The following is a 226,764-nucleotide window of genomic DNA, read 5'->3' on the forward strand; positions in this document are numbered from 1 at the left end:
CTCGTTGATGAGGGCACCGGCGACGACGATCTGGTTCGACATCTGGTTCGACATCTGGTTCGACACTGCGGCTGACGGTATACGGTCGAGGACATGGCTGTGTTAACGGACGAACAAGTGGACGCCGCACTGCCCGATCTGCCCGGCTGGGAACGCGCCGACGGCGCCCTGCGCCGCTCGATCAAGTTCCCGGCGTTTCTCGACGGCATCGACGCCGTTCGCCGGGTCGGCGAGCACGCGGAGAACAAGGATCACCATCCCGATATCGATATCCGCTGGCGGACAGTGACTTTCGCGTTGGTGACGCACTCCGAGGGCGGCATCACCGACAAGGATGTCGAAATGGCCAAGGACATCAACGAGATCGTCGGCCAGTAGAGGCGATCCAGGCCAGCGTGGCCAGCGTGGCGACGATGTAGATCAACCCGGCCCACGCCAGATACCACGGTCGCGGGATCACCCAAATCGTGGGCTGCGCGAAGCTCAGTAGCCAGGGGACCCCGATCAGGGTCAGGATGAGCCACCCCCAGCCCAATATCCGCGCGCCCCGCCGGGCGCTCAGCGGCCCGTGCAGCAACCAGATCATCAACGGGATCAGCCACACCCAGTGATGTGTCCACGAGATCGGCGACAGCAGCAGACCGAACAGCTGCACCACGACGATCCCTCCCAGCCGGTCGGAGGCCCCGCCGATCGCCCGCCACGCCAGGACCGCCAGCACTGCCGTCACCGCGATACCCGCGACCACCGCGGGCCCGTAACCCGCGTCGTGTCCGAGGATCCGGGATATGCCGCCGCGCCACGACTGGTTGAACGATGTGCCGACCGGACCGACACGGTTGGCGTCACCGAGCAGTTCGGTGAAGTAGCGCCGCGTCTCGTCGCCGACCACCATCGCCGAAAGCCCCACGGTCGCAAGGAAGACCACCGCGGAGAACGCCACCGCCCCCCACCGTCGCGCACCGAGGAAGTACAACCCGGAGACCGCGGGCGTCAGCTTCAGCCCGGCCGCGACGCCGACCAGCAGGCCGGACAACCACCACCGCGTGCTGTACACCGCGTAGAGGACGCCCAGCACGAGCACCACGTTGACCTGCCCGTAGTCGAAGGTGCTGCGTAGCGGTTCGAGCCAGATGCCGACGGCCGTCCACAGCATCGCCACACGCCGATCGCCGGAACCCAGGAGGCGCTGGCTGATGCGCACCACGCCGTAGAGGGCGGCGATGATCCCGAGTTGCCACAACAACGCGACGAGGCCGAACGGCAGCAGGTGAAGCGGATAGAACACCACGGCGGCGAACGGCGGATAGGTGAACGGCAGCGGGAAGTCCGGCGTCTGCTCGGCGTAGACGTAGTCATAGAGGGCGCCGGGTTGGTCCAGGGTGCCCGCACCTCCGACGTACACGTGCAGGTCGACGAAGTTCGCACCGTTGGGCACCAGATAGGTCCACGCGAGTCGCGCCGCGATGCTGACCATCAACAGCACGGGCGCCGCAGCGGCCAGTCGGGCGGCCGTCCGCGACGTTGACGGGGCTGCGCTTGTCGAGGTGTCTATCCGCCCGACTCTATCGGCCGGTCACCGAAACCCTTCGCTTGCGTAACGGTTGAATCACTGCCACACGTGTCACTTGAGTCACACCAGTAACTCCGTAGCTTCGGCCCAAGGCGTGCCACACAACTGATTGGGAGAACCATGCACAGCACCGGAAAACTGTTCGCGACCACCATGATCGCCGCTGCGGGAGCGGTCTCGGCCGCGCTGGCGCTGAGCGCCACCGCCACCGCCCAGCCTGCGGCGCCAGCGCCCGCGCCCAGCGTGCCGGGCTTGCCGCTCATCCAGCAGTTGGCGTCGAACCCCGCCGCGGCGACGCAGCTCATGCAGGGCTTCACATCGCTGCTGAACACGGCTCAGACCCCGGCCGCCCCCGCCGCGACGCCGCCGTCGGCGACCGCGACGGTCACCCTTCCGCAGCCGCCGTCGTCGCTGCCCGGTATGCCCGCAGCACCGGCGGCACCCGCAGCGACGCCTGCGACCGCACCGGCCAACCCGGCCAACCTGCTGTCCAACCTGCCGACCGGGCTGGCCTCGCTGCTGCCCGAGGGGACGCCGTTGACCGGCCTTCTGCCCGCCGCGGCACAGGCGGCCACGCCGTCGGCCGCAGCACCGGCCGCCGCCGCCCCGGCTGCCGCAGCACCGGCCGCTGCGCCGGCACTTCCCGGCGCGGGTATGGCGCCGCTGCTGGTGCCGCTGTCGGCTCTTCCGTGATCCACGGGGCGACGCCGAACTACGCACTGGCAGACACGACCACTACAACCACGTTCTGAGGGAGCCATGTCAGCTCGAAGGATGTTCGCCACCGTCGCCCTTGCGATCGGCTCATCGGCCACGCTGCTCGTCAGCGGCGTGACCGGTGTGGCCGTCGCCGAACCCGCGCCGCCGGCGCCGATCGACGGGCTGCAAGCGCCCGGCCTGACGGCGGTCCAGGGCATCAGCCCGGCGATCCAGCAGGCCGCCGCTGATCCGACGAATGCCGCGTCGACGCTGATGGCCGCGGCCGCGGTGTTCGCCGGTGACGCGGTCGCTCCCACCGAGGCGCGAAATGTCGCGTCGGCGGTCAACCAGTTCGTCGCGCACAACCCCGCGCCCGGTGCGGTGCCGGGTGAGCAGGCGCACCTGCCTGCAGGGATCAACCCGGCTCACGCCGTGGGACCCGTACCCGACGCGGCGCCGGCGGCGGACGCGCCACCCGCACCGGCGGCCGCTCCCGCTCCGGCACCCGAGGCCGCGCCGGTCGCTGTTGCTGGCGCACCCGCACCCGAGGCCGCCCCGGCACCAGCACCCGCACCGGCTCCCGAGGCCGCCCCGGCGCCGGGTCCGGCTCCCGCACCGGCTCCTGCCGCCGCGCCCGGTCCCGCCTTCGGCCCGGACGCCCCGCCCACGCAGGACTTCATGTACCCGTCGATCAGCAACGGCTGCCTCGGCGACGGCGGAACCGTGCTCGCCACGGCGATTTCGGTGGCCGGGCCCGCGAAGATCCCGACTCCGGGCCCCGGCCCGGGCCAGACCGCCTACGTGTTCACCGCGGTCGGCACGCCGGGTCCAGCGGCCGAGCAGAAGTTGCCGCTCAACGTCACCTGGGTCAACTTGACCACCGGCAAGTCGGGCAGCGCCACGCTCAAGCCGCGGTCGGATATCAACCCCGAGGGGCCGACCACTCTGACGGCAATCGCCGACACCGGCTCGGGCAGCATCCTGTCGACGATTTTCGGACAGGTCACGACCACCGAGCGGCAGTGCCAGTTCATGCCGACGATCGGCTCGACGGTCGTTCCGTAACCGACCGTCACCCCCCCTGCGCGAGTGACCGTGTTTGCCCCGCGACACGCCGCGGCGGCGCGTGCAAACGCGGTCGCTCGCCGCAATCAGTGGTCGTCAAACCGACGCTTTGGCTGCTCCGCCCGCCCGCGATCGACCATTGCGTCGGGCTGGAATCAGGATCAGTAGGCCATGAAGAGGATCGCGTCCCGGTCGTAATCGCGGCCGGGATGCGACTCGGACAGGTGCGCCTGGGCCTTCTCGACCAGGTCCTCCTCGTCCTTACCGACAATCGCTTCGCCACACGGGCAGTTCAGGTGCGTCTTCATATCCCCACCTTCGCATAGGTCGCCACCGACAGGCCCAAGATATAGCCATGGATCTCTACGACGTCATGCGCACGACGGCCGCAGTGCGCGAGTACACCGGCGACCCGCTGCCCGACGACGTCCTCGAACGCATTCTCGACAATGCCCGCTTCGCGCCGAGCGGCGGCAACCGCCAGGGCAACCGGGTCGTCGTCGTGCGCGATCCGGCGACGCGCGAGGCGCTGATCGAATACGCACGACCCGGGACGAAGCGCTACATCGCGCAGCTGCGCAACGGCGAAAGCCCGTGGAATCCGTTGCATCCCTGCCGGGTTGACGAACAGACCATCGCGGCGGTGAACCTGCCGAACCAGTCACCGCTGCGCACCGCCGAAGTGGTGCTCGTGGTCTGCGTCGATCTGGGCGTCGTGGCCGCGTTCGATCAACACCTCGACCGTGTGGGGCTGATCGCGGGGGCATCGGTGTACCCGTTCGTCTGGAACATCCTGCTGGCCGCCCGCAACGAGGGGTACGGCGGCGTCCTCACGACGGCCGCTGTCGCCGCGGAGCCGCGGGTTCGTGAGCTGCTGGGCATCCCGCACAACTACGCCGTGGCCGCGCTGCTACCGCTCGGCAAGCCGGTCCGTCAACTGACGAAGTTGACCCGCAGGCCCGTCGCCGAGATCGCCACCAGGGAGCGCTTCGACGGCGAGCCGCTCGGCGCATGACCCATGTGGACGTCCGATAACGGTTCGGTCGGTAACCAGACTCGATATGGCGTCGTCGATTCCGCTCCTCTGAGTTTCGTGAGACCTTCGGAACGTGACCTGCACGCTGGGCTACGCCACAGCAAGCGCCGCCGAGCAGGGCCTCGAGGGTCAGCTCGCGGCGCTCAACGCTGCAGGCGTCGACCCCCGGCGAGTGTTCACCGACCGGCTCTCCGACTCCGCCGACCGCATCGGTGCGGGACTACACGCCATGCTGAGCTACGCCCGTTCCGGTGACACGATCGTCGTCGTCGCGCTGGACCGACTCGGCCGCACCGGCACCGAGGTCACCCGCACCATCGCCGAACTCTGCGAACGGGGCCTGCGGCTTCGCACCCTCAAAGAGGGCCTCGACACCGGCACCTCCACCGGCCGCGTCGTCGCAGCCGTCATCAAGACCCTGGCCCGGTTGGACTCCGAGGACGCCGCGGTCTAACCCTTCGCGGCCTTGGCCGCTGCCTTCGCCTGCTTCTTGAACGACCGCACCTTCTCCAGCGAACCGGCGTCGACCACGTCGGCCACCGACCGGTACGAGCCGGGCTTGCCGTAGTCCCCGGCGGCCTTGCGCCAGCCCTCGGGCGTCACCCCGTACTGCTTGCCGAGTAAGGCCAAAAAGATCTTCGCCTTCTGCTCACCGAACCCGGGCAGGGCCTTGAGCCGACGCAGCACCTCGGCGCCGTCCGGATCGCCCTCCGTCCACAGCGCAGCCGCATCACCGCCGTAGCGATCGACGATCAACTGCGCGAGCGCCTGTACCCGTTTGGCCATCGAACCCGGAAAGCGATGAATGGCAGGGGTTTTCGAACATAACTCGACGAACTTCTCGGGATCGTAGTCGGCGATCTCACGGACATCGAAGCCACCGAGGCGGTCGGCGATCTTCTTCGGACCTGCGAACGCCGCCTCCATCGGGTACTGCTGATCGAGCAGCATCCCGGTCAGCAATGCGAACGGGTTGGATTCCAGCAGCGCGTCGGCCGCGGGGTCTTGGACAAGCTGCAGTTTGGCCACGACGCCAGTTTAGATCCGAGGTTTGGGCTTAGAGTTGCCTGGCAATCAGCTGAACGTGACGCGCGTCTCCCGGCTGCGCACACGCATCGACATCTAGATCAGGAGTCGCCCGTGCCCGAGACGCAACGATCATCCTCGGACACCGCGGTCAGCGGCGAAGAATTTCGGGCCGTGCAGGCCAGCCCCGAGTTCCAGGAACTGCGGAGCCGGCTGCGGCGCTTTGTCTTCCCGATGAGTGCGCTGTTTCTCATCTGGTATGCCGCCTACGTGATTCTCGGCGCGTTCGCCCACGACTTCATGGCGATCAAGGTGTGGGGCAACATCAATGTCGGCCTGCTGATCGGCATCGGCCAGTTCGTCTCCACGTTCGTGATCACCGGCCTGTACGTACGCTTCGCCAACCGCGAGCTCGACCCGCGGGCCGAAGCCATCCGCACCAAGCTGGAAGGCGGTGCGGCATGAGCACCCTGCTGGCCGTCGACGAGACCGTCGGCAACCCCGCCGCCAACATCGGCATCTTCGGGCTGTTCGTTGCAGTGACGCTGTACATCGTGATCCGCGCGAGCAAGAAGAATGCCACCGCCGCCGAGTTCTTCACGGCCGGACGGTCGTTCACCGGTCCGCAGAACGGCATCGCGATCTCCGGTGACTATCTGTCGGCGGCCAGCTTCCTCGGCATCGCGGGTGCGATCGCGGTCTACGGCTATGACGGCTTCCTCTATTCCATCGGCTTCCTGGTGGCCTGGCTCGTCGCGCTGTTGTTGGTGGCCGAATTGCTGCGCAACGCAGGGAAATTCACGATGGCCGACGTGCTGAGCTTCCGGCTCAAGCAGCGCCCGGTGCGGCTGGCGGCGGCCACCACGACTCTGGCCGTGTGCCTGTTCTACCTGCTGGCGCAGATGGCAGGCGCCGGCGGGCTGGTCGCGCTGTTGCTCAACGTCACCAGCGATTTCGGCCAGGCCGTCGTGATCGCCGTCGTCGGCGTCCTGATGATCGTCTACGTGCTGATCGGCGGCATGAAGGGCACCACCTGGGTGCAGATCATCAAGGCCGTGCTGTTGATCGGCGGCACGGCGCTGATGACGGTGTGGGTGCTCGCCAAGTTCGGTGCGAACTTCTCCGAGATTCTCGGCGCGGCCCAGTCGGCCGTTTCGGGCTCGTCGAACGAGGCGGTCGCCGGGCGCGACGTCCTGGCCCCCGGCGCGCAGTACGGCGCCTCGTTGACATCGCAGATCAACTTCATCTCCTTGGCGCTGGCGCTGGTGCTCGGCACCGCTGGCCTGCCGCACGTGCTGATGCGCTTCTACACGGTGCCCACCGCCAAGGAGGCGCGCCGCTCGGTGGTCTGGGCGATCGCGCTCATCGGCGCCTTCTACCTGTTCACCCTCGCGCTCGGTTACGGCGCCGCGGCGCTCGTCGGGCCCGACACCATCCTGGCCGCCCCCGGCGGGCAGAATTCGGCCGCACCGCTTCTGGCGTTCGAACTCGGCGGGGTCGTCCTGCTCGGCATCATCTCGGCGGTCGCGTTCGCGACGATCCTCGCCGTCGTCGCGGGCCTGACCATCACCGCGGCAACGTCTTTCGCGCACGACATCTATGCCAGTGTGCTCAAGAGCGACCGGGTGAGCGAAGACGAACAAGTGCGGGTATCGCGCATCACGGTCGTGGTGCTGGGCGTCTTCGCGATCGGCCTGGGCGTCCTGGCGGCCGAGCAGAACATCGCGTTCCTGGTCGCCCTCGCGTTCGCGGTGGCCGCCGCGGCCAACCTGCCGACCATCTTGTACTCGCTGTACTGGCCGCGGTTCAACACCCGGGGCGCGTTGTGGAGCATGTACGGCGGTCTGATCTCGACGATCCTGCTGATCGTGTTCTCCCCCGCCGTGTCGGGATCGAAGACGGCGATGCTGCCCAGCCTCGACTTCGCATGGTTCCCGCTGGCCAATCCCGGCATCGTGTCGATCCCGCTGGCCTTCCTGCTCGGCGGCCTCGGCACGCTGACCTCAGCCGACCGCGGCGATCCGGACATCAACGCCGAGTTCGAGGTTCGCTCGCTGACCGGCGTCGGCGCCGAGAAGGCCGTCACACACTGACTTCAACCCCGCGAAATTGCACCGCGACGTGTCTGAGGCTCCGACCCGCGTGACCGCCCAACGCCTGGCTTTCCCGTTGCTGGCGTACGCGTTCGCCGCGATCATGCTCGGCACCACGATGCCGACACCGATGTATGCCCTCTACGGCGAGCAGATGCAGTTCTCGGTGGTGACCACCACCGTCGTCTACGCGGCCTATGCGGGCGGTGTGCTGTTGGCACTGCTGGCGTTCGGACGGTGGTCTGATGCGATCGGCAGGCGCCCGCTGCTGCTCGGCGGGGTCGTCGCGGCGCTGATCAGTGCCGGGGTGTTCGTCGTCGCCGATTCCGTGCCGCTGTTGGTTGTCGGGCGCGTGTTCTCCGGGCTGTCCGCGGGTGTCTTCACCGGGACGGCCACCGCGGCGGTCATCGAGGCCGCGCCGCCGCACTGGCGCAGCAGGGCCGCCGCGGTCGCGACCGTCGCCAACATCGGCGGCCTCGGTGCCGGTCCGATGCTGGCCGGCGTGCTGGTCGAGTACGCCCCGATGCCGCTGCACCTGAGCTTCATGGTGCACATCGTGCTGGCGGCGCTGGCGGGCGTGGCGGTGCTGCTGGTGCCGGAGACCTCGCCACGGTCCGGACGCATCGCGCTGCAGCGTCTGGCGGTACCGCCCGAGGTGCGTTCGGTGTTCATCCTCGCCGCGATCGCGGGATTCGCCGGATTCGCGGTCACTGGCCTGTTCGCCGCCGTGGCGCCCTCCTTCGTGACCGAGGTCGTCGGCATCGACAACCAGGCAGTCGCCGGACTCATCGCCGGGTCGATCTTCGCCGCGTCCGCCCTGACGCAGATCGTCACCAACACCATGCGGCCGCGGCGGGCGCTTGCCGTCGGCTGCGCAATCCTGGTCGCCGGGATGGCGATTCTCGCAGTCGCACTCCAACTCTCGTCGCTGATCGGGCTCGTCGCGGCCGCCGTGGTGTCGGGTGCGGGCCAAGGCATGAGCTTCAGCCGAGGCCTGGCCGCCATCTCCGAGCGCAGCCCGGCCGAACGCCGCGCCGAGGTCAACTCGACCTACTTCGTCATCGGCTACGTGGCCATCTCGCTACCCGTTGTCGGCGAGGGTCTGGCCGCCGACACCTGGGGATTACGCACGGCGGGCGTGAGTTTCGCCGTGGCGGTCGCGGTTCTGTCGGGCATCTGCCTGGTGGCGATCCTGCTGCGCGAGGCAAGAGACGCACGGGAAACACGCACGGCGGCGTCCGGCGCGTAATCAGCCGATCGACTTGGCTCCGGCGGAGATGCGCGGCCGGCGACCCTTTGAGTGCTTCTACTCATGCGCGACGTCACCCCCGCCCCGACGATCGATCACATGACGATGTTTCCGATCCCAGCCGACGTCGAGGCGGCAACCCCGGTGTCCCGTGACCGTGCGATCGACGTCATCCGCATCGTGTCGTTGCTCGGGGTGGTGATCGGCCACACCGTGATGGCCACCAGCACCCTGCGCGACGACGTGTTCATCTGGAGCAACCTGCTCACCGCATCGCCCGTTCTTCAGGCGCTCACCTGGGTGTTTCAAATCATGCCGCTGTTCTTCTTCGCGGGCGTGGCCGCCAGCGTCGAGAGTTGGAAGCCCGGCAGCAGTTGGGGCAACTGGCTGCTGCGCCGCTGCACCCGGCTCTACCGGCCCGTGTTCTATTACCTCGCCTTCTGGGCCGTCGCGCTGATCGCTCTGCGACTCGTGCTGCCCCAACACGTCTACGAACCCGTCGCCGGAATCTCGATCCAGTTGTTGTGGTTTCTGGGCGCCTACGTGTTGGTGCTCGCTGCGGTGCCGGTGTTGGCCCGCATCACCACCGCAGGCCGGCTGGTGGCCGCAGTCGCCGCCGCCTACGGGTTCATAGCCGTCGTTGACGCGATGCGGATCAACGTCGACGGCTGGGCCGGGCTGGGCTACCTGAATCTGACCGCCTGGCTGATTCCGGGCATGCTCGCCGTCGGCTATCGACGCGCACTGCTGAGCGCGCGGGTGGCGGTCGCCGTGGGTGTCGTGATGCTGGCGGTCAACCTGGCGTTGGTGATATTCGGACCTTACGAGCTGAGCCTGGTCGGCATCGAAACCCAGCAGCTCAAGAACATGACACCACCGTCGCTTCTCCTGGCTGGCCACGCAATCATGATGTGCGCCTTCGTTATTGCTGCCATGCCGGCGATCACGCGCTGGGCGCGGCGGCCGCGGGTGTGGTGGCTGACCGCGATCGGCAACACCGGTGCCATGACGCTCTACCTGTGGCACATGCCCGCGCTGCTGATGATGCACCTGGCGTTCGACTATCTGGGCTACCCGCGCTTCGACCCGGCCGCCCCGAGCTTCATCGCCCTGTCGATCCTGCAGGTGCTGATCATGGCCACGGTGGTTGCGCTGATGTTCGTCACGCTGCGCCCACTGGAGAACGACCCGTTACCGCTGTGGGACGGCGGATTCCTCGCGGAGTCGGGTTTGCGCAGCGCCACAGTCGGTGTCCTGCTCTGCACCGCAGGCGCAGCCACACTGGCCTCGGTGGGTTGGGGACTGAAGGATCAGGGCCTGCTGTGCGTGGGGGTGATGTTGACCGCGCTTGTCGCCGCGCGTGGCCTCAGCCGCTCTTGCGCCGAAACTCCCGCCGATGCTCAACCGGTCCATGCGCCCGCGACTGCTTAGCACCGCCGTCCTTGTGGTTACCGCCGCCGGCCGACTTGGCCTTCTTGCGCTCCAGCGCCTCCCGGAACTTGCGCTTGGTGTCGTCTTCCGGTGTCTCAGACATGACGGCAGCCTAGCCCGAGAGCCGGCGGCCGTCGCCTGCTTTATCGCTTGCCGGGCGGCATGCCGTAGACGTGGCTGATCGGCAGCGTCATCACCACCCGGCGGTCGTCGACCATCGCGCGCCGGTAGTCGTCCCAGTCGGGATGTTCGCCGGCGATGTTGCGGTACAACGCGATCAGCGCCTCGACGGTGTCATCGTCGGGTGACGCCGCCGGCGGTGTGAGTGTCGCGTCGCCCTCGGCGACCGCGTAGGACCAACCGTCGTCCGAGCTGACGTGAAGTGATGCGCGCGGGTCGCGTCGCAGGTTACGGGTCTTGGCCCGCGGCTCGGTGATCGACACCTGGATGGTCAACGCGCGCGAGTCGAAGTAGTACGACACGTTCGACAATTGCGGGCGACCGTCGCGTTTGATGGTCGCCAGGACGCCCAGCGAGTTTCCGCCGATCAAGGCGAGCAGCTTGTCGTCGAACACGTGGCGTCCCATGCTCGTCAGCCTACGTCTCTACCATCGAGATGTGACCGGTCCTGCACCCCGAATCGACGGCAACGTGCTCGAAGGCGTATCTGCGACCGCGCTGTGGACGCTGTACTTCCGCGCCAGCGAGGCCAAGCGATCCGACGGGGTACTCCGCGACCCGTGGGCCGTCACGCTGTTCGACGCCATCGACTACGACTACGGCAAATTCGGCAAGCCCAACCAGTCGCACGCCGTCCGGGCCCTCGCGTTCGACGCCGCCACTCGCGAGTATTTGACCACCCATCCGAAAGCTTCGGTGGTTGCGCTCGCCGAAGGTCTGCAGACCAGCTTCTGGCGTCTGCAGAGACAGGGCGTCGCCGACGAATTGACCTGGTACTCAGTCGATCTCCCACCCATCGTGGCCCTGCGCGAGAAGCTGTTGCCGCACGATGACCGGATCGTTTCGCTGGCGCAGTCAGCGCTGGACCGCAGCTGGATGGACCACATCGACGCGTCGAACGGTGTGTTCATCACCGCCGAGGGCCTGTTGATGTATCTGGACCCCGACGACGCACTCGGTCTGATCCGCGACTGCGCGGCGCGCTTCCCCGGGGGGCGGATGATGTTCGATTCCGTGCCGCCCTGGTTCAGTCGACGCACGCTGCGCGGCAAACTGAAGCTGTCCGACCGTTACGTCACCCCACCGATGCCCTTCGCGCTGACCCCCGACGAGGCTGTCGCGCTGGCCGGGCGCATTCCCGGTGTGCGCGCCGCACACGACCTCGCCATGGTGCCGGGGCGTGGGCTGTACAAGGTGCTGGCCTCGCCGGCGTGGGACCGCGTCGGGTTCCTGCGCAAGGGCCCCAGCCACACCCTGCTGGAGTTCGGCTGATGACGCGCTATGCGGCTTTCCTACGCGGCGTCAACGTCGGTGGCGTCAATCTCAAGATGGCCGATGTCGCGAAGGCCTTCGAAGGAGTCGGATTCCGTTCGGTACGAACGATTCTCGCCAGCGGAAACGTCCTGTTCGACAGCGGGTCGGGAGTCGAGACGGTTCGGAAGAAGGCCGAGAAGGCATTGCGCGACACCTTCGGGTACGACGCCTGGGTGCTGGCGTACCCGATCGACACCGTCGCCGAGATCTCGCGCGCCTACCCCTTCGAGCGCGAGGTCTCCGGCCACCACTCCTACGTCACATTCGTGACCGACGAACACGTGCTCGACGAGCTCGCCGGCCTGGCCGAGCAAGCCACCGCCGAGGAGAAGATCGAGCGCGGCGAGGGTGTCATCTACTGGCAGGTGCCCAAGGCCGCAACGCTCGACAGCACCATCGGCAAGACCATGGGCAAGAAACGGTACAAGTCGTCGACCACCACCAGGAACCTGCGCACGTTGGACAAAGTCCTGCGCTAGGTACATTCGAGCAGGTGAGCTCCGAACCGAACGCCTCGTCCGCCAAAGCCGACGCCACCATGCTGACCGGTGTTTCCGAGACCGCGCTGATGACGCTCAACGTGCGGGCCACGGAGGCGCGTCGACCGGACGGAGTGATCGACGACCCGATGGCCGTCCAACTCGCCGACTCCATCGACTTCGACTTCTCCAAATTCGGCCTCTCACGCCGCCAGGACATGGCGGTGCGGGCGCTGGCGTTCGACCGCGAGACGCGGCGCTACCTCGGCGACCATCCTCGCGCCACGGTGGTGGCGCTCGCCGAGGGGCTCCAGACCAGCTTCTATCGAATCGACGCCGCCGATGTGGGACACGAATTCTCCTGGCTCACCGTGGATCTCCCCCCGGTTATCGAACTGCGCCGACGCCTGTTGCCGGCATCGGAGCGGGTGCGCATGCTGGCCCAGTCGGCGCTCGACTACAGCTGGATGGACCACGTCGACACCGAACACGGCGTGTTCATCACCGCCGAAGGTCTGCTGATGTACCTGCAGCCGGAGGAGGCGCTCGGCCTGATCGGCGAGTGCGCGGCCCGCTTCTCCGGGGGACGCATGCTGTTCGAGCTGCCCCCGGCGTGGTTCGCCAGGTTGATCAGCCGGGGCGTGTTGCGCCCCTCGCTCGGCTACCGCGTCCCACCCATGCCGTTCCACATGACGCCCTCGCAGGTCGCCAACCTCGTCAACGAGATCCCCGGGATCCGGGCGGTGCACGACATCGCGCTGCCGCCGGGGCGCGGCAAGGTGCTCAACGCGCTGATGTGGGGGGCTCAGCGGCTTCCGTGGTTCGATTCCGTGCGTCCGGTCTTCGCCCTGCTCGAATTCGGCTGAGCCGAACGGCTCGTTCCGCGCCGCCTACCCGAACGCCGCTTCCACATATCGCAGCGCGTCGTCCTTGCCGACGCCGAGCGCTTTGGCCGCCGATACGAACGTGGTCGCCGCCGTGGCCATCGCTCCGTCCACGGGATCGGCATGAGCGACGAATGTGCCGAAACGCCCGCGGGTTTCGAGTATTCCCGCCGACTCCAACTCGCGGTAGGCACGCGCCACGGTGTTCACCGCGAGACCGAGCTGACCGGCCAGCTCGCGCACCGTCGGCAACCGCGTACCCGGCGGCAGTCTGCCGTCGCGCACACCGTCAATGACCTGCGTCCTGAGCTGGTCGAACAAGGCACCCGACGCGTGATGGTCGATGCGTACCCAATCCCCCAACTCGGCCACGTGCTCAGTATTGCCCACAGCGGCTAGTTTGGTCATGTGCAGGTAACGGTCCTCAGCGGTGCGGGCATCTCGGCCGAGAGCGGGGTGCCGACCTTCCGCGACGCCGAAACCGGGCTGTGGGCGAAGGTCGACCCATATGAAATCTCCAGCTCGGAAGGGTGGCGGGCCCACCCGGAGAAGGTATGGGCGTGGTACCTGTGGCGTCACTACATGATGAGCGCTGTACACCCGAACGACGGCCACCGGGCCGTCGCCGCCTGGCAGGATTACGCCGACGTGCACGTCGTCACCCAGAACGTCGACGACCTGCATGAGCGAGCAGGCAGCAAAAAGGTCTACCACGTGCACGGGAGCCTGTTCGAGTTCCACTGCGATCGCTGCCGGCAGACATATTCCGGTGAGCTACCGGCCATGCCCGAACCGGTGGAGACCGTCGACCCGCCGCGGTGCGAATGCGGCGGCCTCATCAGGCCCAACGTGGTCTGGTTCGGCGAGGCGCTGCCCGAGGACGCGTGGCAGCGATCGGTGGAGGCGGTCAGCGGCGCCGACCTGGTGATCGTCGTCGGCACCTCGTCGATCGTCTATCCCGCGGCGGGCCTGCCCGAGATCGCACTGGCCAACAACATCCCGGTCATCGAGGTCAACCCGGAACGCACACCGCTGTCGGACTCGGCGACGGCGTCCGTGCGCGAGACCGCGGCCAGCGCGCTGCCGAATCTGCTGCAGCGGCTCCCGGCCCTACTCGGTTAGGGCCTGACCGCGCGGCCGATCGCGAACTCGGCGACCGGCAGCGGCACCCACCTCGGCATCGTCCATTCCCGCCGAGCATCCTCGACCTCGAACCCCGCACCCACGATGCTTTGTTCGGTGTGGCGGTGGGTGTGGCAGTTCCCGAGCAGCCGCGGCCACACCGTCGCGTCGGCGATCCTCTGCAGCCGCCCGCGGCCGCCCTCGCTGGCGATGTGCTCGAGATAGCGCAGCTCACCGCCGGGCCGCAGTAACGAAAGCAGCTGGCGCAGAACAGTATCGGGATCATCGATCGAGCACAGCACCAGCGAGCAGACGATCGCGTCGAAGGGCTCGCTGCGGTTGGCCACGAAGTGCTCCACGGTGTCGGTGCTGACGGTGACGGGCACGCGGGCTCCGACCGCGGTCCGCTGGGCCCGTTCGGCGAGACGGCGTTCGGGCTCGACGGCCACCACCTCGCGCACCGTGTCGGGGTAGAACTCGAAGTTCGTCCCGGTACCCGCACCGACCTCCAGAACCCGTCCCGACAGGCCGGCGAGGTTCTGCCGGCGGAGTTGCCGGATGGCGTCGGTCTCGTGGGTGGACATCACCGTCCACAACCGAGCGAAAAACGGGTTATCGACCGTGTCCGACATGCAGCATTCCCTTCAACTGAGCGACGGTTTGCGGTGGTGGCGCGTCGAGGTCCACCGCCCCCCGGGTGATGTGACCGAGACACACGGCCGTCAGCACCCGGTCGGCGAAGTCCTCGACATCCCCCCACGGTAGGTACGGCTTGGAGATCAGCATGGCGGCCACCCCGTGCGCGACGGTCATCAACTCCAGCGCCGTCGCGGTCGAGTCGCCCGGCGGATAAATTCCCTCCGCCATCAGTCCCTCGACTGCGGTGCGCAGGTGCACGAATGCCGAGCTGTTCAACGCCACATCCACGTCGCTGCCCGGCCGGCTCTCCCCCATCGTCGCAATGCGGTACAGCTCAGGGGTTTTCATCGCGAAACGCACATACGCCAGCCCCTGCGCGCGCAGCACCTCGATGGTCGACGGCTGCCCGGCCGCCACACTCTGCATCTCCTCGTCGAGCTTCTCGAAGTACCGTGCGCACACCGCGTCGAGCAGCGCGTCCTTGTCGGCGAAGTGGAGGTAGATCGACGGCGGGGTCACGCCCACCCGCTGCGCCACCGACCGGATCGACACCTCTTTCGCATTGCCCGACTCGAGCAGCAGATCGGTGGCGGCGTCGAGGATCTCGTCACGCAGCTGCTCACCGGACCCCCGCGGGGCGCGTCGCCGTTTCATCGCGAACCCGCCGGCTGGATCGAGCCTTCGGCGCGCGATGGTTCAGCGGACTCGCTGAAGCCGATCCGTTCGTGCAGTCTGGTCAACGGCTTGGGCGACCACCAGTTCCACCGTCCGAGCAGATGCATGAACGCCGGCACCAAACCCATCCGCACCAGCGTCGCATCGGCCAGCACCGCCAGCGTCAACCCGACGCCGAACATCCGCATGAACGCGACCTCGGCCGCGATCAGCGCCGCGAACGAGATCGACATCAACAACGCCGCCGCCGTCACGACACGCCCGGTCTTCGCCAGGCCGAGCGCCACGCTCTCGTCGTTGCGCGCACGAGCGGACACCGCCGGGTCGTTGCCGGACTGCAGCCAGAACTCGCGGATGCGGGATACCAAGAAGACTTCGTAATCCATCGACAGCCCGAATGCGATGCAGAACAGCAACACCGGCATGTTCGCCACCAAAGTCCCGGTCGGTGTGGTGCCCAGTGCGCCTAGATGGCCTTCCTGGAAGATCCACACCAGCGCACCGAACGCGGCCGTCAGAGACAAGACGTTGAGTATCAACGCCTTCACCGGCAGCACCACGCTCCCGGTGAGCAGGAAGAGCAGCACGAAGGTGATGGCCCCGATCACCCCGAGCACCAGCGGCAGGCGCGACGTGATCGCCGAGGCACTGTCGCGGTTCACCTGTGCGGTGCCCGTCAGCAGCACCGGAACATCGCCGGGAGTGCGCACCGCCTCCAGCCGGTCGAGCTGCGCTTCGGAGGCATCGCTGAACAACGGCGCCTCACTGGCCACGGTGAGGAACGCGCTGTCGTCCTTGACGCCGGTAGCGGCCGACGGCGGGCCGATCGACTTGCCGTCGACGAACGTGCCGCCGGGAGCCGACACCGACGACACGTCGCCGACCCGCGAGAGGTCTGCCGCGTAGCGATCCACCATCGCGGGCGTGAGATCCCGGGTGTCCGGTATGACGACCGTGACGTTGCGGGCCGAGTCGACGGCGAAGTTGTTGCGTAGCTCGTCGCCGACCTGCCGCGCCGACGCGGACTGAGGCAGCACCCGCTCGTCGGGAAACCCCCAACGCGCGTTGAGGAACGGTGCGCCGAGCACCAGCAGCAGCGTGACGATTGCGAGTCCGATCGGAAGTGCCCGGCGCATCACGACTTTCGTGCAGCGGTACCAGAACGTCTGCTCGACGGGTTTGCGCACCGGCTCCGGTCTGCCGACGAGCCGGCGACCGAACCGCCGCACATCCAGCGCGTCCAACCGGTCCCCGAGCAGCACGATCGCCGCGGGCGCCACCACCACCGCGGCGAGGGCCGCAAACGTCACCACCGCGATTCCCGCGTACGCGAACGACTTCAGGAAGTACATCGGAAACAACACCATCGCGACCATGGACAGCGCGACCGTCATCGCCGAGAACAGCACGGTGCGCCCGGCGGTCACCATGGTGCGCACCAACGCCGCGTCAGGTTGCGCCCCGTCGGCGATCTCGTCGCGGTACCTGCTGATGATCAACAGCGTGTAATCGATAGCGAGCGCCAAACCCATTGCGACGGTGAGGTTCAGCGCGAAGATCGACACGTCGGTGAGGTAGGTGACGCCGCGCAGCACCGCCATCGAACCCAGGATCGCGAAACCACCGATGGCCAACGGCAACGCGGCGGCGAGCAGACCCCCGAACACCCACACCAGCGCGACGAAGCACAGCGGGATCGCGATCGCCTCCATCTTGAGGAGGTCGCGTTCGCTCTGCCCGTTGATCTGCACGTAGATCATGGCCTCGCCGCCGGCGCGCACGGTGACGCCGTCGCGGTCGTGCACGAGTCGCTCCGTGAGTTCCTTCGCATGCTTCTGGGCGCCGCTCTCACCACCGGTGATCCCGGCGACGATCAGCCCGGTCTTCCCGTCCTCACTGATCAGCGCGGGCGCCGCGGTCGGCGGTGCGCTCCACAGCGCGGTCACCCCGACGACCGACGGCGAGGCCCGCAGTTCGGCGGCAAGCTCCTCGCCGACGGCACGGGCCCGCGGGCTCTGCGCGCCCTCGTCGGAGTGCACGCTGAGAATCAACTCCATGTCGCCCTGACCGAACGTATCGACCAAGAGCTGGGTGGCCTCAGCCGACTCCGACGTCGGGTCCTGGAAGCCGCCGGCGGAAAGGTGCTTGGCCACGGGGATACCGAATATGCCGCACGCGACCATCACCAGGACCGCTGTCGCGATGATGCGCCGAGGCGCCGCTATGGCCAGGTGTGCGACTCTCTGCAGCACTCCGCGTCCTCTCGGCTCGGACTAACGCCGGTAACTTAACAACGATAAGTCAGCGCCGTCAACGCCCCTTCAGGACACACGAAACACGGACCCGCGGCGTTCAGGTGCGATTCTCGCGATGAGTTGTGGCATTCCTGGTAGTCGTAATCGGCATGACCACGACGGACGCGGCCACCGCCGCCACCACCACACGCGACTCCGCGACGGACATCGGCCTGCTCATCCTGAGAATCGGCATCGGTGCGGCGATTCTTCAGGCGGGCCTCATCAAGGCCTTCGACTTCAGCACCACCGTCGGCTTCATGGACTCCGCCGGATGGCGGTTGCCCGGACTGGCCGCGTTCATGGTCACGGCGGCCGAGACGCTCGGTGGCCTGGGCCTCATCTTCGGTGCGCTGACGCCGCTGGCCGCGTGTGCGGTGGTCGCGGCGATGGTCGACGCGTGGGCCGTCAACGTGTCGCAGTCGGCTTTCTGGTCCGAACCGTTCAACGCGCCGTTCCTGATCGGCGTCGGTGCCGCAGCGCTGCTGTTCCTCGGGGCCGGCGCGTACTCGCTCGACGCCAAGGCGTTGGGCCGGGTGTCGTGGGGACGGCGCGTCGGCGTCGGCCTGCTGGTCGTGGCGTTCGCCGCGGCGATCCTGACCTGGGTGGCGCTGCTCGGCACCAACCCCATCCACTTCACCGCCGGCTCGTAGCTGGTCAGCAAATCGCTACTGGCGAGTAGTCCGCGACCCTACTTGGCGGTAAGAATTGCCACAGTATTCCGAATCGTGACTCAAAGATTCCTTAGAGGTGACACTTACTGTCGAGTACATGTGGATCGACGACACCAGTGCCGATGTCATCAAGGTCGACTTCGAGGCGCTCTACCACGGCGACGTCCTGGTAGAAGGCGACACCTCGGAGCAGCTCGACGACGAGCACACCCTGCGCACCGCCGTCTGAACGAACGCGCGCCGAGGGGTCGCGCATTCGCTCCGACGGTCGGGCCTCAAGCGCCCGAGCCGGTTCTGTTGCTGCTTTCTTGCTGAACCCGCCCGCTAAATCCGATCCCGTTCCTAAGCCACGTTCTCTTCTTCGTCGTCGGCGATCATGTCGCTGAGCCGGCCGCTGATGATCTCCTCGGCCTCGTCGACGATGCGCGCGACCAGATCCCCGCAGGTCGGGATGTCGTTGATCAGGCCCATCGCGGTGCCCACGCTCCAAATGCCGGCGTCGAGGTCGCCGATCTCGTAGACCTTCACGCCGCGCGAGCCGGCAACCAGGTCCTTGACGTCCTCGAACTGACCGCCGCGGTTCAGGATCTCCACGACCTCACGCGACACCGCGTTGCTGGCCACGCGGGCCGTGTTGCGCAGCGGCCGGAAGATCAGCTCGGTGTCGAGCTCGGTGCCCGCCACGATCGCTTCCTTGACGTTCTGGTGGATCGCCGATTCGACGGTGCACATGAACCGCGAACCCATGTTGATGCCGTCAGCGCCCAGCGCCAATGCGGCGACCAGACCGCGCGCGTCGGCGAACCCGCCGGAGGCGATCATCGGGATCTCGATCTTGGCCGACGCCGCCGGGATCAGCACCAGGCCCGGGATGTCGTCCTCGCCGGGATGGCCCGCGCACTCGAAACCGTCGATGCTGATGCCGTCGACGCCGAGGCTCTGCGCCTTGACCGCGTGCCGCACCGAGGTGCACTTGTGCAGCACCTTGATCCCGTTGTCGTGGAACATCGGCAGATGCGGCGCGGGGTTGGAGCCCGCGGTCTCGACGATCTTGATGCCCGAGTCGACGATCACCTGCCGGTACTCGTCATACGGCGGCGGGTTGATCGTCGGCAGAATCGTCAGGTTGACGCCGAACGGCTTGTCGGTCAGATCGCGGCACTTGGCGATCTCCTTGGCCAGATCGGCCGGCGTCGGCTGGGTCAACGCGGTGATGAAGCCGAGCGCACCCGCATTGGCCACGGCCGCAACGAGTTCCGCGCGGCCGACCCACTGCATCCCGCCCTGCACGATGGGATGCTCGATTCCGAACGTCTCGGTGAACTTCGTCCTGATACCCATCGCGTCTACCTACCTCGGTCCTTTTCTCTTCGCGCAAGCGCTCATCGGGGGGCCATCCGGATCGCGCCGTCCAGGCGGATCACTTCACCGTTGAGCATCGGGTTCTCGACGATGTGCACGGCCAGCGCGCCGTACTCGTCGGGATCGCCCAGGCGCGCCGGATGCGGCACCTGCTTGCCCAGCGAAGCCTGCGCCTCTTCCGGCAGCGAACCCAGCAGCGGGGTCTTGAACAGACCCGGCGCAATGGTGACGACGCGGATGAACTCACGCGACAGGTCACGCGCGATCGGCAGGGTCATCCCGACCACCCCACCCTTGGACGCGGAGTAAGCGGCCTGCCCGATCTGGCCCTCGAACGCCGCGACCGACGCGGTGTTGATGATGACGCCACGCTCACCGTTGATGGGCTCGGTTTTCGCGATCCTCTCGGCGGCCAGCCGCAGCACGTTGAACGTGCCGATCAGGTTGACCTCGATGACCTTCTTGAAGCCGTCGAGCGGGAACGGCCCGTCCTTGCTCAACGTCTTGATCGCGTTGCCGATGCCCGCGCAGTTGACGTTGATGCGCAGCGGGCCCATCTTCTCGGCCGCGTCCAGCGCCGCGCTGACGGCGTCCGGATCGGTCACGTTGGTCTCGACGAACTGGGCGCGGTCACCGAGTTCCTTGACCGCCTCTTCGCCCTTGAGGTCGATGACGACCACCGATGCGCCCCTGTCGAGCAGGCGTTTGGTGGTGGCCAGGCCGAGGCCCGATGCGCCACCGGTGACGACGGCTACGGCGTCCTTGATCTCCACTTTGAGGGTGTTCCTTTCTCTAGGCCCAGTCTCGCAAGACGGCTTCGGTGTCGGCTCCGGCTTGGCCGGGTGGTGTCGGTGCCGGCGGCACGCTTCGGGAGAACCGCGGCGCGGGCATCGGTTGCAGGTGCTCACCGTCGCGATAGAAGGTGTTGCGCTCGGTGACGTGCGGTTCGGACTCGACCTCGCTGAACGACAGCACCGGGGTCACGCAGGCGTCGCTGTCGGCGAACACCTTGGCCCAGTGGTCGCGGTCCTTGCTCGCGATGACCTCGCTGAGCTTCGCGCGCAGCTCCGGCCAGCGGCTCGCGTCGTTCTGGCCGGGCAGGTCGGCGTTCTCCAGGCCCAGGCCCTTGAGGAACTCGGCGTAGAACTGCGGTTCGATGCACCCGACCGCGATGTAGCGGCCGTCGGCGCAGGTGTAGGTGTCGTAGTAGGGCGCGCCGCCGTCGAGGATGTTGACCCCGCGCTGGTCGGTCCACAGCCCGTCCTGCAGAAAGCCCCAGATCATCTGCGCCAGCACGCTGGAGCCGTCGATCATCGCCGCGTCGACCACCTGACCCTTGCCCGACGTCTGGCGTTCCCACAGCGCGGACAGGATGCCGACGAGCAGGAACATCGAGCCGCCGCCGAAGTCACCGGTCAGGTTCAGCGGTGGGACCGGTCGCTCGCCCGCCCGGCCGATCGAGTGCAGCACACCGTTGAGCGAGATGTAGTTGATGTCGTGGCCGGCCTGCAGGCGCCGCGGCCCGGTCTGGCCCCAGCCCGTCATGCGCCCGTAGATCAGCCGCTCGTTGACCTTCGCGCAGTCCTCCGGCCCGAGACCCAGGCGTTCGGTGACACCGGGGCGCAGCCCCTCGATCAGCACGTCGGCCTTCGCGACCAGCCGCAACACGAGTTCGCGGCCCTCATCGCTCTTCAGGTCGGCGGCGACGGAACGCCGATTGCGCAGGGCGGCCTCGCGCTTGCTCGTCGGAATTCCCCCGAGCTTGCCCGGTCGCTCGATGCGGACGACGTCGGCGCCGAGATCACCGAGGATCATCGCCGCGTGCGGGCCGGGTCCGATGCTCGCGAGTTCGATCACCCGCAGCCCGTGCAGAGGTCCCGCCATGCTTACCGCCCTTCGTTGGACAATCGCTTCCGGATCGCCGACATAGCTTACTTGTATAACCAAGTCGTCCGGTTCTAGGGTGCAGCCATGACAACGCTGGATTCGGGCGCACCCACATATACCGGCATCGACGCTTTGACGGTTGAGTTCGCCGACGGTGTGCTTTCGGTGACGCTCAACCGGCCCGACAGCCTCAACTCGCTGAACCGCGAGATGCTGGTCCGTATCGCCGACACTCTCAATACGGCGGCCACCGATCGGCGGGTCAAGGTCGTGCGACTCGGCGGCGCGGGTCGCGGCTTCTGCTCGGGCGCGGGCATCGACGACGACGACCAGGCGCAGAAGAGTGTCGACGGCCCGGCCTCGGTGCTCGACGCCGCCAACGATGCGGTTCGCGCGATCGTCAACCTGCCCCAGCCCGTGGTCGCGGCCGTGCACGGTGCGGCAGCCGGAGTCGGCGTCTCGCTGGCACTGGCTTCGGATGTCGTATTGGCTTCGGACAACGCGTATTTCATGCTGGCGTTCACCAAGATCGGGCTGATGCCTGACGGCGGCGCCTCGGCGCTGGTGGCGGCGGCGGTCGGACGTACCCGCGCGGCCCGGATGGCCCTGCTTGCCGAAAAGGTCTCGGCGCGCGAGGCATACGACTGGGGCCTGGCCGCCGCGGTCTATCCGGCAGATGAGTTCGACGCCGAGGTCGACAAGGTGGTCACCGCGCTGAAGTCCGGTCCCGCCGTGGCGCTACGCAAGACCAAGCACGCGATCAATGCAGCCACGTTGACCGAGTTCGAGCCCGCGCTGGGACGCGAACGTGAAGGTCAGCTGAAGCTGCTGACCTCGCCGGACTTCATCGAGGGCATCACGGCGTTCCAGCAGCGCCGCAAGGCGAACTTCTCCGACTTCTAGGGCACGTCCTTCGCCGAGTGCTTCTAGGGCACCTCCTGCGCCGAGTGTGGGGTCGCCGCACACTCGGCGCGCAGAATGCGTGCGGGTAACCCACGTTCGGCGCAGGGAAATTCGGTGGACTCGATGGGCGCGCCTCCGCGACCATCGACAGGTGAGTACGCAATTCGAGATACAACAGCCGGTGCGCAACGCCGGTGGTTGGCGCGTGCTCGCACCGTTTCGCAACCGCGAGTACCGCCTGCTGATCGCGGCGGTGACGCTGTCGATCTTCGCCGACGGCATGTTCGCGGTGGTGCTGGCCATGCAGGTCATCGAACTCAACAACGACCCCGTATCGCTGTCGATCGTGACGACCTGCTTCGGCGGCGCACTCGTCGCGTTCGTATTGGTCGGCGGGATCGCCGCCGACAGATTCCCTCAGCGGGCAATCATCATCGCGGTCGAGACGGTCAACGTGCTCGCCTCGACGGGTATCGCGATACTGGGAATGCTTGGCGCACTGCAGATCTGGCATCTGGCGGTGGGTGCGGCGGCCCTGGGCGCGGCGGCGGCGTTCTTCTTCCCCGCCTACAGCGCGATCCTTCCGCGCATCCTGCCACCCGAGCAGCTGCTCGCGGCCAACGGCGTGGAGGGCGTGGTGCGCCCGGTGTTCCAACGCGCGATCGGCCCGGCCGCCGCCGGAGTGGTCATCGGCGCGACGTTTCCCGCACTGGGCGCGGTGGCGGTGGCCGCCTTGTTCGCAGTCGGCCTGGTGCTGCTGGTGGCAACCCGCCCCTCGCTGAAACCCGCTACGGCGCAAGAACCCACACATGTGCTGCGCGATCTTCGCGACGGCTTCGTATTCGTGCTCGGCACGCCGTGGCTGTTGTGGACGCTGTTGTTCGCCAGCATCTTCGTACTGGTCGTCCTGGGACCGATCGAGGTGCTGCTGCCGTTCATCGCCAAGGACCGCTTCGCCGACGGCGCACGGATGTACGGCTTCATCCTCGCGTTCTTCGGGTTGGGCAGCGCACTGGGAGCATTGACGGTGTCGTCGGGCCGCATGCCGCGCCGGTACCTGTCGGTGATGATGGCGATGTGGAGTCTCGGCGCCATCCCGCTGATCGTGTTCGGCTTCACCTCGTCGTTTTCGGTGATGGCGGTCGCGACGTTCATCATCGGGTTCACCGACGGCACCGGAATGGTCATCTGGGGCACCCTGCTGCAGCGACGGGTGCCGACCGCGATGCTGGGCCGCGTGTCGAGCCTGGACTTCTTCGTCTCGCTGGCGTTCATGCCGGTGTCGTTCGCGATCGTTGGACCGTTGTCGAAAGTCGTTTCGATACAGACGATTTTCCTCGTCGCGGGCATCGTTCCCATGCTGGTCGCCGCGGTCGCGGTGTGGGCGGCCGGGATGCGTCGCGACGAGCTGGCCCACCCGCTGTCCTAAGTCACACGCCGAAGATCGGCGGCAGCGCGAGCACCATCACCAGACCCCAGAAGAAGTGCGTCAGCATCGGTGCGAGGATGCCGCCGGTCATCCGGCGCTCGAACGCGCAGATCGTGCCCAGGATGATCGCGGCGAAGCCGAGCATCGGATTACCGGTGGTGGCCGCGGTCGCGATGACGTAGAAGACCGTCGAGATCAGTATCGGTTTCATCGTGCCCAAGGCCGTATAGAGCGCACCGCGGAAGAACATCTCCTCGGCCAGCCCGTTGATCACGGTGATGAACGCCACCAGGACCAAAGGTCCATAGTCGGCGTATTCCAATACGCGAGTGATGTATTCGCGCACACCGGGAATCTCACGCGCGATCAGGCCGCCGACGACGAACACCGCGCCCAGCGCCAAACCGATTGCGGTGCCGGTGATCACGGGCCGTTGATTGCGACCGCGGAAGCGGATGCATCCCATGTGCAGCGGGCCGGACAGCAACGCGCCCAGCGCCCACACCCCGGCCAGCGCCAACGTCAGCCAGTAGAACGACGAGTCCCCCGGCGGCCGCGTCAGCGAATATCCAAGTAGCGCAGCGCCGATGACGAGCACGACCGCGACGACGATGCGCCTGCGCCGTATAACGCTGGGCGGTTCGTGATGCGGGACGGGGCACGCGCTGACGATCTCGCGAATCTCACCAAGCAGCCCGGGGCGAGGCTGAGTCTTCTCCGTCACGTCGGAACAACCTTGGGCACGAAGTGCAGCAGTGTGTCCACCCCGGTGCGCACCGCCCCGGCAACGGGTCCGGGCACCCCGCCGATGAGCCCGAGCGCGGGCCGGGCGATCGACGGTGTGACCGCACCGGCGACCTGTTGCAGACGCAGCGTGTCCCCACCCGCCCACGCGGGGTCGGTATCGGCGAGGTGGTGTGGGTCGGTGAGCTCGTCGACGGGTCGACGCCGACGACTTGCCAGCGCCCGTGTGATCGCCTCCTCGACGCCGATCAGCCCGGCGGGCGGGTCCGGCACGAACTCACGCAGCCGGGTGTCCGAAGCAATCATCGGATGGTCCAGCGACTGCACCAGGTCCGCCGCCAGACCGCCCGGCACCGGCAGCACCGCCGCCGTCACCCACGACACCAGACCGGTGTCGACGCCGTTGACCGGCAGCTCGGCCCTCCATTTCCCGGCGATACGCGCGTACGTGCGCAGCAGCTCGGCGTACGACGTGGTTTCCGGGCCGGTGATGTCGTAGGCCCCGGCGGGCACCTGCTCGCCGTCTGCGGCGGCGACGAGGTAGTGCAGCACATCGCAGATCGAGATCGGGTCGATCGGGTTCGCCGACCACGACGGCATCGGAATGACCAGGAACCGATCGCCCACGTAGCGCAGCATCTCGAACGACGTCGACCCCGCACCGATGATGATGGCCGCGCCGAGCCACACCACGTCGGGTCCGCCGTCGACGTGCAACGCCTCGGCGACCTCGGCGCGGCTTGCCAGGTGCTCGGACAGCTCGTCACCGTCGGGCACGAACCCGCCCAGATACACGATGCGACGCACACCGGCGTCCTTGGCCGCCTTGGCCACGGTGGCTGCCGCGCGGTTGTCCGCCTCGCGGAAATCGGGCTGCCCGATGCCGTGCACGAGGTAGTAGACGACGTCAATGGGACCGGCGTCGGCGAACGCCGACCGCACCGAGGCTTCGTCGTGGGCGTCCAACGCGACGGCGTTGACGCGGTCCTGCCATCCGAAATCGGCCAGCCGATCGGGATTTCGACTGGCGGCGACCACCTCGTGGCCCTCGGTGAGCAGCTCGGTGACGAGCCGGGAGCCGACGTAACCGGTCGCGCCGGTCACGAGAGTGCGAACACGTTTCACGGTAGGGCCTGTACCCGGATCGGACCCGGGAGAATCTAGGCCGTCGCGTCCCGGTGCAGATCGATCAGGTGCTGGTACACCTGAGCGTTGTAGCGGTTGTGGTTGACCTCTGCGTCGCTGAGGTCGCGGCGCACCTTGCCGGGGACCCCGGCGACCAAGGTCCGCGGCGGCACCACGAAACCCTGCGACACGACCGCGCCCGCGGCGATCAACGCTCCGTGGCCCACCGTCGCGCCGTTGAGGATGACCGCCCCCATACCGATCAGCGCCCCGTCCTCGACGACACAGCCGTGCAGGACGGCGTTGTGCCCCACGCTGACCTCTTCGCCGATGCAGACGGGAAATTCCGGGTCGACGTGGACGGTGACCCCGTCCTGGATGTTGGTGCCGAAACCGATCTCGATGGGCTCGGCCTCGGCCCGCAGCGTGGCGCCGTACCAGACGCTGGCCCGTGCGGCGAGAGTCACCTGGCCGATCAGGCTCGCGTTGGGCGCTGCCCAAGCCTCGGCGTGCAGCGACGGCGTGCGACCACGAATGGGAACGATCAGCGGCTCGGGCATGCGGCTCATCGTATGCACCGGCCTTTCACCGCCGTTCGGCGCACTATGTGGGCAGATTGACAAAGCCCAGGTCAGGTGGCTTGCAGCGGCCGTTTGGCGAGGTGGTGACTTTGGCAGCCACGCAACAGTGCCTTTAACATGCGTTGCGACCTGTCTAGCTGAGGAGCCGTAAGTGAAGACTCGCACCAGCAAAGCCCTTGGTGCCACCGCCGGGATCGCCGCGATCGCCTTTTCGGTGCCGCTGGCCGTGACCGCGTACGCCGATCCGCCCGCGCCCGCCCCCGAGCAGCCGGCCGAGCCGACCACCACCGCGGTGGTCGAGATCCCGAACCCCGAGGGGAAGGGCTGTGACGCCTTCAAGGAGGCGGTGCCCGACTGGAAGGCGCTGAACAACCTGCCCGTCGGCCAGGCTCTGCAAGCGATCCCGGACGCCAGCACCTTCTACTCCGCGATCTCGGGCGGGTTCAATCCCGCCGTGAACGTGGTGCCCGTGCTGGAGAACGGCCCGTACGTGGTCTTCGTGCCGACGAACGAGGCGTTCGCCGCACTTGCACCCGCGCAGCTGGACGCGTTGAAGGCCAACCCCGCCGCGCTGACGGACTTCGACTATTACCACGTGTTCCTCGGGATGCTCGGGCCCAAGGACGTCAAGGGGCAGCGGCCCACCCAGCAGGGTGCGGAGATCAAGGTGACCGGTGAGAACGCCGACGTCACGATCAACGACACCGCCAAGGTGGTCTGCGGTGGTATCCAAGCCGCGAACGCCCGGATCTACCTGATCGACGCGGTACTCGATCCGGCCAACGCGCCCGAGGCCGTCACGCCGTCCGCGACGTCGACCAGCGAGACGACCACCACCCAGACGACGACCGAGACCACCGAGCCGGCCGCACCGGCGGAGCCGACGCCGGCTGCCGACGCCCCGATCGGCTGATCTCACCCCGACACGCAAAAGCCCCCGAAACTCCGTTGTTTCGGGGGCTTTGGCGTGGGGGTGGCTAGACGGCACGGTCGCTATACGCCACGCCGGCGAGACCCGGCTAGACGCCACGCCGGCGAGCCGGCTATACGCCGAGGTCGCGGCCGATGATCTCCTTCATGATCTCGGTGGTGCCACCGAAGATCGTCTGGATGCGCCCGTCGACGTAGGCGCGTGCGACGCGGTACTCCATCATGTAGCCGTATCCGCCGTGCAGCTGCACGCACTGGTCGACGACCTTCTTGGCCACCTCGGTGGCCCACCACTTGGCCTTGGCCGCCTCGACCGCGGTCAGCTCACCGTCGACCACACCCTGCAGGCAGCGGTCGATGTAGTTCTCGGTGACCTCGAGCTCGGTCTCCATCTCGGCGAGCAGGAAGCGGTTGTGCTGGAAGCTGCCGATCGGCTGGCCGAAGGCCTTGCGGTCCTTGGCATATTGCAGCGTCTCGTCGAAGACTCCGCGGGCCCCGGCGATGGCCGAGATCGCGATGCCCAACCGCTCCGAGGGCAGGTTGGTCATCAGGTGGTAGAAGCCGCGACCCTCCTTGCCGAGCAGGTTCGCGTTCGGCACCCGCACGTTTTCGAAGTGCAGCTCGGAGGTGTCCTGCGAGTGCAGCCCCATCTTGTCGAGCTTGCGGCCCCGCGTGAAGCCCTCCATGTCGCGCTCCACCACGAACAACGAGAAGCCCTTGTGGCCGGCCTCCGGGTCGGTGCGCGCGACGACCACACACAGGTCGCAGTTGATGCCCGACGAGATGAATGTCTTGGAGCCGTTGATGATCCAGTCGTCACCGTCGCGCACCGCGGAGGTGCGGATGCCGGCCAGATCGCTACCGGCACCCGGCTCGGTCATCGCGATCGCGATGATCAGCTCGCCGCTGGTGATGCCCGGCAGCCAGCGCTTCTTCTGCTCGTCGTTGGCCAACTCCTTGAAGTACGGGCCGACGACGTCGTTGTGCAGGCTCAGTGCCGGTCCGTGTACGCCGGATTTGGCGATCTCCTCGTCGATGATCGCGTTGAACCGGAAGTCATCGGAGCCGCCGCCGCCGTACTCCTCGGGCATGTTGAACCCGATCAGCCCGTACTTGCCCGCCGCCGTGAACGCAGACCGGTCGACGATGCGCTCGGTCTCCCACTTCTCCTGGTTGGGTACGAGTTCGCGCTCGATGTACTCCCGGACGGTCTCCCGGAACGCCTCGTGTTCGGCGTCGTAGATGGTTCTTTTCACTTTGCTTACTTGGCCTTCCAAACAGGCTGGCGCTTCTCGGCGAATGCCAGCGGTCCTTCCTTGGCGTCCTCTGAGCGGAGCACCGTCGAGATCTCACGCATGGTCCTCGACCATCCACCTTCGTCACCGGCGATGACGCCGTCGTCGACGCCCATCGCCACCCGCTTGCTCGCCCACACCGCAAGCGGCGCATTGCAGGTGATGCGTTCGGCGAGTGCGAGCGCGGCATCGACCGCGGTGCCGTCGGGTACGACCTGGTTGATCAGACCCCACTTCAGGGCGTCGGCCGACGACATCGGCTCGCCGGTGAACAGCAGCTCCATCGCGACCTTGCGCGGCAGGTGGTCGACGATGCGGAACACCCCGCCCGCGGCGGCGATCAGGCCCCGCTTCACTTCGGGCAGACCGAATTTCGCGCGCTCCTCGGCGATCACCAGATCACTGGCGAGTGCGAGTTCGGTTCCTCCGCCCAATGCGGTGCCGTTGACCGCGGCGATCGTCGGCTTGTCGATGTAGTGGCGCACGTACCCGGCGAAGCCCCACTCGGCGTGGTCCGGGTGAAACAGGCTCTCCCGTCGCGCGATGGCCTTGAGATCGGCACCGGCGCAAAAGGATTCACCGGCGCCGGTGATCACCACCGCGCGCACCTCGGGGTCGTCCTGTGCCTGCTGCAGCGCATCGCCGACCGCGGTGCTGACCGCGCTGTTGACGGCGTTACGCGCCTCGGGCCGGTTGATCGTGATGAGCAGGACGTTCCCGCGGCGCTCGGTCAGCGCCGCGGGAGTCGTCATGGCTCGTCCGACGACGATCGCTGAGGAGTCGGACACAAGCAACTCAGAGCAGCTCGAGGATGGTGGCGTTGGCCTGGCCGCCGCCCTCACACATGGTCTGCAGACCGTACTTGATCCCGTTGTCGCGCATGTGGTACAGCAGCGTCGTCATGATGCGCGCACCCGAGCCGCCGAGCGGGTGGCCCAGCGCGATCGCACCGCCGTTCGGGTTCAGCTTCTTCTCGTCTGCGCCGATGTCCTTGAGCCACGCCATCGGAACCGGCGCGAACGCCTCATTGACCTCGAAGGCCCCGATGTCGTCGACGGACAGGCCGGAACGCTTGAGCGCCTTCTGGGTTGCCGGGATCGGCGCGGTCAGCATGATCACCGGATCGGCACCGGCCAGCACCGCGGTGTGCACGCGGGCCAGCGGTTTGAGGCCCAGTTCCTTGGCCTTCTCCGCCGACATGAACAGCAGCGCCGCCGAACCGTCGGAGATCTGCGACGAGTTGCCGGCGTGGATCACGCCGTCCTCGCGGAAGGCGGGCTTGAGCTGGCCCATCTTCTCCAGCGTGGTGCCGCGACGGATGCCCTCGTCCTTGAGAACGGTATTGCCCTCGTCGTCCTTGATGCCGACGATCTGATCGTCGAACGCACCCGCATCCTGTGCGGCAGCGGCCTTTTCGTGCGAGTCGAGCGAGAACTGGTCGAGATCGGTGCGGCTGAAGCCCCACTGCTCGGCGATCATCTCGGCGCCGATGCCCTGGTTCGGAGTCTGCTTGTAGCGGTTCTTGAAGTTCGCCGAGTACGGGTTGCCGCCGTTGGCCAGCGAGGCGCCCATCGGGGTGCGCGACATCGACTCGACACCGCCGGCGACGACGACGTCGTAGTGGCCGGCCACCACGCCGGCGGCGGCGAAGTGCACCGACTGCTGGCTCGAACCGCACTGGCGGTCGACGGTGACGCCGGGGACGGTCTCCGGCCAGCCGGCCGTCAGCAGGGCCGTGCGACCGATGTCGAGGGCCTGCTCACCGGCCTGCATGACGCAGCCCCAGATGACGTCGTCAACGAGCGCGGGATCGACGCCGGCGCGCTGCACCAGACCGTTGAGAACCTGCGCGGACAACTCAGCCGGATGCACACCGGAAAGACCTCCGTTGCGCTTGCCGACGGGCGACCGTACTGCCTCAACGATGACGGCTTCAGCCATGACACTTCTCCTTCGAAGTCCGAGGATTCACCCGCATACGCGCGGGTCCACCCCCGAACGTAAACGAACAAGGTTTACTAGGTCAACCTACTGGTTGGTGGGTGTGATCTGATGACGGAATGCCCGCCGATTTCCCGGGTGCCGCGAAGGTAGCGGAGGCTCGCCCTGCCAGGTCCTTCGGGATAGGGTTCTCGTCCGTCCGAGGCCCGACCCGCAGGGGTGGCTCCGCTCATCGCTTTGCCCGACGTGACCCCGCACATGGTTTACTGAGTTGTACAGCTGGCCGCTGGGTCAGCCGCAACGTGGGAGTGGGAGTGGCTCGAAGTACACCGCTGGCGCCGATGATCGGCCCGGACGGCGTCGGCGCCGGGACGACGGTGCGGTCACCGAAGACCGCCGAACTGGTCGCCGGCACGCTGCGTCGCATGGTGGTCGACGGCCAACTCAAGGACGGCGACTTCCTCCCCAACGAAGCCGAGCTGATGGCCCACTTCGGGGTGAGCCGACCGACCTTGCGGGAGGCGGTCCGCGTCCTGGAGTCCGAGCGCCTCGTCGAGGTGCGGCGTGGTTCGCGCACCGGCGCGCGCGTTCGCGTGCCCGGCCCCGAGATCGTGGCCCGTCCCGCCGGCCTCTTGCTGGAGTTGTCGGGCGCGACGATCGCCGACCTGATGACCGCGCGCGCCGGGATCGAGCCGATGGCGGCGCGACTGCTCGCCCAATCCGGTTCGGCTGAGGCGTTCGACGAGCTCGACGGCCTGCTCGAAGAGCACGTGCCCTCCGGCTGGCAGAACGACACCCTCGCCGAGACGACGGGCGACTTCCACAGACGCGTCGTCGAGTTGTCGGGCAATGCGACGCTGTCCATCATCGCCGGCATGTTGCACGAGATCACAGTGCGCCACAACACGTTCCTGTTCAAGGAGCGTCGACCGATCTCCCGCTCCGACTTCGACAAGTTGATGCGTTCCTACCGGAAGTTGATGCAGCTGTTGAGATCCGGCGACGGCGCGGCCGCCGAAGCGCATTGGCGCAAGCATCTCGACACCGCTCGCGATCTGCTCCTGCAGGGACTCGAGGATGTCAAGGTCCGCGACGTCATGGGCTAGGGAGCGTCGGCGCTGTCCTTCTGCCATGTGACGTGGACCGGGACCGTGTCGTCCCACGGTTGGCGTGTCACCATGTCGGCGACGCGGATGTAGCCCCGCTCGAACTCCCCGGTCGCCGCGTCGACCAACCGGTATTCCTGGCGCTGCTTGTGGATCGGTTGCCCGTCGATCAGCACGACGATCACCTCACCCGGTTCGAAATTGCAGCGTTTCTGCAGGGCCTCGATGAGCTGCTCGTTGTGCATATGGCCGTCGCCGAAGTTCCAGCCGATCGCGGTGCTGCAGATGCGCTCACCGTCGGTCAGCACATAGTCGTCCTCGTTGTGGCCGGCCATCGCGCGGTGCGCGAGGGTGAACATGGCGCGACCGTGAGTGTTGAACGCGCGGAAGGCGTATCCCATATAGAGATACATCTGGGCGGTCTCCGGGCTGCCGTAGTAGCGCTCCATCTGCGCCTGCGGCATGCTCGCGATCGAGACGACGTTCTCCTCGATCTTCGCCGACCCTGACGGTTTCACACACCACAACCCGGTGTCCCAGTTGCCCGCGTAGTAGCGCATGCCCGGCAGGAAGGACACCTTGCGCGGGAACAGGTTTCCCATCACCACGGTGCCCGCGACGATCGCGAACAACAGGATCGGCCACGGGCTCTGCAGATCACCAAGGCCGACCCCGGGATGTCCCACGAACAACGCCAGGACCGAGAACATCATGAAGACGTTCCACTCCAGCGGCACACCCATCGGGATCGAGGACAGGATGCCGAAGTGGAACACCAGCATCACGAACGCGGCGATGTAGGTCGGCCAACCCCCGGGGGAGAAGAACAGCACCAGCGGGACCAAACCCTCGATGGCGGTGCTGAAGTGCGCCAGCCACCGTGACGCCCGCCCGGGCCGCAGGTCATCTGGAAAGCGTTCGAAGAACTTGCGTTTGATCCATTTGGGCCGGAACACCGGGTTGTTGCTCATCATCGTGGAGATGACGAACGGGAAGTGCTTGTTGAGTTTCGACGTCGCGGCGCCGAGCCAGATCGTCAGGCACACCAGTTTGGCCGCGATGATGATGTCGGGCCCCGCGAACAGGAAGCAGACCGCAAGCGAGGCGTACACCTCGCCGCGGGCGGCCAGGAAGATCACCTTGTCGCGCAGACCGAGCACGGCGAGGACGCCGAGGATGGCGGCGATCTGCCACACCGGCAGCACGCCGACCGTCGTCCCCAGTTCGGGTATCGGTCCGGTGCCGTCGGAGAACAGCGCCACGACGAGCAACACCAGGAGCGCGCCGTAGAGCAGCGCATCGAACGGTGTGCGGGTGTCGCCTCTGGTCAGCGGGATGCGGGTCGGCCACGGTGGCAGCCGAATCGTGTTGGGTCGCAACCAGTACAGGATCGAACCCATCGGCGGAAAGAACCGGTTGTTCAGCGGGCCGAAACCGCAGCCGAGGCCGACGACCTCGAACAGCATCGTGTACAACACGACCTTTTCGAACACGATCGGCTCGTTGTACCAGGAGGCGACGTTGGTGAACCCGTCGATGCCCGTGGTGGTGAGCACCACCAGCCATGCGCCGAGGATGTAGAGCAGGATCTTGACGACGTAGAACAGGTGCAGAACCACCGGCGTCCCGAATCCCACCTCGGCCCAGTGTCGGGCCATCGGCACGATCTTCTCGGCCCGACTGCCCTTACTCCACTCCTCGTAGTCGACGACGGGCGCGTCCTGCTTCAAGAACCCCATGGCAACACAGACTAGAACGTGTTCTAGCTATACGGCTCCAGATCCTCACGTCCGCTTCGCGAAAACTACAACAGGGTCGCGATCGCCGAGGTTTCACGACCCTGGTGTGCAGTTCGCGAACTGCGTGGGCTCTCGTCAGGCGTCGGTCTTGGCAGGCGGCCGGTAGAAGATCGCCAGCTGACCGATGCCGCCGAGAAGGCCCAGACCGAGCGAGATGACCAGACCCCACCAGCCGTGCAGCAGGTCGTAGAAGCTCGTCGAACTGAACAGCAGATGGTCAAGGCTGAGCTTGCCCGCGCCGATCGTGGCGATGCCGACGGCTGCGGCGGCGAGCACGAGGTTGTACTCCCAGCCTTCCTTGACGATGAAGAAGCCGTTGGCCCGGTGCACGGTCCACGCCGCGACCAGCATGAGCGCCACGAAGCCCGCGGCCGGTATCGGGGTCAGCAGGCCGACCGCGAGACCGATGCCGGCCGCCATCTCGGTCGTCGCGGCGACCCGGGCGTGGAACTTGCCAGGCTTCATCCCCATGCTGTCGAACCACCCGGCGGTGCCCTTGAGGCCTCCGGGCCCGAAGAACTTGTTGTAGCCGTGGGCGGCCATGGTCAGACCCAGGACCACCCGCAGAATCAGCACGCCGACGTCGTAAGCAGTCATGCAACAAAATCTAGGCCATGTGTTAAGCCGCTGCCCAGCCCCCTCGCCCAACCGGATTCGCCGGCTGTCCGAAGAAGCGCAGCTGTGGTGATTGCGCCAACGCAGCACGAGGCGATTCACACGACCGCATTGTGTCGCGCCACCTCTCGGAACCAATTCGCGCTGAGCTTGGGTGATCGCCTCTGAGTCGCAAGGTCGACCCGATAGAGCCCGAACCTTGGTTGCATGCCCGCGCCCCACTCGAGGTTGTCGAGCAGGCTCCAGTGAAAGTAGCCGCGAACCGGCACACCGTCGGCCGTTGCCCGCTGCAGTTCGGTGAGAAAAGCCCGGAGCCATACGACGCGGCCCGTGTCGAATCCCTCGGCGTCCTCCTCAGCGGTCGTCGGCATGCCGTTCTCGGTGATGAAGATTTCCTTGGCGTTCCATACGTCGACCAGGAGGCGCGTCCCCCAGTACATCGATTCGGGGCTGAGCATCAACGCGACCTCTGAGTTCGGGTACTGGGCGCGGGCATGCATCGGCTGATACGACCGCGCCGGGGGAGGCACCATGAAGCTTCCTGCGACCACTTCGTACCCGGGCTCCGAGTCGGATGCCTGGACGAAGGCATGGACCATATAGATGTTGGTGCCGACGAAATCGACCGGGCTACTGATGATCTGCAGGTCCTCGGAGGTGAACTTCGGCGCGTCCGCGCCGTGTTGCGCCAGGAACGCGTCGGTGTAACAGCCTTCCATCATCACGGTCATGTAGCCCGCGTTGAGCTCCCGCAATGCGGCCGCTGCGGCCCGGATGTTCTCTGCCGTCTCAATGATGGGAGCGGTGCCGATGATCTGCTCCGCGGGCCCGACCTTGGTCGCCGGGCGGGCCTGAGCGCGAATGGACCGAACGGCCAGGCCGTGGCCAAGCACGGCGTGATGACGAATTTGGTTGACCTGACCCGGCGGCAGCTGCAAGCCCGGAGCGAGCATGCCCCTGCCGTGTCCCAGCTCCACGAAGCTGGAGAACTCGTTGATGGTGAAGAAATGCCGCACCCGGTCGCTGAGCTGCGCCGCGACGTAGCCGGCGTAATCGCCGAACGCCTCAGCCGTGTCGCGCGACTGCCATCCGCCCTTGTCCTGCAGCGCCTGTGGCAAGTCCCAGTGGTAAAGCGTCGCGAATGGCTCGATTCCATTGGCGAGCAGTTCGTCAACGAGACGACGATAGAAGTCCAAACCCTTCGAATTCGGCCGACCAACCCCGTCAGGAAAGATGCGGGGCCACGAGATGGAGAACCGGTATGCCGTCGCCCCGATCGCCTTCATCAGCTGGACGTCTTCCTTGTACCGGTGATAGTGATCGACGGCCACGTCGCCGGTGGAGCCGTCCCTGATCTTGCCGGCGTGGCCGAAGGTGTCCCAGATAGACGGGCCCTTGCCGTCTTCGTCCCAAGCGCCTTCGATCTGGAAGGCCGCCGTCGCCGTGCCCCAGAAGAACTCGTCCGGGAATCGACGGCCGGCCGACGCCGATGAAATTGATGTCCCAGGCATCACGTGCCTCCTCGCTGATGCGATCTCGAGGTGTTTCCTAGTCGCTTCACCTCTCCGCGGTGCGGGCCCTACTGGTAATGGTCGCGTGATTCTGGCCGCGGCGCGGCCGAACGGCCGGTAAGGAATGATCAGATGCCGGCCGCGTGGGTGCCGAAGGGCTGACTCGCGCCGATATACCGCCTGGCTTCCCCGACCGACACCTCATCGATCCAACGCCGCTGCCAATCTCTCGATGTAAGAGTCGATGTCGCCGATCGCCGACTCGGCCGCATGCACGCTGACGGCGATGGTGTCTCCTATGCCGTGCACGCCGTGCGTCACGCCCATCATCGGGGACAGCCCTGGAAATCCGGCGGTGAGGACGACGGGCGAATTCCCGAAACGCAGGTCGGCGGGCCCGCGGTTCACGCTGGAGACGACGGTGTTCCCCGTGACGGTCGGAGAGCGCAGTGTCGGGTCGAATTTCCCTACCCCATAACGCAGTAACCACGCAGGCACCGCGGCGGACGCTCGGCTGGCCGCAGCCATCGCCGTATGGGCGGCCCTGCGTCGGCGTTGCTTGAGGTCCTCGGCGATGCGCAAGGTTCGCGCATCGAACGCCAGATCCGGGTACAGGCCGACACCTACATTGCCGAAATGGTTGTGGGCGAGCCGATCTCCCGCTTTCGCCATAGGTACCTCGGCGCCCAGCAGCGACGGGTCGTCACCGAACTCGCGCAGGTGCCCGGCCAACGCCTCGGATATCGCGGCCAGCGCACCGACCGTCACCGTCACCCCGGGCATCTCTGCGCGCCGCATCACCACCGTCCGAATACTGCGCAAGCCTTCCGGTCGCGCATTACTGCACAACGCCGGACGCGGATCCGCCGGCGGCGGAACCGATCCGGCCGACGTATCGCGCACGAGCCTGCGGTGGGCCCGCGCAGCCGCATAGCCGCGCCATGGCAACCTCAACCCCGGAAACGGCTCTGGCGCCGAAACATTCGGTACGAACGCTCGTCGCCCGAACAACCACGCCGCCAACGCCGATGACCGCACCCCGTCCCCGAGCGCGTGCGCCACCTGCACCACCGCAACCGTGCCGAGTCCCGCTCCCGGAACGTTCTCGACAGCCGGGAAGATGTGGATCCGCCACGCCATGATCCGCGGATCCAGTTGGTCCGAACTCAGCAACCCCGCCACGACGGCCAGACACTGCGCCCAACTGTTCCCCGCGGCGTGCATCACGAACTGGTTCGGCGAGACGTCCGCGGTCACCCACTGTGGATACGTCAGCGGGTTGCCGTCACGCACCCGCAGGCGCAACTCGGTGCTGCCCCGAGCCCTGGCACCGAGTCGCGCCACCGCTGCGTCGAGGTCCACGGCCCCCGCGAAACCGTAGAGCAGAAACTGATCGCTGGGGATCTTCGCCGACATCCAGTATGTCTGCGCATCCACCGCAGCCAGTCGTCGCCCCATGTCCTCCAGGCTAAGCGCGCATCGCGCCTATGAAGTCGACGATGTGGCTCGCGACGGCCTCGGGCTGTTCCAGCTGCAGGAAGTGACCGGCCCGCTCGACGGTGGCGACCTCACTACCCTCGGGCAGAACCCGCTGCACCCATCGAGCGTAATCGGCTGAGGCGCAACCATCGTCGGTGCCGTGCAAGTACAGCGTCGGCAGCTGCGGCGCCGACAGCCAGTGCCGGTGCAGTTCGGCGTACTGCGCGGGTGGCTTGCTGTTGCGCACGGTGGCCCGGTAGTAGCCGAGAGCGGCGCGCCAATTCTCGGGCGCGCCGATCGCGTCGAGGACGTGGGCGACGTCCCGGGTGGCGTCGTAACCCGGCGACCACTGGCGCCACAAGCGGGGCACCACCCACGACGCGGATCGCTCAGGGAGCCCGGGCAATTGGAAGTACATGATGTACCAGCTGCGGAGCAACTGGCGGGGCAACTGCGCGGCGAGCCGCCCCGCGTCCGGTGTCCGGCCGAGCGGTCGGAACGCGGCGGCAAGCGGCACCGACATGATGACAGCTTTCGAGAAGGGACTGTCCGGCATTGCGGCGAGGCCGGCACCGGCGATCGCTCCCCAGTCATGCCCGATGAGCACGTCGCGCCCCGTCGGTCCGGCCGCATCGAGCACCCTCAGCGCATCGTCCATCAGCGCGCCGACGTGGTAGCTGCCGTCGGACGCCGTCGACGACGGGGCATAGCCTCGCATGAACGGCGCCACCACCCGCCACCCCGCATCGGCCAGTCGCGGTGCGATGTTGCGCCACCCATGCGCAGTATCGGGAAAACCGTGCAGGCACAACACGATCGGCGCACCGACAGTGCCCCAACTGAGCGCGCGCAGCCGCACGCCCGGCGCATCGACATCGATGAGTTCGGGGTCGGCCACTACGCCCTACACCGGGTCGAACTTCGAGATGAGCCAGCGACCGTCGATCTTCTCCAGCGTCACCCGCACACTCGAGGCGGTATCGGTCGGAGCGTCCTGGCCCATGACCACGGTCTGGTTGACGAACACCAACACCACGGCCTCGTCGGGGCCGGCCGACACGGATGCGGCCGCCGGCACCGAAGCCACCGCAGAAATCTGCTTCTGCTGCGCGCCGGGGATCACCACGTCGTTGATGAGCCCGGTGTAGGACTCCTCGAATTCGCCGGTCAACAGGGAGCGTGCGTCGTTGAGCTGCTGTTCGACGGTGTCCGGCTTGTACGACAGCATCGCCACGGTGCTGTCCTTGGCGACCTGGACCGACTCGGCGCGCGCCGCGTCCGCGTTGCGCACGGAGTTGTCGACCCACTTCAGGTAGCCCGCTGCACCCGCCAGCAGCAGGGCGAGGGCGGGCAGCACACCGAAGGCGAAGACGCGGGCCCAGTTGATGCCTCGCCCGCCGGTGGACTCGGTGGTCTCGACGGACTCCGAGGCCGCCGCTGATTCGGTTGTTGCGGCGGGCTCCGAGGCCTCCGCCGACTCGGTCGTCGCGGCTGCTTCCGAGGTCGTGGCGGATGCGGTGCCCTCGGCCGATTCGGTCGTCTCGGCGGCCGTCGTCGTCTCGGCCGTCGATTCCGTCAACTCGACCGCCTCGGATGCCGGCGTCGTACCCTTCTCGGCGGACTCGTCGGTGGCGTCGTCTCGTTTGCGCCGCGGAAGTCGATGTCTATTGCTCACGGTACGAACTCCACATTCGAGATCTTGGCCTCGTCCTCGCCGGTTTTCTGCACCGAGATCCTCATCCGCCAGGACCGCGGCGCCTGCTCAGGTGCCCCCGCGTTCGTCGTGTTGACGGTGACGGCCACCAGCACCTTGGCCTCGTCGCCGTTCAACGACTCGATTCCCGCCTCCGAAATCGTGCCCTCCGACTTCGACTGCGCCTGCTTGACGACCTCGATGAACGGTTGCGCGCGGGCCTGGAAGTCGTCGTAGAACGTCCCGGTCGACGAGTCCAGGACACGTTGCACATCCTGCTCGGCGTGCTCGTGGCTGATCGTCGTGAGGTTCAGCGCGCCCTGCCGCCCGACCTGCAGAAAGAGGTTGCGCAGATCCTCGGCCTGCCGCGACTCGTACGCCCGGTACCCGAGCCACCCGGTCAGCGCCGCGAGAGCCACCACGACCACGAGCCCGACGATCGTCGCCAGCCGAACGTGCGACATCGGCGCCTTGGGCGGGGTGGGTTCGGCTTCGCCGTCGGCGGCGTCGTAATCCTCGACGTCACCGGCATCCCCCGTCGTCTCGGGGGTATCTGTCGTCGAAGCAGCCGGTGCCGTCTCGGCCGCTGTCGTGGACTCGGGACCTTCGGCCGCGGCGTCCTTGCCGGGAGTGGTCTCGTCTGCCATCTAGGTTCCTCTGCGGCCCAAGGGCCAAGTCGGGGTCGGGTAGACAGGTCGGCTACAACTTACGTGTCCGACACCATAGCGTCGGAGCCTGCCCACGAAACGGCACCACGTCCGTGCCGGCTCAGACACTGCAACGATCAGCGTCAGCTCCCCGGCGGGACGAGCATCGACTGCCACGGCCGCTCGCCGGCCGCACCGTTCGCCAGGTTGGACTGGGTGTACACCTTGCCGTCCGGTCCGACGTATTCGCCGGACGCGGGGTCGTATTCGGCAGCCGCGACGGGCAACGGCGGCGTACCCGGAGGAGGCGGCGTGATGGCGACGGGCACATCCGGGGGCACATGCGGGATCGGTTGCCCGGACAGGGTCGCGTTCGGATCGCCCTTCCAGTTGTAGCCGTCGTTGAGCGGCACGTACTGCTCGTCGCTCTCGCACATCTGCCACGTCGGAGCCCGCTTGCCCGGCACGGTGACACACGGCAGGTTGCGGGCGCCGCGGACGTTGAACGGCGCGTCCTGCGGCGTCCGGCAGTACAGATCGCCCACCGGCCGGTCGGGGTAGTCCTCGAAGACCGGGACGCGCTGCTGCTGCGCGGGCAGGAACCCCGTCGTACACGGCGGCGGCAGGTTCTGCGGCGGCAGCGGCAGCGGCGCGGGCAATGCGGGCAGGATCGCGTTGAGGTTGAAGATCAGCGAATCGCCCATGTAGTCCTGCTTGGTATTTCGCTTGTGCACACCCACGGCCTGGGTGACGGCGGTGCCCTGCGGCAACAACACCAGCAGCTGCTCGAGGCTCGGCTGGTAGGCGAGCGCGACCTCTCCGATGCTGACCAGATTGGCCAGCACGATCGGCAGCGTCGGTTGCAACCGTTCGAACAGGGCGCGTACCTCGTCGGCGGCCCCCGGCCCCTTGGCCAGGATTCCCGACACCGCCGGATCCTGGCTCTGCAGTTGACCGCTGATGCTCGCCAGGTTCGCCGCCCACGCCTGAATGGAGCCGGCAGTGTCGGTCTGGGTGTCGAGTATCGGCTTGGACTGGTCGATCAGCGTGAGCAGCGGGTCGAGGTTCTCGCGGGCGTCGATGGCCAGCGTGGCACTCCCCTGGACCAGCCGACGCAGCTCGGGCCCGAGCCCGCCCACCGCGGTATAGGCCTCGTCGACGACGGTCCTCAAGTTCTCCTGCGGAATCGCCTGCAGGCCCCTGGCCGTGTCGTCGAGGACCGTGTTGATGTCCGTCGGAACCGTGGTGCGGTCCAACGGGATCACATCGCCGTCCCTCAACTCCGGGCCGTCGCCACTGCGCGGGAGCAACTGGACGAACTGCTCGCCGACGGCGGACACGCTGTGCACCTCGGCTTCGAGGTCGGCGGGGATCCTGACGTCGGAGTCCAGCGACAAAACCGCCTCGACTCCCCTGTCCGTGAGATCCACGCTTTTCACCTCGCCGACCTGCACGCCGCGATAGGTGACGTTGCCCCGCGGATACAACCCGCCCGTCTCCGGCAACTCGAGGGTGACGCGGTACTGGCCGACGCCCAGGAGGGTCGGCAGCCGCATGTACCCAAACACCATGATGCCCAACGCGAGTGTCGCGATGACGGAGAAGATGGCCATCTGAATGAGGATCTGTCGGGTCATTCGCATGCTACGGCCCCTGATCCCAGCGATACGGAGCGACCAACGGGTTGCCGCCCGGTGGCGGCACGTGGTGGTTGCACGGGCTGGGGAACTGGCCGATGGTGCGTCCCCACTGCAGCTCCAACCAGGTCAGGTTGCACTCGAACCGTGTTCCGGTGAAGAAGCTCGAATCGATTCTGCTCAACGTCAGGTCGACGACCAGCGTCAGGTTCGCGTAGTCCCCGCGCATCCAATTGAGCAACGTCTCCTTCGGGAACGGGAAAGTCGGCAAGAAGCTCAGCGCGCGGGTCAACGCGGGACCGGCGTCGGCCAACTCCTCCAGCACCACGCCCAGGTCCTTGAGCTCTTGCACCAGAGCGTCTTTGGTCTGATTGACCGAGTCGGCGGCCAGCGCGCTGAACCGGCCCAGCTGAGTCAGCACCTCGGCCAGGTTCTGCCGCTGATCCCTCAGCACGGCCAGGGCATCGGGAATGGTCCGTAACGCCTTGTCCACCACCGGCTTCTGCTCGGCGATCTGACCCATCAGGTTGTTCAGGCTCTCGGTGGCCTCGATGATGTCCTGCTTCTGGTCATCGAGATGGCCGATCGCGATATCCAATTGCTCGATGAGGCTGCGCAAGTCGCTTTCCCGGCCGGTGAACGCGACGCTCAACGCCTCGGTGATGTCGTAGATATTGCCGATCCCACCGCCGTTGAGCAGCAGCGCCACTGCGGCCAGCGCCTGCTCGGTACTCGGGTAGGCGCTCGACGACTCCAGCGGAATCAGCGAACCTTCTTTGAGCTTGCCCGACGGCGGCGCGTCGGTCGGCGGGGCCAACTCGATGTGCAAGGACCCCAACAGGCTTGTCAACCCGAGTTTGGCCGTCGCGTTCGCGGGCAGTTCGACGTCACCGTTGAGTTCCATCGTCACCAGCGCATGCCAACCCTGGCGCTCGATCTTGCGCACGGTGCCGACGTTCACATCGGCCACCCGGACGCGGGAATTGGGCTCGATGTTGTCGACGTCGGGCATCTGCGCCTGGATCGTGAACGCACCCGGACCGGTGCCCTCGACGCCTGGCAACGGAAGCGAGTTCAGCCCCTGCCAGTCCGAACAGCCCGACAGCACCGCGGCCGACACGGCCACCACCGCCGCTCTGCGAATGAGGTTGCGCCGCATCATGGCCCGACGCCCTGGGGCACCATCATCCCGTGCAGACCGTCGGCCGGATTCGTCGAGACCGGCGCCTCAGCCGCCAACGGCGGGCCGGCGGCCGGCGCGGGTGGCGCCGCCTGCGCCGACGGCGGCGGCGCTGCGGGCGGAACAGGTTGCGGCGGAATGTAGTCGGGCCGCAACCAGTCCTCGCTGTAGGTCAGCTCATTGGGCCGCGTCGTGGCACCGGAGAAGACGTTCTGCATGATGGGCAGGAAGTTGTACTGGCGGTTCTTCAGGATCGGCGCCATGTACTGCACGCACAGCTTGGCCGACTGCTCGGCGTTGAGCCGGGATGCGGCCTGAATTCCGCCGCACAGGAACGAAATCGGGTTGGCGAAGTTGTTGAGCATCGGCAAGCTGCTCACCGCACCCTGAGCGGGCTGCCAGATGTTGACGTAGTTCTGCAACGTGTTGGGCGCCACGTGCAGGAACTGCTTGACCTCGGCGAGGCTGTCGGTCAACGCCTGGGTCACCCCGGCCAACTTGTCCGACGTGGTGCCCAGCGCTTCGCGGTTGTCGGCGACGAACGTCTGGACTTCCCCGACGACGTTGTTGAGGTCGCGCAGCGCGTCGGCGACTTCGTTGGGATCGTTGGCGAGCAGTCCGGTCACGGACGCGAGGTTCTGGTTGAGCTGACGCATCACGTCGGTGCTGTCCTGCAGCGCCGAGACCAGGATCGCCAAATTCTTGACCGTGGAGAAGATGTCGGTGCTGTGATCGCCCAGGGCCGTCACGGCCTGCGACAGCTTGATGACGGTGTCGCGGATGTTGGCGCCCTCGCCGCGTAGGTTCTCGGCAGTGGTGTTGATGACCGACCCCAAGGGGCTCACGTCGCCCGGTTCGGTCGGCTGCAGCGTCTCGGCGAGCTTCTGCAATTGTTGGCGGACCTCGTCCCACTCAACCGGGACGGCGGTGCGCGACTGCGGGATCACCGCATCGTCACCCATCACCGGCCCGCCGGTGTAGGGCGGGGTCAGTTGGATCGCGCGCGCGGTGACCAACGTCGGTGACAGGATCGCGGCCTTGGCGTCTGCCGGCACCTTGTGCTTGCTGTCGTACCAGAACGAGATCTTGACCCGGTCGGGCTGCGGTTCGATGGACTCGATTTTGCCCACGGGAACGCCGACGATGTTGACGTCGTCACCGGGATAGATGCCGTTGGCGTTGTCGAAGTAGGCGACGACGTGTGTGCGGTTGATCGCTCCGGTGTTGCGCAACAACACGATCGCGCCCGCGGCGAGTATCACGACCAACGCAATGGCCAGCATGTTGCGTGCGCCGCGCGTCATCGTCCGGCCTCCGCGGGTGAGAGGTGAGCCTGCCCGCCCGGAGCGGGCACCGCGACCGGAGACGGCGTCGGGTCCGCGGTCGACTGCAGAGCCGGCGGTGCCTCAGCGGGCGGTCCCGGAGGCGGCCCGCCGGGCGGCGGCGCCGGCAACGGCTCGCGGTAGGGATAGCAGCCGGGACCCGGCAACGGCAGCCCGGGCGGTCCGCACGCCTGATCGCCGGGATTGCCGGTGATGGCGTCGGGGACCGTCAGCCGTGGTTCACCGCCTTGACCCGTACGGGGGAACGGCACCGGCAGCGCCGGCGTTCCCGGCTGACCGACCTGCGGGTCGCTCAGCTCCGACGGCAGCTTCACGTTCGGGTCCAGGCCGAGATCGGAGAACGCGGCATCGATGAACGGCTGCAGGAACTGACCCGGCAGCAGGTTGGCGACGTAGTTCTTGAAGAACGGACCGCCAGACACCGATTCACCCAGCGACATCACATAGTCGGTCAGCAACGCGAGCGACTTCTGCAGGCGTTCCTTGCGATTGTCGATGATCGTCAGCACGCCGTTGAGCTTGTCCAGGGCAGGTCGCAGGGTCTCACGGTTTTCGCCGATGAAACCCTGCAACTGACCGCTGAGCGCCGAAATGTTGCCCGACACCTGATCCAGTGCGGCGCTCTGGTTTTCCAGCTCGGCCAGCAGCGCGTTGGTGTTGTTGACCAGGCTCACGATCTGGTTGCTGCGTTCGGCCAGCACCTTGGTGGCCTTGTCGGCGTTGCCGAGCAGCCCGCGCAGCTGCGCGTCGCGTTCGTTCAGCGTGTCGGAGAACCGGGCCACACCCTCGATCGCGACACGGAGCTCGGGCGGGGTGTCGGAGAAGGTCTCCGACAACACCCGCAGCGAGTCCGACAACTGGTCGGTGTTCAAACCGCTGATCGCCGTGGCCAATTCGCCGAGCGCATCCGGCAGCTCATAGGGCGACGTCGTGCGATCGAGGGGGATTGTGCCCTCCTGGCGGCCGTCGCCGCGGGAGGTGACCTCGAGGATCTTCGTGCCCAGCAGGCCCTCGGTCTTGATCGCCGCCTCGGTGCGATCGCCCAACCGGATGTCACTGTCGACGGTGAACGTCACCAGCGCGCGCGGTCCGTCCAACTCGATGGACTTGACCCTGCCGACCTCGAACCCCGAAACACGCACGGCCTTACCGGCTTGCAGCCCGCCGACCTCGGCGAAGTAGGCCGAGTACTCACTGCCCTGCAAGAACGGCAGCCGATCGTAGTTCAGCGATCCCAGCACAATGCCGACCGTCAGCGCCAGCCCGACGGCCCCGATGACGGTCTGATTCCGTTCCGAGAAGGACCTCATCTCGGCGCACACCTCCCGGTGGACTGCCCGGCGACTTTCACATACACCGGCTGGCCGCCCTTGCCGTTGAGTTTGAGCACGATGTCGCAGAGATAGAAGTTGAAGAAGTCGCCGTAGAGCCCTTGCCGTGCGAGCGCTTGATGGGCGTCCGGCAGAGTGTTCAGCAGGTTGTCGAAGTACTCGTGGTCGGCCGCCACGATCCCCGCGGCGCGGTCCGTTTCCTGGATCGCCTTGGTGAACGGTGGACGAGCCTGGTCCAAAAGGTCCGCGACGGTTCCGGCCGCTTCATTGGTGTACGCCAGCCCGTTGCTGATGTCGGATCTGCGTTCAGCCAGTGTCCCGACCAGTTCGCTGAGCGCGTCGACCGCCTTGGCGAACTGGTCGTTCTGGTCGCCGAGGGATCCCAGCACCACATTGAGGTTGACGATCACGTCGCCGATCAGCCGGTCGCGATCCGCCAAAGTCGTTGTCAGCGCCGCGGTCTGGGACAGGAACGAGTTGATGGTCGCGCCCTGACCCTGCAGCGCCTGGATGAGCTGACTCGACAGCGCGTTGACCTGGTCTGGGTCCAGCGCACGGAACAGTGGTCGGAAGCCGCCGATCAGCGCGTCGAGGTCGAGCGCGGGAGATGTGCGGGCGAAGGGGATCGTGCCGCCGGGCTCGAGCTTCTTGACTCCGCCGACGCCCTCCTCGAGTGCCAGGTAGCGGCCCCCGATGAGGTCGTCGTATCGGATGACGGCCCTGCTGCCCTCGGTCAGCACCACCGACTGGTCCGCGTTGAACTCCACCCGCGCAGTGGTATCGGGTTGGATGGCAACCTTTTCCACGCTGCCGACCTCGACGCCGGCGATGCGCACGAAATCGCCGTTCTCCAGACCGGTGACATTGGTGAACTCGGCGACATAGCTGTTGGTGGCCTCCCCGAAGCGCATCTCGCCGAAGACCGCGAACAGTCCGAACACGCCGAGCAGGCACACAGCCAGGAACACGGCGAGACGCACCGCGTCCCGTCGAACCCTGGCGTTCATGCTGGACATGGCGTGTCACCTCTCATGGCGTCGTGGTTCATCCGAACGGGGGCCCCGGTCGCGCGGGGGTCGGCAGGGGTGTCGGTCGTAGGGGCGTGGGTTGCACCTGGGCGGGCGAATGGACGATGAACGGTTCCGAACCCGGTGTCGGGCCGGGATCCCGCGGCGCCATCGGCGGCGGGGCGGCCGGTAGGCCCGGCCACAGCGGGGTGCCGTCGTCGGCGTACAGGTCGGCACCGTAAGCGGGGGCTCCCGGGTACGGGATCGGACCTATCGCGGGTCCGCCGAACAGGTTCCGCACGCTCGGCGGTTCGGGCACGGCGCGGGTGGTCGGCAGGTAGTTGGCGTACCCGGGGAAGCCGATGCCGGGGTTCGGCCGCCAGTCGATTCCGGTGCCGAACCCGGTGTTGGTGACCAGGTTGCGCACCGGCCAGTTCTGCGCGACGTCGGGCAGCGAGCCGCAGCTGGGTTTGCCGCCCGGCCCGCCCTTGGCGCCGACGATCGGCAGGTGGTTGGGGTACCGGTACGGGTCGTCGCCGACGCCGAGGGCCACGTCCAGCACCAGCGTCCGGCCGTTACCGCCGGGCGCGTCGTACCCGCCGGTGTCGAGCAGGGTCTTCGCGCCGGTCAGCAGGCAGGTGTACTCCGGGCTGTACTTGTACAGCAGGTTGGTCGTCGGCTCGAGCACGTTGATGGACTTGATCAGGTTCGCCTGGTTCGGCGCGAGCAGGTTGATTCCGCTGTTGGAGAGCCCGATGGTGGCGAGCAGCAGCGCATCCAGTTGGCCGGCCTGGCCGGTGATCGTGGTGCTTGTGGTGCTGAGCGCGTCGAGGGTGCTCAGAATGTCTTGTGCCGCAGCGCTGTACGTGTCGTTGAAATCCCGCAGCGCGCGCAGATCCTCGGTGATGGTCTCGTTGCGTGGATTGAGTTCGAGCAGAACCTGATTCGCGTCGGTGGTGGCCTGGCCGATCAGCTCACCCTGACCTCGGACACCCTCGGCGAGCGCGTACAACGTGCTGTTGAGCTTGGCCGGGTCGACCTGCTCGAGCACGTCGACGATGTTCTGGAACACCGTGTTGGCTTCGACGGTGACGTTACGCGACTCGATCACCTGACCGGCGGCGAGCCGCGCTGAACTGGGATCGCTCGGATAGATCAGATCGACGAATTTGGCGCCGAACACCGTCGTCGCCCGGATCTGCGCCTCGACATTCGACGGGATGAACTGAAGCTTGTCCTTGTCGATCTCCAGCTTCAACGCCACCGGCTGGCTGCCGCCCTGGATTGCGGAGACCCGCCCGACCTGCACGCCGCGCAACTTCACCTTGGCGTCGGTTTCCATCACCAGACCCGAACGGTCCGACGTCAGGGTGACGGTCTCGGTCTTGCGGAAGGCGCCGACGAACAGGGCATACGTCAACCAGATGGCGGCGGCGACGATCACCACGAGGATCAACGTCCACCACGCGGGATGCAGGCCTTCCTCTTCGACGTCCATATCAGCCGGCCAGGTTGAAGTTGCCGGATTGACCGTAGACAGCGAGCGAGAGCATCACCAGCACGAAGGCCGAGACGATGAGCGAGGTGCGCACGGCCCGCCCGACGGCCTCACCGACGCCCGCGGGCCCACCCCGCGCGGTGTAGCCGTAATAGGTGTGCACCAGCATGATCATCACTGACAGCGCGATGGTTTGACCGAACGACCACATCAGGTCCGTGGGGTTGAGGAACGTCCTGAAGTAGTGGTCGTACACACCCGTCGACTGACCGTAGATCACGGTGGTGCCGAACCGTGCCGCCCAGAACGCCGCGATCACGCCGACGCAGTACAGCGGGATCACCACCAGGAAGCCGGCGACCACCCGCGTCGATGCGAGGTAGGCGATGCTGCGGATGCCCATCACTTCCAGCGCGTCGACCTCCTCGTTGATCCGCATGGCGCCCAGTTGTGCGGTGGCGCCCGCGCCGATGGTCGCCGACAACGCCACCGCCGTGGTGGCCGGCGCGATCAGCCGCACGTTGAAGAACGCCGAGGCGAAACCGGTCAGCGCCTCGACGCCGATTTCCGAGAAGTCGGTGTAGCCCTGCACGGCCACGAGGGCGCCGGTGGTCACGGTGAGGAAGCCGACAATCGCCACCGTGCCGCCGATGATGATGAGTGCGCCCGCGCCAAGGCCCATCTGGGCGATGATCCGGATCAGCTCGACCTGGTAGTGGACGACGGTGTAGCGGATCGAGGTCAGAGTGCGGCCGAAGAACTTGGCTTGCATGCCGACGCGGTTCCACGGATCGGCGACGCTTTTGAACCGGGCCTTCAGCCACGGGAACTGGGAATGCGGCCTCGAAACAGTCACATCGTCACCTTCACCGCGACCGCGGTCGCGACGATGTTGATCGCGAACAGCGCCATGAACGTGAAGACCACGGTCTCGTTGACGGCGTTGCCGACACCCGCCGGCCCTCCGCCCACGGAAATGCCCTTGTAGCAAGCGATCATGCCTGCGGACAAACCGAACAGCGCGGCCTTGAGCAACGCGATGATGACGTCGGTGGTCCCGATGAGCAACGTCAGACCCGCGGCGAACGCACCCGGTGAGACGTTCTGAATGTAGACCACGAAGAAATACGCGCCGGCCAGACCGACGAGGATGACGGTCGCGGACAACGCAAGCGACACCAGCGTCGCCGCCAACACACGCGGAACGACCAGCGCCTGAATGGGATTCACGCCCATAACCCGCAGCGCATCGAGCTCTTCGCGGATGGTGCGCGCGCCGAGGTCGGCGCACATGGCGGTGGCGCCCGCACCCGCGACAACCAGCACCGTCACGATCGGCCCGATCTGGCGCACGGTCCCCAGCGCCGCACCCGTACCGGAGAAGTCGGCGGCGCCGAACTCCACCAGCAAGATGTTGAACGTAAAGGTCAGCAACACCGTATACGGAATGGTCAGCATCAGTGTCGGCAGTATCGACACGCGCGCGACGAACCACGCCTGAGAGATGAACTCCCGCCACGCGAAAGGTGGCCGGAACATCCACACGAAGGTGTCGAGCGCCATGGAGTAGAAGCCGCCGAAGGCGCGCACGGGCTTGGCAATTGCATTGACAGCGACCATCAGTCGGCTCCCACCCGCGCGCTTCGCACTGCCATCTGCACTGCCATAGCCCGCCGACCTTCCCTGACACCAACAACCCGCGCCCGTGATGGCTGTGGCGCAAGGGTACACACGGCCGGACGTCCGAGAACCGTATATCGGGATTTTGCGGTTGAGCAACCGTCGACGTCAAACAGGTGAGCAGCCCACTACAGGGGCCACTGGCTAACTTTCGCGCACGGCTTCCTCGAGTTCGGCAACGCCCTGCCTGGCGCCCAAAGCGCGTAGCGCGAAGTCGAGCAGCCGGGCCTTGGCCAGCCGCAGACCCTCGTAGTCATCGAAGGTCTGGCTGATCAGCACGCGGCTGATGATCGCGTTGATGGCGACCGCGTCCTGCTCCGGGTCGGCCAGCGGGAACGAACCGTCGCCGCGGCCCCGCCGCAAGATCTCGACCAGTGAGCGCTCGCGGTCGGCGTGGGCCTTCTCGCGCGTCTCGCGATAGCCCTTGGCGGCGCGGACCTCATCGGAGTCGATCACGGTGAAGTGCATCCGCATCTCGTCGTCGTGGATCAGTCCGAACATCGCCTCGATCCAGGCTTCGAGTTGCTCGGCCGGAGCACCTGACTTCTTCTCCAGGACGCGGTCGAGCCGTCGGGCCAACGCGTCGGTCTCCTCGCGCAACATGGCAAGGAACAACTCGTCCTTCGATTCGAAGTGACGGTAGAAGGCCCGCGTCGAGACTTGTGCCCGCTGCAGAATCGCAGCGACCGGGACGGGGCCCGTGTGCGGTTCAGACAAACAGGCGTAAGCAGCCTCGATGATGCGCTCACGATCACGCGCGGCAAACTCCGGCTGCACGAGCGCAAAGTATATTGACGCTCTCATCGGGGACACCGGGATCGACGGAAATTCCCGGTAGGTAACGTGAGCCACCGGGGCGAGCCGGAGAGGACGGTCGTGAGCGCGATTGACAGCGAACCGCAGACCGTCAAGTTCCGCGGGTCGGAGGACATCACCCTGGTGGCCGACGAGTGGAACCACAACGCGCAGACCGAGCAGCCCTCTGTTCTGCTCCTGCACGGCGGCGGGCAGAACCGCTACTCCTGGAAACAGACCGGACACGTCCTGGCCGGTCTCGGTCTGCACGTGGTCGCGCTGGACAGCCGGGGACACGGCGACAGCGACCGGGCGCCCAACGCCAACTACACCGTCGACGCCCTGAGTGCGGACACGCTGGCGGTCATCGAGCAGATCGGACGTCCGGTCGCCCTGATCGGCGCGAGCATGGGCGGGATGACCGGCATGTTGGCCGCCGCGGCCGCGGGACCGGAGAAGGTCACCAAGCTCGTGCTCGTCGACGTGGTGCCGCGGTACGAGAAGGACGGCAGCGCCCGCATCCGCGAGTTCATGTCCAGCGGCATAGACGGTTTCGAGACGCTCGACGAGGCGGCCGACGCAGTCGCCGCGTATCTGCCGTACCGCAAGCGTCCGCGCAACCCCGACGGTTTGAAAAAGAACCTGCGGTTGCGCGACGGTCGCTGGTTCTGGCATTGGGATCCGGCGTTTCTCACCGCGCCGATCGACGACCGGTTCGTCCGCGAGGAGAAGCTCGAGCAGGCGGTGATGAGCTTGACCATCCCGATCCTGTTGATCCGCGGGAAACTTTCCGACGTGGTCAGCACCGCGGGGGTCAAGGATTTCCTGGAGAAGGTGCCTCGGGCGGAGTTCGTCGAGCTCTCCGAGGCCGGACACACCGCCGCCGGCGACGACAACGACGCGTTCTCCGAAGTCGTGGTGCAATTCGTCAGCCGGTGATGAGCACCGCTCCTGGAAGGCCTCCGGTGCGCACTGCGGTCGAGGGTGCCGACTTTTCACGGCGACACCCTCGATCGATCACTGCCCGATGGGGAAACGCTCAGGCGAGCATGTCGCCCTCGGGCTCATCGGTGTAGACCGGTGGATCACCGGTGTAGATCGGCACCAGTTCCGGAGCGAAGACCACCATCGCCGTGGCGACGACGGTGATGGCCTCGTCCTTCGTCAGATACGGGCTTTCCAGGTAGACGGTCCGCGCCATGTCCACCGGGTGCACGCCGCTCCTGAGGGCATAGGCGATCGCATGGCCACTGAAGACCAAGTCGTTCCAGGTATACCCAGGGGCCGGTCCGATCCCCTCGTCGGCCAGCAGGCTGATGTACGCCGCCTCGTCCTGGGTGATTGCCGACGCCGACGGTGCCGTCGTCAGCGCTTGGCCAAACAACCCCAACATCAGGACGAGGCCGGCAGCCAGGATGGCCAGCATCCGGGTCGGGCCGCGGGTTGGGCGTCGCTTGGCTGCGTCGAAACGTGCGATGGTGTTCATGATTCCCCCTTCGATCGTTGCTTCACTTATCCGACGCTTTCCAGCCTTCGCCCCGAGCGAGAGCATCAGCAGAGTCGATGGCCAGCAACGGCAGGGACCTATGTCGCTGCGTCAAGGGCACTACGTCACAATTTGACGACTGCGTAACGAAAGTCGCTGGCAGCGATACGAATTGATTTCAGGCCTCGACGCATGACGGAGCGAAGACATGCGCGCCCCATTCGGTCTCAGCAAATTAATCGCTGGAGCGACCCGCGGCGTGTGCTGCCGTCACGCCAGCAGCGGTACCGTTTCCTCGCGGTCGCCCGTCAGGATCTCGAACATCGCGCGCCGGCTGGCCGTCAACTCCGTGCGCTCGAACGCTTTGCCTGCCACCTGGATTCGGCAGTTGGCGATCGCGGAGTTGTAGCAGTACTTCACCGCGCCGTCCGTGTCGGTGTACGTCAGCCCGATGACGTCGGACGGTTCCGTGACGATCTCGCCCTCGATCATCTGCTCCCCCACCCGGCCGCCGAACGCCCAGGTGAACGGACGGTAGTGGCCGTGGGTCTGCAAGCTCCCGCGGATCGAGCGCACGGCGAACTCCTGGCCGGCGTGCCGGAACACGAACAGCGTCACACCAGGTAGCAGCACCGGCCCGAATGCGGCTCGGGCGGTGACGATTTCGAGCGTCGTATCCGGTGCGTCGTCGAAACCACAGACCTGCCCGAACGCATAGGACGGCGTGTGCCGGGTGCCCCAGTTGTGGTTGACGCTGCCGGTCCAACCGTCGAGAACGAGACGAACGTCGTCGAGTTCGAGCAATCCGTCGAAGCGTGCGAGGGGATGGCGCACCGTCGTTTTGGCGGTCGGAAACCGCGCCGCGTAGGCACGGTCGGTGAGCAGCCGGACCGGGGCTTCGTCGCCCGGGGTGATGCGCAGGTCCCACCGCGCCGAGCGCTGCCCACCGGTGATCACGCCCTCGGCCGAACGGTCGTCGAGGGCGGTCGCGGCGATGCGCGCAGTCCAGTCCTCGTATCCGTAGTCGGCCGACTCGATCGGATACGGCTCCTTGAGCGCGCGGTTACCTGCGCCGTCCGGGTCGAAGACCATCACCCACACATCTGCGACCGCCTCCCCTGCCGTGGGTAGCAGCAGCGTTTCCCGAAGCCACAGCGCCTGAGGCAGGTCAGGGTGGTTGGCGCGAATGTATCGACTCTCGTAGTACGGGGGCTCCGCAGACCTCACCGGTTCAGCATCCAATACTTGAGGGGTGACCGGTGCCCAGATCGTGGCCTACGTACTGGCGATTGTGGCGGTGGCCGAAGCCGTCGCGCTCGCAGTGCTGTGGATCCGCTACACCCGCCAGCGTGAGGAACTCGACGAGATCCGTCGACGCCTCGACACCAGAAACATGTTGTTCAGCGGTGGTCGCGAAGCGGTGAAACAGGTGTGGCAGACCGCGAACATCCTGCGCAAGGACGGCCTCGGCGCGGCGGTGCGCTCCTCGATCGAGGATCTCGCGGACTGGGCCGAGGTGGAACGACCGGACCTGGCCCGGCTCTCACCGAGCGGCAAGATGGTGATTCTGTTCTCCGACATCGAGGACTCGACCGCGCTCAACGAACGCATCGGCGACCGCGCCTTCGTTCGGTTGCTGAGCCGCCACGACAAGATGGTGCGCCGCCACGTCAACAAGCATTCGGGCTACGTGGTGAAGAGCCAGGGCGACGGCTTCATGATCGCGTTCGCCCAGCCCGAGGAGGCGGTGCGGTGCAGCATGGATGTGCAGCGGTCACTTCGCCGGTCGCCCAACGGTATTCGCGTCCGAATGGGGATCCACATGGGCAAGTCCGTGCGCCGCGGCGACGACCTGTTCGGACGAAATGTCGCGATGGCCGCCCGCGTGGCGAACGAAGCCGACGGCGGCGAGGTTCTGGTGAGCGAGGTGGTGCGCGACGCGCTCGCCGATGTCGAGGACATCGAGTTCGACGACGGCCGCGAGGCCGAGCTCAAGGGCTTCAGCGGATCACACCGGCTCTATGCCGTCGCGTCCTGACCGCCGGCGTTCGCCTCGGCCACCCGTTGGTGCAGCCGCGTCCTGATGTCGTCGGGGGTGTAGGCATTGCGTCGCCGCTGATCGCGCGCGACCAGTACCCCGCCCGCCACCACACCCGCGACGCTCGCCAGCCCCACCCACTTCCAGATACCGCGCATGGCACTCAGTCTGCCTAAGCTTTGGTAGTGAAACCAACCATCGTGTCGTTGGAGCAGGCGCTCGACGCGACCCGCACCGGCGATCTGTGGCTGTTTCGCGGACGGTCGGGGCCCGACCGGGCGATCCAGTCGCTGACCAACAGCCCGGTCAACCACGTCGGGATGACGATCGCGATCGAGGATCTGCCGCCGCTGATCTGGCACGCCGAACTCGGCGACAAGCTGACCGACATGTGGACCGGGCGCAACCAGCGCGGCGTGCAACTCAACGACGCGCGGCAGGTGGTGGAGCGGTGGATCACCAACTATCACCAACGCTGCTGGCTGCGTCAGCTCACGCCGTATGCCAACCGCGAGCAGGAGGACCGGGCTCTGAAGGTGGTCGCCCGCATGGACGGCACACCGTTTCCGAGCACCGCGCGGCTGACCGGCCGGTGGTTTCGCGGGCGCCTGGCCGCCACCGACTTCACCCGCGGAATTCCGTTCGTGCACAGGAAAGTTCGCGACGCGACAGTGCGCAGGAAGCAGGAGCAGCTCCAGGTGGGGATGCAGACCGCGTACTGCGCGGAGACCGTCGCCATCACCTACGAGGAGATGGGGCTACTGACTTCGGAGAAGCATTACAACTGGTTCGATCCCGGCTCGTTCTGGAGCGGCGACACTCTGCCGCTCGCTCCCGGCTATCAACTCAGCCCCGAAATCGCCGTGACGCTGGATTGATCGCGACCCTGCACGGGAGTGCACCAAAGCCAGGGAAACCCCTGCTTCTTTCTGGTGCCGGTCGCCATACCGTGAATGGCATGTTGACGTGGATGAAACTAACCGTGACACTCCTTCTCGCTGCACTCACGATGCTGTTGTCCGGGTGCGTCTTTGCCACCGGCACCGTTATCAGTACTGTCCCGATTCTGTAGCGCTAGAGGCGCGCGAAGCAGGGGTTGGCGTCCTCCTTGGGGATCGCGGCGTCGCGACTCGAGAATGTGCCGACCACACCGGAGTCGGTGACCTCGACGCTGTCGGCGTGTATTCCGAGCGGGTAGTTGTCGTTGAGCTTCTTGGTCAGGTCGTTGAGCGCCGTTTGCACAGCGTCCTTGGGCAGCGGGCCGGTGACGTCGAGGACCTGTAGGTTGAGGTCGCCGTCGGTCACGACGGGTTTGGCGCTGACGCTGTTGTCGCCGGCCTCCAGAATCACCGTTCCCGCCGCGGGGTCGGTGCGCACACCGGTGACCAGATTGCCGACGCCCGGCAGGTTCGCGGCAACGGTGTCCTTGATACCCGCCGACTTCCAGCTCAAGGTCGCGTCGAGTGACCCGATGGTGCCCTTGGCATCCCCGGTGTCCTGCAACCGCACATCGGCGAGGGTGACCTCGGCGGTCATCCCGTCGGCGCTCTGCACCCGGTTGCCGTCCGTGGTCACCGAGATGTTGGTGTAATGCCCCGTGATGTGTTGCCACAGAAACGGCGGGTTCACGCCGAACGAGATCTTGACGCCGTCCTCGGTCACACACTCGGCGACCTCGGTCAGGATGTTGTCCGCCCGCTGCCGCGCGTAGAGCTCGCCGGCGGCCAGGCCACCCACCAGCAGGGCGACCACGATGACGGTGATCAGCACGATCGATGTCTTGTTGAACCCGTGCCGGCGGCGCGGTTTCTCGCCCGCGCCCGGCGTCGGCCCAAAGGACGGAGGTGGCGGCGGCGGTAGTGGTTCCCGTCGCTCGATCTGCTGGGTTGGCTTCACGTCGGCCGGTGACGGTGGCCGCGGAAAACGTTGCGTCGGACCGGCATCCGCACGCCTTCGTGGCGAGCGGAGCTGCTCGGTCGGCTGCTCGTGCTGCGCCGGTGCCGGTTGCGTGGGAGGCTCCGGCGGCCGGGGCGGCGGGCGTCGTTGCGCCGGTTTCGGTGGCGGCGAGCCACGGCGTCGCCAGTCAGGCGGACCCGGGCGGTGCGGCGGCTGCGTCACGTGCGCGATTCTGCCCTATCGACACTCGGGAAAGCCCCCGCCAGGCCGTGTGACCTGGCGGGGGCCCGTGATCAGTGATCCGCTACGCGCGCGGCGGCGGATTCGTCGTGCCGGTGTTGCGGACGGCCGGGTAGTCGGCGTCCCTGCGCTTCTTCAGTCCGAGCAAGCCCAGCAGGCCCAGGAGCCCCGCGAGTCCCCACAGACCGGTGTTGTCGCTCTCCTGCTCGTGCTCGACTTCCTGGGCGACCGTCGTTGTGGTCGTTGCGGGCACGGTCAGATCAGTGGCGTTCGCGACGCCAGCGCCGCCGAAAAGCAAACTGAGAGTCACGGCGCCAACCGCCAGTGATCTGTGCATTGTGTTGCTCCTTTTGTGTGTCGGAGCTAGTTGACCCATGGACATCGAGTCCATCCCCCCTAGCTCGCGAGCAAGTGTTTACCCCGATGAGCCGGTTCAAACCTGATGCGCGCGAATCTCCGCAATGCATCGTGCTTGCATCGCTCGGTACGGCCGATCACTCGGCGCGAAACACGGTCTGCCGCCTGTCGAGGTAGGCCGCGAGGTTCTCCAGCGAAGAATTCATCCCGTCCGCGTGATCGGCCGCCGAGATGCCGACCGGCACGTCGTCCGCGCGCAATTCGACCCGTGTACCGCCGTCGACCCTCGTCACCGTCCACGTCATCGTCATCGGTCCGCCGAAAGTCGCGTCAGCAGAAGCGAAGTCGACGGCCTGGACGACGCGGTCATCGGGTTCTATCTCGACGAAGCACCCCTCGACGACATCGGAGTCGATGTCGCTTTTGCCACCCTGGGCAGGCGGAGTGCTGTACCTCACGATCATCCGGTAGGAGCCGCCAGGACGGGCATCGAAGTGTTCGAATCGGCCGGTCATCCCCGACGGCGGCAGCCACTCGACAAGCGCCTCGGGATCGACGAGCGCCTCGAAGACGCGGCTCAGCGGTGCCTTGACCACCCGCGATGCGATATCCGTGCGTGTCATCACCAACATTGAACCCGATTCTGCGATCGCCGTTCTTGGGATCGGTAGCGCGCCCGCAGTTCTGTACTCATCGCACCGGCGACGCGACTCCCCGCGGAGCCTTCCCGAAAGGACCACGCAGCCATGAGCACAGGACGCTTCAACAGAATGCTGATCGGGGCGCTGCTGTCGGGCGGTATCGCCCTCGCCGCAGGACTCACCGCGGGTATCGCAAACGCAACCCCGGCACCGCATCCGCAGCTGACGTTCGAATACTCGGATGTCGCTGCCCCCGGCGATGGTTCGGCGCGCGCCACCAGCCCGCAGTCGCGGTTGTGCGACGGCTCCGTGCGCGTCACCGGTTCCACTCTTCAGGCGTGCGACGGCTCGGTGCGGGTCGCCCTCCCCTGAGTGCGTACGTCGTCAGCCGGCAGGGTCCGCCTGGCCTGCCACATGACCCCGGCACTCCCGAACGTCTGTGTACTACGGAGCGGAGTATTCGTACGTCACGACAGTCGTCGTTTCTCCAGATGGGGTCATCTCGTCTCGCGGACCGCCCGTCTGCACGAAGCCGACGCGTTCCAGTACCCGGCGAGATCCGACGTTTTCCGGGGAAGTCCGTGCCGTCAGCCGAGTCAGGCCCACCTCAGCGGCCAGGTGAGCGACCGCGGACAGGCCATGGCTGGCCGCGCCGCGACCGCGGCCCTGAGGCGCCAACCAGAATCCGACCTCTGCGCCGCACTCGTGGAGGTCGAAAAGAACGATGCTGCCGAGGAAGTCATCGGACGACGCGTCCGCGATGGCCAGCACGGCGAGCGTGTCGTCGGCCAGGCCGCGTGCGATGACACCGTCGATCTGCTCACGCACGATCTCAGCCGAGTACTCACGCAGAGGCAGATGCCCGAACCGTCGTACCGCGGCATCTTCGGTGCCCGCGGCGAATGCGTGTGCATCGCCGCGGTGCAGCCGCCGGACCGTCACGTTGCCTTCGCCGCGGGGTAACCGTTCGGCGATCCTCACTTGCGGCGCTTCGACGCCTTGTTGCTGCGGTTGACCTCGACGGCCCTGTTGATCAGGGCCTTGAACGCCTCTGGATCCAATTCGTCGTCTTCCTGGAGGTCGATCGACCGCCCGACGGGTGCCTGCAGGCTCGCGTTGAAGAGTTCATCGGGGTCATCGATGGACGACCCCTTGGCGAAATTCACCTTGACCTTGCCCTTGTACATCTCCAGCGTGCAGATGAGCCCGTCCAACGAGAACGCCGGTACGCCATCGGGGTTCGACGGCTTTCGCCACTTGATCTCCTCGACGACGTCGGGTTCAGCTTGTTTGATCAATGACCGAATCTCGTCGACCCGGTCTATGCGCCAGTCTTCAGCCATACCCCCGAATTTAACGTCTTGCCGCTACGCCCCCGGCGGGACTAGGTGCAGCAGTTCGGGTCCAAAACGGCGCACAACGCATTCAACGCATCGCGGTGAGGTCGGTGGTAGACGTTCATTCCGCGCCGATCGGACTCGACCAGCCCAGCGCGCCGAAGCTGCGTCAGGTGATGGCTGACGGTCGATTCGGTCAACCGAAGCGCTGTCGCAAGTTCACCGCTGTTCTGCTCGCCCGCCGACGAACTGAACAGCATCGACATGATCTTCACCCTGGCCGGGTCGGCGAGGGCCTTGAGTCGAAGCGCGACGTGGAGCGCGTCGTCGTCGCTCATCGGGCCGGCGGCGACCGGCGCGCAGCACACCGGCGCGGACATGTCGATCACGGGCAAAGCCTTGGGCATGAAACGAAGTCTGCCATGGGTCTTGACATATATCAAAAAGGTGAGGAAGGTGGTGACAGCCGGCTACTTCGATATATGTCACACAAGTATGGAGGAACATCATGTCCCGCGTTCAGCTCGCCCTCAACGTCGACGACCTCGACGAAGCAATCACCTTCTACTCGAAGCTGTTCAACACCCCGCCCGCCAAAGTCAAGGAGGGCTACGCGAACTTCGCGGTCGCGGAACCACCGCTGAAGCTGGTGCTACTGGAAAATCCCGGCAGTGGCGGCACGATCAACCACCTCGGAGTCGAGGTCGGGACGAGCGAGACCGTTCACGCCGAAATCGCCCGCCTGACCGACGAAGGCCTGTTCACCGACGAAGAGATCGGCACCACCTGTTGCTTCGCCAAACAGGACAAGGTCTGGGTCACGGGCCCGGCGGGCGAGAAGTGGGAGGTGTACACGGTGCTCGAAGACTCCGACACCTTCGGCTCCAGCCCGCAGCGCGCCGGCGACGGTGACGCTGACGGCGGCGTCTGCTGCGGAGGCACGGCCGCGGACAGCGACGACAAGGTGGCGGTCACGTCTGCCTGTTGCTAGATGTAATGCGCCCCGCCGCGACCTCATGGAGATCTGGTCGCGGCGGGCGCATCATCGAAGTATGGAGACGAGCGGTACGAGCGTCGACCGAGCCGCGATCAACGCCGACCTCGAACGTGCCCGCATCGACTTCCACCGACTGCTGGACAGCGCCGAACCCTCGGACTGGACAAGGCCGACCGACGGCACCCGATGGACCAACGAAGAGCTGTTGTTCCACATCGTATTTGGATACATGGTTGTTCAACGGCTTGTGGTGCTGATAGCGGTCTTCGGGCGGCTTCCCCGCGTTACAAGCGTCGCGTTTGCCCGCATACTCAACGCATCGACCCACCCTTTCCACCTGATCAATTACTACGGGTCGCGAGCCGCCGCCCTCGTGTACAACCGCCGTCGGATGGGGGCAAAGCTCGACCGCGTGATCAGTTCGCTCCAACGGCGGATGGCCAACAAACCCGACAGCGCGTTCCTCCGGGGCATGTACTTCCCGACTGGGTGGGACCCCTTCTTCAGCGACTACATGACGCTGGAGGATCTCTACCGATACCCCGGACGGCACTTCTACTTCCACTCCCGCCAGCTCACCCTCACCAGGAGAACTTGACGCGACCGCTCCGGTTCACCCGATATTCGTTTGTGCCCTGAATCGATGCGTGTCAATATCGATGGGTGTCTAAGTCAGATCTCGCGTTGGACGATGTGACCCCCTGCCCCTACGCTCCCGTGGTCCGCGAACCGTTGTCGCCCACTGCCGCTGCCGATATCGCAGCCAAACTCAAGGCCCTGTCCGACCCTGTGCGCCTGCGCCTGTTCAGCTTGGTCGCCAGTCACGCCGGTGGAGAGGCCTGCGTCTGCGACATTTCCGGCGACTTCGACGTCACTCAACCCACGATCTCGCATCACCTCAAGGTCCTCAAAGACGCCGGGCTTCTCGCCTCCGAGCGTCGCGGGTCCTGGGTGTACTACTCCGCCCGTACTGAGACTCTGATGACCCTCACGTCGGTTCTGAGCACTGTCGCCGACGAGGCGGCAACGGTGGCACCAGCGTGACCAGATCCGTCACCGCGGACGCTCACCCCACCGTTGTGGAGAAGTTGTCGCCGCTCGACCGCTTCCTGCCGGTGTGGATCGGCATCGCGATGGCCGCCGGACTGTTTCTCGGACGACTCGTTCCGGGTCTGAACACAGCCTTGAATCACGTTGAGGTCGATGGCATCTCGTTGCCCATCGCGCTCGGCTTGCTGATCATGATGTATCCGGTGTTGGCAAAGGTCCGCTACGACCGACTCGACACCGTCACCGCCGACCGCAAGTTGCTCATCAGCTCGTTGGTACTCAATTGGGTGCTGGGCCCGGCGCTGATGTTCGCGCTGGCCTGGCTGCTGCTGCCCGACCTACCCGAATATCGCAGCGGCCTTATCATCGTGGGCCTCGCGAGATGCATTGCCATGGTCATCATCTGGAACGACCTCGCCTGTGGCGACCGCGAAGCCGCCGCCGTGCTGGTCGCACTCAACTCGATCTTCCAGGTCATCATGTTCGCGGTCCTCGGCTGGTTCTACCTGTCCGTGCTACCCGGCTGGCTCGGCCTGGAACAGACGACAATCAGCACCTCGCCGTGGGAGATCGCCAAGTCTGTGCTGATTTTCCTGGGTATTCCGCTGATCGCGGGATACCTGTCCCGGCGGCTCGGAGAGCGGGCGAAGGGTCGCGCCTGGTACGAAGCGACGTTCCTGCCCAAAGTCGGCCCTTGGGCGCTGTACGGTCTGCTGTTCACCATCGTGATTCTCTTTGCGCTGCAAGGCGAACAGATCACGAGCCGACCCGTCGACGCCGCCCGCATCGCCTTGCCGCTGCTGATTTACTTCGCAGTGATGTGGGGCGGCGGCTACCTCCTCGGAGCCCTGCTCGGCCTGGGCTACCAGCGCACCACCACCCTTGCGTTCACCGCGGCGGGCAACAACTTCGAACTCGCCATCGCCGTCGCCATCGCCACCTATGGCGCCACCTCGGGCCAGGCACTCGCCGGAGTCGTCGGCCCGCTCATCGAAGTACCCGTGCTCGTCGCCCTCGTCTACGTCTCGCTCGCCCTTCGCCGCCACTTCACCGACGACTCGACCGCACTGCCCGTCACGCCCGATCGGAGCGGCCAATGACAGGAAAGATGGGCGACGGCAAGCCGACCGTGTTGTTTCTGTGCACCCACAACGCCGGACGGTCCCAGATGGCACTGGGCTACTTCGCCCATATGGCCGGGGATGACGCCGTCGGCTGGTCCGGCGGCTCGGAACCAGCCAACGAGATAAACCCCTCCGCAATCGAGGCCATGGCCGAAGTCGGCATCGACATCACCAACGAATTCCCCAAGCCCTGGACCGACGGGATCGTCCAAGCCGCAGATGTCGTCGTCACCATGGGTTGCGGAGACACGTGTCCCGTCTTCCCCGGAAAGCGGTACGAGAATTGGGAGTTGCCCGATCCCGCGGGCCAGTCGGTCGACGCGGTTCGACCGATCCGTGACGACATCGAGGAGCGCGTCCGCCGCCTACTCACTGAGCTCGGCGTCGCCGTTCGACGCGTACCCGGTGCGTAGCGCCAGCCGAAAGCGCTACTGAACTCAATGTCTAGACGTTGAACCGGAACTCGACGACGTCGCAATTCGTCAGCACCGCTACGACGGATCGTCATCGATCGACCGCCGGGTCTCTGCCACTGCACGCCGAATCTCGGCCTCGTCCCGTTTCTCAGCTGCTTTGGAGCGACTTTCCCTCTCAGCGACGCGTTGCAATCGTTCGCGCTCACGCTGCGCGCCGGCGCCTTCACGCTCGTCCGCACGTCGCTCTCGATCATCCGCCGCTTGCTCGCGATCCTCGGCGATACGGTCGCGCTCATCGGCCACCCGGTCGCGCTCATCAGACATTCGCTCGCGCCGAGACTGTTCGAATTCACGCCGTTCGAGGCCGCGTTCGCGCCTGGCCATCTCAGCGTTGCGCCGACCGGCGTCATCCTCGGCATCGGCATCTTCGTCACCGATCATCGGGCAACCCTAACGTCGCCGCGAGCGCTGCGGAATCAGCGAGCGGCGACTTTCCCGCCAGACGTTGTTTGGAACCGGACCTCGACCCCGTCGCCGTTGACGACACACGTGTCCGAGTGCGTGCTAGCTCTCCGCCAACGGCGCCATCCCCTGCCTGGACGGCAGCACAGTGGAGATCGGTCAGATCTGCGCGCTGTCGTTCCGTCTCCGAAAAGCAATGCCTCAACGAGCGCCCTACTTGACGGCGGCCTCTGCGCCAGACGTCAGACGTTGAACCGGAACTCGACCACGTCGCCGTCGGCCATGACGTAGTCCTTGCCCTCCATCCGCACCTTGCCCGCGGCCTTGGCCGCGGCCATCGAACCCGCCTCGATCAGGTCGTCGTAGGAGACGATCTCGGCCTTGATGAAGCCCTTCTCGAAGTCGGTATGGATAACGCCTGCCGCCTTCGGCGCGGTGTCGCCCTGGTGAATCGTCCACGCGCGAGCCTCTTTCGGTCCCGCGGTCAAAAACGTCTGCAGCTTCAGCGTGTGAAAACCGGCGCGCGCCAACGCATCCAGCCCACGCTCGGTCTGGCCGATGGACTCCAACAGCTCGGCGGCCGACTCGTCGTCGAGCTCCTGCAGCTCGGCCTCGATCTTCGCGTCCAGGAAGACCGCGTCGGCGGGTGCCACCAGCTCGCGCAGCTCCGCCTTGCGAGCCTCGTCGGTCAGCACCGACTCGTCGGCATTGAACACGTACAGGAAGGGTTTGGTGGTCAGCAGGTTCAACTCCCGCAGCGGCGCGACGTCGGTTCCGGCGGCGAACAACGTGGTTCCCTCGTTGAGGACTTTCTGCGCAGCCACGGCGGCCTCGTATGCGGGCCGGCGTTCCTTGTGCGTCCTGGCCTCCTTCTCCAGTCGCGGCAGCGCCTTCTCCAGCGTTTGCATGTCCGCCAGGATCAACTCGGTCTCGATCACCTCGATGTCGGATTTCGGATCGATGCGGCCGTCGACGTGCGCCACATCGTCGTCGCTGAACACCCGCACCACTTGGCAGATCGCATCGCTCTCGCGGATGTTGGCGAGGAACTTGTTGCCCAATCCCGCGCCTTCGGACGCGCCCTTGACGATCCCGGCGATATCAACGAAGGTGACCGGCGCATGAACGATCTTTTCCGACCCGAACATCTTGGCGAGCTCGGCCAATCGCGGATCGGGCAGCGGAACGACGCCCTCGTTGGGTTCGATCGTGGCGAACGGGTAGTTGGCCGCGAGGACGTCGTTGCGCGTCAACGCGTTGAACAGCGTCGATTTCCCGACGTTCGGCAGGCCGACGATTCCCAGGTTCAAGCTCACAGGGTCCAGAGTCTAGGAGACCGAGACGGGCACGCCAGAACCGCGCTGACAGCCACACGGAGCCAGAGCCGGTACGGTCTACCTGTGTCAGCACAGCGCGCACGGTCGGCCGTCGTCGCCGACCACCGCTCCGCGCATCCCAACTTTCCCGGTGTGCCCGGGTGGGGTGGAGTGCTGATCGCGGTCACCCTGACAACGGTCGGGTTCGCGTTCGACGCCGGATCGGGCAGCATGGAACTCAGCTCGGTGTTCGCCGCGTTCTATGTCCTCGGCTGCCTCGCCGCCGTACTGGCGGTCCGGCAGCAAGCGGTGTTCACCGCGGTCATCCAGCCGCCGCTGCTGTTGTTCGTCAGCGTGCCGGGGGCCTACTTCCTGTTCACCGGCGGCCAGTTCACCGGCGTGAAGGACCTGGCCATCAACTGCGGCTATCCGCTGATCGAGCGCTTTCCCCTGATGTTCTTCACCTCGGCGGCCGTGCTGCTGATCGGGATGTGCCGCTGGTACGTCGGGATGTCGACCCGTCGCGCATCTCCAGCCACCACCGAGGACAGCGAGGCGGACAAGCCCGCATGGGCGGCGACCGTCGCGACCGCGCTGGCGGCATCGGTGGCCAAGATCTCGTCGGTGTTCGCGCGCCAACCCAGTGACAACGACGAAGCGGCCGCCGCCCGACCACGCCGCAAGCGCCCCGACGCCGCACGCCGGGCCGCCCGCACGGACCGGGCCGCCCGCGCCGACCGGACGGCGGCGCGGACCAGCAGGGCGGCCGCCGATCGCAGCGGTCGGCCCGCCAGACGCAGCACCACGTCGCGGTCACGCCATGTGCGGCCTCCCGCCACCGAGATCATCGAACCGATCGCCGAGCGTCCGCGCCGCGCTCGCTCCGGCAGGCACGCCGAGCCGGCACCCGCACCCGAACCCCGGCGCAGGCCGCGCCCGTCGAACCCGCGTCAGCCTGGTCCTCCGCCCTCGGAACGCCGCACGGGTTACGACCGCAGGAGTCAGGACCGGACCGCGGACCGGCCCGAGCGCCGCCGTCGTTTCGACGAGTACCAGCCTCGGGAGCCGCACGGCCGAAACGGCAGCAACAGCAACGGGTCGGGCAACGGGACCCACCATCCGATCTCCCGGGTGCGCTACCGCGGAGAGGAAGCCGACGACCGCGCCGAGTACCGCACCCGCCGCCGCGCCCCGCGCGGCTCGGAGGCCGATTCCTGGGAGTACGACATCTAGCCTCGGGCGCGCTCGATGCGATTACGCGCGGGCGGGGCGGATCTCCCTGGGCAACGCGAACACGAGTGTCTCGTTGGCCGTCGTCACCGGCTGCACCATGTCGTAGCCGTACTCGGCCAGCCGCTCCAACACGCCACGCACCAGGATCTCCGGCACCGACGCGCCAGAGGTCACGCCGACCGTCGTCACACCCTCGAGCCATGCGGGGTTGATGTCATCGGCGTAGTCGACCAGGTGGGCCGCATCCGAACCGGCACCCAACGCGACCTCGACCAGGCGCACGGAGTTCGACGAGTTCCGCGAACCGACGACGATCACCAGCTCGCACTCCGGAGCCATCGCCTTGACGGCGACCTGGCGGTTCTGGGTCGCGTAACAGATGTCGTCGCTGGGCGGGTCCTGCAGCGTCGGGAACTTCTCCCGGAGCCGACGCACCGTCTCCATCGTCTCGTCGACGCTCAGCGTGGTCTGCGACAGCCAGATGACCTTGCTCTCGTCGCGCACGGTGACGTTGTCCACCGAATCCGGTCCGTCGACGAGCTGAACGTGGTCGGGCGCCTCGCCGGCGGTCCCGATGACCTCCTCGTGGCCCTCGTGGCCGATCAGCAAGATGTCGAAGTCGTCCCTGGCGAAGCGCTTGGCCTCGTTGTGGACCTTGGTGACCAGCGGGCAGGTCGCGTCGATGACCTTGAGATCGCGCTCCTTGGCGGTCTGGTGCACGGTCGGGGCGACGCCGTGCGCGGAGAAGACCACGATCGCACCCTCGGGCACCTCGTCGGTCTCGTCGACGAAGACGGCTCCGGCCTTGGCCAACGTCTCGACGACGTGCCGGTTGTGCACGATCTCATGGCGCACGTAGACCGGAGCGCCGTGCTTCTCCAGTGCACGCTCGACGGTCTCCACGGCGCGATCCACTCCCGCGCAGTACCCGCGCGGTTCGGCCAGCAGTACGCGTTTCCCGGTCACGCCACCGGCGACCGAGCTCGAGGCGCCCGGAATCCCCATGTTGATAGTCGGCGGCATGGCTCCCAGGGTACGCATCAGCGGCCCAGCCAGACCAGCCGAGAAGTCGCCCGTAGGCTGTGACCATGGCAACCGCACCGTATGGGGTCCGTCTGCTGGTTGGCGCGGCGGTGACCGCCATCGAGGAAACCCGCAAGCTGCCCCAGACCATCCTGATGTACCCGATGACCGTCGTCAGTTCGCTCGCGCACCTGGTGATGAAGTTCCAGCAGGACGTCGCCGACCTGGTCAACAAGGGTGACGAGACGCTGGAGACGATCTTCCCGCCCAAGGATGAGCAGCCCGAGTGGGCGACCTTCGACGACGATGTCGACGACTCCGAGGCGCCGAGTTCCGCGGCCTCCAGCGACGGCGAACGCATGACCGAGGGCCGCTTCGCGCTGTTCAGCAACGGTGAGCCGCGGTCGGCATCTCAACAGGACGGCAGCGAACAGGACGGCAGCGACACCTCCCTGGCGATCGGCGAGGCCCCCGAGATCGTCACCGAGCTCGACTACGAGTCGCTGACGCTGGCTCAGCTGCGCGCGCGGCTGAACACGCTGCGCGTGGCCGACCTCGAGGCGCTGCTGGCCTACGAGGAAGCCACCAAGGGCCGCGCCCCGTTCCAGACGCTGCTCGCCAACAGGATCACCCGCGCGTCAGCCAAGTGAGCGGCCCAGCGGGGCTGCGAATATGAGCGACGCCGAGCAGGGCCAGTCACCGGAGAACCCGTTTCCGGTCCGCTCCGTGTCGATGAAGATCAAAGACTGGATCGAACGACTGGGCACGGTCTGGGTCGAGGGTCAGGTCGCCCAGCTCTCGACCCGGCCGAACTCCAGCACCGCATACATCACCCTGCGCGACCCGTCGGTCGACATGTCGTTGTCGATCACGTGCCCGCGCGAGCTGGTGCTCAACGCGCCGGTGAAACTCACCGAGGGCACCCGGGTCGTCATGCTCGGGCGGCCGAACTTCTTCGTGGGCCGGGGTTCGTTCTCGTTGCGGGTCAACCAGATTCGTGCGGTGGGTGTCGGCGAGCTGTTGGCGCGTATCGAACGCCTGCGCCAGCTGTTACACGCCGAGGGACTCTTCGACCCGCGGCTCAAGCGGCCGATCCCGTTCCTGCCCAACACGATCGGGCTCATCACCAGCCGCGGCAGCCATGCCGAGCACGACGTGATCTCGGTGGCCACCGGCCGCTGGCCCGCCGTGCGGTTCGCGGTCCGCAACACCGCCGTGCAGGGCCCCAACACGGTGCCACAGGTGGTCGAGGCGCTGCGCGGACTCGACGCCGATCCCGACGTCGACGTGATCGTCATCGCCCGCGGCGGCGGCAGCGTCGAGGACCTGTTGCCGTTCTACGACGAGACGCTGTGCCGCGAGATCGCCAAGTGCACGACACCGGTGGTCAGCGCGATCGGACACGAACCCGACAATCCGCTGTGCGACCTGGTCGCCGACCTGCGCGCCGCCACGCCGACCGATGCCGCCAAGCGCATCGTTCCCGACGCCGCCGCCGAACAGGCCTACATCACCGATCTGTGCCGTCGAGGGGGCCGCGCGTTGCGCAACTGGGTGCACCGCGAGCAGCATGCCCTGGACCAGTTGCGCAGCAGGCCCGTGCTGGCGCAGCCGCTGACGGCGATCACCGCGCGCGCCGACGAGGTCGACCGTCTGCGGATGACCGCCCGCCGCGACGTCACCCGACTGGTGGCCACCGAGACCGATCGCATCGGACACCTGGCGGCGCGGCTGAGCACACTGGGCCCGGCGGCGACGCTGGCTCGCGGCTACGCCGTCGTGCAGACGCTGCCCGACGCCCACGTGTTGCGCACCACCGCGGACGCCGCCACGGGGGTGCGACTGCGGGTGCGCGTGGCAGACGGAGCGATCACCGCGATCAGCGAGGGGCCGGAAGGGGCAGAAAATGAAGCCCATTAGTGAACTGGGATATGAGGAAGCGCGCGAAGAGCTGGTCGCGGTCGTGCAGCAGCTCGAGCAGGGTGGACTCGATTTGGATACATCGCTGAAGCTCTGGGAACGAGGCGAAGAACTTGCGAAACGCTGCGAAGAACACTTAGCTGGCGCCCGCAAGCGCATCGAAGAGGCCCTGGCCTCCAAAGACGGCGACGAAAGTTGACAGCGCAACGATTCAGGATCTGAGGGGTCGAAACTGTAACACGTTTCAGTTAGTCTGCTGGCCATGGGTGACTCAACGCTGACCACCGAACTGGGCCGGGTCCTCGTCACGGGAGGCTCGGGATTCGTCGGCGCCAACCTGGTGACCGAACTGCTCAAGCGCGGACACGAGGTCCGCTCCTTCGACCGGGCCCCGTCACCGCTTCCGGCGCAGCCCGGGCTCGAGGCCGTCGAAGGCGACATCTGCGACCCCGACCAGGTGGCGGCCGCGGTCGCCGGCATCGACACCGTGTTCCACACCGCGGCGATCATCGACCTGATGGGCGGCGCGTCGGTCACCGACGAGTACCGCAAGCGCAGCTTCGCGATCAACGTCACCGGCACCGAACTCCTCGTGCGCGCGGCCCGCGCCGCCGGGGTCAAACGCTTCGTCTACACCGCATCGAACAGCGTCGTGATGGGTGGCAAGGCCATCTCCGGCGGCGACGAGACCCTGCCCTACACAGAGCGATTCAACGATCTCTACACCGAGACGAAGGTCGCCGCGGAGAAGTTCGTGCTGGCCGCCAATGGAATCGACGGCCTGCTCACCTGCTCGATTCGCCCCAGCGGTATCTGGGGACGCGGGGACCAGACGATGTTTCGCAAGGTGTTCGAGAGCGTGCTGGCCGGACACGTCAAGGTGCTGGTCGGCAGCAAGAACGTCAAGCTCGACAACTCCTACGTGCACAACCTGATTCACGGCTTCATCCTCGCCGCCCAGCATCTCGTTCCGGGCGGCACCGCTCCGGGACAGGCGTACTTCATCAACGACGGCGAGCCGATCAACATGTTCGAGTTCTCCAGGCCCGTCGTCGAGGCGTGCGGCCGGCGCTACCCGAAGATCCGCGTGCCGGGCCGCCTGGTGTGGCTCGCGATGACCGCCTGGCAGTGGCTGCACTTCCGGTTCGGGCTACCCAAGCCGATGGTCGAACCCCTTGGGGTGGAACGCCTTTACCTCGACAACTACTTCTCGATCGCGAAGGCCGAACGCGACCTCGGATACCGGCCGCTGTTCACCACGGAACAGGCCATGGCCGAATGCCTGCCGTACTACGTCGACCTGTTCCACCAGATGAAGAACGCCTCGAAGGAGCCGACAGTGAGCGTCGCGGCGTCCGCCCCGCCCGAGGGCTGAGCCGCGACTCGCGGCGGTTACGTGGTCGCGAGCGCACAGCTACGTACGTTTCTGCTCGACGTTTGCGTACATAACTGAGCGCTGGGAGGTGACACCGGGCAGGGTGGTGGTGATGGTCGAATCACGGTTCACAACCAACGCGGGCGCTCGTCTGCACTATCTCGACTCCGGAGGTCCCGATCGCGGGGCGCCGGTCGTCTTCATACCCGGCTTCACCGACATCGCCGACGACTACGTCGAGGTGCTGCCGTTGTTCGGCCGGCGGGCGGTGGTCGCCGACCTACGCGGGCACGGACGCAGCAGCGCACCCGAAGGCGATTACGACTCAACGGTTCTCGGGACTGACGTCGGCGCGGTGGTCGACGCGGTCACCGACGGTCCTGTGCACGTGATGACGTTCTCGCGGGGCACCCCCTACGCGTTGACGTGGGCGCTCGCACATCGCGGGCGGGTCCGCTCGATTTCGATCGGCGACTACGTGCCCGAGGAGATCACGCTTCCGAAGGAGATCTCCACTTTCCTGCTGGACGGCCGGTGGCGTGGCACCCCGGTGCACGAACGGCTGAACCGGGCCGCCGGCGAGGCGATCTTCGGCGCCGCGCGCAAGCAGTCGTTCTGGGAACCGCTGGCGCGGTGGCAACCACCGCTGCTGGTGGTACGCAGCCCGAACAGCCCATTGATCTCCGACGCCGCCTGGGACCGTTATCGGGAGCTGTTCCCCTCGGCGTCGCTGCATGTGTTCGCCGACTCGCCGCACGACATCTTCCGTCCCGACCGCGAGCGCTACCCGGCGCTGGTGCGCGCACACATCGACGCCGTCGACGCCTGAGCCACCCCACCGGCACGCGTCTAGTGTGCGCTGAGATCGCCGAACCGTAGTACAGCCGCGATTTAGCGATCTGGTTGCACACTAGACGGGTGTCGGCGGTCATCGCGCGACGCGACCGAATTCGCCGCAGACGAGCTCATCTTCAGATCGCTCACCGGTCGAGTCTGTCAAAGCGCTAAGTTGAAACACGTTCTACTCCGTCGAAAGGGCAACTGTATGAGCAACGGGCGGGCGGCCAGGGAGTCGCTGGTCATCGGCGCCGCGTCGGGGATCGGCTGGGCGACGGCGCGCGCGCTGGCCGCGGAAGGCGACCGCGTCACGCTCGCGGATCGCGATGCCGACGGCGCCCGAGCGCGCGCCGCCGAACTCGGCGCCCCGCACACCGCCGCGCACGTCGAGGTGACCGACGAGGCCTCGGTACAGGCGCTTTTCGAGCAGACCGGCCCAGTGGACGTCGTCGTCAACTGCGCGGGATTCAGCACCGTCGGATTGATCACCGACCTCGCCGTCGAGGATTTCCGCGCGGTCGTCGACGTGTGCCTCAACGGCGCGTTCATCGTCGCCAAGCACGCGGGCCGGACCCTGCGCGAGGGCGGCGCACTGGTGTCGATCAGCTCGCTCAACGGACGCCAGCCCGCCGCCGGGATGAGCGCCTACTGCGCGGCCAAGGCGGGCCTGTCGATGCTCACCCAGGTCGCCGCGCTCGAGTGGGGGCCACGGGGCATCCGCGTCAACGCCGTGGCACCCGGCTTCGTGCACACGCCGCTGACCGCGCCGGCCGCGGCCGTCCCCGGCGTTGTCGAGGAGTACGTCGAGAACACCGCGCTGGGCCGTGCGGGCACACCTGAGGACATCGCCGAAGCGGTGCTGTACCTGTGTTCACCGAAGGCGTCCTGGCTGACCGGCGAGGTGCTCGACCTCAACGGGGGCGCCCACATGAAGCGCTATCCGGATGTGATGGGGCACGTCATGAAATTGGCTGAGCTGAAATGACTTTCAGCGGGAAGCAGGCCCTGGTCACCGGCGGCGGTTCCGGGATCGGCGCCGCGCTGTGCCGGGCGCTGGCCGACGCGGGCGCCGAGGTCGTGTGCACCGACGTCGACGGTGATGCGGCCGAACGCACCGCGGCCGGTCTGGGCGCAAAGGCTCGAGCCGCGCGCCTCGACGTGACGGATGCGGAGGCGGTACAGGCCGCCGTCGACGATGTGGTGAACCGGGCCGGGCGCCTCGACCTGATGTTCAACAACGCCGGGATCGTCTGGGGCGGCGACACCGAACTGCTGACGCTGGATCAGTGGAACGCGATCATCGACGTCAACATCCGCGGCGTGGTGCACGGGGTGGCGGCCGCCTATCCCCTGATGGTGCGCCAGCGCCACGGCCACATCGTCAACACCGCGTCGATGGCCGGGCTCACCGCGGCCGGGCAGGTCACCAGCTACGTGATGACCAAACACGCGGTCGTGGGGCTCAGCCTGGCGCTGCGCTCGGAGGCCGCCGCGCGCGGCGTCGGGGTGCTTGCGGTGTGCCCGGCCGCGGTGGAGACCCCGATCCTCGACAAGGGTTCCGTCGGCGGCTTCGTCGGCCGTGATTACTTTTTGCAGGCCCAGGGCGGCAAACCCTATGACGCCGACCGGCTGGCCCGCGACGTGCTGCGCACGGTCGAGAAGAACAAGCCGATCCTGGTCAAACCTCGCATCGCGCATGCCCAGTGGATGTTCGCGCGGCTCGCACCGGCCCTGATGAACCGCGTGTCGATGCGGTTCATCGCCGACCAACGCGCCAAACAAGCGCAAGCGAGGTCCGAGACGCTGTAGACATAGCCGCAATGAGTACCGAGTTCTCGCTGCCTCAACGCCGCGCGCTGGCCATAGCGACCGTCATCGCGATCGCGTTCGGCGCCTACTTCCTGCGCGGGTACTTCATCCTCATTGTGATGGCCGCGGTGGCCGCCTACCTGTTCTCACCGCTGTACACGCGGCTCAACAGGCGGATGGGCCGCGGGTTGTCTGCGACGGTGACCGTGCTGGCCGCGTTCGCCGCGGTGATCGTGCCGCTGAGCCTGTTCGTCACGCTGGCGGTCGTGCAGATCACGACCATGGTCGAGCGGGTCGCCGAATGGGTCGGCCGCACCGACCTGTCGGCGCTCGGAGACCGGGCGCTGCAGTTCGTCAACGATTTGTTGCGCCGCGTGCCCTACATCGACACGACCGTGACCCCGGAATCGCTGCGGAGTTCGATGGCGCGGGTCGCCCAGGAGGCCGGCCAGTGGCTGCTCGGCCTGCTGCAGGGTGCTGCCGGTGGTCTGTTCGGTGGAATCACCGCCGCGATCCTGTTCGTGTACGTGTTCGTGTCGCTGCTGACGAACCGCGAACGCGTGGTGGCGATCATCCGCCAACTCAACCCACTCGGGGAGGGGATCACCGACGTCTACATGACGAAAATGGGCGCGATGGTCAAGGGCACCGTGTTCGGCCAGTTCGTCATCGCGGTCTGTCAGGGCGTCGCGGGCGCCGCGTCGATCTACCTGGCGGGCTTCCATCAGGGTTTCTTCCTGTTCGCCGTGCTGCTGTCGGCGCTGTCGGTCATCCCGTTGGGCAGCGGCATCGTCACGATCCCGTTCGGTGTCGGAATGATCCTGTTCGGCAACATCTTCGGCGGCGTGTTCGTGATCCTGTTCCACCTGATCGTGGTGACCAACATCGACAACTTCCTGCGACCCATCCTGGTGCCGCGCGAGGCCCGCCTGGACGCCGCGCTGATGCTGCTCGCCGTGTTCGCCGGAATCAGCATGTTCGGCGCGTGGGGGATCGTGATCGGACCGGTGCTGATGATCGTCATCGTCACCACGATCAGCGTCTACCTCGAGGAGTACAAGGGCGTGCCGATGCGACGGCCCGACTCGGCCGACGAGAAACCCAAGCGCCGAAACCCGTTCTGGTGGTTGGGCCGTCGCCTCAGGGAGGCGCGCGGCGAACCGAAGGCCCCGGAGAAACCTAAACCAGCCGTTCCCTGAGGAACGCGACCACGCGCTTGAGCGCCGCGTCGGTCGGATGCCCTTCCTGGTGGCGCAGTTCCAACGTCAGCACCGAGTGGGCCATCGCGCCGAATCCGTGTTCGTTGCCCTTGGCCGAGTCGATCTCGATCACCTCGAACGCGTCGCCCAGCCGGTCCTTGAGCGTCTTGAAGCGTTCCGTGGGCACCAGCGGGTCCCTGCTGAACCGCAGTCCCAGCGCGCACAACCCTTCGTCGGCGGCGCGGCGTTCGACGACCTTCAGCTCGGCCTCGGACAGCCCCGGGTCCCTGCGCTGCTTCGGTGTCAGCGGCAACGGCAGCGACGGCTGGCTCAGCACCGGCGCCAGAACGCTGTCGTCGACCGCGGCGGCCAGGGCGAAGCCGCCGGTGAAACACTGGCCGATGACCCCGACCCCCTTGCCCGGGGTCTGCGCGTTGAGGTCACGGGCCAGTGCCCGCAGGTAGTGCGCGACGGGCCGGTCGGCGTTGGTGGCGAAGGCGGCGAATTCCTTGGCCACACATCCGCGCACCATGATCGGCACCATGCCCGGCCGCATCGGCGGTGCACCGGGCGTGCCGAACAACGACGGAATCGCGACGGTGAATCCCGCCTCGACGAGGTGGTTGCCGAGCGCCAGGACGCCGGGATGCGCGCCGGGCATCTCGGGGATGAGCACCACGCCGGGGCCCTCACCTTTGCGGTAGACGTCGTGGGTGTAGCCGGCGGCGGTGAAGGGCGCGACGGCCCATCCGGTGAGGTCGGCTTCCGGTGCCGCCCCGGCGGCGACATCAGGGTCCGGTGCGGTCATGGGCGCCCTCCTGGTCGCTCGTTACGCGAGATTGACACCATGCAGAGAAAGTGCGAGAAGCGGGCTGCGTGGATGCAATCTCGCCGGACGAACCACGCCCACTCCTACGTTGCGGGCAGCGGCGCCGCGGTCTGCGTCGCCACCGCCAGGGTACGAAATTCGTCTGCATCCGCGGCGCCGGTCAGCGCGATCTGCGCCGGTCCGGTCGGACTGGTCAGCCGGGTCGTCCACACCGGTTCGGCGGGTTTGCCGTCGTCGTCGCCGCCCTCATAGACCACCCACTTCACGCCGTCGACGTCCTGCACCCCGGTGGGCACGGCATCGGCGTCGAGCGACCCGACCAGCTTCTCCTCGTCGGCATTGCTCTGGGTCAGGCTCACATACATTCCGCTGGGCGCGAGAAAACCGACGGTGGAGCTGACGGCACGCTGAGGTTGCCCCGTCGCGGGGTCGGTGCGACCGGCCTCGATGCCTTGGCGGCTACCACTGTTCGACTGCCAACCGTCGGGCAGTTGCGGGATCCGGATCGGGATCTTCAACGCGTCGGCATCGGCCCGTAAAGCCGCGGGGGCGTCGAAGGACGGGACCGGGCCGGCGCCGGGCCCCGCGCCCTGGAAGGAGCACATCCCCAGCATCCCGGCCAGCACGATGCAGGCGAGAACCAACGGCGCCATCGACCAGAACATGTCGCGACCGTCATGCAGCAACCGCGACTTGGCGGGCTTGGGGGCGGGAGCCGGTTGCGTGGTCACGCAGCCAGTATCCCAGCTCCCGAACGCGGACCGGCTAATGGGACAATCTGGGCCATGAGTCCGACCCGTGGTGAAGCCCCAGATCGAAATCTCGCGCTCGAGCTCGTCCGAGTAACCGAGGCAGGCGCCATGGCCGCCGGCCGCTGGGTAGGCCGTGGCGACAAGGAGGGCGGCGACGGTGCGGCCGTCGATGCCATGCGCGAGCTGGTGAATTCGGTGTCGATGCGCGGCGTGGTGGTGATCGGCGAGGGCGAGAAGGACAACGCGCCGATGCTCTACAACGGCGAAGAGGTCGGCAACGGGGACGGACCGGAGTGCGATTTCGCCGTGGACCCGATCGACGGCACCACGTTGATGAGTAAAGGCCTGTCCAACGCCATCTCGGTGCTTGCGGTCTCCGAACGGGGCACCATGTTCGACCCGTCCGCGGTGTTCTACATGAGCAAGATCGCCGTCGGACCGGAGGCGGTCGACGCGATCGACATCACCGCCCCGATCGGGGAGAACATCCGCCGGGTGGCCAAGGCCAAGAACGTGTCGGTCTCCGATCTGACGGTCTGCATCCTGGACCGGCCCCGCCACCAGCAGCTGATCGCCGACGTGCGGGAAGCGGGTGCGCGGTGCCGGTTGATCACTGACGGCGACGTCGCGGGCGCGATCTCGGCGTGCCGGCCGAACACCAGCACCGACATGCTGGCCGGGATCGGCGGGACACCCGAGGGCATCATCGCCGCGGCCGCGATCCGCTGCATGGGCGGCGCCATCCAGGGCCAGTTGGCGCCCAAGGACGACGAGGAACGCCAGAAGGCGCTCGACCGCGGCTACGACCTCGACCGCGTGCTGACCACCGAGGACCTGGTCTCCGGCGACAACGTCTTCTTCTGCGCCACCGGCGTCACCGACGGCGACCTGCTCAAGGGCGTGCACTTTTACAGCGGCGGCTGCACCACGCAGTCGATCGTCATGCGTTCGAAGTCGGGCACCGTGCGGATGATCGAGGCGTACCACCGCTTGTCCAAACTCAGCGAATACTCCGCGATCGACTTCACCGGCGACACCAACGCCGTCTATCCGCTGCCGTAACCACAAGAGAAGTAAGGACATTCATGAGCGTCGACTCCGACAGCGCAACCGGGCCCGAGTACCGCATCGAGCACGACACCATGGGCGAGGTCCGGGTGCCGGTCAACGCGCTGTGGCGCGCGCAGACTCAGCGCGCGGTGGAGAACTTCCCGATTTCCGGGCGCGGCCTCGAGCGCACCCAGATCCGGGCCCTCGGCCTGCTGAAAGGCGCCTGCGCGCAGGTCAACAAGGACCTCGGCCTGCTGGCAGCGGACAAGGCCGACGCGATCATCGCCGCGGCAGGTGAGATCGCCGACGGTCAGCACGACGACCAGTTCCCGATCGACGTGTTCCAGACGGGTTCGGGCACCAGCTCGAACATGAACACCAACGAGGTGATCGCCGGCATCGCGGCGCGCAACGGCGTGACGGTGCACCCCAACGACGACGTGAACATGTCGCAGTCGTCCAACGACACCTTCCCGACCGCGACCCACATCGCCGCGACGGAAGCCGCTGTGCGCCACCTGATCCCGGCGCTCGAGGTGCTGCACGAGTCGCTGGCCACCAAGGCGCGGCAGTGGCGCACCGTGGTCAAGTCGGGACGCACTCACCTGATGGACGCCGTGCCCGTGACGCTGGGCCAGGAGTTCAGCGGCTATGCCCGCCAGGTCGAAGCCGGCATAGAAAGGGTGAAGGCCACGCTCCCCCGGCTCGGTGAACTCGCCATCGGCGGCACCGCGGTGGGCACCGGCCTCAACGCGCCCGACGACTTCGACGAGCGCGTGGTCGCCGTGCTGCGCGAGCAGACCGGTCTGGCCGAATTGCAGGTCGCCGCCAACCATTTCGAGGCTCAGGCGGCCCGCGACGGACTGGTCGAGGCGTCGGGTGCGCTGCGCACCATCGCGGTGTCGCTGACGAAGATCGCCAACGACATCCGGTGGATGGGCTCCGGTCCGCTCACCGGCCTCGGCGAGCTCCAGCTGCCCGATCTTCAGCCGGGCAGCTCGATCATGCCGGGCAAGGTGAACCCGGTGATTCCGGAGGCCGTCACGCAGGTGGCAGCGCAGGTGATCGGCAACGACGCCGCGATCGCGTGGGGCGGCGGCAACGGTGCGTTCGAGCTGAACGTGTACATCCCGATGATGGCCCGCAACATCCTCGAGTCGTTCAAGATCCTGACCAACTCGTCGAAGTTGTTCGCCGAGCGCTGTATCGACGGCCTGGTGGCCAACGAGGACCGGCTCCGTGAGCTGGCCGAGTCGTCCCCGTCGATCGTCACGCCGCTGAACTCGGCGATCGGCTACGAGGAGGCCGCCGCGGTCGCCAAGCAGGCGCTCAAGGAGAAGAAGACGATCCGACAGACCGTCATCGATCGGGGCCTGATCGGCGACAAGCTGTCCGAGGAGGAACTGGACAAGCGCCTCGACGTGTTGGCGATGGCCAAGGTGAAAGACGACGAGCGCTAAGCGTTTTCGTTCGCCGTCGTACCTGGCGGACCGGCCGGACGAGGAGAGGGCGGTAGCGGACTTCCTGCAGTCCGCTTCGCACGCGCCGTCGGCTCTGTTGATCGAGGGCGAGGCCGGAATCGGCAAGACCACGCTGTGGCATGCGGCGTCCGACCGCGCCCGCAGTGATGGCTTCCGTGTGCTGTCGGCCAGGAACCCGAGCGCCGAATCAGTGCTCGCCTATACGACTCTGACCGAACTGCTCGCCGACGTCGATGCCGCCGAATTCGGCAACCTGCCCGCCGCCCAGCGCAGCGCCATTGACCGGATCCGCCGCGCCGACGGAGCACCCACCGATCGCCGTACCGTCGCGGCGGCGTTCCTGTCGGTCATCGAGGGTCTTGCCACTCGACAGCCGCTGCTGCTGGCGATCGACGACGTGCAGTGGGTCGACCCGTCGAGCTCACATGTGTTGTCGTACGCAGCACGCCGACTGGCGGGACCGGTCGGCGTTCTGGGCACCCTGCGCACCGGCGGTACCGACGCCTACACCTGGTTGCAGTTGCGGCGCCCGGATGCCACCCACCGGATATCACTGCGGCCGTTGACGTCCCGCATGCTCCATGCCGTCGTCACACAACACCTCGAGCATCCCCCGTCGCGCGCGAAGATGACCCGTATCCACCAGATCTCCGGCGGCAATCCCTTCTATGCGATCGAGCTGGCCAAGGTCTCCGACGACAGGCCGGAAGTCCCGCTGCCGGACACGCTGGCCGCAGTAGTACAGGCCAGGCTGAGCGGACTGAACGCGGAGACACTGCAAGCACTCTTGGCCGCCGCCTCGGTGGCCGACCCCGCGGTCGATCTGGTGGCCGCCGCGGTCGACACTGAACACGACCGGGCTGTCGAATTGCTCGAGGCCGCCGAACAGCGCGGCGTCATCGCCATCGAAGGCAACCGGGTCCGCTTCACACATCCGCTACTGGCCGCCGGTGTGTATACCGGCGCTTCCCCTGAGGACCGCAGGCGGATGCACCACAGGCTGGCCACCGTCGTCGACGAGCCCGAGTTGCACGCGCGCCACCTGGCCCTCGCCGCGACCACCGGCGACGACGCAACCGTCGGCGCGCTCGAGCGGGCCGCCGAATCCGCCCACGCGCGGGGCGCCCCTTTCGCCGCCGCAGAGCTGATCGAGCTCGCGATAGCACTCGGCGGCGTCACCGCCGAGCGACGAATGCGGTTGGCGGCGTACTGCTTCGACGGTGGTGACCCGTCCAGGGCCCGCGCGCTTCTGGAGCGGGCGGTCGACGACCTGGCACCGGGACCACTGCGTGCGGATGCCCGGCACATGCTCGCGGTCGTGCGGTTCATCGACGACGGTTACACCGAAGCCGTCGAACTGCTGGCAACGGCGCTCGAGGAGGACGCCGCCGAAGGCCCGGCGAAGGCGGTCATGCTGACCACGTTGGCATACGGCCTCTACATGACCGGGGACCCTGCATCGGCCCGGCACCGCGCAGAAGAGTCGGTGGCCTATGCCGAGAAGCTCGGTGTCCCCGGTCTGCTCAGCATGGCGCTCGGGGTCCGGGCGACGATCGCGTTCTTCCTCGGCGGCGGCATGGATGAAGTGAACATGCGCCGAGCCCTCGAACTCGAAGACACCGAATCCTTCATGCCGATCATGTTGCGGCCGAGCGTCGAACACGCGTTGATGCTGGCCTGCACCGGTGAGCTCGACACCGCCTACGAGTGCATGCGGGAGATCTCGCGCCGCTGCACCGATCGAGGAGAGGAAGGCGAAGTTGTCTTCGTCGACTTCTACGTCGCGTTGACCCGGGTCTGGCGCGCGGACTTCGATGAGGCCAAGCGGGTGGCCCATGAAATCGCCGACCTCGCACGGCAACTCGGCGGTGAGTTTCCCGCGATGCTCAGCCTCGTGCTACAGGCCTGGCTCGCCGCCTATGACGGTGCCGAGAGCAAGACCCGGTTGGCAGCGGCGGACGCGATCGACGCCTGCAGGCGCAGCGGCACCGCGTGGCACGAGGATTGGGCGTTGTCGGCGCTCGGATTCCTGGAGGTATCACTCGGAAATTACGGTGCGGCAATGGAACTCCTCGAGCCGCTGGTGTCGCGATTCGCGCCGGATTCCACCGAGATCCAAGCGGCGCAGTTCGTACCCGATGCCGTCGAGGCACTCGTCGAGCTGGGCCGTACGAACGACGCGGAGCCGCTGGTGGCCGCGCTGGAACGCAACGGGTGTCGCCTGGACCGGGCCTGGATGCTGGCGGTGGGCCGACGATGCCGCGCCATGCTGCACGCGGCCGCCGGCGATGTGGGCGGCGCGCTGAGCTCTGCGCACCGGGCGCTCGAGCACCATCAACGGTTGGCGATGCCGTTCGAACGCGCACGTACCCAACTGCTGCTCGGGCAGCTGCAGGCCAGGGCGCGCGACCCGCTCGCCGCGTCGACGCTGAACGAGGCGCTGGCGACCTTTGAGGCCCTCGGCACGCCGGTGTGGGCGGAGCGCGCCAGGACGTCCCGAGACGGACTCCGCTCCGCCGCGTCGACGCCGGCCGCGCTGACCGCCGCCGAGCTGCGCATCGCCGAGCTGGCGGCCGCCGGCCTGACGAACCGCGACGTCGCGGGCGAACTGTTTCTCAGTGCAAAAACCGTCGAGGCCACCCTCGCGCGGGTGTACCGCAAGTTCGGTATCCGGTCGCGCGCCGAACTGGCCCGGGTGATGGGTCAACCCGGCCGCTGACGGGTATAGAGGGGTCGCCCGCTTCCGGATCAGCTGCAATTCTGGGGGACGTGCCAGGGGACCCGGGGAATATCGTGATCGGCCAGTCGACACATCAGCGCGCCATCGCTGCGTTCCTGGACGCGATGGCGCTGGGCCCGTCGGCGTTGCTGATCGACGGTGAGCCCGGGATCGGCAAGACAACGCTGTGGTTGGCGGCGGTCGAGCAGGCGCAAGAGCGGGGGTTCCACGTCCTGTCGACGCGACCGGCGGCCGCGGAGTCGGTGCTCGCATACACCGCGCTGGCCGACCTGCTCGAGGAGGCCGACGCGCGCGCGTGGGCCGACCTGCCGACACCGCAACTCCTCGCGGTCGACCAGGTGCTGCTGCGCGCGGACAACGACGCGGTGACCGATCAGCGTGCCGTGGCCGCCGCGTTTCTCTCTGTGGTCGAACGACTCAGCGAGGACCGACCGGTCCTGCTGGCCATCGACGACCTCCAGTGGCTCGACCCCTCGAGCAAGCACGTCATCGCCTTCGCGGTGCGCAGGCTCACGGGGCGTACCGGGCTACTGGCCAGCCTGCGTACCGAATCCGACGACCGTGCGGTCGACGACTGGTTGCAGTTGTCGCGGCCCGACGCGGTGGATCGAATCCGGTTGAGCCCGTTGAATATCCAGGACCTGCATCGCGCGGTCTCCACGCGGCTGCGACGATCGTTCTCGCGTCCCACCATCAGCCGGATCCACCAGGTGTCAGGCGGAAACCCGTTCTATGCGATCGAATTGGCCCGCTCCCTCGATGAACGAGCGACGGGCCTCGACGCGTCGCTGCCCCGCACCCTGGCCGACGTGGTACGGACCAGGCTGGGCAGCCTCGACACCGATGTCCACGACGCGCTGCTGGCCGCCGCCTGCCTTGCCGTGCCGACGGTCGAGGTGGTGGCGAATGCGACTACGGGCGACGAGGACCGGCTGGTCGGATTGTTGGAGTCCGCCGAGAGCAAGGGCATCATCGCGATCGACGGCAACCGGATCCGGTTCGCTCATCCGCTGTTGGCCAGCGGGGTCTACACCGAGGCCTCCCCCGGTCGCCGCCGGTCGATGCACCGTCGGCTCGCCGAGATCGTCGACGAACCCGAACTCCGGGCCCGACACTTGGCGCTGGCCGCGACCAAGGGTGACGAGGTCACGCTCGCGGCCCTCGACATGGCGGCGGAGTCGGCGCGGATACGGGGCGCGCCGGCCGCGGCGGCCGAACTGGTGGACCTGGCCATCGGCCTCGGCGGCGACACCGCGGAGCGGCGGCTTCGCTCGGCATTGCACCATTTCGACGCCGGAGAACAGGAGCGAGCGGCGGCCGTCCTCGCAGAGGCCATCGAACAACTGCCCACCGGCGCGTTGCGTGCCGAAGCATTGAGCCGACTGGCGGTGGTGCGGCTTTACGGGGACGGGTTCATCGAGAGCGCGCGGCTGCTACGCGAGGCGCTCGATGAGGTACACGACAACCACGCATTGCGCGTTCAGACCTTGATCACGTTGGCTTACACGCTTTTTCACGCAAATCAACTGCAGCAGGGCCTGGACACCGCAGCTGCGGCCGTCGCGAATGCGGAGACCCTCGACCTGCCGCATCTGCTCAGTATGGCGCTGGGAATGCTGGTCATATTGCGGTTCGCCGCCGGCCACGGCTACGACGAGGAGACCTTGCAACGGGCGCTGCGCCTGGAGGACCCCGAGGCGCACACACCGTTGGTCTTCCGGCCCGCCATGCAGCACGCACTGCTGCTGGAGTGGACCGGCCGACTCGACGAAGCCCGCGGTGTCGTGGACAAGATCCGGGCGCGCTGCCTGGAGAAGGGCGAGGAGGGCGAGCACGTCTTCGTCTCCCAGCACGTGGTGACGAACGCGATCGCGCGCGGTGACTTCGTCACGGCCAACCTGGTTGCCGAAGACGCCGTGGAAAAGGCCCGGCAACTCGGGGGCCACACCTCACAGTTCCTGACCCAGAGCCTGCGGGCCCAGCTCACCGCGTTCGCCGGCGACGACGAGAACGCCCGCCGGGCGATCGAGGATGCCCTCGAATGTGCAAGGCAGACCGGCACATTGCGGATGGCGGATCGGGTGCGGGCGACCCTCGGGTTCCTGGAGGTCTCGCTGGGCGACTACGAAGCCGCGGCGGCCGCGCTGCAACCGATGCTCTCGGAATTCGACCCCGACAGCACGCCGACCGAACTGCCCAACGCCGCCTACCTGCCCGACGCGATCGAGGCGCTGATACATCTCGAGCGATTCGACGAGGCGGAACGGCTCACCGTCGCGCTGGAGAACAACGGTCACAGGATGAACCGCGAATGGATGCTCGCGGTCGGTGCGCGGGCCCGCGCCATGCTGCTGGCCGCGCTCGGCGACCTCGACGCCGCCCACGAGGCGGCGCAGCGGGCGATGGCCGCACACCGCCGTCTGCCGATGCCGTTCGAGCGCGCGCGGACCCTACTGACCCTGGGCCAGATCGAGCGCCGGCAGCGCAAGAAGGAATCGGCGTCGGCGCACCTTCAGGAGGCCCTCGAGGTCTTCGAGCGTCTCGACATCCCGCTGTGGGCGGCCCGGGCGCGCGCGGAGTTCTCGCGTGCGAGCGCCGGACCTCAGCGCAGCGGCGAACTGACGCCGTCCGAGCAGCGGGTCGCCGAACTCGTCGCGCGCGGAATGAAGAACCGGGACGTCGCGGCCGCGCTGTTCATCAGTCCCAAGACCGTCGAGGCCAACCTCGCGCGCATCTACCGCAAGCTGGGAATCAAGTCGCGGGCCGAACTGGGTCGCCAGGTCGGGCGGCCGAGCGGACCCCAAAAAGGGGACCACACATAGGGAAACACCCTATTCCCCCCGTCGGGTCGCAGGACTTACCGTCGTAACGCTGTCCCCGCCCCGCCATCGACTGGAGGACCGGTGCGTCTCGACGAAGCTCCCGCGACCATGACCGACCACGGCAACGCCCTCGTGACGACGGCCACCAGCCAGCCGGCCCTGGGCACCGGATTCGCGGTGCTGGGCCTGGTTTCGCTACTCGACCTGCCGCGCGGCGATCGCGCCGACCGGGTGGTGGCGCTCAGCGGTGCGGCGGCCGCCGGTTGGTACCTGGCCCGTCGCAACCGTCGCCGCTAGCCGGTTCACGGCAGGGCGCCGGGGCTGATCTCCTCGAGCATCTCGGTCACCAGCGCAGCGATCGGCGAGCGCTCGCTGCGCAACAGCGTGATGTGGGCGAACAGCGGGTGGCCCTTGAGCTTCTCGATCACCGCGGCGACGCCGTCATGCCTGCCGACTCGCAGGTTGTCCCGCTGGGCGACGTCGTGGGTGAGCACCACACGCGAACCTGCGCCGAGACGCGACAGAACGGTGAGCAGCACATTGCGCTCGAGCGACTGGGCCTCATCGACGATCACGAACGAGTCGTGCAGCGAGCGCCCCCGGATGTGGGTCAGCGGCAGCACCTCGAGCATGCCGCGCGAGAGGACTTCTTCGAGCACCGCCGGGCTGGCCAGTCCCTCCAGCGTGTCGAAGACCGCCTGCGCCCAGGGGCCCATCTTGTCGCTCTCGCTGCCCGGCAGGTAGCCGAGGTCCTGCCCGCCGACCGCGTAGAGCGGACGGAACACCACGACCTTGCGTTGTGTGCGGCGTTCGAGCACCGCCTCCAGTCCCGCGCACAGCGCCAGCGCCGACTTGCCGGTGCCCGCCTTGCCGCCGAGAGAAACGATGCCGACCGATTCGTCGAGCAACAAATCCAAGGCCACCCGCTGTTCGGCGGAGCGGCCCCGCAGCCCGAATGCCTCCCGGTCACCGCGCACCAACTGCACCCGCTTCTCGGGCGTCACCCGGCCGAGCGCGTGCGACGTGCCACCGAGCAGACGAATACCGGTGTGGCAGGGCAGGTCTCGCGCCGCCTCCAGATCGATCTCCCCTTCGGCGAACAACACGTCGATCTCGTCGGAGACGACCTCGACCTCGGCCATGCCCGTCCACCCGGAGGTGATGACGTCCTGTGCGTGGTATTCGTCGGCCGACAGCCCGACCGCACCCGCCTTCACGCGCAGCGGGATGTCCTTGCTGACCAACGTGACGTGCTTGCCCTCGGCGGCGAGATTGGCCGCCACTGTCAGGATCCGCGCATCGTTGCTGTCGGTGCGGAAACCGGCTGGAAGCACCGACGGATCGCTGTGGTTCAGTTCGACGTGCAGTGAACCACCCTGTGTGCCAACGGGAATCGGCTGATCGAGTCGGCCGTGTTCGAGCCGAAGATCGTCGAACAGTCGCAGGGCCTGACGCGCGAACCAGCCGAGCTCATGATGGTGTCGCTTGGCTTCGAGCTCGCTGATGACCACCAGCGGAACCACGACCTCATGCTCGGCAAAGCGCGTGCAGGCCCAGGGATCTGACAACAGCACGGAGGTGTCGAGCACGTAGGTCCGGAGAGGCGAATCGATCACGTAGCGCTCCTGGTATCCGCGGGTCCCCCGCGAACCGTCGGCGGACACTGCGGCACCAGGGCCGGGGCCGGCCCTCTCGTGATCGCAACGATCGGGTACCGCCCGGACAGCAAAGCACGTCGCTAGCCATCGGAAACGACGCTACTCCCGTTGCGGCACATGCGCCGTGCAGGCGCGCCGTAGTGTTCGCCGCTGCTCGTCCGCGGCGATGATCGCGCGGTTACGCGGAGGTGAACTCGCGCATCTGCGGCTCGTCGGCCAGCCCCCACGCGGCGATGCGGTCGGTGATCACCTGACGCAGCTGCTCCGGTCCGAAGATCCCGCTCTCGGCGACGTTGCGCACTTTGTCGGCGTACGCGTCGATGTCACCCCCGACGACGTCGAGTTCGGCCGCGCGTCGCGCGATGGCCTCGACGGTTTCCTCACGACTCGTGGACAGCAGGTGTGAGACCAGGTTGGCGAAGAACTCCTCGTGCCGCTCCTCGTCTTTGGCGATGCGACCGATGAGGTTCTTCAGCACCGGTTCGGTGATCTTCGCTTCGAGGTTGCGGCAGAACACGGCGTGGGCGCGCTCGAAGAAGGCCATGAACACCAGCCGCTCGATCTGGCTGTAGGTGTCGGCGCGGTAGCCCTTCATCACGTGTTCGACGCGGACGTCCTCGTTGGCGGCCGGGTCGATCTCGCGGGTGACGACGAGGTAGTTGCGCAGCGCGATCGCGTGCAGGTGCTCCTCGGCGGTCCACCGGCCGATCCAGCGGCCCCACTTCTCTTCGAGGATGAAGCTGAAGACGAACTCCCGATGGAAGCCGGCCAGGTTGTCCTTGGTGATGAGCAGGATCTCGAGCGCATCGGTGACGTCTCTGGGCAGCGTCACCTGCGACGGATCCCAGTCCTTACCGCCGAGAAAGGCGAAGTTCTCGCCCTGGTCGAACGGCACGTAGTCGTGTGCGTACCAGAGATCCTCGCTGTCGACGTGACGACGCAGCTCCTGCTGCACGACCGGCTCGAGTTCGAGGATCAGCGCATTGGGTACAGGTTTCTGTGCCATGCAGTTACAGTAACTCAATTCTGTGGGAATCGTAAAATTCCCGACCGGCGTGGCGCGCGGCTACAGCGTCAGCCCCGGATACAGGGGGTTCGCCTCCAACAACTCGGCAGAGGCGGTGTGCACGCGCTCGGCGGTGCCGTCGGCCAGGGTGTACTTGGCCTTCGACACTCCCCCCGCGGCAGCAGAGGGTTGAGTGTTCGACAGGACGTCCACGATCAGCTCGGCCACGCGGTCGAAGTCGTCGGCCCCGAACCCCCTGGTCGTCAGCGCTGGGGTGCCCAGCCGGATGCCGCTGGTGTACCAGGCGCCGTTGGGGTCCGCGGGCACGGAGTTCCGGTTGGTGACGATGCCCGCGTCGAGCAGCGCCGACTCGGCCTGGCGGCCGGTCAGGCCGAACGAGGTGACGTCGAGCAGCACGATGTGGTTGTCGGTGCCGCCGGTGACCAGCGCGGCGTCACGCTTGAGGAAACCGTCGGCCAGGGCCTGGGCGTTGTCGGCGACGCGCTGCGCGTACGCCTGGAACGCCGGTTGGCGGGCCTCGGCGAGCGCGACCGCCTTGGCGGCCATCACGTGTGACAGCGGACCACCCAGCACCATGGGGCAGCCCTTGTCGACGGCGTCGGAGTACTCGGGCTGGGCGAGCACCATTCCGCCGCGCGGCCCGCGCAGCGACTTGTGGGTGGTCGTGGTGGTGACGTGGGCGTGCGGTACCGGATCCTCGTCGCCGGTGAACACCTTGCCCGCGACCAGGCCCGCGAAGTGCGCCATGTCGACCATCAACGTCGCGCCGACCTCGTCGGCGATCTCGCGCATGGTCGCGAAGTTCACCCGGCGCGGATAGGCCGAGTAGCCGGCCACGATGATCAGCGGCTTGAACTCGCGGGCGGCGTCGGCCACCGCGTCGTAGTCGAGGAAGCCCGTGTTCGGGTCGGTGCCGTAGCTGCGCTGGTGGAACATCTTGCCGGAGATGTTGGGCCGGAAGCCGTGGGTCAGGTGGCCGCCCGCGTCCAGCGACATCCCCAGTAGCCGCTGGTTGCCGAGCTTGTTGCGCAGCTTCTCCCAGTCCGCCTCGGACAGGTCGTTGACGTGCTTGAGGCCGGCCGCGGCCAGTTCGGGCGCCTCGACCCGGGTGGCCAGGATCGCCCAGAAGGCAACGAGGTTGGCGTCGATGCCGGAATGCGGCTGTACGTAGGCATACGGCGCTCCGAACAGCTCGCGGGCGTGTTCGGCGGCGAGGCTCTCGACGGTGTCGACGTTCTGGCAGCCCGCATAGAACCGGTGCCCGATCGTGCCTTCGGCGTACTTGTCAGAGAACCACGAGCCCATCGTCAGCAGGACCGCAGGCGAGGCGTAGTTCTCACTGGCGATGAGCTTGAGCGAATCCCGTTGATCGGCAAGCTCTTTACGCGTCGCCGCCGCGATACGCGGCTCCACCGACTCGATCACCTGTAACGCGGCCCGGTAGGCGGCACTCGCGGTCTCGGCGTATTCCGCACCGGGGGCGGCAGCGTTGGAGGTCACGGGGTCTGCAGTCATGTGTCTCAGCCTACGACGCCGCGATCATGCACCCACCAGCCCATAGGGGTCGGCTACACCCACTGCGTCCGGCATAGACCACGCCCTCTACCCACCGCAGTCACATCAGCCTCGCCGATCACGGTGGCATCATCCGCACCCGGCCGAGATACCTGTTCCGATGCCCAGCTACGAGCGAAAGATTCGCTACCAACGAATAATTCGCTGCGAGCTGGGCAACGAAGCGGTGGTTCCCCATAAGGGAGGGCCCGGCGCGACGGCCGCGACTCAGGCCGCTCGCAGCGACGAGGGAATCAACGGCTCGTCGAGCAACGTGCCGAACCGCTGGGTCAGGCTGACGTCATCGGGTCGCTCATCCAGCCAGCCCCGCAGCAACCGGTATCCCTCGACGTAGGTGCTGGTGTACGCGCGCCACAGCGGCGAAGACAGAAACCGCAGCATCTGACGGGCGCGCTGGTCGTTGACCAGCAGCCACTGCTTGAGAAACGCGACGACCTCGTCGACGTCGCGGTGCTCGTCGTGCAGCATCAGCGCCGCGTCCTGGCGCACCTCGGCGAGGGCGCCCGTCGCCTCCGACACCGCCTGCGCGCGCTCGCCGTCGAACCGCAGCCCCAGGTCGGCGTAGATCTCCCCGGCCCACACGCCCCATTCCGGGCCGATCGCCGCATACAGCGCGAGATCGGCGAGGCCCTCGGCCATCAGACACTGCGGGGTGTTGACCAGGAAAATGGTCTGCTCCGCCTGTCCCCTGCCCTCGACCAGACCGACCTCTTTGCGGCAGTGCTCAGTGTGGTGGCCCGGGTACGACTCGTGCGCGACCAGCCGGGGCAGGTTCGACATCTGCTGTTTGAGGTCGGCGTTGACGGCCACCGTCGACTTGTAATCGCCGTGGTAGTAGTTGAAACCCGACCACGGCTTGTCGGTGACGACCTCATACGTGATGGTCTCCGCGTCGGGCAGCGGATACTCGGCGCGCACGCGGTCGCGCAGCGCGCTGGAGAACGCCTGGATGCACTCTTCGAGGCGCGTGGGCGGAATCTCCTCGGCCGCGCGGTAGGCCTGCATCCGGTCGGCGAGCGGACCTGGCCCGTTCAGCACCTCGTCGAGCTGCCGATGGGCCTGCCGGTACCGCTCCGGGTCGCCCCTGTCGATGTGCACGTCGAAATACGCCTCGACCTCGTCGACGAAGCCGACCTGCTCGCCCGCGAACTTGCGGCCCGCGCACGCCAGCGCCCGCAGGTGGGCGCCGATGTAGTCCTTGCGCGCCCGCTCCAGCCCGTCGACCGAGGTCAACTCCCCCAGCAGCCGGTCGGCCTGCCGCGCCAGGTCCGCGGGATCGGGCTGCGGTTCGGCGGCGACGGCACGGCGCAACGCCGGGTCGCCGGTGAAGGAGTCGACATAGCCCTGCTCCACGCGGTCGAAGCGCAGACCGAGCAGCAGATACTCGCGGATCACGGTGCTGGCGTCCATGAACTCAACCGTAAATGCAAGACTGGGCGCATGGCGCGGCTGAGTGAACCCAGCCCATATGTGGAGTTCGACCGGAGTCAGTGGCGGAACCTGCGTATGTCGACGCCGCTGAAACTCAACGAGGACGAGCTGAAGAAGCTGCGCGGTATCGGCGAGAAGATCGACCTCCTCGAAGTAGAAGAGGTCTATCTGCCCTTGGCCCGGCTGATCCACCTCCAGGTCGCCGCGCGCCAGCGGTTGTTCGCGACGACCGCCGAGTTCCTGGGCGGAGACTCCGACAGCGAGTCTCAGCCGGACCGCCCGGTGCCGTTCGTGATCGGCGTCGCGGGCAGTGTCGCGGTCGGCAAGTCCACGACAGCCCGTGTGCTGCAGGCGCTTCTGGCGCGCTGGGAACATCATCCCCGCGTCGACCTGGTCACCACCGACGGGTTCCTCTATCCCAATGCGGAATTGGTTCGCCGAAATCTGATGGGCCGCAAGGGTTTTCCGGAAAGCTACGACCGGCGTGCGCTGATGCGGTTCGTCACGACGGTCAAGTCCGGCGCGGAGTACGCGTGCGCGCCGGTGTACTCGCATCTGCTCTACGACATCGTGCCCGGAGAAAAGCAGATCGTCCGGCACCCGGACATCCTGATCCTCGAGGGTCTCAACGTGCTGCAGACCGGGCCGACGTTGATGGTGTCCGACCTGTTCGACTTCTCGGTCTACGTCGACGCCCGCATCGACGACATCGAGAAGTGGTACATCGATCGGTTCCTCGGCTTGCGCACGACGGCGTTCGCCGACCCGGCCTCGCACTTTCACCACTACGCCACGCTCACCGACGAGCAGGCCGTGTTCGCCGCCAGCGACATCTGGCATTCGATCAACCGGCCCAACCTGATCGAGAACATCCTCCCGACCCGGCCGCGCGCGACGCTCGTCCTGCGCAAGGACGCCGACCACTCGATCAACCGACTGCGCCTGCGCAAGCTGTAGTCGGCTACCGGTTGATCCGGCGCCAGCCTTGGTACTGCAGTTCGGCGAATGCCAGCGTGTACACACCGGTGGCGAGTGTCAGGACCACCCCGATCGTGGTGAGCGGGAACACGTTCGAGATCACGAGCACTACCGCCGCAACGGCGTAGAGGACGTTGGCGACGATCACCGCCATGCCCGCCGTCTTCAGCGAGGGCAGCGCCGCGAGGCCCAGGACCGCCAGACCGTAGGCGATGAAGAACGCCGCCATTCCGTACTCGAAGGTGATCGTGGTGCCCGACGTGTCGGCCAGCCAACCCGCGAGGGGAAGAGCCGCGATACCGGCGAGGCCGGTGAGGATCGCGTCGGCGCGCATGGCAAAGCGCAGCAGTGTGTCCGTCGACTCGTTCAGCCGTTCGGAGAGTGCGGTCATGATGGATTCCTTTCTTGTGGGGATGAGGGACCGTTCCGGAGCCGACGCCGCAACCTCTGACGACGGCGGCTCCGGACCAGTCATGAGGGGGTCGACGTCAGACGACGCACCCCGAGGTACTGGGCGTAGGCGAATGCGAGGGTGATGGCGGTGAACCCGGCAATTCCCACGACGCCGGCTTCGGTCAGCGGCAGCAAGCCGGTCGCCAGCACCACGGCCACGACGAGCGCGAAGACGATGTTGCCGACCAGCACGCCGGTACCGACGCGGCGGACGTCAGGCGCCCCGGCCGCCAGGAACAGTGCGGCGCCGTAGCCGACGAGTGCGGCCCCGCCGATCCACTCACTGGTAGCGGACAGACCGCTCACCCGCGACAGCGCGTCGGCGGCCATCGCGATAACCAAGCCGAGAGCCCCGCACAGCGTCGCGTCGGCACGCAGCGCGACGCGCAGCAGGGAGTCGCTTGCGACATCGCCGTCGCCGGCGGTGTCCTGTACCGGGTGGGTGGTTGCGGTGGTCATGCCACCGACAGTGCTCAGATGCCGCTGCCAGATCGACGCAGAACGCTGCCAGCTACTGCCAACCGCAGGTCACGCGCGCATTGAATTCCCCGTGAGCGCTCCGGGTTCTGGCACTCAGGCGTCAGTCCCCGGCGGCCACCAGGTTGCCGCGCAGATCCGCGGCGATCAGCCGCGCGGCGGCGTTCTGCCAATTGTGCAGCGACCGCTGCGGCACCTCGGTGACGAACCAGTGCCAGGCCTGGCGGGCGACGGGATCGAGGCCGGCGGCGGTGGCGTTCTGCGCATAGGCCCGCACCCCGACCACATACGGGAAGTACAGCGAGTTGTAGTGCCGCCACTCCTCGGTGGTGCCGAACTCGCCGCCGTCACGCGGTTTGAGCCGGGCGATGCGCTCGGCCAGCAGCGCCTTGAGCTCGGTCGCCCGCTCCAGTGGCTGGTCGGGTGCGCCGCGCGACGCCAAGCGCTCGTCGATGATCGGCAGTTTGGTCAGCGGGCTGGCGATCAGCTTGGACAGATCGCCGTAGTGCCCGAGCGCGCGACGGGTGAGGCGGGCGAACGTCTGCTCGTCGACGCCGTCGAGCGGGTTGTCCTTGCGCAGCGGCAGCGCCGCCTCGGTGCTGCGCAGTGCGGCGCGGTCGGCGCGCAGGGCGGGCGAGCGCGAGAACGCCAGCCGGTCGAGCGCGCCGGCCAGCGGGTCGGCGAGCACGTTGATCGCGATCGCGATCGCCAGGCTGGTGAACAGCAGCACCGTCAGCGCGGTGTCGTGGCCGGTGACCGCCAGCCCGATCAACGCCTGGCCGCCGAACAGCACGGCCACCACCGTCGTCGCCGCGAACGAGCGCAACATGTCGGCGCGCAACGCCTGGCCCTCGTCGAACGCGTCCCCGATCGCCACGGCCACCCCGAGCAGCGCGACGTCGAACCCGGTGCCCGCCAACGCCAACCAGCTCGGCACCAACCCCAGCGGGATGATCAGGATCGCGTTGCCCAATGCGAAGAACAACGTCGCGACGACCACGAAGCCGACCACCGGGCCCGGCTGCGACCGGCGCAGCACCGCGTAGACCATGGCGCCCACCGACGACAGCGATACCGCCGCGAACATCACCCAGTGACCCAGGCGCAGCGGTCCGTCGACGCTTCCGGCCATCGCGGCGCCGACGAACGCGGCCGCGGCCACCACGGCGACCAATCCGAGCTCGCCCGCGCGGCTGCGCCAGGTGTCACGGGGCCGGGACAGCTCGAGGAGCACCGCGAACCACGCGATGCCCGGCACGGCGACGAGGTAGACCTCGATGCGGCTGAGCACGTCGGCGCCGCTGACGGTCCGTACCGCGTCCAGCGCGACGACGGCCGCGAAACTCGTCAACCCGGTCGCGGCCAGCACGAGCACAGGCTTACGGGGGTCGCGGGCCAGCAGGTACAGCCCCAACCACCAGCTGAGAGCGAAGACCACTGCCGACAGCGCAGCCATGTTCTCAGTGTGGCATCACATTCCGTATCGGCGATGGCGCACGGTGTAGTCGCGTAGCGCGCGCAGGAAGTCGACCCGCCGGAACGCCGGCCAGTAGGCGTCGGTGAACCACATCTCGGAATACGCGCTCTGCCACAGCAGAAAGCCCGACAGTCGCTGCTCCCCCGAGGTGCGGATGACCAGGTCGGGGTCCGGTTGTCCGGAGGTGTAGAGATTCTCCGAGATCGCATCGATGGTGACGGCCTCGATCAGCTGTTCACCGGTGCTTCCGTTGGCCAGTTCCTTGCTCAGCAGCTGGCGGACGGCGTCGACGATCTCCTGGCGCCCGCCGTAGCCCACGGCGAGGTTGACATGGAAAGTCTGGGCAGCAGCCTCCGACCGCGTCGACCCGACAGCGTCACGCAGCCGGCGCGCGGGCTCCTCGCCGATCAGCTCCAGATCCCCGACCGTGCGCACACTCCAATGGTTGGCGGGTGCGCAGATCTCCTCGACGACGTCGGTGATGATCTCGATCAGCGGGGACAGTTCGTCGGGGGCACGCTGCAGGTTCTCGGTGGACAGCAGATACACCGTGGCCATCTCGATGCCGGTTTCCTGACACCAGCGCAGCATGTCGGCGATCTTGCGGGCGCCCATCCGGTACCCGACGCTGACGTCGTCGTGTCCAAGGTCACGTGCCCACCGGCGATTACCGTCGCACAAAACGGCAATATGGCGCGGCAGTTGGGATTTGGACCGAGCCAGCTCCTGGCGCAGCCGCATCTCATACAGCCGATAGGCCGGCTCTTTGAGGCGCGGGGGAATGAGCTCCACGAAGATCCAGACTACTGTGAGGTTCGAAAACCCCCATGGCATTAGTGGAGGTGACATGACCCGATCCATCGACACCACCGACTCCGATGAGTCCCGCGACCCACAGCAGACCGCGGAGGACTTCCCGGAAGCCGTTGTCGACGGTCTCGCCAATTTCATCGGCAAGCCGCGCGCGCGGGGCTGGATCCACGTCTATGCAGCGGGGATCGCAGCCATCTGCGGCGCCACGCTGGTGTCGGTGTCGTGGTCGGTGCAGTCCACCCGCGCGGGCGTCGCGACGCTGATCTACACGCTCACCATCGTGGCGATGTTCGCGGTCAGCGGCGCGTACCACCGGGTCAACTGGAAGTCCCCCACCGCACGCAAGTGGATGAAGCGCCTCGACCACTCGATGATCTTCGTGTTCATCGCCGGCAGCTATACGCCGTTCGCCCTGCTCGCGCTGCCGCAGACCGACGGCATGGTGCTGTTCTGGATCGTGTGGGGCGGGGCGATCGCCGGCGTGCTGCTCAAGTGCTTCTGGCCGTCGGCGCCGCGGTGGGTGGGCGTGCCGCTCTACATCCTGCTCGGCTGGGTCGCGGCGTGGTTCGTCGGACCCATCACGCACGGTGCGGGAGTGGCCGCGCTGGTGCTGCTGATCGTCGGTGGCGCGCTCTACAGCATCGGCGGCGTGCTCTACGCGCTCAAGTGGCCCAACCCCTGGCCGACCGTGTTCGGCCACCACGAGTTCTTCCACGCGTGCACCGCGGTGGCGGCGATCTGCCACTACATCGCGATGTGGTTCGCCGTCTTCTAGCCCTCCACTCCGCGAGCGACCGTGTCTGCGCAGTACACGCCGCCGACACGTGGCATTCGGCGGTCGCTCGCTAGAGCTGGGTGACGTTCTCCGGGGTCCAGTAGGCCTTCATCGACGCGATCTTGCCCTCCTCGTTGAAGGTCATCACGCTGATGATCTCGATGCGCATCTTGTTGTCGCCGAGGTCGATGGTCAGCGACCAGAAGAACGCCACCTCGTTGCCCAGCGCCCGGAGCGTGACGACGTCGGCCTGGGCGCCCATCGTCGGAAGCGCGTCGTAGAAACCGCGGATCGCCTTGCGGCCGATGTGCACCTCGCCGCCCACCGGATCCTCGACGGTGCCGTCGTCGGCGTACAGCTCGACGATGTCGTCGGCCTTGCCCTGCGCGGCCAGTTCGAGATAACGGGTGACGGTCTTGGCGTTGTCTTCCGGCGTCGGCATGCGCCGAACGCTACACGGACGAGCCCAGGGCGGCAGCGAGTTCCGGTGCCGTGGTGACCGGAAGGTCGCACGTTCTGCCGCGGCACACATAGGCGGCGTCGGCACCGCCGACCCGGTCGCGGTCGATCAGCAGCTCCGACGAATTCACCGCGCCGCCCACTACGACCGCCCCGCCCGGAGCGAGCCGACGCGCGACCGCCAGCAGTTCTGAGCGAGCGGGGTCGCACGCGACCGCGATCTGGATCGGTCCGCGCACGGCCGCCTCCGCGACCGCGAGCCAGTGCCCACCCGAGCGCGGCAACCGGGTCAGGATCGGCGTGGCCGCCGCGAGCGTGGCGTCGGCTGCCGCGGCATAGCGATCGGCCCGTTCGGCCGGGGCGAGGTGCGCCGCGGTGAGCAGCGCCTCGGCGATCAACGACGCTCCCGACGGCGTCGCACCGTCGAGCGGATCGGCCGGCCGCACCATCAACGTCTCGGCGTCGTCGGCGGTGTCGAACCACCTGCCCGGCCGGTCCGGGTCGGCGAAGTGCTCGAGCGCGATGTCGAGCAGCATCAGCGCAGCCTCCAGCCAGACCGTTTCACCCGTCATCTGGTGAACGGTCAATAGACCGGTGGCCAGCGCGCCGTGGTCTTCGAGTATCGCGGCGCTCGCGCCCACCGAACCGCCGAGGCTCGCTCGCCGCAGTCTGCCGTCAACCACGTGCAGCTCCCATATCGCGCGGGCACATTGCGTTGCGGCATCGAGCAATTCGGGCCGGTCGAGCGCGACGGCGGCTTCGGCCAGCGCGGTGATCGCCAGCCCATTCCATGCGGTGACGACCTTGTCGTCGCGGCCGGGTTGGGGGCGGGCCAGCCGGGCCGCCAGCAGCGCCGCCCGCATCCTGGCGAACCGTTCCGGGTCGTCGGGGTCGCGCGGAAGCTGCAGCACCGAGGCACCCTGTTCGAACGTGCCTCCCTCGGTCACCGCGAAAAGCTCTGCGGCCCAACGGCCGTCGTCCTCACCGAGGAACTCGCGCAGTTGCGCGGGGGTGAACACGTAGGTCAGCCCCTCCACGCCGTCCGCATCGGCGTCCAGCGACGAGGTGAACATACCGTCGGCGCCGAGCTCGTCGATCATGAACGCGGCAATCTCGGCAGCGACCTTGCGAGCCAATGGATTTGCGGTACGTCGCGCCCAGTGCGCGTACGCCCGCAACAGCAGGGCGTTGTCGTACAACATCTTCTCGAAGTGCGGAACCACCCAGGCGGCGTCGACGCTGTAGCGGGCGAAACCTCCCGCCAACTGGTCATAGATACCGCCGCGGGCCATCGCCGTACACGTCCGCTCGACGCTTTCCATGGGCGTGATGTCACCGGTGCGTTCGTGGTTACGCAGCAGTCCTTCGAGCAAGGCCGATGGCGGGAACTTGGGCGCGCCAGCGGGATTGGCGGCGAAACCACCGCGGGTGACGTCCTCGTCCTGCAGCACGGCGGCGACGGCGTGATCGCACAGCGCCGGTTGCAGGGGCGGTCCCCCACCGGGCAGACCGGAAGCCATCGACCGGAGCTCCTCGGTGATCTTGTCGGACGCCTCCTCGACCTCGCCGCGGCGGTTGCGCCAGGTGTCGGTGACCGCGGCCAGCAGTTGCAGGAAGGTCGGCTTCGGGTAGTACGTCCCGCAGAAGAACGGCCTGCCGTCCGGGGTGAGGAAGCAGGTCATCGGCCAACCACCCTGCCCGGTGAGCGCAACGGTCGCGTTCATGTACACCGCATCGAGGTCGGGCCGCTCCTCACGGTCGACCTTGATGCAGACGAAGCCGGAGTTCGCGGCGGCAGCCACTTCGGCGTCGTCGAACGACTCGTGAGCCATGACGTGGCACCAGTGGCAGGCCGCGTAGCCGATCGAGAGCAGGATCGGCACGTCGCGGTCGGCCGCCTCGGCCAGCACCTCCGGCGTCCATTCGCGCCAGTGCACCGGGTTGTCGGCGTGCTGACGCAGGTACGGGCTGGTGGCCCGCGAGAGCGTGTTAGCCCCCGGGCTCACGTTTCGTCCCGTCGGGGGGCGGGTCGGATTCGATCGGTGCCCGGGGCTCGTCGGGCGGCTCGGCGGTCTGCTCGGAGTCCGAATCCGGCGGGTCGAACGACTTCGGCACCTTCCGCAGCTGCCGGTTCATCGACCGGACCAGCAGGAATGTGCCGATCAGCAGCAGCACCACGATCAGCAGTCCGAGCGGGCTGGCCTTGCCGAAGTCCGGTCCGGTGTCCCGGGGCGGATTCTGGGCCAGCAGGTCGACGGCGAGTAGGAGGTTCATCGGCCCTCGATTCCGGCGAAGAGGTCGTCCTCAGGAAGCGATACGGGTACGCGCGAGCGGGCCAACTCGAACTCCTCGGTGGGCCAAAGCCGTTGCTGCCATTCGATCGGGGCGCGGAAGAAATCCCCGTTGGGGTCGATCTGGGTGGCGTGCGCACGAAGCGCGTCGTCGCGCAGGGCGAAATACTTGGCGCACTCGACGCGGGTGGTGACGCGCTTGGCGAAGATGTCGTGCTCGGGATCCCAGTGCTTGAGCCACTTTTCGAATGGGCCGACCTCGCCGTGCTTGGCGAACTCCTCCTGCAACAGCTGCATCCGCTGCCGCACGAAGCCGTGCGTGTAGTACAGCTTCTGGACGTCCCACGGCTCGCCGGCGTCGGGGAACAGGCGGTGGTCACCGGCCGCCTCGTAGGCACCCATCGACACCTGATGGCATCTGATGTGGTCCGGATGCGGGTAGCCGCCGTTCTCGTCGTAGGTGGTCATCACGTGTGGCCGGAACTCGCGCACGACGCGCACCAGGGCCTCGACCGGTTGCTCGAGCGGCACCACGCCGAGGCAGCCTTCGGGCAGCGGCGGAAGCGGGTCGCCTTCGGGCAGGCCCGAGTCGACGAAGCCGAGCCAGCGGTGCTCGACGCCGAGGATCTCGGCGGCCTTGGCCATCTCGTCGCGGCGGATCTCGGCCATCCGGCCATGCACCTCGGGCAGGTCCATGGCCGGGTTGAGGATGTCGCCGCGCTCGCCGCCGGTGAGAGTCACCACGAGCACGCGGACACCCTCGTCAACGTACCGAGCCATCGTGGCGGCACCCTTGCTGGACTCGTCGTCCGGGTGGGCGTGCACCGCCATCAACCGCAGTTCGCTCAACCTGCTCTGCCTATCATCGCGCTGTCGTCTCCGGCGATATCAACCCGCGGAGACCTTTCGATAGTCCCTATAGTTCCAGTTCGGTAGATCCATCCGACCGAGAGCCTCAGAAAACCAGATGATCGAACGCCCCGCCGCACGCTATGGCCGCCAGCGGCCGCACGTGGGCCGCCGCCGTTGGCTCGCCGTCGCGTTCACGTTGCTCGCTCTGGCGGTGGGGGTCACGGTCGCCGTGGTGGCGTTCGGGCGGTTCGAGAGCGAGCCCGTGACCGGCGAGTTGGGCGCCTACGAACTCATCGACGACGAGACGGTGTCGGTGACGATCAGCGTCACCCGCGAGGACCCGTCGCAGCCGGTTGTCTGCATCGTGCGGGCCCGCTCCATCGACGGCGCCGAGACCGGCCGTAGGGAGGTGCTGGTGCCTCCGTCGTCGCAACAGACCGTGCAGGTGACCGCCCGGGTCAAAGCGACCCGCCAGCCCGTGATCGGGGATATTTACGGATGCGGAACCGACGTGCCGCCGTACCTGACGATTCCTTGAAATCACATTGATTCGTCGGTGCGGCAAACGCCGAACTGCGAATTCGTGAAAATCACGCCGCTTTGCGGTGCTACCATGGTCGGGTACACGGTTCCTGCTGGAGCCGTGTATTGCTGCATTTGGTGCTGTGATCGAGCACGCTGACCGCGGCAATACACGTCAAGCCCCAGCGCCGTACCACGAGACGTCTTACGCGAGAAGAGCGCGAGAACGCCCGCGAGACCCAGATAGACAGGAGCGCGACGATATGACCGATACGCAGGTCACCTGGCTCACCCAGGAGGCATTCGACCGGTTGAAGGCGGAGCTCGACCAGCTGATCGCCAACCGGCCCGTCATCGCCGCCGAGATCAACGACCGTCGTGAAGAGGGCGACCTCCGCGAGAACGGCGGCTACCACGCCGCCCGCGAGGAACAGGGCCAGCAGGAGGCCCGGATCCGCCAGCTACAGGAACTGCTCAATAACGCCAAGGTCGGCGAGGCGCCCAAGCAGTCGGGCGTCGCGCTGCCCGGTTCGGTGGTCAAGGTCCAGTACGGCGACGACGAGAGCGACACCGAGACCTTCCTGATCGCCACCCGCCAAGAGGGCATCAGCGACGGCAAGCTCGAGGTGTACTCACCGAAGTCGCCGCTGGGCGAGGCGCTTCTCGACGCGAAAGTCGGCGATGTGCGCACCTACACGGTGCCCAGCGGCAGCACGGTCAAGGTGAAACTGCTCGAGGCCGAGCCGTATCACGCCTGACGGCACCCGCAGCTGAATTCGAGCCGTGGGCGGGGCGCGGTTTAGCATCCGCTCATGGCGCAGATCGCCGAGGACTTGTTCCTGTTGCTGCTCGACAACGCGTCGGCGCAACCGGTTCTTGACCGTCCGCGCCGAGAGCGGGTGCTGGCCGCCGCGGTGCTGCTCGACCTGGCCCTGGCCTGCCGGATCCGGCCGGCGGTCGACGGTGAGGCGATCGAATCGGGCCGCCTGATCGCGTTGTCGACCCCGGGCGCGATGGACCCGGTCACAGAACCGGCGTTCCAGCTGTTGCAGCGTCGCCCGTTGCGGCCGAAGACGGCGGTCAAGCGGCTGGCCAGGCACACCGAGGGCCACATCGTCGGCCATCTGGAACGCACCGGTCAGATCCGACGTATCCCCCTGCCGGACAGAAGGTTCGGACACGAATTCGCATGGCCGCTGACCAACCGCAACCGCGTCGGCCAGGCGCGGTCGGCACTGTTGTCGGCGCTGTTCGATCGCAGGCCGCCGGGCCCGACCACTGCGGCGATCATCTCGCTGCTGCACGCGATCGACGGCCTGGGTGCACTGCTGAGCCTCAACGACCGCGGCTGGCGGTGGGTGCACGCCCGAGCCGGCGAGATCGCGCTGGGCAGTTGGGTCGACGAGTCACCGACCGCGTTGCCCGAGATGAACCTCGCGGTCACGGCGTCGGCGCTGCGCCCGGTGCTGTCTTAGGCGCTAGCTCAACGCCTGCTCGAGGTCGGCCAGCAAATCCGCGACGTCTTCGATACCGACCGACAGCCGCACCAGATCGTCGGGGACCTCCAGTTGAGAACCCGCGGTCGACGCGTGAGTCATCGCTCCGGGGTGCTCGATCAGCGATTCGACGCCACCCAACGATTCGGCAAGGATGAAAACCTTTGTGCGGGAACATAGTTTGCGTGCAGCTTCCGCTCCCCCGCGCAGTCGCACGGACACCATGCCGCCGAAGCCGGTCATCTGTCGGGCCGCGACCTCGTGGCCCGGGTGCCCGGGCAGCCCCGGGTAGAGCACGGTCTCGATCGCGGGGTGTCCGTCGAGAAACTCGGCGATGACGCCCGCGTTGTCGCTGTGCCGCTGCATGCGGATCACCAGGGTCTTCAGACCGCGCAGCGTGAGGTAGGCGTCGAACGGGCCTGGCACCGCGCCCGCACCGTTCTGCAGGAATGCGAAAGCGGCGTCGAGTTCCTCGTCGTTGGTCAGTAGCGCACCGCCCACCACATCAGAGTGCCCGCCGATGTACTTGGTGGTGGAGTGCAGCACGATGTCGGCCCCCAGCAGCAGCGGCTGCTGCAGTGCAGGTGAGGCGAAGGTGTTGTCCACCAACACTTTCACGTTCGACGCCGCCGCGACCTGGGCGATCGCGCTGATATCGGCGATCGACAGCAGCGGGTTGGTCGGAGTCTCCACCAGGATCATCCGGGTGTTGGGCGTGATCGCCGCGCGCACCGCGTCGAGATCGGCCAGCGCAACGGCGGTGTAGTCGATGCCCCACTGGGTGAACACCTTGTCGATCAGCCGGAACGTGCCGCCGTATGCGTCGTCGGGCATCACGACGTGGTCTCCGGGCCGCAGAATCGCCCGCAACGCGCAATCGGTCGCCGCCATGCCCGAAGAGAACGCCCGGCCGTAGGCGGCCGCCTCCACCGCGGCGAGGGAGGCCTCCAGCGCCGCGCGGGTGGGGTTGCCCGTTCTGGCGTACTCGTATCCCCCGCGCAGTCCGCCGACGCCGTCCTGGGCGAACGTCGAACTGGCATAGATCGGTGCGTTGACGGCCCCGGTGGTCAGGTCGGGCCGGACGGCGTGGATGGCCTTGGTGGATAAACCCTGCGATTCGTGTGCAGACATCACCGCTCAGCCTAGCCACGACTGCGGTGCGTGCCGACCGGGTAGACATGTCCCATGAATTCCGCGACACCCCTCGACGACATGCTCGAGCTGGATTCCCTGCTCTCACCCGAGGACATCGAGTTACGCCAGACCGTGCGCCGGTTCGGCGAACAACGGCTGCGCCCGTTCATCGCCGAGTGGTTCGAGACCGGTCAGGTGCCGGTGCGCGAACTGGCCGCAGACTTCGGCAAGCTCGGGCTTCTGGGCATGCACCTGAAGGGTTACGGCTGCGGCGGATCGACCGCCACCGCCTACGGCCTGGTGTGCCAGGAGCTCGAGGCCGTGGACAGCGGGCTGCGCAGCCTGGTCTCGGTGCAGGGGTCGCTGGCGATGTTCGCGATTCACCGCTGGGGCAGCGAGGAGCAGCGCAACCAGTGGCTGCCCGCGATGGCGGCCGGTGAGGCCATCGGGTGTTTCGGGCTGACCGAACCCGACTTCGGGTCCAATCCGGGCGGGATGCGCACGACCGCGAAGCGGGACGGATCGGACTGGGTCCTGCGCGGGTCGAAGATGTGGATCACCAACGGGTCGGTCGCCGATGTGGCGGTCGTGTGGGCGCGGACCGACGAGGGGGTGGCCGGCTTCCTCGTGCCGGCCGGCACGCCGGGATTCTCGGCGACCGACATGACGCACAAGTTGTCGTTGCGGGCCTCGGTCACCTCCGAGTTGCACCTCGACGACGTCCGGTTGCCCGCCGACGCGAAACTGCCGGAGGCGCGCGGATTGTCCGGGCCGCTCAGCTGCCTGTCGGAGGCCAGGTTCGGCATCGTGTTCGGCAGCGTCGGCGCCGCCAGGGACTGCCTGCAGACCGCCCTGGACTATGTCGGCACACGAGAGGTGTTCGACAAACCGCTGGCGGGCTACCAACTGACGCAGGCCAAGATCGCCGACATGGCAGTCGAACTCGGCAAGGCTCAACTTCTCGCTCTTCACCTCGGCAGGCTCAAAGACGAGGGCAAGATCAAACCCGAGCAGGTCAGCCTCGGGAAGCTGAACAATGTCCGCGAGGCCATCCAGATCGCCCGCCAGTGTCGAACCCTGTTGGGCGCCAACGGGATCACCCTGGAGTATCCGGTCATTCGGCACGCCAACAACCTGGAGTCGGTGCTGACGTACGAGGGCACCTCGGAGGTGCACCAGTTGGTCATCGGAGAGGCGCTGACCGGCGTCAGCGCCTTCCGATGATCCGTTACTGCTGCGGGGTGACCTGAGGCGGCGGACCGGGCGGCAGGGGTTGCGGGTTCAGGTCGGCGACCTGACCACCGCTGAGCTTGCGATAGGCGTACACCTCGATGAGCGCCACCAGCGGAAGCGCGACAAGCAGACCGACGCCGCAGAGCAACGCCCCGACGAGCGTGATGGCGAAGACCGCCAGCAACGTCAGCAGCACCTGACCGAAGTTGTTCTTCGCGATGTCGAAGCTGGTCTTGATCGCGTCGATCGGCGAGAGGTTGCGGTCCAGCAGGGCGATCACGGTGAACATCGTGAAGATGGCCACGATGAATCCGGGGATGACGCACAGCGCAAAGCCGATCGAGGTCAACAGTCCGACGATCACGCTCGCGATGATGACGGCGCCGACGTTGCGCGGCTTGAAGAACGACCCGATGGTCACCGGCTGGCCGTTGGCGACTGCCAACATGCCGTTGTAGTAGGCGGATTGGATTATTCCGCCGACGACCAGGGCCACAATCCAGCCGAGGATCGTGATCGCAAGACTGGCCGGACCCGAAACGCTGTAGGAGAACGAGAACCCGTCACCGTCGGACGAGTAACTCGTCGACTCCGGATCCACCACGGCCGACAGCGCGCTGAACACACCTTGCACCGCGAAAACGATGATCCCGTAGACCAGCGTCGGGACGATCAGCGCGGCGGCGTTGGAAGTGAACTTGCCCCACGCCCACGAGAACGCCTCACCGACGCTATACCTCGGGGCGCCAGGGAATCCCGGCCCACCCGGCGGTGGATAACCACCTGCAGGCGGGTAACCGCCCTGCCCCGGTGGCGGATAGCCGGCCCCCGGCGGGGGTGGCGGATACCCACCGGGAGGTGGAGGCGGGTTGTTTCCCGGTGGCTGGGGCGGTTGATCAGTCATGTGACCTTCCCGGTTGACTACAACGGTATGCAGACGGTGCTGATGAGTTTATCCGCAATGGTCTGCCGTTTGGCGTCCCACAGCGGGAACAGATAACCGATATAACAGATCGCGGCGTCGATGATGTGCGCCAGTTGTCGCACGACCGACATGCCGAAACCGATTGGCTGTCCGGTCTTTTCGCTGACAACCTTGAACTTCAGGATCGACTTGCCGATGCTGGAACCGGTGGTTCCCTGGCGGTATCCGTAGTTCCAGATCACGTATGCCAGAACGAGTATCGACGTAATGGTGACGGCCAGCTGGCCGATCGTGGAGGCGCCCGTCGCGCAGAACTCGCCGATTTCGTACTCGGAAACGTCGGTGATACATGCTGTTTCCTGGGTGCCGAGCAGCAACGCGTAACCGATACCCCACAAGATGAAGATCGGAATCGAGTCGACCAGCCACGCCAACACGCGGGTGAACCATGACGTGTACGCCTCTTTCGGAAGCGATTGAAGCGGTTGCGCCGGAGGTGGATAACCGGCGGCGGTCGTCGGCGGCGGATTGCCGCCCCCCGGCGCGGGTGGTGGATAACCGCCGGGCGGTGGCGGCGGATAGTCTGCGGGCGGCTGATCGGTCATCGGACGACTCCAGTCTGCTTCTTAGCTGGGATCAAGCGTGCTTACATTACCGGAAAAGCGCTTTTGCGCAGGGTTTTCTACCCGGAAAGCGAATCGCCGGGATTGGGTGTGCGCCCGCGACCGACGGGCGATGGGTCGGGGTGTTTTGCCAGGCTTGGTGGGCCCGATGACGGTGGGGCGCTAGCGAACCCGGCGCTTGGATCCGTCGGACAGGAAACCGAGCAGGTCGTGGCGGGTCAGCACGCCGACGGGCTTACCCTCCTCGACCACCATCACCGCATCGCATTCGCGAAGTTCTTTCGCTGCGGCGCTGACCAGTTCGCCGGCCCCGATCAGCGGCAGCGGTGGGCTCATGTGGTCGGCCACCGCGTCAGCGAGCTTCGCCCGACCCTCGAACACCGCGGAAAGCAGTTCGCGCTCGGATACGCTGCCCGCGACCTCCCCGGCCATCACCGGCGGTTCGGCACCGACGACGGGCATCTGCGAGACGCCGTATTCGCGCAGGATCCCGATGGCGTCGCGAACGGTCTCCGAGGGGTGAGTGTGCACCAGGTCGGGCAGCGCCCCCGATTTGCCGCGCAGCACTTCGCCGACCGTCGACTCCTCCACCGACCCGTCCATCCGGCTACGCAAGAAGCCGTACGACGACATCCAGTCGTCGTTGAAAACCTTTGCGAGATAACCTCTTCCGCCGTCAGGCAACAGCACGACGACCAGTGCGTCCGGGCCGGCCTGCTCGGCCACCTTGTTGGCGGCCACCACTGCCATACCGCATGACCCACCGACGAGCAGCGCCTCTTCGCGAGCCAGCCTGCGCGTCATCTCGAACGAATCGGCATCCGACACCGCGATGATCTCGTCGGGCACCGCGGGGTCATAAGCCCTGGGCCAGAAGTCCTCGCCCACACCCTCCACCAGATACGGCCGTCCGGTACCGCCAGAGTACACCGAACCCTCCGGATCGGCGCCGATGACGCGCACCTTGCCGCCGGACACTTCCTTCAGGTAGCGACCGGCCCCGGTGATGGTGCCACCGGTGCCCACACCCGCGACGAAATGCGTGACCTTGCCGTCCGTGTCGGCCCAGATCTCCGGGCCGGTGGTCTCGTAGTGCGACTCGGGCCCCATCGGATTGGAGTACTGGTCGGGCTTCCACGCACCGTCGATCTCTTCGACCAGCCGGTCGGAGACGCTGTAGTAGCTGTCGGGATGGTCGGGTGGCACAGCGGTGGGGCACACCACCACGTCGGCACCGTAGGCGCGCAGCACGTTTCGCTTGTCCTCGCCGACCTTGTCCGGGCACACGAAGATGCACTTGTAGCCGCGCTGCTGGGCGATCAACGCCAGCCCCACCCCGGTGTTCCCCGACGTCGGCTCGACGATCGTGCCGCCGGGCTTGAGTTCACCGCTGGCCTCGGCGGCGTCGATCATCTTGATCGCGATGCGGTCCTTGGAGCTGCCGCCCGGGTTGAGGTACTCGATCTTGGCCGCGACCATGCCCGCGCCCGGGGGAACAACAGAGTTCAGCTGTACCAGGGGGGTATTGCCGATGAGCTCACTGATGTGCCGGGCGATGCGCATGACTCCATCGTGTCAGGCGGCTTCCGCCCTCACCAGGTGGGCTACCAGGTGGCCTCGCGAATGTAGTCACCGATCTGGCGCAGCGAGCGTTTCGCCTCGGGCACGATCGGCGCCGCGATCTGGAACACGTGCATCTGCCCTGGCCAGACGCGGACTTCGACCGGCACACCCGCGGCCGCCAGCCGCCGCGCGGCCTTGCGCGCATCGCTCACCAGCACCTCGGAGCCCGAGACGTGGATCAGCGTGCGGGGCAGCCCGGGTTCGATGTGGTCAAGCGGCTCGTAAACCTCTTCGGGCTGTCCGTCCTTTCGACCCCGCCGCGCCGCATCCTCGATCAGGTCGACGAGCGCGTGAAACGCCCGCGCCGGGAACATCGCGTCGGTGCGGATGTTCGGATGGTTGGCCCGCGCCTCGTTGTCGATCTCGAAGAGGGGCGACATCGTCACCATCGCGGCAGGTACCTCACCCTCGAGGCCTTCGCGCTGCAGGCGTTCGGCCAGGGCGAGCGCCAGGTAGCCACCCGCGGAGTCGCCGGCCAGGACGATCTGGTGGGGCTCATAACCGTGCAGGCGCAGCCACTGGTAGGCGTCGTAGCAGTCGTCGATCGCCATGCCGACGGAGTGCTTGGGGATCATCCGGTAGTTGACCACCAGCACCGGACAGTCGGCGTAGCCCGACAGCGCCTGCACCAGGCGGCCGTGCGAGTTGACACCGCAGGTCAAGAATGCGCCGCCGTGCATATAGAGGATGACGCCGCGTTTGCCGTCGGCGGGCAGCACGCCGGGCGCCCGGACGAGTTGCGCGGTGCATTTCGGCAAAGAGATCGTGGCCCGAACGGTCCCGGGCGCCGGCCGCGCCGCTCGCGAGACGAAATCGATCAGACCCCAGGGCCACGGCAGCTTCGGCGCATAGCTACCGATAGCCAGCGTCGGTCGAACAGTTAGCAGGGCCGCGAGCGATGCCAACCGGCCGCCCAGGCTCGGGCCGTCTTCGACGACCTCTACCGGCGCGCCGTCACTGACCGGGAACTTGCGCGGTTTACGCGCGTGAACAGGCGATAATCCGGGCCGGCGAACATGGCCGACCTTGCTCGGTGCGGTCATTACAACCACCCCCTCCGACGTTTCAAGCCGCCGTAGTGCTGAGTACGCCTAATTTTCTGGACGTGACTCGCGTCTTAGCTTGACACTCTACGTTCGTTTCAACAATCAGTGAGTCATATTCGATACCGGAGTTGATACCGCAATGTGACCCCTTATCGCTTCTCGCCACGCGGATAGCCCCGGAAAACCCACTTAAACTTGCCTGCGTGGGCACACCGCGACGGACGACCACCATCGCCTTCGCCACCGCGGCCACGCTCGGCTCGGTCGGTTCGGCCTACATCGGCGCGCGGAACCTGCTCATCGGGCAGGCCGACCAGGCCCGCCGCGTCATCCCGCAGGCGTGGGACATCCCGCCCCGCGCCGACGGTGTCTACGCGCCCGGCGGCGGCCCCGTCGAGCGCTGGCGCCGCGACGTGCCATTCGACCTGCACCTGATGGTCTTCGGCGACTCCACCGCGACCGGCTATGGCGCCTCCACCGCCGAGGAGGTGCCCGGAGTCCTACTCGCGCGGGGTTTGGCCGAGGTCTCCGGAAAGCGGATCCGGCTGAGCACCAAGGCGATCGTCGGGGCGACGTCGAAGGGACTGTCGGGCCAGATCGACGCGATGTTCGTCGCGGGTCCCCCACCCGACGCCGCGGTCATCATGATCGGCGCCAACGACATCACCCGCCCGAACGCCATCCGCCCGTCGGCGCGTCGACTGGGAAAGGCGGTGCGCCGGTTGCGGGCCGCGGGCGCCGTCGTGGTGGTCGGCACCTGTCCGGACTTCGGCGTCATCACCGCGATACCGCAACCCTTGCGCGCGGTGACACGCAGCCGCGGACTGCGCCTGGCCCGCGCTCAGACGGCCGCCGTGCGAGCCGAAGGCGGGGTTCCCGTGCCGCTGGCCGACCTGCTGGCGCCCCACTTCCGGTCCACCCCCGACGTGCTGTTCTCTCCGGACATGTTCCATCCGTCCGGCGCCGGCTATGCGCTGGCGGCCAACCAACTGCTGCCCGCGCTGTGTAATGCGTTGAGCGACTGGCTCGGTGGCGCGGTGCCGGAGCTGCCATGGCGTACACGATCGGGTGAGGGCTTCGCGCTACTGGCCCGCGTCGGTGGTCTGAGCAGGCTGTGGCGGCGTTCGACCGGGGTCCCCGCGCCTGTGCTGGGTGGACTCCCCGGCCTCGGTCAGGGGAGGGGTCCCGCACCCGTCGCGGCGTCCGCGAGCTAGGTTCTCCTCATAGCCGTCAATGCGAGGAGACACCATGCCTGAAGCCGTTATTGTCGCGACCGCGCGGTCGCCGATCGGCCGCGCCGCCAAGGGTTCACTGGTCGACATCCGGCCTGACGACCTGGCCGCGCAGATGGTGCGCGCGGTGCTGGACAAGGTGCCCGCACTGGATCCGCGCGAGATCGACGACCTGATCATGGGGTGCGGCCAGCCCGCCGGTGAGGCCGGCTTCAACATCGGCAGGGCGGTGGCCGTCCAGCTCGGTTACGACTTCCTGCCCGGGACGACGGTGAACCGCTACTGCTCGTCGTCGCTGCAGACCACGCGCATGGCCTTCCACGCCATCAAGGCCGGCGAGGGGCATGCGTTCATTTCGGCTGGCGTGGAGACGGTTTCGCGGTTCCCGAAAGGCACCGCGGACGGGTGGCCGGACAGCAAGAACCCGTTGTTCGCCGACGCGATGAGCCGCTCGGATGAGGCGGCCGCCGGTGCCGAGGAGTGGCGTGACCCCCGCGAGGACGGCTTGCTGCCGGACGTCTACATCGCGATGGGCCAGACCGCGGAGAACGTCGCGCTGTACACCGGCATCAGCCGAGAGGACCAGGACCACTGGGGTGTTCGGTCGCAGAACCGCGCCGAGGAGGCCATCAAGAACGGCTTCTTCGAGCGCGAGATCGTTCCGGTGACACTGCCCGACGGGACCGTGGTGTCCAAGGACGACGGTCCGCGCGCGGGCACCACCTACGAGAAGATCAGCCAACTCAAGCCGGTGTTCCGGCCGAACGGCACCATCACCGCCGGCAACGCGTGCCCGCTCAACGACGGCGCCGCGGCGGTGGTCATCATGTCGGACACCAAGGCCCGCGAACTGGGGCTCACGCCGCTGGCGCGTGTGGTCTCGACGGGGGTGAGCGGGCTGTCGCCGGAGATCATGGGGCTGGGCCCGATCGAGGCGACGCGCAAGGCGCTGGCCAACGCCGGGATGTCGATCGGCGATATCGACCTCTACGAGATCAACGAGGCGTTCGCCGTCCAGGTGCTCGGGTCGGCGCGCGAACTGGGCATGGACGAGGACAAGCTCAACGTTTCGGGCGGCGCGATCGCCCTGGGCCATCCGTTCGGCATGACCGGCGCGCGGATCACCGCCACGCTGCTGAACAACCTGACCACCCACGACAAGACGTTCGGCCTCGAGACGATGTGCGTCGGCGGCGGCCAGGGCATGGCGATGGTGCTCGAGCGGCTGTCCTGACCCGCGGGCCGACCAGCCGCAGCCGACCGGCCGACCGCAGCCCGCCGGCGTCTAGTGTGCAACCAGATCGCGAATTCGGCCGTTACGAGGCAATTTCGCGATCTGAGTGCACACTAGCGGCCCAGGCGCGCCGCACCCGGTTGACGATGTCGGCCGGATGGACGCCGGCGACGACGCGAATATGTGTCCAACCCCGGTGCGCGATGAACTCCGAGCTCACGATGTCGGCTCCGAGCCGCGACGGCAGCCGGTGCAATTCGCCGTCGTACTCCACCGCGATCATCACCTCGTCCCCCCAACCCATGTCCAAGCGGTAGCGGGCTCGCCCGAAGTCGTCATAGACGGGGATCTGCGTCCGCGGGCGCGGAAAACCGGCTCGTATGAGCAGCAGACGCAACCAGGTTTCGCGTGGAGACTCCGCGCCGGCGTCGTACAGGTCGAGAACAGGCAACACTCGTGGCACACCCGGAGATCCGCGGTGCCGTTCGACAAGCCCGGCGACGAGGTCACGGTCGAAACGGGTTGCATTGCCGAGCGCGTCGATACGGGCCACCGCCTTGTCACCGCGGGTCAGCCGGGCGAGGTCGAACGCCGTGCGCTCAGGCGTCGTCACGGGCACGCCGGCCACAAGTTCCCATTCGTTGCGACCCAGTCGATCTCGTCGCGTCACGATCCCGCGCGGCGCACGCGGGTTCGACCAGATGAGCTCGATCGGGACATCGTCGGCGACGTACTGGGAACCGTGTAGCGCCGCAGCCGCGAGGCCGGCAACCACTGCGCGCCGGCGAGTCCACAACCAGGCGGCAATCGTTCGTTGCGACAAGTTCGGCACCACGCCGTCGTCGATGTAGACGCCGGGGAACAGGGCTTGATAGCGGGTCCGCAGTTGATGCTTGTTGGCGACATGGCCATCGCGCAACGCTTCGCTTCCGAGGAACGGCACCTCCATGGTCCGCAGTGAAGACCGGTGCTCGGACAGGAACAGCGTTTGCGGGAGCAGTGACGGCCGCGGTTGGGGATAACCAACGCAAACGACCGCGGTTGGGGACAACCAACGCAACAGAAAAGGCCCGGCACGTTTTCGTGCCGGGCCTCCTCGTCAGGCTGCTAGTCGCTGTTGAAATACGACAGCAGTCGCAGGATCTCGATGTACAGCCAGACCAGCGTGACGGTCAGGCCGAGCGCGACGCCCCACGCCGCCTTCTCCGGCGCACCCGCGCGAATCATCTGGTCGGCCGCGTCGAAGTCGATCAGGAAGCTGAACGCCGCCAAGCCGATGCAGAGCAGCGAGAAGCCGATCGCGAGCATGCCGCCGTCGCGCAGGCCAAGGCCGGCGCCGCCGTTCAAGCCGAAGATCGCCGCCAGGAAGTTGACGAGCATCAGGGCCAACACGCCGAACAGGCCGGCGACGATCATCCGCGTGAACTTCGGGGTCACCCGGATCGCGCCGGTCTTGTAGACCACGAGCATGCCGAAGAACACCCCGAGGGTGCCGACGATCGCCTGCGTGATCATCGCGTAGCCGCCGTTGGAGATGACGTTGGCGAACAAGAACGAGATCGCGCCCAGGAACAGGCCCTCGAGCGCGGCGTAGCTGAGCACGATGGCCGGGTTGTCCTGCTTACGGCCGAACGTGGCGACCAGCACAAGAACCAGGCCGCCGATCGCGCCGACCATCGCCAGCGGCATTGCCAAGCCGAGGTTGACCGATGCGATGAAGTACGAGATGACGCCGACCGCGGTCAACAGCGCCAGCGTGACGCCGGTCTTGGTGACGACATCGTCGATGGTCATCGGGCGGGCAACGCCTGCCTGGCGCTGCTCCGGGTACTGCGTCACATAGGGGTCGGCGTGAACCGCCTGCGTACCGTAGCCGGCGGCCCCTGTACCGAACTGCGCATATCCGCCCTGCGACTTTGGCAGGGATCGAAATACGGGGTTGCTGGATTCCCGCACCGTGGGTTCCTCTCCTGATGATGTCGATCGTCAATCGGCGAACACACCGACAACGAATCATGTCCCTGGTCGGTTCCCGGCTGCGCCGATCAACTTTCCCAGCTGTTTCACAAGAAACCCTACCCAAAGCAATCGCAGGTCGGGCAACGTTCTACATTGCATACTCGTGGGCGAAAACGAGGATGTCCTAGTAACCGTTGACCGCGGGTTCGGCCTGATCACCCTCAACCGGCCCAAGGCCATCAACTCGCTGAACCACTCCATGGTCACCGCCATGGCGCACGCGCTGGCCGAATGGGCGCACGACGACGCCGTCACCGCCGTCGTGGTCGACGGCGCGGGCGAGCGCGGGCTGTGCGCGGGCGGCGACATCGTCGCGCTCTACCACAGCGCCAGGGCCGAGGGGCCTGCCAAAGGGCGTGAGGCGCGCGCCTTCTGGTACGACGAATATCTGCTCAACGCCCAGATCGGCCGGTTCGGCAAACCGTATGTCGCCCTGATGGACGGCATCGTGATGGGTGGCGGCGTCGGGGTGAGCGCCCATGGCAGCGTGCGCGTCGTCACCGACACCACGAAGATGGCGATGCCCGAGGTCGGCATCGGCTTCGTCCCCGACGTCGGCGGCACCCTGATCCTTTCGCGCGCACCCGGACTGCTCGGCTACCACGCCGCGCTCACCGGCGCGAACTTCGACGGCGCCGACGCGATCGCGATGGGCTTCGCCGACCACTTCGTTCCGCACGACAAGCTCGAAGACTTCAAGGCCGCGATCCTGACCGGCGGTATCGACGGTGCACTCGCGGCCCATACCATCGAGCCCCCGCCGAGTAACCTTCTGCAGCAACGGGAATGGATCGACCGCTGTTATGCCGGTGAAACCGCCCTCGACATCGTCGCGGCCCTGCGCGCTGATGACGACGCCGCTGCCGGCGCGGCGGCCGACCTCATCGAGAGCCGCTCCCCCGTCTCGGTTTCCGTCACTCTCGAAGCGCTGCGCCGCGCCGCGAAACTCGACACACTCGAAGACGTGCTGCGCCAGGAGTACCGGACGTCATGCGGGGCGCTGCGCTCCCACGACTTCGTCGAGGGCATCCGCGCCCAGGTTGTCGACAAGGACCGCAATCCGAAATGGTCGCCCGCCTCGCTGGCGGCGGTCACCACAGCCGACGTCGAGGACTACTTCGCGCCGGCCGATCGCGAACTGGAGTTCAAGAAATGAGCGACGAAACCAGCTTCTCCACCATCGTTGTCACGCGTGACGACCGTGTCGCGACCATCACGCTGAACCGGCCGAAGGCGCTCAATGCGCTCAACAGCCAGGTGATGGCCGAAGTCACCTCCGCGGCAGCAGAATTGGACAACGACCCGGCGATCGGCGCCATCATCATCACCGGCAACGAGAAGGCGTTCGCCGCCGGAGCCGACATCAAGGAGATGGCGAGCCTGTCGTTCGCCGACGTCTTCGCAACCGACTTCTTCGCAGCCTGGGGCTCATTCGCCGCCACCCGCACCCCCACGATCGCGGCCGTCGCCGGCTACGCGCTCGGCGGCGGCTGCGAGTTGGCGATGATGTGCGATCTGCTGATCGCAGCCGACACCGCGAAATTCGGCCAGCCCGAGATCAAGCTCGGCGTGCTGCCCGGGATGGGCGGCTCGCAGCGGCTCACCCGCGCCATCGGCAAAGCCAAGGCGATGGACCTGATCCTCACCGGACGCAACATGGACGCCGAGGAGGCCGAACGTGCGGGCCTGGTGTCGCGGGTGGTGCCCGCCGACACTCTGCTCGACGAGGCGAACGCGGTCGCCAAGACCATCGCCGGAATGTCGCTGTCGGCGTCGCGAATGGCCAAGGAGGCCGTCAACCGTGCTTTTGAATCGACACTGGCCGAGGGCCTTCTCTACGAGCGCAGGCTGTTCCACTCGGCGTTCGCGACCGAGGACCAGACCGAGGGCATGAACGCGTTCACCGAGAAGCGCCCACCGGCGTTCCGCCACCGTTAATCTGCGGGGGTGACCGACACCCGCGACGACACCGACACCACGGTCGACGAACCGACGGAAGAGCCGGTCAAGACATCCAACGACACCCCGTGGTGGGTGCGCCACTACACCTTCACCGGCACCGCGCTGGGCCTGATCTTCCTGTGGCTGTCGATGACGCCGTCGTTGCTCCCGCGAGGTCCGCTGTTCCAGGGGCTGGTCAGCGGCGGCGCGGGCGCATTCGGTTACGGCCTCGGGGTCTTCGTGGTGTGGCTCGTGCGCTACATGCGGTCCAAGGACACCAGCCCGCCCGCCCCGCGACAGGCCTGGATCGCGCTGGTGGTCATCGGCGTCATCGGCCAGATCCTGATGAACGTCTACTTCCACATCTGGCAGGACGAGGTCCGCGATCTCAACGGTGTTCCGCGCATGGGCTTCTGGGATCACCCACTGACCGCCGTGCTGTCCATCGTGACACTGTTCGTGCTCGTGGAGATCGGGCAGCTGATCGGCAGGCTCGTGCGCTTCCTGGTCCGACAACTCGAACGCGTTGCACCGCCGAGGGTTTCGGCGGTCGTGGTGGTGATACTGCTCATCGCGCTCACCATCGCGCTCCTGAACGGCATCGTGGTGCGCTTCGCGATGACCACGATCAACAGCACGTTCGCGGCAGTCAACGACGAGACCGACCCGGATTTCGCCGCGCCCACGTCACCGCTGCGGTCCGGCGGTCCCCAGTCGCTGGCCAGCTGGGAATCCCTTGGCCACCAAGGCCGTATCTTCGTGGCGGCGGGGCCGACGGTCGAGGAGCTGACCGAGTTCAACGGCCGGCCGGCTGTCGAACCGATCCGCGTTTACGCAGGTCTGCATTCCGCGGACGGCATCAAGGCGACCGCCGCGCTGGCGGCCCAGGAGTTGTTGCGAACCGGCGGCTTGGACCGCGAAGTCGTCGCTGTGGCCACCACCACCGGCACCGGCTGGATCAACGAAGCGGAAGCCTCGGCGTTGGAATACATGTACAACGGCGACACCGCGATCGTGTCGATGCAGTACTCGTTCCTGCCGAGCTGGCTGTCGTTTCTCGTGGACAAGGAGAACGCGCGGCAGGCGGGCCAGGCGTTGTTCGAGGCCGTCGACGGGCTGATCCGGGAGATGCCCGAAGCGCAGCGGCCACGGTTGGTCGTCTTCGGGGAGAGCCTCGGATCGTTCGGCGGTGAAGCGCCGTTCCTCGCGCTCAACAACCTCATCGCCCGCACGGACGGCGCACTGTTCAGCGGTCCCACGTTCAACAACACGATCTGGACCCAGCTGACGCGCGACCGCGACCCGGATTCGCCGATGTGGCTGCCGATCTACGACAAGGGCGAGAACGTGCACTTCGCCGCCCGTCCGGAAAACCTGGCCAGGCCGGACGACCCGTGGGGCTACCCGCGGGTGGTGTACCTGCAGCACGCGTCGGACCCGATCGCGTGGTTCAACCCCGATCTACTGTTCGCCGAACCGGATTGGCTCAAGGAGCCACGCGGATACGACGTCTCCGGCCGGATGCAGTGGATCCCGGTGGTGACGTTCCTCCAGGTGTCGGCGGACATGGCCGTGGCCGTCGACGTGCCCGACGGGCACGGCCACGTCTACGTCAAGGATGCGGCCAACGCGTGGGCGGCGATCCTGCAGCCGCCGGGCTGGACACCGGAGAAGACCCAACGGCTGCGGCCGCTGCTGAGCAGCGACGAGAAAGACTAGGCCAGAACGCTTTTCAACGCGTGATAGCCGCCGATGACGTCGGTGGAACGATGCAGCCCCAGATCGAGCAGTGACGCCGCCGCCAGGCTCGAGGTGTAGCCCTCCGAACACAGCACCACCCACTCGACGTCGTCGTCGACGGCCTGGGGCAGCCGCGCCTCGCTGGTCGGGTCGCAACGCCACTCGAGCACGTTGCGTTCGATCACCAACGCCTCGGCCACCTCCCCCTCGCGGGCGCGCTGGGCTTGCGGACGGATGTCGACCAGGACTGCGCCGCGGTCCAATGCCGCGGGTACCTCGGCCGCCGGCAACCTGTGCAGGCGGGCGCGGGCGTTGTTCAGGATTCGGTCGATGCGACTCGCCATATCACCCCTCCGGTGCGTCGGTCAGCTCGGTCCGGTTGCGGCGCAAGGTATTGCGCTGCGTCACCTCGTAATACGACATCGCGGTCAGCGGCGGCGAATAGGCGTGCACGCTCAACGTCGGCGTGACGGGGGCCGAGGTGTCACTTTCGGGTGCCCACACCACGTCGTGCACCCACCCCAGCGGGAAGGCGGCCTGATCCCCGGCGCGCAACCGGCGACGCCGCAATGCCCCACCGTCCCAGCGGGTCTCACGCAGGGCACCGGAGACAACGGTCAGCGCGCCGAGGGACCCGCCGTGGTCGTGCATCTCGGTCGACCGCTCGGGCACCCAGCTGATCAACCAGATGTCGAGCTCGTCGTCACCGGTTAGGCGGGTGAACCACCGTTCGTCACGCGGTGGTCCCCCGGCAGGTAGCAGGTGGTCGTAGCGACCGGTGAGCACCTCGTCGGCGCAGCGGTCGGTGGCGAGCAACAGATCGGGCAGCCGCAGACGGGTCGGTGCGGACACTGCGGGCACGGGTGGTGGCAATACTGCAGGGGAGGCCATGAAAGCTCCAAGAAAGCCGGAAACGGGCAGGGCGGGGCGCTAAGCCCAACAACACTCCTGGCGTCCGGTCGTCACGGGGCAAGTCTGGCATGGGCCTGCCGGGCCCACCCTGTCCGATACGGCCGCCCGCGGGCACGCGGTCCGTCGTCGCAGGCCAGACGCGTGTTCGCCGGGTCGGCGGATAGATTCACCGTGAGCGCAACCTCGGCGATCGGTGCGGCCGGTGTCCGCCACGAGTGAGCCGTTGCCTAGATTGGCGGGCATGCGCATACGTCACGGTGTCGCGGCGGCCGCAGTGATGGCGGGCGTCGTCGCGGGATGCTCCTCGGGTACCGAAGACACCTCCGAACCGCCGGCCGACAAGACCTCCGCGGAAACCAGCTCGGAGGAAACACCAACCGTGGCACCGGGTTCGGTAGCCGTCTCCCCCGGCGGTGTCACCACCGCGGTCGGCGCTCCCGCGGATTCGACGGAGGACGAGTACTTCAAGGCCTGCACCTCGGCCCGGCAGTGGATGGACGAACAGGGCGGCGACCCGAAGTCACAGATCGAGCCCTACCTCGGCATGTTGCAGACCTCGGATTCGGCCGGGCCCGGTACGTACGACACACCGTGGACGCAGTTGCCGCCGCCGCGTCAGGCCGCGGTCATCGTCGCCGTGCAGGCGGCGGCCGACGGCCTCTGCGGCTGAAACCGGCGGCCAGAACCGGCGCGGGCGCGCGACAATGGCGGTATGGCTGGCAAGCGGGTCGCGCTGGCGCTGGGCAGCGGTGGCGCCCGCGGCTACGCCCACATCGGGGTGATCGAGGAACTACTGGACCGCGGCTATGAGATCGTCGGCGTCGCCGGATCGTCCATGGGCGCTCTCGTCGGTGGGCTGTACGCCGCGGGCAAGCTCGACGAGTTCTCCGACTGGGCGAAGTCGCTGACCCAGGGCGCCGTGCTGCGGCTTCTCGATCCCTCGATCACCGCCGCGGGGGTGCTGCGCGCGACCAAGATCCTCGACGCGGTTCGCGACATCCTCGGTGAGGCGCGGATCGAGGACCTCCCGATTCCCTATACGGCCGTCTCGACCGATCTCATCGCCGGTAAGTCGGTATGGCTGCAGCGGGGCCCGGTGGATGCCGCCATCCGCGCGTCGATCGCGATCCCGGGGGTGATCGCACCGCATGTGCTCGACGGCCGACTGCTCGCCGACGGCGGCATCCTCGAACCGCTGCCCATGGCGCCGATCGCGGCCGTCAACGCCGACCTCACCATCGCGGTGTCGCTGGCCGGCAGCGAGGCCGGCGGCGTCGAAGAACCCGCAGGACAAGGTCCACGCGCGACCACCGAGTGGCTGGCCCGGGTGTGGCGCAGCACCACGTCGCTGTTCGAGTCGAATGCGATGTTGAACCGTTTCGGCGCCGGACCGGAGGACTTCCCGGCGGGCGGGGACAGCGAGCAGGAGCTCGTCGACGCGACGAAGGAAGCGTCCGTGGTACCCAAGCTCGGCAGCTTCGAGGTGATGAACCGCACGATCGACATCGCGCAGGCCGCGCTCGCGCGCCACCAGCTGGCCGGCTACCCACCCGACATGCTGATCGAGGTACCCCGTTCGGCGTGCCGGAGCCTCGAGTTCCACCGTGCCGCCGAAGTGATCGACGTCGGTATCGAGTTGGCGGCGGCCGCGCTGGACGCATTCGACACCTTGCCCGAAACCCCCACCGCCGCCGAGGATTAGCGGCCGAGGTGCGCGGCTATCTGGGCGGCGACGCTGCGGCCCTGCCTTCGTCCCGCGTGCGCCGAAGGGGTCCGGCACGCGGGATCGAGCGGGTTGGCGCCGAACGCCGCCAACGACTCGTCGTCGGCGAACACACCGAAAGCGTTGCGCGCGGCGACCTCGTCCCTGGCGCCCGCCCCGAACGGCGACGGCGACGACAGGCCCTGGGGGATCAGGGTGACCACGACATCGCAGTCGTCGGCCACGGCCAGGTTGACGGTGCTACCGACACCGCCGTCCATGAAGCGGCGCGAGCCGATGGTGACCGGCGGCCAGACGCCGGGTACCGCGCAACTGGCCGCGACCGCGTCGACCAACGGGACGCCCGAGGTGCGGTCGAACGCGATCAGTTCCCCGGTCTCGGTGTCGATGGCGGTGATGCGCAGGTCGCGGTCGGGCCAGTCGTGCGACGGCAGTCGCTGCTCGATCACCTTTCGGCGCACTTCTTCGGTGACGGTGTCGGCGGCCAGCGCGATCGCACCGATCCGCTGCAGTTTCTCGGTTTTCGAGCCGGGAGCGGTCATCGCGTCGAGGAACATCTGGGTGATCGTCTCGATCCCCGCGCCGGGGTTGATCTCCGACGATGTCGCCTCGGTCTGCCGGTCGAACAACGCGGGCAGGCCGAGCCCGCTCACCAGTTGCGCGGCGACCGTGGAGCCCGCAGATGTGCCGACCAGAACGTCGGAGGCCAACAACGCATCGGCGGTGGCGGGCGACTCGTCGGCAATACCCGTCAGGATGCCGGTCTCCCACGCGATCCCCGCCACGCCCCCGCCGGCCAGTACCAGTGCACGTCTCGTCACACCCCGTGAGTGTGCCAGGCGACCGGCGACGCTCGTGCGGCCCCCGACGCTACGCGAGTCCCTGCGCCGCCCGGCCGCTGATCAACGGCAGGTCGAGATACGTTGCGATGCCGGGCTCCGCGGCGCACACCGCGGGCACCGAGTTCACGCAGTGCGCAGCGGTGCCGACGATGCCGTACTCCGGGCCCTCTCCGCCGACGACCGACTGGAAGCCCTTGACGACGACGTTGACATCCGGATTGCCGCGGACCTCCATCTCGTACCGCTGACCTTCGGGGCCGAACGTCCAAGCGGGATCGAGGTTTTCCTCGCCCATCAGCCAGTTCACAGTGACTCGCACGACCGGTTCTTCGTCGACGAGGGCCTCCCAGTGGAACTTTCGGCCCGCGACCTGTCCCGGCTCGATGACGCCGATCGGTGATTCGATCGGCGCCGTGGCGACCGCGATCTCCTGAGCGGAACGGACTTTCGGGTCGGCACGGAAACCCACCTTGTCGACGATCATCTTCACCGCCTGGATGAAGCCGCCGTCGAGCAGCTTCTGCATCGGGCCGCTGAGCGCCTTCTCCGGAACCTCACCGAAGCCCATCACATGCCGCACGACGTCGGGGGCTTCGTAGGTGCGAAGGTCGGAATACTCCTCGGCCCGAACGAATGTCACGCCGGTCGAGAAGGCGGAGAACAGAAGCGGAAACTTCTCGCTGATCCCCCCCGGCGCGATGCCGGTACCGTGCAGCGTGGCATTCCCCGCGATCGCCGCCTCTTGAAGAGGGGCGCCCTGCCGGCCGGAGGGATACACCCATCCGACCGGGGTGACGACGTTCTTACCGGAGCGCAACAGCGCCGCCACCTCATCCGGATTGGGCAACAGCGGTGAGTAGATCACCGCGTCGGCGTCGAGGGCGAGGATGTCGTCGAGGCTGTTGGTCGCGGTCACCCCCACCGGCGCGGTGCCGATGATCTCGCCGACGTCTTTGCCTGCCTTCCCCGGCGAGTGCACCCAGCATCCGACGAGCTCGAGGTCGGGATGTTCGAGCACACCCTTGATCGCTGCGACGCCGACGCCACCGGTCGCCCACTGCACCACCCGCAGGCCCATACCGACTCCTTCACCACGAAACTAGAACACGTTCTACTCTTGCAGGTCTACACCACATCCCCTCCCGCGCGGGTCACAATGGCCGCGATGACCGCGATCAAGATCGGGTTCGGTGTGCTGGGACCGCTGCAGATGACAGTCGACAGCGCACCGGTCGCGCTGGGCACCCCCAAACAACGGGCGGTGCTGGCCGTACTCGTGATGAATCGCAATCGGGCGGTCTCCACCGACTCGTTGATCACCGCGGCGTGGGAGCAGTGGCCGCCGGCCGAAGCCAGGGCCAGCCTGCATTCCTACATCTCGAACCTGCGCAAGCTGCTGAGCAACTCGGGCGCCGATCCGAGGTCGGTCTTGGTCAACGCGCCACCGGGGTACCGGCTCGACGTCGATGACACCGCGTGCGACCTCGGTCGTTTCGTCGCCGAGAAGGCCGCCGGTGTGCAGGCCGCCGCAGCGGGCCAGTTCGAGCAGGCGAGCCGCCATCTGCGCACTGCACTCGTCGAGTGGCGCGGACCCGTGCTCGACGATCTACGCGACTTCCAGTTCGTCGACGCATACGCCACAGCTCTCACCGAAGACAAAGTGACCGCCCACACCGCACACGCTGAGGCCGAGATCGCCTGTGGGCGGGCGTATTCCGTCATCGCCGAACTCGAGGGCCTGGTCAGCGCACATCCGTACCGCGAGCCGCTGTGGGCCCAGCTGATCACCGCCTACTACCTTGCCGAGCGACAGTCCGACGCCCTCGATGCCTATCAGCGGCTCAAGGCCACGCTCGCCGACGATCTCGGCATAGACCCGGGTCCGACAGTGCGTGCGCTGCACGAGCGGATCCTGCGCCAGCAGCCCCTCGATGTTCGAAAGGCCGCGCAGACCACCGCCGTCCACACCATCGGCGACATCGCGGCGAGGACTTCGATCGCCCCATCGTCCGCGATGGCGGCTCTGCACTCGGCGAGCGGCCAGATTCATCGGCTCACGGCCACGGCGACGCGGATCGGGCGGTTGGCCGACAACGACCTCGTGCTCGCCGGCAGCAGCGTGAGCCGCCACCACGCCGTGATCATAGACACCGGAACCAGCTTCGTGATCACCGACCTGCGCTCGGCGAACGGGGTCGACGTCCGGGGTGAGCGGATCCGGGGCACCGCGATGCTCGGCGACGGCGACTCCGTCCGCATCTGCGACCACGAGTTCACGTTCCGGATAGAGCCGCATCCGGCCTGATGCCGGATTAGGGTGTTTTCGCCGGCTACCGAACCGCCCGAGGAGCATCCGATGACCGACCCCGAACGGGGGGAATCCCGTGTGGGTTCCCAGATCGGCCCCTATCGGCTGCGCCGGTTACTGGGCAAGGGCGGGATGGGTGAGGTGTACGAAGCCGAGGACACCGTCAAGGACCGAATAGTCGCGCTGAAGCTGTTACCCGAATCGGCCTCCAACGATCCCGTCTTCCGCAAGCGGCTACGGCGCGAAGCACACTCAGCGGGCCGGCTGCAGGAACCCCACGTGGTGCCGATCCACGACTACGGCGAAGTCGACGGCATGCTCTATGTCGACATGCGGATGATCGACGGTACCGATCTGCGCAAGGTGCTCAAGAACTACGGCCCGATGACACCCGCGCGTGCGGTGGCCATCATCAAACAGATCGCATCGGCTCTGGACGCCGCGCATGAGAGCGGCATCATGCACCGAGACGTCAAGCCAGAGAACATCATTCTGACCCGCGATGACTTCGCCTATCTCGTCGACTTCGGCATCGCCAACGCCGCCACCGACGAGAAGCTCACCGAACTGGGCACCGCGGTCGGCACGTACGCATACATGGCGCCGGAACGCTTCACCAACGACGAGGTGACCTACCGCGCGGACATCTATGCGTTGACTTGTGTTCTGCACGAATGCCTTACCGGCTCGCAGCCGTTTCCGGGCGACAGCGTCACCGTCGTCATCACCGCGCACCTGATGCAACCTGTCCCGAAACCCAGCCAGCAACGGCCCGGTATCCCGACGGCGTTCGACGCGGTGATCGCCCGCGGTATGGCCAAGAAACCCGAGGACCGGTATGCGAGCGCAGGCGATCTGGCGGCGGCGGCGAATGACACACTGACACAGCGAGATCAGGACCAAGCCGCCACCATCCTGCAGCGCAGCGAGGCCGCGGGTACGGCTCCGCCGCCGCCGCCCGCGTGGTACCAGACGCCGCCGCCGACCCCGCCGCCCACACCGCCGGGTGCCCATCCGGCCGCTTTCCACACGCCACCGCCGCCCGGGGGCGGTCCGCCGAGCGGTCCGATGGGCGCGCCCGGCCAGCCGAGCGGACCCCCGAGCGGGCCCATGTGGGCCACACCCGCGCCGACGGGGCCTCGGCCTGCGGGTGCCCCGCGCAAAGGCACGCCGTGGCTGCCGATCGCCGCGGCGATCGCCGTGTTCGTCGTGGCGCTCGGCACGGTGGGGATTTGGTTCCTGGTCAAACCCGATGACACGCCGTCAGCGTCGACAACCACGACGACCGCGCCGTCACCGACCACCGAGCGCACCACGAGGCGGCCCCCGCGCACGACGACGCCTTCACCGACTCCGGACTCGGCCGACGCCAAACTGCTCGGGCTGCTGCCGCGCGGGTACGACGACGGCGTCTGCCAACCCGTACGTCCACCCGCCCCCGGCGCACTGGCGACGGTCGATTGCGGCGCGGCAGCACCCCAGGGCGGCCCCGCGAACGCGCGTTACTCGCTGTTCGCCGACCAGCCGGCTCTGGACAAGGCCTTCGACGACTCCGTCGCCGCCAACCAGGAGCTGGTGCGATGCCCGAACAGCGGCGCGGATTCGCCGACCACCTGGCACTACACCGAAACACCGGACGAGGTCGAAGGTCGCATCGCCTGCGGTGTCTTCAACGGCAACCAGGACCTGTCGTGGACCATCAACGACAATCTCCTGCTGGGCGATGCCCAAAGCGACAACCTCGTCGACCTGCACAACTGGTGGTTGAAGTACGCCTGAACCGTCCACCAGGGCCGCTTCAAGAATCCTTCAAGGGCGCTGTCCGACTCTGATGTCAGCCCGGGGCCACCCGGAACCGACATTCACAGGAGTCACGATGATCGCTTCACACCGTTTCGCCAAGTCCGGCACCGTCTCTCGCCTGCACCGGTGGACCGGCACCGTGCTCGCCGCAGGTGCGCTCGGAGTGGCCGCCGTCGCGGGTTCGGGCACCGCCGCCGCGCTCAGCTCCGAAGATGACATGTTCCTGTCCGAGATCAGCGCCGACGGCATCGCCTACGACACCCCCAAGGCCGCGATCGGCACCGCACACGACGTCTGCTCGAGGCTGGACGGGGGCGCGGATCCCGTCGACCTCGGTCTGGAGATCCTCGACGACACCGACCTGACCGTCGACCAGGTCGCGACGTTCGTGGTCGCCTCCGTCGACCACTACTGCCCCCGGCACGTCGTGCTCTTCGGGTGATCCTCGACAAGGCGGGGCCCGCTGCGGCGGCGCCCCGCCGTCGTCGGCCTAGACAGGTCGCGCGCTGTATGTTTCTGTAACCCGCAGCGCTGCGAAAGGACTGAAGAATGTCGACCGCCAGAAGCAACAGGGTCTTCGTCGTCGGTGTCGGTATGACGAAGTTCGAGAAGCCGGGCCGCCGTGAAGGTTGGGACTACCCCCAGATGGCCAAGGAGTCGGGCACCAAGGCGCTCGACGATGCCGGCATCGACTACTCCGAAGTACAGCAGGGGTTCGTCGGCTACGTCGCCGGCGACTCCACGTCGGGCAACCGGGCGCTCTATGAACTCGGCCTGACGGGCATTCCGATCGCCAACGTCAACAACAACTGCTCGACCGGTTCCACCGCGCTGTTCCTTGCCGCGCAGACGATCCGCGGCGGGCTCGCCGACTGCGTCATCGCTCTCGGTTTCGAGAAGATGCAGCCCGGCTCCCTCAAGGGCGGCCACGACGATCGTGAATCCCCGATGGCCAAGCACGTCGCGGCGATGGCCGAGATCGACGAGTTCGGCTTCCCCGTCGCGCCGTGGATGTTCGGCGCCGCGGGTCGCGAGCACATGCGCCAGCATGGAAGCACCGCAGAGCATTTCGCGAAGATCGGGTACAAGAACCACAAGCATTCGGTGAACAATCCGTATGCGCAGTTCCAGGAGGAATACAGCCTGGACGACGTCCTGGCCGCGAAAATGATCTCCGATCCGCTGACCAAGCTGCAGTGCTCACCCACGTCGGACGGGTCCGGCGCGGCGATCGTGGTGAGCGAGGACTTCGTCGACAAGCACGGCCTGGCGGGCCAAGCGGTGGAGATCGTCGGCCAGGCGATGACCACCGATTTCCAGTCCAGCTTCGACGGCAGCGCCAAGAACCTCATCGGCTACGACATGAATGTCAAAGCCGCGCAGCAGGTTTACGACCAGTCGGGGCTTGGGCCGGCCGACTTCCAGGTGATCGAGCTGCACGACTGCTTCTCGGCCAACGAGCTACTGCTCTACGAGGCGCTCGGGCTGTGCGGTGAGGGCGAGGCGCCCAAGCTCATCGACAACAACGAGACCACCTACGGCGGCCGTTGGGTGGTCAACCCCTCGGGTGGGCTGATCTCCAAGGGGCACCCGCTCGGAGCGACGGGTCTCGCGCAGTGTGCGGAGCTGACGTGGCAGTTGCGCGGCATGGCCGACAAGCGCCAGGTCGATGACGTCACCGCCGCCCTGCAGCACAACATCGGGCTCGGCGGTGCCGCGGTTGTGACCGCTTACCAGCGCGCCGAGCGCTGATAGGGGATCATGGACCGCATGCGGACCACAGGAATCCTCGCCGGAGTCGCGGCCGTCGCGTGCGTGACGATCGCCCTGCCTGCGGGTGTCGCATGGGCCGATGACCAGGAATCGGCGCAGGAGGTCATCAGCAAGCTGCAGGACCAGGGGTACAACGTGACCATCGACAAGATCGGCACGGCCCCGCTGTCCGACTGCGTGGTCACCAGCGTACGCAATCCCCAGGAGTTCACGCAGTTGGTGCCGCTGCTCGGCGGAAATCAGGACGGTGTGCTGTTCCCCGTGACCATCAGCAAGCCGATCTCGGTGTCGCTGGACTGCAGCGGTCGCTAGACATTTCGGTGCGGTCGGTTGCGATACCCGCGACCGACCACACCGAAACCGCCGCATCAGCGCGAGCAATCCGCGGTGACGGTGATCGTGCGCTGGGCCACCACCTGGATCAGATCGTCGCCGCGTCGCACCAATTCGGTTCGCTCGCGGGCATTTCGGACATCGGTGATGACGCACTCGTCGAGGGGTGCACTCCCGATGCGGTTGACCTTGACGTCGAAGCCTTGTGCCTCGAGTGTGGCGATGGTCAGTTCAGCCGATTCGGCCGCCGACGCGACGGCGGCCGGCGTCAGGATCGCACCGCATGCCACTGCGGCCAGCCCGACCATTGTCAACAGTATTGCGCGCATCTCGCGCTCCCTTCGTGACCTGAAGGCCCCGGTGGCCGTCAGGTGGTACGACGGGAAAGCCGCGACGAAGGTTCAACGCAATCTGCGGAGGCGCGATGTGCGGCCCGCGACTTAAGCGGTGACCGGCTCCAGCTCGCGCGCCTCGGGAGCCACGATCGGATCCGTCGCGACGAACTCCGAATACAACAGCGGCATCGATGCGTTTATGGCGAACGTCGACACCCCGCCCGCGTAGTCGGCCACATACAGCCGGCCACCGTGCGAGTCGACGGCCACACAGGACGGCCGGCCGTCGACGGTGATGGTGTCGACGATCTGCAGGGTGAGCGTGCACAGCACCGCGACGTGGTCATAATCGACGATGTAGGCCCTGCTCTTGTCTCCACCCATCACCAATTGGGTTGGGGCACCGCCGATCTCGATGACGTCGGTGACACGTCCCGAGGAGAACTCGATCAGGTGCACGACGCCGCCGCGGGTTCGGTCCGAGCTCAGGACGAACGCGGCGCCGTCGGCGAGGGCGATGTCGCGAATCGGCGCACCGATCCGCACCGCGCTGCCGACCCGCCCGGTCTCGAGTTCGACGGTCAGGACCGCGCTGCCACGCGCATCGGTGGTGGCGACGTAGAGCCGCGTTCCGCTCGGGTCAATCGCGAGGGCATCGATGCCGATGCCGGCGCCGGTCGCGATGTCGATGGTGCCCATGCGGTCGGCGGGGATGTCGATCACCGCGACGTCGATGTGCCCGTCACCGGTTCGGCCGGCATAGACGCGCTTGCCGTCGGGGCTCACGACCAGCGCCGTGATGTTGTCGGCCAGCGGGTACGACGCGATCACCGATGTGGTGGCGGTGTCCACGACGGTGACCTCGTCCTTGTGGGTCCAGGATGACGTGCTCACGTAGGCCCGGTCGTCGTGGACCGCCACCGAGAACGGCTCGCCGTGAACCGCGACGATGGCCTCGGCGGCGAGGGTGCGGGCATTGAGCACCGCCACGCTGTCGTCGCCCGGATGCGTCACCACGGTCGTACCAATGCCGGTTGTGGCGATATCACCGATCGGCCCCCGGCTCAGCTTCACCGCACCCAATGGGGTGGGCGCATGTTCAGGCATCAAAAAGTCAACCACCGTTATTCGGTACCTCCGCCGGCATGGCGTGCACCGGCCCTAGATTCCAAGTCGTAACGCGCCAAATCGGCGCGGTCTGAACCGAGTTTAGCGACGAAATCCGACATCCCATGGCGGCGCGAAAAGCGACACCTGAATCCCTCTCAGACACCGCTTAGAAAATCGCGCGTTACCCGATTGTTACCAAATTCCCGCGACCGGAGGAAGGCTATTGACCTGTGTAAATACCGCTGCCGCAAGGCCTTCGGAATATTGTGGTCGATCGCACGTATAAAGGTTTCTTACCTTTCGTCGTCAAAGTGAGCGGTAGATCACAGGCCGACACGACAGCAAACAGACAACAGGCGCCACGACCGTCACAAAGCGGTGTGTCTAGCCCACCAGCCGCAGCGTGGGTCTGCGGGGCGGCGACGGCGGTTCCACGCGGACCAGGGGAATCAGCGCCTCGGGATCACACAGCGCGAGAACCCGGGACACGGCGTTGCCGGGCAGCACGCGCCACGGCACGCCGGCCCGCAGCAGCCGGGCGTTGAGGGCGTGAAGGGCGGCGACCCCGTCGAACGCAAAGAAGTCCAGACCGGAGAGATCCAGCGTGACGTGCCGCGCGTCCGCGATCGTGTCGGTGACGACGGACGCGAACTCCTTGGCGTTGGCGGCATCGACTTCACCGGTCACCGACACGACGATGTGCCCCGGCGCCCCGATTGCACACATACCGGCGGCGACGGACAGCGTGTGCCTGGGCTGCAACGACGGGCGCGAGATCGCCGCGACGGACATTTCCGGTTCCCGACCGCGTCCGCTACGGCTGCCTGGTTCCGCGCTCGGCGCAGATACCGGGTTGCGTGCTGTCGACGCCCGGGAAGGTTCCGCCCATGCCTGCACTCGCTTTCTGCGGTGGAAGTCAGCGATGCGTCCTTTACCCGCCTGTGCGGCCGGTCAAACACGAATCAGGCAGAAGTCGCGAAAGGCTCCTGCGAGGCGAGCGGGCAATCGTCGAATTCGAGCTGCACTCGGGTACCGGACGCCGAGCGCTCGATCGTGGCCCGATCGGACAGGGCGCGCATCAGCTCGATGCCGCGACCGCGGGTGTTCGGCTTGCCGTCGGGCTCTTTCTCCAGCCAGGCTCCGTGGTCGGAGATGGTCGCGACCAGACGCCGGTCTCCGGCGTCGTAACGGGCCGTCACCGACATGGTTCCGGCTTGTCCAGCCTGGACATACGCGAATTCAGCGGCGTTGGTCAAGGCTTCATTCACAGCCAGCAATATGTCGCTGAGGCGATCGGCGTCGAGAGCGAAATTCGTCCCCAGCCAATGCTTGAAGGCACCGCGGAACTCCGCAACGGTGTGCGCGTCCGCGGGGCCGTTGCTCGAGAAACCGAGTTCTGACGGAGCATTCATGGTCCTGTGTGGTTACCCCGTCCGGTCCGAGCTCACGCAGTGAGGTTGTCGAGCGCCGCGTCCAACGAGGAGAACAGGTCGATCAGATCGGCGATCCCCGTGATTTTCAAGGGCCGGCTGGTGGCGGAACCGTCCGCGACGACGGCGAACCGCGTCGCGGTGCCATCGGTCTGGTTGTGGGTCTCCATCAGCACCTGCATGCCCGCGGACCCCAGGAACTCCACGCTGGTCAAGTCGACGATCAAGCCCACCGGATCCTTGCCCAACGCCGCCTGAACGGCGTCCCGCAGCTGCGGCGCCGTGAGCATGTCGAGATCACCGGAGGCGGCGACGACAGCGACGCGTCCCACCCAGTTCTCGGTACAAAGTTGTCCGTCCAAGCCTCACCTCTTGTTTGGCAACCACCGTAGCGGTCATTCCGATCAACGAGGCTGCAGTCTTAACCCGCAATAGGGTAGCGACTCCACGGTACCGATACCTAAACGGGGACCCATCCGCGCCGGTCAGCAGGTCAAAACCCGATGTGGCTACCCGGGCGGGCGCGCTGCGTCCACCAGCTGCGCCGCGATCAGATGCAACGGAGTGTTCTTCTCCTGAGAGAGGCTGACCAGGAGGTTGAACGCGGCCGGCGCGTCGACGCCGAAGCGCTCCATGATCATGCCTTTGGCCTGACCGATGATGTCGCGCGATGCCAGAGCGGTCTGGAACTGGTCGTCACGGCGCGCGGTCGCCAAACCGATCGCCGCGTGCGCCGCCACCGCCAGCGCCAGATCCTCGAGCTGCGGGGTGAACGCGCAAGCCCGCTCCGAGTAGAGGTTCAGCGCACCGATCTCCGAATCGTGGGTGTAGAGCTGGATGGCCAGGCTGGAACGCACCGGGGTGATCTCGAGGGCGCGTCCGATGAACTCGACCCACCGGTCCTCGTTCCGGAAATCGCTGATCCGCACCGTCACGTGTTCGTGGATGGCGTCGATGCAGGGGCCCTGCTGAAGCTCCTCCTGCAGGGTGTCGAGGTTCTTGGGCACCGGACCCGTGGCAGCGACCGAGCGCACCCGCCGGCTTTTCGGGTCCACCAGCGAAATCCCCGCGTGGTGCACATTCGGCAGGATGCGCACCGCCGTCGCCGTCACCTCGTCGACGAGATTGTCGACGTCCATGTCCGCGCTCTTCTGGCTGTGCAGGCTTCGTGCCAGGCGTGCGATCTCGTCGTGGAGACCCCCGCGCGTGTCCGTCATGTCTCACCCCACACAATGGTTCCCCGGCCATCGTATGACCGAACCCTGTCAGGGGCGGGCGCCTCCGAGGATGCGCACCAGGTCGGGCTTCATCGCCTGAAGCTGCGAACCCCAATAGGCCCAGGTGTGCGTCCCGTCGGTCGGGAAGTTGAACACCGCATTTCGTCCACCGGCCGCGAGGTACTTGCGCTGGAACTCTTTATTCGTCGACAGCGTGATGTTCTCGAGGAACTGTGCGCTGTACTGCGCACCGAAATTCGCCCCGTCGTCGAGTTCGGAGGTCGCGCCGTTTCCGCAGTAAACCCACAGCGCGGTGTTGTTGGCGACCAGCGTGTTGACGTTGACCATCGGGTCGTTGCGGCGCCATGCCGGGTCCGACGTCGGGCCCCACATATGGGCCGCGCTGTACCCGCCCGCATCCTTCATCGAGAAGCCGATCAGCGTGGGCCACAGACCGCTCGACGGGTTCAGGTAGCCCGACAGTGATCCGGCGAAGATGAACTGCCGCGGGTGCCATACGGCAAGGGTCAGCGCCGCGCTACCCGACATCGAAAGGCCCACAACGGCGTTGCCGATCGGCGCCTGCCCCCGGTTGGCCGCCAACCACGCGGGCAGTTCCTGAGTCAGGAATGTCTCCCATTTGTAGGTTACGGTGCCCGCGCTTCCGACCGCAGGCTGATACCAGTCGGTGTAGAAGCTGGCCTGTCCGCCCACGGGCATGACGACCGAGATCCCGGACTCGTAGAACCACTCGAACGCACCGGTGTTGATGTCCCAACCGTTGGCATCCTCTTGCGCGCGCAGTCCGTCGAGCAGATACACCGAGTGCGGACCACCGCCCTGGAACTGCACCCGGATGTTTCGGCCCATCGACGCAGACGGCACCTCGAGCGTCTCGACCGGCAGCCCGTCACGTGAATACGCATCGGCCGCCGGCGCTTGGATTCCAACGCACATCACCAGCGCGAACAACACAGCCCCGAGTCTGCGCACAGACGATTTCACGCGGGCAAGCTAGCAACTCCCAGCCGGCATGCTCAGCGTGCCACGCGCCACTTGACCAGCTTGTTACCAAACTCAGCCAGTGCCGCGGGGGATCAACAGCCGAGTTCGCTGACGCTGAGGCTGACGATGTCCACTGCGGCTTGAATCGACACGCCGAGCTCCTCGCGCACCATCAACATCGAGTCGGCGGCGGGCACACCACGCGCCGCATTGGCGCAGACCTTGTTCCCCGTGGCGATCAACTGGTCCGCCGAGAGGAAGACGTACTGCTGCTGAAGCTTGCGCACGAACTCCGCCTGATCGGCCGCCGCGGGTGCGGCGAAGGCGACCGCGGTGGCGGTGGTACCGATGAGCAGTCCGATGATGCGTCGCACAAAAATCCCCTCCGAGAGGTCAGCAGTGTCCGCGGCGCACCGGGCATCGGCCGAGCGCCCACAAGCTGCGAAATCCCCGACACGCGCGCCGTTTGGATGGCATCCCGTCCACATTGACGGATGCGTCATAACGTACCCGTTGTTAGGCGGACGAATCATTTACGCCATCGATAGATCACGTTTCGATAACGGCTTGATCAAGTGATCGCCGTCTCAGACCTCGGCATCCGCGCAGGTAACTCCCGTGCACGGCGGCGCCCCGGGCGTGTGCGTGAGCAGTCGATACTTGCCTGTCATTTTTTGCTGGCATACGGTCATAACGCCGATGACGTAACTGATGTGATTCGATGATTTTGTTCGGTGGTGACAACGCAAGTGACCATTCGCGACCGGGACGCAGTCCCGGAGGAGCGGACAGCTGGCTTGAAAGAGTCAGCAGTGCAACCAGATTCGTGGACGAATCATCTCCGCTCGCCGAATGAGGGCGATGCCATCGCAATGCATCGTCTGGTGGCCGAGACCGAAGTGCTCGATCTTAATTCCACGTACACCTACCTGTTGATGGCCACGGACTTTGCCAGTACCTCCATCGTCGCGGAGAAGGACGGCGCGATCTGCGGGCTGATCACCGGCTACCATCCGCCGGCCCGCCCCGAGGTCCTCTTCGTCTGGCAGGTGGCCGTCTCGGCGTCTGCGCGGGGCACGGGCCTGGCAAGCGCCATGCTCGACGGCCTTGTTGACCGGGTTCGCGCGAACCGCCGAGGTCATCCGGTCACCGTGGAAGCCACAGTGGCGCCGAGCAATTCGGCTTCGCGTGCGTTCTTCGGCGCTTTCGCTCGGCGACACGGGGTGCCACTCATCGAGGAGCCCCGCTTCACCGCCGCACACCTGGCGGCCGATCAGTCCCACGAGGACGAGCCGACTGTGCGAATCGGACCCATCACCACACCTTTGGCCGACTGACCCCTCAGAAAGGACACATGTCTACGCCAGCAACACTCCCCCGCCCCAACGAATCCGACCTCCCCGAGGTCTATAACTCCGTCGAATCGGAAGTGCGCAGTTACTGCCGCGGGTGGCCGACCACCATGGCCGTGGCCCAGGGATCGTGGTTGACCGACACCTCCGGTCGGCGCTATCTCGACTTCTTCGCGGGAGCCGGCGCACTGAACTACGGCCACAACAACCCGGAGCTGAAACGGCCGTTGATCGAATACCTGACCAACGACAACATCGTGCATTCGCTCGATATGGCGACGGCGGCCAAGACGGAGTTCCTGCAGAACTTCGAGCAGCTCATCCTCAAGCCCCGCAATCTCGACTACAAGGTGCAGTTCCCCGGGCCGACCGGCGCGAACGCCGTCGAATCAGCGCTCAAGCTGGCCCGCAAAGTCACCGGTCGGGAATCGATCATCAACTTCACCAACGCATTTCACGGCATGACCCTGGGCGCGTTGTCGGTCACCGGTAACTCGATGAAGCGGGCCGGTGCCGGTATTCCGCTGGTGCACGCCACACCGATGCCTTACGACAACTACTTCGGCGGCGTCACCGAGGACTTCCACTGGTTCGAGCGGGTGCTCGACGACTCGGGCGGCGGGCTCAACCATCCGGCCGCGGTGATCGTCGAAACCGTGCAGGGCGAGGGCGGTCTCAACGTCGCGCGGATGGAGTGGTTGCAGGCGCTCGCCGAGTTGTGCAGCCGCCGCGAAATCCTGTTGATCGTCGACGATGTGCAGATGGGCTGCGGGCGAACCGGCCGGTTCTTCAGCTTCGAGGAGGCCGGCATCGTCCCCGACATCGTCACACTGTCCAAGTCGATCAGTGGGTACGGTCTTCCGATGGCACTGACCTTGTTCCGCAGGGACCTCGACGTGTGGACGCCCGGCGAGCACAACGGCACCTTCCGGGGCCACAACCCGGCATTCGTCACCGCCAGCAAGGCGCTCGAGATCTTCTGGCAGACCGAGACATTCAGTGACGACACGACCGCCAAGGGGCAGCAAATCCGGGACCGGCTGGAAACCATCGCCGACAAGTACCCGGGCGTCACCGCGCGCGGACGGGGCATGGCGCAGGGACTCAAGTTCGAAGATGCGCCGATGGCGTCGGCCGTGTGCCGCGCGGCGTTCGAACGCGGGGTGCTCATGGAGACCAGCGGGCCCTCGGACGAGGTCGTCAAACTGCTCCCCCCGCTGACCACTTCCGAGTCGGATCTCGATGCGGGCATCGACATCCTGGCCGATTCGGTGGCCGCCACGCTTTCCTGACCACATCACGCCGAAAGGAGCACGACGTGATCGTGCGCACCACTGACGAGATCACCGGTACCGACCGCGACGTGTCGGCCAAGGACTGGAGATCCAAGCGAATCATCCTGGCGGGTGACGGCGTCGGTTTCTCCTTCCACGAGACCACGATCAACGCGAACTCCGTCAACGAGTTCCACTACCGCCACCATGTCGAAGCGGTGTGGGTGGTCGAGGGCACCGGCACGCTCACCAACCACGAGACCGGTGAGGAACACCCGCTTGCGCCCGGCACCATGTATCTGCTCGACGGCCATGAACGGCACCGCGTCACATGCGATACTCAGCTGCGGATGCTGTGTGTATTCAACCCTCCCGTGACCGGCCAAGAGGTCCACGACGAGACCGGTGCCTACCCTCCTCCGGCGGTGCAAGCAAGTTGAGCGACAACAGATTTACCGACACCAGGGACCGATATCCCACGCGGCTGGCGGAACCGAGCGATCCGATTCCGCGCGAGGAGCCCACGGTGTGGGGCCAGGAGTCGGCCGGGCCGCTGTTCGAGACCGACCTGCAGTCGATCGAGGCCAACGGATACCTGGTGCAGCGTTCGGCAGTGGACGACAACTGGCTGTCGACACTGCGCGGCGAGCTCGACAACATCGGCGCCAAGGCCGACCCGGAAGATCCACGGATCATCCGCGAGCCCGGCGGCAGCATCCGGTCGGTGTTCCAGCCCCACCTCTTCAGCGATGTCATCGCCGAGGTGGTCACCCTCGACACCGTGTTGCCCGTGGCCCGTCAACTGTTGGGCAGTGACGTCTACCTGCACCAGGCCCGGATCAACCTGATGCCGGGATTCACCGGGACCGGGTTCTACTGGCATTCCGATTTCGAGACCTGGCACGCCGAGGACGGCATGCCCGCCATGCGCGCCGTATCGTGTTCGATCTCGCTGACCGACAACTTCCCCTACAACGGCTCCCTGATGGTGATGCCGGGTTCACACAAGACGTTCTACCCCTGCGTCGGGGCGACCCCGCGCAACAACCACACCTCTTCCCTGGTCAAGCAGGAGATCGGCGTCCCGAGCCAGGCCACACTCACCGAGGCCGCCGCCCGCTACGGCATCGACCAGATCACCGGGCCTGCCGGCACCGCGCTGTGGTTCGACTCGAACGTGATGCACGGATCGGGCTCGAACATCACCCCGTTCCCCCGCTCGAACGTCTTTCTGGTCTTCAACTCCGTCGAGAACCAGCTCGTGGCGCCCTACCGAGCCGAGACTCCCAGGCCCGAATACCTGGCGGCCAGGGACAGCCAACCGTTCAACATTCCGTCACTGGTGCAGTGAGCGTGACGCCGGCCGCCCGGTAGCGGTGGCCGCGCGTCGCCTCCTCGATGGCGGCGCATCCGGCGTCACCCGTTTGCTCACCTACCTCTTGGTACCTCGGCCCGCCCCAGCTGGTCGCGCAAGCCTCCGGCTCGGGGCGCCGGCCGCCCGCCGCTCTTCGCAAACTGGACAGCGGCGCGACGCTCCTCCATCGTCCATCCGACCGAAGCGGCGCGCGCGCTCCTCACGACTCATCAGCGGAAAGTGTCAGCAACCCACAGCCCACGCGGGATCTATTTGCCAAATCGCTTGCTTCACCCGTGCTGACCTGAAGGACGCGTACGCGTCAGCGAAGGCCTCGCAACGCTTTCACGATCTCTTTCAAGCCTTTCAAAGCCGTCTTAGCAGGTAGTTGCCTGGCATTGGCGGCCCAGCCGACCGATAGCAGCAATCCATCTGGGTAGAACACTTGGGGCGACTTGCCTTCGGTATCGACGCGGGCGTAGGTTGCTGTTCGTAACATGCGCGCAAACCAGGGAGGGGCTCATGAAGGCCAGCGCCAAGAAGTATGTGACGACCGGGGTGGCACTTGTGGGGGCAGGGGTCATCGCCGCCGGTCCGATCGCACCGGCACCAGCGAATGTCCCGGCAGAGGGCAGATCGCACGACGTGGCACTGATGGCCGCGAACACCAGCGAGATCCAACGACAGTTCGAAGCGCAGCGGGCTTTGCTGGAGACATTCGCACCCGGTGCTGCGCTGGAGGACTTCATCGAGGGCACCCTCGCCGCGTTCAACCGGCCCGGTGGGGAAGCCGTCAACGACTACGACCCGGTCACCGGCTTCGACAGCGTGGGACGCATCGGTCAGGGATTCGCCGCGTCCGCGCTGCGCATCGGTTCCACCGCGCTTGCGCCTCTTCGGCTGATCGAGCTCGCGCAAGCCATCAGCGAGGGCGACGGCGCCGAGGGCTTCGAAGCATTCGTGAAGAACATCGTCGACGCGCCGCTGTGGGCGATCGATCCCGCGCTGTTCGCCTTGCGTGACGCGCTGCCCGCGCCGCTCGGCGGGCCGGACGGACTCGTCGCAACGATTCGTAACCAGCTGTACAGGCTCACCCTCGAGATCAACGAGGGTTTGCAGGACCCGGGGGCGCTGGTGCAGCGCTTCGTCAACGGGACCATCGAGGCGTTCGAGCAGCCCGGTCCCGTCGAGTACGACGCGGTCGAGGGACCGATCGAAGGGTTCTCGCGCGTCACCGAGGGTGTGATCGCCTCGACACTGCGGCTCGCCGCCGCCACCGTGCTCGGTCCGGTGGGCGTGGTTCAGGTGGCGGCCGCGGTCGCCCAGGGCGACACCGAAGCAGCGCTCGACGCGGTGGAGAACATCGTCGACGGCCCGCTGTGGGTGGCCGACCCGGCGCTCTACGGACTGCGCGATGCGCTGCCGGCGCCGATCGGCGGACCGGGCAACCTGGTGGAGAACTTCCGCAATGGACTGTGGAGCGCGACCGAGCGGATCAACGGCGCGATCGAAGACGTCGTCGTTCGCGCCGATGCCCCGGCAGGCCCGGGGGTCACCACCTTGGTGACGGGCAACCAGCGTGTCGCCCGCCTTGCAGCGGACGCACCGGAAGCCTCGCTGCAGGAAGAGCCGGCCGCGAAGAACGAAACCGGCCCGAAGCCGGCCTCCGAACAGCCGAAGCCCGTCAAGCAGGAGAACCGGCGTCTCACCGGCCTGCTGCCCAAGAACTTGCTCCCGAAGAGGCAGCCGTCGGCTCGCGACCTGGTGAGGAATTCGTTGAACTTCTCCCCTGGCGCCAAGACCGGTACGCAGGCTGCGACGGGTGAAGGCGCGAAAGTGGACGTGGACATCGACGTTTCGAAGAAGACCGATGCGGCGGGCGCCGCGCCGACTGGCACGACACAGGGCACCACACCCGGTGACAACGGCGCCGGCGGCAACGACGGCGGAAACAAGCCGAACTCGGACAACAACAAGTAACACTTCACCCAATCGGCAGCCCCGGGGCGATGACGCGCCGGGGCTGTCGACCGTTTTCACTGAACCAACGGAAACGTCGCTCCCGCTCAATTACTTTGGCTGATGTGGAACCACCCCACAGCTACGTACGGGACACTTCGGCGTCGGTGGTGCACCACGGGGACTACCTCAATCGCAACGACCGCCGGCCGCTCTGCGGTCTCGCGCTCACCAGCGCCACGTTGCTTGGCGATGCCGCGGGCGACGCGGTGATCTGCCCTGAGTGCGAAGCCAAACTGGCGCAATACCACGCCGCTTGGTGGCGTGAGCGGGCCCTGGCCGTCGAGGCCGAGCTCGAAGAGCTCCGCATCAAGTACGGCCAGCTGACCGGACATGCCGAGGAAACGCAGGAGCCCAGCCCCCCACGTACGCAGACAACGGAGAGCCCAACCACCGAAGAAGAGCCGGCGTCCCTGCTGGGGCGCGCGCGTGTGGAGCTTCTGGGACTCTGCCGGCAATGCGACGGGGTCGTGCCCTACTGGCGGCTGAAAACCACCATGCAGGCGTTCAGCGACCAGCTCAGCCCCGACGAGCGGGTCCTGCTCGCCCAGGAGATCGGCGCCGACGGGTCGCTGATCCGTTGGTGCACAACAGAAGTCGTCAACCTCGGATGGCAGGTGACCAACAGCCCGGTTCAGGAGGAAGCCGAGGCCATGTGGGACGCCTGGACCCATGATGCGTACCAGACACCCAAGAAGAACAAGTGGCGCCTGGGCCGGTCCCGGTCCCGGGACGCCAGTTGACGTCGACTCCCCACCACAACCTGAGGCCGCTCTATCTTCTGGCGGACAGTCAGCTGCTGTTCTGGAAGCAACACGAGCGTCTGCTGCTCGAGCCGGCGGTCGACGATCTCGCCCGAGACGCGCCGCTGAGCGCCGCATACATCGGCGCGTCCAACGGTGATCGCCTCGAGTTCTACGACATCTTCGAAGCTGCCATGGACGCCGTCGGAATCGCCGACCTCCACATGGTCGACTCGTCTTTCGGCCAGGACGACCGCGCCTTTCTCGAGCGAGCCCGCGTGATCGTCCTCGCAGGCGGTGATGTGCGGATCGGCTGGAACGTCTTCGAGAGCACCGGCATGGCGGATGTGATCCGGACTCGCTTTACCCAAGGAGCCGTCCTGGTCGGCATTTCCGCCGGCGCGATCCAACTCGGCCGCTACGGCATCGTCGAGAGAGCGGAGTCGGTCACACCCGAGCTGCTCGACGTGTTCGGGCTCGTCCCCGCGATCATCGACACACACGACGAACATTCCGGCTGGTCCCGGTTGTCGGGAGCAATCGATGCGCTGCAGGGTGCCGCTACCGGGATCGGTATCCCCTCCGGGGGCGGAATCATCGTGCACGACGACGCCACCGTCGAGCCACTGCGCCACCCTGCGCACGAACTCCGTTACGAGGAGGCAGGTGTCGTGCACTCCCTGTTGTGCCCCGCCGACGATTGACCGCTATTTGAAATAGGGGTCGAGCAACGTCGACCAGGCTTGGTCGAGTTGTTCCCACTCCGCTTGGCATCCCGATGCCCGATCCTCGGGCAGTTCACCGCTGGTGACGAGGTCCGCGTTGGCCTTGGGGTCTGAGCCGTAGATCCAGCACTCGAGGTTGTACATGCGGGTCTCGTCCAATGAGTGTTCGTCGGCGAAATCGTCCGCGCTCAGTACCGTGTTCTGCGCACCCGAGGCGCCGAACGCCCGAGCGAAGTCCTTCACTGCCTGCACCGACTCGGGATCGGCTCGGCCGTCGTCGCCCGGCGCCAAGAGCACGAACGCGGCAAGCTGGTCTGCCACATCCTCCTCACGCCCGGTGACGGGAAGGTCGTAGATGCTGATCGCCATGTGCCCGACTTCGTGATAAAACGTCGCGTACTCGGAATTGAGCGCCGACGCCGTGGGATCGGCATCACCGGCTTGGGTGAAGACCCGCTGCGCCCAGTCGGCATCCTCGTAACAAAGGGTGATCGTGTTGTCGTCCGCGCTCCAAAAGGCGTTGGGCTGATCGCACTGCGAACCGCGCAGGGAAATGTCGTGGGGCAGCCTGAGCGTCTCGTTGATATCGTTCGCGAGTTCTTCGAGCAGTTGACCGTTCTGCATGATGTTGCGCCCGTTGGTCGCTTCGGGCGTGGTGGCCATGTCATAGAAGACGATCATCTCGCCGTCGGCGGGTGCGTTGGGGTCCGGTGCGGGATCGGGATTCTGGGCAGCCGACGATGCTTGGGAGGTAGGCGATTTCGACGCGTTGTGGGCCTCCGCCGCCTCCCCTGCAGAGCCTCCGCAGCCCACCACCAGCAATCCCGCGGCGACCAGAGGCAGGACTCGCGACGGCGTCACCCCACGCACGGGCTCTCGTGATGACTCGTATGTAGTCAAGAACGGCTTTCCTTTCCTCGGCCGTCGAGCGCGGGACGGCTGCGCTGATCGTATGACCGGCGCTCGCAGAATGGGGGCCAGTCGGCCCGCGGCAGGTCAGCCCTCGGTGACCTTGGCCTCGTACTCGGGACAGAACGCTGCCGTCGCCGCACCGACGAGCACACCCGCGTCATGTGGATCGAGATGCTCTGCGAGCCCGGCGATCTCGCCCTCCAGAGTCGCGCCGTTGGCCCAGTCCGTACACACGCCCTTGCCTGCGGCGATCATGTTGTCGGGAGTGGCACCCGGCCAGGTCACACCCGCCTCGCCGAGCACATTGAGGTAGGCGTCCTCGGGGCTGGCGGCCGCCAGCGGTGCGAGGAAAAAGGCGGAGGCTGCTAAACCGGCGAAAATGGTGCCGGCGGATATTGCTTTCATGGCGTTTCTTCCGGTCGTCGAAATGGATACGGCGAATCGTGGCACGGCCGGATAGATCACGGAGTGATTTCGCGAAATGGCTACATACGAAATGTGGATTTCACACGTAGCCGACCCTTCCCGGGTTCCGCCCAATCCTGTGAGCAGTGGATACCGGTGCTATGCCGGGCGCTTGAGCTGGCCAAACCATACCGGATGGAATGGAGGTAACCCCCATTCGATGACATACGTGTCAGCGTCGCAATTCGTCCGGAACTTCCGGAATTTCAATTGCTTCGCGCTTGCTCTACTTCCGGTGCGATTAGCCGAATCACGCAAGTCTGGAGAATGCTTCGGCGATCGGGATATCGCCGTTGTTGAACTCGACGGTGCGTCCGACGGTGCTGTCGTCGACCAAGCAGGCAGCGGCCACGAGCGCGACGTCTTCACGGGAGACTTCGCCTCCGACGGCATCGGGACCGACGGCGATCCGTCCCGTGGACGGCTCCAGGGTGAGGCGTCCCGGCCCCAGTATCGTCCATTGCAGACCACTGGCTCGCAGATGCGCATCGGCAGCGGCCTTGGCCTCGGCATAATGAAAAAACGAATTGTCCTTGGGCACACCGTGGTCGGGACTCGCGCCGAAGTACGACACCATGATGAATCGGCCAACCCCCGCACGTTCGGCGGCATCGATGATGCGGATGGCGGCGTCGCGGTCCACCGCGTACGTACGCGTCGGGTTGCCGCCGCCCGCGCCGGCGGCGAACACCACCGCGTCGTGTCCCGCGATGATTTCGGTCAGGGCTTCGACGTCCAGGGCCTCGATATCGCCCACCAGTGGCTGGGCCCCGGTCACCATCACCTCTTCGGAGTGGTCCGGGTTGCGGAACACCGAGGTCACCTCGTCTCCACGCTCACTGAGGATCCGGGACAGGTGCAGGGCCACCTTGCCGTGGCCACCGAAGATCAGGACGCGAGCCATACCTCCAACGTAGCCTCTCCGGACATATTCCTTGACAGGAATATGTCATGGGTCCTAGCGTCGAACCGTGCAGTCGACGGTCTTCGGAGCTCTCGCCGAACCAAGCCGCCTGAAGATCGTCGAATTGTTGCGCGCTGGGCCGCTTTCGGTCGGCGAGATCGCCGAGGCACTCGAAATCCGCCAGCCGCAGGTCAGTAAGCACCTTCGGGTGCTGGGTGATTCGGGGATCGTCGCCGGCCAGGCCCTGGCTCGGCGGCGGATCTACCACCTGGAGGCCGCACCGTTCGAGGACATCGGCCGCTGGGCCGAGTCCTTCGCACAACTCTGGGAGACCCGCCTCGATTCGCTGGGCAGGTATCTCGAATCCATCAGTGAACGCACTGACGACTGACCGCTGCACCGCCTGACCGCCCGATCGACACCAGGAGGACTCACCATGCTGATGCAGATGTTCAAGAAGACCAAGAAGCTGAACCTCGAACGCTCGTACCGCGCCCCGATCGAAACCGTTTGGCAGGCTTGGACGGATCCCGACATGGTGCGGGAGTGGTGGGGGCCGGAGAAGACGTTCGTGCCGGAATGTGAGATCGATCTGGTGGTCGGCGGGAAGATCCACATCGTCATGGAGGCCGGTGAGGCCATGGGCAAGTACCAGGGCACCCGCTGGCCGATGAGCGGCACGTTCACCCGCATCGAGGAACCCTCGCGCCTGACCTATGACGCGCGGTCGTGGACCGAGGGCGAGGAAGAAGGGTCGACGATCGAGCACGTCAACGATGTCATCCTCACCGAGAAAGACGGGATGACAGTCGTCCAGCTCAACGTCACGATCACCAACATCGGCGCGAAGGCCAAGATGGCCGCGTTCGGGATGAAGTGGGGCTACAAGGCTGCGCTGGACAAGCTCGAGAAGTACCTGTCAGGGCGGTGACGACGCCGCCACGCGCCCGATTACACGGTGAAGTGTGATTTGTAGATCTGGCCGTGCACGCCGACGGTGCGGTCGACGACCTGGGAGACAACGAAATCCGATGCAGCCGACAGGTAGGCGTACGCGGTCGCACGGTCCATCCCCTTGTCGTTCTGCAGGAAGTCCAGCGCGTTGACAACGGCCCGCCGCATCGCGATGTTCAGATCGCTGCTGTTACCTCCGGTCGCCCCGTCGGGATCGGACAATCCTATTGGCAGCCAGGCGGATTCGGTCTCGGCGAACGGATAGTGGTATGCGACCGAGGGCGCATCACCGGATCCGGGCTTACAGACCGTCAGGCGGTAGGTGCCGCGCAGTGAGCCTTCCATTGCGGTGAGCGCCACTTCGCCGTCCCCCATCGCCATGTGCGGATCGCCGACGTAGAACAGGGCACCCTCTGCGAAGACCGGAAGGTACAGCGTGGAACCCTCGCCCAGCAGCCGGATGTCGATGTTGCCGCCGGCGACGGTGGGTGGGATCGAATTCGCTGTCGGCGCAGTCATATCCCGGTCCTGTGAGAAGGCGACACCCATCAGGCCCATGAACGGTGACAGGGGGAACCGCACCCGCGCGTCACCGTAAGACATGACGCCGTGACCGTCCTCCACGGCGGTGAAGGTGGAGACATTGCCGTACTCGAGCGGGTTTGCGTTGGGCCTGCGGTCGGTGGCGACGGGCGGCATCACTTCTTCGATGCTGATGCCATCCGGCGCAGTTCCGTCCGCCTTGCGAGCGAGCGCGCCTTTACCGTGCCGACTCGAAACCACTCCATACGGCACCCGCGGAATGGCCTGCAGCGTCTCGATTTTCAGCACATCACCGGGTTGAGCGCCTTCGACGAATACTGGGCCGGTCACCACATGGGGACCGTCCTTGTCAAAGTCGCGCGGTGTGCGGTTGTATTCGGATGCGACCGCTATGGCGTCCTGCAGGACATCGGATTCCTTGACTCCCTTGCCACCGAAGTACTCGACGGGATTGCGGCCCTGATCCTCGAGAATGCCTTCGTGGGAGACGGTGTCCACGGTGATCGTCTGCTCCGAGCGCATCCGAATCACCGGCGCGGCATGCACGGTGGGCACATAACCCCACAGCACTTGATCGGGCGCCGACTGCAGGTAGTGGTCGCCGGCGATGTCGCCATGGTCGGGTTGGAGGATCTCGAAGCGGCCGGGCGTCGCGCCGGTCGCCGCAGGGGTGTCACCCGTCGCACAGGCGGCCGCGACGGCGGTGATGCCCGCCCCGGCCCCCACCGCTGCCACCGCGCGCACGAAATCGCGTCGTCCGATCCCCCTGGTGAGGGTTTCGGCAGCGGCTGCGGCGAACGACTCATTCATTTAGATGACCTCCGGGTTGTCGGTCGCCCGAAGCTATCCATGCGGTGTTGCCGGGATGTTGCCGTCAGGTTCGAAGCCGTTGACGTCCACGCGCGGCGCCGGTCGGGCGCCGATCCCGACTGAGCCGAAACGAAACCGCCCGATCCCGAGCCGACTAACGTCACAGAGGTCGGGTGTGCAAGGAGGTGTCGGATGCGCGGTCAGCGTTTCATCCTCTCGGTGGCGGGCGTGATCACCGCCGCGACCATCGGGGCGTCGGCCGTCGTGCACGCCTCACCCCCTCTGCCGAGCCCCGATCAAGCCAGTGCGGAGTGGACGATCACCGATGGCTACCTCGTGAAGCAGATCGGGTGCACGCCCGATACGCCGGGAGAGCCGGTCTCGATCTCATGGGATCCGCCGGGCTTCGTTCCGGCCGTCGGCGGGACGGGAATGATCCACGATGCCGATCCCGCCCTCGGCGGACAGTTCTCGGCCCGCTGGATCCCCTCACCCGGCTTCTGGGACGTCGAGTACCAGTTCTGCTGAGCCGGCTCGGCCGTAGCAGTCCCGCTGGGACCCCTGGCTGCTCGGCGCCTTGGCGTTCGTTCGCGTTTCAATCAGTAGAGTTATGGGCAACCATCCGCATGATGCGCGAACACTCGCCGCGCCACGAGATCGATTTAGCTCAAAGCGAACTCGTGGGCCGCGTAGCGATGCTTTCATAAGCAAACAACTGCAGCGGCGTCTGCACGACATAGGGGGTCTGCGGCATGCCACCGCCGGACGACGAGGAGCGTTCGACGTCGGTCGTGGTCGTCGGCAATCAGCGAGTCGTGTACGCGGGCATCCTGTCGTGGTTGAGGCGCAGCCACCCACACACCGAGATCATCGGCCATTTCACCAGTCCAGCGGAGTTCGCCGCGGCATATCGGAAGGCCACCCCGGGCCTGGTCGTGTTGTTCGACCTGCCCTGCGACGGCGGTGGTCCGGAGCTCGCTGCGCTGCGCGAGATCTGCGACGCCGGCCATCGCGTCGTCGTCTACACCTGTTCAGTCAACGACGACGTCGTCGCCGCCACGCTGGATGCGGGGGCGGTCGGCTGTATCGCCAAACACGAACCCGAACACGTGCTGGCGGCCGCCATCGACGCCGCCCACCACGGCCGCCCGCACGTGCCCCCGACGCTGCACAGCGGCCGCCGCAAGGCCCGCCCGCAGCTGACTCGCCGAGAACAACAGGTGCTGATCGCCTGGTTTCAGACCGAGAACAAGAATGCGGTGGCCGAGCGGCTGTACATCGAGCCCTCCACCGTCGCGACCCACCTGCAGCGGGTGCGGGCGAAATATGCGGCGGTCGGCCGGCCGGCGCCGACCAAGGCGGCTCTAGTCGCCCGAGCGATCCAGGACGACATCCTGTCCGTCGACGATCTCTGAGTCCTACCCTCGCAAATGTCATCTGAACAGATGAACTAACTAACTTTGTGCTGCCAGCTCGCTAACAGTTGCGTTAATAATTCTCAATCCGCGCGCGCGACGTTTACGTCGGCAATCAGGGCGGGGTGGTCCAAACCAGCTACGGAAGGCACGAGCATGAAGAGGATGATCGCGGCGGGAACGTTGGCGCTGGGAGGGCTGCTGGCCCTCGGTGTCGGCGTGGCGCACGCCGACGAAGTACAGGTGGAGGGCGGCTACTCGACGCTCGAAGCCTGCAATGTGGACGGTCCGAACGTCGAGATCGCCCAGGGCGACGCCAACTACGGGCACTGGGATTGCCGTCAGGGCGGCGACGGCCTCTGGTACGTCTGGCTGAGCAGCTGATGCCCTCTCAGATCAGCGGTCCGGCGGAGGTGTCGGACCGCTGATGAATTCGGCAAGGGTGGCGTTACGGGTCGGGGCCGTCGCCTTCTCGCTCGGGGTAGCGGGTTTGGTCGGCACCTGCGGCATGGGGTCGGCGTTCGCCGACGACGGAGGGCAGTCGTCCTCGAGTTCATCGGCGGGGTCTTCATCCGGGTCCTCGAGCTCGTCGGGGTCGGCGAGCTCGTCATCTGGGTCGACGGGATCGACGGGCACATCGTCGGGATCGACGGGCACATCGTCGGGGGCGACGAATTCGTCCTCGCCCACAGACCCGGGTTCGGAGTCGTCGAGCGGTTCGTCGACGTCGACTGTCTCGGGCACAAAGCCGAGAACGTCCGTCGGCGCCGGACGGTCGACCGTCAAGTCCAGCCCCGACGCCTCCGAGACACGGTCCACGAAAAAATCGACAACCGAGCGGCAGTCCTCGGATTCGTCGGCCACGCAGTCGGCGGCCGAGTCGTCGAGCGGGGCCACCACGGCTGAGACCGCCTCGACGCCAGTCGACGGCGTAGTCGACGGCCCATCGACCAGTCCCCCTGAGCTGGTTGACACTTCGGCGCCACCGGCCGACCTGATCGAGCGGGAGCAAAAGAAGAATCGATCGGACCGAGTGCCCACCGAGTCCTCGGTGATCGCGCAGAAGCCCACCGCGAGCGCTGTCAGCGTGACGGGCGTGAGCCGACCGGACAGCGAGATCAGCGCTCGATCCCTCGCACACGTAACCGACTCCGGCGCAGCCGATCTCACGACTTCAGGCGAAACCGCCGGCGTCGATACCATAAGCGAAGCGAGCACGGGCACGCTGGTGATCGACGCGCCCCTGGTGCCCTCGGAGAGCTCGGATGCGGACAACGACAGCACCGTCGTCGCCCAAGCACCCGATCCGGTCACGTCTACCGCATCGGTCGGTGTCGTGTCGGGACTGCTGTCGGCGGTCGGCCTCGGCTCGCCGCTGTCCACAGTCGACGGTCCGGTGGAGCCGCTGCCGGGCGTCATCCTGGTGGGCTCGCTGGACCTGATGCGCCGCGATCTGGAGCGGATGAACGATGACCAGTTGGCCGTCGACACGCAGCAGGTCGCAAACACTCTGACCGCCGGAACCCCTTCGGAGGAGTGGGTTCCCGTCACCACGACGGCGGACTCCGACTCCGGGACTGACCCCGAACACCCGTCGTGGTCGGTGCCTGACCAGCTGACCGTGGAGCCGACCCCAGCCGAACGGGCCACGGCGTACCAGAAGGCGCAAACCCAACGACTCGACGCATTCAATCAAGCGCAGGCTGCCCGCACAGAAGCCTTCAACGAGCAACTCGCGCAGCACGCGGAGAATCCGCTGGGGGCGCTCGTCGCCAGTGCAGCGTTTGTGGTCTCCGAACTCGCCAACACCGCGGCGGTCGTGGTGACCGAATTCGTCAATTACCTCTCGTTCGCCGTGACAGAGTTCATCCACGGACTGACGGACTGGTTCAGGGCACCGGCCGTGTTCACCGGCCTCTACGGCGACCCGGACGACAGCGCGCAGTACTGGCGGGTGCAGACGGCCGAGAACTGCGTGTTGCAGTCGGCGGCGATGATCGTCGGTCAACTGACCGGAACCACGCCGGAGGAAGCGGACATCGCCCAGAAGGCAATGGAGGCCGATAGCGTTGCCAACCCGGGTGAGAAGATGTACGAGGGCCTACACACCCAGGATCGCGTCGACATCAGAGACGCGATTGCTCTGCTGGAGTCCGATTACGGCATCACGGCCACCCTCACGAAATATGAGAAAACGGAGGGCAACCTCGCGCTGAGAGCCTTGGCGTTCGCACTGGAGGACAGCAGCAAGGCCGTGTCGGTCGGCGTTCAGGGCGGAACCATCTGGAACGCTGTCGAAGGCGACCCGCTACCCGGCATCTCCTCCGCAGACCATCAGGTGGTCGTCACCGGAATCGATTTCGACGAGCGAGTCGTCTACCTAAACGACAGCGGATTCCCCGAGCAGGGGAAGAAACTAAAGGTTCCGCTGGACGCCTTCATGAGGGCGTGGCAGACCGACAACTACGAGACGATGATCGCGCAGCTCAAGCAGCCGAACACGACTGCGTCCGAACCCGGTTCGCACCGGATTTCCAGTCCTGATTCCGGGTTGCTTCTCGAGGTGGCATAGCGGCGTCACCAGCGATAGTCGAGGAACTTCCCGTCGAACGTGACGACGACGCGGTCTCCGTCGGGATCCTCTCGGCGCCGGACGTCGACTTTGAAGTTGATCGCGCTCATGATGCCGTCGCCGAACTCCTCGTGAATGAGCTCCTTGATCGCCGGGCCGTACACGGCGAGCGCTTCCTGGAAGCGATAGATGGTCGGATCGGACAGCAACGCCGGATCGATTCCGCGGGCGGGTTGGAGCCGCAAGCTCTCGCCCACCGCGGCATCGAGATCGAGTAGGGCACAGGCTCGTTCGGCCTGTGCTTCCGACATCGGGTGTTGTCCCAGCAGCGCGGCGACACACCAGACGCGCGGCGCGTCCAAAGCGTCGGCGATCTCGGTCCAGCTCAGCCCCTTTCGGGTCTTGGCGGCGATCACCAGCGCGGCGGCATCGGACTTGGACATGATCGGGGTCATGCGCTGACCTTATTCGCCTCGACGTCGGCCGTCGGCGTGAGGGCGGGCAACGAGAGCCTCGGCGCCCCGGTACGCGCGTGGGTCGCGAACAACGTGAGCCCGACGAAGGTCAGGCCCCCAACGAGATTGCCTACTACCGTGGGGATTTCGTTCCAGATGAAATAGTCGGCGATCGAGAAGTCACCGCCGAGCATCAGCCCGGAGGGGAACAGGAACATGTTGACCACCGAGTGCTCGAATCCCATGTAGAAGAACAGCATGATGGGCATCCACATGGCGATGACCTTGCCCGACACGCTTGTGGACATCATCGCGGCGACCACACCCGTGGAGACCATCCAGTTGCACAGCACGCCACGGATGAACAGCGTGAGCATGCCGGGGGCGCCGTGTTCGGCGTAGCCGACGGTGCGGCTGTGTCCGATCTCGCCCAGCCGTTGTCCGACTTCGTTGGGGTCGACGCTGAAGCCATACGTGAAGACGATGGCCATCATGAAGGCGACGGTGAGCGCACCGGCGAAGTTACCGACGAACACCCAGCCCCAGTTGCGCAGCATCGTACGCACGTTGACGCCGCGGCGTTTGTCCAGCAGCGCCAGCGGAACCAGGGTGAAGACGCCGGTGAGGAGGTCGAAACCGAGAAGGTAGAGCAGGCAGAAGCCCACCGGGAACAGCACCGCTCCGAGCAGCGCGTTACCCGTCTGCACGGTGATCGTGACGGCGAAAGCGGCTGCGATCGCCAGGATCGCGCCGGCCATGTAGGCCCGGATCAGGGTGTCGCGTGTGGACATGTGCGCCTTGGACTCTCCGGCATCGATCATCTTTGCGACGAACTCGGACGGGCTGACGTAGGACATCGGTACGAACCCTTCTGGTGTACGGTCGTGCGTCAACGTTTTCGCACGACGGTTGCGAAAACGCGACTTCGCGTATGCGTCCGTGTTGCCGAATGCGCACAACTGCAGGGCCGCTTGTGTGAGATTCGGCCTGATGTCACCGCCCGGCACGCTTCATGGGCGCGGAGCTGGGTAATACGGTTGCGATGATGAGCTCGCAACGACCCAAAGTCCTGATCATCGGCGGTGGCTTCGGCGGCTTGTTCTGTGCGCGTCGGTTGGCGAAGGCAGATGTCGAGGTCACCCTGCTCGACCGCTCCGCCGACCACCTGTTCCAACCGCTGCTCTACCAGTGCGCGACCGGGAAGCTGAGCATCGGCCACATCAGCCGTCCGTTGCGCGAGGAGTTCGCCCGATACGACAACATCAAGACCTTGCTGGGTGAGGCGATCGAGCTCGACCCGTCGGCGCGCACCGTCACCGCGCTCCGGCCTGACGAAACGACGTTCGTCGTCGAGTACGACATCCTCATCCTGGCGGCAGGCATGCGGCAGTCGTACATGGGCAATGAGCAGTTCGCGCACTGGGCGCCGGGTATGAAAACCCTCGACGACGCGTTGGAGATCAGGCAGCGCATCTTCACCGCATTCGAGATCGCCGAAACTCTGCCACCCGGACCGGAGCGCAAGGACTGGCTGACCTTCGCCGTGGCCGGAGGCGGGCCCACCGGAGTGGAACTGGCCGGCCAGATCCGGGAGATGGCCACCCGCACCCTGACCAACGAATTCCACAGCATCCAGCCGCAAGAGGCGCGGGTGCTGCTGTTCGACGGTGGCCAGCGCGTCTTGAAGAAGTTCGCGCCGGACCTGTCGGCGAAAGCCACCCAGGCTTTGGCGGAACTCGGCGTCGAGATGCATTTCGGTGTGCACGTGACCGATGTCGGGCGCGACGGCGTCACTGTCACCCCGAAGAACGGCGGGCCCGACCGGCAGTTCGCAGCGCGGACCGTGCTGTGGACCGCAGGCGTCGAAGCTGTGCCGTTCGCCCGCCATGTTGCCGAAATCCTCGGAGCGCCAACCGATCGCGCCGGTCGGATACAGGTCGAGCCGGATCTGAGCGTCGCGGGGCACCCCGAGATCTTCGTCATCGGTGATCTCGCTGGGCGTGCCAAGCTGCCCGGCGTCGCGGAGAACGCCATGCAGGGCGGCCTGCACGCGGCAGCCTGCATTCGCCGTGATCTCGCCGGGCGCCCGCGCCGCCCGTACCGTTACCGCGACCTCGGATCGGCGGCCTACATCAGCCATGGCAATGCGCTGCTTCAAGTGGGGCGAATCCGCGTGTCGGGTTATCTCGGCTGGGTGGCGTGGGGGCTGATCCACATCGCGTTCCTCACCGGCGTGCGCAACCGCGTCAGCACAGTCGCGACCTGGCTGGCTTCGATCGCGCGCGCAGGTCGCTATCACCGCGCGTTCATGCTCGGCGCGGCGGATCGTCCCGAACAGCGCTACACGTATTCGACCTGGGACCTTCCGGAACCCGCACCCCCACACCACCGCGCTTCTCGTTCATGACCGCCCACCTGAACGAGGGTTGATCGACGATCCCCCTCACCTTGACTGTGATGCCGATCACAGTAATATGACCAGTGGTCATTGCTGGAGGTGTTGATGCCGACTGTGACGTGGGCGCGGGTCGATCCGAGCCGGCGTGCCGCTGTGATCGAAGCGGCAGAAGCGGAGTTCGGGGCGCACGGCTACTCGCAGGGCAGCTTGAACGTCATCGCGCGTCGGGCGGGTGTCGCGAAGGGCAGCCTGTTCCAGTATTTCGCCGACAAGCGCGACCTCTACGCCTACATCGCCGACCTCGGCAGCCAGCGGGTGCGCTCATACATCGAAGACCGCATCCGGGAGCTCGACCCGGGTCGGCCCTTCTTCGAGTTCCTCACCGATCTGCTCGACACCTGGGTGGCCTACTTCGCCGACCATCCGCAAGACCGTGCCCTGCACGCCGCGTCGACCTTCGAAATCGACACCGAGGCAAGGGTTTCCGTCCACACCGTGATCCACCGCCACTATCTGGAGGTCCTGCGGCCGCTGGTGCGCGATGCGCATGCGCGCGGCGACCTGCGGGCCGATTGCGACACCGACGCGCTGTTGTCGTTGCTGCTGATGATCTTCCCGCACATGGCGCTGGCGCCCTATGTGCGCGGCATGGATCCGGTTCTCGGTCTCGACGACCCGACGCCGGATCAGCCCGCACTCGCGGTGCGCAGGCTCGTATCCGTGTTGGCCGACGCTTTCTCCAGCCGCAACCCAGCCCGAACGACGACCAAGGAGGTCCAACAATGACACGTAAGAATTCCGCGACACTCGATGCCGGTGGCCTCAACTGGGACAGCCTGCCGTTGAAGTTGTTCGCCGGGGGCAATGCGAAGTTCTGGAATCCCGCCGACATCGACTTCTCCCGCGACCGGGAGGACTGGGAGTCGCTGACCGAACTCGAGCGGGACTGGGCCGCTCGACTGTGTGCCGAGTTCATCGCGGGCGAGGAAGCGGTCACCCAGGACATCCAGCCTTTCATGGCGGCGATGCGGGCCGAAGGACGTCTCGGCGATGAGATGTATCTGACCCAGTTCGCGTTCGAGGAGGCCAAGCACACCCAGGTGTTTCGGATGTGGCTGGACGCCGTCGGACTCACCGAGGACCTGCACCATTATCTCGACGAACTTCCTGCGTACCGCCAGATGTTCTACGAGGAGCTGCCCAGTTCACTGGATGCGTTGACCGCGGACCCATCGCCCGCCGCTCAGGTGCGCGCATCGGTGACGTACAACCACGTCATCGAGGGCATGATGGCGCTGACGGGATACTATGCGTGGCACCGTATTTGCGTGGACCGCGGCATTCTGCCCGGGATGCAGGAGTTGGTGCGACGTATCGGCGACGACGAACGCCGCCACATGGCCTGGGGCACGTTCACCTGCCGACGGCACGTCGCGGCCGACGACTCGAATTGGCAGGTGTTCGAGGAGCGGATGAATGAGCTGATTCCGCTGGCGCTGAAGAACACCGAAGACGCATTCGCGCTGTACGAAGAGATCCCGTTCGATCTGACGATGGATGAGTTCCAGCAGTACGCGAGCGACAAGGGAATGCGGCGATTCGGCACCATCAGCAGTGCCAGGGGCCGCCCGGTCGGTGAGATCGACCTGGACTACTCGCCCCTGACGCTGGAGGACACCTTCGCGGACGAGGACCAAAAGGCGTTGGCCGCCACGGCGTAAACAAAGGCACACAGCCTGTCGGGGCCGATGCCGGTGTCGGACGGATTCATTGGCGCGTCATGACGTAGCGCAGGCTGTGGTACACCTCGCGCAGCAGCATCGGAATCTGCGTGTGCAGGGTTCTGAAGCGGCTGCTGGGCGTGGGCGACGGGTGCGCGTCGAGCCCCGGGTCGGTGGCGATACGGGTGGCACGGCGCATGTGCAGCGGATCGCTGACGATGAGCATTCGGTCGACATCGTGCTCGGCGAGCAGCGGCATGGCGAAGGCGAAGTTCTGCTTGGTGGTGCGCGATCTGTTCTCGATGAGCAGACGGTCCGCCGGGACCCCGGAGGCGATCAGCCAGGCGCGGCCCGCCTCGGATTCCGAGAGCGTGTCTCCTTGTCCGACACCGCCCGTCAGGATGATCCGATCGATCTGTCCCGATTCGTACAGCGCGGCCGCGTGCCGCAGTCGCTCCTCGAGTACCGGCGACGGTCTGTCGTCGTCGACGGCCGCGCCGAGGACGATGGCCGCATCCGCCGCCGCTGAGTCCGACCGTACGCTGAAGGCACTGATATCGATGGCAAGGCTCAGGACACCTGCTACCAACAGCGCCAGGGCTATCGCGATTCGTCGCAATCCTCCGACGAGCCGTCTGCGTCGGACCGGCCCGACTAACCGCACCAGGTCACGATACTGGGCCTCGACCAGCGGGCGCACACGGTTTATATGTGTGATGCGGCGGCAAACCTGATGCATCAGCGGCCGGCAACAGGGAGAAGACGATGACCGCCTCGTTAAGTGCAGCCAAGGCCGTCCTCGGCGGATTGAGCGGTATCCGTTCGTGGCAGGAGGACTGCTACCGCGATCTGCATCGTCATCCCGAACTGTCCCACCGCGAGCACCGGACCGCCCAGCGGGTCACCGAGGTACTCGCCGAATCCGGTTACCGCGTGCACGAGGGCGTCGGGGGCACCGGCGTGGTCGGGATCCTGGAAAACGGCGCTGGCCCAACGGTGTTGCTGCGCGCCGACATGGACGCCTTACCAGTGCACGAGGAAACCGGGCTGGACTACGCCTCCACAGTCCATGACACCGACCGGGACGGACATGAAGTCCCGGTGATGCACGCCTGCGGCCACGATATGCACGTCACTGCGCTGCTCGGGGCCGCGCGCCTGCTGGCCGACGGGCGCGAACACTGGCACGGCACGGCCGTGGCGCTGTTCCAGCCCGCCGAAGAAACCGGCGACGGGGCGCAGACCATGGTCGACGACGGCCTCGCGCAGCTACTTCCCCGCGTCGACGTATGCCTGGGCCAGCATGTGCTGCCCATACCCGCCGGCACGGTCGGAATTCACGCGGGCCCGTTCCTGGCGTCTGCCGACAGCATGCGGATCACCGTCTTCGGTCGCGGCAGTCACGGTTCGATGCCGCAATCATCGGTCGATCCTGTGGTGCTCGCCGCCATGATCGTTGTGCGGTTGCAGACCGTGATCTCCCGGGAGATCAGCCCCGTCGAATCCGCGGTGCTGACCGTTGGCAGCATCACCGCCGGCAGCAAGAGCAACGTGATCCCGGACCGCGCCGTACTGCAGCTCAACATCCGCACCTACAACGACCGCACGCGCAGCGCCGTCATCGACGCGGTGCGCCGGATCGTCAATGCCGAATGCGCCGCCTCGCGGTCCCCCAAAGAACCCGAGTTCGAACTCTTCGACCGATTCCCGTTGACCGACAACGATATTCCTACTACCGACCGGGTTCGCGACTCGTTCACCGCGGAGTTCGGTGATCAGTGTCTGGACCTGCCGCCGGGCGCGGCCAGCGAGGACTTCAGCGCCATCCCCACGGCACTCGGCGCGCCGTACACGTACTGGGGGATCGGCGGCATCGATCCGGCCGTCTACCGGCACGCCGCCGAAGCCGGCCGGGTGGACCAGGACATCGCCGTCAACCATTCACCGCACTTCGCGCCCGTCATCCAACCCACGCTCGACGTCGCCACCAAGGCACTGGTAGTTGCCGCGATGCCGTGGCTCGCCAGCGCATGAGTTCGATGCCAGCCTGAGCAACCCGCGCGCCGTCAGTTCAACGGGTGCTGAGCCGAGGCCACCGGCGGGCTGAGGTCCGCACGCGCGAGGGGGTGCGCGGGCGGGTCGGGCAGCACCGTGCGCCGGGTGATCCTCAGCTCGGCGTTCACGTGGACCAGCTCACCCGAGGCCAGTGGGTGCCACTTCTCGTGGTCCATCACCTCGCTGGCGAACACCACCGAGGGCGCGGCGTCCAAGTGCGCGCTGGACGCGCTGATCCGCTTGCTGCGCAAGCTGAAACGGCCGCGGCTGGGATCGGTGCGGTCCAGCAGCCAGAGCTCGTGCGTGTCGGGGTAGCGCAATGCCCACAGGTCGGTGGCGGTGGCCAGCAGCACGTTCACCGCGTAGATCGGCACGTTGGCGCGCAACCATCGCATCGCCTCCACCAACCCGGCTTCGACGTCGCCGCCGCGGCCGCGGATGGATCCGGTGATCAACGCGAAGACCCGTTCAGAATCGGTGTCGCCGCGCACCAGGTCCTCGACGCCGAGTTCGCCGAGCCGCTCGTCGAGCGCGTCGAGATCACCCACCACTCCGTTGTGCGCGAAGATCCGCCGGTCCTGCAGGAACGGGTGAGTGTTGTCGTCGTCCGCGGCGCCGGTGGTCGCGTACCGGACATGACCGATGAAGGTCGTGCCCGTCAGCTCGCGGGCCTCGGCCGCGAAGTCGCGGTCCTGCCACGCCGCGATCGGCTGCTTGAGCACCACCGGGGTGCCGTCGGCCTCGAACACTCCCAGGCCGGTGCCGTCCGGGTTGCGCCGGCTCTGCTCGGTCAGGCTGTCGGGGGCGTCCAGCAACCAGAACGTCGCGGTCACCGCGTCCCCGGCGTGCAGTCCGAACAGGCGACACATCAGTTCACCACCGCGAACTCACCATGCTGCCTGTCTACCCTCTCGCCGTCCGCCGGGACGGGTATCTCGCCACTTCCGATCTTCGGCGATAGCCCCCTGGCCTGTGAGCGGCGACCCGAGCTCCGCTCGTGCCGTCGGCGGTCATCGGTGCGACGATGCGGGGGTGATACGTGGGCGTGCGGTGGGGGTGGTGGCGGGAGTCGTCGTCGCGGCGGTCGCACGGCACTGGCACACCGGATGGGGCGCGACCGAGTCAGAGAAGACCGAGCGGCTCCCGGGTGACGAATATCCGTTGTCGCGCTTCGGGATGCGCGCGACACGCGCCCTGACGATCGCCGCCTCCCCCGAACGGGTGTGGCCGTGGATCGTCCAGTTGGGGTTCGGCAAGGCCGGCTGGTACTCCTACGAGCTCTTGGACAATCTCGGCCGCCCGAGCGCGCGCAGTGTGTTACCGCAGTGGCAGCAGGTCGCCGTGGGTGATGCCGCGGCACCCATGAATCCGCTTCAGGGCGTGGACAAGTCGCCGTGGCGGGTCGCGCAGGTCGCCGCGCCCCACGTGCTGGTGTGGCGGCACCCGAAGTCCGGGACATGGGCGTGGGTCCTTCGCCCGCTGCCCTCGGGTGGTACTCGGCTCGTCACGAGGCTGCGAGTTTCCTACGCCTATCCAGGCGGGCTGGCCTTCGCCCCGATCCTCGAACTCGCCGACTTCCCGATGTACCGCAAAATGCTGCTCGGTATCCGCGAGCGCGCCGAAAGGAACCGTTGAGCCGTCGACGTGGCCTGGTTACGCATGCAAGGCCGCCTATACCGCCGGCAGTGATTGAAAAGCAGCGTTGCGTTGCGGTCACGCAGTCGCCGAGCCCGCATTCGTCAGCAGCACGGCGGCCTCGTCGTATGGAAAAGCTCGGTAGAGCAGGCGAGAACGCGGTATGACGAGGGTCGCGGCCTCGGCCTTGCTGACCACCCGTGGGTTGACGAGCGCGACAGCCCGTCCACGCTTGCGTAGCACCGTCGGTCCGCCGGCCAGCACGTTCTTCAACCAGTCCGTCTGTAGGCCGTAGCCGATGAGGATGGCGTAGCCATCCTGGGTCTTGAATACCAGAAGGGGCGTTCGATATCGCTTACCCGACTTCCGCCCGACGTGCTCGAGCGTCCCGAGGTTTGGAAGCCACGGTGTGATCGCGCGAGCCGCCGGATTGGTGACTCGCTTGTTGAACTCTGCGATTCGACGAGGCACGCGCATTCTCGGAGTCTAGGTATTGATCGCGGTTCCTCGCTGACGCGGTGCTGATGCAGGGAGCCGCCGACGACAGCGACCGCTCGAATGTTAGAGCCGCAATCGGCCCCTTCCGGCAAGAACTCCGATGCCTCCAGTCGGACTCGAACCGACAACTTTGAGTCCGCTAGGGCTGTTCGATCAGGTATCTGGTCGCGGCCTCAGGCCTCGATGTCCATGTCGACCAACACCCGACGCAGTAGCTTTCCGGTGGTGTTCCGAGGTAGTTCGTCGATGAACACCACATCGCGCGGAACCTTGTGCCGCGCCAGGTTGTCTTTCACGTACTGCTTGATCTCTGCTGCGTCTTGCTCGGCGCCGGGCTCGGCAACAATGAACGCGCGCAACCGCTTTCCGAACTCAACGTCATCGACCCCGACCACCGCGACCTCGGCGATATCGGAGCGCGCCTCGAGCAGATTCTCGACTTCTTGCGGAAAGACGTTCTCGCCGCCGGACACGATCATGTCGTCGTCGCGGCCGTCCACGAACAGCAGTCCGTTCTCGTCGAAATGACCCATGTCGCCGCTGGACATGTAGCCGTCGATGATCTGTTTGCTGCGACCATCGGTGTATCCGGAGAACGGCGCACCGTTGCGGATGAAGATCCTGCCGCGACGGTTCGCGCCCTCAATCCGTCGATCGTTCTCGTCGTACAACACCACCTCGCAGGTCACCGGAGCACGCCCCGCGGTGCCGGGCGCGGCACGTAACTCGGCGGGGGTGGCGACGCTGGCGATGGCGCATTCGGTGGAACCGTACATGTTGTACAGAACATCGCCGAAGGTGTCTTGCACCCGGTTGGACAGCTCGGGGCTCAGAGCCGACCCGGCGATCAGAATGACCTTCAGTGACGACGTGTCGTACTTGGCGATAATGTCGGGCGCAAGCTCGACCATCCGGTGCAGCATCGTCGGGACCGCTACCAGCATGTCGGCCTTGTGGTCGGCGATGAGCTTCAACGTGCCCTCCGCCTTGAACCGCCTGGTCGTCACGATTTTATTGCCGAACGCTGCGCCGACGGTGTAAGTGGCCCAACCGGTGCTGTGGAAGATGGGCGACACGATGACCATGGTTCCCTTGCGCGGGAACGGTATTCGGTCGACGATCTGCGCCGTGGCGAGTGGAGAAACTGTTTCTCGCGGCGCCCCCTTGGGCAGCCCGGTCGTGCCGCTGGTGAGGATCACCGAACCACCGGCTTTAGCCGGCGGGGGCAGCGGCTCGGTTGAGTTGGTCGCGAGGATGTCGTCGAGAGTCTGTGCGCCGGAGGGCAATTCTGCACCCTCGTCGACCCATGTCAGCACCCGCGGCAGGTCGGCGGGCAGCGCGTCGAGCAGACCGAGGAACTCGCTGTCGTGGAGCACCACGGTCACCTTCTCGCGCTCGCAGACCTCGGCGAACTGAGGTTTGGCGAAACCGGTGTTCATCAACACCATTCGGGCGCCCGCCTTACCGCAGGCGGCCATGGTGATGACCAGACCGCGGTGGTCGCGGCACAGCACGCCGACGACCGAGCCCGCTGAGACCCCGAGGCTCTGCAAGCCGTGCGCCAATGCCCACGACTGGTCATCGACCTGTTTGTAGGTCAACGTCCCGCGCTCGTCGACGACCGCAGGCAGGTCCGCATACTTGCGCCCACCTTGAATCGCCATCGTGGCCTGCGGGCCGTAGGTGCGCGCAAGCTTCGCGGTCTGAACACCCGAACCTAGGTCTTTGAGGTCGATGATTCCGGTGTCGACGAGTCGTTTAGCAGCGTGCGCCGCCTCGGTGGCATGCTGCAACTTCTGTCGAACTCCGGCCAGCACGTCAGCCATCGGGCCTCCTCACCACGGTTTGCGATGCACGGTAGCAGTCACAAGTGAATGGTGATTCCGAACGGACACCGTCGGCGACACCGCCCGCAAGCCGCAAGATGCCATCTAACCCGTGCCCTTTAAGTGCCCCCAGTCGGACTCGAACCGACACTGTGCGGATTTTAAGTCCGCTGCCTCTGCCAATTGGGCTATGGGGGCTTGCGGCTCAGAGCCTAATTTAGTTCGATCCTGCGACACCCGGGGGATCGGAGCCGTTCGAGTCGTTCTCAAGCGGTGGGAGGTTTAGCACCACCGTCAATGGCAGCGGCGTGTTTCCGCAACCGCGCGGCGACCTGCCCAAGCCACTCTATGTACGTAAATTCGGGCAGTGGATAGTAATTAGCGCCCATAGTGCGTTTCACAAGTTGTTCCGAGTCAGCTTCCGTACATTCGGCAGTCAGATCATCGATCTCTTTGGCCAACGCGCGAAGCAGCTCGGCAGTGGGCTGTTCATCCTCGACGTAACTTTCGACGATCCCCTGCCAATCATCGGCTTCCAGGTCCCAATCCTCATGGAAGTACGCCCCAAAGAAATGCGATAAAGAACGTGAAAGAGATTGTGCGCTCATGGGTTAATCATCCAAGTCAACAGAAACCACCCTCCAGACCCGTCCGTTTTAAGGACCATCTTGACGCTTGACCCCGGCACCATGATGTCTGACCCACGCACCAGCACCGATCCACCTTCGAATGGTGCAACCAATTCGAGTCTTCCTCTCGCGCCGTTAGCCATCCAATCATCGAACAACTGCTTGTTCTGCTGAAGTGCAATGCTGAGCGCTGAGGACGCCTCATCGACAGATGCGAACGTTGAAACTTGTCCGAGTCGAGGCGAATCCGCCAAGCGTGCGGAGAGGTCATCAAACGTTCGACCCACGTGGCGCTCGATAAGATGCCCGCCGTTCGCTTCACTGCTGTGCAAGATCGCTGTCGCGTCCTCTAGCGCAAACGTCGGCGCCGAAGCTACGTCGGCATCGCCTCCACCGCGCGAATCAGACACCTCTGGCGTGTGGTCAACATGTGGAGTTGACGGCGCATCGGGGAAGTCATGCGCTCCCGCACTGCCGGCATCGACGGCCTCCTCAATGTGGCGCCCGGCGTTGAAGGCATCAACAGCATGTTCGAGACCCTCTGTGACGAACTTGCCACCAGGGATGGGTGCTGCGCCGGCCACGTCGAGCACGGCACCAACCCGATCCTCGACTGAGTGTTCGCTCCAATTTCGAAAAACGTCGATGTCGTGGGCGATATCGGGAATGAATCCGAGAGTGCCTTCGCTCAAAGCGCGACTACCTTCGGCGAATGCCGACGGCTCCTGCGGGAAGGCCTGAACGTCAGCATTCTCGGGAAGAGAAGGGATTGGCACTCGGCCCCCACCAATTTCGCCCGCCGCCGCGTTCAGGTTCTGCAGAACTTCGGTCTGACTAGATACGTCACCACGGGTATCGAACAAAGCCTGTCCCAAAGCATCGAGCTGGTCACGGCTGGGACCGGCACCCGGCCCCGCGACCGCGGACTGGGCCAGGGCGTCATCGAGTGCAGCTTGGGCAGACGCAACGCTCTCGTGCGCAGCATCCACCCTCGCCTGCTGCTGACCAACTACCGACGAATCGGCGCCGACGACCGGAGCCTCCAACGGATGCTATGTGTATCGCCGGTGCTCGCTCTTGCCGTTCCCGGCGTGCTGGTCTCGGATGCGCTCCAATGACGTAAGCGGTGCCGTGACAGGTCGCCCTCCGACTTCGGACAGCGCCTCATCCAGGCTCGAGGGTTGTTGGCCTTCGGCGGTAATGGGATCACCCGACCGTGTTTCCAATGGCGACTCAGCATCATCAGCGCCGTCAGCGGTCCCCTGAGGCAGGAGCATGTCCTGCCAGCTTCCCGCAGATTCCTCGGGCGGTGAACCTGGTTTCACACCCTCTTGCGAGTCGGCATGGGGATCGTTGTCCTGAGTCTTGTTGTCCACGAGCCGAATCGACGGATGGGTTTCATTCTCGTCGCTCGCACCTTCAAACTGAATACCTTGCAGTTCAAGGCCTTTTGCCTGAAGCTGGCGCCCGACCAGGGCATCGGTGGCGACAAGCTGTTCGGCGCGCCAACGGATGAACTCAGCGTGCTCGGTCGCAGTAATCGCGCGGGCAGCAGCGGTTTCCACATCGTAGGCGAGGTTGTCAGTCACCGAGAGATCATCACCGACGCTGAAGTCATTCTGTTCGGCTTCGGCGATGGCTTCGAGCACTCGGGTGCGCGCGCCCTGGATGTCCTCACTGCCGCGGGCGGCGACATCGGCGGCCTCACGATGCACATCGCCCTGTAGACGTACTACGGAAGTATCCGCAGTTACTCGGTCTAATGCAGCGTCCTTGGCGTCACCTTCCCAAGTCGTACCGCCAGGAGTCAAAATGTTCTGCCTGTGCTGCTCGAACGCGGATTCCAATGCACCCGCTGCTGCCCGCCAGCGGGTGGCGGCAGACTCCAGGTCCGAGCTGTCCCACGACTCAATGTCCGAGCGGCTAGGTACCGCGCTAGGCGCAGCGGCAGCGCTCACATGGTCACCGCGGTAGCGTCCGCAGTGCCCCCGTCCGTGGCGTCGTAGCGGTCACCTGCTGCAGCGACATCACCGGCCTGACCAGCAATGCGATTAGATATGCGCGTCCGCACGATGGCACTTGCCGCATCAAACGCCGCCATTCCCGAACCACTCGGGCGGGCACTAAGAGAGCCATCAAAGCCATTAGCGAGCACATCAGCGGCGACAGCGATGCTGTCAGCGGCAGCCGACTTCAACCCGCTCGCGTCGACATTCAGGACTTTTGCCATGTCACCCCCATAACCCTGCCAGATTACCGTAGGTTTTTGAGTCCCCCTGCGGCGGAAAACCAGACAGTTCCGGTGACGGGTGGGTTTCCTAGGAAGCTTGCCGATCCGCGGTCTGAAAGACTACTGCTGCCATTGTTTCTCGCAGGACGCCAGTTCCATCGGGCCGAAGACCATGCCAAGTCTGGAGGTCAACCTGCCCGCGGGCATGGCATGTCGGCATCCCGCAGTCACTGATCAACCAGCCGAACCGACAGTGAGATGAGGATTACGACGACCCGCCGGACCGTAACAATTCTTGGACGTGACCGATGCCCCAGACCGATGCCCCGAGCGCGCTGACCGCGATAGTGTCGATGTTCAGGGTCCCACTGACGAAAGCGCAAAGATGTCAACGGTGAGGAAAGTCCGTATCGGAGGCCGGCTGACGATCGCCGGTGCGTTTGCGATCGCGGTGGCGGCGGCGCCGCTGACTGCCGCCTTCGTCGCCACCTCCCCCAGCCCGCCTGGCCAACTCGCCGCCTGCCCACCCGGCGAGGACAGCGACCTCTACAGCGGACATTGTGTGCCGTACCTGGTGCCCAACACCGCCTCAGCAGTCAACAACGCCTGCCCGCCCGGGGTCAGCGGCGCCGAGTGCACCGGGTCGACCGGCAATCAAGTGCCGCCCCACGCACCGCCCGGGCCGTCGCCCGAGCTGCAGGAACTCGAAGACGTCGTCACGCCGGGCTACTAGCCGCCCGTACATCCAGCAGGTCGTTGTCGCGCACGGCGTCCAGAGTCCGGTATCCGTAGAGGTCGAACAGCACGGTGATCCGGTCGGCGTCTCCGCCGAGCACGGTGCCCGCGCCCCATTCGCGATGTTCGACGGCCGTGCCCATAGCGATGGCCGGCTCACCGCGGTCGGTGGCCGTGTGGTCGCGGCAGCGGTCGCAGTTGCCGCAGGGCTCGGGGAGGTAGTCGCCGAAGTAGGCCAACAAGAACTGCCTGCGGCAGTCCGGTGTCTCGGCGTATGAACGCATCATCTCGACGCGCGTCCGGTCGACCCGCTCCCCGATCTCGGCCATCTCCACGGCCTTGCGGACCGCGTCGTCGGCGGGCATGCCGGTGTTGGTGAAGCCCGACCTGGCCGATTCCACCGCACCCGCCTGCTCGAGCAGGTTGATCGACGATGTGAGCCGGCGTCCTCGCTCACCCAGTTCTTCACGAAGGACCTTGAGCCGCTTCGGCTTCCGGGCATCCAGAGCGCTGTAAACCCGCCGCAGCAACTCCTCGTCCGGATTGCGGGTTGCGAAGAAGTTCCCCAGCGTGAGGTCCTCTGTCCGGTAGAACAGGATCGCCTCGGCGGGAGCGTCGTCTCGGCCGGCGCGCCCCAGCTGCTGGTAATACGCGTCGACGGAGTCCGGCACGGATGCGTGCACCACGAACCGGACGTTGGGTTTGTCGATGCCCATGCCGAACGCCGAAGTGGCCACGACGACGCCGACCTCGTCGTCCCGGAACCGATCATGAACTTCGGTGCGCTGCTTGGTGTTCAGCCCCGCGTGGTACCCGACGGCCGATACGCCTCGCTGTGTGAGCTGCTCGGCATAGAACTCGGTGTCCCTGCGGGTGGCGCAGTACAGCAGCCCCGGCGTTGCAAGCTGCTGCACCAGATCGACGACGTCCTGGCGTTTCCGGGCGTCGTCGGTGTGGTGACGGACTTCGAGTGAGATGTTCGGCCGGTCGAACCCGCCGGAGATCACCGTCGGCTCGCGCAGCCCGAGGATATCGACGATTTCGCGGCGGACCACCGCCGACGCCGTCGCGGTCAGCGCGACGACCGGCGGCCTGCCCAACCGCTCGATCGCGTCGCCGACCCGAAGGTACGAGGGCCGGAACTCGTGTCCCCACGCCGACACACAGTGCGCCTCGTCGACGACGACGAGCGACGGCTTCACCGCGGCCAGTCGTTTCATGACGTCGTCCTTGATGAGCTGCTCCGGACCCAGAAACACATACCGTGCCTCACCGCGCTCGACGGCCTCCCACGCCCGGTCGAGGGACGTTGCACTCTGGCGTGAGTTGATCGCCACCGCATCGGGAGCGTCGGACTCCTCGAGCGCGGCGATCTGGTCGTGCTGCAACGCAATCAACGGCGAAATGACGATCACCGTCCGCGGCAGCAACACCGCCGGCACCTGGTAGATCGCCGACTTGCCCGAGCCCGTCGGCATCACCACCAGCGCGTCGCGACCATCCAAGATCGCGGTCATCGCCTCGAGTTGTTCTGGCCGCAGCGTCTGCCATCCGAAGACCTTCTTGGCGACGTCGCGTAACCGTTTGGAGCCGCTCACCGGCTCATCGCGTCATCAGCGACAGGATCGCGCGGTTGAACTGTCGACGCGGCCAGCCCAGTCGACCGGCATTGGACAGTGCGGCACGCGCCGCGTTGCGGCCGCAGACACCGTGCACTCCCCCGCCCGGTGACGCGCCGGCGCTACCGAGGAAGACGTTCTCGACCGGCGTCTCCGCGCCGCCGAAACCCGGGAACGGCCGGAAGATCAACTGCTGGAACAATTGTGATGTCCCGCCGTTGACCGCACCCGTATGCAGGTTCGCGTCGCTGGCCTCCAGGTCCGACGGCCGCTGAATGGACTTGCCGACGATGTGGTCGCTGAACCCCGGCGCGTGCTTCTCCAACACCACGTCTACCGCCGCCGACAGCTGATCGGCGGAGGCGTCATCGGCTACGCCGCGGGGCAGATGCGTGTACGCCCAGGCACTTTCGGTGCCGGCGCGCGATCGGGTGGGATCGGAAGTGGTCATCTGGCCGAACAGCAGGAACGGATGCAGCGGCACGGTGCCGGTGTTGAGGTCGGCCATCCACCGGATCAGGCCGTCGTGGTCGGCGCCGAGGTGGACCGTCCCCGCATCGCTCAGGCTCTTGGATCGCCACGGGATCGGCGCGTCGAGCGCGTAGTTGATCTTCAACACCGGTGTGTCCCAGACGAACCGGTCGATGCTCTGGACGACCGATTCGGGCAGGGCATCGGCCGGGAGAAGGTCGCGGTACAACATCGGCGCCGAGGTATCGGCGATCACGGCGCGGCGCACCTTTACGGTCTCACCGCCGGCGGTGTGCACGGACACCGCGCGTCGGCCTCGGACGTCGATCCGATCGACCTGCCGCCCGCACTCGATGCGCGCCCCTGCCGACGTCGCCCGGTTCACCAGCGCCGCCGTAAGTTGGCCGGCGCCGCCTACCGGAACCGGGAAGCCGCCGTCCTGGGCCATCATGATCAGCATGTAGCCCATGACGCCGCTGCCGGGTGCGTCGATGGGAACGTCGGCGTGCATCGCGTTGCCCAACAAGAGGAGTCGCGCTGCCTCGCCCTCGAACAACTGCTCGGCCATCACCCCGGCCGGCAGTAGAAGAAGATGCGCGAGCCGAAGCGCCTCGGCGGTACCCAGCTCACGCAACAGTCCGACCGCTCCACGCATGGGCGGGAACGGCGCGAACAACGTCTCCAGCAGCGGTTCCTTGATGCGCTGCCACTGGGCGAACAAGTCGCGCCAGCGGGCCCCGTCGCCGGGCGTGCGGCGCTCGAGATCCTCGGCGGTGCGGTCGAGTTCGCGCCAGATCAGCGGTGCGTCATCGTCATCGGCAGAACTCGCATGGCCGACGACCGCCGGTGAGTGCGACCAGCGCAGGCCGTGATCCTCGAGGTGCAGCGCTTTGAGCGCCGGTGAGGTGACCGAAAGCGGATAGAACGCGCTGTAGAGGTCGCTGACATAGCCGGCGAACAGTTCTGCACTCTTGACCGCGCCGCCGGGTTGTTCCTGCGCCTCCAGAACCAGCACATCCCAGCCCTCGTCGGCGAGCATGGCCGCGGCGACCAATCCGTTGTGGCCGGCGCCGATCACCACGGCGTCGGCGGACCCTGACACGCTCACTTCGAGATCAGCCGGTTGGAGGCGGCCTTCACCGAGTCGGGCAGGATCCGGTTCATCAGGCCGAGCCCTTTCGAAAGTGGCGATGACGCAACGATTTTCTTCCTTCCCTCCATCAGCGCGTCGAAACCCTGCTTGGCGACCTTTCCGGCATCGTCCTTCGGCATGCGTCCCACCAGGGTGTCGAGCATGCCCGCGCGCTTGAAGAAGTTGGTGTCCGTCGGCCCGGGCATCAACGAGGTGACGGTGACGTCGGTATCGCGCAGTTCGTCCTGCAGAGCCTCGGCGAGCGACTGCACAAACGATTTTGAGGCGTTGTAGACGGTCTGATACGAGCCGGGCATCATCGCCACGATCGACGATGTGAACAGCAGCTTGCCCGAGTTGGCGCTCACCATGTCGGCGAGCACCAGCTTGGCCAAATGCGTCGTTCCCCGGACGTTGAGGTCGATGATGTTGAAATCCTCTTCGAGCCCGCGGTCGACGAATCGGCCGCCGCCTCCCGTACCGGCGTTGAGGGCGACGGCGTCCAAGCGGCGGCCGTTCTCGGTGGCGCTGCCGTAGAGCCGATCGACTTCGTCCTCTTGGCGGAGATCGACCTGAACCGCGCGGACCTCCGTCCCGCCGGCCGCGAGTTTGTCGGCGCTGGCGTGAATGCCGTCATCATCGGCGGCCACGATGAGGTCGTAGCCGTCGTCGGCGAACAGCTTCGCCAACTCGAAACCGATGCCGCTCGAAGCGCCCGTCACAAGCGCGAGTGGTCGTCCTTGAGCCATGGGGGCGGGCTACCCGACGGGGCCTTCACCAAACGCACGCTGCGCACCGCGGCGTCAGCCGCCGTCGCGATCATCACCGCCGTCGTCGGGACACTCTCCGCCGTCCTCGTCGTCTCCCTCGTCGGGGACGAGGTAGCGGTTGGGGTGGTGATAGTTGTTGACGCGGGCTTGGCCGTTGTCGAGCTGCGGCGGAGGAAGCCACGCGGTGCGCCCGTCTTTGCGTATGTAGGTGCGCCAGCCGCCGGGTTTGACCCGCCGATTGTCGGGGCTACACGCCAGGGTCAGCTCATCGATGTTGGTCTGACCGCCAGCGGCCCAATCGTTGTCCCCGTGATGCACCTGGCACTGGTAAGCCGAGGCGGTGCAGCCGGGTCGGGTGCAGCCGTGATCGCGGGCGAACAGGGCCAGCCGCTGGGCTTTGGACGCCAAGCGTTTAGCCCGACCCAGGTACAGAATCTCTTCGGTGTGGTCATCGAAGATCGCCAGATAGTGGTGCGCTGACGAGGCCTGGCGGATCACCTCGCTCATCGGCAGCAATGACCCGCCCCCGGTGAACCCATGCCCGGTCCCCGCTTCGAGTTCCTTGAGCCTGGCGGTGATGAGCATGGTGGCCGGCAACCCGTTATGGCTGCCCAACTGTCCCGAGGCCAGCAGCGCCCGACACATGGCATTCAGCGCATCGTGGTTGCGCTGTCCGGTCGTACGGGTGTCAGCCGACACCGCTTCGGGCGGCGGCTCGCCGTCCACAGACGGGGCGTCATCGGCCGGGTTGTTCTTGCCGGGGGCGGCCCACACCGCCAGCACCGCCTCCAACGCCGCCCGCGTGGCGGGATCAATCAGTCCGCGCAGCTCACTCATCCCATCGAGGCGCTGCCGGCCCAGCCGCAGCCAACGGTGCGCCGCGCGCACTTCATCGGAGAAATCCCCATCCGGGTTCAAGTACGCCGCCAACCGCTCCGACGCCGCGCGCAACTCCTCGGGCGTGTGCTTGATGGCCAGCTCGGCCAGCTGCGCTTCGGCGGCCTCACGCACGTCATAGGGCATCGAGACCGGGACCTGCTTGGCGAAGAACCGCCGGATCACCCGCACATGCTCCGCGCCCACCAGGCCCTTCTCGACGGCGGCCGCCGTCTGCACCAGCACCGGTTCGAGTGTCTCGCCTGTCATCGCCCGCCGCGGCGCCAACTCTTTTGCCTCGGCCACCCGGCGGCTCGCCTCGGCCTTGGAGAGGCGCAGCAACACCGTCAGCGCGCCGGCCACGCTGTTTTCACCCAACTCCGCGAGCGGGGCCTGCTGGAGTCCGGCCACCAGGCGATGGCCCACCGTCGCCGACCCGCGCGTGAAGCTCTCCCACTGCGCGGTCAGCCCCAACTGCTCAGAGGTGGTCAATGTGTCGAACGACTCGGCGACCAGCGCGGACAGCTGCTCGGCCATCCCCGCGATCACTTCGCTCATACGTTCGAATCCCACATTGCAACGCTAACTCCACCCACCGACAAACCAGGCCCATTTGTGACCGCTGAAACCAAAGAGACACAAGTGATTTCGCGCGACACCGTGAGCCACGGAGCCGGCAAGTGCAGAGAGGCGGCAAAGCAGGAGTGCCGAGAAGGGTTTGAGCCACGCCCTACACAACGTAAATTAAGTGGGGATGGGCATACTGGGACGAAAGACCGGGGACCTGCGCGTCTACCTCGGCGCGGCGCCCGGTGTCGGCAAGACCTACTCGATGCTCGCCGAGGCGCATCGCCGCCTCGAGCGAGGAACCGACGTGGTTGCCGCCGTGGTCGACACACACGGTCGACGCAAGGTCGGACAGCAGCTGGCGGGCATCGAGGTGATACCTGCGCGCGTCGTCGAGAACCAGGGCCGACCAGGCGTCCAATACCAGGAGATCGACGTCCCCGCGATCATGCAGCGGCGGCCCAAGGTCGTGCTCGTCGACGACTTCGCCCACACCAACGCCCCGGGAAGCAAGAACAAGAAGCGTTGGCAGGACGTGGAGGAACTGCTCAACGCCGGCATCACGGTGATCACGACCGTCAACATTCAAAACCTCGAGAGCGTCTCCGACCTCGCCACCCAAATCACCGGAGTCGAGGAACCCGACCGCATTCCCGACGAGGTGGTGCGCGCCGCCGACCAGATCGAGTTGGTCGACATCACACCGGAAGCGTTGCGGCGCCGCCTCGCTCACGGGAACGTGTATCCGCCGGAGCGAGTCGACGCCGCGTTGTCGAATTACTTCCGTCCCGAAAACCTCACGGCCCTAAGGCAATTGACCCTACTGTGGCTCGCCGACCAGGTTGACGCGGCGCTGGCCAAGTACCGCTCCGACAAGAAGATCAGCGACCGGTGGGCGCCCCGCGAACGCGTGGTGGTCGGGGTGACGGGCGGCCCCGAGTCCGAGGTCCTGGTGCGACGGGCGTCGCGAATCGCCTCCCGTTCGGGGGCCGACCTGCGAGTGGTGCACATCGTCGACGGCGGTGGTCTGACGGCCATCTCCGATCAGCAGAAGAAGGCCGTGCGTGACCTGGCGGCCAGCTTGGGCGCCACCATGCACACCGTGGTCGGCGACGACGTCGCCTCCACTTTGATCGCCTACGCGCACGACATCAACGCGACGCAGTTGGTGGTCGGAACATCGCGACGTTCGCGGCTCTCGCGCATGTTCGACGAGGGCATCAGCGAGGCCGTCATCCAGCAGGCCGGTGGTCTGGACGTGCACATGGTCAGCCACGACCAGGCCAACACCGGCATCTCGTGGTCCGGGCTCTCGCCACGACAGCGCCGGCTCACGTCCTGGCTTGCCGCTGTCGCGATTCCGATCGCGGTCTGCGCGCTGACATTGCTGCTGCCCGAGCGGTTCCTACGCATCGGTGGTCCGGGCGCGCTGTTCTTCATCGGGGTGCTCGGTACGGCACTGCTCGGCGGGCTCGCCCCGGCCGTCACGGCCGCCGTCCTGTCCGGAGCGCTGATCACCTACTTCCTGGTGGCTCCGGCGAACGCGTTCTCCGTTCACGACAGCGACGGCTTCATGGCGACGGTGGTGATGCTGGTGGTCTCCGTCGCCGTCGCCACGCTCGTCGATCGGACCTCGAGACGGGCAAGAGAAGCGCGGCGAGCCAATCAGGAAGCCACGCTGCTGGCGCTGTTCGCCGACGGTGTGCTCAACGACACGGACCTCGACAGCCTGCTGGAGCGGGTCCGCGAAACGTACTCCCAGCGCGCGGTGAGCATCGTTCGAAGCCAGACCGGCGAAGTGCTCGCCCACGCCGGCACCGACCCGTGCGCCGACGTCGACGACGCCGACACTCCGGTCGAGATCGGAGACGACGAGTACTGGATGCTGCTGTCCGGGCCGGCGCTGACGACGCGTGACCGCCGCGTCCTCAGCGGCGTGGGTAAACAGGCCGTCAACCTGGTCAGGCAACGTGAACTGGCCGAGGCGAACAAGGCCGAAGTCGTCGGTCAAGCCGACAAACTGCAGCACGCGCTGCTCACGGCGGTCAGCCACGACCTGCGCACCCCGCTGGCCGCCGCCAGGGCGGCCACCTCCCGGATCCGCGACAGCGATGTCGACTTCTCCGGCGACGACACCGCCGAACTCCTGGCCACGGTGGAGGAGTCGGTCGATCAGCTGACCACGCTGGTGGCCAACCTGCTGGACTCGGCGCGCCTGGCCGCCGGCGCGGTCCGACCGCAGATGGCTCGCGTCGAACTGGAACAGGTCGTCCAACGTGCGCTGCTCGGGATCCGCGCCGACACAGACGAAATCACCCGACCGGGCACTGAACGGGTGAAGGTCGAGATCGACTGTGACGCGGCCCTGGCCGACAGTGAACTGCTCGAGCGCGTGCTGGCCAACCTGATCGACAACTCGCTGCGCTACGCCGACGGCAGCCTGGTGCGGGTGACCGCGGGCCAGGTGGGCGACCGGGTGCTCATCGCCGTCGTCGACGAGGGCCCAGGGATCCCGCGCGGCAGCGAACAGCAGGCGTTCGCCCCGTTCCAGCGGCTCGGCGACGACGACTCGATCGGCATCGGGCTCGGCCTGTCGGTCGCCTCGGGATTCGTCGAGGCGATGGGCGGCACGATCTCGGCGTCCGACACCCCCGGCGGTGGTTTGACCGTCGAGATCGACCTGTCCGCCGCACCGAACTAGGCGGTCTCCTCGGCCAGGGCGATCAGCGCCGCGCGCACCAGATCGGGTCGCTCGTCGACGATGAAGTGACTGGCGTCGACCGTCTCCAGTCGATAGTCGTCGGCGTTGGCGGTTTCGGCTGCCACCCACGACGGGTGCACAGCCGCATCGCCGAGTCCGAACAGCGCGCGGATCGGTACCGTCGCCCGTCGCGTCTCAGGGTTTCGCGCGCTGCCCAGTAGTTCTTTGGTGAGGAAGGTCCGGTATGTGTCACGCGCGGCCCTGGCGCACACCGGGTCACGGAACCGATCCGCGAAGACGCGGACGTCGGCCGCCGACATTTTCGAGCCGATGCCGAAGATCATCGACTCGATGAACGGCGTGCGGCGCTGTACCAGCACACCGGCCGTCGCGATCGGGATCTGGTAGGCGAAGCGCCACAACCGGGGCAACACGTGGCGCGTCGACAACCACGGGTAGGCCATATTGCAGGCCAGGAGGCCGTCGAATCGCTCCGGTGCTCGCAAGATCATCAGATACCCGACGAAGGCGCCCCAGTCGTGAGCCAGCAGCAGCACGCGATCGAGGCCCAGCTCATCCATGAGCGCGAGCACGTCCGAGGCGACATCCTCCTTGGCCCACCGGTGCGGCGGCGGCCCGGACCAACCGTAACCCGGCAGGTCGGGCGCGATGATCCGGAATCCCGCCGGCGGGTCGGCGAGCAGGTCACGGTATTCCCAGTGATGCTGCGGCCAGCCGTGCAGGGCCAGTACCGGGCGCCCATCGGTGGGGCCGGCCTCGGTGACGTGGAAGCGCACACCGCGGGCGGTGACGTGAGAACGACGCGCTCCTTCGATCGGTGGAGGAGCAGAAGCCATAACGCGACTATAGGAACTGCCGTCGCGCTACCGTGCCGGTATGGCCGGTTACCGAGCGCTGTTCGACGCCAGCATCGCTGATCCACAAGGCTTCTGGGCCCAGGCCGCACGCGCGGTGACGTGGACCCGCGAACCGAAGAAGATCCTCGACGACTCCAACCCGCCGTTCTACCGGTGGTTCGCCGACGGCGAGCTGAACACCTGTTTCAACGCGCTCGACAGACATGTCGACGACGGCCGAGGCGATCAACCGGCGCTGATCTACGACTCACCGGTCACCGGGACACAGCGCACGTACACCTTCGGTGAATTACGCGATGCGACAGCGAAATTCGCCGGTGGGCTGCGCGGTCTCGGAGTCGAAAAGGGCGACCGTGTGGTGATCTACATGCCGATGATCCCGGAGGCGGTGATCGCCATGCTGGCGTGTGCGCGCCTGGGGGCGATCCACTCGGTCGTGTTCGGCGGGTTCGCCGCACATGAGCTCGCGGCGCGCATCGACGACGCGCAACCCAAGGTCGTCGTCTCCGCGTCCTGCGGTATCGAACCGTCCCGCACCGTCGCCTACAAACCGATGCTGGACGCCGCACTCGAGATGTCCGAGCACCCGCCGCGCAACTGCGTCATCGTGCAACGCGACCGACAGCTCTGCGAACTGGCTCCCGACCGCGACCTCGATTGGGAGGACGTCGCGGTCGCGGCGCCCGTCGACCCCGTGCCGGTCGCCGCAACCGATCCGCTGTACGTGCTGTACACATCCGGGACCACGGGTAAGCCCAAAGGCATCGTGCGCGACAACGGCGGACATGCCGTGGCGCTGCTTTGGAGCATGCGCAACATCTACGACATCGCGCCGGGCGAAGTGTTCTGGGCCGCATCCGATGTCGGCTGGGTGGTCGGGCACTCCTACATCGTGTACGGGCCGCTGCTGCTGGGCGCCACGACGGTGCTCTACGAAGGCAAGCCGATCGGCACACCGGACCCCGGTGCGTTCTGGCGGGTCGCGTCCGAACACGGGGTCAAGGCATTGTTCACCGCGCCGACGGCGGTGCGCGCGATTCGCAAGGAGGACCCCGACGGCGAGTACATCGGCCGCTACGACCTGTCGAAGATGAAGTACCTGTTCCAGGCCGGCGAGCGACTCGACCCGGACACCTACGAGTGGTCGGCGCGCAAACTCGGCATTCCCGTGGTCGACCACTGGTGGCAGACGGAAACCGGGTGGGCGATCGCCGCCAATCCGATGGGTTTTGAACCCATGCCGATCAAACCCGGATCCCCGACCGTTCCCATGCCCGGCTACGACGTGGAGATCCTGCACGTCGACGGCTCACCCTGCGCGGCCAACGAGGAAGGCGACATCTGCATCCGGCTACCGCTGCCGCCGGGCACCCTGCCCACCCTGTGGGGCGACGACGACCGGTACAAGGCCGCCTACCTGTCGGAGCATCCCGGCTACTACCTCACCGGAGACGGTGGCTACCTCGACGAAGACGGCTACCTGTTCGTGATGGGCCGTATCGACGACGTCATCAACGTCGCAGGACACCGGTTGTCGACGGGATCCATCGAGGCCGTGCTGGCCACTCACCCGGCGGTCGCGGAGTGCGCCGTGATCGGTGTCCGCGACGAGATCAAAGGGCAGGTGCCGCGCGGCTTCGTGGTGCTCAAGTCGGGCGCCTCGGCCGACGCGCTCGCCGAGGAACTGATCCGACTGGTGCGCGAAGACATCGGCGCCGTAGCGTGTTTCAAGCTCGTCGACGTCGTACCCGCGTTGCCGAAGACCCGCTCGGGGAAGATCCTGCGCAAGACGATGCGGGGCATCGCCCACGGCCGTGAGGAGCCGTTGCCGTCCACGATCGAAGACCCCGCGGTGATCGAAGCGCTCAAGCCGATTCTGGAGAACTGAGCCGCTCCAACGCCGCTCGTATCGGCCTATATTCGGTGTTGAGTCCGTGCCCGCCCGACGCGGGCCGGCTCACGACGAAGGAGTTGATTCGCGATGCGTACATCTGCGGTCAAGGCCAAGAGCGGCTGTACCTGCCACTGCCACAAGTGCGATCAAGGTCATCACTGCGGCAACGCGCCGAACTGCTACATCAAGAAATAGGCCGTCAAGCAGTAAAGCTCGGGCCGCACGGAATCGGCTCAGGTTCGCTCACAGACCTGAGTCGCATGTCCTGTTGCGACGGGATCGCCAAACCACGTTTGCATCGATTTTCGCCGGGTAGCCATCGCTGACCTCGACGAAAGGAAACGACGATGGTCAGCAGTCATCCGCCGGGCCGATCGGCCGCGACGCGCTACGCCGCCCCCGTGCAGAAGGCAGCACTCGCCGTCGGCGCAGTGTTCCTGCTGGTCGGCATCCTGGGGTTCATCCCGGGGATCACGACGAACTACGACACGATGACGTTCGCCGGGCACCACTCCGGAGCCATGCTGCTCGGGATCTTCAACGTCTCGATCCTGCACAACCTCGTGCACCTGCTGTTCGGTGTGGCAGGCGTCTTGATGGCGCGCACGTTCGACGCGGCCCGCATCTACCTGATCGGCGGCGGCGTCATCTACCTGTTGCTCTTCGTGTACGGCCTGGTCATCGACCATGACAGCGCGGCGAACTTCGTGCCGTTGAACACCGCCGACAACTGGCTTCATCTGCTACTCGGGGTCGGCATGATCGCGCTGGGTGTGCTGTTGTCGCGGCGGGTAATCGACGCCAACACCCCGTTGAACCGCAACACCCGGTAAGCGTCCGCGCCGCCTGCGCCGGTTAGCGTCCACGCCCGGCGGGTATCACCTGCGAGTCCGTCAATAACGTTCGGACGGAGGTGAGGCATGGCAAGGACACCGAAGTACATGGCCGTGCAGGGGGCCGCGCTGATCGCCGGCGTCGCCCTGATTCTTCTCGGCGCCCTCGGCTTCATCCCGGGCGTGACCCAGGATTACGACAGGCTGGCTTGGGCCGACCACCGATCCGGGGCCACCCTGCTCGGCATGATCTCGGTGTCCGGACTGGGCAACGTCGTCAACCTGGTCATCGGCGCACTGGGCCTGGTGATGGCGCGAACATACGCGGCCGCTCGGGCCTACTTCCTGGGCGCCGGGCTGGCCTACTTCGCGCTGTTGGTCTACGGATACATCGTGGCCAGCGCGTTCGACTGGATGTGGTTCGGTCTTGGTGTCGTCATGTCGATCCTCGGGTTGACGCTCGCCGGACAGCACGACCCGACCAAGCGCCGCAGGAGAATTCGCGCCTAGACCGACAACCGCGCGGTCTGTACTACATCTTGTAGCAGCGCTTTACTCGAAAGCCACGCGGATGCCTTTGACACGTGGTTGTCTGGACGAGTGAGTACGGCGACTACGCCGCACACCGGCGCGCGGCGGGGCATCAACTTAGCGCTGGCCACCTGGGTCTCGGCCATCAACTTCTGGGCATGGAACATGATCGGCCCGCTGTCGACCACGTACGCGGGCGATTTGTCGCTGAGCAGTTCCGAGGCTTCGATGCTGGTGGCCACACCGATTCTGGTGGGCGCGCTGGGGCGGATCGTCGTGGGTTCGCTGACCGACCGGTTCGGTGGGCGGGCCTTGTTCATCGCGATCTCCCTGATCTCGATCGTGCCGGTGCTGGCGGTCGGCGCCGCGGGATCGGCAGGGTCGTATCCGATGCTGCTGGTGTGCGGCTTCTTCCTGGGCATCGCGGGCACGATCTTCGCTGTCGGGATTCCGTTCGCCAACAACTGGTACGACCCGTCGCGGCGCGGATTCGCGACCGGGGTCTTCGGGATGGGGATGGTGGGCACCGCGCTCTCGGCGTTCTTCACACCCCGGTTCGTGGGCTGGTTCGGGCTCTTCCCCACCCACGTGATCATCGCGGTCGCGTTGGCGATCACCGCGGCGCTGTGCCTGCTGTTGATGCGGGATTCACCGACCTTCACGCCCAACACCGACCGGGTGATGCCGAAGCTGAAGGCAGCGGCCAAACTTCGCGTCACCTGGGAGATGTCATTCCTCTACGCGATCGTGTTCGGTGGGTTCGTGGCGTTCAGCAACTATCTGCCCACCTACATCAAGACGATCTACCACTTCTCGGCCGTCGACGCCGGCGCGCGAACGGCAGGCTTCGCGCTGGCCGCCGTCCTCGCACGTCCTGTCGGCGGGGCGCTGGCCGACCGCATCGCGCCGAAGTACGTCGTACTGACCTCCTTCGCCGGCACCGCGCTGATGGCATTGATCGCCATGCTGCAACCGCCGCCGGATGTGTGGTCGGCCGCCACCTTCATCGCGCTGGCGGTGTTCCTCGGTGTCGGCACCGGCGGCGTGTTCGCCTGGGTGGCTCGCCGGTCACCCGCCAAGTCCGTGGGTTCGATCACCGGAATCGTCTCGGCCGCAGGGGGTTTGGGTGGTTACTTCCCGCCGCTGGTGATGGGCTCGACCTACGACGCGGTCGAGAACGACTACTCGGTCGGACTGATCCTGCTCGTGGTGACCGCGTTGATCGCGTTCGCTTACACCGCACTGCGGCTGCACGCTCATGAGCCGCAACCGAAGGAGGCCACACGGTGACGATCACTCCGCCCCACATCGGCGGCCCGATCGAAGAACTGCTCGAGCGCAGTGGCCGGTTCTTCACTCCCGGTGAGGCTTCCGACGACGGGCGGACCATCCACCGTCGCGGCGGCCGCGAAGGTGACATCTTCTATCGCGATCGGTGGAGCCACGACAAGGTGGTCCGCTCGACGCACGGCGTGAACTGCACCGGCTCGTGCTCGTGGAAGATCTACGTCAAGGACGGCATCATCACCTGGGAAACCCAGGAGACCGATTACCCCTCGGTGGGGCCGGACCGGCCGGAGTACGAGCCGCGTGGCTGTCCGCGCGGCGCGGCGTTCTCCTGGTACACCTATTCGCCGACGCGGGTGCGCTACCCGTACGCGCGCGGCGAACTCGTCGCGATGTACCGCGAGGCGAAGTCGCGTGTATCGGATCCGGTGTTCGCGTGGGCCGACATCCAGAACGACCCCGAACGCCGCCGACGCTACCAACAGGCAAGGGGCAAAGGCGGTCTGGTGCGGGTCAGTTGGGCCGAGGCGACCGAGATGGTCGCCGCGGCCCACGTGCATGCGATCAAGCAGTACGGGCCCGACCGGATCGCGGGGTTCTCCCCCATCCCCGCGATGTCGATGGTCTCCTTCGCGGCAGGGTCGCGGTTCATCGAGCTGCTCGGTGGCGTGATGACGTCCTTCTACGACTGGTACGCCGACCTTCCGGTGGCCTCACCGCAGGTCTTCGGCGATCAGACCGACGTACCGGAATCCGGTGACTGGTGGGATGCCTCGTATCTGATGATGTGGGGTTCCAACGTGCCGGTCACCCGCACGCCGGACGCGCACTGGATGACCGAGGTGCGATACCGCGGTACGAAGGTCGTCAGCGTCAGCCCCGACTACGCCGACAACACCAAGTTCGCCGACGAGTGGATGCCGTGCGCGGCGGGCACCGACGGTGCGTTGGCCATGGCGATGGGCCACGTGGTGCTCTCGGAATTCTTTGTCAAACAGCGTGTTCCGTTCTTCGTCGACTATGTCCGCAAGTTCACCGATCTGCCGTTCCTGGTCAAGCTCGAGGAGCGCGACGGCAGGCTCGTCCCCGGTAAGAACCTGACCGCGGCCGACCTCGGCGGCCAAGCCGCGGCACAGGAGAACGCGGCCTTCAAACCGGTATTCCTCGACGCGGCCACCGACTCCGTCGCCGTACCGCACGGCTCGTTGGGATTCCGTTTCGGCGACGACGGCGTCACCAAGTGGAACCTCGAACTGGGCGATCTCGTACCGGCGTTGACGGTGCTGTTCACCGAGGGCGGTGAGACGGCCGAGGTGGTGTTGCCGCGATTCGACACGTTCGACGGCCACGGCGAGACGCTGAGCCGCGGCGTGCCGGTGCGACGGGTCGGCGAACACCTGGTGTGCACGGTGTTCGACCTCATGCTGGCCCACTACGGCGTGGCCCGGCCGGACCTACCCGGCGACTGGCCCGCCGGCTACGACGATCCCAAGCCGTACACCCCCGCCTGGCAGGAGTCGATCACCGGCGTGGCTGCCTCACAGGCCATTCGGATCGCCACCGAATTCGCCCGCAACGCCGAGGAATCCGGTGGCCGGTCGATGATCATCATGGGTGCCGGCATATGCCAGTGGTTCCACGGCGACGCCACCTACCGGGCGGTGCTGGCGCTGGTGTTGCTCACCGGCGCGATGGGGCGCAACGGCGGCGGCTGGGCGCACTATGTCGGACAGGAGAAGTGCCGCCCGGTGACGGGATGGTCGGCGCTGGCCATGGGCACCGACTGGGCGCGGCCACCGCGACAGATGCCGGGCACGTCGTACTGGTACGTCCACACCGATCAGTGGCGTTACGACGGCTATCGTGCCGATGCGCTGTCGAGCCCGCTGGGCCGCGGCCGGTTCCGGGACCGGCACACCATGGATGTGCTCGCCGCGTCGACCGCGATGGGCTGGAGCCCGTTCTATCCGCAGTTCGACCGTTCGAGCCTCGACGTCGCCGACGAGGCCCGCGCCGCCGGTCAGGACATCTCCACCTATGTCACCGAGAAGCTCGCGCAAGGTGAGCTCAAACTGGCCGTCACGGACCCGGACAACCCGGCGAACTGGCCTCGGGTGCTGTCGGTCTGGCGGGCCAACCTGCTGGGGTCGTCGAGTAAGGGCAACGAGTACTTCCTGCGTCATCTGCTGGGAACCGACTCGAACCTCCAGGCCCAGCCGACGCCGGAAGCCGTGCGGCCCAACGACATAACGTGGACCGACGACATCCCCGAGGGCAAACTCGACATGTTGATGTCGATCGACTTCCGAATGACCTCGACGACGTTGCTGTCCGACGTGGTGCTGCCCGCGGCCACGTGGTACGAGAAGCACGACCTGTCCAGCACCGACATGCACCCGTACATTCACGCGTTCAACCCCGCCGTCGACCCGCCGTGGGAGACCCATTCCGACTTCGAGGCCTTCGGCGCGATCGCGCGGGTGTTCAGCGCGCTGGCGGCCAAGCATCTGGGTGTGCGGTCCGACGTGGTGCTCGGCGCGATGCAACACGACACTCCCGGTGCGATGGCGTATCCCGGTGGCATCGAGAAAGATTGGCGCGCCGACGGGAGCACCCCGGTACCCGGTAAGACGATGGGCCCGATCGCCGTCGTCGAGCGTGACTATCCGGCGATCGCCGAGAAGTGGGCGGCGTTGGGGCCCCTCGTCGAGAAGCTGGGGCTGACCACCAAGGGTGTGACCGTCCGACCCGACAAGGAGGTCGACGAACTGGCGGCCAAGTTCGGGGTGATGAACTCCGGTCGCGCAGAAGGCCGACCGGCGATCAACACCGCAGAACGGATGGCCGAGGCGATCCTGACGCTCTCGGGCACCAGCAACGGGCGGTTGGCCGTCGAGGGGTTCCGCGAGTTGGAGCGGCGGACCGGGCGCCGACTGGTCCATCTGGCCGGCGGCAGCGAGGAGCGCCGCATCACGTTCGCCGACACCCAGGCGCGGCCGGTTCCGGTGATCACCAGCCCGGAGTGGTCGGGCAGCGAAACCGGTGGGCGCCGCTACGCGCCGTTCACCGTCAACATCGAGGAACTCAAACCGTTTCACACGCTGACCGGCCGGATGCACTTCTATCTGGATCACGACTGGCTCGAAGAGCTCGGTGAGCAGCTGCCGATTTACCGTCCGCCGCTGGACATGTCGCGATTGTTCGGCGAGTCCGCGGTGGGTGAGAGCGACGGTGTGGCGCTGACGGTGCGCTACCTGACCCCGCATTCGAAGTGGTCGATCCACTCGGAGTACCAGGACAACCTGTTCATGTTGTCGTTGTCACGCGGCGGGCCGACGATGTGGATGAGCCCGGCCGATGCGGCGAAGATCTCGGTGCGCGACAACGACTGGGTCGAGGCGGTGAACCGCAACGGCGTGCTGGTGTGCCGCGCGATCGTGTCACACCGGATGCCCGAGGGCGTGGTGTTCGTCTACCACGTGCAGGAGCGGGTGATCGACGTGCCACTCAGCGAGACCACCGGGAAGCGCGGCGGTATCCACAATTCACTGACCCGGCTGCTGATCAAGCCGAGCCATCTGGCAGGCGGATACGCCCAGATGGCGTTCGCGTTCAACTATCTCGGGCCGACCGGTAACCAACGCGACGAGGTGACCGTCGTCCGGCGGCGTAACCAGAAGGTGGTCTACCAATGAAAGTCATGGCGCAGATGGCGATGGTGATGAACCTCGACAAATGCATCGGCTGCCATACCTGCTCGGTGACATGCAAACAGGCCTGGACCAATCGGCCCGGTACCGAGTACGTCTGGTTCAACAACGTCGAAACCCGTCCCGGCCAAGGCTATCCGCGAACCTACGAGGATCAGGAGCGGTGGCGTGGCGGATGGATACGCGACCGCAGAGGACGGTTGAGGCTGCGCGACGGCGGGCGGCTGAGCAAGCTGTTGCGGATCTTCGCCAACCCCAAGATGCCCAGCATCAACGACTACTACGAGCCGTGGACCTACGACTACGAGAACCTGACGAATGCGCCGTTGGGCGAGCACATGCCGGTGGCGCCACCCCGGAGCCTGATCAGCGGCGAACCGATGAAGGTTGAGTGGTCGGCGAACTGGGACGACAACCTCGGCGGCTCACCGGAGATCCTGTCCGGAGATCCGGTGCTGCAGAAGGTCAACGAACAGGTCCGCCTCGAACTCGAGCAGACGTACATGTTCTACCTGCCGCGGATCTGCGAGCACTGCCTGAACCCCTCGTGCGTCGCGTCGTGCCCGTCCGGGGCGCTCTACAAGCGCTCCGAGGACGGCATCGTGCTCGTCGACCAGGACCGCTGCCGCGGCTGGCGGATGTGCGTGTCCGGATGTCCCTACAAGAAGGTGTATTTCAACCACAAGACCGGCAAGGCCGAGAAGTGCACGTTCTGCTACCCGCGCGTCGAGGTCGGGTTGCCGACGGTGTGCTCGGAGACGTGTGTGGGCCGGTTGCGGTATCTGGGCCTGGTGTTCTACGACGTGGATCGGGTGCTCGAGGCGGCGGCGACAGAGAAGGACACCGACCTCTACGAAGCGCAGAAGTCGATCATCCTGGACCCGCACGACCCGGACGTCATCGCCGGCGCCCGCGCGGAGGGCATTTCCGAGGAGTGGATCGAGGCCGCCCAGCGCTCGCCGGTGTACGCGCTGATCCACCGCTATCAGGTTGCGCTGCCACTGCATCCCGAATACCGGACGATGCCCATGGTCTGGTACATCCCGCCGCTGTCCCCGGTGGTCGACGCGGTCGCCCGCGACGGCCATGACGGTGAGGCCCTCGGGAACCTGTTCGGTGCGCTGGAGGCGCTGCGCATTCCGATCGAGTACCTCGCCGGGCTGTTCACGGCCGGGGACACCGCGGTGGTTGAAGGTGTGCTGCGACGGCTTGCCGCGATGCGGTCCTACATGCGCGACATCAACCTGGGCCGCGAGACCCAGCCGCACATCCCCCAGGCGGTCGGCATGTCCGAGGAGCAGATGTACGAGATGTACCGCCTGCTTGCGCTCGCGAAATACGAAGAGCGCTACGTCATTCCGACCGCATACGTCGCCGATGCCCACGCCCTGGAGGCTCAGGCGCTCGAAGAGCCCGGTTGCTCACTGTCGTTCGAGGGCGGCCCCGGCATGTACGAGTCGGGTCCGTTCGGCGAGGCCAGCGGTGCCCCGGTGCCCGTCGCGGTGGAGAGCTTCCATGCGCTGCACCACCGGCAGACCAGTGAGGGCATCGCGGTCACCGAGTCGCGCCCGTCGCGGGTCAACCTGCTCAACTGGGACGGCCGCGGCGAGCCCAGTGGCATCTTTCCCGAGCGGAGAGCGGATCGATGAAACTGCTCAGGAGCAGACGCGAATCCACCCTCGAGCATCGCCTCGTGTGGCAGGCGGCCGCCTTGCTGTTGACCTATCCGGACGACCAGCAGGCCGAGCGGATGGCCACCGTCGAGGAGCTGTTGGCGCATCTTTCCGCCGCACCCGCAGATCTGCTCGCCGGCACCGTGGCGGCGTTGCGCGCCAAGGACCCGATGCAGGCGCAGGTCGACTATGTCGACACGTTCGACATGCGAAGGCGCACCACGATGTACCTGACGTACTGGACGGCCGGAGACACCCGCAACCGAGGCAACCACATGCTGGCATTCACCCGCACCTACCGGGAGGCGGGCGTCAACCCGCCGGAGCGTGAGGCCCCCGACTACCTGCCCGTGGTGCTCGAGTTCGCCGCCACCGTCGACCCGGCGGCGGGGCGGCGCCTGCTCGTCGAGCACCGGGCCCCCATCGACCTGCTGTGCGAGGCGTTGCAGCAGTCCGCATCCCCGTACGCACCCGCCGTCGCCGCCGTCTGCCAAACACTTCCGGCGCGTACCGAGCAGGACATCCAACGGGCACAGCGACTGGCCGCCGCCGGCCCGCCCACTGAATCGGTTGGTCTCCAACCGTTTACGTTGACCGTGCCGCCACGACGCGCACAAGGAGTTTGACATGTCGGGCTGGGAGATCTTCTGGGACGTGGTGCCGTACGTGACGCTGGCGATCGTGGCGGTCGGCATCTGGTGGCGGTACCGCTACGACAAGTTCGGCTGGACCACCCGCTCGTCGCAGCTGTACGAATCACGGCTGCTGCGCATCGGCAGCCCGATGTTCCACTTCGGCATCCTGGTCGTGATCGTCGGACACATCATCGGGCTGGTGATTCCCGAATCATGGACCGACGCAATCGGACTCAGCGATCACGCGTACCACATCCAGGCGATGGTGCTCGGTGCGATCGCCGGCGTCACCACGCTGACGGGTATCGCGTTGCTGGTCTTCCGCCGTCGCACCACGGGGCCGGTCTTCCTCGCCACGACCGCCAACGACAAAGTGATGTACCTGGTCCTGGTGATGGCCATCGTCGCAGGCCTCGCGTGCACGCTGATCGGCGCGACCCCCGTCGGCGCCGAGCACGACTACCGGCAGACGGTGTCGCCGTGGTTCCGGTCAATCTGGATCCTGCAACCGCGCGGTGACCTGATGGCCCAGGCGCCGCTGTGGTTCCACATCCACGTCATCATCGCCCTGGTGCTGTTCTGTCTGTGGCCGTTCACGCGGCTGGTGCACGTGTTCAGCGCGCCCATCGGCTACCTGTTCCGGCCCTACATCGTCTACCGCAGCCGCGACGTCGTCGACACGGGCGAGCTGGTCGGATCGCGCCCGCATCGCCGCGGTTGGTGAATCAGGCGCCGTGCACCAGAACACAGCATCGGCCCTGCCGAGGGCTGAGCTCCGCACGCGCGCCGGGCGCTGAACTGCCGTCGATCACACCCTCGACCAGCTGCAGGTTGAGACCGCAGACGACCTCCAAATGGTCCTTCGCCACCGAGTGAAACGGGCAGTTGCGCAGGGTGATACCGCCCTCGGCATCCGACTGAGGTAGATATCCGCAGTCGCGCAACGCGGCCACCATGTCACCCTCGGCGTCGATCGCGGCCCGCCGTCCGGTTTCGCGGGCGGCCGCGCCCAGGGCCGATCGCACCGCTCCCCCGGCGTCCTGCTCGATCGAGGAGACCAGCAACCGGGCGAGCAACAGATAGTCGCGCGGCGGGATGCTGACGACGATCTCGTCCGCGGTCCTGGTGTAGAGCTTGGCCGGGCGCCCGGCGCCGGGGCCGCCACGACCGGCCGGCCGCTGATAGCTGACGGCCAGCAGGCCACCGTCGGCGAGTTTGTCCAAGTGATAGGCGGCCAGGGTGCGACCGATCCCGACCGCCGCTGCGGCCGCCTCCCTGGAGACCGGCTCGTCACGCTCCACGACGAACTCGTAGAGCCGACGGCGAATCGGATCGTCCAGGCTGGTCAGTGCCGCCACGGAGGCGGGGTCGGTGAACTGCGCAGCCACCCCGAAATTCTATCACTAAAAACTCTTGACAAAACTCGCCAATGGGTGTGCTCTAAAAGACATAAAGTTTATTTCTAGAAAGGAACGTCATCATGACCACCTCGAATTCTTCGGTCGACCACCCGGCGAGCCCGCTGCTGCGCGCCCGCACCGATCCCGTCTACGCGGCCTACCTGATCCTGAGGATCGGGTTCACGGTGCTGCCGATCGTGATGGGCCTCGACAAGTTCACCAACGTGCTGACCGACTGGGAGGGTTACCTCGCACCGTGGATCGCCGACCTCAGCCCGTTCACCGCACACCAGACGATGTTGATCGTCGGCGTGGTCGAGATCGTGGCCGGAATCGCGGTCGCGGTGAAACCGCGATACGCCGCGTACGTCGTCGCCCTCTGGCTCGCGGGCATCATCGTCAACCTGGTGACCTACTCCGGGTTCTACGACGTGGCGTTGCGCGACTTCGGCCTGCTGCTGGGCGCGTTGACACTCGGCCGGCTGGCCTCGGTGTATGACGCACCGTTGCACACCCGGGCCGCGCGATGAGCTAAACGCCGACCGTGGCACGAGCTCGAATGTCCGTCGAGCTCGTGCCAACGCTCGACTCCACCGGTCAGCGCGCTCGTCCGGCAGCCCGCAGCGCAGCGAAGGGCACGATGAAGTACACGGCGATCATCAGGTAGCCGAAGACGGCGATGACCGGGGCGAACAGCCCCGCCGCAATGAACACGGCGTAGCCGGCCAGGCCCGGAGTGAGCCTCTTGCTGATGAGTCTGACATCCGCGTCGGCCACGCCGGCCCTGATCAAGCGTTGCCACACGGCATAACGCCACATCAACGAAACCACCACCGACACCAAGAGCAGGTTGATGCCGTAAACGGTCACCGCGACACGTTGGGCATCACTCTCGGCGATGTAGTCCCCCAACAGCCGAGTGGGGAACGGCAGGAATGAGACCAGCATCAACAGCAGCAGGTTGAGCCGGATGAGCGCGGGGGTGGCGCGGTCGAGGAATTCGGTGATCACCGTGTGTTCGAGCCACACCGCGCCGATCGTCGAGAAGCTCACAAGATACGTCAGATACGACGGCCACTGGCGCACCACGGCAGCCAGCAGGTCATCTTCGGAACCGTCGGGCACACCGATCTCGAGGACCAACAGGGTGATCGCGATGGCGAACACACCATCGCTGAACGCTTCCATCCGGGTCGTCCGGTATCCAGACGGTCGAGCAGCCTCGGCCCGTTCAGCCGCCACAGTGGTTGAGTATCCCTCCACCGACCTGCCTGCGGAGCCATTCGGGCCCACCGCGCCAGGGACTTTGGTCCTCGAAGCTACCGGCCTTCGACCCGCGACGGCGACGCGTGGCCGTTCCTACACTGCGGCCATGACCTACGTGATCAGCAGTGCGTGCGTGGACGTGATGCACAAGTCCTGTGTCCCGGAATGCCCGGTCGACTGCATCTACGAGGGCGCGCGATCGCTGTACATCAATCCCGACGAATGTGTGGACTGCGGCGCGTGCAAGCTGGCGTGCGAAGAGGGCGCGATCTACTTCGAGACGGATCTACCCGACGACGAGCGCGGCCACCTCGCCGACAACGCCGCGTTCTTCACCGAAATCCTGCGGGGCCGCGACGCGCCCCTGGGTTCACCGGGCGGTGCCGCCAAGCTCGGCCGGGTCGGCGCGGATGCACCCCTGGTCGCGGCGATGCCGCCGCGCTGACCACGGGCGAAGTAGGGACCTAAGGCCCTACTGCCGCATCCGCCGGTCGCCGACAGTAGGGGTATGGAGCAGCTCACCACACTGGACGCGGGATTCCTGCACGCCGAAGACTCCGACCCTCACGTGAGCCTTGCGATCGGCGCCGTCGCGGTGCTCGCCGGGCCGATGCCCGACTTCGATTCACTGGCCGCCGATCTGGCCGAACGCGTGATGGCCGTACCGCGCTTCCGGCAGATCCTGCGCACCCATCCACTCGACCTCGGCGCGCCGGAGTGGGTCGACGACGCGGGGGTCGACATCGCCCACCACATCCGCCGGGCGGCTCTGCCCCGCCCCGGCGACGACACGGCCCTGTTCCGCTGGGCCGCCGAAGTGATGGAGCGGCGCCTGGACCGTGACCGGCCGCTGTGGGAGTGCTGGGTTGTCGACGGTCTGGCGCACAACCGGTGGGCGATGCTGATGAAGATCCATCACTGCATCGCCGACGGGGTCGCGGCGACGCATCTGCTCGCGCATCTGTGCGACGGTCACGGCACCGAGACGTTCGCGGCGGCGCTCAGCGGTGCGCAGCCGAAGCCGAATCCCTGGCGGCTGCCCGCCCTTTCGCTCAACCCGGTCGATTGGATGGCGTCTGCGTGGCGGACGTCTCGCGAGGTGACCACCACCGCGACCCAGGCGCTGCACGGTGCCGTCGAGATCGCCGGCGGGCTGCTGCGGCCGGCTTCCCCGTCGTCGCTGACCGGTCCCGTGACCGATTTGCGCCGCTACGCCTCCGTCGAAGTCTCGCTGCCCGACGTACACCACATCTGTGAGCGGTTCGACGTCACGGTCAACGACGTTGCGCTGGCGGCGATCACCGACAGCTTCCGGACCATCCTGCTGCGTCGCGGCGAGAAGCCCGGACGCACGTCGCTGCGCACCCTGGTGCCGGTGTCGGTGCGGTCCGCCGACGCGTCCGGCGAACCCGACAACCGCGTCTCCGTAATGCTGCCCTACCTTCCCGTCGAGAAGGACGACCCGATCCAGCAGCTGCAAACCGTGCACGCGCGGCTGGGCAGATCCAAGGCCAGCGGACAGCGCGAGGCCGGAAACCTGTTGCTCGCCGCGGCCAACGCGATCCCGTTCCCGCTGACGGCGTGGGCGGTTCGTGCGCTGACCCGGCTGCCCCAGCGCGGCATCGTGACGCTGGCGACGAATGTGCCGGGCCCCCGCAAGCGGTTGCGGCTCAAAGGGCGCGAAGTCATTCGGTTGCTGCCGATTCCGCCGCTCGCGCTTCGACTGCGAACCGGCATCGCGATCCTGAGCTACGCCGACCACCTGGCGTTCGGCATCATCGGTGACTACGACGCCGCACCCGACGTCAACGAACTCGCCGAAGGCATCGAACGCGCCGTCGCCCGACTGGCCGACCTGAGCAACGGTCACTGGCGTTGCACCCCCGTCGGCACCCTCGCTTTGGTCCAAGGAGGCTGATGACGATGACCAAAGGTCAAGAACTGGAAACCCTCAACCGCAGGCAATGCCTGGACCTGCTGCAGGGGGTGCGGGTAGGCCGGCTCGTGTTCACCGAGGACGCGCTACCCGCGGTGCAGCCGGTCAACTTCCGGCTCTGGCACGACGATGTGGTGATCCGGGTCGCCGGCGGACCGAAACTGGCTGCCGCCACCGACAACCAGGTCGTGGCCTTTCAGGCCGACGAACTCGACGCGGACCTGCGGATCGGTTGGAGCGTCACCGTCGTCGGACATGCCGAACCGATCATCGACGTCGACGAATTGGTCGAGTTGGCAGGGACATTCATCCAGCCGTGGGTCGATGGTCGTCGGGATCACTTCGTGCGGATCCGCACCGAGAAGATGACCGGTCGCCGGTTTCGTGAACGCGGCCTCCCGCAGTACCGGAGCACCGACCATGATGCCGTCACGTCTTGAGGCCGAGAAGCCGGCCATGCCCACGACGATCGACATCGGAGTCGTCGTCAACGCGGTCGAATTGGCCTGCCGGGCCCCGTCGTTGCACAACAGCCAACCGTGGCGATGGGTGATCGGCAGAACCACGATCGAACTTCATGCCGACCGCTCCCGGGTGATCCGCTCGGCCGACAGCTCGGGCCGCGAGGCCCTGATCGCCTGCGGCGCGGCGCTCGACCACTTCCGTGTCGCGATGGCGGCGGCCGGCTGGAACACCTCGGTCGAGACGTTCCCCGACCCGGACAGACCCGACCATCTCGCGTCGGTTCACGTCTGTGCCTCCGCGCCCGTCACACCCAGCACGCGGGTCCGCGCAGATGCCATCCTGACCCGCCGCACTGACCGTCTGCCGTTCCGTGCGCCCGACGAGATACTCGACATCGTGTTGTCGAACGGACCCGAGGGCACCTTCGTCGACACGCTGCGGGCCGCAGCGCATCCCGAGCTGGCCGAGGCGTCGCGGCTCACCGAGTCACTGCGTTCGCACGATGATCGCTACCATGGCGAATTGCAGTGGTGGACAGCGCCTTTCCGGTTGTCCGAAGGCATTCCGCCCAGCGCGCTGGTGTCGGAGTCCGAACGGCGGCGCGTCGGCGTCAACCGGAGCTTCCGGCCCAGTGGTCATCTCGACCGGCGGGGCGCGACTGTGCTCGACGAGGCGGACGTCGTGGTGCTGTCGACACCCGCGGATACCCGCGAGGACGCCTTGCTCTGCGGTCAGGCGCTGTCGAGGGTGTTGCTCGACCTGACGGCAGCCGGGATGGCGACCTGCACGATGACCCATCTGACCGAAGTGCAGGCCGGTCGCGACGTCATCCGCCGGCTGACCGGCCGCGACGCGGTCCCCCAGGCCTTGATTCGAGTGGGTAAAGTGCCGACGATCGAAGACATGCCGGCACCGACACCGAGACGGTCGGTGCGGGAAGTGATGGAGATTCGCCGCTGAGGCGCTGATCGGAAGGGCTCACATGGTCACGGTCTTCCTGGTCGACGACCATGAAGTCGTCCGTCGCGGACTGGTCGACCTACTCGGATCGGACCCGGAGCTCGAGGTGGTCGGTGAGGCAGGGTCTGTCGCCGAGGCGATGGTCAGGATTCCCGCGGTCCGGCCCGATGTCGCCGTCCTCGATGTTCGGCTTCCCGACGGCAACGGAATCGAACTCTGCCGTGACCTGTTGTCCGATCTGCCGGATCTGCGCTGCCTGATGTTGACCTCATACACCTCCGACGAGGCCATGCTCGATGCGATCCTGGCGGGCGCCAGCGGGTTCGTCATCAAGGACATCAAGGGCATGGAGCTCGCGCAGGCGATCAAGGACGTCGGCGCCGGCAGATCACTTCTCGACAACCGCGCCGCGGCCGCGCTGATGGCCAAGTTGCGCGGCTCGGCGGACCGCAAGGATCCCCTGTCCGGGTTGACCGACCAGGAACGCACGCTGCTCGGGTTGCTCGGCGAAGGGCTGACCAACAGGCAGATCGCCGCACGAATGTTCCTGGCGGAGAAGACCGTCAAGAACTATGTGTCGCGGCTGCTCGCGAAACTCGGTATGGAGCGCCGGACGCAGGCGGCGGTGTTCGTGTCCAAGCTGGACCGCCAGCAGGATTAGTCCAGCCACTCCACCACATCGGCCAGTGCGCGCCGCGGCGTGGACGGCAGCGGATCAGCGTTCACCGGCGCCCAGCCGACGCGCAACAGCATCTGGGGATAGCCGTAATCACCGAAAACGTCCTCCCGCACGGCTTCTCGCGTCTCGGCGATCTCCAGCGGTTCGGTCACCGGACAACTCGCCAAGCCCAGCGCGGTCGCCGTCAGCAGGACGAGGCTGCACGCCTCACCGGCGCGCAGCCGCGCCAACGGGGTGTCCTCCTTGGTTCCCAGCGCCAGCACCGTCGCCGAGTCGTCCTCCGGTGACGCGTCGGGTGGCTGGGCCAGGGCGGGTCCGGCGAAGTACCTCGCGGGCATCGCGGCGTGGGGATCCGAGGGTGGGGTGTTCCTGGCCGGCACACCGGCCACCGACGCGTGCCGTCCGCTCCACGCGGTGAGCTCGCGCAGGTACGCGTCGTTCGCGGCGTGCTGCTGGACTGCTTGTGCCACAACGTGTTGCAGCTTGGGCAACTGTGCGACTTCCCTGAGCATGACGCCGTAACGCGCCGCCCTCGCACCCATCAGGGCGATGTCGGCCTCGGGGACGCACCACGAGGTGTAGAGCCGCCGGTCGGTGCGGCGCCTCGGGATCGCCGCCGCCAGAACGATGTCGAGCTCGCTTGCGGCTTGCGGGCTCAGCTCGATGGCGGCCAGGTGTTGTGGTTCTGCCGGGTTGGGGAACCGGTGGACCCGGGCGCTCCAGCCGAGCGCGGCCAGCGCGACGACGGCGTGGTGCAGGGCGATCCCGCAACTGAGGTGCAGGTCGCGGCTGTCCGGGTCGGTGTTGGGCAGCCGACGGTCCAGATCCGCGTACAGGTGCAAACTTTCGTCGCCGACCCGCCACCGCCACGGCTGCGAGTTGTGGATGGACGGTGCCCTGGTGGCCAGCGACAGCGCGGTTCGCACGGTGTCCCGGTCGGGGAAGTGAGCGTTCATGGCGGCTGCTCCTGTGTCGGTGTTCCTGTACTCCACAGTGGCCGGAAAGCAGGGCCCGCGGCTAGTGACGAAGGTCCCCGATGCGAGGGGACGAGGTCGACGCTCAGCCGGCGATCGACAGCGCGATGCCGTCGAGGATGTCGTGCTCGCTGACGACCAACTCCTCGATACCCGCGCGCTGCCGCAACGCGTCGGCCAGTTCCTCGACGATGATCGCCCCGCCGCCGATGACGTCGACGCGGCCCTCGTGCATCGGCCCGAGCTGTGCGCGTTGGGCTCGCGGCATCGCGATCAGCCCCTCGCACACGCTCAGCAATTCGGCGAACGGAACACGGGACAGGTGAATGGCATCCGAGTCGTAGACCGGCATCTTGTGCGCCAGCGCCGACAGCGTCGTCATGGTGCCCGCCACGCCGACCCAGGTGCGGGCCTGTTCGACGGGCACCGCCCGGAACGCCTCGAGCAGCCCTTCCCGCACCGCATCACGCGCCGCGGCGATCTCCTCTGCGGTAGGCGGATCGGAGTGCAGGCAGCGTTCGGTGAGCCGGACGCACCCGATGTCGGCCGAATAGCCGGCGGTCATCTCGTCGCTGCCGAGCACCACTTCGGTCGACCCGCCGCCCAAGTCGACAATCACGAAAGGCGCTGCGGCCGCGTCCAGTTCGCCGACCGCGCCGTTGAACGACAACGCGGCCTCCTCGGCGCCGGTGATCACCTCGGCGACGGCACCGGGCACGACGGTCCCCAGCACCTCGGCCGTCATCGCGAAGAACACGTCACGGTTCGCGGCATCCCTGGTCGCCGAGGTCGCCACCATCCGGACCTTGTCGACGCCGTGGTGACGCATCAGGTCGGCATAGTCGGCCAGGGCCGACTCCGTACGCGAGAGCGCCTCCGGCGCGAATTGCCCTGTGGCGTCGACACCTTGGCCCAGCCGGACGATGCGCATCTCGCGGTGCACATCGGCCAGCTTTCGGCCGGCGGGGCCGGCGACCCGGTCGGCGATCAGCAGACGGATCGAGTTGGTACCGCAGTCAATGGCGCCGACCCTACTCATGGGCCCACCCTTCCGGATCGAGAATGCCTTCCATCGCGGGATCGTCGGCCAGTGCCGCCAGCGCCTCGTCGCCGAACGGATTGGTGCCCGGCCCCTTCGCCAACGAGTGGGCGATTAGCACGTGCAGGCACTTGACCCGATCCGGCATGCCGCCGCCGGAGAACGTCGTCCCGAGGGGTTCGATGGCGTCGCGCTCGGCGAGATAGGACTCGTGCGCCTTCTGGTACGCCCGCGCCAGGTCCGCGTCGTTGCGCAGCCGCTCGGTCATCTCCCGCATCATGCCCGACGATTCCAGCCTGCTCGCGGCGGCGGTCAACACGGGATGGGTGAGGTAGTACAACGTCGGAAACGGCGTGCCGTCAGGAAGTTTCGGCGCGGTCTTGACGACACCGGGCTCACCGTTGGGGCATCGGTACGCGATCTCCAGGACACCGCGCGGCGTGCGCCCGAGCTGGCGCGCGACGGCGTCGAGATCCGCGGGGTCAACCACCGGGAGCGGGTGGGGCCGGCGGCACATCGGGTGCGGGCGGAGGCACCCCGGGCACGGGGCCGGGGGTGATCCCATGTGGCTCATCGGCGATCGTGTGCCACAACGCCGTGTACCAGGGCTGGCCGCGGTTGACGGCCTCCGGTTCCTGATCGGGTGTGCCCGGCACCACCGCGCCGGGAGGCAGCTGCACCTGGTACGGGATCTCGCCCGGCATCACGAAACCGAGCCGCTCACGGGCCTGCGCGGCGATGAACACCGGATCGGCCAGCTTCACCTTCTGCTGTTCGAGATCGGCGATCTGGGCCCGCAACTGCTGTTCGGTGGCTTTGAGTTGCTTCATCTCGGTGCGCTGCGCGAAATAGGTGCGGACCGGCCCGGCGATCGTCAGCGTCAGCACGCACACCACCGCCGCGAGGATCGCCGCGCGCCGCGCTGCGGATCCGAACCGCTGCTCGGATTGTTGCTCGGCCGATTCTGTGGCACGGCGGATGATGACGCCGGTTTCTGCAGATTTGGTCTGAGCCTCTGTCGGCGCGTCCGTCGCCGGCCGCGATTCGGTGGCGCGGGCCTCGCGGCGTGCCGCGATTCGCGGACGGCCCTTCCCGGCACCACCGGCCTTGCCCGACTTTGCGGGTCGGGAGGTCGGTGACCGGCGCTTGGGGTCGGGCCGTTTCGCTTCGGGCACGGGCCGTTACCGGGCTATCTGGTTTCCATGGCGAACCGCGGGAAGGCGAGGTCGCCGGCGTAGCGGGCGGCGTCGCCGAGGTTCTCTTCGATGCGCAGCAGCTGGTTGTACTTGGCGACGCGCTCACTGCGGGCGGGTGCACCGGTCTTGATCTGGCCGCTGCCCACCGCAACAGAGAGATCGGCGATCGTGGTGTCCTCGGTCTCGCCGCTGCGATGGCTCATCATCGTGCGGTAGCCGCTGTTGTGGGCGAGCGCCACCGCGTCGAGCGTCTCGGTCAGCGTGCCGATCTGGTTCACCTTCACCAAAAGCGCGTTGGCGGCGCCCCTTTGGATGCCGTCTTCGAGTCGCTCCGGGTTGGTGACGAACAGGTCGTCGCCGACGAGCTGCACGCGGTCCCCGATGGCCGACGTCAGCGCGACCCAGCCGTCCCAGTCGTCCTCCGACAGCGGATCCTCGATCGACACCAACGGATACGTGTCGAGCAGACCCGCGTAGAAGGTGCCCATCTGTTCGGCGGTGCGCACCTCGTTCTCGAACTTGTAGCCCTGCCCGTCGGAGTGGAACTCGGTCGCCGCGACGTCGAGCGCGAGCGCGATATCCGAGCCCGCCTTGAACCCGGCGGACTCGATGGCCGACAGGATCAGGTCGAGTGCGGCCGTGGTGCCCGCGACGTCGGGGGCGAATCCGCCTTCATCGCCGAGCCCGGTCGCCAGGCCCTGCGCCTTGAGCACCGCCTTCAGCGAGTGGTAGACCTCGGCGCCCCAGCGCAGCGCCTCCTTGAACGACGCCGCGCCGATCGGGGCGACCATGAACTCCTGCACGTCGACACCGGTGTCGGCGTGTGCGCCGCCGTTGAGGATGTTCATCATCGGCACCGGGAGGATGTGGGCGTTCGGGCCACCGAGGTACCGGAACAGATCGAGATCGGCCGCCTGGGCCGCGGCCCTGGCCACAGCCAACGAGGCGCCCAGAATCGCGTTGGCGCCGAGCCGCGACTTGTCGGGCGTGCCGTCGAGATCGAGCAGCGCCTGGTCGACGAGGCGCTGGTCGTCGGCCTGCAGGCCGATGATGGCCGGGGCGATCTCGTCGAGCACCGCCTCGACCGCCTTCTCCACGCCCTTACCGCCGTAGCGTGAGCCGCCGTCGCGGAGTTCCACCGCTTCGTGTTCGCCCGTCGAGGCGCCCGACGGTACGGCGGCGCGGGCGAACGACCCGTCGCCCAGCAGAACCTCAACCTCGACCGTCGGGTTTCCCCGGGAGTCGAGGATCTCTCGGGCTCCGACCTGATCGATAGTGGGCACTGGCGTCTCCTTGGTGTCCTCGGTGGTGGGGGCGATGTTTCCGCGTCAACCGACGAGCCTAGAGCCTCCCAGTTCGGCAGGCGTGTCTAGAGGGGGTGCCCGTTGGCGTAGGCGGTCGCCCAGTCGCGCACCGTTCTGGCGTACTGGTCGGAATGGTTGTAGGCACGCAGCGCGTTCATCCATCCGCGCGGCGTGGCCAGATCCTTACCGGTCCAGCACAGATAGCCCGCGGCGGAGAGTGCGGCGTCGTCCATGTTGTCGGCGCTGACCTCGCCGTCGTTGTTGGCATCGACGCCGTAGTGCCCCCACGTCTCGGGGATGAACTGCATCGGGCCCATCGCGCGGGCGTGTTTGGAGTCACCGTCATGGCTGATTGCGGAGTCGTCGAAGATCTCGAGGTTGCCGTTGGTGCCGTCGAGCCAGACACCCCGGATGGGTGGTTCGACGTCCCCGTTCGCTCCGATCGCCGCGCCGCGGTAGGTCCCGTGATGGCTTTCCACCTGCCCGATCCCGGCCAGGGTCGTCCAGGCCAGCTTGCAGTCGGGGTTCTCCACCTCGGCCACCCGGGCGGCATAGGCGTACGCCTCCAGCGCGGCGACCGGGATCCCCAGCTTGGGCGCGCGTTCGGCGGCCCATTCGTGAAGTTGATCGGCCGGGCGGCCCTTGGCGTAGGTGTCGATTGCGGGCACCGGATCGCCCGGTGGCGGCGGAACGCCCTCAGGGATGGGCGTCCCGAGCTGCCACGAGCAGCTAGAAGCCAAGAGCAGCGCCGTCGCTCCTAGAACGGCGACAGCACGCAGCCAACGCACCGGCGACACCAAACTCCCTCAACCAACTTCGGTCGCTGCCCATGGTCCCACGTGTTCGGGACGTCGCGGCTCAGCGTGGGGAGCGATTCGGATGCACAAAATTTTCACCGGATCACGACGCGGAATCGGCAACTTCGGCCTCAGCAGCCTCATCGGCCACCGCTGCCTCGTTGGTTTCGTCGGCGTCGTCATCGGTCTCGTCAAGTTCCATCGCATCGTCCTCGCCGTCCGTTTCGTCTGCGCCGGCGGACGGCCAGTGCGCGCGCCACTCGTCTTCGGTCACGGTGCCCAGCGGCGTGTCGTCGAGTTCCTCGGGCACTTCGTCCCCGCGACGATCGACGGCGATCGCCCGTTCCACCCGTCGCACCGTATCCATGAACTCCAAAACCGCCGAACGCAAAGCGTTCTCGGCATCGCTGCCCACGGCCACCGTCACCGACGTGACGGCGCCGGGGATCAGGTCGGCGGGCATCCCCGCCGCGCTGACGCGCTCAATCACCTTCTGCGCCAGGGCCAAAGCGGGCTGAGCGGTGGGCACGTCGTCCATCGTGGAATGCGCCCGCTTCGCCTTCTTCTCCAGCGCCTTGCGCTCCTCCCACTGGGCGAGTTGATCGTCCAGCGAGATCGGCTCCCCGGCGAGTACCGCGGGTACGCGGTTGCCCAACTTACGTACCAGTGCGTCGGCGACGTCATCGATACCGAACGAATTCTGCGGTGCGTCTTCGGCGATGCGGGCGTGAAAAAGCACCTGCAGCAACACGTCTCCGAGTTCATCGCGCAGCGCGTCGGCGTCACCGCTGTGCACGGCGTCGAACACCTCGTAGGTTTCCTCGAGCAGGTAGCGGCGCAGCGAGTCGTGCGTCTGTTCGCTCTCCCACGGCCCGGAGGTGCGCAGCTTGTCCATCATCGCCACGGCGTCGACCAGACGTTCTCCGGGGGCGGCCTCGGGCGCCGAGATCAGCCTGTCACCGGCGGCCAACCGGGCTTTGACCGCGGGATGTTGCGGATCCGAGGACAGCAGCACCGGCGCATCCTCACCGTCGTAGGCGGGCCGCGCGGCGGGCAACGACCAGGGCACCTTGATCGGCATCTCCTCGGTGTACTGGACGTCGCCGGACAACAGATCGATCGCGTCGATCGGGATCAAGGACGGGCGCCGGGGGTCGACCAAGACAACGGTCATCGGGCTACACCCCCTCACGCGCTTTGTCGGAACCGCTGACCTCGGTTATACCAACACCTCGGTGGACGCCGTAGCCGGTGAACCCTGGCCGCCTCTCTCGGCACCCGGACCGGCGATGGCCGCCCTGCCTGGCGGCAGGACGGCCATCGTGTCCCTTACTGCGTGGCTCAGGACGCCGGCTCGATCAGGTCATCCGGGATCACCCAGTGACCCGGCTTCTCATCGAAGAACGGGTTGACGATCCCGTTCACCTCCGGCAGCTTCTTCAGCTGGCCGGGAGGGATTCCGTAGAAGGGGTTCGGAACCCCGTTGATGAACGGCGAGTTCTTCAGCTGACCCGGCGGGATGTGCCCGTTCGGCAGCTTGAAGTAGTTGTCCACCTCGGGGAACTGCACCTCGGGCAGGTCCACATCGGGCGCGTTCACCCGCGGCAGGTCCACATCGGGCACGTTCACCCGCGGCACGTCGACGTCGGGGACGTCGACGTTCGGAACGTTCACATCGGGAACGTTCACGCCCGGAACGTTCACATCCGGCACATTCACACCCGGAACGTTCACATCCGGCACGTTCACACCCGGAACGTTCACATCGGGGATGTGGACCTCGGGCACCGGGATCGGAGGCGGCTGCGGCAGGTCCGGCTGGGCCTGTGCGATACCTGCGCTCGAACCGAGCGCGCCGAGTCCGAGTGCACCGGTCATCGTGGTGGTCACTGCCAATTTCTTGAAGTCCATCGAAAACTCCTTCGCCTTGCGTCATCGCGACACGCACCGATTCCTCGATGGCATCGTGTGATGTTCGGTTTAGGAAATTGCTTAAATCACCTGTCATAGGTGATCGACGCCCTCGGTTTGGACGACTCCCTCGGTTCAATGGGCAAGCAACACCTTGACCCCCCGACGTGTATGTCGGGTCGGCGCGACGGTGCGTTAACAGCGGATCCCGGTCCGACCGACGGCTGAACAGCTGTACAGACGCTTTGACCTGGCGCTAGTTCGCAGAAATCGAGTCCGAAATGATGTCGACACTGCCCTGTGGTTTCCCGTCCAACGCCAGGATCAGGTCGGCGACCATCTGCACCAGCTCGAGGTCGCGGATGCGCGGTGCGCCGATACCGTTGCCGGCACGGGGTATGGGCACCTGCACCGTCGACGTGGTCGCGCGGTAGCCGGCGCTCGGATACATCCGCTTGAGCCGCAGTTGTTGCGAGTCCATCAGCTGCAGCGGCGAGAGCCGCACCGTCGACTCGGACACCGAGCTGACCTCGGTGACTCCGTACTCCTTCAGCAGCAACCGCAGACGCGCGACGGCCACCAGGCGCCGCGCCGGCTCGGGAAGCGGGCCGTAGCGGTCGACGAGCTCTTCGACCACGGCGTCCACCGCCCTCTGGTCGGGGGCTGCGGCCAGCCGGCGGTAACCCTCGAGGCGCAGCCGGTCGCTGCCGATGTAATCCGGAGGCAGGTGTGCATCGACGGGCAGGTCGATCCGCACGTCCTTCGGCTCTTCCTGTGCGGCAACGGTTTTGCCGTCCGCAGCCGCGCGATAGGCCTCGACCGCCTCGCCGACCAGGCGCACGTAGAGGTCGAAGCCCACACCGGCGACGTGTCCGGACTGTTCGGCTCCCAGCACATTACCCGCGCCACGAATCTCCAAGTCCTTCATGGCCACGGCCATGCCCGCGCCCAGTTCGTTGTTCTGCGCGATGGTGGCCAGCCGGTCATAGGCGGTCTCGGTGAGCGGAACCTCGGGCGGATACAGGAAATACGCGTAACCCCGTTCGCGGCTGCGTCCGACCCGGCCCCTGAGCTGATGCAGCTGCGACAGGCCGAAAGTGTCGGCGCGCTCGACGATCAACGTATTGGCGTTGGAGATGTCCAGGCCGGTCTCGACGATCGTCGTGCAGACCAGGATGTCGTATTCGCGGTTCCAGAACCCCTCGACCGTGCGCTCGAGCTGTTCCTCGGGCATCTGACCGTGCGCGACGACCACGCGCGCCTCGGGCACCAGCGCCGCCACGCGCGCGGCCGCCTGATCGATGGTCCTGACCCGGTTGTGGATGTAGAACGCCTGCCCGTCGCGTAACAGTTCGCGGCGCAGCGCCGCGGCGATCTGCTTGTCGTCGTGGGGTCCGACATACGTCAGGACCGGGTAGCGCTCCTCGGGCGGGGTGAGGATCGTCGACATCTCCCGGATGCCGGCCAGGCTCATCTCCAGCGTGCGCGGAATCGGGGTGGCGCTCATGGTCAGCACGTCGACGTGGGTGCGCATGGACTTGATGTGTTCTTTGTGCTCGACGCCGAAGCGTTGTTCCTCGTCGACCACGATGAGGCCGAGGTCTTTCCAGGTGACGCCGGTCTGCAGCAGCCGGTGCGTCCCGATCACGATGTCGACGCTGCCGTCCTTCATGCCCTCGAGCACCGCGCGCGACTCGGCCGGATCGGTGAAGCGCGACAGGCCTTTGACGGTGACGGGGAACCCGGCCATCCGTTCGGAGAAGGTCTGCAGATGCTGGTCGGCCAGCAGCGTCGTCGGCACCAGCACCGCGACCTGCTTACCGTCCTGCACCGCCTTGAACGCGGCCCGCACCGCGATCTCGGTCTTGCCGTAGCCGACGTCACCACAGATCACCCGGTCCATCGGGACGGGCTTCTCCATGTCGGCCTTGACCTCGGTGATGGCGGTCAACTGATCGACGGTCTCGGTGAAGCCGAACGCGTCCTCCATCTCGGCCTGCCACGGGCTGTCGGGACCGAACGCGTGCCCGGGCGACGCCTGCCGCTTGGCGTACAGCGACACCAGTTCGGCGGCGATCTCGCGAACTGCGCCGCGCGCCTTGGTCTTTGTGTTCGTCCAGTCGCTGCCGCCCAGCCGGGACAGTGTCGGCGACTCCCCGCCGACGTAGCGGGACAACTGGTCCAGCGAGTCCATCGGCACATAGAGCTTGTCGGTGCCCCCGCCCCGTTTGGACGATGCGTACTCCAGCACCAGATACTCGCGACGCGCGCCGCCGACGACGCGTTCGGTCATCTCGACGAACCGTCCGATGCCGTGCTGATCGTGCACCACCAGATCACCGGCGGACAGGGCCAGCGGGTCAACGACGTTGCGGCGCTTGGCGGCCAGCCGTTTGCCTTCGGTCGCGGCGGCGCGGTTGCCGGTGAGGTCCGTCTCCGTGATGATCACCAGGTTCGCGCCCGGAATCACCACACCGTCGTGCAGCGGTCCCTTGAGCACGTTGACGATTCCGTCCTTCAGACCCTCGCCCGGCTCCAAACAGACTGCGGCCGTGTCTGCTTCGCGTAACTGCTCGACGACGCGGTGAGCCGTTCCGGTGCCGGGCGTGACGACGGCAGCATGGCCACCGGTGAGGACGTGCGCACGCAGCATCGCGAAGATCTCGGTGACATTGCTCTGTTGTCCGCGGGCCGACGGCGCCGGGCGGATGTCGATCTCCAGCGCGGCCTCGTCGGACAACTGGCTCAGCGTCCACCAGGGATGCCCGCCCTCGCGGGCCGCGGCGCGGGCGTCGTCGAGTTCGACGAATCCCGACGCGCCCAGCGACTCCAGGTCGATCGGTGCGTCGCCGCCCACGGCCGCCGTGGACCAGGACGCCTCCAGGAACTCGCGGCCGGTCTTGATCAGGTCGGCGGCCCGGGTGCGCACCTTCTCCGGATCACAGATCAACAGCGGCATGCCCGCGGGCAGCAGATCCGACAGGGTGGACAGCGCGTCGGGACGCAACAGCGGAAGCAGGGCCTCCATGCCGTCGACCGGGATGCCCTCGGCGAGCTTGGCCAGCATGTCGGGCACGGTGCCGGGCAGCGTGTTCTCCTGAACGGGGTGCTCGCGCGCGAGTTCGACGGCGCGCTCGCGGACGTCGTCGGTCAGCAGGACCTCACGGCACGGCACAGCGATGACGGTGTCGACGTCGATCTCGGGGATCGACCGCTGGTCGGCCACCGCGAACATCCGCATCTCGGACACCTCGTCGCCCCAGAACTCGATGCGCACCGGATGCTCGTACGTCGGCGGGAACAGGTCCAGAATGCCGCCGCGCACCGCGAACTCACCGCGCTTGCCGACCATGTCCACGCGGGTGTACGCGAGTTCGACGAGTCGCCCGATCAGGCTGTCGAATTCCGCTTCGACGCCCACGCTCAGGGTCACCGGTTCGACGTCGGCAACGTCGGGCACCATCGGTTGCAGCAGCGACCGCACGGTGGTCACGACCACTTGCAGCGGCGGTCCGAGACGCGCGTCGTCGGGGTGGGTCAGCCTGCGCAACAACATGAGCCGCGCGCCGACGGTGTCGACACCCGGGGACAGCCGTTCGTGGGGCAGCGTCTCCCAGGAGGGGAACATCGCCACGGTTTCACCGAACACGCCACGCAGTTCGGCGGTCAGATCGTCGGCCTCCCGCCCGGTGGCGGTCACGACGACCAGCGGACAGGCGTGCGCGATCGCCGACGCGACGAACACCCGGGCGGCGGCCGGGCCGACGATGGCCAGATCGGCGGGCTTGTCGGCGGCACGGCGCGAGATCTCGCTTAGGGAGGGATCTCGTAGGGCCAGTTCGACAAGCCCGGCGATCGGGGTTGGGACGGACAGGGTCCCCGATGCGGTCATGATGCCTTCCATCGTATGCGCGCGCCGAAACGCTTGCCGCGGCGAGGGTTTGCACCGATCCCGTGACGAGATCTACGTCACTCGTCGAGCAACGGCGGATCGTTCTCCAGATGCATCAGCCCGTTCCAGCACAGGTTGACCAGATGCGCGGCGACGACCTCCTTCTTGGGCTCACGCACATCGAGCCACCACTGCGCAGTCATCGACACCGAGCCGACCAACGCCTGCGCGTAGAGCGGCGCCATCTCAGGGTCCAGTCCGCGGCGCGAGAAGTCGCCGGCCAGGATCGAGGACACCTGGTTGACGGCCTCGTTGAGCAGTGTCGAATATGTGCTGCCCGAGGTGATCGACGCCGGGGAGTCGCGGATCAGGATGCGGAAGCCGTCGGTGCGCTCGTCGACGTAGGTCAGCAGGGCGAGTGCGACGCGTTCGATGCGCAGCCGCGAGCGGTTGTTGGTCATCCGGGTCAGCGACGAGGTGATCCCGTCGAGCAACGCCGACATCTCGCGGTCGACGACCACCGCGTACAGGCCCTCCTTACCGCCGAAGTGCTCGTAGACGACGGGCTTGGAGACGTTCGCGCGCTGGGCGATCTCCTCGATCGAGGTGCCCTCGTAGCCGCGCTCGGCGAAGAGTTTGCGCGCGACCTCGATGAGCTGGTGGCGCCGCTCGGCGCCCGTCATCCGCGCCCGCGGTGCCCTGACCTCCTTATCGGGTGCTGCCACGGTTACCAGGTTAGATGCAGATGTTGGGGTGGGGCGGCGATCACGCGGCGAGGCGGCGGCCGCGGGGAACAAACGAAGAGGGGTCCGGCGATTGGACTAGCATCACGAGTTGTTCCATCCGTCGTGGTGTAATCGGCAGCACCTCTGATTTTGGTTCAGATAGTTCAGGTTCGAGTCCTGGCGACGGAGCGATTTGGCCGCGATAGTGCGCTTACATACGGCGTGACCGGCGTGTCGCGTATGAAACCGCACATCCGATAGGCAGGAGACCGGATGACGGCAGCCCCTGAAACCGCGGTGGTCGTGCTCGCGGCCGGCGCCGGCACCCGGATGCGGTCCGACACCCCCAAAGTGCTGCACACGCTGGCGGGGCGCAGCATGCTCGCGCACGCCCTGCACGCGGTGGGCAAGGCGGCGCCTGCGCATCTGGTCGTCGTGGTCGGCAAGGACCGGGACCGGGTGAGGCCCGAGGTCGAGCGGCTGGCCACCGAGCTCGGGCGCCCGATCGTGACCGCGACCCAAGAGCAGCAGCTGGGCACCGGACACGCCGTGCAGTGCGGTTTGACGGCGCTGCCGCCCGACTTCGCCGGCACGGTGGTGGTCACTTCGGGCGATGTGCCGCTCCTCGACGCCGACACGCTGGCCGAGCTGATCAGCACGCACAACACGCGGCCGACCGCGGCGACCGTGCTGACCACCACGCTGCCCGACCCGACCGGTTACGGCCGGATCCTGCGCACCCAGGACGGCGAAGTGATGGGCATCGTCGAACAGGCCGACGCCAGCCCCGAACAGCGCGCGATCACTGAGGTCAACGCCGGGGTGTACGCGTTCGACGCCACCGCGCTGCGGTCCGCGCTGGGCCGGTTGAGCTCCGACAACGCCCAGCAGGAGCAGTATCTGACCGACGTCGTCTCGATCGTGCGCTCCGACGGGCTCGTCGTGCGGGCCAAGCATGTCGACGACTCGATGCTGGTGGCCGGGGTCAACGATCGCGTGCAGCTGGCCGAGCTGGGCACCGAGCTGAACCGCCGCATCGTGGCCACGCACCAGCGGGCCGGGGTCACCGTGGTCGATCCCGCCACGACGTGGATCGACGTCGACGTGACCATCGGCCGCGACACCGTCGTCAAGCCGGGCACCCAACTGCTCGAAGGCACCCGCATCGGCGGGCGGTGCGAGGTCGGGCCCGACACAACCTTGGCCGACGTCACGGTGGGTGACGGCGCGACGGTGTGCCGTACGCACGCCAGCTCCTCGGTGATCGGGGACGGCGCGACGGTCGGACCGTTCACCTACCTGCGGCCGGGCACCGTGCTGGGCGCCGACGGCAAGCTCGGCGCGTTCGTCGAGACCAAGAACTCGACCATCGGCACCGGCACCAAGGTGCCGCATCTGACATACGTCGGCGACGCCGACATCGGCGAGCACAGCAACATCGGGGCGTCCAGCGTTTTCGTCAACTACGACGGCGAGACCAAGAGCCGCACGACGATCGGCTCACACGTCCGGACCGGGTCGGACACGATGTTCGTCGCCCCGGTCACCGTCGGCGACGGCGCCTACACCGGGGCGGGGACCGTCGTGCGCGACGACGTGCCGCCGGGTGCGCTGGCCGTGTCGGCGGGCCCGCAGCGCAACATCGAGGGCTGGGTGACGCGCAAACGGCCGGGGTCGGCGGCGGCGCGGGCCGCGCAGCAGGCATCGGCCGACGAGGACGGGTCGGCTACCGATGACACGGAATCGCGGTGACCGGCAGTCAGCGATCTGGCCACCCGGACACGCCCGACGCGTCAAGCTACGTAGGATTACCCGGTATCGATCCCCGACCTTGAAGGCGCACTGTGGGCACCGAGTGGACCGACAATCGAAAAAATTTGATGTTGTTCTCGGGTCGGGCGCACCCCGAACTCGCTGAACAGGTCGCCAAGGAACTCGACGTACCCGTGACGGCGCAGACCGCGCGGGACTTCGCCAACGGCGAGATCTTCGTCCGATTCGACGAATCCGTCCGCGGCTGCGACGCCTTCGTGCTGCAGAGCCATCCCGCGCCGCTGAACCAGCACCTGATGGAACAGCTGATCATGATCGACGCGCTCAAGCGCGGCAGCGCCAAGCGGATCACCGCGATCCTTCCGTTCTATCCGTACGCACGGCAGGACAAGAAGCACCGCGGCCGTGAACCGATCTCGGCGCGGTTGGTCGCCGACCTGCTCAAGACCGCGGGTGCCGACCGGATCGTCACCGTCGACCTGCACACCGACCAGATCCAGGGCTTCTTCGACGGACCCGTCGACCACATGCGGGCGCAGAAGCTGCTCACCGGGTACATCGCCGAGCACTACTCCCATCACGACATGGTGGTCGTCTCGCCCGATTCCGGTCGGGTGCGCGTCGCCGAGAAGTGGGCGGACTCCCTCGGTGGCGTTCCGCTGGCGTTCATCCACAAGACGCGCGACCCGCTCAAACCCAATGAGGTGGTGTCCAACCGCGTCGTCGGCGACGTACGGGGCAAAACCTGTGTGTTGACCGACGACATGATCGACACCGGCGGCACCATCGCCGGTGCGGTCAAGCTGCTCAAGGCCGACGGTGCGGGCGATGTGATCATCGCCGCGACGCACGGCGTGCTGTCGGATCCGGCCCGCGAGCGGTTGGCCGATTCGGGCGCCTGCGAGGTGATCGTCACCAACACGCTGCCGATCGGCGAGGACAAACAGTTCCCGCAGTTGACCGTGCTGTCGATCGCCCCGCTGCTGGCGAACACGATCCGCGCGGTGTTCGACAACGGCTCAGTCACCAGCCTCTTCGACGGGTCGGCATAGATGTCCGACAACGTCATCTACCACAACCCCAAGTGCTCGACCTCGCGGAAGACGTTGGACTTGTTGCGGGAGAACGGGATCGAGCCGACGGTGGTGCAGTATCTCAAGACGCCGCCGAGTCGCGCCGAGCTGGAGAAGATGATCTCCGACGCCGGTATCGACGTGCGCACCGCCGTACGTAAGAAGGAGGCGTTGTACCGCGAACTGGGGTTGGCCGACGCCTCCGACGACGAGCTCCTCGACGCGATGGCCGCCAACCCGATCCTGATCGAGCGGCCGTTCGTCGTCACGCCGAAGGGCACCCGGCTGGCCCGACCGATCGACGCGGTACGCGAGATTCTGTGAGCCGTCGAGGCTTTCAAGTTCTTGCCGCTGCGGTGACGGTCGTCGGCATCGCCGTTGTGTCCGGTTGCGGCACCGAACCGCCCGACTACCAGTCGGTGTGGTCGACGTCGCCGTCGCCGACGTCGACCGCCGCCGCGCCGGATGACAAGCCGGTGCCCATCGCGGCTTTCCTGGAGCAGGCCGGTGTGACCGGCGATCCGGTGTTCCCCGAGAAGCTCACCGATCTGACGGTCTCGTATCCGACACCGGCCGGGTGGGAGCCGTACTTCAACACCAACTTCGCGCCCGGAACCAGGGTGATCGCCAAGGGCGAGACGTACCCGATCGCGATGCTGGTGGTGATGAAGTTGACCGGTGACTTCGATCCGCGCGAGGCGATCAAGCACGGCTATGTCGACGCCGAGATGTCGCAGAACTTCAAGCGCCTCAACGCGTCGATGGACGATTTCAAGGGTTTCCCGTCGGCGATGATCGAGGGCAGCTACGACCTCAACGGCACCCGGATGCACAGCTACAACCGCATCGTGATCGCGACCGGCGCACCGCCCGCCAAGCAGCGCTATCTCGTCCAGTTCACGGTGACGGGTTACGCCCAGAAGGCCGCCGAGGAGGCGCCCGACATCGAGAAGATCATCGGCGGGTTCAACGTCGCCGTCCCCAAACCACCGCCGAAGTAGCCCCTGTTTCTGCGCGAGCATTCCAGCAGGAAAAGTGCGAGTAGCGGCCTGCGCGAATGCCATTTCGCGCCAACTCACTAGGGTGGTCGGCATGAGTTGGACTGCCGCGGATCTGCCCTCCTTCGCCGGACGCACCGTCATCGTCACCGGCGCCAACAGCGGCATCGGTTTGATCACGGCGCGCGAGCTGGCCGGCGCGGGCGCCAAGGTCATCCTCGCCGTGCGCAACACCGCCAAAGGTGACGAGGCCGCGGGCACGATCACGGGCGATGTCGAGGTCCGCAAGCTGGACCTGCAGGACCTGGCGTCGGTGCGCGCGTTCGCCGACGGCGTCGAGGCGGTCGACGTGCTGGTCAACAATGCCGGCATCATGGCTGTCCCCTACGCGTTGACGGTCGACGGGTTCGAGAGCCAGATCGGCACCAACCATCTCGGTCACTTCGCCCTGACGAACCTGCTGCTGCCCAAGATCAGCGACCGGGTGGTAACGGTGTCCTCGGTCATGCATTTCCTCGGCCGGATCAACCTCAAGGACCTCAACTGGAAGGCCCGGCCGTATCTGGCGTGGCCGGCCTACGGTCAGTCGAAGCTCGCGAACCTGCTGTTCACGTCGGATCTGCAGCGTCGACTCGACGAGGTGGGCTCGCAGATCCGGGCGATCGCCGCGCATCCGGGCTATTCCGCGACGAACCTGCAGGGCCAGACGGGCAACCCGATCGGAACGCGCTTCTGGCTCGCCGCCAACCGGCTGTTCGCCACCGAGCCCGAGTTCGGTGCCCGCCAGACCCTGTACGCGGTGGCCGAGGACCTGCCGGGTGACACGTTCGTCGGCCCGCGCTTCGGTAGTCGCGGGCCCACCGGGCCGACGGGCTTCCGCAGCCCGCTGGCTCGCGACGGCCGGACGGCGAGCGCGCTGTGGGAGCTCTCCGAGCAGCTCACCGACACCAAGTTCCCGCTCTGATTTGGGCCTGACCGGCGTTTCCGGCTACCCTGGCCGGTGATCACGGCGAGGGTGGCCCCGCAGGCCACCGTTATCGACGCGAACCTTTGTGGTTGAGCCCCGCCGTGCCGAGCACACGACAGGAGGACCCACATCATGGCGAAGAACGCCCCCAACAACCTGACCGCCGCGGTCCGCACCGAGACCGGCAAGGGCGCATCGCGCCGCGCCCGCCGCAACGGCAAGGTGCCCGCGGTTCTCTACGGTCACGGCGCCGATCCGCAGCACCTCGAACTCGACGGCCATGACTTCGCGGCCGTCCTGCGCCGTGCGGGCACCAACGCGGTGCTGACGCTCGACGTCGACGGCAAGGAGCAGCTCGCACTGACCAAGGCCCTCGACATCCACCCGATCCGGCGCACCATCACGCACGCCGATCTGCTCGTCGTGCGCCGTGGCGAGAAGGTGGTCGTCGAGGTCAACGTCATCATCGAGGGTGAGGCGGTGCCCGGCACGCTTGTCACCCAGGACGCCAGCACCGTCGAGGTCGAGGCCGACGCGCTGTCGATCCCCCAGCAGCTGACGGTGTCCGTCGAGGGTGTCGAGGCCGGCACGCAGTTCACCGCGGGTTCCATCGAGCTGCCCTCGGGCGTCTCGCTGATCTCGGATCCGGAGATGCTGGTGGTCAACGTCGTCGAGGCGCCGTCTGCCGAGGAACTCGAGGCCGAGGGCGGCGGAGAGGCGCCGGAGGAGGCAGCCGCCGAGGTCGCCGAGGCCACCGACGAGGGCGAGGGCGAGTCGGCCGAAGCGGCACCCGCCGAAGAATCCGAGTAGACCGGCATGGCCGAACCACTTCTCGTGGTCGGCCTGGGCAATCCGGGACCGCAATACGCCACCACGCGGCACAACCTCGGGTTCCTCGTCGCCGACATCCTCGCCGACCGCATGGGTTCGGGGTTCAAGGTGCACAAGAAGTCCGGCGCCGAGGTGGTCACCGGCCACCTCGCCGGACGCTCGGTGGTGTTGGCCAAACCGCGTACCTACATGAACGAGTCGGGCCGGCAGGTCGGGCCACTGGCCAAGTTCTATTCGGTGCCGGTGGCCGACATCGTCGTGATCCACGACGAGCTCGACATCGACTTCGGCCGGATACGGCTGAAGTTCGGTGGCGGCGTGGCCGGGCACAACGGCCTACGGTCAGTGGCTTCGTCGTTGGGCAGCAACGACTTTCAACGCGTCCGCATCGGCATCGGCCGCCCGCCCGGCCGCACCGAAGGCGCCAAGTTCGTGCTGAGCACCTTCACCTCCGCGGAGTGGAAGGAAGTCCCGACGATCTGTGAGCAGGCCGCCGACGCCACGGAGATCCTGGTGGCACAGGGCGTGGAACCGGCGCAGAACATCGTTCACGCCTGGGGCTGACCTCAACCGCCGGCGTGGCCGGACAGCGTGGTGATTGGCGCCCCGGCACCGAGGCGCTCGGCGGTGAACTGCGCGGCCTGCGCGGCGAGCCCTGTCTCGACGTAGAGGCTGTGCGCCGCGACATCGTTTCCGTTGGAGCACACCGGATCCGCGCCATTGCACAGGTCGATGGCCTTGGCCCCGTAGCCCGGGCTCAGCGCGGTGAGCGGACCGCCGAGCAGACGGATCGACGGATTGCCGAACACCGCCACCGCGGCGACGTGGTCGGCCACCGCGGCCGGCATCGGCTGAGTGAAGCCGAGCGTCGGTGTGTTCGCCAGGGCGATGGCGTCGACGACGGCTGCACCCTGTGAGTAGCCGCCGAGCACGATCCTGGTGTCCGGGCAGGTGGTCGCGATGTTCTGGACGAAGATGCTGGCGTCGTTTGCGCCCTCGGCAGCGCGCAGAAAGTCCCGTGTCGCAGGATAATTGACCGGATAGACGGCGACGGACTTGTTCCCCACGAGCGGTCGCAACGCGTCGACGAACGCCTGGCCGACGCGGCCGACGCCCGCCGGTTCCCCGGTGCCGCGAGCGAACACCACCTGGACATCGGGACACTCGCCGGTGGGCGCCGCGACGGCAGGTGCTGCCGACATCAGCGCTGCACCCGAGATGAGCCCTGCCGCAACCATGATCATCAGCCGACGCAGCGGCAGTCTCGTCTTCATGCATGGCCAAACGCCGAGGCGACGACGATGTATTCCGCGTGCGCCCGGCGGCCCTCGTCACAGTGCTTGGCCGCGGAATCGGGGCATCGATTCAGAGGAACGAGTTCTCGGCGGTGAGCCCCCGCTCGGGGAACTCCCCCAGTGCGAACGTCTCGGCGTTGCCGAGCCCGGAACCGCCGCCCACCGGATCGTCCACGCGGACCAGGAGATCGCGCAGTTGATGCAGCTTGCGCGCGTTCTCTGCGGAGTCGCAGTCGGTCACGTGGTAACCCTCGACCCGCAGATCGCCCACCCACTGGCCGTAAACCCAGTCGTTCCAGCCGTAATACCCGGCCGTGCCGAGGTGAAAGCCCGTCGGCCCGGCCGCGGTGATCGTCAGCGGCCGGCGCGACCCATCGGAGTCGATCAACGTGACCGTCCCGTGGGTCAGTCGCCGGTTCTCGTCGTTGAAGTGCAGATCCTGCTCCACCGAGGCAAATCGGTGTGACGTCCCGTCGTCGTTCTGTTGTTCTGCCTGACAACGGATTTCGAGGAATCCGTCGCCGCGCTCCTCCTGGTACATCACGAACAGCGAGTACGCCGAGCCGTCCGGGCGCGTCAGCGTCATCGGCAGCCAGGTCATGAACATCTGCTTGATCTTGCGGCCGCCGCGAGGCAGGCCGGGGATGGGTTTGCCGACCCCGGGCCGCAGGCCCCAGGAATGGTCCCGTACCGAAATCCACTCGTCGGCTTGGATCTCGGTACGGCGGCCGTCGACCTCGACCCAGCCCGACGCCACCCCGATCTGGTGGTAGCGCAACACATTATGGGTGACGCGGTAGCCGTCCGGGCTGCGGTCGGGCCACGGATCCTCCAGCGCCGCGTCGAAGCTCCCCCGCATGACGACGTCGAAACAGATCGGTGCGTGTTCGGTCGCCTCCAGGCTCACCTGAATAGACCGCAGCGGTTCGAGCACGCGATAGCGGATCGGCCCGACCTCGGTCGAGGAGGGGTCGGCCGACAGGCGGCGTCCGGCGCGCACGGTCCACTGCTCGGTGCCGCGGCACACCCCGGCCGCACCGTCGAACACCCCACGGTTGGTGTACTTTCCGACGCCGAGGACGACCTGCAGCGAATTGTCCCGTGCATGCGCCAGCGTCCAGATCTTCTCCGTCCACGATGGATCCGATTGGCTGACCGTCGCGAACGTGTCGACGATCTGGTGGGTGAGCGACTCGTCTTCGGGTACCAGACCGCCGTAGTTCGTCGTCAACAATCGATGTCACCTTCCCGTGGTACCCGACGACCGGGCGAACGTCGTCATGTCTGCGCCGCTGTCGTAGGCGCGCATCCAGGTCTGCGCCCACGCGGGCAGCGGTTGGTCGGCCGGGTCGTGGTACGGCATCTGCGAAAGCGCCAGCCGCCACACCATTTTCGCCAGATCGCCGGTGGGCACCGGTTGGAAGATCGTCGGCGCTCCCCCGCCGTCGCGCAGGCGGCGCACGATGGGCAGGCGGTGTCTGAGCTCACCGGTCAAGAAGTCGCCGGACAACATTTCGCGGGTGGAGACGCCGCGATCCTCGATCGGCACCACCTCGTCGAACACTTTCGCGATCGCGTCGGCGATGGCGCCGACATGGCTGAACGTTCTTTTGATGTGCTTGACGCGCGACCACGGGTGGGGGTTGACGTGGTTGCACAGGATCAGCCCCGAACTGCGGTGCTCGATCTCCTCGACGAAGTGCCACATCATCAGCGAGGCGACCCGGACATCGCCCCCGCCGAACAGCGAATCACGGTGGTCGAGAATCACTTTGAACAGCGGGGTGAAGGTGGCTTCCAGGTTCGCGATGTAGGCCAGGTGGAAGGCGACCGGCTCGTTGTTCAGCAACTCGTCATAGGCCGCGCAGGCGTCGGCGTAGCACTGTTCGAGGTCGGGGTAGCGGTCGATCAGCGCGAGCATGTGCTTACGATGCGCCGCGGCATGCTGCGCCTCCTGCTTGAGGAATCCCTTGGCCTCGGCCGCGACGTGGGGGCTTTCGGCCAACCGGTCCTCGGCCATCCGCACCGCGCTGACGATGTAGCGTTCGAACGGCACCGCGATGAAGGTGAACGCGTTGCAGAACAGTCCGAAATTCGGGTTGGCCGGCTGCCACATGAACGGCACCGACGCGTCGAACTCCCATCCGATCTTGCGGACGATGAGGTCGGGCACCGTTGCTCTCCTCCGCACCGGATGCGACATTGCTTCAATCCGGTGGCGCTCGGGTTTGATGTAGCGTAAGTGTGACATTTGACCCCATAGATGTAAAGGTTGAACATGGCCCGCACCGAGGATGCCGAGCAGTCGCGGCGGCGCATCCTCGCCGCGACCTTCGTGGTGCTGGCCCGAGACGGTCGGCGAAAGTTGCAGCTGTCCGATGTCGCCGCCGAGGCAGGTGTGTCTCGTCCGACCCTGTACCGCCACTTCGGTTCGAAGGAGGGGTTGCTCGAGGCCTTCGCCCTCTACGAGCAGGACAACTTCGACGCGGGAATCGCGAGCGCGATGACGGGTCTCGTGGGCCCCGACCGCCTCGACGCGGCGTTGCGCTTCATCGTCGAGTTCCAGAGCACCTACTCACTCGGGTCGCTCGCCGATGTGGAACCCGAACACGTGCTTGCACAGATGAGGCGGGTGTTGCCGATCATGCACGAGCGGGTCGCGCGGATCATTCCCGGCGACAACAAGGACGTCGCCGCGGCGGCCGTGGTTCGCATCGCCGTGTGTCACTACCTGCTCGGTGGCGGCAGCCCCGAGAACTTCCTCGCCGAGCTGCGCCACGCCGCGGGGCTCGACGCCGCGCGCAACGGACGTTCCGCGTCGCTCAGTCGGCGCCCAGCCAGTCGGTGATCTTGGCCGCGATCAGCCCGGGCTGTTCGAGGTGCAGGAAGTGGCCGACACCGTCGAGGACTTCATACGACGACCCGGCGGTCGGCAGGTACTGATCCAGGTCGCCCAGCAGCTCAGCGCCTATCGCGCCGTCCTGCAGACCGTGCAGGTAGAGCGTCGGGACCGGGGGCGGCACCGCCGTCGCCGCGGCCTCGTCGACGGCGTCCGGGTCGTCGAACTCGGGATTGAACGACGCGCGGTACGGCCCGACGACGTCGGTGATGTTCTCGGCGGTGACATGGCGTCGCAGTTCGGCGATGTCTTGCGCACAGTCGTATTCCGGCGACCAGTCCGCCCACAGAGACTCCCAGAAGCCGGGTGCGAGCAACGCCGCCTCGGCCAACCCGGCCTGCTGGATGAACCAGATGTAGAACGACCGTTTGAGTTGCCGATAGGTGAACAGGCCGGTCGCCAGCGCACCGATCGGCGGTACGGCGAGCGCCACGAAACGCCCGAACACCGGGGACGGGCCCGCGACCACGCCGTAGCCGGCGTGCGCACCCCAATCGTGTCCGATCAGCACGGCGCGGTCGTCGGCTCCGCCGGCCTGGGCCACCTGGCGCACATGACGCACGTAGGTGCCCACGCTGACCGGGCGCCCGACCGGTGCGTCGTATCCGGGGAGCCACGGCGCGACGACGCGGTAACCGTGGCCGACCAGATGCGGCCCGAGGTGGCGCCAGGTGAACGGGGTGTCGGGGAAGCCGTGGACCAGGACCGCCAGTGGCCGGTCGTGGTCGTCGATGTCGCCGAAGATGACAGCCTGCTGTCGGGTCACGCGGTGAGCGTATTACATACGAACCATCAGATGTAACGACTTGAGCCTTTACATCGCACCGGCCGCGTGTAAGCCTTTCTGCATGGCGGGCATCGCTCTGGTCAGACGCGACCTCGAGGAGACCCGCGCGAGGCTGCGGGACTGGTTCGCCCACCGGCATACCGACGAGGTGGTGGTGTCCGAACTGCGGCCTGCGAACCGGGCCGCGGGGTGGTCGAGCGAAACACTGGTGTTCGCCGCCGAAATCGGCGGACGACGCAGCGAACATGTCATCCGGATACCGCCCGCGGGCGGCGGTATCTTTCCCGACTACGACCTCGACGCGCAGGCCGCGACGCAGAGACTCCTCCACGAACACGGCGTCGCGACCCCGTCACCGATCGTCTACGAGCCCGACGAGTCGTGGATCGGTTCGAAATTCCTTGTGATGCCGCGGATCCTCGGTCACACCCCGTCGGACACCAGCTATGCGACCCGCGGTTGGCTGCACGACGCCGGCGTGACCGTGCAACGCCGTGTGCACGACTCGTTCCTCGAAACGTTGGCGCGGTTGCATCGGGTGCCGCCCGAACAGGCCCCGTGGCTGGCGCGTCCCGAGGGCGTCGGCGTCAGCGCCGAACTCGAGTGGTGGCGGGAGTACGTCAGATGGGGCACCGACGACCGGGTTCCCGATGTCATCACCGAGGCGTTCGACTGGTTGACACGTCGCATGCCCGCTGTCACAACCGATTTGAGTATCTGCTGGGGCGATGCGCGGTTGTCCAACGCCATCTTCGACGATTCCGGTCAACTGGTCGGCGCACTCGACTGGGAGCAGGCCTGCGTGTGCCCCGCTGAAGCCGACGTCGCGTGGTGGCTGGCCACCCGCAAGCAGATGCTCGAGGTCAACGGATTGGACCTCGACCCCGAACTGGAAGGCTTCGACAGCCGCGACTCGGTTGTCGGACGCTACGAGGAGATGTTGGGCAGGCCACTGCGAGATCTCGACTGGTACGAGATATTCGCGATGGTCCGCATGGGCTGCTGCATCCTGCGGACGCAGGTGCTGTTGCGGGCGACCGGTCAGTCGGAGCACTTCCTGACCAGGGCGCCGATCCTGCCCGCGTGGACGGTCGCGGCGATTCGCGCCTAGCGGCCGGTGCGGCGGGCGTAGGCGCGCAGGGCGAACGGCGCGAAGACCGCCGTCAGCAGCAGGGACCAGATGACGGTTGCCAGCACCGGATGGTGCAGCGGCAGCTGCGCATCGGGCGGGGCGGGTCCGCCGTTGCCCCACAGTTGGCGCATCGCCTGAGCCAGCGATGACACCGGGTTCCACTCGGCGATGACCCGCAGCCAGCGAGGCATCGGCTCTGTTGGGACAAATGTGTTGGCCAGGAACGTGATCGGGAACAAGACGGTGAACATCACCCCGTTGACGGCTTCGACGGTACGCAGCAGTGAGCCGATCAGGATGCCGAACCAGATCATTCCGAACCCGAAGACGAGGACCAGAGCGAAGGCCAGCACCGCCTCGGCGACGCTGCCGCGGATGCGCCAGCCGATCGCCAGGCCCGTCAGCGCCATCACCACCACGCCCAGCGACGAGTGGAGCAAGCTGGCGATGCTGCGACCGATGAGCACCGACGACCGTGAGATCGGCAGCGACCGGAACCGGTCGATGATTCCCTTCTCGATGTCGGCGGTGATACCGGATGCCACGACGAACGCCGAGAACACGATGGTCTGCGCCTGGATGCCCGGCAGCAGGAACTCGCGGTAGTTGGTGCCTCCCGGGTTGGGTATCGATGCGCCGAACACGAACGCGAACAGCAACACGAACATGATGGGTTGGGTGGTGACGTCGCTGAGCATCTCGGGCATACGCTTGGTGTGGATCATGTTGCGTTTGACCATGATCCAGGACTGTTGGGCGATGTTGGTGCGCCGAACCGAGACTCGTTGCCCCGCAGCATGCGCCGGCGGCGCCACGGTCGTGGCGTCACCTTCGGCGGTCATGCGCCGTCCTCCTGTTCGCTGCGGTGACCGGTCAGCGAGAGGAAGACGTCGTCGAGGCTCGGACGCGACAACCCGATGTCGTCGACGGCGATGTTGTTGTCCCGCAGCCGACCCGCGACGCGGATCATGTCGTCGAGACCGTCGGCGGCTGCGGTCAATTCACGTGCGCCGACGTTTACGAACACTTCGCTTCCGTCCTCGGCGAGCAGCGCCTCGGCGGCGGGAAGGTCCTCGGCGCTGGTCACGGTGACGACCAGGCTGGCGTTGCCTGCCTGCTGTTTGAGCTGAAGTGGCGAGCCCTCGGCGATGATGCGCCCCTTGTCGATCACCAGGATGTTGTCCGCGAGCTGATCGGCCTCTTCGAGGTACTGCGTGGTCAGCAGCAGCGTGGTGCCTTGATCGACGAGATCCCGCAGCGTTTCCCATAATTCGCTACGGCTGCGCGGATCCAGCCCGGTGGTCGGCTCGTCGAGGAACAACACCGGCGGCGAGGCGAGCAGGCTCACCGCGAGATCGAGCCGGCGACGCATGCCGCCCGAGTATGACTTCACCACGCGATCGGCGGCGTCGGCGATCGAAAACTGTTCGAGCAGTTGATCACCCAGCCGGGTGAGGTCTTTGCGGCGGATGCCGTAGAGCCCGCCGATCATCCGGATGTTCTCGCGGCCGGTGAGCAGCTCGTCGACGGTGGCGACCTGCCCGGTCAGACCCATGTTGCGGCGCACCTGATCGGGTTCGCGGACGACGTCGTAGCCGGCGACGCGGGCGGTGCCGCTGGTGGGTGCGGTCAACGTCGTCATCATCCGCACCGTGGTGGTCTTGCCGGCGCCGTTGGGGCCCAGCAGGCCGAGCACGGTGCCGGGAGGAACGGTGAAGCTGACATGGTCGACGGCCGGTTCGCCGTCGCCGAAACGCTTTACAAGATCGATCGCTTCGACGGCGGGTGCAGAAGACATGGCACCGACCGTATCGACATGGAGCGACCGCTCGTTACGTGGCGAGCGACCGCCAAGTGCACGCGCTACGCGGCGTGTCGTATGCCAAACACGGTCGCTCGCCCCAACTGGGGGTTTAGGTGACGAGCGAGACGGAGTTGCTGCGGCGCAGCTTGCCCGACGGCGTCTTGGGGATGGTGCCGGGTCCGAGCACGACGACGTTGCGCGGACGCACGTCGACCTCGCCGACCACCTCGTGGGCGACCTGCTGCTCGATCCGGCGCACCTCGACGGGATCCTGCCAGGCGTTGGACTCCACGGCGACGGCGAACGTCTCCCGCGAGTGGCCCGCGTCGAGGCGCACGGCGACGGCGCATCCCGGTCGGACCCCCTCGACACGGCAGGCGGCGCGTTCGATGTCGGTCGGATAGATGTTGCGGCCGGCCATGATGATGACGTCCTTGACCCGGCCGCACACGACGATGTTGCCTTCGTCGGTGATGTAGCCCAGGTCGCCGGTGTCGTACCAGCCGTGCTCGTCCTGCGCCGGGATGAATCCGCCCATGGTGATGTAGCCGGGCGTCAGGCATTCGCCGCGAAGCTCGATGACGCCGACGCCACGCGGGGGCATCACGTTGCCCTGCTCGTCGATGACGCGGGCCTCGAGGTCGCGCAGCAGCGGTCCCAGCGAGGCCAAGCGTCGGGTGTTGCCCTTGGTCGCCGGCACGGCGCGGCGCAGCGCGGCCAGCAGATCGGCGTCGACCTCGTCGACCACCAGACCCGCACCGCACGGGGAGAACGACACCGCGAGCGTGGTCTCGGCCATGCCGTAGGCGGGCAGGATCGCGTCGGGCTTCAGGCCGAACGGCTTGCCGGCATCCAGCAGGTCCTCGACGTCGGCGGGCTCGACGGGCTCGGCGCCCGACAGCGCGAACCGCAGCGTGGACAGGTCGAACTCACCCGGCTTGGCCTGACGGCGCAACCGCTTGGCGAACAGCGCATAGGCGAAGTTCGGCGCCGCGGTCATCGTGCCCTTGTACTTGTCGATGAGCTTGGCCCACAGCAGGGTGTCGCGCAGGAAGTCCATCGGCGTGACCTTGACCAGTTCCGCGCCGAAGTACATCGGGATGGTCAAAAAGCCGACCATGCCCATGTCGTGGAAGCACGGCAGCCAACTGACCATGACGTCCTTCTCGACGTCGTACTCGGCGCCGATGAACATCGCCTCGGCGTTGGAGTAGATGTTGCGGTGCGTGATCTGGACCGCCTTGGGAGATCCAGTCGAGCCGCTGGTCAATTGCATCAGCGCGAGATCGTCCTCGCCGACGTCGATCGGATCGATCGGATCGGAGGCCATCAGGTCCGTCACCGTGAGGACCGTGATGCCCTGCTCCTGAAGCACCGGGATGGCGACCATGAACGGTTCGGAGACGATGACGGCCTTGGCCTCGATCATCCGCACGACGTTCATCGTGTCCTCGGCCCAGACCGCGAGGTCGGTGCGCGGGGTGGGCTGGTGCAGCATGGTCAGGCTGGCGCCGCGCATCCACAGGCCCTGGGCGGTCGGGGCGATCTCGACAGGGAAGCCGGCCAGCACGCCGACCGCGTCGCCGAGGCCGATGCCGGCCTTCTCGAGGCCACCGGCGATGCAGCGCGCGCGCTCGTGCACCTCGCCCCAGGTGTGGCGGACGGGTTCGTACGGTTCACCGGTGACCATGCCCGTCGTCACGGTGCGGGCATTGCGGTACATCTTCTCGGTGAATCGGCTCACGACACCCTCCTCGGTTTCTGGAGCCGCTGCGCCTGCGGCATGGGGCTCAGCGCAAACAACCTCGTCACATGCTCCGCCCGATCGCAGACGCGGTCGCGAAGGCGCGCACACGAATCGGGAGCGGTTGAGTCTCGAAATGGTGATGCACCGCGGCCGTCGCCATATCCGACGAGGCGCCCACCGAGGTGTCCGGCGGGAAAGTAAGTCGTGTCCGATGCATGACAGCTAATCTTCACCATCGGCCATCTTATGCAACTCTTAAGTAGCCGCCAAACTCTCGCGAGTATTGAGGTCTGGGTCACACCCGCTTGTGACCAAACCGCAGCCGAGCGCTCAACCGGGTACAGAAACCCCCGCATCTTTCGTACCGGACTGCGCGAACGGGGTGGTCTCACGCCGACGTCGACGGCGTCGGCACCACCCGCGCGCCCTGGACGGGGCCGCTGGCCACTCGCACGGTGCGGCACACCCCCGCGCCGGCGAGCTGTGCGCCGACGTCGACCGCTTGGCCCGCCGAGGCGCACAGAAACGCGCACGTCGGCCCCGACCCCGACACGATGCCCGCCAACGCGCCGGCCTCGGCGCCAGCGCGCAGCGTGCGGCGCAACCCGGGGTCGAGGCTCAGCGCCGCGGGCTGCAGGTCGTTGCCGAGCAGCGGGGCGAGTTGGGCCGGATCGCCGGATGCCAGAGCGGCCAGCACCGGTTCGGCGTCGTCGAGCCGCGGCGGTGGTTCGCGGCCGGACCCCGCCGAGTCGCGCAGCCGGTCGATCTCGGCGAAGACCGCCGGCGTCGACAATCCGCCGTCGGCAAAGGCCAGCACCCAGTGGAACGTCGTACGGGCCAGCACCGTCGCCAGCTCCTCACCGCGCCCGGTGCCCAACGCGGTCCCCCCGTGCAGTGCGAACGGCACGTCGCTGCCCAACCGGGCCGCCAGCGTATGCAGATCGCGCCGCGGCACGCCCAACTCCCACAGCGTGTTCATCGCGACCAGCACCGCCGCCGCGTCAGCGCTGCCGCCGGCCATGCCGCCGGCGACCGGTATGGACTTGTCGATCGAGATCGCCACATCCGGCGCCCGCCCCACGTGTTCGGCCATCAACTCGGCGGCCTGCCAGGCGAGGTTGCGCTCGTCGGCCGGCAGGGATTCGGCCCCTTCACCGGAGAGCTCCAGCGACAGCATGTCGGCGTTGCTGACGGTGATCTCGTCGAGCAGCGAGACGGCGTGGAACACCGTGGTGAGCTCGTGGTAGCCGTCGTCGCGGCGGTCCCCCACCTCCAGGTACAGGTTGACCTTGCCGGGCACCCGCACGGTGACCGACCCCGTCGGCACCCATTCGGAGGCGGTGTTCCCGTTCCAGCCCGGCACGGCACGACACTATCGAAAGGACAAGTGGCGGGCAGCGTGTCAGAAGGCGCGCGCCGTCGCCGCACTAGTCTGAGCTCGTGCTGTCCGCCGGCGACCGGTTCGACGACTACGTGGTCGACGAGGTCCTCGGCCACGGCGGATCGGCCACGGTCTACCGGGTGCACGCCGCCGACAACCCGCGGCGGGTGGTCGCTTTGAAGGTCCTCGACGAACACGCTCGCGATCGAGCGCACGTGGCCCGGCTGCGGCGTGAGTTCGAGTTCGCCGACCGGCTCGACCACCCTCACATCGTCACCGTGTACGAGCGGGGCCCGGGGTGGCTGACGATGCAGTTCGTCGCGGGCGGCGCAGTGCAGAGCCTGCCGACGGTCCCCGAACGCCTCGCCGCCCTCGGCCAGATCGCCGACGCGCTGGACTACATCCACAACCGCGCGATCGTGCACTGCGACGTCAAGCCCGCCAACATCCTGCTCGAAGCCGACCGGTCGCAGGCCGTGCTGATCGACTTCGGGGTGGCGGTCGAGATCACCGACGACATCGGCCGCCGACCGACGCACGTGGAGGCCTCGCTGCCCTACTCGGCACCGGAGCTGATCGCGGGTCGGGCGCCGACAGAAGCGACCGACGAATACGCGCTGGCCTGCACGGCGGTGGAACTGATCACCGGGACGCCGCCGTTTCGGGAGGGTTCCCGCGTCGGATTGGTCGAGGCGCACCTGCATCGCCCGCCACCACGGTTCTCACGCGAGTTCGACTGGCTGCCACGCGCTTTCGACTCGATTGTGGCCAAAGCCCTGGCGAAGGCGCCCACGGACCGTTACCAGTCCTGCCGCGAGTTCATCGCGCTGGTCGTGCGCGCCGTCAACGGACGCTGATCGAACCCTTGGCTTCCTGAACCATCGGCTTGTCGACCTCTTCTGACCGCTGCAACAGCCGGACGAAATCGGCGATGGACAGTGTCTCGCCGCGGCGTGACGGATCGATGCTGGCGGCGAGCAGCCTGCGCGCCGACTCGTTACCCGAACCCGCCCATTCGGCGAACGCGTTGCGGGCGGTCTTGCGCCGTTGCGCGAACGCGATGTCGATCAGGGCGAAGACCTGCTCACGGAAGCTCTCGTCGGTCGGCCACGGCGACGTCTCGTAGCGCTCGATGCCGACCAGGCCCGAATACACCCGGGGGATCGGCCAGAACACCGTCGGCGACACCATGCCGTGGCGCCGGACCTTGCCGAAGAAGCGCACCTTGGCGCTGGGCACGCCGTAATCCTTGCCGCCGGGTTCGGCCGCGAGCCGCTCTGCCACCTCGGCCTGCACCATCACCATCACGGTGCGGATCGAGGGAAACTCGGCCAGCAGATGCAGCAGGGCCGGGACCGCGATGTTGTACGGCAGGTTGGCGACCAGGGCCGTGGGCTCCTCGCCGAGCTCCTCGCGTCGCAAGCCGAGGATGTCGCGGTTGAGCACCGTGAGCCGGTTGATCTCGCTGTGCGAATGCTCGGCGATCGTGGTCGGCAGTTGCCGCGCCAGCACGGGGTCGATCTCGACGGCGGTCACCCGCGCGCCGCGGTCGAGCAGTGCCAGCGTCAGCGAGCCCAGTCCGGGCCCGACCTCGAGAACGTGGTCATGCTTGTGGACACCGGACGCCGAAACGATTCGCCGTACGGTGTTGGCGTCATGGACGAAGTTCTGTCCGAACGATTTGCGCGGCCGGAAGTCGATCGCCTTCGCCAGTTGTCTTATCTCGGTCCGCCCGAGTAGTCGAATGGTCAGCGCGCACCAATCCTCCCGCTACAAGTCGGCCACGCGCCCCACCCTTGTCGCGCCCGAGTGACTTCAGCAATCGCGATCTGTTCTTCTCTTGTTGCCAAATCGGCTCTCGCAGCATAGCGCAGACCGCCGTTGCGCTCCCAGGTGTTTTGGTCGAATTGAACGCCGCCGTAATATCCGTTGCCGGTGTTGATCGCCCAATTACCTCCGGCTTCGCACCGCGCAAGGGCGTCCCAGGTGGCTCCGTTGGACACCGCCGGCACCTCGGTGCCGGGTTTGGTGCCGACTCGCACAACACCTTCTCGGGCGGGCGTTACAACGACATTGGCTACTGGCAACCTGCCGGTCTCCACACCGTTGAGTTTCGCCACCGCAAAGATCACGTCCTGCGTGCCCGGCATTCCCGGGTCCTCGACGACCTGCCGGCTCTGGTTCAGCGTCGGATCCTCGATGCGCTTGAGGGCGGGCGGCAACGGCACGCGCTCGGCGATCTTGTCGATCCGGTTGCGCGTCACCTGCACGTGCATGCCGTCGGTGACGGGAGCCGATGCGGCGGGGACGACGGCGTCACGCTGCTCGAGCGGTGCGCCCGCCTCGGCGAGCAGGGCCGCGATGTTCGGGGCGGCCAGAGTCACGCTGCGCGTCGTTCCGCCGTCATCGATGTGCACGGTCTTGGCGCTGACCACCGGCAGCGACATACCCGCCAGCGGGACCCGGCTCGCGCGCGAGGCGGCGGCGGGCGCCTTGTCGGTCATCTCAAGCTGGGCGAGAGCCTCGTCGACCGTCGACGCGGTGGTCCACACCTGCTTGCTGTCCTCGCCGTCCAGTGAGAGCTGAAGCGGGCGGCTGCGGCGCAGCACGATGGTGTCGGCCTGGTTCACCGGCTGATCGGCGGCCGGAAAGAGGTCGTCGCGGTCGCCGACGTCGAACCCGTTCTCCTCGACCACGTCGATCACGCGCGACTTCATGGTCGCCACCGTTGTCGACGATCCGTCCACGGTCAGCGTGACGGTCTTGTGTGCAGCGACCGCGTAGCCGCCGGCGAAGGTGAGTGCGAGCAAGGTCGCACCGACCAGCAGACGAAGTAGCGGTGAACGCGCCTCGTGGAGCTTTGTGAAAGTGTTCAAAACGTCGTATATCCCCGACTATCGGACGGAGCGCCCGCGTCCTTGCGGTGCTTCGCTTTCGGTCACAGCACGGTAACGGAGAGGCCTCGAGTCAGCAACTCGCAAGGCCGTACGCGCGTTCGGCTGTGGTGGTGGTTTCCCGCGCGACGACCTCAGCCGGCTTACCGACGATCTCCGCCAACGCCCGCACAGTGTAGGGAAGGCAGTACGGCTCGTTGGGTGCGCCGCGGTACGGGTGGGGCGTCAGGAACGGCGCGTCGGTCTCGACGAGCATTTGCCCGGCCGGGATCAGTTGCGCGGCTTCTTGCAGGGCTTTGGCGTTCTTGAAGCTGACGGTGCCCGACAGACTCAGTAGCCAGCCCGCCTCGATACACCGACGCGCCATCTGAGGCCCCGAGGAAAAGCAGTGGAAGATCACAGTGTCGGGGGCGCCTTCGGCGGCCAGCACGTCCAGAATCTGGTCGTCGGCCTCGCGGTTGTGGATCATCAGCGGCTTGCCGGTCCGCTTGGCGAGGTCGATGTGCCAGGCGAACGCGTCGCGTTGGATGCCCGGTTCCGCGCAGCCCTCCAGCTTGCCCGGCCAGTACAGGTCGAGGCCCGTCTCGCCGATCGCGACGACGCGCGGATGGCCGGCCAGACGCTCGATGACGGTCTTGGCTTGATCGGTCAGGGCCTCGGTGCGCGTCGGGTGCAGGGCGACCGCGGCGTAGACCCGCTCGTCCGCCTCGGCGGCTTCGGTGACCCAGCGTGCGGAGTCGAGATCGTCGGCGATGGTGACAACGGCCCCGACGCCGACCGCCGCCGCGCGGTCGACGATCGCGGTGACGTCGGCCGCGTCCGAGGCACCACATGCATCGAGATGGGTGTGCGCGTCGATCAGCGGGCTCAGCGGCGTCGGGGCGGGCGGCCGCTCCCGTCTGCCTGAGCGCTTAGCGTTCACCGCCACACCATAAGCTGAGTTGAAATGAGTACTGCTGTCCGCGGGGCGCAAGCGCCGAGCCCAGGCGCGCCCTTCTACATCACCACCGCGATCGCCTACCCGAACGGCGATCCGCACGTCGGCCACGCCTACGAGTACATCGCCACCGACGCCATCGCCCGGTTCAAGCGGCTGGACGGATTCGACGTGCGGTACCTGACCGGCACCGACGTGCACGGCCTGAAGATGGCCGAGGCGGCGAAAACGCTGGGCATCCCCACCGCCGACCTGGCGCGGCAGAACTCCGATGTGTTCGAGCGCCTGCAGCGCAAGCTGAACATCTCCTTCGACCGGTTCATCCGCACCTCGGATGCCGACCATTTCGAGGCCTCAAAGGAGATCTGGCGCCGGATGAACGACGCCGGTGACATCTACCTCGACTCCTACAAGGGCTGGTACTCGGTTCGCGACGAGCGGTTCTTCACCGACGCCGAGACGAACGTCGGTGCCGACGGCGTGCGGGTCGCGGTCGAGACCGGCGCGCCCGTGACATGGACCGAGGAGCAGACCTACTTCTTCCGGCTGTCGGCCTACACGGACCGCTTGCTGGAGCACTATCGGGCGCATCCGGAATTCATCGAGCCCGACGTGCGGCGCAACGAGGTCGTCAGCTTCGTCTCCGGCGGGCTGCGAGATCTGTCGATCTCGCGCACCACGTTCGACTGGGGCGTGCCGGTGCCCGACCATCCCGACCACGTCATGTACGTGTGGGTGGACGCGCTGACCAATTACCTGACCGGCGTCGGTTTCCCGGACACGTCGTCGGAGGCCTTCCAGCGGTACTGGCCCGCCGATCTGCACATGATCGGCAAGGACATCATCCGGTTCCACACCGTCTACTGGCCGGCGTTCCTGATGTCGGCGGGAATCGAGTTGCCGCGCAAGGTCTTCGCGCACGGCTTCGTGCTCAACCGCGGCGAGAAGATGAGCAAGTCCGTCGGCAACATCATCGACCCCGTGAACCTCGTCGATACTTTCGGGCTCGACCAGGTGCGCTACTTCTTCCTGCGCGAGGTGCCGTTCGGTCAGGACGGCAGCTACAGCGAGGACGCGATCATCGGCCGCATCAACGCCGACCTGGCCAACGAGCTGGGCAACCTGGCACAGCGGTCGCTGTCGATGGTCGCCAAGAACCTCGACGGAATCGTCCCTGAGCCAGGAGATTTCACCGATGACGACGCGACACTGCTCGAATCGGCCGACGCGCTGATCGACCGGGTGCGCGGCCACTACGACGCCGTCGCGATGCACCTGGCGCTCGAGGCGATCTGGTCCGTCCTGGGCGCGGCGAACAGGTACTTCTCCGCCCAGGAACCGTGGGTGCTGCGCAAGTCGGAGTCGGCGCAGGATCAGCGCCGATTCGGCACGGTGCTATACACGACGCTCGAGGTCGTGCGGATCGCCGCGCTGCTGACGCAGCCCGTGATGCCCGACTCATCGGCTAAGCTGCTCGACTTGCTCGGGCAGAACCCCGACGAACGAACCTTCGCCGCTGTCAGCATCCGGCTGAAGCCAGGCACCGCCCTACCGGCCCCGACCGGTGTGTTCCCCCGCTACCAGGCTGAGTGATCGAAAAGTGAACGGACTACACGAGAAACTGCACGACCTCTACGAAGAGGTCGCCAAGCGCAACGCAGGCGAGACCGAGTTCCACCAATCCGTCTACGAGGTCCTCAACAGCCTCGGACCGGTGGTGGAGAAGCACCCCGAATACGTCGACTCCGAGGTCATCAGGCGCCTGTGCGAGCCCGAACGCCAGATCATCTTCCGGGTGCCCTGGGTCGACGACCGCGGCACCGTGCAGATCAACCGCGGCTTCCGCGTGGAGTTCAACTCCGCGCTGGGTCCGTTCAAGGGCGGCCTGCGGTTCCACCCGTCGGTCTACCTCGGAATCGTCAAATTCCTCGGCTTCGAGCAGATCTTCAAGAACTCGCTGACCGGCATGCCGATCGGCGGCGGCAAGGGCGGCGCCGACTTCGACCCCAAGGGCCGCTCCGACGAAGAGGTCATGCGGTTCTGTCAGTCGTTCATGACCGAGTTGTACCGCCATCTCGGCGAGTACACCGACGTACCCGCCGGGGACGCCGGCGTGGGCACGCGTGAGATCGGTTACCTGTTCGGGCAATACAAGCGCATCACCAACCGCTACGAGTCCGGCACCCTCACCGGCAAGGGACTGACCTGGGGTGGTTCCCAGGTCCGCACCGAGGCCACGGGCTACGGAACGATCTTCTTCGTCAACGAGATCCTCAAGGCCAACAACGACACGTTCGAAGGCAAGCGCGCCGTGGTGTCGGGTTCGGGCAACGTGGCGATCTATGCGATCGAGAAGATCCACGAACTGGGCGGCACCGTGGTCGCATGTTCGGATTCGAGCGGCTATGTCGTCGACGAGAAGGGCATCGACCTCGACATCCTCAAGGAGGTCAAGGAGGTACGCAGGGCCCGCATCGCCGATTACGTCGAGATTCGTGGTGGCACAGCGGAGTTCGTCGCCGACCGCAATGTGTGGAACGTCCCGTGTGAGATCGCGGTGCCGTGCGCCACGCAGAACGAGATCAACGGCGACGAAGCGCTGGCGCTGATCGAGAACGGGTGCCGCGTCGTCGCCGAGGGTGCGAACATGCCGTGCTCCCCTACCGCGGTCAAACATTTCGCCAACGCGGGTGTGACGTTCGCACCGGGCAAGGCGGCCAACGCCGGCGGCGTCGCCACCAGCGCGCTGGAGATGCAGCAGAACGCCTCGCGGGACTCGTGGACGTTCGCCGAAACCGAGATGCGACTCGAGCAGATCATGCGGCGCATCCACAACCGCTGCCTGGTCACCGCCGACGAGTACGGCCAGCCCGGCAACTACGTGGCCGGCGCTAACATCGCGGGGTTCATCCGGGTGGCCGACGCCATGCTGGCGCTGGGGGTGGTCTGACACCTGATGTGACGCGCGTCACAATCTGTCACGCCCCGGCGCCCGCCGGTGTCTAGAGGGCATGACTGATTTCACCGCACTCACAGACACAGTCCCCACTACCCGGGTCGTCGTCATCGGCGGCGGTTACTCCGGAATTCTGGCGGCCAACCACCTGCGGCTGCGCGACGACGTCGACGTCACGGTGGTCAACCCCAGACCGAAGTTCATCGAGCGGATCCGGCTCCACCAACTGGTCGCCGCCGGTTACGACGCCGGAGTCGACTACGGCACGCTGCTCGGCGAAGGTATCCGGCTCGTCGTCGACACCGCGATGCGCATCGACACCGCCGCGCGCACCGTGCGCCTGGCGTCCGGGCGCGAGCTCGACTACGACTACGTGATCTACGCCGTCGGCAGTACCGGAACGGTGCCGCAAACCATCCCCGGCGCGGCCGAATTCGCCTATCCGATAGCCGAATTCGAGCAGGCGCAGCGGCTGCGCACCGCACTGGAAGCGTTGCATCCGGCGGCTCCCGTCACCGTCGTGGGCGCAGGGCTGACGGGCATCGAGACCGCCTCGGAGCTGGCCGAGCAGGGCCGCAACGTGACGCTGGTCTGCGGCGGGCGCCTGGGCCCGTCGCTGTCCGATCCCGGCCGGCGCTCCACCGCCAAGGCGCTGGCCAAGCTGGGCGTGACGGTCATGGAGGCCGACGTGGTCACCGAGGTACGCGCCGACGCGGTGGTCTTCGCCGACGGAGCGGTGCGGCCGAGCGCGGTCACCGTCTGGACCGCCGGGTTCGGTGTGCCGGAGCTGGCGACAGCGAGCGGACTGCGCACCGACGCGATAGGACGCCTCATCACCGACGAGACGCTGACGAGCGTGGACGACGAGCGTATCGTCGCGGCCGGTGACTGTGCGGCCCCGTCGGATCAACCACTGCGGATGTGCTGTGCCACGGCAACGCAACTCGCTCCGCAGGCGGCGAACACCGTGCTGAGCCGCATCGAGGGCACCACGCCCGCCGCGTTCGAGTACGCGTACGCCGGGTCCTGCATCAGCCTTGGGCGGCGCACCGCGACGCTGCAAGTCACGCGCAAGGACGACACCCCGGTGAACGTCTATCTCGCCGGGCGGGCGGTCGCCACGTTCAAAGAGGCGGTCTGCAGGGGCACCCTGTGGGCGATGCGGCGCTCGGCCCGCAAGCCCGCCTGGACGTTCTGGCTCAAGGGCGGTCCGCGCCCCGCGCAGCCGGTTCCCGGACCGAAGGTGGTCAGCAAGCCGTGACCACCACACCGGGCGAGCATGCCGAGCGGTTCACCGTCCTGCGGCCGCTGCTGTTCACGATCGCTTACGAGATCCTGGGCAGCGCAACCGAATCCGACGATGTGCTGCAGGACAGCTATCTCCGCTGGGCCGAGGTCGAGCTGAGCACGGTGCGCGACACGAAGTCGTATCTGGCGCAGTTGGTGACCCGCGAGGCGCTCAACGCGCTGCGCGCCAGGTCCCGTCGGCGCGAAGACTACATCGGTCCGTGGCTACCGGAACCGCTGCTGCTCGAGTCACGCGATGCGGCCTCCGATGTCGTGCTGGCCGAATCGGTGTCGATGGCGATGCTGGTCCTGCTCGAGACGCTGACCCCCGACGAGCGCGCCGTGTTCGTGCTGCGCGAGGTGTTCGGTTTCGACTACGACGAGATCGCGGGCGCGGTGGGCAGATCCGCGTCGACCGTGCGCCAGATGGCGCACCGCGCCCGTGAACACGTCCACGCGCGGCGCAACCGCTTCGGCCCGGTGGACGAACGGCGCACCGAGCAGATCACCGAACAGTTCCTGGCCGCCGCGTCCACCGGCGACATGGAGGGCCTGATGTCGTTGCTGTCCCCCGGCGTCACCTGGACCGCGGACCACGGCGGGAAGGCCGCCGCCATCCGCAGGCCGGTGGTCGGTGCACGTAGGGTGGCCGCGCTCATGGCACGGCTGTTCGAGGTGGCCAGACAGACGCCGGCGATGCGCTTCGAGACGGCCGTCTACAACAGTGCGCCCGCGGTCGTCGTCTACACCGGCGACCACCTCGAGGGACTGTTCATGTTCGAGGTGATCGAGGACAAGATCACGAACCTGTACGCGATGCGCAACCCGGACAAGCTGGCCGGCATCACGATCCCCCGCAGCATCAGCCGCCAGTGACCTCTGCCACATTCCGGGCCGAGGTGTCACACTGCGGAGATGTCCGGTGTCTCGAGGTCAGACCGGCTCTGAGCCCAACCGCCACCCCCGGCGGCCCACGGCAGGCCGGATGACCGAGGAGATCGACATGACCGAAATGACCAACAACATCGTGGTGATCGGTGGCGGCTACGCGGGGGTGATGGCCGCGAACCGGCTGGCCCCGCACGCCCGCGTGACACTGGTGAATCCGCGCGCCGAGTTCGTCGAGCGAATCCGCTTGCACCAGTTGGTCGTCGGCAACGACGACGCCGTCGCCGACTACTCGGCGGTGCTGTCGGGGGCCGTCCGGCTGGTGGTCGACGGGGCTTCGCGGATCGACGCGGAGGCACGCACCGTCACGCTGACGTCCGGTGCGTCGCTGTCTTACGACTACCTGGTGTACGCCGTCGGCAGCACCGGCACGATTCCGGCAGTGGTACCGGGGGCCGCCGAGTTCGCTTACCCGCTCAGTGAATTGGAGCAGGCGCAGCGACTGACCGCCCGGATGGCCGACGTTCCGCTTTCGGCGCCGGTGGTCGTGGTCGGCGGCGGGTTGACCGGTATCGAGACCGCTACCGAGCTGGCCGAGACCGGCCGTCAGGTCACGTTGGTGACCGACGTGCTCGCGCCCTCCCTGGCGGCCGGCGGCCGCCGATCGGTGACCAAGCGGTTGGCCAAGCTGGGGGTCGTCATCGTCGAGGGCAGCGCGGTCGGCGAAGTCCGAGCCGACCGGGTGGTGCTGGCCGACGGCCGTGAGGTGCCGGCCGCCGTGACGGTGTGGACCGCCGGCTTCGGCGTGCCGGGTCTGGCCGCTGCCAGCGGCCTGGCCACCGACGCGCTCGGACGGCTCCTCACCGACGAGACGCTGACCAGCGTCGACAACGTGCGCATCGTGGGTGCGGGGGATGCGGCGTCACCGTCGGACCTGCCGTGGCGCATGAGTTGCCAGGCGGCCCTGCCGCTCGGCGCGCAGGCCGCGAACACCGTGCTGGCGCGGCTTGCCGGCGATGACCCGGCCGCGGTGAACCACGCGATGGCCGGGCAGTGCATCAGCCTGGGCCGCAAGGCAGGCACGTTCCAGTTCGCCGACGTCGACGACACCCCGCGTCGCTGGTACATCGGTGGCCGCACGGGTGCTCTGGTCAAGGAGCAGGTGTGCCGTTTGACGCTGAAGTGGATTCGCGGCGAGGCCGACAAGCCTGGCTCCTACACCTGGAAGACGAACCCGCGCCGGGAGCAGCAGGTTGTCGCGACCCAGACGGTACCGATCCGATGAGCGGCACGGGTGACGAACACGCCGAACGGTTCACGGTGCTGCGTCCGCTGCTGTTCACGATCGCCTACGAGATCATCGGCAGCGCAACCGAAGCCGACGACGTGCTGCAGGAGAGCTACCTGCGCTGGGCCGAGGTGGACCTTGCCGCGGTGCGCGACACCAAGGCCTACCTCGCCCAGCTCGTCACCCGTCAGTCACTCAACGCGCTGCGGGCACAGTTGCGGAGGCGCGAGGAGTACGTCGGCCCGTGGCTTCCCGAACCGCTGTTGCTCGATGCACACGATCCGGCATCGGATGTCGTTCTGGCCGAGTCGGTTTCGATGGCGATGCTCGTGGTGCTGGAGACCCTGAGCCCGGACGAGCGCGCGGTGTTCGTGCTGCGCGAGGTGTTCGGTTTCGGTCACGACGAGATCGCCGAGGCGGTCGGCAAGTCGGCGGCCGCCGTACGTCAAATGGCGCACCGGGCCCGCGAGCACGTGCAGTCGCGGCGAAAGCGGTTCGAGCCGGTCGATCCCAAGGTGTCGATGGAGATCACCGAGCGGTTCTTCGCGGCCGCGTCCACCGGCGACGTCGATGCGCTGCTGGAGATGTTGACCGACGACGTCGAATGGACAGCCGACTCCGCAGGCAAGGTCAGCGCGGCGCGGCGGCCGGTGGTCGGCGCCGACAAGGTCGCCAGGGTCCTCATCGGGCTGGTGCGGGTCGCGGGCGAGGCCGGCCGGGTGGAACCGGCGATGTACAACAACGCGCCCGCGCTCAAGCTCTACCTGGGCGACCACTTCGAGGGGCTCGTCAGCCTCGAGATCACCGAGGGCCGGATCTCGCACTTCTACGTGATGCGCAACCCGGACAAGTTGGCCGGGGTGGAGATCCCGCGGGAAGTCACGCGCAGCATCTGACAAGCTGAGTCGGTGCGCATCGACCTGCTCGGCGACCTCGGCAGCGCCCCAGCGGTTCTGCGCGCCGTCGGATATGCCGCCGCCGATCGCGGGCTGGCGCCACCTGCGGCGCTGATCGGCGAGTGGTTCGGCTCGGGCGCAGTCATCGCGCCCTCTGTGGACGTCGCGCCGGTCGACACGTCGCGCGCCTTCGAGGTCCCCTGCGTTGCGGGCGATGGGGAGGCGGTCGGGGGCGGCTGGTTCGGCTATCTGTCGTATCCGGATGCGGCGGCCGACGGTCTCGGTCCGCGGATTCCCGAGGCTGCCGGCGGCTGGTCGGACTGCGTGTTACGCCAGGACGGCGACGGGCGATGGTGGTTCGAAAGCCTGTCCGATGCAACGCTTCCCGATTGGGTGGCCGATGCGCTGCGAGTGCCGGTCGCCCCGCGGCTGTCGCACGTCGAGTGGGGTGAGGCCGATCGCGATGCCCACCGCCGGGGGATGCTGGACTGCCTGGAGGCGATCGCCGCAGGGGAGGTCTACCAGGCATGTGTGTGCACGCAGTTCCGCGGCCGGCTCGAGGGGTCGTCCCTGGATTTCTTCGCCGACGCCGTGCAACGCACGTCGCCCGCGCGTGCGGCCTACCTCGCGGGAGGCTGGGGGGCGGTGGCGTCGTTGTCGCCGGAACTGTTCCTGCGCAGGCGCGGTGACCACATCGCGTCAAGCCCGATCAAGGGCACGCTGCCGCGTTCGGCCGATCCGGAAGCGCTGCGCTGCTCGGTCAAGGATGTCGCCGAGAACATCATGATCGTCGACCTCGTGCGCAACGACCTGGGCCGCGTCGCCGATGTCGGCACCGTCTCCGTGCCCGAATTACTGGTGGTGCAACCGGCGCCCGGGGTATGGCATCTGGTGTCGACGGTATCCGCGCGGGTGCCCGTCGATGTGCCGATGTCAACGGTGCTCGACGCGACGTTCCCACCGGCGTCGGTGACGGGAACGCCGAAGGCGCGGGCACGCCGGCTGCTCGAAGACTGGGAACCGGTCAGGCGCGGAATCTACTGCGGAACAGTCGGGTTGGCGTCTCCGGTGGCGGGGTGCGAACTCAACGTGGCGATCCGGACGGTGGAATTCGACGCTTACGGGAATGCGATCTTGGGCGTCGGTGGCGGTATCACCGCCGACTCCGACCCGGATCGCGAATGGGAGGAGTGCCTGCACAAGGCGGCACCGATCATCGGGTCACTGCCGGGAACGCAGAACCGCATCGTAGAGCTCACGTCGTGACGGCGAGCCCGGGTTCGCCGCAATTACGTCGGCGCAGGCGTCCTTGACCCGTGCGCCGTCGTCGACGAGTTTGTGGACCGCGGCCACCAGCGTTTCGAGGTCCGCTTTCGGGACCGCGCCGGCCAGCACGACGGTGATCTCCCCGAGCACCCCGTCTGCGGCCCAGTCGGCGAGCTCGTCGAGCCGGCCCCGAACGATCTCCTCGTGCGTCTTGGTCAGCTCCCGGCACACCACCGCGCGGCGGTCGGAGCCCAGCACGTCGACCGCGTCTCTGAGCGTGCCCGCCAGCCGGCGCGGCGATTCGAAGAACACACAGGTCCGCTGCTCGGTCGCCAACGTCGTCAACCACGTCTTGCGCGCGGCCTGCTTGCGGGGCGCGAATCCCTCGAAGCAGAACCGCTCGGCCGGTAGCCCCGAGACCGCAAGAGCCGTCGTCACCGCCGAGGGGCCCGGCAGGCAGGCGAGCGGGAGCCCGGCGTCGATGCACGCCGTCACCAGGCGATAGCCAGGATCGCTGATCAACGGCATACCGGCGTCGCTGACCAGCAGCACCGTCGCACCCGACCGGATCCCGTCGAGCAGGCCCGCGATACGCGAGGCCTCGTTCTGGTCGTACAGGCTGACCACCTTCGCCGTCAGCCTCACCTCGAGGGCCTGGGCCAGCGTGCGGACCCGGCGGGTGTCCTCGGCGGCGATGACGTCGGCGCTGCGCAGCGCGCTGACCAGCCGCGCAGAGGCGTCGGAGGGCTGGCCCAGCGGCGTGGCGCCGATGAGCAGTCGTCCGGGGCTCATGCCGACAGCCTACGATCGCACTCGTGACCGCCCCCGCCACCAAAGCGCCGCGCGCGGTCCCGGTCATCAGCCCAGCGCCGCAGCTGCCTGCCGCGGACTTCGGCCCGGTCGACCGGCTGCAGGGCTGGGTGATGACCGCCGTCATCGCCGCGCTGGCGGCGGTGACACGGTTCCTCAATCTCGGATCCCCGACCGACGCCGGCACCCCAGTCTTCGACGAGAAGCATTACGCGCCGCAGGCCTGGCAGATGCTGCACAACCACGGCGTCGAAGACAACCCGGGCTACGGCCTGGTGGTGCACCCGCCGGTGGGCAAACAGTT

234 protein-coding genes, 2 tRNA genes and 2 pseudogenes (2 of these 238 cut by a window edge) are annotated in these 226,764 nt (G+C 66.8%); 113 read left to right on the top strand and 125 right to left on the bottom strand.

Annotated features, from left to right (window positions below; translation table 11 throughout):
* A protein-coding gene (locus AU072_RS00275; RefSeq protein WP_064412286.1) for a (deoxy)nucleoside triphosphate pyrophosphohydrolase crosses the window boundary here: on the bottom strand, positions 1-42 show its beginning. The gene continues 348 nt to the left of window position 1, outside the view; the window shows 42 of its 390 coding nt (coding positions 1-42); its start codon is at positions 40-42; the stop codon falls past the left edge of the window.
* A 51-nt stretch (positions 43-93) separates the two neighbouring features.
* Between AU072_RS00275 and AU072_RS00280 the strand changes: the two genes are divergently transcribed.
* Complete coding sequence (locus AU072_RS00280; RefSeq protein WP_064411886.1) at positions 94-378, top strand: 4a-hydroxytetrahydrobiopterin dehydratase; 285 nt, start codon at positions 94-96, stop codon at positions 376-378.
* Here AU072_RS00280 and AU072_RS00285 read toward each other — a convergent pair.
* Positions 356-1,555: a mannosyltransferase gene (locus tag AU072_RS00285; protein ID WP_082680689.1), complete on the bottom strand. Its 1,200-nt coding sequence runs from the start codon at positions 1,553-1,555 to the stop codon at positions 356-358. The genes AU072_RS00280 and AU072_RS00285 overlap by 23 nt on opposite strands.
* A gap of 138 nt (positions 1,556-1,693) precedes the next feature.
* Between AU072_RS00285 and AU072_RS00290 the strand changes: the two genes are divergently transcribed.
* Positions 1,694-2,266: a hypothetical protein gene (locus AU072_RS00290; RefSeq protein WP_064411888.1), complete on the top strand. Its 573-nt coding sequence runs from the start codon at positions 1,694-1,696 to the stop codon at positions 2,264-2,266.
* A 66-nt stretch (positions 2,267-2,332) separates the two neighbouring features.
* Positions 2,333-3,337: an Rv1157c family protein gene (locus tag AU072_RS00295; protein WP_064411889.1), complete on the top strand. Its 1,005-nt coding sequence runs from the start codon at positions 2,333-2,335 to the stop codon at positions 3,335-3,337.
* A gap of 161 nt (positions 3,338-3,498) precedes the next feature.
* Here the strand turns inward: AU072_RS00295 and AU072_RS27375 are convergent, their stop codons facing one another.
* Positions 3,499-3,645, bottom strand: a complete 147-nt coding sequence (locus tag AU072_RS27375) for a DUF1059 domain-containing protein (protein WP_066808023.1) — start codon at positions 3,643-3,645, stop codon at positions 3,499-3,501.
* Positions 3,646-3,692: 47 nt separating this feature from the next.
* Here AU072_RS27375 and AU072_RS00300 point away from each other — a divergent pair, with 47 nt between their 5' ends.
* Together AU072_RS00300 and AU072_RS00305 are read left to right on the top strand one after the other, a co-directional pair.
* Complete coding sequence (locus tag AU072_RS00300) at positions 3,693-4,352, top strand: nitroreductase family protein (RefSeq protein WP_064411890.1); 660 nt, start codon at positions 3,693-3,695, stop codon at positions 4,350-4,352.
* Between the two features lie 94 nt (positions 4,353-4,446).
* Positions 4,447-4,827: a recombinase family protein gene (locus AU072_RS00305; protein WP_064348623.1), complete on the top strand. Its 381-nt coding sequence runs from the start codon at positions 4,447-4,449 to the stop codon at positions 4,825-4,827.
* On the opposite strand, the gene AU072_RS00310 is transcribed toward AU072_RS00305, so the two are convergent.
* Positions 4,824-5,402, bottom strand: a complete 579-nt coding sequence (locus AU072_RS00310; protein ID WP_064411891.1) for an HhH-GPD-type base excision DNA repair protein — start codon at positions 5,400-5,402, stop codon at positions 4,824-4,826. The two genes, AU072_RS00305 and AU072_RS00310, sit on opposite strands and share 4 nt — an antisense overlap.
* Before the next feature lie 111 nt (positions 5,403-5,513).
* On the opposite strand from AU072_RS00310, the gene AU072_RS00315 reads away from it, so the two are divergent.
* The 4 genes from AU072_RS00315 to AU072_RS00330 all read left to right on the top strand — a co-directional run bounded on the left by AU072_RS00315 (position 5,514) and on the right by AU072_RS00330 (position 10,172).
* The gene (locus tag AU072_RS00315; RefSeq protein ID WP_064411892.1) at positions 5,514-5,864 is read left to right on the top strand and encodes a DUF485 domain-containing protein; all 351 of its coding nucleotides are present in this window, start codon (positions 5,514-5,516) and stop codon (positions 5,862-5,864) included.
* Complete coding sequence (locus AU072_RS00320; protein ID WP_064411893.1) at positions 5,861-7,492, top strand: monocarboxylic acid transporter; 1,632 nt, start codon at positions 5,861-5,863, stop codon at positions 7,490-7,492. The genes AU072_RS00315 and AU072_RS00320 overlap by 4 nt, the downstream gene beginning before the upstream one ends.
* Before the next feature lie 28 nt (positions 7,493-7,520).
* Positions 7,521-8,741, top strand: a complete 1,221-nt coding sequence (locus AU072_RS00325) for an MFS transporter (protein WP_120270931.1) — start codon at positions 7,521-7,523, stop codon at positions 8,739-8,741.
* A gap of 99 nt (positions 8,742-8,840) precedes the next feature.
* Positions 8,841-10,172 carry an acyltransferase family protein gene (locus AU072_RS00330; protein WP_064412288.1) on the top strand — a complete coding sequence of 444 codons (1,332 nt, stop codon included), beginning with the start codon at positions 8,841-8,843 and terminating at the stop codon, positions 10,170-10,172.
* Here the strand turns inward: AU072_RS00330 and AU072_RS27830 are convergent.
* On the bottom strand, positions 10,108-10,275 hold the full coding sequence (locus AU072_RS27830; protein WP_110765761.1) for a DUF5302 domain-containing protein: 168 nt from the start codon (positions 10,273-10,275) through the stop codon (positions 10,108-10,110). The two genes, AU072_RS00330 and AU072_RS27830, sit on opposite strands and share 65 nt — an antisense overlap.
* Before the next feature lie 40 nt (positions 10,276-10,315).
* Complete coding sequence (locus AU072_RS00335) at positions 10,316-10,759, bottom strand: PPOX class F420-dependent oxidoreductase (RefSeq protein WP_064411894.1); 444 nt, start codon at positions 10,757-10,759, stop codon at positions 10,316-10,318.
* On the opposite strand from AU072_RS00335, the gene AU072_RS00340 reads away from it, so the two are divergent.
* The 3 genes from AU072_RS00340 to AU072_RS00350 are packed head-to-tail and all read left to right on the top strand — an operon-like array spanning position 10,758 to position 13,011.
* Positions 10,758-11,624: a class I SAM-dependent methyltransferase gene (locus tag AU072_RS00340; protein WP_064411895.1), complete on the top strand. Its 867-nt coding sequence runs from the start codon at positions 10,758-10,760 to the stop codon at positions 11,622-11,624. The genes AU072_RS00335 and AU072_RS00340 overlap by 2 nt on opposite strands.
* Positions 11,624-12,145 carry a DUF1697 domain-containing protein gene (locus AU072_RS00345; RefSeq protein ID WP_064411896.1) on the top strand — a complete coding sequence of 174 codons (522 nt, stop codon included), beginning with the start codon at positions 11,624-11,626 and terminating at the stop codon, positions 12,143-12,145. Before AU072_RS00340 ends, AU072_RS00345 begins: the two co-directional genes overlap by 1 nt.
* Before the next feature lie 59 nt (positions 12,146-12,204).
* A complete protein-coding gene (locus tag AU072_RS00350; protein WP_064412289.1) occupies positions 12,205-13,011 on the top strand; it encodes a class I SAM-dependent methyltransferase in 807 nt (268 codons plus the stop codon).
* A 24-nt stretch (positions 13,012-13,035) separates the two neighbouring features.
* Here AU072_RS00350 and AU072_RS00355 read toward each other — a convergent pair whose 3' ends face one another.
* A complete protein-coding gene (locus AU072_RS00355) occupies positions 13,036-13,401 on the bottom strand; it encodes an Rv1152 family transcriptional regulator (RefSeq protein ID WP_064412290.1) in 366 nt (121 codons plus the stop codon).
* A 36-nt stretch (positions 13,402-13,437) separates the two neighbouring features.
* Between AU072_RS00355 and AU072_RS00360 the strand changes: the two genes are divergently transcribed.
* Positions 13,438-14,151, top strand: a complete 714-nt coding sequence (locus AU072_RS00360; protein WP_064411897.1) for an NAD-dependent deacylase — start codon at positions 13,438-13,440, stop codon at positions 14,149-14,151.
* Here AU072_RS00360 and AU072_RS00365 read toward each other — a convergent pair.
* Genes AU072_RS00365 through AU072_RS00375 form a run of 3 tightly spaced genes read right to left on the bottom strand, consistent with a single transcriptional unit; the run spans position 14,148 to position 17,717 of the window.
* Positions 14,148-14,783, bottom strand: a complete 636-nt coding sequence (locus AU072_RS00365) for a class I SAM-dependent methyltransferase (protein ID WP_064411898.1) — start codon at positions 14,781-14,783, stop codon at positions 14,148-14,150. The two genes, AU072_RS00360 and AU072_RS00365, sit on opposite strands and share 4 nt — an antisense overlap.
* Positions 14,764-15,444 carry a TetR/AcrR family transcriptional regulator gene (locus tag AU072_RS00370; protein ID WP_064411899.1) on the bottom strand — a complete coding sequence of 227 codons (681 nt, stop codon included), beginning with the start codon at positions 15,442-15,444 and terminating at the stop codon, positions 14,764-14,766. The genes AU072_RS00365 and AU072_RS00370 overlap by 20 nt, the downstream gene beginning before the upstream one ends.
* On the bottom strand, positions 15,441-17,717 hold the full coding sequence (locus tag AU072_RS00375; protein ID WP_064411900.1) for an MMPL family transporter: 2,277 nt from the start codon (positions 17,715-17,717) through the stop codon (positions 15,441-15,443). Before AU072_RS00375 ends, AU072_RS00370 begins: the two co-directional genes overlap by 4 nt.
* A 152-nt stretch (positions 17,718-17,869) precedes the next feature.
* Here AU072_RS00375 and AU072_RS00380 point away from each other — a divergent pair, with 152 nt between their 5' ends.
* Positions 17,870-18,412: a DoxX family protein gene (locus AU072_RS00380; RefSeq protein WP_064411901.1), complete on the top strand. Its 543-nt coding sequence runs from the start codon at positions 17,870-17,872 to the stop codon at positions 18,410-18,412.
* 118 nt (positions 18,413-18,530) lie between these two features.
* Positions 18,531-18,662 (top strand): hypothetical protein, encoded by a 132-nt coding sequence (locus AU072_RS28745; protein WP_090346444.1) that lies wholly within the window; start codon positions 18,531-18,533, stop codon positions 18,660-18,662.
* 113 nt (positions 18,663-18,775) lie between these two features.
* On the opposite strand, the gene AU072_RS00385 is transcribed toward AU072_RS28745, so the two are convergent.
* From AU072_RS00385 to AU072_RS00395, 3 genes are read right to left on the bottom strand one after another with little or no spacing between them, the layout of a single operon-like run.
* Entirely contained in the window at positions 18,776-19,774 is a 999-nt protein-coding gene (locus AU072_RS00385) for an NAD(P)H-dependent flavin oxidoreductase (RefSeq protein ID WP_064411902.1), read from the bottom strand.
* A gap of 41 nt (positions 19,775-19,815) precedes the next feature.
* Positions 19,816-20,568 (bottom strand): 3-hydroxyacyl-CoA dehydrogenase, encoded by a 753-nt coding sequence (locus AU072_RS00390; RefSeq protein WP_064411903.1) that lies wholly within the window; start codon positions 20,566-20,568, stop codon positions 19,816-19,818.
* Between the two features lie 19 nt (positions 20,569-20,587).
* Entirely contained in the window at positions 20,588-21,679 is a 1,092-nt protein-coding gene (locus AU072_RS00395; RefSeq protein ID WP_064411904.1) for a CaiB/BaiF CoA transferase family protein, read from the bottom strand.
* Between the two features lie 87 nt (positions 21,680-21,766).
* On the opposite strand from AU072_RS00395, the gene AU072_RS00400 reads away from it, so the two are divergent.
* Together AU072_RS00400 and tet(V) are read left to right on the top strand one after the other, a co-directional pair.
* Complete coding sequence (locus AU072_RS00400; protein WP_064411905.1) at positions 21,767-22,585, top strand: enoyl-CoA hydratase; 819 nt, start codon at positions 21,767-21,769, stop codon at positions 22,583-22,585.
* Positions 22,586-22,766: 181 nt separating this feature from the next.
* Entirely contained in the window at positions 22,767-24,014 is a 1,248-nt protein-coding gene (gene tet(V), locus AU072_RS00405; protein ID WP_174523709.1) for a tetracycline efflux MFS transporter Tet(V), read from the top strand.
* Between the two features lies 1 nt (position 24,015).
* Here the strand turns inward: tet(V) and AU072_RS00410 are convergent, their stop codons facing one another.
* From AU072_RS00410 to AU072_RS00420, 3 genes are read right to left on the bottom strand one after another with little or no spacing between them, the layout of a single operon-like run.
* Positions 24,016-24,738: a CPBP family intramembrane glutamic endopeptidase gene (locus AU072_RS00410; protein WP_064411907.1), complete on the bottom strand. Its 723-nt coding sequence runs from the start codon at positions 24,736-24,738 to the stop codon at positions 24,016-24,018.
* On the bottom strand, positions 24,735-25,883 hold the full coding sequence (locus AU072_RS00415; RefSeq protein ID WP_064411908.1) for an NAD(P)H-binding protein: 1,149 nt from the start codon (positions 25,881-25,883) through the stop codon (positions 24,735-24,737). Before AU072_RS00415 ends, AU072_RS00410 begins: the two co-directional genes overlap by 4 nt.
* A gap of 35 nt (positions 25,884-25,918) precedes the next feature.
* Positions 25,919-26,443, bottom strand: a complete 525-nt coding sequence (locus AU072_RS00420; RefSeq protein WP_064412291.1) for a gamma carbonic anhydrase family protein — start codon at positions 26,441-26,443, stop codon at positions 25,919-25,921.
* A gap of 172 nt (positions 26,444-26,615) precedes the next feature.
* Between AU072_RS00420 and AU072_RS00425 the strand changes: the two genes are divergently transcribed.
* The gene (locus AU072_RS00425) at positions 26,616-27,377 is read left to right on the top strand and encodes a fasciclin domain-containing protein (protein WP_064411909.1); all 762 of its coding nucleotides are present in this window, start codon (positions 26,616-26,618) and stop codon (positions 27,375-27,377) included.
* A 130-nt stretch (positions 27,378-27,507) separates the two neighbouring features.
* Here the strand turns inward: AU072_RS00425 and AU072_RS00430 are convergent, their stop codons facing one another.
* Genes AU072_RS00430 through AU072_RS00440 form a run of 3 tightly spaced genes read right to left on the bottom strand, consistent with a single transcriptional unit; the run spans position 27,508 to position 30,630 of the window.
* On the bottom strand, positions 27,508-28,650 hold the full coding sequence (locus AU072_RS00430; protein ID WP_064411910.1) for an acyl-CoA dehydrogenase family protein: 1,143 nt from the start codon (positions 28,648-28,650) through the stop codon (positions 27,508-27,510).
* A gap of 5 nt (positions 28,651-28,655) precedes the next feature.
* Positions 28,656-29,441, bottom strand: coding sequence for a crotonase/enoyl-CoA hydratase family protein (locus AU072_RS00435; RefSeq protein ID WP_064411911.1), 786 nt, complete (start codon positions 29,439-29,441; stop codon positions 28,656-28,658).
* Between the two features lie 43 nt (positions 29,442-29,484).
* Positions 29,485-30,630 (bottom strand): thiolase family protein, encoded by a 1,146-nt coding sequence (locus AU072_RS00440; RefSeq protein ID WP_064346688.1) that lies wholly within the window; start codon positions 30,628-30,630, stop codon positions 29,485-29,487.
* Positions 30,631-30,944: 314 nt separating this feature from the next.
* Between AU072_RS00440 and AU072_RS00445 the strand changes: the two genes are divergently transcribed.
* The gene (locus AU072_RS00445; protein WP_064412292.1) at positions 30,945-31,736 is read left to right on the top strand and encodes a FadR/GntR family transcriptional regulator; all 792 of its coding nucleotides are present in this window, start codon (positions 30,945-30,947) and stop codon (positions 31,734-31,736) included.
* On the opposite strand, the gene AU072_RS00450 is transcribed toward AU072_RS00445, so the two are convergent.
* From AU072_RS00450 to AU072_RS00525, 16 genes are all read right to left on the bottom strand, one after another.
* Positions 31,733-33,475 carry a DUF3556 domain-containing protein gene (locus AU072_RS00450; protein ID WP_064411912.1) on the bottom strand — a complete coding sequence of 581 codons (1,743 nt, stop codon included), beginning with the start codon at positions 33,473-33,475 and terminating at the stop codon, positions 31,733-31,735. The two genes, AU072_RS00445 and AU072_RS00450, sit on opposite strands and share 4 nt — an antisense overlap.
* Positions 33,476-33,610: 135 nt before the next feature.
* A complete protein-coding gene (locus tag AU072_RS00455; protein WP_064411913.1) occupies positions 33,611-34,132 on the bottom strand; it encodes a DoxX family protein in 522 nt (173 codons plus the stop codon).
* A 116-nt stretch (positions 34,133-34,248) separates the two neighbouring features.
* Entirely contained in the window at positions 34,249-35,661 is a 1,413-nt protein-coding gene (locus AU072_RS00460; RefSeq protein WP_064411914.1) for a GH1 family beta-glucosidase, read from the bottom strand.
* Between the two features lie 201 nt (positions 35,662-35,862).
* Positions 35,863-37,119 carry a WS/DGAT/MGAT family O-acyltransferase gene (locus AU072_RS00465; protein WP_064411915.1) on the bottom strand — a complete coding sequence of 419 codons (1,257 nt, stop codon included), beginning with the start codon at positions 37,117-37,119 and terminating at the stop codon, positions 35,863-35,865.
* A gap of 10 nt (positions 37,120-37,129) precedes the next feature.
* The gene (locus AU072_RS00470) at positions 37,130-38,038 is read right to left on the bottom strand and encodes an alpha/beta fold hydrolase (protein ID WP_064411916.1); all 909 of its coding nucleotides are present in this window, start codon (positions 38,036-38,038) and stop codon (positions 37,130-37,132) included.
* A 6-nt stretch (positions 38,039-38,044) separates the two neighbouring features.
* Positions 38,045-38,719 (bottom strand): Rv1363c family protein, encoded by a 675-nt coding sequence (locus tag AU072_RS00475; RefSeq protein ID WP_174523708.1) that lies wholly within the window; start codon positions 38,717-38,719, stop codon positions 38,045-38,047.
* Positions 38,720-38,811: 92 nt separating this feature from the next.
* On the bottom strand, positions 38,812-39,480 hold the full coding sequence (locus AU072_RS00480) for an Rv1363c family protein (protein WP_064411918.1): 669 nt from the start codon (positions 39,478-39,480) through the stop codon (positions 38,812-38,814).
* Positions 39,481-39,623: 143 nt separating this feature from the next.
* Entirely contained in the window at positions 39,624-41,123 is a 1,500-nt protein-coding gene (locus tag AU072_RS00485; RefSeq protein ID WP_064411919.1) for an MCE family protein, read from the bottom strand.
* Between the two features lies 1 nt (position 41,124).
* On the bottom strand, positions 41,125-42,279 hold the full coding sequence (locus tag AU072_RS00490; RefSeq protein WP_064411920.1) for an MCE family protein: 1,155 nt from the start codon (positions 42,277-42,279) through the stop codon (positions 41,125-41,127).
* Positions 42,276-43,601 (bottom strand): virulence factor Mce family protein, encoded by a 1,326-nt coding sequence (locus AU072_RS00495; protein WP_064411921.1) that lies wholly within the window; start codon positions 43,599-43,601, stop codon positions 42,276-42,278. The genes AU072_RS00490 and AU072_RS00495 overlap by 4 nt, the downstream gene beginning before the upstream one ends.
* Positions 43,598-44,950, bottom strand: coding sequence for an MCE family protein (locus tag AU072_RS00500; RefSeq protein WP_064412293.1), 1,353 nt, complete (start codon positions 44,948-44,950; stop codon positions 43,598-43,600). The genes AU072_RS00495 and AU072_RS00500 overlap by 4 nt, the downstream gene beginning before the upstream one ends.
* Positions 44,947-45,978: a virulence factor Mce family protein gene (locus tag AU072_RS00505; protein WP_064412294.1), complete on the bottom strand. Its 1,032-nt coding sequence runs from the start codon at positions 45,976-45,978 to the stop codon at positions 44,947-44,949. Before AU072_RS00505 ends, AU072_RS00500 begins: the two co-directional genes overlap by 4 nt.
* A 37-nt stretch (positions 45,979-46,015) precedes the next feature.
* A complete protein-coding gene (locus AU072_RS00510; RefSeq protein ID WP_064411922.1) occupies positions 46,016-47,476 on the bottom strand; it encodes an MCE family protein in 1,461 nt (486 codons plus the stop codon).
* A gap of 1 nt (position 47,477) precedes the next feature.
* Positions 47,478-48,332, bottom strand: a complete 855-nt coding sequence (locus AU072_RS00515; protein ID WP_064397607.1) for an ABC transporter permease — start codon at positions 48,330-48,332, stop codon at positions 47,478-47,480.
* Positions 48,329-49,096, bottom strand: a complete 768-nt coding sequence (locus tag AU072_RS00520; protein ID WP_064406628.1) for an MlaE family ABC transporter permease — start codon at positions 49,094-49,096, stop codon at positions 48,329-48,331. Before AU072_RS00520 ends, AU072_RS00515 begins: the two co-directional genes overlap by 4 nt.
* A 204-nt stretch (positions 49,097-49,300) precedes the next feature.
* Complete coding sequence (locus tag AU072_RS00525; protein WP_235629807.1) at positions 49,301-49,933, bottom strand: TetR/AcrR family transcriptional regulator; 633 nt, start codon at positions 49,931-49,933, stop codon at positions 49,301-49,303.
* A gap of 99 nt (positions 49,934-50,032) precedes the next feature.
* Here AU072_RS00525 and AU072_RS00530 point away from each other — a divergent pair, with 99 nt between their 5' ends.
* Positions 50,033-50,890, top strand: coding sequence for an alpha/beta fold hydrolase (locus tag AU072_RS00530; protein WP_064412296.1), 858 nt, complete (start codon positions 50,033-50,035; stop codon positions 50,888-50,890).
* Positions 50,891-50,990: 100 nt separating this feature from the next.
* On the opposite strand, the gene AU072_RS00535 is transcribed toward AU072_RS00530, so the two are convergent.
* The gene (locus AU072_RS00535; protein WP_064411923.1) at positions 50,991-51,437 is read right to left on the bottom strand and encodes a DUF732 domain-containing protein; all 447 of its coding nucleotides are present in this window, start codon (positions 51,435-51,437) and stop codon (positions 50,991-50,993) included.
* 270 nt (positions 51,438-51,707) lie between these two features.
* Complete coding sequence (locus tag AU072_RS00540) at positions 51,708-52,664, bottom strand: hypothetical protein (protein ID WP_064411924.1); 957 nt, start codon at positions 52,662-52,664, stop codon at positions 51,708-51,710.
* A gap of 25 nt (positions 52,665-52,689) precedes the next feature.
* Here AU072_RS00540 and AU072_RS00545 point away from each other — a divergent pair, with 25 nt between their 5' ends.
* The gene (locus AU072_RS00545; protein ID WP_064411925.1) at positions 52,690-53,475 is read left to right on the top strand and encodes an adenylate/guanylate cyclase domain-containing protein; all 786 of its coding nucleotides are present in this window, start codon (positions 52,690-52,692) and stop codon (positions 53,473-53,475) included.
* Here AU072_RS00545 and AU072_RS27840 read toward each other — a convergent pair.
* Positions 53,457-53,633, bottom strand: a complete 177-nt coding sequence (locus AU072_RS27840; RefSeq protein WP_120270932.1) for a hypothetical protein — start codon at positions 53,631-53,633, stop codon at positions 53,457-53,459. The two genes, AU072_RS00545 and AU072_RS27840, sit on opposite strands and share 19 nt — an antisense overlap.
* A gap of 42 nt (positions 53,634-53,675) precedes the next feature.
* Between AU072_RS27840 and AU072_RS00550 the strand changes: the two genes are divergently transcribed.
* A complete protein-coding gene (locus tag AU072_RS00550) occupies positions 53,676-54,353 on the top strand; it encodes a hypothetical protein (protein ID WP_064412297.1) in 678 nt (225 codons plus the stop codon).
* A 196-nt stretch (positions 54,354-54,549) separates the two neighbouring features.
* Here AU072_RS00550 and AU072_RS00555 read toward each other — a convergent pair whose 3' ends face one another.
* The 3 genes from AU072_RS00555 to AU072_RS00565 all read right to left on the bottom strand — a co-directional run bounded on the left by AU072_RS00555 (position 54,550) and on the right by AU072_RS00565 (position 56,591).
* Positions 54,550-55,371, bottom strand: coding sequence for an LmeA family phospholipid-binding protein (locus AU072_RS00555; protein ID WP_082680687.1), 822 nt, complete (start codon positions 55,369-55,371; stop codon positions 54,550-54,552).
* A 304-nt stretch (positions 55,372-55,675) separates the two neighbouring features.
* Complete coding sequence (locus tag AU072_RS00560) at positions 55,676-56,002, bottom strand: WGxxGxxG family protein (protein ID WP_328587087.1); 327 nt, start codon at positions 56,000-56,002, stop codon at positions 55,676-55,678.
* Between the two features lie 103 nt (positions 56,003-56,105).
* On the bottom strand, positions 56,106-56,591 hold the full coding sequence (locus tag AU072_RS00565) for an SRPBCC domain-containing protein (RefSeq protein WP_064412299.1): 486 nt from the start codon (positions 56,589-56,591) through the stop codon (positions 56,106-56,108).
* Positions 56,592-56,714: 123 nt separating this feature from the next.
* Here AU072_RS00565 and AU072_RS00570 point away from each other — a divergent pair, with 123 nt between their 5' ends.
* Entirely contained in the window at positions 56,715-56,981 is a 267-nt protein-coding gene (locus tag AU072_RS00570; RefSeq protein ID WP_064411927.1) for a hypothetical protein, read from the top strand.
* A 72-nt stretch (positions 56,982-57,053) separates the two neighbouring features.
* Here the strand turns inward: AU072_RS00570 and AU072_RS00575 are convergent, their stop codons facing one another.
* The 3 genes from AU072_RS00575 to AU072_RS00585 are packed head-to-tail and all read right to left on the bottom strand — an operon-like array spanning position 57,054 to position 58,353.
* On the bottom strand, positions 57,054-57,590 hold the full coding sequence (locus AU072_RS00575) for a GNAT family N-acetyltransferase (RefSeq protein WP_064411928.1): 537 nt from the start codon (positions 57,588-57,590) through the stop codon (positions 57,054-57,056).
* A complete protein-coding gene (locus AU072_RS00580) occupies positions 57,587-57,952 on the bottom strand; it encodes a DUF1801 domain-containing protein (protein WP_064411929.1) in 366 nt (121 codons plus the stop codon). Before AU072_RS00580 ends, AU072_RS00575 begins: the two co-directional genes overlap by 4 nt.
* Before the next feature lie 41 nt (positions 57,953-57,993).
* The gene (locus AU072_RS00585; RefSeq protein ID WP_064411930.1) at positions 57,994-58,353 is read right to left on the bottom strand and encodes an Rv2640c family ArsR-like transcriptional regulator; all 360 of its coding nucleotides are present in this window, start codon (positions 58,351-58,353) and stop codon (positions 57,994-57,996) included.
* A gap of 101 nt (positions 58,354-58,454) precedes the next feature.
* Here AU072_RS00585 and AU072_RS00590 point away from each other — a divergent pair, with 101 nt between their 5' ends.
* From AU072_RS00590 to AU072_RS00610, 5 genes and pseudogenes are all read left to right on the top strand, one after another.
* Positions 58,455-58,937, top strand: coding sequence for an ArsI/CadI family heavy metal resistance metalloenzyme (locus AU072_RS00590; protein WP_064411931.1), 483 nt, complete (start codon positions 58,455-58,457; stop codon positions 58,935-58,937).
* A gap of 61 nt (positions 58,938-58,998) precedes the next feature.
* Complete coding sequence (locus tag AU072_RS00595) at positions 58,999-59,541, top strand: DinB family protein (protein ID WP_064411932.1); 543 nt, start codon at positions 58,999-59,001, stop codon at positions 59,539-59,541.
* A 65-nt stretch (positions 59,542-59,606) separates the two neighbouring features.
* Positions 59,607-59,987 (top strand): ArsR/SmtB family transcription factor, encoded by a 381-nt coding sequence (locus tag AU072_RS00600; RefSeq protein ID WP_064411933.1) that lies wholly within the window; start codon positions 59,607-59,609, stop codon positions 59,985-59,987.
* An 89-nt stretch (positions 59,988-60,076) separates the two neighbouring features.
* The gene (arsB, locus tag AU072_RS00605; protein WP_407937573.1) at positions 60,077-61,093 is read left to right on the top strand and encodes an ACR3 family arsenite efflux transporter; all 1,017 of its coding nucleotides are present in this window, start codon (positions 60,077-60,079) and stop codon (positions 61,091-61,093) included.
* Positions 61,094-61,095: 2 nt separating this feature from the next.
* Positions 61,096-61,530 (top strand): annotated as a pseudogene (locus tag AU072_RS00610) (arsenate reductase ArsC); the annotation flags it as partial.
* A gap of 78 nt (positions 61,531-61,608) precedes the next feature.
* Here AU072_RS00610 and AU072_RS00615 read toward each other — a convergent pair.
* Together AU072_RS00615 and ychF are read right to left on the bottom strand one after the other, a co-directional pair.
* Positions 61,609-61,974 (bottom strand): hypothetical protein, encoded by a 366-nt coding sequence (locus tag AU072_RS00615; protein WP_064411936.1) that lies wholly within the window; start codon positions 61,972-61,974, stop codon positions 61,609-61,611.
* A gap of 263 nt (positions 61,975-62,237) precedes the next feature.
* On the bottom strand, positions 62,238-63,311 hold the full coding sequence (ychF, locus tag AU072_RS00620) for a redox-regulated ATPase YchF (RefSeq protein ID WP_064411937.1): 1,074 nt from the start codon (positions 63,309-63,311) through the stop codon (positions 62,238-62,240).
* Between the two features lie 84 nt (positions 63,312-63,395).
* Between ychF and AU072_RS00625 the strand changes: the two genes are divergently transcribed.
* Complete coding sequence (locus AU072_RS00625) at positions 63,396-64,544, top strand: DUF6542 domain-containing protein (protein ID WP_064411938.1); 1,149 nt, start codon at positions 63,396-63,398, stop codon at positions 64,542-64,544.
* A gap of 21 nt (positions 64,545-64,565) precedes the next feature.
* Here the strand turns inward: AU072_RS00625 and AU072_RS00630 are convergent, their stop codons facing one another.
* Complete coding sequence (locus tag AU072_RS00630) at positions 64,566-65,567, bottom strand: 4-hydroxy-3-methylbut-2-enyl diphosphate reductase (protein ID WP_064411939.1); 1,002 nt, start codon at positions 65,565-65,567, stop codon at positions 64,566-64,568.
* Positions 65,568-65,632: 65 nt separating this feature from the next.
* On the opposite strand from AU072_RS00630, the gene AU072_RS00635 reads away from it, so the two are divergent.
* The 8 genes from AU072_RS00635 (at position 65,633) to AU072_RS00665 (ending at position 72,707) form a co-directional block, all read left to right on the top strand.
* The gene (locus AU072_RS00635) at positions 65,633-66,217 is read left to right on the top strand and encodes a lipid droplet-associated protein (RefSeq protein WP_064411940.1); all 585 of its coding nucleotides are present in this window, start codon (positions 65,633-65,635) and stop codon (positions 66,215-66,217) included.
* Between the two features lie 22 nt (positions 66,218-66,239).
* Positions 66,240-67,487 (top strand): exodeoxyribonuclease VII large subunit, encoded by a 1,248-nt coding sequence (gene xseA, locus AU072_RS00640; RefSeq protein ID WP_064411941.1) that lies wholly within the window; start codon positions 66,240-66,242, stop codon positions 67,485-67,487.
* Positions 67,474-67,686 carry an exodeoxyribonuclease VII small subunit gene (locus AU072_RS27380; protein WP_064416695.1) on the top strand — a complete coding sequence of 71 codons (213 nt, stop codon included), beginning with the start codon at positions 67,474-67,476 and terminating at the stop codon, positions 67,684-67,686. The genes xseA and AU072_RS27380 overlap by 14 nt, the downstream gene beginning before the upstream one ends.
* A 63-nt stretch (positions 67,687-67,749) precedes the next feature.
* Complete coding sequence (locus AU072_RS00645; RefSeq protein ID WP_064411942.1) at positions 67,750-68,862, top strand: 3-beta-hydroxysteroid dehydrogenase; 1,113 nt, start codon at positions 67,750-67,752, stop codon at positions 68,860-68,862.
* Between the two features lie 112 nt (positions 68,863-68,974).
* A complete protein-coding gene (locus AU072_RS00650) occupies positions 68,975-69,691 on the top strand; it encodes an alpha/beta fold hydrolase (protein WP_064412300.1) in 717 nt (238 codons plus the stop codon).
* 216 nt (positions 69,692-69,907) lie between these two features.
* The gene (locus AU072_RS00655; protein WP_064411943.1) at positions 69,908-70,684 is read left to right on the top strand and encodes an SDR family NAD(P)-dependent oxidoreductase; all 777 of its coding nucleotides are present in this window, start codon (positions 69,908-69,910) and stop codon (positions 70,682-70,684) included.
* Positions 70,681-71,508 carry an SDR family oxidoreductase gene (locus tag AU072_RS00660; protein WP_064411944.1) on the top strand — a complete coding sequence of 276 codons (828 nt, stop codon included), beginning with the start codon at positions 70,681-70,683 and terminating at the stop codon, positions 71,506-71,508. Before AU072_RS00655 ends, AU072_RS00660 begins: the two co-directional genes overlap by 4 nt.
* 11 nt (positions 71,509-71,519) lie before the next feature.
* On the top strand, positions 71,520-72,707 hold the full coding sequence (locus AU072_RS00665; RefSeq protein ID WP_064411945.1) for an AI-2E family transporter: 1,188 nt from the start codon (positions 71,520-71,522) through the stop codon (positions 72,705-72,707).
* On the opposite strand, the gene AU072_RS00670 is transcribed toward AU072_RS00665, so the two are convergent.
* Positions 72,688-73,515: a dienelactone hydrolase family protein gene (locus AU072_RS00670; RefSeq protein ID WP_064411946.1), complete on the bottom strand. Its 828-nt coding sequence runs from the start codon at positions 73,513-73,515 to the stop codon at positions 72,688-72,690. The genes AU072_RS00665 and AU072_RS00670 overlap by 20 nt on opposite strands.
* A 104-nt stretch (positions 73,516-73,619) precedes the next feature.
* A complete protein-coding gene (locus tag AU072_RS00675) occupies positions 73,620-74,267 on the bottom strand; it encodes a DUF4245 domain-containing protein (protein WP_064411947.1) in 648 nt (215 codons plus the stop codon).
* A 54-nt stretch (positions 74,268-74,321) separates the two neighbouring features.
* Between AU072_RS00675 and glpX the strand changes: the two genes are divergently transcribed.
* The 5 genes from glpX to AU072_RS00700 all read left to right on the top strand — a co-directional run bounded on the left by glpX (position 74,322) and on the right by AU072_RS00700 (position 82,678).
* Positions 74,322-75,350 (top strand): class II fructose-bisphosphatase, encoded by a 1,029-nt coding sequence (gene glpX / locus AU072_RS00680; RefSeq protein ID WP_064411948.1) that lies wholly within the window; start codon positions 74,322-74,324, stop codon positions 75,348-75,350.
* Between the two features lie 23 nt (positions 75,351-75,373).
* Positions 75,374-76,798: a class II fumarate hydratase gene (locus tag AU072_RS00685; protein ID WP_064411949.1), complete on the top strand. Its 1,425-nt coding sequence runs from the start codon at positions 75,374-75,376 to the stop codon at positions 76,796-76,798.
* Between the two features lie 22 nt (positions 76,799-76,820).
* Positions 76,821-79,538 carry an ATP-binding protein gene (locus tag AU072_RS00690; RefSeq protein ID WP_064411950.1) on the top strand — a complete coding sequence of 906 codons (2,718 nt, stop codon included), beginning with the start codon at positions 76,821-76,823 and terminating at the stop codon, positions 79,536-79,538.
* 50 nt (positions 79,539-79,588) lie between these two features.
* Positions 79,589-82,381, top strand: a complete 2,793-nt coding sequence (locus tag AU072_RS00695; RefSeq protein WP_268874529.1) for a helix-turn-helix transcriptional regulator — start codon at positions 79,589-79,591, stop codon at positions 82,379-82,381.
* Between the two features lie 108 nt (positions 82,382-82,489).
* A complete protein-coding gene (locus AU072_RS00700) occupies positions 82,490-82,678 on the top strand; it encodes a hypothetical protein (protein ID WP_064412302.1) in 189 nt (62 codons plus the stop codon).
* A 5-nt stretch (positions 82,679-82,683) separates the two neighbouring features.
* On the opposite strand, the gene AU072_RS00705 is transcribed toward AU072_RS00700, so the two are convergent.
* The 4 genes from AU072_RS00705 to AU072_RS00720 all read right to left on the bottom strand — a co-directional run bounded on the left by AU072_RS00705 (position 82,684) and on the right by AU072_RS00720 (position 88,051).
* Positions 82,684-83,997, bottom strand: a complete 1,314-nt coding sequence (locus AU072_RS00705; RefSeq protein ID WP_064412303.1) for an RNA 5'-3' helicase PhoH2 — start codon at positions 83,995-83,997, stop codon at positions 82,684-82,686.
* Positions 83,998-84,217: 220 nt separating this feature from the next.
* On the bottom strand, positions 84,218-85,045 hold the full coding sequence (locus tag AU072_RS00710) for an acyl-ACP desaturase (protein WP_064411951.1): 828 nt from the start codon (positions 85,043-85,045) through the stop codon (positions 84,218-84,220).
* Positions 85,046-85,105: 60 nt separating this feature from the next.
* On the bottom strand, positions 85,106-86,581 hold the full coding sequence (locus AU072_RS00715; protein ID WP_064411952.1) for a glycine hydroxymethyltransferase: 1,476 nt from the start codon (positions 86,579-86,581) through the stop codon (positions 85,106-85,108).
* 267 nt (positions 86,582-86,848) lie between these two features.
* Positions 86,849-88,051, bottom strand: a complete 1,203-nt coding sequence (locus AU072_RS00720) for a hypothetical protein (RefSeq protein WP_064411953.1) — start codon at positions 88,049-88,051, stop codon at positions 86,849-86,851.
* A 30-nt stretch (positions 88,052-88,081) separates the two neighbouring features.
* Between AU072_RS00720 and coaA the strand changes: the two genes are divergently transcribed.
* Entirely contained in the window at positions 88,082-89,029 is a 948-nt protein-coding gene (coaA, locus tag AU072_RS00725; RefSeq protein ID WP_064411954.1) for a type I pantothenate kinase, read from the top strand.
* 4 nt (positions 89,030-89,033) lie between these two features.
* Here coaA and AU072_RS00730 read toward each other — a convergent pair whose 3' ends face one another.
* The 4 genes from AU072_RS00730 to AU072_RS00745 form a co-directional block, all read right to left on the bottom strand.
* Positions 89,034-89,441: a hypothetical protein gene (locus AU072_RS00730; protein WP_064411955.1), complete on the bottom strand. Its 408-nt coding sequence runs from the start codon at positions 89,439-89,441 to the stop codon at positions 89,034-89,036.
* Between the two features lie 80 nt (positions 89,442-89,521).
* Positions 89,522-89,962 (bottom strand): hypothetical protein, encoded by a 441-nt coding sequence (locus AU072_RS00735; RefSeq protein WP_064411956.1) that lies wholly within the window; start codon positions 89,960-89,962, stop codon positions 89,522-89,524.
* Positions 89,963-90,083: 121 nt separating this feature from the next.
* Positions 90,084-91,436 (bottom strand): hypothetical protein, encoded by a 1,353-nt coding sequence (locus AU072_RS00740; RefSeq protein WP_064411957.1) that lies wholly within the window; start codon positions 91,434-91,436, stop codon positions 90,084-90,086.
* A gap of 15 nt (positions 91,437-91,451) precedes the next feature.
* Entirely contained in the window at positions 91,452-92,249 is a 798-nt protein-coding gene (locus AU072_RS00745) for a (2Z,6E)-farnesyl diphosphate synthase (protein ID WP_064411958.1), read from the bottom strand.
* Between the two features lie 55 nt (positions 92,250-92,304).
* Between AU072_RS00745 and trhA the strand changes: the two genes are divergently transcribed.
* Positions 92,305-93,045, top strand: coding sequence for a PAQR family membrane homeostasis protein TrhA (gene trhA / locus AU072_RS00750; RefSeq protein WP_064411959.1), 741 nt, complete (start codon positions 92,305-92,307; stop codon positions 93,043-93,045).
* 70 nt (positions 93,046-93,115) lie between these two features.
* Here trhA and AU072_RS00755 read toward each other — a convergent pair whose 3' ends face one another.
* From AU072_RS00755 to mca, 4 genes are read right to left on the bottom strand one after another with little or no spacing between them, the layout of a single operon-like run.
* Positions 93,116-93,487, bottom strand: coding sequence for a nuclear transport factor 2 family protein (locus AU072_RS00755; protein WP_064411960.1), 372 nt, complete (start codon positions 93,485-93,487; stop codon positions 93,116-93,118).
* Between the two features lie 10 nt (positions 93,488-93,497).
* Positions 93,498-95,510: a thioredoxin domain-containing protein gene (locus AU072_RS00760; protein WP_064411961.1), complete on the bottom strand. Its 2,013-nt coding sequence runs from the start codon at positions 95,508-95,510 to the stop codon at positions 93,498-93,500.
* The gene (locus tag AU072_RS00765) at positions 95,494-95,778 is read right to left on the bottom strand and encodes a hypothetical protein (RefSeq protein WP_064411962.1); all 285 of its coding nucleotides are present in this window, start codon (positions 95,776-95,778) and stop codon (positions 95,494-95,496) included. The genes AU072_RS00760 and AU072_RS00765 overlap by 17 nt, the downstream gene beginning before the upstream one ends.
* A complete protein-coding gene (gene mca, locus AU072_RS00770; protein WP_064411963.1) occupies positions 95,775-96,644 on the bottom strand; it encodes a mycothiol conjugate amidase Mca in 870 nt (289 codons plus the stop codon). The genes AU072_RS00765 and mca overlap by 4 nt, the downstream gene beginning before the upstream one ends.
* 118 nt (positions 96,645-96,762) lie before the next feature.
* Between mca and AU072_RS00775 the strand changes: the two genes are divergently transcribed.
* From AU072_RS00775 to AU072_RS00785, 3 genes are all read left to right on the top strand, one after another.
* Entirely contained in the window at positions 96,763-97,185 is a 423-nt protein-coding gene (locus AU072_RS00775) for a DUF4307 domain-containing protein (RefSeq protein ID WP_064411964.1), read from the top strand.
* Between the two features lie 247 nt (positions 97,186-97,432).
* Positions 97,433-97,927: a transcription elongation factor GreA gene (gene greA / locus AU072_RS00780; RefSeq protein WP_064346598.1), complete on the top strand. Its 495-nt coding sequence runs from the start codon at positions 97,433-97,435 to the stop codon at positions 97,925-97,927.
* 54 nt (positions 97,928-97,981) lie between these two features.
* Entirely contained in the window at positions 97,982-98,644 is a 663-nt protein-coding gene (locus AU072_RS00785) for a GOLPH3/VPS74 family protein (protein ID WP_064411965.1), read from the top strand.
* 3 nt (positions 98,645-98,647) lie between these two features.
* Here the strand turns inward: AU072_RS00785 and AU072_RS00790 are convergent, their stop codons facing one another.
* Complete coding sequence (locus AU072_RS00790) at positions 98,648-99,796, bottom strand: cystathionine gamma-synthase (RefSeq protein WP_064411966.1); 1,149 nt, start codon at positions 99,794-99,796, stop codon at positions 98,648-98,650.
* A 54-nt stretch (positions 99,797-99,850) separates the two neighbouring features.
* Here AU072_RS00790 and AU072_RS00795 point away from each other — a divergent pair, with 54 nt between their 5' ends.
* Positions 99,851-101,023, top strand: coding sequence for an acyl-CoA dehydrogenase family protein (locus tag AU072_RS00795; RefSeq protein ID WP_094288930.1), 1,173 nt, complete (start codon positions 99,851-99,853; stop codon positions 101,021-101,023).
* 4 nt (positions 101,024-101,027) lie between these two features.
* On the opposite strand, the gene AU072_RS00800 is transcribed toward AU072_RS00795, so the two are convergent.
* The 4 genes from AU072_RS00800 to AU072_RS00815 all read right to left on the bottom strand — a co-directional run bounded on the left by AU072_RS00800 (position 101,028) and on the right by AU072_RS00815 (position 105,246).
* Positions 101,028-101,936 (bottom strand): YciC family protein, encoded by a 909-nt coding sequence (locus tag AU072_RS00800; RefSeq protein ID WP_064411967.1) that lies wholly within the window; start codon positions 101,934-101,936, stop codon positions 101,028-101,030.
* A gap of 17 nt (positions 101,937-101,953) precedes the next feature.
* Positions 101,954-102,562 (bottom strand): Rv1078 family RDD domain-containing protein, encoded by a 609-nt coding sequence (locus AU072_RS00805; RefSeq protein ID WP_064411968.1) that lies wholly within the window; start codon positions 102,560-102,562, stop codon positions 101,954-101,956.
* Positions 102,563-102,742: 180 nt separating this feature from the next.
* Positions 102,743-104,143 (bottom strand): cystathionine beta-synthase, encoded by a 1,401-nt coding sequence (locus AU072_RS00810; RefSeq protein WP_064411969.1) that lies wholly within the window; start codon positions 104,141-104,143, stop codon positions 102,743-102,745.
* Between the two features lie 41 nt (positions 104,144-104,184).
* On the bottom strand, positions 104,185-105,246 hold the full coding sequence (locus AU072_RS00815; RefSeq protein WP_064411970.1) for an alpha/beta hydrolase: 1,062 nt from the start codon (positions 105,244-105,246) through the stop codon (positions 104,185-104,187).
* Positions 105,247-105,452: 206 nt separating this feature from the next.
* On the opposite strand from AU072_RS00815, the gene AU072_RS00820 reads away from it, so the two are divergent.
* Both AU072_RS00820 and AU072_RS00825 read left to right on the top strand, forming a co-directional pair.
* Positions 105,453-106,463 carry an SGNH/GDSL hydrolase family protein gene (locus tag AU072_RS00820; RefSeq protein WP_064411971.1) on the top strand — a complete coding sequence of 337 codons (1,011 nt, stop codon included), beginning with the start codon at positions 105,453-105,455 and terminating at the stop codon, positions 106,461-106,463.
* A gap of 34 nt (positions 106,464-106,497) precedes the next feature.
* Positions 106,498-107,715, top strand: a complete 1,218-nt coding sequence (locus AU072_RS00825) for an acetyl-CoA C-acetyltransferase (protein WP_064411972.1) — start codon at positions 106,498-106,500, stop codon at positions 107,713-107,715.
* Between the two features lie 82 nt (positions 107,716-107,797).
* Here AU072_RS00825 and AU072_RS00830 read toward each other — a convergent pair whose 3' ends face one another.
* Both AU072_RS00830 and AU072_RS00835 read right to left on the bottom strand, forming a co-directional pair.
* Positions 107,798-108,664 carry a type IV toxin-antitoxin system AbiEi family antitoxin gene (locus AU072_RS00830; protein WP_064411973.1) on the bottom strand — a complete coding sequence of 289 codons (867 nt, stop codon included), beginning with the start codon at positions 108,662-108,664 and terminating at the stop codon, positions 107,798-107,800.
* Between the two features lie 158 nt (positions 108,665-108,822).
* Positions 108,823-109,671, bottom strand: a complete 849-nt coding sequence (locus tag AU072_RS00835) for a Bax inhibitor-1/YccA family protein (protein WP_064411974.1) — start codon at positions 109,669-109,671, stop codon at positions 108,823-108,825.
* Positions 109,672-109,837: 166 nt separating this feature from the next.
* Here AU072_RS00835 and AU072_RS00840 point away from each other — a divergent pair, with 166 nt between their 5' ends.
* The 3 genes from AU072_RS00840 to AU072_RS00850 are packed head-to-tail and all read left to right on the top strand — an operon-like array spanning position 109,838 to position 113,394.
* Positions 109,838-110,890, top strand: a complete 1,053-nt coding sequence (locus tag AU072_RS00840; RefSeq protein ID WP_064411975.1) for an enoyl-CoA hydratase/isomerase family protein — start codon at positions 109,838-109,840, stop codon at positions 110,888-110,890.
* On the top strand, positions 110,887-111,672 hold the full coding sequence (locus AU072_RS00845) for an enoyl-CoA hydratase (RefSeq protein ID WP_064411976.1): 786 nt from the start codon (positions 110,887-110,889) through the stop codon (positions 111,670-111,672). Before AU072_RS00840 ends, AU072_RS00845 begins: the two co-directional genes overlap by 4 nt.
* 9 nt (positions 111,673-111,681) lie before the next feature.
* A complete protein-coding gene (locus AU072_RS00850; RefSeq protein ID WP_064411977.1) occupies positions 111,682-113,394 on the top strand; it encodes an alpha/beta hydrolase in 1,713 nt (570 codons plus the stop codon).
* On the opposite strand, the gene AU072_RS00855 is transcribed toward AU072_RS00850, so the two are convergent.
* Positions 113,391-113,759 (bottom strand): rhodanese-like domain-containing protein, encoded by a 369-nt coding sequence (locus tag AU072_RS00855; RefSeq protein WP_064411978.1) that lies wholly within the window; start codon positions 113,757-113,759, stop codon positions 113,391-113,393. The genes AU072_RS00850 and AU072_RS00855 overlap by 4 nt on opposite strands.
* A gap of 1 nt (position 113,760) precedes the next feature.
* Complete coding sequence (locus tag AU072_RS00860) at positions 113,761-114,306, bottom strand: cupin domain-containing protein (protein WP_064411979.1); 546 nt, start codon at positions 114,304-114,306, stop codon at positions 113,761-113,763.
* Between the two features lie 262 nt (positions 114,307-114,568).
* On the opposite strand from AU072_RS00860, the gene AU072_RS00865 reads away from it, so the two are divergent.
* The gene (locus AU072_RS00865) at positions 114,569-114,997 is read left to right on the top strand and encodes a lipoprotein LpqV (protein WP_064411980.1); all 429 of its coding nucleotides are present in this window, start codon (positions 114,569-114,571) and stop codon (positions 114,995-114,997) included.
* 42 nt (positions 114,998-115,039) lie between these two features.
* Positions 115,040-116,029 carry a patatin-like phospholipase family protein gene (locus AU072_RS00870; RefSeq protein ID WP_064411981.1) on the top strand — a complete coding sequence of 330 codons (990 nt, stop codon included), beginning with the start codon at positions 115,040-115,042 and terminating at the stop codon, positions 116,027-116,029.
* Here AU072_RS00870 and AU072_RS00875 read toward each other — a convergent pair.
* Together AU072_RS00875 and AU072_RS00880 are read right to left on the bottom strand one after the other, a co-directional pair.
* On the bottom strand, positions 116,026-116,871 hold the full coding sequence (locus tag AU072_RS00875; RefSeq protein WP_064411982.1) for a patatin-like phospholipase family protein: 846 nt from the start codon (positions 116,869-116,871) through the stop codon (positions 116,026-116,028). The two genes, AU072_RS00870 and AU072_RS00875, sit on opposite strands and share 4 nt — an antisense overlap.
* 49 nt (positions 116,872-116,920) lie before the next feature.
* A complete protein-coding gene (locus AU072_RS00880; RefSeq protein ID WP_064411983.1) occupies positions 116,921-117,970 on the bottom strand; it encodes an NAD(P)H-dependent amine dehydrogenase family protein in 1,050 nt (349 codons plus the stop codon).
* A gap of 87 nt (positions 117,971-118,057) precedes the next feature.
* On the opposite strand from AU072_RS00880, the gene AU072_RS00885 reads away from it, so the two are divergent.
* The 5 genes from AU072_RS00885 to AU072_RS00905 all read left to right on the top strand — a co-directional run bounded on the left by AU072_RS00885 (position 118,058) and on the right by AU072_RS00905 (position 123,088).
* On the top strand, positions 118,058-119,197 hold the full coding sequence (locus tag AU072_RS00885) for a BTAD domain-containing putative transcriptional regulator (RefSeq protein WP_120270943.1): 1,140 nt from the start codon (positions 118,058-118,060) through the stop codon (positions 119,195-119,197).
* Positions 119,198-119,248: 51 nt separating this feature from the next.
* Positions 119,249-120,979 carry a serine/threonine-protein kinase gene (locus AU072_RS00890; RefSeq protein WP_064411985.1) on the top strand — a complete coding sequence of 577 codons (1,731 nt, stop codon included), beginning with the start codon at positions 119,249-119,251 and terminating at the stop codon, positions 120,977-120,979.
* 97 nt (positions 120,980-121,076) lie between these two features.
* Complete coding sequence (locus tag AU072_RS00895) at positions 121,077-121,445, top strand: DUF732 domain-containing protein (protein WP_064411986.1); 369 nt, start codon at positions 121,077-121,079, stop codon at positions 121,443-121,445.
* Between the two features lie 107 nt (positions 121,446-121,552).
* The gene (locus AU072_RS00900) at positions 121,553-122,755 is read left to right on the top strand and encodes a lipid-transfer protein (protein WP_064411987.1); all 1,203 of its coding nucleotides are present in this window, start codon (positions 121,553-121,555) and stop codon (positions 122,753-122,755) included.
* Between the two features lie 18 nt (positions 122,756-122,773).
* Positions 122,774-123,088: a hypothetical protein gene (locus AU072_RS00905; RefSeq protein WP_174523773.1), complete on the top strand. Its 315-nt coding sequence runs from the start codon at positions 122,774-122,776 to the stop codon at positions 123,086-123,088.
* A gap of 56 nt (positions 123,089-123,144) precedes the next feature.
* On the opposite strand, the gene AU072_RS00910 is transcribed toward AU072_RS00905, so the two are convergent.
* The 8 genes and pseudogenes from AU072_RS00910 to AU072_RS00945 all read right to left on the bottom strand — a co-directional run bounded on the left by AU072_RS00910 (position 123,145) and on the right by AU072_RS00945 (position 128,580).
* Entirely contained in the window at positions 123,145-123,438 is a 294-nt protein-coding gene (locus AU072_RS00910) for a hypothetical protein (protein WP_064411988.1), read from the bottom strand.
* A 111-nt stretch (positions 123,439-123,549) separates the two neighbouring features.
* Complete coding sequence (locus AU072_RS00915) at positions 123,550-124,566, bottom strand: MmpL3/TtfA transport complex stabilizer (protein WP_133147249.1); 1,017 nt, start codon at positions 124,564-124,566, stop codon at positions 123,550-123,552.
* Between the two features lie 372 nt (positions 124,567-124,938).
* The gene (locus tag AU072_RS00920; protein ID WP_064411990.1) at positions 124,939-125,346 is read right to left on the bottom strand and encodes an STAS domain-containing protein; all 408 of its coding nucleotides are present in this window, start codon (positions 125,344-125,346) and stop codon (positions 124,939-124,941) included.
* 170 nt (positions 125,347-125,516) lie between these two features.
* Positions 125,517-125,966: an ATP-binding protein gene (locus AU072_RS00925; protein ID WP_064411991.1), complete on the bottom strand. Its 450-nt coding sequence runs from the start codon at positions 125,964-125,966 to the stop codon at positions 125,517-125,519.
* A 32-nt stretch (positions 125,967-125,998) separates the two neighbouring features.
* Entirely contained in the window at positions 125,999-126,346 is a 348-nt protein-coding gene (locus AU072_RS00930; RefSeq protein WP_064411992.1) for an STAS domain-containing protein, read from the bottom strand.
* Between the two features lie 147 nt (positions 126,347-126,493).
* Positions 126,494-127,201, bottom strand: coding sequence for a GAF and ANTAR domain-containing protein (locus tag AU072_RS00935; protein ID WP_082680885.1), 708 nt, complete (start codon positions 127,199-127,201; stop codon positions 126,494-126,496).
* Between the two features lie 51 nt (positions 127,202-127,252).
* Positions 127,253-128,158 (bottom strand): annotated as a pseudogene (locus AU072_RS00940) (esterase family protein); the annotation flags it as partial.
* A gap of 140 nt (positions 128,159-128,298) precedes the next feature.
* The gene (locus AU072_RS00945; protein WP_064411994.1) at positions 128,299-128,580 is read right to left on the bottom strand and encodes a DUF732 domain-containing protein; all 282 of its coding nucleotides are present in this window, start codon (positions 128,578-128,580) and stop codon (positions 128,299-128,301) included.
* A 423-nt stretch (positions 128,581-129,003) separates the two neighbouring features.
* On the opposite strand from AU072_RS00945, the gene ectA reads away from it, so the two are divergent.
* The 7 genes from ectA to AU072_RS00980 all read left to right on the top strand — a co-directional run bounded on the left by ectA (position 129,004) and on the right by AU072_RS00980 (position 135,652).
* A complete protein-coding gene (gene ectA, locus AU072_RS00950; RefSeq protein WP_407937577.1) occupies positions 129,004-129,543 on the top strand; it encodes a diaminobutyrate acetyltransferase in 540 nt (179 codons plus the stop codon).
* 17 nt (positions 129,544-129,560) lie between these two features.
* Entirely contained in the window at positions 129,561-130,850 is a 1,290-nt protein-coding gene (ectB, locus tag AU072_RS00955) for a diaminobutyrate--2-oxoglutarate transaminase (RefSeq protein WP_064411996.1), read from the top strand.
* A gap of 26 nt (positions 130,851-130,876) precedes the next feature.
* Positions 130,877-131,272: an ectoine synthase gene (locus tag AU072_RS00960; RefSeq protein WP_064411997.1), complete on the top strand. Its 396-nt coding sequence runs from the start codon at positions 130,877-130,879 to the stop codon at positions 131,270-131,272.
* Positions 131,269-132,183 (top strand): ectoine hydroxylase, encoded by a 915-nt coding sequence (gene thpD / locus AU072_RS00965; protein WP_064411998.1) that lies wholly within the window; start codon positions 131,269-131,271, stop codon positions 132,181-132,183. The genes AU072_RS00960 and thpD overlap by 4 nt, the downstream gene beginning before the upstream one ends.
* A gap of 525 nt (positions 132,184-132,708) precedes the next feature.
* Positions 132,709-134,166, top strand: a complete 1,458-nt coding sequence (locus AU072_RS00970; protein WP_064411999.1) for a hypothetical protein — start codon at positions 132,709-132,711, stop codon at positions 134,164-134,166.
* 104 nt (positions 134,167-134,270) lie between these two features.
* Positions 134,271-134,948 carry a hypothetical protein gene (locus AU072_RS00975; RefSeq protein WP_235629892.1) on the top strand — a complete coding sequence of 226 codons (678 nt, stop codon included), beginning with the start codon at positions 134,271-134,273 and terminating at the stop codon, positions 134,946-134,948.
* On the top strand, positions 134,945-135,652 hold the full coding sequence (locus AU072_RS00980) for a Type 1 glutamine amidotransferase-like domain-containing protein (RefSeq protein WP_064412308.1): 708 nt from the start codon (positions 134,945-134,947) through the stop codon (positions 135,650-135,652). Before AU072_RS00975 ends, AU072_RS00980 begins: the two co-directional genes overlap by 4 nt.
* A gap of 3 nt (positions 135,653-135,655) precedes the next feature.
* Here the strand turns inward: AU072_RS00980 and AU072_RS00985 are convergent, their stop codons facing one another.
* From AU072_RS00985 to AU072_RS00995, 3 genes are all read right to left on the bottom strand, one after another.
* Complete coding sequence (locus tag AU072_RS00985; protein WP_407937578.1) at positions 135,656-136,354, bottom strand: DUF4344 domain-containing metallopeptidase; 699 nt, start codon at positions 136,352-136,354, stop codon at positions 135,656-135,658.
* 315 nt (positions 136,355-136,669) lie between these two features.
* Positions 136,670-136,990: a DUF732 domain-containing protein gene (locus AU072_RS00990; protein ID WP_064412001.1), complete on the bottom strand. Its 321-nt coding sequence runs from the start codon at positions 136,988-136,990 to the stop codon at positions 136,670-136,672.
* A gap of 310 nt (positions 136,991-137,300) precedes the next feature.
* Positions 137,301-137,954, bottom strand: a complete 654-nt coding sequence (locus AU072_RS00995; RefSeq protein ID WP_064412002.1) for an SDR family oxidoreductase — start codon at positions 137,952-137,954, stop codon at positions 137,301-137,303.
* A 67-nt stretch (positions 137,955-138,021) separates the two neighbouring features.
* Here AU072_RS00995 and AU072_RS01000 point away from each other — a divergent pair, with 67 nt between their 5' ends.
* Together AU072_RS01000 and AU072_RS01005 are read left to right on the top strand one after the other, a co-directional pair.
* On the top strand, positions 138,022-138,345 hold the full coding sequence (locus AU072_RS01000) for an ArsR/SmtB family transcription factor (protein WP_064412003.1): 324 nt from the start codon (positions 138,022-138,024) through the stop codon (positions 138,343-138,345).
* A gap of 45 nt (positions 138,346-138,390) precedes the next feature.
* Complete coding sequence (locus AU072_RS01005; protein ID WP_064412004.1) at positions 138,391-138,885, top strand: SRPBCC family protein; 495 nt, start codon at positions 138,391-138,393, stop codon at positions 138,883-138,885.
* Positions 138,886-138,905: 20 nt separating this feature from the next.
* On the opposite strand, the gene AU072_RS01010 is transcribed toward AU072_RS01005, so the two are convergent.
* Complete coding sequence (locus tag AU072_RS01010) at positions 138,906-140,261, bottom strand: acetamidase/formamidase family protein (RefSeq protein ID WP_064412005.1); 1,356 nt, start codon at positions 140,259-140,261, stop codon at positions 138,906-138,908.
* Positions 140,262-140,453: 192 nt separating this feature from the next.
* On the opposite strand from AU072_RS01010, the gene AU072_RS01015 reads away from it, so the two are divergent.
* The 3 genes from AU072_RS01015 to AU072_RS01025 all read left to right on the top strand — a co-directional run bounded on the left by AU072_RS01015 (position 140,454) and on the right by AU072_RS01025 (position 142,060).
* Positions 140,454-140,789 carry a hypothetical protein gene (locus tag AU072_RS01015; protein WP_064412006.1) on the top strand — a complete coding sequence of 112 codons (336 nt, stop codon included), beginning with the start codon at positions 140,454-140,456 and terminating at the stop codon, positions 140,787-140,789.
* A 224-nt stretch (positions 140,790-141,013) separates the two neighbouring features.
* Positions 141,014-141,676 carry a LuxR C-terminal-related transcriptional regulator gene (locus tag AU072_RS01020; RefSeq protein WP_064412007.1) on the top strand — a complete coding sequence of 221 codons (663 nt, stop codon included), beginning with the start codon at positions 141,014-141,016 and terminating at the stop codon, positions 141,674-141,676.
* A gap of 156 nt (positions 141,677-141,832) precedes the next feature.
* Entirely contained in the window at positions 141,833-142,060 is a 228-nt protein-coding gene (locus AU072_RS01025; RefSeq protein ID WP_064412008.1) for a hypothetical protein, read from the top strand.
* A gap of 12 nt (positions 142,061-142,072) precedes the next feature.
* Here the strand turns inward: AU072_RS01025 and AU072_RS01030 are convergent, their stop codons facing one another.
* Positions 142,073-142,651: a hypothetical protein gene (locus AU072_RS01030; protein ID WP_131808537.1), complete on the bottom strand. Its 579-nt coding sequence runs from the start codon at positions 142,649-142,651 to the stop codon at positions 142,073-142,075.
* Between the two features lie 121 nt (positions 142,652-142,772).
* Here AU072_RS01030 and AU072_RS01035 point away from each other — a divergent pair, with 121 nt between their 5' ends.
* On the top strand, positions 142,773-144,248 hold the full coding sequence (locus tag AU072_RS01035; protein ID WP_133147250.1) for a C39 family peptidase: 1,476 nt from the start codon (positions 142,773-142,775) through the stop codon (positions 144,246-144,248).
* A 5-nt stretch (positions 144,249-144,253) separates the two neighbouring features.
* Here AU072_RS01035 and cynS read toward each other — a convergent pair whose 3' ends face one another.
* A complete protein-coding gene (gene cynS / locus AU072_RS01040) occupies positions 144,254-144,703 on the bottom strand; it encodes a cyanase (protein ID WP_064412011.1) in 450 nt (149 codons plus the stop codon).
* Positions 144,700-145,560, bottom strand: a complete 861-nt coding sequence (locus AU072_RS01045; protein WP_064412309.1) for a formate/nitrite transporter family protein — start codon at positions 145,558-145,560, stop codon at positions 144,700-144,702. Before AU072_RS01045 ends, cynS begins: the two co-directional genes overlap by 4 nt.
* Before the next feature lie 188 nt (positions 145,561-145,748).
* Between AU072_RS01045 and AU072_RS01050 the strand changes: the two genes are divergently transcribed.
* From AU072_RS01050 to AU072_RS01060, 3 genes are all read left to right on the top strand, one after another.
* Positions 145,749-147,110: an NAD(P)/FAD-dependent oxidoreductase gene (locus tag AU072_RS01050; RefSeq protein WP_064412310.1), complete on the top strand. Its 1,362-nt coding sequence runs from the start codon at positions 145,749-145,751 to the stop codon at positions 147,108-147,110.
* Positions 147,111-147,206: 96 nt separating this feature from the next.
* Positions 147,207-147,887: a TetR/AcrR family transcriptional regulator gene (locus tag AU072_RS01055; RefSeq protein ID WP_064406755.1), complete on the top strand. Its 681-nt coding sequence runs from the start codon at positions 147,207-147,209 to the stop codon at positions 147,885-147,887.
* Positions 147,884-148,822, top strand: a complete 939-nt coding sequence (locus AU072_RS01060) for a R2-like ligand-binding oxidase (RefSeq protein ID WP_064412012.1) — start codon at positions 147,884-147,886, stop codon at positions 148,820-148,822. The genes AU072_RS01055 and AU072_RS01060 overlap by 4 nt, the downstream gene beginning before the upstream one ends.
* A gap of 46 nt (positions 148,823-148,868) precedes the next feature.
* Here AU072_RS01060 and AU072_RS01065 read toward each other — a convergent pair whose 3' ends face one another.
* Complete coding sequence (locus AU072_RS01065) at positions 148,869-149,486, bottom strand: YdcF family protein (protein ID WP_235629894.1); 618 nt, start codon at positions 149,484-149,486, stop codon at positions 148,869-148,871.
* Positions 149,487-149,587: 101 nt separating this feature from the next.
* On the opposite strand from AU072_RS01065, the gene AU072_RS01070 reads away from it, so the two are divergent.
* Complete coding sequence (locus tag AU072_RS01070; RefSeq protein ID WP_064412013.1) at positions 149,588-150,856, top strand: amidohydrolase; 1,269 nt, start codon at positions 149,588-149,590, stop codon at positions 150,854-150,856.
* A 32-nt stretch (positions 150,857-150,888) separates the two neighbouring features.
* On the opposite strand, the gene AU072_RS01075 is transcribed toward AU072_RS01070, so the two are convergent.
* Positions 150,889-151,746 (bottom strand): class II glutamine amidotransferase, encoded by an 858-nt coding sequence (locus tag AU072_RS01075; protein WP_064412014.1) that lies wholly within the window; start codon positions 151,744-151,746, stop codon positions 150,889-150,891.
* A 163-nt stretch (positions 151,747-151,909) separates the two neighbouring features.
* Between AU072_RS01075 and AU072_RS01080 the strand changes: the two genes are divergently transcribed.
* Entirely contained in the window at positions 151,910-152,512 is a 603-nt protein-coding gene (locus tag AU072_RS01080; protein WP_064412312.1) for a hypothetical protein, read from the top strand.
* Positions 152,513-152,590: 78 nt separating this feature from the next.
* On the opposite strand, the gene AU072_RS01085 is transcribed toward AU072_RS01080, so the two are convergent.
* The 7 genes from AU072_RS01085 to AU072_RS28115 all read right to left on the bottom strand — a co-directional run bounded on the left by AU072_RS01085 (position 152,591) and on the right by AU072_RS28115 (position 157,695).
* Positions 152,591-152,989 (bottom strand): nitroreductase family deazaflavin-dependent oxidoreductase, encoded by a 399-nt coding sequence (locus AU072_RS01085; protein WP_064412015.1) that lies wholly within the window; start codon positions 152,987-152,989, stop codon positions 152,591-152,593.
* 194 nt (positions 152,990-153,183) lie between these two features.
* On the bottom strand, positions 153,184-154,836 hold the full coding sequence (locus AU072_RS01090; RefSeq protein ID WP_064412016.1) for an acyl-CoA synthetase: 1,653 nt from the start codon (positions 154,834-154,836) through the stop codon (positions 153,184-153,186).
* A 124-nt stretch (positions 154,837-154,960) separates the two neighbouring features.
* Positions 154,961-155,034: transfer RNA gene (locus tag AU072_RS01095), tRNA-Leu, on the bottom strand.
* Between the two features lie 68 nt (positions 155,035-155,102).
* Positions 155,103-155,444 (bottom strand): contact-dependent growth inhibition system immunity protein, encoded by a 342-nt coding sequence (locus AU072_RS27385; RefSeq protein ID WP_082680888.1) that lies wholly within the window; start codon positions 155,442-155,444, stop codon positions 155,103-155,105.
* On the bottom strand, positions 155,441-156,511 hold the full coding sequence (locus AU072_RS28475; RefSeq protein ID WP_235629895.1) for an RNase A-like domain-containing protein: 1,071 nt from the start codon (positions 156,509-156,511) through the stop codon (positions 155,441-155,443). The genes AU072_RS27385 and AU072_RS28475 overlap by 4 nt, the downstream gene beginning before the upstream one ends.
* A 6-nt stretch (positions 156,512-156,517) precedes the next feature.
* The gene (locus AU072_RS28480) at positions 156,518-157,423 is read right to left on the bottom strand and encodes a hypothetical protein (protein ID WP_235629896.1); all 906 of its coding nucleotides are present in this window, start codon (positions 157,421-157,423) and stop codon (positions 156,518-156,520) included.
* Complete coding sequence (locus AU072_RS28115) at positions 157,420-157,695, bottom strand: hypothetical protein (RefSeq protein WP_133147251.1); 276 nt, start codon at positions 157,693-157,695, stop codon at positions 157,420-157,422. The genes AU072_RS28480 and AU072_RS28115 overlap by 4 nt, the downstream gene beginning before the upstream one ends.
* 394 nt (positions 157,696-158,089) lie before the next feature.
* Between AU072_RS28115 and AU072_RS01115 the strand changes: the two genes are divergently transcribed.
* A complete protein-coding gene (locus AU072_RS01115; RefSeq protein ID WP_231745183.1) occupies positions 158,090-158,428 on the top strand; it encodes a hypothetical protein in 339 nt (112 codons plus the stop codon).
* Here the strand turns inward: AU072_RS01115 and AU072_RS01120 are convergent.
* The 4 genes from AU072_RS01120 to AU072_RS01135 are packed head-to-tail and all read right to left on the bottom strand — an operon-like array spanning position 158,412 to position 163,871.
* Positions 158,412-160,028, bottom strand: a complete 1,617-nt coding sequence (locus AU072_RS01120; RefSeq protein WP_064412020.1) for a RecQ family ATP-dependent DNA helicase — start codon at positions 160,026-160,028, stop codon at positions 158,412-158,414. The two genes, AU072_RS01115 and AU072_RS01120, sit on opposite strands and share 17 nt — an antisense overlap.
* A 4-nt stretch (positions 160,029-160,032) precedes the next feature.
* Positions 160,033-161,628 carry a phytoene desaturase family protein gene (locus AU072_RS01125; RefSeq protein ID WP_064412021.1) on the bottom strand — a complete coding sequence of 532 codons (1,596 nt, stop codon included), beginning with the start codon at positions 161,626-161,628 and terminating at the stop codon, positions 160,033-160,035.
* Positions 161,625-162,401 carry an SDR family NAD(P)-dependent oxidoreductase gene (locus tag AU072_RS01130; RefSeq protein ID WP_064412022.1) on the bottom strand — a complete coding sequence of 259 codons (777 nt, stop codon included), beginning with the start codon at positions 162,399-162,401 and terminating at the stop codon, positions 161,625-161,627. Before AU072_RS01130 ends, AU072_RS01125 begins: the two co-directional genes overlap by 4 nt.
* A 54-nt stretch (positions 162,402-162,455) precedes the next feature.
* Complete coding sequence (locus AU072_RS01135) at positions 162,456-163,871, bottom strand: HNH endonuclease signature motif containing protein (RefSeq protein ID WP_235629897.1); 1,416 nt, start codon at positions 163,869-163,871, stop codon at positions 162,456-162,458.
* Positions 163,872-164,052: 181 nt separating this feature from the next.
* Here AU072_RS01135 and AU072_RS01140 point away from each other — a divergent pair, with 181 nt between their 5' ends.
* Entirely contained in the window at positions 164,053-166,566 is a 2,514-nt protein-coding gene (locus AU072_RS01140) for a sensor histidine kinase (RefSeq protein WP_064412024.1), read from the top strand.
* On the opposite strand, the gene AU072_RS01145 is transcribed toward AU072_RS01140, so the two are convergent.
* Entirely contained in the window at positions 166,563-167,423 is an 861-nt protein-coding gene (locus AU072_RS01145; protein WP_064412025.1) for an alpha/beta fold hydrolase, read from the bottom strand. The genes AU072_RS01140 and AU072_RS01145 overlap by 4 nt on opposite strands.
* Before the next feature lie 40 nt (positions 167,424-167,463).
* Here AU072_RS01145 and AU072_RS01150 point away from each other — a divergent pair, with 40 nt between their 5' ends.
* The 8 genes from AU072_RS01150 to narI all read left to right on the top strand — a co-directional run bounded on the left by AU072_RS01150 (position 167,464) and on the right by narI (position 178,731).
* A complete protein-coding gene (locus tag AU072_RS01150) occupies positions 167,464-169,332 on the top strand; it encodes a propionyl-CoA synthetase (RefSeq protein ID WP_064412026.1) in 1,869 nt (622 codons plus the stop codon).
* Positions 169,333-169,685: 353 nt separating this feature from the next.
* Positions 169,686-170,171, top strand: coding sequence for a DUF4383 domain-containing protein (locus AU072_RS01155; protein ID WP_064412027.1), 486 nt, complete (start codon positions 169,686-169,688; stop codon positions 170,169-170,171).
* An 87-nt stretch (positions 170,172-170,258) separates the two neighbouring features.
* Positions 170,259-170,681 (top strand): DUF4383 domain-containing protein, encoded by a 423-nt coding sequence (locus AU072_RS01160; RefSeq protein ID WP_064412028.1) that lies wholly within the window; start codon positions 170,259-170,261, stop codon positions 170,679-170,681.
* Positions 170,682-170,771: 90 nt separating this feature from the next.
* Positions 170,772-171,992 carry a nitrate/nitrite transporter gene (locus AU072_RS01165; RefSeq protein WP_064412029.1) on the top strand — a complete coding sequence of 407 codons (1,221 nt, stop codon included), beginning with the start codon at positions 170,772-170,774 and terminating at the stop codon, positions 171,990-171,992.
* Between the two features lie 2 nt (positions 171,993-171,994).
* Complete coding sequence (locus AU072_RS01170) at positions 171,995-175,684, top strand: nitrate reductase subunit alpha (protein WP_120270945.1); 3,690 nt, start codon at positions 171,995-171,997, stop codon at positions 175,682-175,684.
* Entirely contained in the window at positions 175,681-177,348 is a 1,668-nt protein-coding gene (gene narH / locus AU072_RS01175; protein WP_064412031.1) for a nitrate reductase subunit beta, read from the top strand. The genes AU072_RS01170 and narH overlap by 4 nt, the downstream gene beginning before the upstream one ends.
* A complete protein-coding gene (gene narJ / locus AU072_RS01180) occupies positions 177,345-177,998 on the top strand; it encodes a nitrate reductase molybdenum cofactor assembly chaperone (protein WP_064412032.1) in 654 nt (217 codons plus the stop codon). Before narH ends, narJ begins: the two co-directional genes overlap by 4 nt.
* Before the next feature lies 1 nt (position 177,999).
* Positions 178,000-178,731, top strand: coding sequence for a respiratory nitrate reductase subunit gamma (gene narI, locus AU072_RS01185; RefSeq protein ID WP_064412033.1), 732 nt, complete (start codon positions 178,000-178,002; stop codon positions 178,729-178,731).
* Between the two features lies 1 nt (position 178,732).
* Here narI and AU072_RS01190 read toward each other — a convergent pair whose 3' ends face one another.
* Entirely contained in the window at positions 178,733-179,395 is a 663-nt protein-coding gene (locus tag AU072_RS01190; protein WP_064412034.1) for a helix-turn-helix transcriptional regulator, read from the bottom strand.
* A gap of 92 nt (positions 179,396-179,487) precedes the next feature.
* Here AU072_RS01190 and AU072_RS01195 point away from each other — a divergent pair, with 92 nt between their 5' ends.
* Positions 179,488-179,937, top strand: coding sequence for a DoxX family protein (locus tag AU072_RS01195; protein WP_064412035.1), 450 nt, complete (start codon positions 179,488-179,490; stop codon positions 179,935-179,937).
* Between the two features lie 67 nt (positions 179,938-180,004).
* Here AU072_RS01195 and AU072_RS01200 read toward each other — a convergent pair whose 3' ends face one another.
* On the bottom strand, positions 180,005-180,649 hold the full coding sequence (locus tag AU072_RS01200; RefSeq protein WP_133147252.1) for a TMEM175 family protein: 645 nt from the start codon (positions 180,647-180,649) through the stop codon (positions 180,005-180,007).
* Positions 180,650-180,779: 130 nt separating this feature from the next.
* On the opposite strand from AU072_RS01200, the gene fdxA reads away from it, so the two are divergent.
* The 5 genes from fdxA to dosR all read left to right on the top strand — a co-directional run bounded on the left by fdxA (position 180,780) and on the right by dosR (position 184,695).
* Complete coding sequence (gene fdxA, locus AU072_RS01205; RefSeq protein ID WP_064412037.1) at positions 180,780-181,118, top strand: ferredoxin; 339 nt, start codon at positions 180,780-180,782, stop codon at positions 181,116-181,118.
* Between the two features lie 63 nt (positions 181,119-181,181).
* A complete protein-coding gene (locus AU072_RS01210; RefSeq protein ID WP_064412038.1) occupies positions 181,182-182,591 on the top strand; it encodes a WS/DGAT/MGAT family O-acyltransferase in 1,410 nt (469 codons plus the stop codon).
* 5 nt (positions 182,592-182,596) lie between these two features.
* Positions 182,597-183,049 carry a pyridoxamine 5'-phosphate oxidase family protein gene (locus AU072_RS01215; RefSeq protein WP_064412313.1) on the top strand — a complete coding sequence of 151 codons (453 nt, stop codon included), beginning with the start codon at positions 182,597-182,599 and terminating at the stop codon, positions 183,047-183,049.
* Between the two features lie 16 nt (positions 183,050-183,065).
* The gene (locus AU072_RS01220) at positions 183,066-184,034 is read left to right on the top strand and encodes an Acg family FMN-binding oxidoreductase (RefSeq protein WP_064412314.1); all 969 of its coding nucleotides are present in this window, start codon (positions 183,066-183,068) and stop codon (positions 184,032-184,034) included.
* A 22-nt stretch (positions 184,035-184,056) separates the two neighbouring features.
* Positions 184,057-184,695 (top strand): hypoxia response regulator transcription factor DosR/DevR, encoded by a 639-nt coding sequence (gene dosR, locus AU072_RS01225; protein WP_064412039.1) that lies wholly within the window; start codon positions 184,057-184,059, stop codon positions 184,693-184,695.
* Here dosR and AU072_RS01230 read toward each other — a convergent pair.
* The 10 genes from AU072_RS01230 to AU072_RS01275 all read right to left on the bottom strand — a co-directional run bounded on the left by AU072_RS01230 (position 184,692) and on the right by AU072_RS01275 (position 196,509).
* Positions 184,692-185,669 carry an Acg family FMN-binding oxidoreductase gene (locus AU072_RS01230; protein ID WP_064412040.1) on the bottom strand — a complete coding sequence of 326 codons (978 nt, stop codon included), beginning with the start codon at positions 185,667-185,669 and terminating at the stop codon, positions 184,692-184,694. The genes dosR and AU072_RS01230 overlap by 4 nt on opposite strands.
* Positions 185,670-185,772: 103 nt before the next feature.
* Positions 185,773-186,726 carry a Ppx/GppA phosphatase family protein gene (locus tag AU072_RS01235; RefSeq protein WP_064412041.1) on the bottom strand — a complete coding sequence of 318 codons (954 nt, stop codon included), beginning with the start codon at positions 186,724-186,726 and terminating at the stop codon, positions 185,773-185,775.
* Positions 186,719-187,216 (bottom strand): DUF501 domain-containing protein, encoded by a 498-nt coding sequence (locus AU072_RS01240; protein ID WP_064412042.1) that lies wholly within the window; start codon positions 187,214-187,216, stop codon positions 186,719-186,721. The genes AU072_RS01235 and AU072_RS01240 overlap by 8 nt, the downstream gene beginning before the upstream one ends.
* Positions 187,209-187,901, bottom strand: coding sequence for an FtsB family cell division protein (locus AU072_RS01245; RefSeq protein ID WP_064412043.1), 693 nt, complete (start codon positions 187,899-187,901; stop codon positions 187,209-187,211). Before AU072_RS01245 ends, AU072_RS01240 begins: the two co-directional genes overlap by 8 nt.
* A gap of 14 nt (positions 187,902-187,915) precedes the next feature.
* Positions 187,916-189,205, bottom strand: coding sequence for a phosphopyruvate hydratase (gene eno / locus AU072_RS01250; RefSeq protein ID WP_064412044.1), 1,290 nt, complete (start codon positions 189,203-189,205; stop codon positions 187,916-187,918).
* A gap of 86 nt (positions 189,206-189,291) precedes the next feature.
* On the bottom strand, positions 189,292-190,023 hold the full coding sequence (locus AU072_RS01255; RefSeq protein WP_064350552.1) for a lytic transglycosylase domain-containing protein: 732 nt from the start codon (positions 190,021-190,023) through the stop codon (positions 189,292-189,294).
* A gap of 103 nt (positions 190,024-190,126) precedes the next feature.
* Positions 190,127-191,197, bottom strand: coding sequence for a nucleoside triphosphate pyrophosphohydrolase (locus AU072_RS01260; RefSeq protein WP_064412045.1), 1,071 nt, complete (start codon positions 191,195-191,197; stop codon positions 190,127-190,129).
* 167 nt (positions 191,198-191,364) lie between these two features.
* The gene (locus tag AU072_RS01265) at positions 191,365-191,934 is read right to left on the bottom strand and encodes a hypothetical protein (RefSeq protein ID WP_064412046.1); all 570 of its coding nucleotides are present in this window, start codon (positions 191,932-191,934) and stop codon (positions 191,365-191,367) included.
* Between the two features lie 256 nt (positions 191,935-192,190).
* Positions 192,191-195,826: a transcription-repair coupling factor gene (mfd, locus tag AU072_RS01270; RefSeq protein WP_064412315.1), complete on the bottom strand. Its 3,636-nt coding sequence runs from the start codon at positions 195,824-195,826 to the stop codon at positions 192,191-192,193.
* Positions 195,827-195,903: 77 nt separating this feature from the next.
* Positions 195,904-196,509: a TetR/AcrR family transcriptional regulator gene (locus AU072_RS01275; protein ID WP_064350709.1), complete on the bottom strand. Its 606-nt coding sequence runs from the start codon at positions 196,507-196,509 to the stop codon at positions 195,904-195,906.
* Between the two features lie 159 nt (positions 196,510-196,668).
* Between AU072_RS01275 and AU072_RS01280 the strand changes: the two genes are divergently transcribed.
* From AU072_RS01280 to pth, 8 genes are all read left to right on the top strand, one after another.
* Positions 196,669-196,740 (top strand) — tRNA-Gln (locus tag AU072_RS01280).
* Positions 196,741-196,824: 84 nt separating this feature from the next.
* The gene (gene glmU / locus AU072_RS01285) at positions 196,825-198,303 is read left to right on the top strand and encodes a bifunctional UDP-N-acetylglucosamine diphosphorylase/glucosamine-1-phosphate N-acetyltransferase GlmU (protein ID WP_064412047.1); all 1,479 of its coding nucleotides are present in this window, start codon (positions 196,825-196,827) and stop codon (positions 198,301-198,303) included.
* A gap of 92 nt (positions 198,304-198,395) precedes the next feature.
* Positions 198,396-199,376, top strand: coding sequence for a ribose-phosphate diphosphokinase (locus AU072_RS01290; protein WP_064412048.1), 981 nt, complete (start codon positions 198,396-198,398; stop codon positions 199,374-199,376).
* Entirely contained in the window at positions 199,377-199,721 is a 345-nt protein-coding gene (arsC, locus tag AU072_RS01295) for an arsenate reductase (glutaredoxin) (protein WP_064412049.1), read from the top strand.
* A complete protein-coding gene (locus tag AU072_RS01300; RefSeq protein WP_082680889.1) occupies positions 199,718-200,398 on the top strand; it encodes an LpqN/LpqT family lipoprotein in 681 nt (226 codons plus the stop codon). The genes arsC and AU072_RS01300 overlap by 4 nt, the downstream gene beginning before the upstream one ends.
* 91 nt (positions 200,399-200,489) lie before the next feature.
* A complete protein-coding gene (locus tag AU072_RS01305) occupies positions 200,490-201,359 on the top strand; it encodes an oxidoreductase (protein WP_064412051.1) in 870 nt (289 codons plus the stop codon).
* 135 nt (positions 201,360-201,494) lie between these two features.
* Positions 201,495-202,172: a 50S ribosomal protein L25/general stress protein Ctc gene (locus AU072_RS01310; protein WP_064412052.1), complete on the top strand. Its 678-nt coding sequence runs from the start codon at positions 201,495-201,497 to the stop codon at positions 202,170-202,172.
* A 6-nt stretch (positions 202,173-202,178) separates the two neighbouring features.
* Positions 202,179-202,757: an aminoacyl-tRNA hydrolase gene (gene pth / locus AU072_RS01315; RefSeq protein WP_064412053.1), complete on the top strand. Its 579-nt coding sequence runs from the start codon at positions 202,179-202,181 to the stop codon at positions 202,755-202,757.
* A gap of 2 nt (positions 202,758-202,759) precedes the next feature.
* On the opposite strand, the gene AU072_RS01320 is transcribed toward pth, so the two are convergent.
* From AU072_RS01320 to AU072_RS01330, 3 genes are all read right to left on the bottom strand, one after another.
* A complete protein-coding gene (locus AU072_RS01320) occupies positions 202,760-203,467 on the bottom strand; it encodes a cutinase family protein (RefSeq protein ID WP_064412054.1) in 708 nt (235 codons plus the stop codon).
* Positions 203,468-203,558: 91 nt separating this feature from the next.
* The gene (locus tag AU072_RS01325; RefSeq protein WP_235629898.1) at positions 203,559-204,719 is read right to left on the bottom strand and encodes an Rv3169 family protein; all 1,161 of its coding nucleotides are present in this window, start codon (positions 204,717-204,719) and stop codon (positions 203,559-203,561) included.
* A gap of 9 nt (positions 204,720-204,728) precedes the next feature.
* Positions 204,729-205,661 carry a metal-dependent hydrolase gene (locus AU072_RS01330; protein WP_064412056.1) on the bottom strand — a complete coding sequence of 311 codons (933 nt, stop codon included), beginning with the start codon at positions 205,659-205,661 and terminating at the stop codon, positions 204,729-204,731.
* Between the two features lie 105 nt (positions 205,662-205,766).
* Between AU072_RS01330 and AU072_RS01335 the strand changes: the two genes are divergently transcribed.
* Positions 205,767-206,336 carry a TetR/AcrR family transcriptional regulator gene (locus AU072_RS01335; protein WP_064412057.1) on the top strand — a complete coding sequence of 190 codons (570 nt, stop codon included), beginning with the start codon at positions 205,767-205,769 and terminating at the stop codon, positions 206,334-206,336.
* Here the strand turns inward: AU072_RS01335 and AU072_RS01340 are convergent.
* The gene (locus AU072_RS01340; protein ID WP_064412058.1) at positions 206,311-207,153 is read right to left on the bottom strand and encodes an alpha/beta fold hydrolase; all 843 of its coding nucleotides are present in this window, start codon (positions 207,151-207,153) and stop codon (positions 206,311-206,313) included. The genes AU072_RS01335 and AU072_RS01340 overlap by 26 nt on opposite strands.
* A gap of 82 nt (positions 207,154-207,235) precedes the next feature.
* On the opposite strand from AU072_RS01340, the gene AU072_RS01345 reads away from it, so the two are divergent.
* Entirely contained in the window at positions 207,236-208,285 is a 1,050-nt protein-coding gene (locus tag AU072_RS01345) for a phosphotransferase family protein (RefSeq protein WP_064412059.1), read from the top strand.
* Here the strand turns inward: AU072_RS01345 and AU072_RS01350 are convergent.
* The 4 genes from AU072_RS01350 to AU072_RS01365 form a co-directional block, all read right to left on the bottom strand.
* Positions 208,282-209,148: an ABC transporter permease gene (locus AU072_RS01350; RefSeq protein WP_064412060.1), complete on the bottom strand. Its 867-nt coding sequence runs from the start codon at positions 209,146-209,148 to the stop codon at positions 208,282-208,284. The two genes, AU072_RS01345 and AU072_RS01350, sit on opposite strands and share 4 nt — an antisense overlap.
* Positions 209,145-210,104, bottom strand: a complete 960-nt coding sequence (locus AU072_RS01355) for an efflux ABC transporter ATPase subunit, DrrA-related (RefSeq protein WP_064412061.1) — start codon at positions 210,102-210,104, stop codon at positions 209,145-209,147. The genes AU072_RS01350 and AU072_RS01355 overlap by 4 nt, the downstream gene beginning before the upstream one ends.
* Positions 210,105-210,219: 115 nt before the next feature.
* Positions 210,220-211,854, bottom strand: coding sequence for a fatty acyl-AMP ligase (locus AU072_RS01360; protein WP_064412062.1), 1,635 nt, complete (start codon positions 211,852-211,854; stop codon positions 210,220-210,222).
* A 391-nt stretch (positions 211,855-212,245) separates the two neighbouring features.
* On the bottom strand, positions 212,246-213,220 hold the full coding sequence (locus AU072_RS01365) for a 4-(cytidine 5'-diphospho)-2-C-methyl-D-erythritol kinase (protein WP_064412063.1): 975 nt from the start codon (positions 213,218-213,220) through the stop codon (positions 212,246-212,248).
* Positions 213,221-213,297: 77 nt separating this feature from the next.
* Here AU072_RS01365 and AU072_RS01370 point away from each other — a divergent pair, with 77 nt between their 5' ends.
* Entirely contained in the window at positions 213,298-214,095 is a 798-nt protein-coding gene (locus AU072_RS01370; protein ID WP_064412064.1) for a serine/threonine-protein kinase, read from the top strand.
* On the opposite strand, the gene rsmA is transcribed toward AU072_RS01370, so the two are convergent.
* From rsmA to AU072_RS01385, 3 genes are all read right to left on the bottom strand, one after another.
* Complete coding sequence (gene rsmA / locus AU072_RS01375) at positions 214,082-214,990, bottom strand: 16S rRNA (adenine(1518)-N(6)/adenine(1519)-N(6))-dimethyltransferase RsmA (protein ID WP_064412065.1); 909 nt, start codon at positions 214,988-214,990, stop codon at positions 214,082-214,084. The genes AU072_RS01370 and rsmA overlap by 14 nt on opposite strands.
* Complete coding sequence (locus AU072_RS01380; RefSeq protein ID WP_064412066.1) at positions 214,987-216,114, bottom strand: resuscitation-promoting factor; 1,128 nt, start codon at positions 216,112-216,114, stop codon at positions 214,987-214,989. Before AU072_RS01380 ends, rsmA begins: the two co-directional genes overlap by 4 nt.
* A gap of 91 nt (positions 216,115-216,205) precedes the next feature.
* Positions 216,206-217,054, bottom strand: coding sequence for a TatD family hydrolase (locus AU072_RS01385; protein ID WP_064412316.1), 849 nt, complete (start codon positions 217,052-217,054; stop codon positions 216,206-216,208).
* A 24-nt stretch (positions 217,055-217,078) separates the two neighbouring features.
* Between AU072_RS01385 and metG the strand changes: the two genes are divergently transcribed.
* The 7 genes from metG to AU072_RS01420 all read left to right on the top strand — a co-directional run bounded on the left by metG (position 217,079) and on the right by AU072_RS01420 (position 225,650).
* A complete protein-coding gene (gene metG / locus AU072_RS01390; protein ID WP_064412067.1) occupies positions 217,079-218,662 on the top strand; it encodes a methionine--tRNA ligase in 1,584 nt (527 codons plus the stop codon).
* 7 nt (positions 218,663-218,669) lie between these two features.
* Entirely contained in the window at positions 218,670-220,019 is a 1,350-nt protein-coding gene (gene gdhA, locus AU072_RS01395) for an NADP-specific glutamate dehydrogenase (protein WP_064412068.1), read from the top strand.
* A gap of 61 nt (positions 220,020-220,080) precedes the next feature.
* The gene (locus AU072_RS01400) at positions 220,081-221,286 is read left to right on the top strand and encodes an NAD(P)/FAD-dependent oxidoreductase (RefSeq protein ID WP_064412069.1); all 1,206 of its coding nucleotides are present in this window, start codon (positions 220,081-220,083) and stop codon (positions 221,284-221,286) included.
* Positions 221,283-222,188 (top strand): RNA polymerase sigma factor SigJ, encoded by a 906-nt coding sequence (gene sigJ, locus AU072_RS01405; RefSeq protein WP_064412070.1) that lies wholly within the window; start codon positions 221,283-221,285, stop codon positions 222,186-222,188. Before AU072_RS01400 ends, sigJ begins: the two co-directional genes overlap by 4 nt.
* A 127-nt stretch (positions 222,189-222,315) precedes the next feature.
* Entirely contained in the window at positions 222,316-223,485 is a 1,170-nt protein-coding gene (locus AU072_RS01410; RefSeq protein ID WP_064412317.1) for an NAD(P)/FAD-dependent oxidoreductase, read from the top strand.
* Positions 223,482-224,384: an RNA polymerase sigma-70 factor gene (locus tag AU072_RS01415; RefSeq protein ID WP_064412071.1), complete on the top strand. Its 903-nt coding sequence runs from the start codon at positions 223,482-223,484 to the stop codon at positions 224,382-224,384. Before AU072_RS01410 ends, AU072_RS01415 begins: the two co-directional genes overlap by 4 nt.
* A 12-nt stretch (positions 224,385-224,396) precedes the next feature.
* Entirely contained in the window at positions 224,397-225,650 is a 1,254-nt protein-coding gene (locus AU072_RS01420) for an aminodeoxychorismate synthase component I (RefSeq protein WP_064412072.1), read from the top strand.
* Here the strand turns inward: AU072_RS01420 and rsmI are convergent.
* A complete protein-coding gene (gene rsmI, locus AU072_RS01425) occupies positions 225,606-226,442 on the bottom strand; it encodes a 16S rRNA (cytidine(1402)-2'-O)-methyltransferase (protein WP_064412073.1) in 837 nt (278 codons plus the stop codon). The genes AU072_RS01420 and rsmI overlap by 45 nt on opposite strands.
* Before the next feature lie 23 nt (positions 226,443-226,465).
* On the opposite strand from rsmI, the gene AU072_RS01430 reads away from it, so the two are divergent.
* A protein-coding gene (locus tag AU072_RS01430) for a dolichyl-phosphate-mannose--protein mannosyltransferase (RefSeq protein ID WP_064412074.1) crosses the window boundary here: on the top strand, positions 226,466-226,764 show its 5' portion. 1,243 nt of this gene lie beyond the right edge of the window; only the first 299 of its 1,542 coding nucleotides appear in the window; it begins with the start codon at positions 226,466-226,468; its stop codon lies off the right edge, out of view.

This window comes from Mycolicibacterium novocastrense, from assembly GCF_001499835.1.
GTDB lineage: Bacteria > Actinomycetota > Actinomycetes > Mycobacteriales > Mycobacteriaceae > Mycobacterium > Mycobacterium novocastrense.

Excerpts from the sequence above, each read along its gene's own strand:
- AU072_RS00280 (WP_064411886.1), top strand. The coding sequence starts at position 94 with ATGGCTGTGTTAACGGACGAACAAGTGGACGCCGCACTGCCCGATCTG.
- AU072_RS00290 (WP_064411888.1), top strand. The coding sequence starts at position 1,694 with ATGCACAGCACCGGAAAACTGTTCGCGACCACCATGATCGCCGCTGCG.
- AU072_RS00295 (WP_064411889.1), top strand. The coding sequence starts at position 2,333 with ATGTCAGCTCGAAGGATGTTCGCCACCGTCGCCCTTGCGATCGGCTCA.
- AU072_RS27375 (WP_066808023.1), bottom strand. The coding sequence starts at position 3,645 with ATGAAGACGCACCTGAACTGCCCGTGTGGCGAAGCGATTGTCGGTAAG.
- AU072_RS00300 (WP_064411890.1), top strand. The coding sequence starts at position 3,693 with ATGGATCTCTACGACGTCATGCGCACGACGGCCGCAGTGCGCGAGTAC.
- AU072_RS00320 (WP_064411893.1), top strand. The coding sequence starts at position 5,861 with ATGAGCACCCTGCTGGCCGTCGACGAGACCGTCGGCAACCCCGCCGCC.
- AU072_RS00330 (WP_064412288.1), top strand. The coding sequence starts at position 8,841 with ATGACGATGTTTCCGATCCCAGCCGACGTCGAGGCGGCAACCCCGGTG.
- AU072_RS27830 (WP_110765761.1), bottom strand. The coding sequence starts at position 10,275 with ATGTCTGAGACACCGGAAGACGACACCAAGCGCAAGTTCCGGGAGGCG.
- AU072_RS00340 (WP_064411895.1), top strand. The coding sequence starts at position 10,758 with ATGCTCGTCAGCCTACGTCTCTACCATCGAGATGTGACCGGTCCTGCA.
- AU072_RS00335 (WP_064411894.1), bottom strand. The coding sequence starts at position 10,759 with ATGGGACGCCACGTGTTCGACGACAAGCTGCTCGCCTTGATCGGCGGA.
- AU072_RS00345 (WP_064411896.1), top strand. The coding sequence starts at position 11,624 with ATGACGCGCTATGCGGCTTTCCTACGCGGCGTCAACGTCGGTGGCGTC.
- AU072_RS00350 (WP_064412289.1), top strand. The coding sequence starts at position 12,205 with ATGCTGACCGGTGTTTCCGAGACCGCGCTGATGACGCTCAACGTGCGG.
- AU072_RS00365 (WP_064411898.1), bottom strand. The coding sequence starts at position 14,783 with ATGTCGGACACGGTCGATAACCCGTTTTTCGCTCGGTTGTGGACGGTG.
- AU072_RS00370 (WP_064411899.1), bottom strand. The coding sequence starts at position 15,444 with ATGAAACGGCGACGCGCCCCGCGGGGGTCCGGTGAGCAGCTGCGTGAC.
- AU072_RS00380 (WP_064411901.1), top strand. The coding sequence starts at position 17,870 with ATGACCACGACGGACGCGGCCACCGCCGCCACCACCACACGCGACTCC.
- AU072_RS28745 (WP_090346444.1), top strand. The coding sequence starts at position 18,531 with ATGTGGATCGACGACACCAGTGCCGATGTCATCAAGGTCGACTTCGAG.
- AU072_RS00385 (WP_064411902.1), bottom strand. The coding sequence starts at position 19,774 with ATGGGTATCAGGACGAAGTTCACCGAGACGTTCGGAATCGAGCATCCC.
- AU072_RS00395 (WP_064411904.1), bottom strand. The coding sequence starts at position 21,679 with ATGGCGGGACCTCTGCACGGGCTGCGGGTGATCGAACTCGCGAGCATC.
- AU072_RS00400 (WP_064411905.1), top strand. The coding sequence starts at position 21,767 with ATGACAACGCTGGATTCGGGCGCACCCACATATACCGGCATCGACGCT.
- AU072_RS00420 (WP_064412291.1), bottom strand. The coding sequence starts at position 26,443 with ATGCCCGAGCCGCTGATCGTTCCCATTCGTGGTCGCACGCCGTCGCTG.
- AU072_RS00435 (WP_064411911.1), bottom strand. The coding sequence starts at position 29,441 with ATGACGACTCCCGCGGCGCTGACCGAGCGCCGCGGGAACGTCCTGCTC.
- AU072_RS00440 (WP_064346688.1), bottom strand. The coding sequence starts at position 30,630 with ATGGCTGAAGCCGTCATCGTTGAGGCAGTACGGTCGCCCGTCGGCAAG.
- AU072_RS00450 (WP_064411912.1), bottom strand. The coding sequence starts at position 33,475 with ATGGGGTTCTTGAAGCAGGACGCGCCCGTCGTCGACTACGAGGAGTGG.
- AU072_RS00455 (WP_064411913.1), bottom strand. The coding sequence starts at position 34,132 with ATGACTGCTTACGACGTCGGCGTGCTGATTCTGCGGGTGGTCCTGGGT.
- AU072_RS00460 (WP_064411914.1), bottom strand. The coding sequence starts at position 35,661 with ATGCCTGGGACATCAATTTCATCGGCGTCGGCCGGCCGTCGATTCCCG.
- AU072_RS00465 (WP_064411915.1), bottom strand. The coding sequence starts at position 37,119 with ATGGGGCGACGACTGGCTGCGGTGGATGCGCAGACATACTGGATGTCG.
- AU072_RS00480 (WP_064411918.1), bottom strand. The coding sequence starts at position 39,480 with ATGGCAGACGAGACCACTCCCGGCAAGGACGCCGCGGCCGAAGGTCCC.
- AU072_RS00485 (WP_064411919.1), bottom strand. The coding sequence starts at position 41,123 with ATGCGAATGACCCGACAGATCCTCATTCAGATGGCCATCTTCTCCGTC.
- AU072_RS00490 (WP_064411920.1), bottom strand. The coding sequence starts at position 42,279 with ATGATGCGGCGCAACCTCATTCGCAGAGCGGCGGTGGTGGCCGTGTCG.
- AU072_RS00495 (WP_064411921.1), bottom strand. The coding sequence starts at position 43,601 with ATGACGCGCGGCGCACGCAACATGCTGGCCATTGCGTTGGTCGTGATA.
- AU072_RS00500 (WP_064412293.1), bottom strand. The coding sequence starts at position 44,950 with ATGAGGTCCTTCTCGGAACGGAATCAGACCGTCATCGGGGCCGTCGGG.
- AU072_RS00505 (WP_064412294.1), bottom strand. The coding sequence starts at position 45,978 with ATGAACGCCAGGGTTCGACGGGACGCGGTGCGTCTCGCCGTGTTCCTG.
- AU072_RS00510 (WP_064411922.1), bottom strand. The coding sequence starts at position 47,476 with ATGGACGTCGAAGAGGAAGGCCTGCATCCCGCGTGGTGGACGTTGATC.
- AU072_RS00520 (WP_064406628.1), bottom strand. The coding sequence starts at position 49,096 with ATGGTCGCTGTCAATGCAATTGCCAAGCCCGTGCGCGCCTTCGGCGGC.
- AU072_RS00535 (WP_064411923.1), bottom strand. The coding sequence starts at position 51,437 with ATGAACACCATCGCACGTTTCGACGCAGCCAAGCGACGCCCAACCCGC.
- AU072_RS27840 (WP_120270932.1), bottom strand. The coding sequence starts at position 53,633 with ATGCGCGGTATCTGGAAGTGGGTGGGGCTGGCGAGCGTCGCGGGTGTG.
- AU072_RS00560 (WP_328587087.1), bottom strand. The coding sequence starts at position 56,002 with ATGGACTCGATGTCCATGGGTCAACTAGCTCCGACACACAAAAGGAGC.
- AU072_RS00565 (WP_064412299.1), bottom strand. The coding sequence starts at position 56,591 with ATGACACGCACGGATATCGCATCGCGGGTGGTCAAGGCACCGCTGAGC.
- AU072_RS00570 (WP_064411927.1), top strand. The coding sequence starts at position 56,715 with ATGAGCACAGGACGCTTCAACAGAATGCTGATCGGGGCGCTGCTGTCG.
- AU072_RS00580 (WP_064411929.1), bottom strand. The coding sequence starts at position 57,952 with ATGGCTGAAGACTGGCGCATAGACCGGGTCGACGAGATTCGGTCATTG.
- AU072_RS00585 (WP_064411930.1), bottom strand. The coding sequence starts at position 58,353 with ATGCCCAAGGCTTTGCCCGTGATCGACATGTCCGCGCCGGTGTGCTGC.
- AU072_RS00590 (WP_064411931.1), top strand. The coding sequence starts at position 58,455 with ATGTCCCGCGTTCAGCTCGCCCTCAACGTCGACGACCTCGACGAAGCA.
- AU072_RS00595 (WP_064411932.1), top strand. The coding sequence starts at position 58,999 with ATGGAGACGAGCGGTACGAGCGTCGACCGAGCCGCGATCAACGCCGAC.
- arsB (WP_407937573.1), top strand. The coding sequence starts at position 60,077 with ATGGCCGCCGGACTGTTTCTCGGACGACTCGTTCCGGGTCTGAACACA.
- AU072_RS00615 (WP_064411936.1), bottom strand. The coding sequence starts at position 61,974 with ATGATCGGTGACGAAGATGCCGATGCCGAGGATGACGCCGGTCGGCGC.
- AU072_RS00630 (WP_064411939.1), bottom strand. The coding sequence starts at position 65,567 with ATGCCGCCGACTATCAACATGGGGATTCCGGGCGCCTCGAGCTCGGTC.
- AU072_RS00635 (WP_064411940.1), top strand. The coding sequence starts at position 65,633 with ATGGCAACCGCACCGTATGGGGTCCGTCTGCTGGTTGGCGCGGCGGTG.
- xseA (WP_064411941.1), top strand. The coding sequence starts at position 66,240 with ATGAGCGACGCCGAGCAGGGCCAGTCACCGGAGAACCCGTTTCCGGTC.
- AU072_RS27380 (WP_064416695.1), top strand. The coding sequence starts at position 67,474 with ATGAAGCCCATTAGTGAACTGGGATATGAGGAAGCGCGCGAAGAGCTG.
- AU072_RS00645 (WP_064411942.1), top strand. The coding sequence starts at position 67,750 with ATGGGTGACTCAACGCTGACCACCGAACTGGGCCGGGTCCTCGTCACG.
- AU072_RS00650 (WP_064412300.1), top strand. The coding sequence starts at position 68,975 with ATGGTCGAATCACGGTTCACAACCAACGCGGGCGCTCGTCTGCACTAT.
- AU072_RS00655 (WP_064411943.1), top strand. The coding sequence starts at position 69,908 with ATGAGCAACGGGCGGGCGGCCAGGGAGTCGCTGGTCATCGGCGCCGCG.
- AU072_RS00660 (WP_064411944.1), top strand. The coding sequence starts at position 70,681 with ATGACTTTCAGCGGGAAGCAGGCCCTGGTCACCGGCGGCGGTTCCGGG.
- AU072_RS00665 (WP_064411945.1), top strand. The coding sequence starts at position 71,520 with ATGAGTACCGAGTTCTCGCTGCCTCAACGCCGCGCGCTGGCCATAGCG.
- AU072_RS00670 (WP_064411946.1), bottom strand. The coding sequence starts at position 73,515 with ATGACCGCACCGGACCCTGATGTCGCCGCCGGGGCGGCACCGGAAGCC.
- glpX (WP_064411948.1), top strand. The coding sequence starts at position 74,322 with ATGAGTCCGACCCGTGGTGAAGCCCCAGATCGAAATCTCGCGCTCGAG.
- AU072_RS00685 (WP_064411949.1), top strand. The coding sequence starts at position 75,374 with ATGAGCGTCGACTCCGACAGCGCAACCGGGCCCGAGTACCGCATCGAG.
- AU072_RS00700 (WP_064412302.1), top strand. The coding sequence starts at position 82,490 with ATGACCGACCACGGCAACGCCCTCGTGACGACGGCCACCAGCCAGCCG.
- AU072_RS00710 (WP_064411951.1), bottom strand. The coding sequence starts at position 85,045 with ATGGCACAGAAACCTGTACCCAATGCGCTGATCCTCGAACTCGAGCCG.
- AU072_RS00715 (WP_064411952.1), bottom strand. The coding sequence starts at position 86,581 with ATGACTGCAGACCCCGTGACCTCCAACGCTGCCGCCCCCGGTGCGGAA.
- AU072_RS00720 (WP_064411953.1), bottom strand. The coding sequence starts at position 88,051 with ATGGACGCCAGCACCGTGATCCGCGAGTATCTGCTGCTCGGTCTGCGC.
- coaA (WP_064411954.1), top strand. The coding sequence starts at position 88,082 with ATGGCGCGGCTGAGTGAACCCAGCCCATATGTGGAGTTCGACCGGAGT.
- AU072_RS00730 (WP_064411955.1), bottom strand. The coding sequence starts at position 89,441 with ATGACCGCACTCTCCGAACGGCTGAACGAGTCGACGGACACACTGCTG.
- AU072_RS00735 (WP_064411956.1), bottom strand. The coding sequence starts at position 89,962 with ATGACCACCGCAACCACCCACCCGGTACAGGACACCGCCGGCGACGGC.
- AU072_RS00740 (WP_064411957.1), bottom strand. The coding sequence starts at position 91,436 with ATGGCTGCGCTGTCGGCAGTGGTCTTCGCTCTCAGCTGGTGGTTGGGG.
- trhA (WP_064411959.1), top strand. The coding sequence starts at position 92,305 with ATGACCCGATCCATCGACACCACCGACTCCGATGAGTCCCGCGACCCA.
- AU072_RS00755 (WP_064411960.1), bottom strand. The coding sequence starts at position 93,487 with ATGCCGACGCCGGAAGACAACGCCAAGACCGTCACCCGTTATCTCGAA.
- AU072_RS00765 (WP_064411962.1), bottom strand. The coding sequence starts at position 95,778 with ATGAACCTCCTACTCGCCGTCGACCTGCTGGCCCAGAATCCGCCCCGG.
- AU072_RS00775 (WP_064411964.1), top strand. The coding sequence starts at position 96,763 with ATGATCGAACGCCCCGCCGCACGCTATGGCCGCCAGCGGCCGCACGTG.
- greA (WP_064346598.1), top strand. The coding sequence starts at position 97,433 with ATGACCGATACGCAGGTCACCTGGCTCACCCAGGAGGCATTCGACCGG.
- AU072_RS00785 (WP_064411965.1), top strand. The coding sequence starts at position 97,982 with ATGGCGCAGATCGCCGAGGACTTGTTCCTGTTGCTGCTCGACAACGCG.
- AU072_RS00790 (WP_064411966.1), bottom strand. The coding sequence starts at position 99,796 with ATGTCTGCACACGAATCGCAGGGTTTATCCACCAAGGCCATCCACGCC.
- AU072_RS00795 (WP_094288930.1), top strand. The coding sequence starts at position 99,851 with ATGAATTCCGCGACACCCCTCGACGACATGCTCGAGCTGGATTCCCTG.
- AU072_RS00800 (WP_064411967.1), bottom strand. The coding sequence starts at position 101,936 with ATGACTGATCAACCGCCCCAGCCACCGGGAAACAACCCGCCTCCACCT.
- AU072_RS00805 (WP_064411968.1), bottom strand. The coding sequence starts at position 102,562 with ATGACCGATCAGCCGCCCGCAGACTATCCGCCGCCACCGCCCGGCGGT.
- AU072_RS00810 (WP_064411969.1), bottom strand. The coding sequence starts at position 104,143 with ATGCGCATCGCCCGGCACATCAGTGAGCTCATCGGCAATACCCCCCTG.
- AU072_RS00815 (WP_064411970.1), bottom strand. The coding sequence starts at position 105,246 with ATGACCGCACCGAGCAAGGTCGGCCATGTTCGCCGGCCCGGATTATCG.
- AU072_RS00825 (WP_064411972.1), top strand. The coding sequence starts at position 106,498 with ATGCCTGAAGCCGTTATTGTCGCGACCGCGCGGTCGCCGATCGGCCGC.
- AU072_RS00830 (WP_064411973.1), bottom strand. The coding sequence starts at position 108,664 with ATGGAGGTGCCGTTCCTCGGAAGCGAAGCGTTGCGCGATGGCCATGTC.
- AU072_RS00845 (WP_064411976.1), top strand. The coding sequence starts at position 110,887 with ATGAGCGACGAAACCAGCTTCTCCACCATCGTTGTCACGCGTGACGAC.
- AU072_RS00855 (WP_064411978.1), bottom strand. The coding sequence starts at position 113,759 with ATGGCGAGTCGCATCGACCGAATCCTGAACAACGCCCGCGCCCGCCTG.
- AU072_RS00860 (WP_064411979.1), bottom strand. The coding sequence starts at position 114,306 with ATGGCCTCCCCTGCAGTATTGCCACCACCCGTGCCCGCAGTGTCCGCA.
- AU072_RS00865 (WP_064411980.1), top strand. The coding sequence starts at position 114,569 with ATGCGCATACGTCACGGTGTCGCGGCGGCCGCAGTGATGGCGGGCGTC.
- AU072_RS00870 (WP_064411981.1), top strand. The coding sequence starts at position 115,040 with ATGGCTGGCAAGCGGGTCGCGCTGGCGCTGGGCAGCGGTGGCGCCCGC.
- AU072_RS00880 (WP_064411983.1), bottom strand. The coding sequence starts at position 117,970 with ATGGGCCTGCGGGTGGTGCAGTGGGCGACCGGTGGCGTCGGCGTCGCA.
- AU072_RS00885 (WP_120270943.1), top strand. The coding sequence starts at position 118,058 with ATGACCGCGATCAAGATCGGGTTCGGTGTGCTGGGACCGCTGCAGATG.
- AU072_RS00890 (WP_064411985.1), top strand. The coding sequence starts at position 119,249 with ATGACCGACCCCGAACGGGGGGAATCCCGTGTGGGTTCCCAGATCGGC.
- AU072_RS00895 (WP_064411986.1), top strand. The coding sequence starts at position 121,077 with ATGATCGCTTCACACCGTTTCGCCAAGTCCGGCACCGTCTCTCGCCTG.
- AU072_RS00900 (WP_064411987.1), top strand. The coding sequence starts at position 121,553 with ATGTCGACCGCCAGAAGCAACAGGGTCTTCGTCGTCGGTGTCGGTATG.
- AU072_RS00905 (WP_174523773.1), top strand. The coding sequence starts at position 122,774 with ATGCGGACCACAGGAATCCTCGCCGGAGTCGCGGCCGTCGCGTGCGTG.
- AU072_RS00910 (WP_064411988.1), bottom strand. The coding sequence starts at position 123,438 with ATGCGCGCAATACTGTTGACAATGGTCGGGCTGGCCGCAGTGGCATGC.
- AU072_RS00920 (WP_064411990.1), bottom strand. The coding sequence starts at position 125,346 with ATGTCCGTCGCGGCGATCTCGCGCCCGTCGTTGCAGCCCAGGCACACG.
- AU072_RS00925 (WP_064411991.1), bottom strand. The coding sequence starts at position 125,966 with ATGAATGCTCCGTCAGAACTCGGTTTCTCGAGCAACGGCCCCGCGGAC.
- AU072_RS00935 (WP_082680885.1), bottom strand. The coding sequence starts at position 127,201 with ATGACGGACACGCGCGGGGGTCTCCACGACGAGATCGCACGCCTGGCA.
- ectB (WP_064411996.1), top strand. The coding sequence starts at position 129,561 with ATGTCTACGCCAGCAACACTCCCCCGCCCCAACGAATCCGACCTCCCC.
- AU072_RS00970 (WP_064411999.1), top strand. The coding sequence starts at position 132,709 with ATGAAGGCCAGCGCCAAGAAGTATGTGACGACCGGGGTGGCACTTGTG.
- AU072_RS00985 (WP_407937578.1), bottom strand. The coding sequence starts at position 136,354 with ATGATCGTCTTCTATGACATGGCCACCACGCCCGAAGCGACCAACGGG.
- AU072_RS00990 (WP_064412001.1), bottom strand. The coding sequence starts at position 136,990 with ATGAAAGCAATATCCGCCGGCACCATTTTCGCCGGTTTAGCAGCCTCC.
- AU072_RS00995 (WP_064412002.1), bottom strand. The coding sequence starts at position 137,954 with ATGGCTCGCGTCCTGATCTTCGGTGGCCACGGCAAGGTGGCCCTGCAC.
- AU072_RS01005 (WP_064412004.1), top strand. The coding sequence starts at position 138,391 with ATGCTGATGCAGATGTTCAAGAAGACCAAGAAGCTGAACCTCGAACGC.
- AU072_RS01010 (WP_064412005.1), bottom strand. The coding sequence starts at position 140,261 with ATGAATGAGTCGTTCGCCGCAGCCGCTGCCGAAACCCTCACCAGGGGG.
- AU072_RS01015 (WP_064412006.1), top strand. The coding sequence starts at position 140,454 with ATGCGCGGTCAGCGTTTCATCCTCTCGGTGGCGGGCGTGATCACCGCC.
- AU072_RS01020 (WP_064412007.1), top strand. The coding sequence starts at position 141,014 with ATGCCACCGCCGGACGACGAGGAGCGTTCGACGTCGGTCGTGGTCGTC.
- AU072_RS01025 (WP_064412008.1), top strand. The coding sequence starts at position 141,833 with ATGAAGAGGATGATCGCGGCGGGAACGTTGGCGCTGGGAGGGCTGCTG.
- cynS (WP_064412011.1), bottom strand. The coding sequence starts at position 144,703 with ATGACCCCGATCATGTCCAAGTCCGATGCCGCCGCGCTGGTGATCGCC.
- AU072_RS01045 (WP_064412309.1), bottom strand. The coding sequence starts at position 145,560 with ATGTCCTACGTCAGCCCGTCCGAGTTCGTCGCAAAGATGATCGATGCC.
- AU072_RS01050 (WP_064412310.1), top strand. The coding sequence starts at position 145,749 with ATGAGCTCGCAACGACCCAAAGTCCTGATCATCGGCGGTGGCTTCGGC.
- AU072_RS01055 (WP_064406755.1), top strand. The coding sequence starts at position 147,207 with ATGCCGACTGTGACGTGGGCGCGGGTCGATCCGAGCCGGCGTGCCGCT.
- AU072_RS01060 (WP_064412012.1), top strand. The coding sequence starts at position 147,884 with ATGACACGTAAGAATTCCGCGACACTCGATGCCGGTGGCCTCAACTGG.
- AU072_RS01070 (WP_064412013.1), top strand. The coding sequence starts at position 149,588 with ATGACCGCCTCGTTAAGTGCAGCCAAGGCCGTCCTCGGCGGATTGAGC.
- AU072_RS01075 (WP_064412014.1), bottom strand. The coding sequence starts at position 151,746 with ATGTGTCGCCTGTTCGGACTGCACGCCGGGGACGCGGTGACCGCGACG.
- AU072_RS01085 (WP_064412015.1), bottom strand. The coding sequence starts at position 152,989 with ATGCGCGTGCCTCGTCGAATCGCAGAGTTCAACAAGCGAGTCACCAAT.
- AU072_RS01090 (WP_064412016.1), bottom strand. The coding sequence starts at position 154,836 with ATGGCTGACGTGCTGGCCGGAGTTCGACAGAAGTTGCAGCATGCCACC.
- AU072_RS27385 (WP_082680888.1), bottom strand. The coding sequence starts at position 155,444 with ATGAGCGCACAATCTCTTTCACGTTCTTTATCGCATTTCTTTGGGGCG.
- AU072_RS28115 (WP_133147251.1), bottom strand. The coding sequence starts at position 157,695 with ATGGCAAAAGTCCTGAATGTCGACGCGAGCGGGTTGAAGTCGGCTGCC.
- AU072_RS01130 (WP_064412022.1), bottom strand. The coding sequence starts at position 162,401 with ATGGCTCAAGGACGACCACTCGCGCTTGTGACGGGCGCTTCGAGCGGC.
- AU072_RS01140 (WP_064412024.1), top strand. The coding sequence starts at position 164,053 with ATGGGCATACTGGGACGAAAGACCGGGGACCTGCGCGTCTACCTCGGC.
- AU072_RS01145 (WP_064412025.1), bottom strand. The coding sequence starts at position 167,423 with ATGGCTTCTGCTCCTCCACCGATCGAAGGAGCGCGTCGTTCTCACGTC.
- AU072_RS01150 (WP_064412026.1), top strand. The coding sequence starts at position 167,464 with ATGGCCGGTTACCGAGCGCTGTTCGACGCCAGCATCGCTGATCCACAA.
- AU072_RS01155 (WP_064412027.1), top strand. The coding sequence starts at position 169,686 with ATGGTCAGCAGTCATCCGCCGGGCCGATCGGCCGCGACGCGCTACGCC.
- AU072_RS01160 (WP_064412028.1), top strand. The coding sequence starts at position 170,259 with ATGGCAAGGACACCGAAGTACATGGCCGTGCAGGGGGCCGCGCTGATC.
- narH (WP_064412031.1), top strand. The coding sequence starts at position 175,681 with ATGAAAGTCATGGCGCAGATGGCGATGGTGATGAACCTCGACAAATGC.
- narJ (WP_064412032.1), top strand. The coding sequence starts at position 177,345 with ATGAAACTGCTCAGGAGCAGACGCGAATCCACCCTCGAGCATCGCCTC.
- narI (WP_064412033.1), top strand. The coding sequence starts at position 178,000 with ATGTCGGGCTGGGAGATCTTCTGGGACGTGGTGCCGTACGTGACGCTG.
- AU072_RS01195 (WP_064412035.1), top strand. The coding sequence starts at position 179,488 with ATGACCACCTCGAATTCTTCGGTCGACCACCCGGCGAGCCCGCTGCTG.
- fdxA (WP_064412037.1), top strand. The coding sequence starts at position 180,780 with ATGACCTACGTGATCAGCAGTGCGTGCGTGGACGTGATGCACAAGTCC.
- AU072_RS01210 (WP_064412038.1), top strand. The coding sequence starts at position 181,182 with ATGGAGCAGCTCACCACACTGGACGCGGGATTCCTGCACGCCGAAGAC.
- AU072_RS01215 (WP_064412313.1), top strand. The coding sequence starts at position 182,597 with ATGACCAAAGGTCAAGAACTGGAAACCCTCAACCGCAGGCAATGCCTG.
- AU072_RS01220 (WP_064412314.1), top strand. The coding sequence starts at position 183,066 with ATGCCCACGACGATCGACATCGGAGTCGTCGTCAACGCGGTCGAATTG.
- dosR (WP_064412039.1), top strand. The coding sequence starts at position 184,057 with ATGGTCACGGTCTTCCTGGTCGACGACCATGAAGTCGTCCGTCGCGGA.
- AU072_RS01230 (WP_064412040.1), bottom strand. The coding sequence starts at position 185,669 with ATGAACGCTCACTTCCCCGACCGGGACACCGTGCGAACCGCGCTGTCG.
- AU072_RS01235 (WP_064412041.1), bottom strand. The coding sequence starts at position 186,726 with ATGAGTAGGGTCGGCGCCATTGACTGCGGTACCAACTCGATCCGTCTG.
- AU072_RS01260 (WP_064412045.1), bottom strand. The coding sequence starts at position 191,197 with ATGACCGTTGTCTTGGTCGACCCCCGGCGCCCGTCCTTGATCCCGATC.
- AU072_RS01265 (WP_064412046.1), bottom strand. The coding sequence starts at position 191,934 with ATGGACTTCAAGAAATTGGCAGTGACCACCACGATGACCGGTGCACTC.
- mfd (WP_064412315.1), bottom strand. The coding sequence starts at position 195,826 with ATGACCGCATCGGGGACCCTGTCCGTCCCAACCCCGATCGCCGGGCTT.
- AU072_RS01275 (WP_064350709.1), bottom strand. The coding sequence starts at position 196,509 with ATGACGGGCGCCGAGCGGCGCCACCAGCTCATCGAGGTCGCGCGCAAA.
- glmU (WP_064412047.1), top strand. The coding sequence starts at position 196,825 with ATGACGGCAGCCCCTGAAACCGCGGTGGTCGTGCTCGCGGCCGGCGCC.
- arsC (WP_064412049.1), top strand. The coding sequence starts at position 199,377 with ATGTCCGACAACGTCATCTACCACAACCCCAAGTGCTCGACCTCGCGG.
- AU072_RS01305 (WP_064412051.1), top strand. The coding sequence starts at position 200,490 with ATGAGTTGGACTGCCGCGGATCTGCCCTCCTTCGCCGGACGCACCGTC.
- AU072_RS01310 (WP_064412052.1), top strand. The coding sequence starts at position 201,495 with ATGGCGAAGAACGCCCCCAACAACCTGACCGCCGCGGTCCGCACCGAG.
- pth (WP_064412053.1), top strand. The coding sequence starts at position 202,179 with ATGGCCGAACCACTTCTCGTGGTCGGCCTGGGCAATCCGGGACCGCAA.
- AU072_RS01320 (WP_064412054.1), bottom strand. The coding sequence starts at position 203,467 with ATGAAGACGAGACTGCCGCTGCGTCGGCTGATGATCATGGTTGCGGCA.
- AU072_RS01335 (WP_064412057.1), top strand. The coding sequence starts at position 205,767 with ATGGCCCGCACCGAGGATGCCGAGCAGTCGCGGCGGCGCATCCTCGCC.
- AU072_RS01345 (WP_064412059.1), top strand. The coding sequence starts at position 207,236 with ATGGCGGGCATCGCTCTGGTCAGACGCGACCTCGAGGAGACCCGCGCG.
- AU072_RS01350 (WP_064412060.1), bottom strand. The coding sequence starts at position 209,148 with ATGACCGCCGAAGGTGACGCCACGACCGTGGCGCCGCCGGCGCATGCT.
- AU072_RS01355 (WP_064412061.1), bottom strand. The coding sequence starts at position 210,104 with ATGTCTTCTGCACCCGCCGTCGAAGCGATCGATCTTGTAAAGCGTTTC.
- metG (WP_064412067.1), top strand. The coding sequence starts at position 217,079 with ATGAGTACTGCTGTCCGCGGGGCGCAAGCGCCGAGCCCAGGCGCGCCC.
- AU072_RS01400 (WP_064412069.1), top strand. The coding sequence starts at position 220,081 with ATGACTGATTTCACCGCACTCACAGACACAGTCCCCACTACCCGGGTC.
- AU072_RS01410 (WP_064412317.1), top strand. The coding sequence starts at position 222,316 with ATGACCGAAATGACCAACAACATCGTGGTGATCGGTGGCGGCTACGCG.
- AU072_RS01415 (WP_064412071.1), top strand. The coding sequence starts at position 223,482 with ATGAGCGGCACGGGTGACGAACACGCCGAACGGTTCACGGTGCTGCGT.
- rsmI (WP_064412073.1), bottom strand. The coding sequence starts at position 226,442 with ATGAGCCCCGGACGACTGCTCATCGGCGCCACGCCGCTGGGCCAGCCC.